Source organism: Clostridium saudiense (genome assembly GCF_000577815.1).
GTDB classification, from domain to species: Bacteria; Bacillota; Clostridia; order Clostridiales; family Clostridiaceae; genus Clostridium; species Clostridium saudiense.
The window spans coordinates 1-230,686 of sequence record NZ_CBYM010000001.1; the positions used below are offsets into that span (position 1 = coordinate 1).

General features: G+C 28.0%; 233 protein-coding genes, 1 tRNA gene, 2 pseudogenes and 2 riboswitches (1 of these 238 cut by a window edge). Of the genes and pseudogenes, 200 read left to right on the forward strand and 36 right to left on the reverse strand.

From position 1 onward, the window contains the following. Positions 1 to 151: 151 nt before the first annotated feature. From TY07_RS00005 to TY07_RS00200, 43 genes are all read left to right on the forward strand, one after another. Complete coding sequence (locus TY07_RS00005) at positions 152 to 1,081, forward strand: phage replisome organizer N-terminal domain-containing protein (RefSeq protein WP_052330548.1); 930 nt, start codon at positions 152 to 154, stop codon at positions 1,079 to 1,081. Beyond that, on the forward strand, positions 1,047 to 1,751 hold the full coding sequence (locus tag TY07_RS00010) for an ATP-binding protein (protein ID WP_078061259.1): 705 nt from the start codon (positions 1,047 to 1,049) through the stop codon (positions 1,749 to 1,751). Before TY07_RS00005 ends, TY07_RS00010 begins: the two co-directional genes overlap by 35 nt. Positions 1,752 to 1,754: 3 nt before the next feature. Further along, positions 1,755 to 2,120: a hypothetical protein gene (locus TY07_RS00015; RefSeq protein WP_042393467.1), complete on the forward strand. Its 366-nt coding sequence runs from the start codon at positions 1,755 to 1,757 to the stop codon at positions 2,118 to 2,120. A 7-nt stretch (positions 2,121 to 2,127) separates the two neighbouring features. After that, the gene (locus TY07_RS00020; protein WP_198133955.1) at positions 2,128 to 2,439 is read left to right on the forward strand and encodes a hypothetical protein; all 312 of its coding nucleotides are present in this window, start codon (positions 2,128 to 2,130) and stop codon (positions 2,437 to 2,439) included. A gap of 2 nt (positions 2,440 to 2,441) precedes the next feature. Next, on the forward strand, positions 2,442 to 2,576 hold the full coding sequence (locus TY07_RS18680) for a hypothetical protein (protein ID WP_278244454.1): 135 nt from the start codon (positions 2,442 to 2,444) through the stop codon (positions 2,574 to 2,576). Next, positions 2,569 to 2,973 (forward strand): single-stranded DNA-binding protein, encoded by a 405-nt coding sequence (locus tag TY07_RS00025; RefSeq protein WP_042393472.1) that lies wholly within the window; start codon positions 2,569 to 2,571, stop codon positions 2,971 to 2,973. Before TY07_RS18680 ends, TY07_RS00025 begins: the two co-directional genes overlap by 8 nt. A gap of 9 nt (positions 2,974 to 2,982) precedes the next feature. Further along, entirely contained in the window at positions 2,983 to 3,948 is a 966-nt protein-coding gene (locus TY07_RS00030) for a hypothetical protein (protein ID WP_042393477.1), read from the forward strand. Positions 3,949 to 4,022: 74 nt separating this feature from the next. Further along, the gene (locus TY07_RS00035) at positions 4,023 to 4,187 is read left to right on the forward strand and encodes a hypothetical protein (RefSeq protein ID WP_157029094.1); all 165 of its coding nucleotides are present in this window, start codon (positions 4,023 to 4,025) and stop codon (positions 4,185 to 4,187) included. Positions 4,188 to 4,316: 129 nt separating this feature from the next. Beyond that, a complete protein-coding gene (locus TY07_RS18685) occupies positions 4,317 to 4,442 on the forward strand; it encodes a hypothetical protein (RefSeq protein ID WP_278244455.1) in 126 nt (41 codons plus the stop codon). A 40-nt stretch (positions 4,443 to 4,482) separates the two neighbouring features. After that, positions 4,483 to 4,842 (forward strand): hypothetical protein, encoded by a 360-nt coding sequence (locus TY07_RS00040; protein WP_042393481.1) that lies wholly within the window; start codon positions 4,483 to 4,485, stop codon positions 4,840 to 4,842. A 72-nt stretch (positions 4,843 to 4,914) separates the two neighbouring features. Further along, positions 4,915 to 5,133, forward strand: coding sequence for a hypothetical protein (locus tag TY07_RS00045; protein ID WP_052330549.1), 219 nt, complete (start codon positions 4,915 to 4,917; stop codon positions 5,131 to 5,133). Between the two features lie 41 nt (positions 5,134 to 5,174). Further along, entirely contained in the window at positions 5,175 to 5,447 is a 273-nt protein-coding gene (locus TY07_RS00050; protein WP_052330550.1) for a hypothetical protein, read from the forward strand. A gap of 49 nt (positions 5,448 to 5,496) precedes the next feature. Continuing rightward, positions 5,497 to 5,745: a hypothetical protein gene (locus tag TY07_RS00055; RefSeq protein ID WP_042393483.1), complete on the forward strand. Its 249-nt coding sequence runs from the start codon at positions 5,497 to 5,499 to the stop codon at positions 5,743 to 5,745. A gap of 3 nt (positions 5,746 to 5,748) precedes the next feature. Continuing rightward, positions 5,749 to 5,949, forward strand: a complete 201-nt coding sequence (locus tag TY07_RS00060; RefSeq protein WP_042393485.1) for a hypothetical protein — start codon at positions 5,749 to 5,751, stop codon at positions 5,947 to 5,949. Between the two features lie 45 nt (positions 5,950 to 5,994). Continuing rightward, positions 5,995 to 6,234: a DUF370 domain-containing protein gene (locus tag TY07_RS00065; protein WP_042393487.1), complete on the forward strand. Its 240-nt coding sequence runs from the start codon at positions 5,995 to 5,997 to the stop codon at positions 6,232 to 6,234. Between the two features lie 249 nt (positions 6,235 to 6,483). Beyond that, positions 6,484 to 6,837 carry a hypothetical protein gene (locus TY07_RS00070; protein WP_052330551.1) on the forward strand — a complete coding sequence of 118 codons (354 nt, stop codon included), beginning with the start codon at positions 6,484 to 6,486 and terminating at the stop codon, positions 6,835 to 6,837. Between the two features lie 42 nt (positions 6,838 to 6,879). Continuing rightward, a complete protein-coding gene (locus TY07_RS18220) occupies positions 6,880 to 7,050 on the forward strand; it encodes a hypothetical protein (RefSeq protein WP_198133956.1) in 171 nt (56 codons plus the stop codon). Continuing rightward, complete coding sequence (locus TY07_RS00075; protein WP_042393493.1) at positions 7,050 to 7,703, forward strand: tyrosine-type recombinase/integrase; 654 nt, start codon at positions 7,050 to 7,052, stop codon at positions 7,701 to 7,703. The genes TY07_RS18220 and TY07_RS00075 overlap by 1 nt, the downstream gene beginning before the upstream one ends. 276 nt (positions 7,704 to 7,979) lie before the next feature. Continuing rightward, a complete protein-coding gene (locus tag TY07_RS00080) occupies positions 7,980 to 8,462 on the forward strand; it encodes a hypothetical protein (RefSeq protein ID WP_042393497.1) in 483 nt (160 codons plus the stop codon). A gap of 17 nt (positions 8,463 to 8,479) precedes the next feature. Continuing rightward, entirely contained in the window at positions 8,480 to 8,878 is a 399-nt protein-coding gene (locus tag TY07_RS00085; protein WP_052330552.1) for an HNH endonuclease, read from the forward strand. Between the two features lie 133 nt (positions 8,879 to 9,011). Continuing rightward, positions 9,012 to 9,470, forward strand: coding sequence for a P27 family phage terminase small subunit (locus TY07_RS00090; RefSeq protein ID WP_042393501.1), 459 nt, complete (start codon positions 9,012 to 9,014; stop codon positions 9,468 to 9,470). Next, positions 9,470 to 11,158: a terminase large subunit gene (locus tag TY07_RS00095; protein ID WP_042393508.1), complete on the forward strand. Its 1,689-nt coding sequence runs from the start codon at positions 9,470 to 9,472 to the stop codon at positions 11,156 to 11,158. The genes TY07_RS00090 and TY07_RS00095 overlap by 1 nt, the downstream gene beginning before the upstream one ends. Before the next feature lie 15 nt (positions 11,159 to 11,173). After that, the gene (locus TY07_RS00100; RefSeq protein WP_042393510.1) at positions 11,174 to 12,415 is read left to right on the forward strand and encodes a phage portal protein; all 1,242 of its coding nucleotides are present in this window, start codon (positions 11,174 to 11,176) and stop codon (positions 12,413 to 12,415) included. Then, positions 12,393 to 13,016, forward strand: a complete 624-nt coding sequence (locus tag TY07_RS00105; RefSeq protein ID WP_042393512.1) for an HK97 family phage prohead protease — start codon at positions 12,393 to 12,395, stop codon at positions 13,014 to 13,016. The genes TY07_RS00100 and TY07_RS00105 overlap by 23 nt, the downstream gene beginning before the upstream one ends. Before the next feature lie 13 nt (positions 13,017 to 13,029). Then, positions 13,030 to 14,193, forward strand: coding sequence for a phage major capsid protein (locus tag TY07_RS00110; protein ID WP_042393515.1), 1,164 nt, complete (start codon positions 13,030 to 13,032; stop codon positions 14,191 to 14,193). Positions 14,194 to 14,246: 53 nt separating this feature from the next. After that, positions 14,247 to 14,528, forward strand: a complete 282-nt coding sequence (locus TY07_RS00115; protein ID WP_157029100.1) for a head-tail connector protein — start codon at positions 14,247 to 14,249, stop codon at positions 14,526 to 14,528. Positions 14,529 to 14,536: 8 nt separating this feature from the next. Then, positions 14,537 to 14,839 carry a phage head closure protein gene (locus TY07_RS00120; RefSeq protein ID WP_042393521.1) on the forward strand — a complete coding sequence of 101 codons (303 nt, stop codon included), beginning with the start codon at positions 14,537 to 14,539 and terminating at the stop codon, positions 14,837 to 14,839. Further along, positions 14,839 to 15,279 carry a hypothetical protein gene (locus TY07_RS00125; RefSeq protein WP_042393524.1) on the forward strand — a complete coding sequence of 147 codons (441 nt, stop codon included), beginning with the start codon at positions 14,839 to 14,841 and terminating at the stop codon, positions 15,277 to 15,279. The genes TY07_RS00120 and TY07_RS00125 overlap by 1 nt, the downstream gene beginning before the upstream one ends. A 4-nt stretch (positions 15,280 to 15,283) precedes the next feature. After that, positions 15,284 to 15,682 (forward strand): hypothetical protein, encoded by a 399-nt coding sequence (locus TY07_RS00130; RefSeq protein WP_198133957.1) that lies wholly within the window; start codon positions 15,284 to 15,286, stop codon positions 15,680 to 15,682. A gap of 1 nt (position 15,683) precedes the next feature. Next, positions 15,684 to 16,100 carry a phage tail tube protein gene (locus tag TY07_RS00135; protein ID WP_042393529.1) on the forward strand — a complete coding sequence of 139 codons (417 nt, stop codon included), beginning with the start codon at positions 15,684 to 15,686 and terminating at the stop codon, positions 16,098 to 16,100. Between the two features lie 44 nt (positions 16,101 to 16,144). Next, complete coding sequence (locus tag TY07_RS00140; protein ID WP_042393531.1) at positions 16,145 to 16,450, forward strand: hypothetical protein; 306 nt, start codon at positions 16,145 to 16,147, stop codon at positions 16,448 to 16,450. A 41-nt stretch (positions 16,451 to 16,491) separates the two neighbouring features. Next, complete coding sequence (locus tag TY07_RS00145) at positions 16,492 to 16,773, forward strand: hypothetical protein (protein ID WP_052330553.1); 282 nt, start codon at positions 16,492 to 16,494, stop codon at positions 16,771 to 16,773. Then, positions 16,760 to 19,141 carry a phage tail tape measure protein gene (locus TY07_RS00150; protein ID WP_052330554.1) on the forward strand — a complete coding sequence of 794 codons (2,382 nt, stop codon included), beginning with the start codon at positions 16,760 to 16,762 and terminating at the stop codon, positions 19,139 to 19,141. The genes TY07_RS00145 and TY07_RS00150 overlap by 14 nt, the downstream gene beginning before the upstream one ends. Beyond that, the gene (locus TY07_RS00155) at positions 19,142 to 19,840 is read left to right on the forward strand and encodes a phage tail domain-containing protein (RefSeq protein WP_042393533.1); all 699 of its coding nucleotides are present in this window, start codon (positions 19,142 to 19,144) and stop codon (positions 19,838 to 19,840) included. It abuts the gene before it with no gap. Continuing rightward, on the forward strand, positions 19,840 to 21,297 hold the full coding sequence (locus tag TY07_RS00160; protein ID WP_042393537.1) for a phage tail protein: 1,458 nt from the start codon (positions 19,840 to 19,842) through the stop codon (positions 21,295 to 21,297). The genes TY07_RS00155 and TY07_RS00160 overlap by 1 nt, the downstream gene beginning before the upstream one ends. Beyond that, positions 21,290 to 22,477, forward strand: coding sequence for a hypothetical protein (locus TY07_RS00165; protein ID WP_042393539.1), 1,188 nt, complete (start codon positions 21,290 to 21,292; stop codon positions 22,475 to 22,477). The genes TY07_RS00160 and TY07_RS00165 overlap by 8 nt, the downstream gene beginning before the upstream one ends. Position 22,478: 1 nt before the next feature. Continuing rightward, on the forward strand, positions 22,479 to 23,660 hold the full coding sequence (locus TY07_RS00170) for a hypothetical protein (protein WP_042393541.1): 1,182 nt from the start codon (positions 22,479 to 22,481) through the stop codon (positions 23,658 to 23,660). 94 nt (positions 23,661 to 23,754) lie between these two features. Continuing rightward, positions 23,755 to 24,240 carry a GNAT family N-acetyltransferase gene (locus TY07_RS00175; protein ID WP_042393545.1) on the forward strand — a complete coding sequence of 162 codons (486 nt, stop codon included), beginning with the start codon at positions 23,755 to 23,757 and terminating at the stop codon, positions 24,238 to 24,240. A gap of 216 nt (positions 24,241 to 24,456) precedes the next feature. Beyond that, entirely contained in the window at positions 24,457 to 24,747 is a 291-nt protein-coding gene (locus tag TY07_RS00180; protein ID WP_042393548.1) for a hypothetical protein, read from the forward strand. Between the two features lies 1 nt (position 24,748). Then, the gene (locus TY07_RS00185) at positions 24,749 to 25,009 is read left to right on the forward strand and encodes a phage holin family protein (protein ID WP_042393550.1); all 261 of its coding nucleotides are present in this window, start codon (positions 24,749 to 24,751) and stop codon (positions 25,007 to 25,009) included. A 62-nt stretch (positions 25,010 to 25,071) separates the two neighbouring features. Beyond that, on the forward strand, positions 25,072 to 25,980 hold the full coding sequence (locus TY07_RS00190) for an N-acetylmuramoyl-L-alanine amidase (protein WP_042393552.1): 909 nt from the start codon (positions 25,072 to 25,074) through the stop codon (positions 25,978 to 25,980). A gap of 266 nt (positions 25,981 to 26,246) precedes the next feature. Continuing rightward, positions 26,247 to 26,807, forward strand: coding sequence for an ImmA/IrrE family metallo-endopeptidase (locus TY07_RS00195; RefSeq protein WP_052330555.1), 561 nt, complete (start codon positions 26,247 to 26,249; stop codon positions 26,805 to 26,807). A 2-nt stretch (positions 26,808 to 26,809) separates the two neighbouring features. After that, on the forward strand, positions 26,810 to 27,262 hold the full coding sequence (locus TY07_RS00200) for a hypothetical protein (protein ID WP_042393554.1): 453 nt from the start codon (positions 26,810 to 26,812) through the stop codon (positions 27,260 to 27,262). 60 nt (positions 27,263 to 27,322) lie between these two features. Here TY07_RS00200 and TY07_RS17900 read toward each other — a convergent pair whose 3' ends face one another. Beyond that, on the reverse strand, positions 27,323 to 27,496 hold the full coding sequence (locus tag TY07_RS17900) for a hypothetical protein (protein ID WP_157029102.1): 174 nt from the start codon (positions 27,494 to 27,496) through the stop codon (positions 27,323 to 27,325). 221 nt (positions 27,497 to 27,717) lie between these two features. Here TY07_RS17900 and TY07_RS00205 point away from each other — a divergent pair, with 221 nt between their 5' ends. The 18 genes and pseudogenes from TY07_RS00205 to TY07_RS00290 all read left to right on the forward strand — a co-directional run bounded on the left by TY07_RS00205 (position 27,718) and on the right by TY07_RS00290 (position 42,233). After that, complete coding sequence (locus TY07_RS00205; protein WP_042393556.1) at positions 27,718 to 27,966, forward strand: hypothetical protein; 249 nt, start codon at positions 27,718 to 27,720, stop codon at positions 27,964 to 27,966. A 143-nt stretch (positions 27,967 to 28,109) separates the two neighbouring features. Beyond that, on the forward strand, positions 28,110 to 28,310 hold the full coding sequence (locus tag TY07_RS00210) for a helix-turn-helix transcriptional regulator (RefSeq protein ID WP_042393558.1): 201 nt from the start codon (positions 28,110 to 28,112) through the stop codon (positions 28,308 to 28,310). Positions 28,311 to 28,444: 134 nt separating this feature from the next. Continuing rightward, positions 28,445 to 29,347, forward strand: coding sequence for a ParM/StbA family protein (locus TY07_RS00215; protein WP_042393561.1), 903 nt, complete (start codon positions 28,445 to 28,447; stop codon positions 29,345 to 29,347). Beyond that, positions 29,335 to 29,538 carry a hypothetical protein gene (locus TY07_RS00220; RefSeq protein ID WP_042393565.1) on the forward strand — a complete coding sequence of 68 codons (204 nt, stop codon included), beginning with the start codon at positions 29,335 to 29,337 and terminating at the stop codon, positions 29,536 to 29,538. The genes TY07_RS00215 and TY07_RS00220 overlap by 13 nt, the downstream gene beginning before the upstream one ends. Before the next feature lie 143 nt (positions 29,539 to 29,681). Further along, positions 29,682 to 29,885: a plasmid mobilization protein gene (locus TY07_RS00225; protein ID WP_042393569.1), complete on the forward strand. Its 204-nt coding sequence runs from the start codon at positions 29,682 to 29,684 to the stop codon at positions 29,883 to 29,885. A gap of 4 nt (positions 29,886 to 29,889) precedes the next feature. After that, the gene (locus TY07_RS00230; protein WP_198133958.1) at positions 29,890 to 30,204 is read left to right on the forward strand and encodes a hypothetical protein; all 315 of its coding nucleotides are present in this window, start codon (positions 29,890 to 29,892) and stop codon (positions 30,202 to 30,204) included. A gap of 35 nt (positions 30,205 to 30,239) precedes the next feature. After that, positions 30,240 to 31,034: pseudogene (locus TY07_RS00235) on the forward strand (ABC transporter substrate-binding protein); the annotation flags it as partial. Positions 31,035 to 31,150: 116 nt separating this feature from the next. Further along, a complete protein-coding gene (locus TY07_RS00240) occupies positions 31,151 to 31,909 on the forward strand; it encodes an ABC transporter ATP-binding protein (RefSeq protein ID WP_042393574.1) in 759 nt (252 codons plus the stop codon). Between the two features lies 1 nt (position 31,910). Then, positions 31,911 to 32,702, forward strand: coding sequence for an ABC transporter permease (locus tag TY07_RS00245; protein WP_042393575.1), 792 nt, complete (start codon positions 31,911 to 31,913; stop codon positions 32,700 to 32,702). 215 nt (positions 32,703 to 32,917) lie between these two features. Beyond that, on the forward strand, positions 32,918 to 34,567 hold the full coding sequence (locus tag TY07_RS00250; protein WP_042393576.1) for a tetratricopeptide repeat protein: 1,650 nt from the start codon (positions 32,918 to 32,920) through the stop codon (positions 34,565 to 34,567). Between the two features lie 211 nt (positions 34,568 to 34,778). Then, positions 34,779 to 35,879 (forward strand): 6-phosphofructokinase, encoded by a 1,101-nt coding sequence (locus TY07_RS00255; RefSeq protein ID WP_042393577.1) that lies wholly within the window; start codon positions 34,779 to 34,781, stop codon positions 35,877 to 35,879. A 250-nt stretch (positions 35,880 to 36,129) separates the two neighbouring features. Further along, complete coding sequence (locus TY07_RS00260) at positions 36,130 to 36,909, forward strand: serine hydrolase (protein WP_042393578.1); 780 nt, start codon at positions 36,130 to 36,132, stop codon at positions 36,907 to 36,909. Between the two features lie 189 nt (positions 36,910 to 37,098). Beyond that, positions 37,099 to 38,019, forward strand: a complete 921-nt coding sequence (pyrB, locus tag TY07_RS00265; RefSeq protein WP_042393580.1) for an aspartate carbamoyltransferase — start codon at positions 37,099 to 37,101, stop codon at positions 38,017 to 38,019. Beyond that, complete coding sequence (locus TY07_RS00270) at positions 38,019 to 38,450, forward strand: aspartate carbamoyltransferase regulatory subunit (RefSeq protein WP_042393583.1); 432 nt, start codon at positions 38,019 to 38,021, stop codon at positions 38,448 to 38,450. Before pyrB ends, TY07_RS00270 begins: the two co-directional genes overlap by 1 nt. Before the next feature lie 5 nt (positions 38,451 to 38,455). Continuing rightward, a complete protein-coding gene (locus TY07_RS00275) occupies positions 38,456 to 39,652 on the forward strand; it encodes a dihydroorotase (RefSeq protein ID WP_042393586.1) in 1,197 nt (398 codons plus the stop codon). Positions 39,653 to 39,691: 39 nt separating this feature from the next. Beyond that, complete coding sequence (gene pyrF, locus TY07_RS00280; protein ID WP_042393589.1) at positions 39,692 to 40,564, forward strand: orotidine-5'-phosphate decarboxylase; 873 nt, start codon at positions 39,692 to 39,694, stop codon at positions 40,562 to 40,564. Positions 40,565 to 40,577: 13 nt separating this feature from the next. Further along, entirely contained in the window at positions 40,578 to 41,315 is a 738-nt protein-coding gene (locus TY07_RS00285; RefSeq protein WP_042393594.1) for a dihydroorotate dehydrogenase electron transfer subunit, read from the forward strand. A gap of 21 nt (positions 41,316 to 41,336) precedes the next feature. After that, positions 41,337 to 42,233 carry a dihydroorotate dehydrogenase gene (locus TY07_RS00290; protein WP_042393597.1) on the forward strand — a complete coding sequence of 299 codons (897 nt, stop codon included), beginning with the start codon at positions 41,337 to 41,339 and terminating at the stop codon, positions 42,231 to 42,233. Positions 42,234 to 42,302: 69 nt separating this feature from the next. Here TY07_RS00290 and TY07_RS00295 read toward each other — a convergent pair whose 3' ends face one another. The 3 genes from TY07_RS00295 to TY07_RS00305 all read right to left on the reverse strand — a co-directional run bounded on the left by TY07_RS00295 (position 42,303) and on the right by TY07_RS00305 (position 47,116). Then, the gene (locus TY07_RS00295; RefSeq protein ID WP_052330556.1) at positions 42,303 to 42,545 is read right to left on the reverse strand and encodes a hypothetical protein; all 243 of its coding nucleotides are present in this window, start codon (positions 42,543 to 42,545) and stop codon (positions 42,303 to 42,305) included. A gap of 228 nt (positions 42,546 to 42,773) precedes the next feature. Beyond that, positions 42,774 to 44,198 carry an alanine/glycine:cation symporter family protein gene (locus tag TY07_RS00300; protein ID WP_042393600.1) on the reverse strand — a complete coding sequence of 475 codons (1,425 nt, stop codon included), beginning with the start codon at positions 44,196 to 44,198 and terminating at the stop codon, positions 42,774 to 42,776. A 215-nt stretch (positions 44,199 to 44,413) separates the two neighbouring features. Continuing rightward, a complete protein-coding gene (locus TY07_RS00305) occupies positions 44,414 to 47,116 on the reverse strand; it encodes a transglycosylase domain-containing protein (RefSeq protein ID WP_042393603.1) in 2,703 nt (900 codons plus the stop codon). Between the two features lie 93 nt (positions 47,117 to 47,209). Here TY07_RS00305 and yunB point away from each other — a divergent pair, with 93 nt between their 5' ends. From yunB to TY07_RS00320, 3 genes are all read left to right on the forward strand, one after another. After that, entirely contained in the window at positions 47,210 to 47,884 is a 675-nt protein-coding gene (yunB, locus tag TY07_RS00310) for a sporulation protein YunB (protein WP_042393605.1), read from the forward strand. Positions 47,885 to 48,069: 185 nt separating this feature from the next. After that, positions 48,070 to 48,948 (forward strand): NAD(P)-dependent oxidoreductase, encoded by an 879-nt coding sequence (locus tag TY07_RS00315; protein WP_074431740.1) that lies wholly within the window; start codon positions 48,070 to 48,072, stop codon positions 48,946 to 48,948. A 47-nt stretch (positions 48,949 to 48,995) separates the two neighbouring features. After that, entirely contained in the window at positions 48,996 to 49,376 is a 381-nt protein-coding gene (locus tag TY07_RS00320) for a thioesterase family protein (protein WP_042393610.1), read from the forward strand. A 62-nt stretch (positions 49,377 to 49,438) separates the two neighbouring features. On the opposite strand, the gene hpt is transcribed toward TY07_RS00320, so the two are convergent. After that, positions 49,439 to 49,966: a hypoxanthine phosphoribosyltransferase gene (hpt, locus tag TY07_RS00325; protein ID WP_042393614.1), complete on the reverse strand. Its 528-nt coding sequence runs from the start codon at positions 49,964 to 49,966 to the stop codon at positions 49,439 to 49,441. 340 nt (positions 49,967 to 50,306) lie between these two features. Between hpt and hflX the strand changes: the two genes are divergently transcribed. The 11 genes from hflX (at position 50,307) to TY07_RS00375 (ending at position 62,030) form a co-directional block, all read left to right on the forward strand. Next, on the forward strand, positions 50,307 to 52,103 hold the full coding sequence (hflX, locus tag TY07_RS00330; RefSeq protein ID WP_042393617.1) for a GTPase HflX: 1,797 nt from the start codon (positions 50,307 to 50,309) through the stop codon (positions 52,101 to 52,103). A gap of 318 nt (positions 52,104 to 52,421) precedes the next feature. Further along, positions 52,422 to 53,876 (forward strand): alpha-amylase, encoded by a 1,455-nt coding sequence (locus tag TY07_RS00335; RefSeq protein WP_078061260.1) that lies wholly within the window; start codon positions 52,422 to 52,424, stop codon positions 53,874 to 53,876. A 46-nt stretch (positions 53,877 to 53,922) separates the two neighbouring features. Continuing rightward, positions 53,923 to 55,005 (forward strand): DUF8173 domain-containing protein, encoded by a 1,083-nt coding sequence (locus TY07_RS00340; protein ID WP_042393621.1) that lies wholly within the window; start codon positions 53,923 to 53,925, stop codon positions 55,003 to 55,005. Between the two features lie 136 nt (positions 55,006 to 55,141). Next, positions 55,142 to 56,554, forward strand: a complete 1,413-nt coding sequence (gene pdxR, locus TY07_RS00345) for a MocR-like pyridoxine biosynthesis transcription factor PdxR (RefSeq protein ID WP_042393623.1) — start codon at positions 55,142 to 55,144, stop codon at positions 56,552 to 56,554. Continuing rightward, the gene (locus TY07_RS00350) at positions 56,542 to 57,189 is read left to right on the forward strand and encodes a YigZ family protein (protein ID WP_042393625.1); all 648 of its coding nucleotides are present in this window, start codon (positions 56,542 to 56,544) and stop codon (positions 57,187 to 57,189) included. Before pdxR ends, TY07_RS00350 begins: the two co-directional genes overlap by 13 nt. A gap of 93 nt (positions 57,190 to 57,282) precedes the next feature. Further along, entirely contained in the window at positions 57,283 to 58,023 is a 741-nt protein-coding gene (locus TY07_RS00355) for a YebC/PmpR family DNA-binding transcriptional regulator (protein ID WP_042393627.1), read from the forward strand. A 226-nt stretch (positions 58,024 to 58,249) separates the two neighbouring features. Then, positions 58,250 to 59,158: a tyrosine-type recombinase/integrase gene (locus TY07_RS00360; RefSeq protein WP_042393631.1), complete on the forward strand. Its 909-nt coding sequence runs from the start codon at positions 58,250 to 58,252 to the stop codon at positions 59,156 to 59,158. Positions 59,159 to 59,177: 19 nt separating this feature from the next. Then, positions 59,178 to 59,339: a hypothetical protein gene (locus tag TY07_RS17905; RefSeq protein WP_157029106.1), complete on the forward strand. Its 162-nt coding sequence runs from the start codon at positions 59,178 to 59,180 to the stop codon at positions 59,337 to 59,339. A 773-nt stretch (positions 59,340 to 60,112) separates the two neighbouring features. After that, positions 60,113 to 60,625, forward strand: a complete 513-nt coding sequence (locus TY07_RS00365) for a hypothetical protein (protein ID WP_042393634.1) — start codon at positions 60,113 to 60,115, stop codon at positions 60,623 to 60,625. Then, on the forward strand, positions 60,619 to 61,011 hold the full coding sequence (locus tag TY07_RS00370) for a hypothetical protein (protein WP_042393637.1): 393 nt from the start codon (positions 60,619 to 60,621) through the stop codon (positions 61,009 to 61,011). The genes TY07_RS00365 and TY07_RS00370 overlap by 7 nt, the downstream gene beginning before the upstream one ends. 263 nt (positions 61,012 to 61,274) lie before the next feature. Continuing rightward, positions 61,275 to 62,030 carry a hypothetical protein gene (locus tag TY07_RS00375; protein WP_042393639.1) on the forward strand — a complete coding sequence of 252 codons (756 nt, stop codon included), beginning with the start codon at positions 61,275 to 61,277 and terminating at the stop codon, positions 62,028 to 62,030. 609 nt (positions 62,031 to 62,639) lie between these two features. Here the strand turns inward: TY07_RS00375 and TY07_RS18225 are convergent. Both TY07_RS18225 and TY07_RS00380 read right to left on the reverse strand, forming a co-directional pair. Further along, the gene (locus TY07_RS18225; protein WP_198133959.1) at positions 62,640 to 62,810 is read right to left on the reverse strand and encodes a hypothetical protein; all 171 of its coding nucleotides are present in this window, start codon (positions 62,808 to 62,810) and stop codon (positions 62,640 to 62,642) included. A gap of 487 nt (positions 62,811 to 63,297) precedes the next feature. Next, positions 63,298 to 63,933, reverse strand: a complete 636-nt coding sequence (locus TY07_RS00380; protein ID WP_042393641.1) for a recombinase family protein — start codon at positions 63,931 to 63,933, stop codon at positions 63,298 to 63,300. 1,517 nt (positions 63,934 to 65,450) lie between these two features. Between TY07_RS00380 and TY07_RS00385 the strand changes: the two genes are divergently transcribed. The 8 genes from TY07_RS00385 (at position 65,451) to TY07_RS00420 (ending at position 69,603) form a co-directional block, all read left to right on the forward strand. Next, positions 65,451 to 65,690, forward strand: coding sequence for a hypothetical protein (locus TY07_RS00385; protein ID WP_042393643.1), 240 nt, complete (start codon positions 65,451 to 65,453; stop codon positions 65,688 to 65,690). After that, on the forward strand, positions 65,684 to 65,995 hold the full coding sequence (locus TY07_RS00390; protein WP_042393645.1) for a hypothetical protein: 312 nt from the start codon (positions 65,684 to 65,686) through the stop codon (positions 65,993 to 65,995). The genes TY07_RS00385 and TY07_RS00390 overlap by 7 nt, the downstream gene beginning before the upstream one ends. Positions 65,996 to 66,071: 76 nt before the next feature. After that, complete coding sequence (locus TY07_RS00395) at positions 66,072 to 66,404, forward strand: helix-turn-helix domain-containing protein (RefSeq protein WP_042393650.1); 333 nt, start codon at positions 66,072 to 66,074, stop codon at positions 66,402 to 66,404. Positions 66,405 to 66,477: 73 nt separating this feature from the next. Then, the gene (locus TY07_RS00400) at positions 66,478 to 67,101 is read left to right on the forward strand and encodes a hypothetical protein (protein ID WP_042393654.1); all 624 of its coding nucleotides are present in this window, start codon (positions 66,478 to 66,480) and stop codon (positions 67,099 to 67,101) included. A 188-nt stretch (positions 67,102 to 67,289) separates the two neighbouring features. After that, complete coding sequence (locus TY07_RS17510; RefSeq protein WP_074431739.1) at positions 67,290 to 68,066, forward strand: BRO-N domain-containing protein; 777 nt, start codon at positions 67,290 to 67,292, stop codon at positions 68,064 to 68,066. Between the two features lie 27 nt (positions 68,067 to 68,093). Beyond that, positions 68,094 to 68,558 (forward strand): BRO-N domain-containing protein, encoded by a 465-nt coding sequence (locus TY07_RS00410; RefSeq protein WP_052330557.1) that lies wholly within the window; start codon positions 68,094 to 68,096, stop codon positions 68,556 to 68,558. Between the two features lie 90 nt (positions 68,559 to 68,648). After that, positions 68,649 to 68,837, forward strand: coding sequence for a hypothetical protein (locus TY07_RS00415; protein ID WP_042393657.1), 189 nt, complete (start codon positions 68,649 to 68,651; stop codon positions 68,835 to 68,837). Between the two features lie 121 nt (positions 68,838 to 68,958). After that, positions 68,959 to 69,603, forward strand: coding sequence for an NUMOD3 domain-containing DNA-binding protein (locus TY07_RS00420; protein ID WP_042393660.1), 645 nt, complete (start codon positions 68,959 to 68,961; stop codon positions 69,601 to 69,603). A gap of 767 nt (positions 69,604 to 70,370) precedes the next feature. On the opposite strand, the gene TY07_RS00425 is transcribed toward TY07_RS00420, so the two are convergent. From TY07_RS00425 to TY07_RS00440, 4 genes are all read right to left on the reverse strand, one after another. Then, positions 70,371 to 71,402 (reverse strand): hypothetical protein, encoded by a 1,032-nt coding sequence (locus TY07_RS00425; RefSeq protein ID WP_042393662.1) that lies wholly within the window; start codon positions 71,400 to 71,402, stop codon positions 70,371 to 70,373. Further along, complete coding sequence (locus tag TY07_RS00430; RefSeq protein ID WP_042393664.1) at positions 71,381 to 72,748, reverse strand: DUF362 domain-containing protein; 1,368 nt, start codon at positions 72,746 to 72,748, stop codon at positions 71,381 to 71,383. The genes TY07_RS00425 and TY07_RS00430 overlap by 22 nt, the downstream gene beginning before the upstream one ends. 33 nt (positions 72,749 to 72,781) lie before the next feature. Next, complete coding sequence (locus TY07_RS00435; protein WP_042393667.1) at positions 72,782 to 73,633, reverse strand: acetoacetate decarboxylase family protein; 852 nt, start codon at positions 73,631 to 73,633, stop codon at positions 72,782 to 72,784. Between the two features lie 235 nt (positions 73,634 to 73,868). Continuing rightward, on the reverse strand, positions 73,869 to 75,062 hold the full coding sequence (locus TY07_RS00440) for a hypothetical protein (protein WP_042393670.1): 1,194 nt from the start codon (positions 75,060 to 75,062) through the stop codon (positions 73,869 to 73,871). Between the two features lie 223 nt (positions 75,063 to 75,285). Here TY07_RS00440 and TY07_RS00445 point away from each other — a divergent pair, with 223 nt between their 5' ends. The 18 genes from TY07_RS00445 (at position 75,286) to TY07_RS00520 (ending at position 94,610) form a co-directional block, all read left to right on the forward strand. Beyond that, positions 75,286 to 75,711 carry a PIN domain-containing protein gene (locus TY07_RS00445; RefSeq protein WP_042393673.1) on the forward strand — a complete coding sequence of 142 codons (426 nt, stop codon included), beginning with the start codon at positions 75,286 to 75,288 and terminating at the stop codon, positions 75,709 to 75,711. A gap of 32 nt (positions 75,712 to 75,743) precedes the next feature. Beyond that, a riboswitch (glycine riboswitch) is annotated at positions 75,744 to 75,829 on the forward strand. Positions 75,830 to 75,832: 3 nt separating this feature from the next. Then, a riboswitch (glycine riboswitch) is annotated at positions 75,833 to 75,914 on the forward strand. Between the two features lie 54 nt (positions 75,915 to 75,968). Further along, on the forward strand, positions 75,969 to 76,589 hold the full coding sequence (locus tag TY07_RS00450) for a trimeric intracellular cation channel family protein (protein ID WP_042393676.1): 621 nt from the start codon (positions 75,969 to 75,971) through the stop codon (positions 76,587 to 76,589). A 330-nt stretch (positions 76,590 to 76,919) separates the two neighbouring features. Next, positions 76,920 to 77,066, forward strand: coding sequence for a hypothetical protein (locus TY07_RS18230; protein ID WP_172676187.1), 147 nt, complete (start codon positions 76,920 to 76,922; stop codon positions 77,064 to 77,066). Beyond that, on the forward strand, positions 77,053 to 77,928 hold the full coding sequence (locus TY07_RS00455; RefSeq protein WP_042393679.1) for a prohibitin family protein: 876 nt from the start codon (positions 77,053 to 77,055) through the stop codon (positions 77,926 to 77,928). The genes TY07_RS18230 and TY07_RS00455 overlap by 14 nt, the downstream gene beginning before the upstream one ends. 28 nt (positions 77,929 to 77,956) lie before the next feature. Next, positions 77,957 to 78,643, forward strand: coding sequence for a TIGR00266 family protein (locus tag TY07_RS00460; protein WP_042393682.1), 687 nt, complete (start codon positions 77,957 to 77,959; stop codon positions 78,641 to 78,643). Between the two features lie 258 nt (positions 78,644 to 78,901). Then, entirely contained in the window at positions 78,902 to 79,432 is a 531-nt protein-coding gene (locus tag TY07_RS00465) for an ECF transporter S component (protein WP_042393686.1), read from the forward strand. Continuing rightward, a complete protein-coding gene (locus TY07_RS00470; protein WP_042393689.1) occupies positions 79,425 to 80,000 on the forward strand; it encodes a class I SAM-dependent methyltransferase in 576 nt (191 codons plus the stop codon). The genes TY07_RS00465 and TY07_RS00470 overlap by 8 nt, the downstream gene beginning before the upstream one ends. Positions 80,001 to 80,112: 112 nt before the next feature. Beyond that, positions 80,113 to 80,187: transfer RNA gene (locus tag TY07_RS00475), tRNA-Cys, on the forward strand. Positions 80,188 to 80,338: 151 nt separating this feature from the next. Then, a complete protein-coding gene (locus TY07_RS17095; protein WP_052330558.1) occupies positions 80,339 to 80,761 on the forward strand; it encodes a hypothetical protein in 423 nt (140 codons plus the stop codon). 90 nt (positions 80,762 to 80,851) lie between these two features. Next, the gene (locus TY07_RS00480; RefSeq protein ID WP_052330559.1) at positions 80,852 to 82,072 is read left to right on the forward strand and encodes an LPXTG cell wall anchor domain-containing protein; all 1,221 of its coding nucleotides are present in this window, start codon (positions 80,852 to 80,854) and stop codon (positions 82,070 to 82,072) included. A gap of 241 nt (positions 82,073 to 82,313) precedes the next feature. Beyond that, a complete protein-coding gene (locus tag TY07_RS00485) occupies positions 82,314 to 84,701 on the forward strand; it encodes a hypothetical protein (protein ID WP_042393692.1) in 2,388 nt (795 codons plus the stop codon). Further along, on the forward strand, positions 84,701 to 85,633 hold the full coding sequence (locus TY07_RS00490; protein ID WP_042393695.1) for an ABC transporter ATP-binding protein: 933 nt from the start codon (positions 84,701 to 84,703) through the stop codon (positions 85,631 to 85,633). Before TY07_RS00485 ends, TY07_RS00490 begins: the two co-directional genes overlap by 1 nt. A 2-nt stretch (positions 85,634 to 85,635) precedes the next feature. After that, positions 85,636 to 86,520, forward strand: coding sequence for an ABC transporter permease (locus tag TY07_RS00495; RefSeq protein WP_042393698.1), 885 nt, complete (start codon positions 85,636 to 85,638; stop codon positions 86,518 to 86,520). A gap of 4 nt (positions 86,521 to 86,524) precedes the next feature. Next, complete coding sequence (locus TY07_RS00500; RefSeq protein ID WP_042393701.1) at positions 86,525 to 88,081, forward strand: hypothetical protein; 1,557 nt, start codon at positions 86,525 to 86,527, stop codon at positions 88,079 to 88,081. A gap of 47 nt (positions 88,082 to 88,128) precedes the next feature. After that, positions 88,129 to 89,112, forward strand: a complete 984-nt coding sequence (locus TY07_RS00505) for an AAA family ATPase (RefSeq protein WP_042393704.1) — start codon at positions 88,129 to 88,131, stop codon at positions 89,110 to 89,112. A 3-nt stretch (positions 89,113 to 89,115) separates the two neighbouring features. Then, positions 89,116 to 90,000: a DUF58 domain-containing protein gene (locus TY07_RS00510; protein ID WP_042393707.1), complete on the forward strand. Its 885-nt coding sequence runs from the start codon at positions 89,116 to 89,118 to the stop codon at positions 89,998 to 90,000. Positions 90,001 to 90,011: 11 nt separating this feature from the next. Further along, positions 90,012 to 91,802, forward strand: coding sequence for a vWA domain-containing protein (locus TY07_RS00515; protein ID WP_042393710.1), 1,791 nt, complete (start codon positions 90,012 to 90,014; stop codon positions 91,800 to 91,802). Positions 91,803 to 91,814: 12 nt separating this feature from the next. Further along, a complete protein-coding gene (locus tag TY07_RS00520) occupies positions 91,815 to 94,610 on the forward strand; it encodes a VWA domain-containing protein (RefSeq protein WP_042393713.1) in 2,796 nt (931 codons plus the stop codon). A 79-nt stretch (positions 94,611 to 94,689) separates the two neighbouring features. Here TY07_RS00520 and TY07_RS00525 read toward each other — a convergent pair whose 3' ends face one another. Beyond that, positions 94,690 to 94,917: a hypothetical protein gene (locus tag TY07_RS00525; protein ID WP_042393715.1), complete on the reverse strand. Its 228-nt coding sequence runs from the start codon at positions 94,915 to 94,917 to the stop codon at positions 94,690 to 94,692. Between the two features lie 400 nt (positions 94,918 to 95,317). Between TY07_RS00525 and TY07_RS00530 the strand changes: the two genes are divergently transcribed. The 6 genes from TY07_RS00530 (at position 95,318) to TY07_RS18690 (ending at position 100,847) form a co-directional block, all read left to right on the forward strand. Further along, a complete protein-coding gene (locus tag TY07_RS00530) occupies positions 95,318 to 95,938 on the forward strand; it encodes a hypothetical protein (protein ID WP_042393718.1) in 621 nt (206 codons plus the stop codon). 105 nt (positions 95,939 to 96,043) lie between these two features. After that, positions 96,044 to 97,201 (forward strand): flagellin lysine-N-methylase, encoded by a 1,158-nt coding sequence (gene fliB, locus TY07_RS00535; RefSeq protein ID WP_042393722.1) that lies wholly within the window; start codon positions 96,044 to 96,046, stop codon positions 97,199 to 97,201. A gap of 422 nt (positions 97,202 to 97,623) precedes the next feature. Beyond that, positions 97,624 to 98,262, forward strand: coding sequence for a nitroreductase family protein (locus TY07_RS00540; protein WP_042393724.1), 639 nt, complete (start codon positions 97,624 to 97,626; stop codon positions 98,260 to 98,262). A 282-nt stretch (positions 98,263 to 98,544) separates the two neighbouring features. Further along, positions 98,545 to 100,110 (forward strand): AbgT family transporter, encoded by a 1,566-nt coding sequence (locus TY07_RS00545; RefSeq protein ID WP_042393727.1) that lies wholly within the window; start codon positions 98,545 to 98,547, stop codon positions 100,108 to 100,110. Between the two features lie 215 nt (positions 100,111 to 100,325). Further along, positions 100,326 to 100,661, forward strand: a complete 336-nt coding sequence (locus tag TY07_RS18490) for a GNAT family N-acetyltransferase (RefSeq protein ID WP_242833211.1) — start codon at positions 100,326 to 100,328, stop codon at positions 100,659 to 100,661. 57 nt (positions 100,662 to 100,718) lie between these two features. Continuing rightward, positions 100,719 to 100,847, forward strand: coding sequence for a hypothetical protein (locus tag TY07_RS18690; protein WP_260457827.1), 129 nt, complete (start codon positions 100,719 to 100,721; stop codon positions 100,845 to 100,847). Between the two features lie 52 nt (positions 100,848 to 100,899). Here the strand turns inward: TY07_RS18690 and TY07_RS00555 are convergent, their stop codons facing one another. Next, entirely contained in the window at positions 100,900 to 101,415 is a 516-nt protein-coding gene (locus tag TY07_RS00555; protein ID WP_042393731.1) for an ECF transporter S component, read from the reverse strand. Between the two features lie 179 nt (positions 101,416 to 101,594). Between TY07_RS00555 and TY07_RS00560 the strand changes: the two genes are divergently transcribed. The 5 genes from TY07_RS00560 (at position 101,595) to TY07_RS17910 (ending at position 106,855) form a co-directional block, all read left to right on the forward strand. Then, complete coding sequence (locus tag TY07_RS00560) at positions 101,595 to 101,774, forward strand: hypothetical protein (RefSeq protein ID WP_042393734.1); 180 nt, start codon at positions 101,595 to 101,597, stop codon at positions 101,772 to 101,774. Positions 101,775 to 102,007: 233 nt separating this feature from the next. After that, entirely contained in the window at positions 102,008 to 102,982 is a 975-nt protein-coding gene (locus tag TY07_RS00565) for an SseB family protein (protein WP_042393738.1), read from the forward strand. Positions 102,983 to 103,169: 187 nt separating this feature from the next. After that, positions 103,170 to 104,897 carry an ABC transporter ATP-binding protein gene (locus TY07_RS00570; RefSeq protein WP_042393741.1) on the forward strand — a complete coding sequence of 576 codons (1,728 nt, stop codon included), beginning with the start codon at positions 103,170 to 103,172 and terminating at the stop codon, positions 104,895 to 104,897. Next, positions 104,897 to 106,675 (forward strand): ABC transporter ATP-binding protein, encoded by a 1,779-nt coding sequence (locus TY07_RS00575; protein ID WP_042393743.1) that lies wholly within the window; start codon positions 104,897 to 104,899, stop codon positions 106,673 to 106,675. The genes TY07_RS00570 and TY07_RS00575 overlap by 1 nt, the downstream gene beginning before the upstream one ends. Positions 106,676 to 106,711: 36 nt before the next feature. Continuing rightward, a complete protein-coding gene (locus TY07_RS17910; RefSeq protein WP_156327341.1) occupies positions 106,712 to 106,855 on the forward strand; it encodes a hypothetical protein in 144 nt (47 codons plus the stop codon). A gap of 90 nt (positions 106,856 to 106,945) precedes the next feature. Here TY07_RS17910 and feoB read toward each other — a convergent pair whose 3' ends face one another. Then, entirely contained in the window at positions 106,946 to 109,309 is a 2,364-nt protein-coding gene (gene feoB / locus TY07_RS00580) for a ferrous iron transport protein B (protein WP_042393747.1), read from the reverse strand. A 463-nt stretch (positions 109,310 to 109,772) separates the two neighbouring features. Between feoB and TY07_RS00585 the strand changes: the two genes are divergently transcribed. Then, a complete protein-coding gene (locus TY07_RS00585; protein WP_052330560.1) occupies positions 109,773 to 111,635 on the forward strand; it encodes a 5'-nucleotidase C-terminal domain-containing protein in 1,863 nt (620 codons plus the stop codon). Between the two features lie 80 nt (positions 111,636 to 111,715). Here the strand turns inward: TY07_RS00585 and TY07_RS00590 are convergent, their stop codons facing one another. Then, on the reverse strand, positions 111,716 to 112,216 hold the full coding sequence (locus TY07_RS00590) for a QueT transporter family protein (RefSeq protein ID WP_042393749.1): 501 nt from the start codon (positions 112,214 to 112,216) through the stop codon (positions 111,716 to 111,718). 336 nt (positions 112,217 to 112,552) lie between these two features. Between TY07_RS00590 and TY07_RS00595 the strand changes: the two genes are divergently transcribed. From TY07_RS00595 to TY07_RS00645, 11 genes are all read left to right on the forward strand, one after another. Next, complete coding sequence (locus TY07_RS00595) at positions 112,553 to 112,783, forward strand: hypothetical protein (protein WP_042393753.1); 231 nt, start codon at positions 112,553 to 112,555, stop codon at positions 112,781 to 112,783. A 77-nt stretch (positions 112,784 to 112,860) separates the two neighbouring features. After that, on the forward strand, positions 112,861 to 113,502 hold the full coding sequence (locus TY07_RS00600) for a hypothetical protein (protein WP_052330561.1): 642 nt from the start codon (positions 112,861 to 112,863) through the stop codon (positions 113,500 to 113,502). Between the two features lie 260 nt (positions 113,503 to 113,762). Then, positions 113,763 to 114,182 (forward strand): hypothetical protein, encoded by a 420-nt coding sequence (locus TY07_RS00605; protein WP_042393756.1) that lies wholly within the window; start codon positions 113,763 to 113,765, stop codon positions 114,180 to 114,182. Positions 114,183 to 114,361: 179 nt separating this feature from the next. Further along, positions 114,362 to 114,967 carry a Holliday junction branch migration protein RuvA gene (gene ruvA, locus TY07_RS00610; RefSeq protein ID WP_042393758.1) on the forward strand — a complete coding sequence of 202 codons (606 nt, stop codon included), beginning with the start codon at positions 114,362 to 114,364 and terminating at the stop codon, positions 114,965 to 114,967. 12 nt (positions 114,968 to 114,979) lie between these two features. Beyond that, positions 114,980 to 116,011 carry a Holliday junction branch migration DNA helicase RuvB gene (gene ruvB, locus TY07_RS00615; protein ID WP_042393761.1) on the forward strand — a complete coding sequence of 344 codons (1,032 nt, stop codon included), beginning with the start codon at positions 114,980 to 114,982 and terminating at the stop codon, positions 116,009 to 116,011. Positions 116,012 to 116,021: 10 nt separating this feature from the next. Then, a complete protein-coding gene (gene queA, locus TY07_RS00620) occupies positions 116,022 to 117,047 on the forward strand; it encodes a tRNA preQ1(34) S-adenosylmethionine ribosyltransferase-isomerase QueA (RefSeq protein WP_042393763.1) in 1,026 nt (341 codons plus the stop codon). Positions 117,048 to 117,076: 29 nt separating this feature from the next. Then, on the forward strand, positions 117,077 to 118,216 hold the full coding sequence (gene tgt / locus TY07_RS00625) for a tRNA guanosine(34) transglycosylase Tgt (protein WP_042393766.1): 1,140 nt from the start codon (positions 117,077 to 117,079) through the stop codon (positions 118,214 to 118,216). 153 nt (positions 118,217 to 118,369) lie between these two features. Beyond that, positions 118,370 to 118,645, forward strand: a complete 276-nt coding sequence (yajC, locus tag TY07_RS00630; RefSeq protein ID WP_042393768.1) for a preprotein translocase subunit YajC — start codon at positions 118,370 to 118,372, stop codon at positions 118,643 to 118,645. Between the two features lie 55 nt (positions 118,646 to 118,700). Beyond that, positions 118,701 to 119,078: a TIGR04086 family membrane protein gene (locus TY07_RS00635; protein WP_042393771.1), complete on the forward strand. Its 378-nt coding sequence runs from the start codon at positions 118,701 to 118,703 to the stop codon at positions 119,076 to 119,078. 259 nt (positions 119,079 to 119,337) lie between these two features. Beyond that, entirely contained in the window at positions 119,338 to 125,712 is a 6,375-nt protein-coding gene (locus TY07_RS00640) for an alpha-amylase family glycosyl hydrolase (RefSeq protein ID WP_052330562.1), read from the forward strand. A 159-nt stretch (positions 125,713 to 125,871) separates the two neighbouring features. Beyond that, positions 125,872 to 128,028 carry a hypothetical protein gene (locus tag TY07_RS00645; RefSeq protein ID WP_052330563.1) on the forward strand — a complete coding sequence of 719 codons (2,157 nt, stop codon included), beginning with the start codon at positions 125,872 to 125,874 and terminating at the stop codon, positions 128,026 to 128,028. Between the two features lie 93 nt (positions 128,029 to 128,121). On the opposite strand, the gene TY07_RS00650 is transcribed toward TY07_RS00645, so the two are convergent. Next, positions 128,122 to 128,310 (reverse strand): hypothetical protein, encoded by a 189-nt coding sequence (locus TY07_RS00650; protein ID WP_042393774.1) that lies wholly within the window; start codon positions 128,308 to 128,310, stop codon positions 128,122 to 128,124. A gap of 505 nt (positions 128,311 to 128,815) precedes the next feature. On the opposite strand from TY07_RS00650, the gene TY07_RS00655 reads away from it, so the two are divergent. After that, positions 128,816 to 130,147 (forward strand): FAD-dependent oxidoreductase, encoded by a 1,332-nt coding sequence (locus tag TY07_RS00655; protein ID WP_042393775.1) that lies wholly within the window; start codon positions 128,816 to 128,818, stop codon positions 130,145 to 130,147. 214 nt (positions 130,148 to 130,361) lie between these two features. Continuing rightward, positions 130,362 to 131,660 carry a glycoside hydrolase family 10-like protein gene (locus TY07_RS00660; RefSeq protein WP_052330564.1) on the forward strand — a complete coding sequence of 433 codons (1,299 nt, stop codon included), beginning with the start codon at positions 130,362 to 130,364 and terminating at the stop codon, positions 131,658 to 131,660. Between the two features lie 423 nt (positions 131,661 to 132,083). Here the strand turns inward: TY07_RS00660 and TY07_RS00665 are convergent, their stop codons facing one another. Then, entirely contained in the window at positions 132,084 to 133,070 is a 987-nt protein-coding gene (locus TY07_RS00665) for a substrate-binding domain-containing protein (protein WP_042393777.1), read from the reverse strand. Positions 133,071 to 133,225: 155 nt separating this feature from the next. Here TY07_RS00665 and modA point away from each other — a divergent pair, with 155 nt between their 5' ends. The 5 genes from modA (at position 133,226) to TY07_RS00690 (ending at position 137,209) form a co-directional block, all read left to right on the forward strand. Continuing rightward, positions 133,226 to 134,032 (forward strand): molybdate ABC transporter substrate-binding protein, encoded by an 807-nt coding sequence (gene modA, locus TY07_RS00670; RefSeq protein ID WP_042393780.1) that lies wholly within the window; start codon positions 133,226 to 133,228, stop codon positions 134,030 to 134,032. Positions 134,033 to 134,073: 41 nt separating this feature from the next. Continuing rightward, positions 134,074 to 134,751: a molybdate ABC transporter permease subunit gene (modB, locus tag TY07_RS00675; RefSeq protein WP_042393783.1), complete on the forward strand. Its 678-nt coding sequence runs from the start codon at positions 134,074 to 134,076 to the stop codon at positions 134,749 to 134,751. A 2-nt stretch (positions 134,752 to 134,753) separates the two neighbouring features. Next, on the forward strand, positions 134,754 to 135,809 hold the full coding sequence (locus TY07_RS00680; RefSeq protein ID WP_042393787.1) for a sulfate/molybdate ABC transporter ATP-binding protein: 1,056 nt from the start codon (positions 134,754 to 134,756) through the stop codon (positions 135,807 to 135,809). A gap of 109 nt (positions 135,810 to 135,918) precedes the next feature. Next, positions 135,919 to 136,527: an HAD family hydrolase gene (locus TY07_RS00685; RefSeq protein WP_042393790.1), complete on the forward strand. Its 609-nt coding sequence runs from the start codon at positions 135,919 to 135,921 to the stop codon at positions 136,525 to 136,527. A gap of 55 nt (positions 136,528 to 136,582) precedes the next feature. Continuing rightward, a complete protein-coding gene (locus TY07_RS00690; RefSeq protein ID WP_042393792.1) occupies positions 136,583 to 137,209 on the forward strand; it encodes a copper homeostasis protein CutC in 627 nt (208 codons plus the stop codon). A gap of 159 nt (positions 137,210 to 137,368) precedes the next feature. Here the strand turns inward: TY07_RS00690 and TY07_RS00695 are convergent, their stop codons facing one another. Next, positions 137,369 to 137,782, reverse strand: coding sequence for a GNAT family N-acetyltransferase (locus tag TY07_RS00695; RefSeq protein WP_042393794.1), 414 nt, complete (start codon positions 137,780 to 137,782; stop codon positions 137,369 to 137,371). Positions 137,783 to 137,907: 125 nt separating this feature from the next. Between TY07_RS00695 and TY07_RS00700 the strand changes: the two genes are divergently transcribed. The 4 genes from TY07_RS00700 to TY07_RS00715 all read left to right on the forward strand — a co-directional run bounded on the left by TY07_RS00700 (position 137,908) and on the right by TY07_RS00715 (position 144,773). Next, on the forward strand, positions 137,908 to 138,315 hold the full coding sequence (locus TY07_RS00700) for a hypothetical protein (protein WP_042393796.1): 408 nt from the start codon (positions 137,908 to 137,910) through the stop codon (positions 138,313 to 138,315). A gap of 204 nt (positions 138,316 to 138,519) precedes the next feature. Beyond that, positions 138,520 to 142,866, forward strand: coding sequence for a PolC-type DNA polymerase III (locus TY07_RS00705; RefSeq protein ID WP_042393798.1), 4,347 nt, complete (start codon positions 138,520 to 138,522; stop codon positions 142,864 to 142,866). A 110-nt stretch (positions 142,867 to 142,976) separates the two neighbouring features. Then, on the forward strand, positions 142,977 to 143,888 hold the full coding sequence (locus TY07_RS00710) for an AEC family transporter (protein ID WP_042393800.1): 912 nt from the start codon (positions 142,977 to 142,979) through the stop codon (positions 143,886 to 143,888). Positions 143,889 to 143,966: 78 nt separating this feature from the next. Continuing rightward, positions 143,967 to 144,773, forward strand: a complete 807-nt coding sequence (locus TY07_RS00715) for a class I SAM-dependent methyltransferase (protein WP_052330565.1) — start codon at positions 143,967 to 143,969, stop codon at positions 144,771 to 144,773. A gap of 22 nt (positions 144,774 to 144,795) precedes the next feature. Here the strand turns inward: TY07_RS00715 and TY07_RS17915 are convergent, their stop codons facing one another. The 4 genes from TY07_RS17915 to plsY all read right to left on the reverse strand — a co-directional run bounded on the left by TY07_RS17915 (position 144,796) and on the right by plsY (position 146,578). Next, positions 144,796 to 144,945 carry a hypothetical protein gene (locus TY07_RS17915; RefSeq protein ID WP_156327823.1) on the reverse strand — a complete coding sequence of 50 codons (150 nt, stop codon included), beginning with the start codon at positions 144,943 to 144,945 and terminating at the stop codon, positions 144,796 to 144,798. Between the two features lie 113 nt (positions 144,946 to 145,058). Continuing rightward, complete coding sequence (locus TY07_RS00720) at positions 145,059 to 145,481, reverse strand: zinc ribbon domain-containing protein (protein WP_042393806.1); 423 nt, start codon at positions 145,479 to 145,481, stop codon at positions 145,059 to 145,061. 188 nt (positions 145,482 to 145,669) lie between these two features. Next, on the reverse strand, positions 145,670 to 145,930 hold the full coding sequence (locus tag TY07_RS00725; protein WP_042393808.1) for a DUF1294 domain-containing protein: 261 nt from the start codon (positions 145,928 to 145,930) through the stop codon (positions 145,670 to 145,672). A 57-nt stretch (positions 145,931 to 145,987) separates the two neighbouring features. Next, positions 145,988 to 146,578, reverse strand: coding sequence for a glycerol-3-phosphate 1-O-acyltransferase PlsY (gene plsY, locus TY07_RS00730; RefSeq protein ID WP_042393811.1), 591 nt, complete (start codon positions 146,576 to 146,578; stop codon positions 145,988 to 145,990). A gap of 176 nt (positions 146,579 to 146,754) precedes the next feature. Here plsY and TY07_RS17920 point away from each other — a divergent pair, with 176 nt between their 5' ends. The 28 genes from TY07_RS17920 (at position 146,755) to TY07_RS00865 (ending at position 174,391) form a co-directional block, all read left to right on the forward strand. Next, positions 146,755 to 146,904 carry a hypothetical protein gene (locus tag TY07_RS17920; protein ID WP_156327337.1) on the forward strand — a complete coding sequence of 50 codons (150 nt, stop codon included), beginning with the start codon at positions 146,755 to 146,757 and terminating at the stop codon, positions 146,902 to 146,904. A gap of 295 nt (positions 146,905 to 147,199) precedes the next feature. Continuing rightward, complete coding sequence (locus TY07_RS00735) at positions 147,200 to 148,243, forward strand: ABC transporter ATP-binding protein (protein ID WP_042393814.1); 1,044 nt, start codon at positions 147,200 to 147,202, stop codon at positions 148,241 to 148,243. Further along, positions 148,237 to 149,103: a carbohydrate ABC transporter permease gene (locus TY07_RS00740; protein WP_042393816.1), complete on the forward strand. Its 867-nt coding sequence runs from the start codon at positions 148,237 to 148,239 to the stop codon at positions 149,101 to 149,103. Before TY07_RS00735 ends, TY07_RS00740 begins: the two co-directional genes overlap by 7 nt. Positions 149,104 to 149,114: 11 nt before the next feature. After that, positions 149,115 to 149,942, forward strand: coding sequence for a carbohydrate ABC transporter permease (locus TY07_RS00745; protein ID WP_042393818.1), 828 nt, complete (start codon positions 149,115 to 149,117; stop codon positions 149,940 to 149,942). 171 nt (positions 149,943 to 150,113) lie between these two features. Further along, positions 150,114 to 151,448, forward strand: a complete 1,335-nt coding sequence (locus tag TY07_RS00750; RefSeq protein WP_042393822.1) for an extracellular solute-binding protein — start codon at positions 150,114 to 150,116, stop codon at positions 151,446 to 151,448. A gap of 95 nt (positions 151,449 to 151,543) precedes the next feature. Next, entirely contained in the window at positions 151,544 to 152,503 is a 960-nt protein-coding gene (locus TY07_RS00755) for a DHH family phosphoesterase (protein ID WP_042393825.1), read from the forward strand. A 245-nt stretch (positions 152,504 to 152,748) separates the two neighbouring features. Beyond that, positions 152,749 to 153,915, forward strand: coding sequence for an iron-containing alcohol dehydrogenase (locus TY07_RS00760; RefSeq protein ID WP_042393827.1), 1,167 nt, complete (start codon positions 152,749 to 152,751; stop codon positions 153,913 to 153,915). A 215-nt stretch (positions 153,916 to 154,130) separates the two neighbouring features. Next, a complete protein-coding gene (locus TY07_RS00765) occupies positions 154,131 to 155,021 on the forward strand; it encodes a sulfide/dihydroorotate dehydrogenase-like FAD/NAD-binding protein (protein ID WP_042393829.1) in 891 nt (296 codons plus the stop codon). Position 155,022: 1 nt separating this feature from the next. After that, positions 155,023 to 156,420 (forward strand): NADPH-dependent glutamate synthase, encoded by a 1,398-nt coding sequence (gltA, locus tag TY07_RS00770; RefSeq protein ID WP_042393830.1) that lies wholly within the window; start codon positions 155,023 to 155,025, stop codon positions 156,418 to 156,420. 203 nt (positions 156,421 to 156,623) lie between these two features. Further along, the gene (gene lexA / locus TY07_RS00775; RefSeq protein WP_042393832.1) at positions 156,624 to 158,060 is read left to right on the forward strand and encodes a transcriptional repressor LexA; all 1,437 of its coding nucleotides are present in this window, start codon (positions 156,624 to 156,626) and stop codon (positions 158,058 to 158,060) included. Positions 158,061 to 158,081: 21 nt separating this feature from the next. Continuing rightward, positions 158,082 to 159,269 carry a pyridoxal phosphate-dependent aminotransferase gene (locus tag TY07_RS00780; RefSeq protein WP_042393834.1) on the forward strand — a complete coding sequence of 396 codons (1,188 nt, stop codon included), beginning with the start codon at positions 158,082 to 158,084 and terminating at the stop codon, positions 159,267 to 159,269. Positions 159,270 to 159,555: 286 nt separating this feature from the next. Then, positions 159,556 to 160,014, forward strand: a complete 459-nt coding sequence (gene rimP / locus TY07_RS00785; protein ID WP_042393837.1) for a ribosome maturation factor RimP — start codon at positions 159,556 to 159,558, stop codon at positions 160,012 to 160,014. A 17-nt stretch (positions 160,015 to 160,031) separates the two neighbouring features. Further along, positions 160,032 to 161,111 (forward strand): transcription termination factor NusA, encoded by a 1,080-nt coding sequence (gene nusA, locus TY07_RS00790; protein WP_042393841.1) that lies wholly within the window; start codon positions 160,032 to 160,034, stop codon positions 161,109 to 161,111. Between the two features lie 12 nt (positions 161,112 to 161,123). After that, positions 161,124 to 161,390, forward strand: coding sequence for an RNase P modulator RnpM (gene rnpM / locus TY07_RS00795; RefSeq protein ID WP_042393843.1), 267 nt, complete (start codon positions 161,124 to 161,126; stop codon positions 161,388 to 161,390). Then, on the forward strand, positions 161,383 to 161,697 hold the full coding sequence (locus TY07_RS00800; protein WP_042393846.1) for a ribosomal L7Ae/L30e/S12e/Gadd45 family protein: 315 nt from the start codon (positions 161,383 to 161,385) through the stop codon (positions 161,695 to 161,697). Before rnpM ends, TY07_RS00800 begins: the two co-directional genes overlap by 8 nt. Before the next feature lie 15 nt (positions 161,698 to 161,712). Continuing rightward, positions 161,713 to 163,779, forward strand: coding sequence for a translation initiation factor IF-2 (gene infB, locus TY07_RS00805; protein WP_042393848.1), 2,067 nt, complete (start codon positions 161,713 to 161,715; stop codon positions 163,777 to 163,779). A gap of 12 nt (positions 163,780 to 163,791) precedes the next feature. After that, entirely contained in the window at positions 163,792 to 164,142 is a 351-nt protein-coding gene (gene rbfA, locus TY07_RS00810; RefSeq protein ID WP_042393850.1) for a 30S ribosome-binding factor RbfA, read from the forward strand. A 1-nt stretch (position 164,143) separates the two neighbouring features. Then, complete coding sequence (locus TY07_RS00815; RefSeq protein ID WP_042393853.1) at positions 164,144 to 165,118, forward strand: DHH family phosphoesterase; 975 nt, start codon at positions 164,144 to 164,146, stop codon at positions 165,116 to 165,118. A gap of 3 nt (positions 165,119 to 165,121) precedes the next feature. Beyond that, positions 165,122 to 166,000, forward strand: a complete 879-nt coding sequence (truB, locus tag TY07_RS00820; protein WP_042393856.1) for a tRNA pseudouridine(55) synthase TruB — start codon at positions 165,122 to 165,124, stop codon at positions 165,998 to 166,000. Positions 166,001 to 166,012: 12 nt separating this feature from the next. Continuing rightward, positions 166,013 to 166,951: a bifunctional riboflavin kinase/FAD synthetase gene (locus TY07_RS00825; protein WP_042393859.1), complete on the forward strand. Its 939-nt coding sequence runs from the start codon at positions 166,013 to 166,015 to the stop codon at positions 166,949 to 166,951. 165 nt (positions 166,952 to 167,116) lie between these two features. Continuing rightward, a complete protein-coding gene (rpsO, locus tag TY07_RS00830) occupies positions 167,117 to 167,380 on the forward strand; it encodes a 30S ribosomal protein S15 (protein ID WP_042393862.1) in 264 nt (87 codons plus the stop codon). Between the two features lie 84 nt (positions 167,381 to 167,464). Next, the gene (locus TY07_RS00835; protein WP_042393864.1) at positions 167,465 to 169,564 is read left to right on the forward strand and encodes a polyribonucleotide nucleotidyltransferase; all 2,100 of its coding nucleotides are present in this window, start codon (positions 167,465 to 167,467) and stop codon (positions 169,562 to 169,564) included. A 109-nt stretch (positions 169,565 to 169,673) separates the two neighbouring features. Further along, complete coding sequence (locus TY07_RS00840) at positions 169,674 to 170,978, forward strand: M16 family metallopeptidase (RefSeq protein ID WP_042393869.1); 1,305 nt, start codon at positions 169,674 to 169,676, stop codon at positions 170,976 to 170,978. 125 nt (positions 170,979 to 171,103) lie between these two features. Continuing rightward, positions 171,104 to 171,409: a YlmC/YmxH family sporulation protein gene (locus TY07_RS00845; RefSeq protein ID WP_042393872.1), complete on the forward strand. Its 306-nt coding sequence runs from the start codon at positions 171,104 to 171,106 to the stop codon at positions 171,407 to 171,409. 22 nt (positions 171,410 to 171,431) lie between these two features. Beyond that, on the forward strand, positions 171,432 to 172,640 hold the full coding sequence (gene dapG / locus TY07_RS00850) for an aspartate kinase (RefSeq protein WP_042393875.1): 1,209 nt from the start codon (positions 171,432 to 171,434) through the stop codon (positions 172,638 to 172,640). Between the two features lie 37 nt (positions 172,641 to 172,677). Next, entirely contained in the window at positions 172,678 to 172,953 is a 276-nt protein-coding gene (locus TY07_RS00855; protein ID WP_042393876.1) for an iron-sulfur cluster biosynthesis family protein, read from the forward strand. Positions 172,954 to 173,086: 133 nt separating this feature from the next. Continuing rightward, positions 173,087 to 173,536, forward strand: coding sequence for a DUF2383 domain-containing protein (locus tag TY07_RS00860; RefSeq protein WP_042393879.1), 450 nt, complete (start codon positions 173,087 to 173,089; stop codon positions 173,534 to 173,536). A 63-nt stretch (positions 173,537 to 173,599) separates the two neighbouring features. Then, positions 173,600 to 174,391, forward strand: a complete 792-nt coding sequence (locus TY07_RS00865) for a hypothetical protein (protein ID WP_042393884.1) — start codon at positions 173,600 to 173,602, stop codon at positions 174,389 to 174,391. An 18-nt stretch (positions 174,392 to 174,409) separates the two neighbouring features. Here the strand turns inward: TY07_RS00865 and TY07_RS00870 are convergent, their stop codons facing one another. The 3 genes from TY07_RS00870 to TY07_RS00880 form a co-directional block, all read right to left on the reverse strand. Then, a complete protein-coding gene (locus TY07_RS00870) occupies positions 174,410 to 175,318 on the reverse strand; it encodes a DUF5685 family protein (protein ID WP_042393885.1) in 909 nt (302 codons plus the stop codon). Between the two features lie 52 nt (positions 175,319 to 175,370). After that, the gene (locus TY07_RS17100; protein WP_052330566.1) at positions 175,371 to 176,180 is read right to left on the reverse strand and encodes a J domain-containing protein; all 810 of its coding nucleotides are present in this window, start codon (positions 176,178 to 176,180) and stop codon (positions 175,371 to 175,373) included. A gap of 88 nt (positions 176,181 to 176,268) precedes the next feature. Then, entirely contained in the window at positions 176,269 to 176,706 is a 438-nt protein-coding gene (locus tag TY07_RS00880; protein WP_242833212.1) for a tetratricopeptide repeat protein, read from the reverse strand. Between the two features lie 160 nt (positions 176,707 to 176,866). Here TY07_RS00880 and TY07_RS00885 point away from each other — a divergent pair, with 160 nt between their 5' ends. Next, on the forward strand, positions 176,867 to 177,220 hold the full coding sequence (locus tag TY07_RS00885) for an arsenate reductase family protein (protein ID WP_042393891.1): 354 nt from the start codon (positions 176,867 to 176,869) through the stop codon (positions 177,218 to 177,220). A gap of 177 nt (positions 177,221 to 177,397) precedes the next feature. Then, a complete protein-coding gene (locus TY07_RS00890) occupies positions 177,398 to 180,637 on the forward strand; it encodes a DEAD/DEAH box helicase (RefSeq protein ID WP_042393894.1) in 3,240 nt (1,079 codons plus the stop codon). A gap of 35 nt (positions 180,638 to 180,672) precedes the next feature. On the opposite strand, the gene glmS is transcribed toward TY07_RS00890, so the two are convergent. Next, entirely contained in the window at positions 180,673 to 182,496 is a 1,824-nt protein-coding gene (gene glmS, locus TY07_RS00895; protein ID WP_042393898.1) for a glutamine--fructose-6-phosphate transaminase (isomerizing), read from the reverse strand. Positions 182,497 to 183,450: 954 nt separating this feature from the next. Between glmS and TY07_RS00900 the strand changes: the two genes are divergently transcribed. The 8 genes and pseudogenes from TY07_RS00900 (at position 183,451) to TY07_RS00935 (ending at position 191,637) form a co-directional block, all read left to right on the forward strand. Next, entirely contained in the window at positions 183,451 to 184,056 is a 606-nt protein-coding gene (locus tag TY07_RS00900; protein ID WP_042393901.1) for a 50S ribosomal protein L25, read from the forward strand. 151 nt (positions 184,057 to 184,207) lie between these two features. Next, positions 184,208 to 185,935 carry a phospho-sugar mutase gene (locus TY07_RS00905; protein WP_042393903.1) on the forward strand — a complete coding sequence of 576 codons (1,728 nt, stop codon included), beginning with the start codon at positions 184,208 to 184,210 and terminating at the stop codon, positions 185,933 to 185,935. 195 nt (positions 185,936 to 186,130) lie between these two features. Further along, complete coding sequence (locus TY07_RS00910) at positions 186,131 to 187,141, forward strand: dipeptidase (RefSeq protein WP_042394156.1); 1,011 nt, start codon at positions 186,131 to 186,133, stop codon at positions 187,139 to 187,141. 43 nt (positions 187,142 to 187,184) lie between these two features. After that, positions 187,185 to 188,138 (forward strand): annotated as a pseudogene (locus TY07_RS18790) (patatin-like phospholipase family protein). A gap of 107 nt (positions 188,139 to 188,245) precedes the next feature. After that, on the forward strand, positions 188,246 to 188,851 hold the full coding sequence (locus TY07_RS00920; protein WP_042393904.1) for a hypothetical protein: 606 nt from the start codon (positions 188,246 to 188,248) through the stop codon (positions 188,849 to 188,851). 76 nt (positions 188,852 to 188,927) lie between these two features. Further along, complete coding sequence (gene truA / locus TY07_RS00925) at positions 188,928 to 189,677, forward strand: tRNA pseudouridine(38-40) synthase TruA (protein ID WP_042393905.1); 750 nt, start codon at positions 188,928 to 188,930, stop codon at positions 189,675 to 189,677. 177 nt (positions 189,678 to 189,854) lie between these two features. After that, the gene (locus TY07_RS00930) at positions 189,855 to 190,568 is read left to right on the forward strand and encodes a PHP domain-containing protein (protein ID WP_242833215.1); all 714 of its coding nucleotides are present in this window, start codon (positions 189,855 to 189,857) and stop codon (positions 190,566 to 190,568) included. Positions 190,569 to 190,746: 178 nt separating this feature from the next. Further along, entirely contained in the window at positions 190,747 to 191,637 is an 891-nt protein-coding gene (locus tag TY07_RS00935; protein WP_042393907.1) for a tetratricopeptide repeat protein, read from the forward strand. A 51-nt stretch (positions 191,638 to 191,688) separates the two neighbouring features. Here the strand turns inward: TY07_RS00935 and TY07_RS00940 are convergent, their stop codons facing one another. Both TY07_RS00940 and TY07_RS00945 read right to left on the reverse strand, forming a co-directional pair. Further along, positions 191,689 to 192,006 carry a DUF1540 domain-containing protein gene (locus TY07_RS00940; RefSeq protein WP_042393908.1) on the reverse strand — a complete coding sequence of 106 codons (318 nt, stop codon included), beginning with the start codon at positions 192,004 to 192,006 and terminating at the stop codon, positions 191,689 to 191,691. A 26-nt stretch (positions 192,007 to 192,032) separates the two neighbouring features. After that, the gene (locus TY07_RS00945; protein ID WP_042393911.1) at positions 192,033 to 192,575 is read right to left on the reverse strand and encodes an NADH peroxidase; all 543 of its coding nucleotides are present in this window, start codon (positions 192,573 to 192,575) and stop codon (positions 192,033 to 192,035) included. 161 nt (positions 192,576 to 192,736) lie between these two features. On the opposite strand from TY07_RS00945, the gene TY07_RS00950 reads away from it, so the two are divergent. Further along, positions 192,737 to 193,381 (forward strand): pentapeptide repeat-containing protein, encoded by a 645-nt coding sequence (locus tag TY07_RS00950; RefSeq protein ID WP_042393914.1) that lies wholly within the window; start codon positions 192,737 to 192,739, stop codon positions 193,379 to 193,381. Between the two features lie 121 nt (positions 193,382 to 193,502). Here the strand turns inward: TY07_RS00950 and ytaF are convergent, their stop codons facing one another. Continuing rightward, complete coding sequence (ytaF, locus tag TY07_RS00955; protein WP_042393919.1) at positions 193,503 to 194,141, reverse strand: sporulation membrane protein YtaF; 639 nt, start codon at positions 194,139 to 194,141, stop codon at positions 193,503 to 193,505. Positions 194,142 to 194,388: 247 nt separating this feature from the next. Here ytaF and TY07_RS00960 point away from each other — a divergent pair, with 247 nt between their 5' ends. Together TY07_RS00960 and TY07_RS00965 are read left to right on the forward strand one after the other, a co-directional pair. Continuing rightward, entirely contained in the window at positions 194,389 to 195,093 is a 705-nt protein-coding gene (locus tag TY07_RS00960) for an ABC transporter ATP-binding protein (protein ID WP_042393921.1), read from the forward strand. Then, on the forward strand, positions 195,093 to 198,338 hold the full coding sequence (locus TY07_RS00965; RefSeq protein ID WP_042393923.1) for an ABC transporter permease: 3,246 nt from the start codon (positions 195,093 to 195,095) through the stop codon (positions 198,336 to 198,338). The genes TY07_RS00960 and TY07_RS00965 overlap by 1 nt, the downstream gene beginning before the upstream one ends. A 38-nt stretch (positions 198,339 to 198,376) precedes the next feature. On the opposite strand, the gene TY07_RS00970 is transcribed toward TY07_RS00965, so the two are convergent. Beyond that, the gene (locus TY07_RS00970) at positions 198,377 to 199,279 is read right to left on the reverse strand and encodes an AraC family transcriptional regulator (RefSeq protein WP_042393926.1); all 903 of its coding nucleotides are present in this window, start codon (positions 199,277 to 199,279) and stop codon (positions 198,377 to 198,379) included. A 139-nt stretch (positions 199,280 to 199,418) separates the two neighbouring features. Between TY07_RS00970 and TY07_RS00975 the strand changes: the two genes are divergently transcribed. From TY07_RS00975 to TY07_RS00995, 5 genes are all read left to right on the forward strand, one after another. Further along, positions 199,419 to 201,755 carry a glycoside hydrolase family 31 protein gene (locus TY07_RS00975; RefSeq protein ID WP_042393929.1) on the forward strand — a complete coding sequence of 779 codons (2,337 nt, stop codon included), beginning with the start codon at positions 199,419 to 199,421 and terminating at the stop codon, positions 201,753 to 201,755. Positions 201,756 to 202,019: 264 nt separating this feature from the next. Beyond that, positions 202,020 to 205,175 (forward strand): DEAD/DEAH box helicase, encoded by a 3,156-nt coding sequence (locus TY07_RS00980; RefSeq protein WP_042393934.1) that lies wholly within the window; start codon positions 202,020 to 202,022, stop codon positions 205,173 to 205,175. 234 nt (positions 205,176 to 205,409) lie between these two features. Beyond that, on the forward strand, positions 205,410 to 206,450 hold the full coding sequence (locus TY07_RS00985) for a M42 family metallopeptidase (RefSeq protein WP_042393937.1): 1,041 nt from the start codon (positions 205,410 to 205,412) through the stop codon (positions 206,448 to 206,450). A gap of 141 nt (positions 206,451 to 206,591) precedes the next feature. Then, positions 206,592 to 206,858: an EamA family transporter gene (locus tag TY07_RS00990; protein WP_042393941.1), complete on the forward strand. Its 267-nt coding sequence runs from the start codon at positions 206,592 to 206,594 to the stop codon at positions 206,856 to 206,858. 139 nt (positions 206,859 to 206,997) lie between these two features. Then, a complete protein-coding gene (locus TY07_RS00995; RefSeq protein WP_042393945.1) occupies positions 206,998 to 208,638 on the forward strand; it encodes an outer membrane protein assembly factor BamB family protein in 1,641 nt (546 codons plus the stop codon). 187 nt (positions 208,639 to 208,825) lie between these two features. Here the strand turns inward: TY07_RS00995 and TY07_RS01000 are convergent, their stop codons facing one another. After that, a complete protein-coding gene (locus tag TY07_RS01000) occupies positions 208,826 to 209,554 on the reverse strand; it encodes a phosphatase (protein ID WP_042393947.1) in 729 nt (242 codons plus the stop codon). 434 nt (positions 209,555 to 209,988) lie between these two features. Here TY07_RS01000 and yjeM point away from each other — a divergent pair, with 434 nt between their 5' ends. After that, positions 209,989 to 211,509 (forward strand): glutamate/gamma-aminobutyrate family transporter YjeM, encoded by a 1,521-nt coding sequence (gene yjeM / locus TY07_RS01005; protein WP_042393950.1) that lies wholly within the window; start codon positions 209,989 to 209,991, stop codon positions 211,507 to 211,509. A 38-nt stretch (positions 211,510 to 211,547) separates the two neighbouring features. On the opposite strand, the gene TY07_RS01010 is transcribed toward yjeM, so the two are convergent. Then, a complete protein-coding gene (locus tag TY07_RS01010) occupies positions 211,548 to 211,742 on the reverse strand; it encodes a hypothetical protein (protein WP_042393952.1) in 195 nt (64 codons plus the stop codon). A gap of 330 nt (positions 211,743 to 212,072) precedes the next feature. Between TY07_RS01010 and TY07_RS01015 the strand changes: the two genes are divergently transcribed. Beyond that, positions 212,073 to 213,527 carry a glycogen synthase gene (locus TY07_RS01015; protein ID WP_042393953.1) on the forward strand — a complete coding sequence of 485 codons (1,455 nt, stop codon included), beginning with the start codon at positions 212,073 to 212,075 and terminating at the stop codon, positions 213,525 to 213,527. Between the two features lie 177 nt (positions 213,528 to 213,704). Here TY07_RS01015 and TY07_RS01020 read toward each other — a convergent pair whose 3' ends face one another. Further along, positions 213,705 to 214,301: a hypothetical protein gene (locus TY07_RS01020; protein ID WP_042393956.1), complete on the reverse strand. Its 597-nt coding sequence runs from the start codon at positions 214,299 to 214,301 to the stop codon at positions 213,705 to 213,707. Positions 214,302 to 214,469: 168 nt separating this feature from the next. Here TY07_RS01020 and TY07_RS01025 point away from each other — a divergent pair, with 168 nt between their 5' ends. The 5 genes from TY07_RS01025 (at position 214,470) to yedF (ending at position 217,768) form a co-directional block, all read left to right on the forward strand. Beyond that, complete coding sequence (locus TY07_RS01025) at positions 214,470 to 215,093, forward strand: HAD family hydrolase (RefSeq protein ID WP_042393959.1); 624 nt, start codon at positions 214,470 to 214,472, stop codon at positions 215,091 to 215,093. 14 nt (positions 215,094 to 215,107) lie between these two features. Then, complete coding sequence (locus tag TY07_RS01030; protein ID WP_042393962.1) at positions 215,108 to 215,305, forward strand: hypothetical protein; 198 nt, start codon at positions 215,108 to 215,110, stop codon at positions 215,303 to 215,305. A gap of 291 nt (positions 215,306 to 215,596) precedes the next feature. After that, positions 215,597 to 216,355 carry a selenium cofactor biosynthesis protein YqeC gene (gene yqeC / locus TY07_RS01035; protein ID WP_042393965.1) on the forward strand — a complete coding sequence of 253 codons (759 nt, stop codon included), beginning with the start codon at positions 215,597 to 215,599 and terminating at the stop codon, positions 216,353 to 216,355. 2 nt (positions 216,356 to 216,357) lie between these two features. Then, positions 216,358 to 217,149, forward strand: coding sequence for a selenium-dependent molybdenum cofactor biosynthesis protein YqeB (gene yqeB, locus TY07_RS01040; RefSeq protein ID WP_042393968.1), 792 nt, complete (start codon positions 216,358 to 216,360; stop codon positions 217,147 to 217,149). A gap of 22 nt (positions 217,150 to 217,171) precedes the next feature. Further along, a complete protein-coding gene (gene yedF / locus TY07_RS01045) occupies positions 217,172 to 217,768 on the forward strand; it encodes a sulfurtransferase-like selenium metabolism protein YedF (RefSeq protein WP_042393972.1) in 597 nt (198 codons plus the stop codon). A 126-nt stretch (positions 217,769 to 217,894) separates the two neighbouring features. Here yedF and selD read toward each other — a convergent pair whose 3' ends face one another. Further along, the gene (gene selD / locus TY07_RS01050) at positions 217,895 to 218,932 is read right to left on the reverse strand and encodes a selenide, water dikinase SelD (RefSeq protein ID WP_042393974.1); all 1,038 of its coding nucleotides are present in this window, start codon (positions 218,930 to 218,932) and stop codon (positions 217,895 to 217,897) included. A 219-nt stretch (positions 218,933 to 219,151) separates the two neighbouring features. On the opposite strand from selD, the gene TY07_RS01055 reads away from it, so the two are divergent. The 10 genes from TY07_RS01055 to aat all read left to right on the forward strand — a co-directional run bounded on the left by TY07_RS01055 (position 219,152) and on the right by aat (position 227,009). Further along, positions 219,152 to 220,522, forward strand: coding sequence for an MATE family efflux transporter (locus tag TY07_RS01055; protein WP_042393977.1), 1,371 nt, complete (start codon positions 219,152 to 219,154; stop codon positions 220,520 to 220,522). A gap of 531 nt (positions 220,523 to 221,053) precedes the next feature. After that, a complete protein-coding gene (locus TY07_RS01060; RefSeq protein WP_042393981.1) occupies positions 221,054 to 222,085 on the forward strand; it encodes an energy-coupling factor ABC transporter permease in 1,032 nt (343 codons plus the stop codon). Positions 222,086 to 222,146: 61 nt separating this feature from the next. Further along, a complete protein-coding gene (gene cbiQ / locus TY07_RS01065) occupies positions 222,147 to 222,956 on the forward strand; it encodes a cobalt ECF transporter T component CbiQ (protein WP_042393983.1) in 810 nt (269 codons plus the stop codon). Continuing rightward, entirely contained in the window at positions 222,957 to 223,730 is a 774-nt protein-coding gene (locus TY07_RS01070) for an energy-coupling factor ABC transporter ATP-binding protein (protein WP_042393987.1), read from the forward strand. It begins immediately after the preceding gene. A gap of 9 nt (positions 223,731 to 223,739) precedes the next feature. Continuing rightward, complete coding sequence (locus TY07_RS01075) at positions 223,740 to 224,153, forward strand: DUF3842 family protein (RefSeq protein WP_042393990.1); 414 nt, start codon at positions 223,740 to 223,742, stop codon at positions 224,151 to 224,153. A 1-nt stretch (position 224,154) separates the two neighbouring features. Continuing rightward, entirely contained in the window at positions 224,155 to 224,349 is a 195-nt protein-coding gene (locus TY07_RS01080; RefSeq protein ID WP_042393996.1) for a CooT family nickel-binding protein, read from the forward strand. Positions 224,350 to 224,396: 47 nt separating this feature from the next. Next, entirely contained in the window at positions 224,397 to 224,777 is a 381-nt protein-coding gene (gene gloA / locus TY07_RS01085) for a lactoylglutathione lyase (RefSeq protein ID WP_042393999.1), read from the forward strand. A 198-nt stretch (positions 224,778 to 224,975) separates the two neighbouring features. Continuing rightward, complete coding sequence (locus tag TY07_RS01090) at positions 224,976 to 225,278, forward strand: hypothetical protein (protein WP_042394002.1); 303 nt, start codon at positions 224,976 to 224,978, stop codon at positions 225,276 to 225,278. A 209-nt stretch (positions 225,279 to 225,487) separates the two neighbouring features. Beyond that, positions 225,488 to 226,231 (forward strand): DUF434 domain-containing protein, encoded by a 744-nt coding sequence (locus TY07_RS01095; protein ID WP_042394005.1) that lies wholly within the window; start codon positions 225,488 to 225,490, stop codon positions 226,229 to 226,231. A 127-nt stretch (positions 226,232 to 226,358) separates the two neighbouring features. Next, positions 226,359 to 227,009, forward strand: a complete 651-nt coding sequence (aat, locus tag TY07_RS01100) for a leucyl/phenylalanyl-tRNA--protein transferase (RefSeq protein WP_042394008.1) — start codon at positions 226,359 to 226,361, stop codon at positions 227,007 to 227,009. A 72-nt stretch (positions 227,010 to 227,081) separates the two neighbouring features. On the opposite strand, the gene TY07_RS01105 is transcribed toward aat, so the two are convergent. Further along, positions 227,082 to 227,522 carry a gamma-glutamylcyclotransferase family protein gene (locus tag TY07_RS01105; RefSeq protein WP_042394010.1) on the reverse strand — a complete coding sequence of 147 codons (441 nt, stop codon included), beginning with the start codon at positions 227,520 to 227,522 and terminating at the stop codon, positions 227,082 to 227,084. 340 nt (positions 227,523 to 227,862) lie between these two features. Next, complete coding sequence (locus TY07_RS01110; RefSeq protein WP_042394012.1) at positions 227,863 to 229,875, reverse strand: penicillin-binding transpeptidase domain-containing protein; 2,013 nt, start codon at positions 229,873 to 229,875, stop codon at positions 227,863 to 227,865. Positions 229,876 to 230,064: 189 nt separating this feature from the next. Here TY07_RS01110 and TY07_RS01115 point away from each other — a divergent pair, with 189 nt between their 5' ends. Both TY07_RS01115 and TY07_RS01120 read left to right on the forward strand, forming a co-directional pair. Further along, positions 230,065 to 230,382, forward strand: a complete 318-nt coding sequence (locus tag TY07_RS01115) for an ArsR/SmtB family transcription factor (RefSeq protein ID WP_042394013.1) — start codon at positions 230,065 to 230,067, stop codon at positions 230,380 to 230,382. A gap of 63 nt (positions 230,383 to 230,445) precedes the next feature. Next, positions 230,446 to 230,686: the 5' portion of an arsenate reductase/protein-tyrosine-phosphatase family protein gene (locus TY07_RS01120; protein WP_042394015.1), read on the forward strand. The gene runs 164 nt beyond the window's last position; only the first 241 of its 405 coding nucleotides appear in the window; the start codon lies at positions 230,446 to 230,448; the stop codon falls past the right edge of the window.

The following is a 230,686-nucleotide window of genomic DNA, read 5'->3' on the forward strand; positions in this document are numbered from 1 at the left end:
GAGCCGCACCAGAAAGCTATGTATTTTATATTAATACAAAGGTTTTATGGAATTTTAGGAGATAAAGAAAAATGGACATACCCCAGCGACCAAACTAACGGTAAGTCCAAAATTAAAAAATCATTTTTATTATATCAGAAAGGATAAGAAAATGGCAGAGGTAAAATGGATTAAACTTCATACAGCTATGTTTGATAATTCGAAGATAAAGTATATAAGAACATTACCAGAGGGTAATAATATGGTTTTAATATGGGTAATGCTTTTATCTAAGGCAGGAAAATGTAATGCTAGTGGATTTATTTTCTTAACTGAAAATATTCCGTATACTCCACAAATGTTAGCAGCTGAATTTGGATATGATGCGTATTTAATAGAACTAGCTTTAGCTACATTTGCAAAGTTAAATATGATTCAACTAGAGGAGCATATTATTAAGATAGCAGGGTGGGAAGAACACCAAAATATAGATGGATTAGACAGAATAAGAGAACAAACTAGGAAAAGAGTTGCTAAATACAGAGAAAATCAAAAGCAATTACCATGTAACGTTACAAGTAACGATACAGTAACGGAGAGTAACGCAATAGAAGAAGAAAAAGAAGAAGATATAGATATAGAAGAAGATATAGATATTAATAATATATCTAAAGATATATTAAGTAGTAATAAATTACTACCTTTAATTGAAGCTTGGAATAAATTAGGTTTATCTAAGTTAGTAGCAATTAAACCTAATACTAACAGATATAAAATGTTAAAAGCTAGAATTAATGAATTTGGAATAGAAAAAGTAATTGAAGCAATAGAAAGTATAAATAATTCAGATTTTTTAAAGGGGCAAAATGATAGATCATGGGTTATTACATTTGATTGGTTTATAAAACCTAATAATTTCACTAAGGTGTTAGAAGGGAATTATTTAAATAAGGGAGGAAATATAAATGGACAATATAGTAACGGGAAATTCAATAATAGATGGAGTTCTGGAAAGAGTTCGAAGAGCTTCAATGTCAAAACAAACTGTGAGTTCGAAGAGCTTAGCGATGAAGACAGAAGAAGAGCAGATGAACTCATATAATTGCAAGGTATGTAAAGATACGACATGGATTTTAGATGATACAGGCAAGGTTATTGATAGATGCAAATGCTATGAAATTATAAAAGTGCGAGAACAATGGGAAGCATCAGGATTGAAAACAGATGATTTAGATAAAACATTTAAAACCTATGAGCCTTGGAATAATTTAACCAAACATATGAAAGGTGCTGCAACAAATTATTGTTTAAGATTTAAAGAAATAGAAAAGACTAAGCATAATTCAATATTGCTGTGTGGACAACCAGGCTCAGGGAAAACTCATTTGTGCATAGCTTTAGCAAACAATTTCATAAAAAAGGATGGTAAAAGGGTTGTGTACATGCCTTATCGAGATGTTATTACTAAGTTAAAACAGAATATTTTAGACAAAGAATATTATAAGAATCTAGTTGGTAAGTACCAATTAGCAGAAATATTACTTATAGATGATTTATTCAAGGGCAAGGTTAATGAAACTGATATTAACATAATGTTTGAAATTATAAATCATAGATATATTAATAAATTACCTCTGATAGTTTCTACTGAATACTTAATTGAAGAGATGTTAAGTTTTGATGAAGCAATTGGAAGTAGAATTTATGAAATGGCAAAAGGTTTCATAGTTGAGATTAGGGGAAAAGAAAACAATTATAGATTGAGGGGTTAGGAAATGGATTTAAAGATGTATTTATTAGATAAATCAGAAAAGCTTGGATTAGATAATAGTAATTTAAGTTTAATAGAATTTAGAAACTTACTATTGCAAGAAGTCAAAGAAAGTGAAATGGAAATAGAAAAAATCAGAGTTTATAAGAATGATAGAACTAAATCTCAAAAACATAGAATTTTATTAGCTCAAGAACTATTTGATGTAATTCAAATATGCATAACAGGTTTAATTATGTTAACTAAGGATGGAATAGATATTAAGCTTCAGCTTTGGAAGCATAACCATAAATTAATTAAGGAAAGAAAATGGACAGCTAAAAACTATATTGAAATGAAGGTGAGGGAGAATGTTGATAAATATGATTAAATCCATTGTGAATAAAGTTAAGTTTAAATTTAATGGCGCTCAAAATCAGGAATTTGTATTTGAATCTAATATAGAAATTCCATTTAGTGATCCAGGAGCAATTGACGAAGTTGAAGAAAAATATATCGATGCAGTTGAATTAACCAATATAGATTTATCGCAAAAAGGTGATTCAGGATTAAAAAAATTAAATAAAGTTGAAAAGTATTATGTATATACATCAATTATAGAAAAAGAAAAATGGTATTTAGTAAGAATTTTACTTAAAACTAAAAAGCCAAGAATTAGAAAGAAATTAATTAAAAGGTTATTAGGGTAGTTATGGAAGCAGTAGAAAAAAAGTTTTGTTATTTAACAGTTATTTATTATTCAAGAGGATGTAGCATAAGTGAAGCTATGAAGAAAGCAAGTAATTTAATAATAAAAGAGATGAATGGAGTAGATAAAAATGAATAAAGTAATTCTTATTGGAAGAACAACTGAGTCACCAGAACTTAGGTATGCACCAGGAACAGGAACGGCAGTATGCAGATTTACATTAGCAGTAAATAGACATTATAAGAAGGATGAGGCTGATTTCATAAACTGCGTAGCATTCGGAAAGACTGGTGAAACTATAGCTCAGTATATATTAAAAGGTCGTCAAGTTGCTATATCAGGAAGAATACAAAGTGGTAGTTATGATGCAAATGATGGAAGTAAGAGATATACAACAGATGTCGTAGTTGAAAATTTTGAGTTCATAGGCAGTAGCAACTCAAATAATAATCAAGTTAATTCAGGAGTATGGAATCCGTCAGATGAAGGGTTTGGGGAAGAAATTCCTAATGATTTTGGGGATGCACCTTTTTAGGAGGAAAATATGAATAGAGCAGAAAGAAGAGCTAGAGAAAAAGAAAAGAAGAAAGATAGCAATAAGAAAGTAGAGGCTTTGGCATGGCTTAGGTCATTGCCTCCTGCTAAACAAATATTAATAGATAGTCTTGTGAAAATAGAAGCAAAAAAAGAAAATAATAATTTATTACAAGCCATTGATAGATGTTTTAGTGCAGCAGTATTTGAAGAACTTGAAAACTTAGAGTGGGAAGATGTTAAAAGAATTATAGATAAAAGCGCAGAGTTGATGCTAGATGACGCACATAAAATGAAAAATTTAAAAGAAAGTTTAGGAGGAAGTTACGATATGGCAATAAAGAAAATCAATGAAGAAATGGCACCAGAGGTTGAAAAGAGAGTAAGGGAACTTATAAAAGATGGATATAATCAAAAAGTTAGTGTAAAGATGCTAATAGAAGAGTTTAACACTCTTAGTACAGCTATGTTAACAAATACTTATAAAAAGACTAAAGCTATTATAAAAGATGAAGAAAATATTAAGAAAATATCTGAGAAAAAGGAAAGTGCAGAGAATGTAAATAAAATTAAAGATGCTATGGGTGAACCAGATAAGGAAGTAGCAGATGCATTAGAGTATATTTTTGAAGATGAATTAAAAGAAAATCTTAATAATAAAAAGGGTATAGATGAAAATAAGGATGAAATACAAGAAAAAGAGATTAAGAATAGTAAATTGAAAATTGTTAAAGAGATTACTAAAGTTATAGAAAGAGAAGTTCAAGGAGAGTATGGACTTTATAACATAAAAGGATCTGTAGTAACAGTAGATGAAGAATTTGCTTTCAGTAGTGCTAAAGATGTTAATTGCTGGGCAAGCGCTGAAAGAGAGAATTTATTAAAACAAATTGAAGAGATTAAATCTAAGATTAATCACATAAATTCATGTGAGCATGAAGCTATAGAAGTTATAGAAACATTTATGAATATTTAAAAAAGGAGTGAAATAGCCAAATGGGATGGAGATTACACCATTTGGCTTAATAATAAGTTATGGAATGGGAATATATGAGTAATAGGCAAAGAGCTGAACAAACATTTAGAGATATAAAAAGAAGACAGGAAAGAAAATTAATAGGCATAAGAGAAGCTGACAACTTTATGTATGATAATATGAGCCAAGCTAAGAAGAAAAGGGACAAGATTAGAAGTAGACAGTATAGAGGAAGATAATAAATAATAATAATTTGAAATTTTAAGGTTTAAATAGGTAGTGTAGCACCTATTGGTACAAGCAGACTACGCCTTGCACCATGACTTGTACCAAATAAAAATGAAATTATTTTTAGAAAGGATTTAAGAATGGATAGAATAGATTATCAAAATAAAATATTAGACACAATAGATAATGCTTTAAATAATTTAAGTTCAGATGAATTTGATATTTTAATGCAAAGAATACAAGAATATATTGATGATTTAAATTAACGAATAATTTGAAATAAATGCGAAGAAACGGAGTGGTTAAATGAAAATTTATAAAGTATATAGTCAATGTATGATGGGGTTTGAAAGTGATACAGAATACAAGAAAAGTATTGATAAAGCAACACAATATTTCAATGATTTGATAAGAAAAACACTTAAAGAGGTTGACATTATAGACAAAGATGACTTTAGTGATAGCATAGCTAATTTTAAAGACAATATAGAAAACTGGCATAAAGATTGTGAAGTTATATGTAGAAAATATCCTTTGTTGATATATAAACAAGGCAATAAAAAAATAGCTATTATAGATTATTGGGCAAGGACTTCTTATGAGTATCAAGAGTATGATATAGAAAGTGAACAGATTGTATTAGAGGAGATAGAATTATTAGAATAACTCACAATACAAAAAAATGTGTCCAAGTTTGACACATTCTGAAATTATTTCGAAGTAAGAAAGGAGAATTTTATGGATAAAATGTTAGCAACAACAGTTTATGATGAAGAACTTAAAAGTTGGATTGTATATGTAGATTCAGAGGGAGAATTATTGCCAGTAGGTACAACTATTAATGAGGATTTAGGGCTTTTTGAATATTGTAAATTTAACACAAAGGAAGAAGCGATAGAGTGGATAAATTCAAAACCTAATCGAATGAAATATGATAAAGAGTTGATAGTTGAGTAATTCGCAATTTTAAATTATTACGAAGTAAAAGGAGAATTTTTATGAAAAGTTATGCTTGTACCAAATGTGGTAGTACAGATGTTTTTATTAATGATAGGGGAAGTCAAAAGGCTTTAATTTGTGGTGATTGTGGTGCTTGGTTGAAGTGGATTGGAAAAGCCGAATTACCATTAGTTGAAAGATATATTGCAAGTAATTCAGACATTGAAAAAAATGAAATAAATATATTCAAAAAAGAATTAAACTCTCATATTCAGAGATTATCTTTAGAGAAAGAGGAAGTTATAAGAATAGTAGAAAGTTTATATAGGTAATTGAATAATACGTAATTTGAAATTATTACGAAGTAAAGGGGATATGAATATGAAAAGATTTTTGGGTATGATGCCAAGTACAGAAATTGAGATAGAAAAATGTTATAAGGACAAAGATGGATATAAAATAATAATTCAAGCAGGGAAGAATGGATGGACTATTATTTATGCAGATTATTCAACAGATTTTAAGGATATTATTAGTTCAGCAAATAAAAACTTTGAAGAAGCTTATAATTTAGCAGTCAATAGATTAGGAACATTAACTGAAATTATTGTGAATGAGAAAAGAGGATAGATTATGAAGAAAAATAAAAATGAAAATTGTTTAAATTGTATTTTTTTAGATAAAGTAAATAGATGTTGTTCTATTGAAGAAGATAAGGAGTTCCAATATGATTATGAATTAATAGCAACTTGGTGTACTTGTTATGAAAAAGAAAGTAGTTACCCAATTAATTTGATTTCTTCAAAAGATATTAGAAGGATATATGAAGATTAAATCGCAATTCAAAAATATTACGAAATAGATAAAGGAGAGATAAAAATGGCTAAATTAATAGGGTTGGGATATGATAATAATGTTAATGCTGATAAAATAGTTGCAATTGTAAGTTCAAGTGCTGCACCTTCAAAAAGAGCTATTAAAAATGCTAAAGATAAAGATTTATTAGTTGATGCGACAAATGGATGTAAAACAGCAGCAGTAATAATTATGGAAAGTGGACATGTTGTTATAAGTGCTTTAAAAGCTGAAACAATAAGAAAAAGAAGTACAGGGATATAAAATAATATAGAAAAAAAGAGAAAAATATATAAATAAGATAAATAAGTATAAAAATAGTGCCTAAATTTAAGAAAGTTTGTCAATAAACTAAAAAAAATAAAGGTGCTATTTTTTTATAAATATATTAAGATATTTGTATAATAAATCGGAAATAACGCTAAGTTCTTAGGGATATTACTTATTAAAATTAAAAAATGTCCACTTTGAATGGGTTGGGGTAAACTATATCGTTTTTTAGGGAGAATGGGTTTGAATAAAGAATTAGTAAAACAATTATATTGCAATGGATTAAATGCAAGAGAGATTGCAGAACAGTTAAATGTAAATAAATCAGCAGTAAATAAGTGCATACAAAGAAACTTCAAAGAATTTAAATCTGTTCACTTAAAAAATAGAAAGCACTTAAAGTTTTACGAAAATGAAGTAAGAAAAATAACAAAATATGAAAGTAAGCAGTATATGAGTGATAAAACTTTTATATTAAAGAATAGATCTTTTTATGAAACTAAAAAAGATGGAGATATAGTATTAAAAAGGAATATAGGATGTGCAATACCTTGGGATGTGCCAAGAAGATTGACAAATGAGTATAAGAGTTGTTAGAAATAACAGCTCTTTTATTATGTTCAAAATGGAGGGATGATAATGAGTATTGGGAGAATTATAAAAGAAAATTATCCAAAAAGTTATGAAAAACTAAACAAAATTAGGAGTGAAAATAAGAAAGAGAAGCTAACAGAAAAAGATATTAAAGAGTTAATGCATCATTCTTCATATAGGCGTGGATCACGAGGAGCAATTAAGCAGGTGAGGTAATGGTGGAAGAAAAAATAAGAGAGTGGGAAAAAGGCTCGGCAAATCCTATTCCAGATTCTAAGTATGAAAGATATAAAGAAAAGCTAGTTGAACTAAGCAAAGAATATCCTGAAAGAAATTTAATGTTATTTTTACTTGCTAGAGCAACAGGATATAGAATGCAAGACATAATAACATTAACAGTTGGAGAAATAAAAGATGCATTAGATAAAGGGTATTTTGAGATACAGGAACAAAAACAATATAAACAATGGCAAAGCGAAGTTGCTAAAAATCCTAATAGAAGAAAACCTAAAAAGAGAATTGCAGAAATTGGACCAGCATTAGAGAAACATTTAAAACAATATCTTAAAGGAAAGAAAAGATCAGAGTTTGCATTCCCTAGTAGAAAAGGTAAAGGGAATGAAGCTTTAACACAAAAATCTTTTAGTGATAAGTTAAAAGAAGTTGGAGAAGCTATTGGATTAGAGCATATAACAGGACATAGTCCGAGAAAAACATATGCTACTAAGATATATACAGAAACTAATGGGAATTTAGAAGCAGTAAGAATTGCATTAGGTCATAAAAGCATTGAAGAAACTAAAAGATATTTAGGATTAAAAGAGCAAATGGCTAAAGATGCTGCAAGAATAGCTGATACGGGAATATAAGATTAAATTACTGTTTAGAGGTTAAATCAGTAAAAAAAGAAATGGTACTTATTTAAGTAATAAAATAAAAATTATTACTAATATATGTACTAAAAAAATGGTATGCGTAATCGTCACCTATATTACTGATTGAATAAAAAAACAGAAAAGTAGGTTAAAGTTAGTATTTTCAATGGGTACAGGCTATTTTTATTTTGAATTTTAAAAATGAAAAATTAAAGCTTAAAAAATAAAAAGCCATGAAAAATGAAATGGCCACAAAAAGGAGGTGAAAAATTGGGAAGAAAGTCAGTTGATGAAATTATTGAAAGTAACCTAACACAAGTAATATCAATGCTTAAGGACGGTTGTAAGGATAAAGAAATCATTGAGTTTTTAGGGATATCAAGAAGTGCATGGAAGGCCAAAAAAAATAATAATTCAAAACTTAAGCAGGCAATAGATGAAGTTAAAGAAGCTAGAAATGAGCAAGTAGAAGATGCTTTATTTAAATGTTGTACAGGCTATCATTACTATGAGGATGTTGTTACAAAAGTTAAAGAAGATATATTAACTGATGATGGAACTGTTCTTGTAAAAGAAGATGTGAAGATATCTAAGGTTAAGAAATATGCAAAGCCTGATGTGAATGCTCAAAAGTATTGGTTAAACAATAGAAAGAAAGCATCATGGAAAGATGATCCTAACAAAGTGGAGAATGATAAGAAAGCATTAAAGCTTAAAGAGAAAGAAATAGCATCAAAGAGTATAGATATATAAATAAAGGAATAGTAGTTATGGCTAGATTAAAGAGTTGTTGTTATTGTGGAAGAGTTCATTCCACTAATATAGTTTGTCCGAAGAAGCCAATAAAAAAAGTGTTTAAAAAGATAACTGAAAAGGATAAGTTTAGAAGTACAAAGGCATGGCAGATAAAGAGAGAAGATATAAAACGTAGAGATAGATATATGTGTCAGATATGTATTAGAGATTTATATAATACCCAAAGAAAAATAAACTCTAGGAATCTATCAGTACATCATATAGTACCATTAGAAGAAGATTATGATTTAAGAGAAGAAGATAATAATTTAATAACTTTATGTGAGTATCATCATCATTTAGCTGAAAAAAACAATATAAAAAGGGATGAATTAATAACAATAGTTGAAGAACAGATGAAAAACTTCTACTAACCCCCCGGGGCTAAAAAATGGGTTTTGGAGCGTTTCTGTACACCTACTATGCCTTATACGAAGAAAAAAAATCTGTAAAATGAAATATTTTTCGTGAGATAAAATATATTTTAATTTTTGGGAGGTGTTGAGTTTGGCAAGACCATGTAAATCGGCTAAAGTTTTAACTGAATGTTCTCAAACAAAAGAAGAGATTAATACTAGAATAGAAAAAGAAGAATTAATAAGAGGTAAAGCTGATAAGTTAGTTCCAAGCATGGATTTAACAGAAACTCAACTTTATCTCTTTAATTTTATAGTAGATGAATTAAAAGCAAGTGAAATTCTAAGTAATTTAGATACATTTTTACTTACTAAAGCAGCAATTGCAATTGATAGATTACATTTCATTGAAGGATTAGTAAATAAAAATCAGAAGTTACTATTTAATAAAGATATAATGTCTAAAAAAGATAGTTACGATAAAGATTTCTATAGATGTTGTAATGAGTTATGTTTATCACCACAATCTAGAGCAAAGATAGCTAATATAAATATAAATACTAAAAATGCTGAAGAAGATGCAGTTGTTAAAGCTCTTAGAGGGGAATAATGATTTTACTTGATAGAGCTATTAGATATGCAGAAAGAGTTGTTGCTGGTAAAGAGATAACAACCAAAGAAGTTATAATTCAATGTAAATGGTTCTTAATCGATTTAAAAAAGCAAAATAATGATGATTTTAAATTTTATTTTGATGAAGATAAGCTTAAGATAATAAATAATCTATTAAAATTATTTAATTTTGCGACTGGATTTGTTGCAGGAAAACAAGTATTAGAAAATTTAGCAGACTTTCAATGCTTCTTTTTAGCTAATATTTTTGGATGGAGATTTAAAGATAAGCCAGAAAAGTTTAGATATAACGATATAACTTTATATATTGCAAGAAAAAATGCTAAAACTGCATTGGTAGGGATAGCTTTTTTATTGTTAATGCTTACAGAACAAGATTATTCAGAATTTTATAGTATATGTTTAAACAGAGAACTTGCAGCAGAAATAAGAAAAGCTATGGTTCAAATATTAGAGGCTAGTCCATTAATAGCAAAACACTTTACATGGTCAGAAACAGAAATTGGCCCTGTTAAGTGTAAAATTACTAAAAGTTTTTTTAAGCCTAGAACTGCCGAGAGTGGTAAAAACAACTCAATTAGACCATCAGCATTTGTAAGTGATGAACATGGTAACTTTAAAGATAATAGTAATTTTACAGCTATGAAATCAGGTCAAAAAAATGTAATTAATCCTTTGTTATTTAGAACAACTACTGCTTATGCAATTGATAATTCAATAATGCAAGATGATTTGGAATATATGAAAAAAGTTTTTAATGGATTAGTTAAGAATGAAAGACAATTTGCATTATTATATTATGCTGAAGAAGAACATCTATGGGATGATATTGGAATGTATCAAGCTAATCCTTTAAGAATAGAGGAGAATTATGAAACAATTAGAGAAGATAGAGATAGAGCATTAGAACAACAGAGTTTAGTGGAAGAATATCTAACTAAGAGCATGAATTATTTTATGCCAGCTAATAGTGGAGAAGCTTTTATAACTATTGATGAATTAAAACCATGTAAAATTAATAAATTTAATTGGAAAGGTAGAGAAGTCTATATAGGGGTTGACTTAGCTGAAACAGATGATAATACAGCAGTATCAATGTTAACTTATGATGAAGATACTAAGAAAATAATTGCTAAAAGTTGGGCATTTGTTCCTAAGGAAAGAGTTGAAATGAAATCTAAGAAAGAACAAGTTGATTATAAGGAGCAGATTAGACAGAAGAATTGTTATGCATGTGGTGATGATGTTATAGACTATGAGTTTGTTGAGGATTTTATATTAAATATTGAAGAAGAATATAAAGTTGAAATTGTAAAGCTTGGCTATGATAGAAGAAATGCATTATCATCAGCTCAAAAACTTGAATCAAAAGGCAATATTGAGTGTGTTGAAGTAGTACAGCATAGTAGAATACTTCATGCTCCAATTAAATTATTAAAAGAAAGTATATTAAGCAAGTCCTTTAATTATTTAGATAATAAATTATTGGAGATTAACTTTGAAAATGCAAGAGAAACAAAAGATACGAATCTTAATAAATATCTAAATAAGAAAAAGAGCAAAGGGAAAATAGACTTAGTTATGAGTATTATTGATGCATTATATTTATTGCAGGAAGATATAATGTTAGATTCAGAAATGGATTGTACTATTCAAGTTATCTAGAGAGGAGGTGATTAAATGGCGTGGTGGAGAAAGAAAAAAGAAGTAAGAACTGAAGAAACAACATTAGAGGATTTATTATTACAAGCTAAACTAGGAGAAGATAGAGTAACTAAAGAAATGGCGTTAAATATACCTACACTTGCAGGATGTTTAGAGTTAGTTAGCAATACTATAGCAACTTTGCCAATTCAACTTTTTAAAGAAGAAAATGGGAAAGTAACTCAAGTTTTAGATGATAACAGAGTTAAGTTATTAAATGATGATACTAGAGATACTTTAGATGGTTTTCAATTTAAAAAGGCTCTAGTTGATGATTATTTATTAATGGGTAATGGATATGCTTATATAAACAAGAATAGGGGTAAAATTGAGAGCCTACATTATGTGAAAGAAAGTGATGTATCTATTAATAAGAATGTAGATCCGATATTTAAAAGTTATGATATTTTAGTAGGCGGAGAAACTTATTATCCACATAACTTTATAAAAATACTTAGAAATACTAAAGATGGAGCTACTGGTACTGGAATAATTGAAAGTAGTAATAAATTATTGACTGCAACTTATAATTCCCTAGTATATGAAAATATATTAGCTAAAACTGGAGGGAATAAAAAAGGATTTATAAAATCAGAAAGTTCTAAGCTAACTGATGATGCTATTAGAGAATTGAAAGACCAGTGGGGCAAGATGTATTCAGGGAATAGTGAAAATTGTATTGTACTAAATAAAGGGTTATCATTCCAGGAGAGTGGAAGTACTAGTACAGAAATGCAATTAAATGAAAATAAGAAAGCTAATGGTATTGAAATATGTAAAATATTAAATGTGCCACCTTCAATGATTGAGGGAGATGGAAAAGCTAATGAAAGTGATTATGAAAAGTTTGTAAAGATGGCTATACTTCCAATTTTAAGAGCAATATTATCATCATTAAACAGAGACTTACTTCTAGAGAAAGAGAAGAAGTCTTTTTATTTTGCATTTGATATTAAGGAACTACTTAAAGGTGATATTGAAAAGAGATTTAAGGCTTACGAAATAGGTATTAAAAATGGTTTTCTAAGTATTAATGAAGTTAGATATGAAGAAGATAGAGAGCCTATTAAAGCATTTGAGGATATTATCAAGCTTGGATTACAAGATGTATTATTTAATACAAAAGATAATACAATTTATACTCCTAATACTGATAAAACAAGTAAAATAACAGACTTGAAAGGGGGTGAAAAAGATGAGGATAGAAGTAAGGAATGATAGGGTTCTTTTAGATGGATATGTAAATGCAACGGGTAAAGATAGTAGATTTATTCCAAGTATTAAGGGGAAGTTTAAAGAACAGATAGTACCAGAAGCTTTTACGAGATCATTAGAAAAGAATGATAATGTTGATTTATTACTTAACCATGATAAAAATAGAAAGCTAGGTTCAACTAAAGAAGGGAACCTAGAGTTATTTGAAGATGGAATAGGCTTAAGAGCAATATGTACTGTAACTGATGCAGATGTAATTGAAAAAGCTAAAAATGGTCAATTAAGAGGATGGTCTTTTGGTTTTTATTCTGAAAAGGATAAATGGGAAGATACAACAGAGGGATTTCAACGTAGATATGTAGAAGAATTAGATTTATTTGAAGTATCTATAGTTGATAATACAATGACACCAGCTTATGTTGGGACAAGTATTGAAATGAGAGCAGAAGAGGAGATAATTACTGAAACTAGAAGTAATGATTCTAAAACTGTTCTAGTTGATAAAACTCAAAAGAAAAAAGAAAAAGAAAATAGAACTGAAGAGTTCGATAATTCACTTTATAAAAATCAAATAGAAATATTAAAATTAAAGTCATATAAATAAGGAGGACATAATAATGTCAAAAATAGCAAGAAAACATAGAAAACCAGAATTTAGAGCTTTACCAACAGATGTAAAGGGATTAGAAGAAAAGAGAGCAGCATTAATTGAAGAAATGGGAGATATGGTTAACAAAGCTGAAGCTGAAACAAGAGCTCTTTCAGAAGATGAGAATAAAAGATTTGGAGAACTTAAAAATGAAATAAATAATATTGATACAACTTTAAAAGCTATTGAAGAAGCAAGAGCATTAGAAAACAAAACTCCAGCTAAGGATAAAAAGAAAGAACAAAGATCTATTGATGAAGAAAACTTTTTAAAATTCATAAGAGGAGAAGAAAGAGCTTTAAATATAGCAGATAATGGAGGGATAATTCCAGTATCTATTGCAAATAGAATTATTGAAACAGTAAAGGAATTATCACCAATTTATAAAATGGTTGAAGTTTATAATGTTGGGGGAGATTTAGTATTCCCAGTATATGATGAAACTCAATCATCAATAAAGGCAGTTTATGTTGATGATTTAACAGAGTTAACAGAAGGAACAGGTAAATTTAAAACTGTAAAGTTAACAAATCATATAGTTGGTTGTTTAGCTAAAGTATCTAAATCATTAATGAATAGAAGTGATTTTGATTTACTATCATATGTAATTAGAAAAGTTGCTCAAGCTATAGCTGAATTCTTAGAAAAAGAATTAATCAAAGGAACAGAAGATAAGATGGATGGTATTGAATCAACTACCAATGTTATTACAACTGAAAGTGCTGGTAAAATAACAGCTGACGATTTAATAGAAGTTCAAATGGCAATTCCAGAAGTATATCAAAAAGATGCTGCTTGGATAATGAATAAGAAAGCATTTAAATCATTAAGAAAATTAAAAACTACTGATGGTGAATATTTATTAACTAAGGATTTAACTAATGGATTTGGTTGGATGTTATTAAATAAGCCAGTATATATAACTGAATCAGCTGATGAAGTAGCTACTGGAAATAAACCATTATTCTATGGAGATTATAAAGGTTTAGCTCTTAAGCTTGCACAAAATGTTGAAATTCAAGTATTAATAGAAAAATTTGCAACTCAACATGCTATTGGAGTTGTAGGATATATTGAAGTAGATTCTAAAGTGATAGATCATCAAAAAATAGTAGCATTAGAAATTCAATAATTTGAAGGTGGTTTTATACCACCTTCTTAATTTAGGAGGTGAGCCACTTGAAAATGAGTGAAATAACAATACTTGAAGCTAAAGAACACTTAAGAATAGATGATAGTTATGATGATTCAATGCTTGAGAATTATTTAAAAATGGCTAAAAATTATGTGCTTAAGTATACAGGATTAAGTGAGGAAAGAGCTGACAATGAAGAAGATTTATCATTTGCAGTCTTAGCTATAGTAGGTGAATTTTATGAGAATAGAATAAATAGCGTAACGGCTCAAACAAAAGTTAATCCTATGGTTTCAAGTATATTGGATATGCATTCAATCAATTATTTGTAGGTGATGATATGGATCCAGGAAAATTAAATCATAGAATTACATTTCAGATTCAAAATTTAGATTCAGAAGAAGAAGAATGGAATGACATAGTCACAACGTGGGCAAGTATAAATCCTATATCTGGACGAGAATATTATCAAGCTGAAACTATTAATAGTGATTTAACTCATAAGGTTAGATTAAGATATAGAAAAGGAATAACTCCAGATATGAGAATTTTATATAAAGATAGGATTTTTAATATAGTATCAGTTATAAATGAGTATGAAAAAAATGCTATTTTACAACTTATGTGTAGGGAGTTAATGTAATGTCAAATAGAGTAATAGTTGAAGGGCTTGATGAAGTTATTGAAACTATAAAAAAGGCAGGAGAATTACCACAAAAATGTGTTAATAAAGCTGCTAAAAAAGGAATTCAAATAGCAAAGAAAAGTGCTAAAAATGGAAGATGGGTTGACCAAACTGGTTATCTTAGAAAAGCTATTAAAGAAAAAGCAGAAAAAACTAAGATAAAAGGTAAAAAAGTTTATGATTTATGGCCAGATCCTTCATATAACGATGTCTTTGTTAAAACTTCAAAAGCAGGAAAAAGAGCATATTATCCAGCAAGTATTGAATATGGATTCAAGACAAAAAGTGGAGGATATGTCCCAGGATTTAAATTTTTGCACAATTCATTAACAGATAATAAAAGTCAAATTGAAAATGCTATTGTTAAAACTTTAGCTGATGAAATTGATAAATTATAAGCAGGTGATTAAAATAACTTTTGATAATGGCTTAAGAACAGAACTAAAAGCTATTACTGGATTAAATAAAAGAGTGTATCCAATTGTAGCACCGGAGGGGGTTAAACCTCCTTTTTTAGTTTATAGAAAAAGTAGAAGTAAATTCCTAAAAGATTTATCAGGAATAATTACTGATATTGAAGCTACATATGAACTAGTTTTAATTTCAGAGGATTATCAAAAATTAGATGAATTAGAAGTTGAAATTAAAAAGAAATTAATAGGAATTCTTTTTAATAGAATAGGTGGCGATGGACCACGAATAAACAATTTAGATTTAGAAGAATTAGGAGATGAATATATTTATCAACCTAATGCATATAAAAGCAGTTTATTATTAACTGTTAATTACAAGGAGGAATAATATGGCGACTAAAGGTATGGGTACTAAATTTAATATTGGTACTGAAGATAGTAAAAAAACTGTTGCAGAATTAACTGAAATAGGAGGAATGGAGCTATCAGCAGATACAATAGAAGTTACTACTCTTGATTCACCTGATGGATATAGAGAGTTTATTCAAGGACTAAAGGATGCAGGAGAAGTTTCTTTATCAGGATATTTCAACCCTACAGTAGGGAAAGGGCAGAAAGAAGTTTATGAATTGTTTGAAAGTGGAGAATTAACTTCTTTTGAAATTGAATTTCCACCATCATTAGGAGCTAAATGGGCATTTAAAGGGGTAGTTACTTCTATTTCTACATCTGCACCAATGGAAGATAATATTCCATTTGAAGCTTCTATAAAAGTAAGTGGGAAACCAACATTAACAGTATCTTAAGGCTAGGATTTAATCCTAGTCTTTTATTTTAAGGAGGAATAAGTATGGTATTTACAACAGTTAAATTAGATAAAGAAAGAAATGTAGTTTTAGGGTTTAAAGCTATGCAAGAATTTAAAAATATTACAGGAGAAAGTCTTACAAAGATAGATTTTGAAGATGAAGATCTAGAAGTAGAACAAATAGTACCAGTTATATATTACGCTGGATTAAAACATGAAGATAAAGAGTTAACTTTAGAAAAAACAATAGAATTATTAGATGCTCACTTAGGAATTAAAGGAGCAATAGAATTAATTCCCCAAATAATGCAAGATGCATTCGGAGTTCAAGTTCAAGAAAAAAAGTAAATAATAGTGGAGATACTCAAGAGTTTTCTATTGAAAACTGCATGAAAATAGCCACTAGGATAGGGATTTCTTTAAAAGATTTTTGGGATATGACTCCTTTAGAATTATTTATATCTATAGAAGCATTTGAAGATAGAGAGAAAGAACGTTCTAAAGAAATATTAATACAAGCTTATTATACTGAATCTTTTGCACGAATGAAGAAACTTCCAAAACTTAAAGATTTATTGAAAGAAAAGAAAAAGCAAACAAATGAACAAATGTTAGAAGTAGTTAAAAGATTAAATGCAATGATGGGAGGTGAGGTTATTGGCAATAATTAAGAACCTCTTAGTAAGAGCTGGAGCTGATTTTTCACAACTACAAAGTGAAATGCAAAAAGCACAAAAATTTATGCAAACTGCTGGAAAACAGATAACTGATATAGGGAAGACACTTACAATTGGAATAACTACTCCGTTAGTTGGACTAGGTGCTACTGTAGTTAGTGTTACGGCGAACTTTCAAGAAAGTATGAGTAAAGTTGCTGCTATAAGTGGAGCTACTGGAGATGATCTTGAAAAATTAACTGAAAAAGCTAAAGAGATGGGAGCTACTACAAAATATAGTGCTTCTGAATCAGCTGAAGCGTTTCAATATATGGCTATGGCTGGTTGGAAAACAGAAGATATGCTGGATGGTATTAGCGGTATAATGAATCTTGCAGCTGCTTCAGGTGAAGAATTATCGACTGTAAGTGATATTTGTACAGATGCTTTAACGGCATTTGGAATGTCGGCTAAAGATAGTAGTAAGTTTGCTGATATATTAGCAAGTGCATCATCTAATGCAAATACGAACGTATCTATGTTAGGAGAATCATTTAAATATGTTGCACCACTTTGTGGATCAATGGGATATTCTGCAGAAGATGCTTCTATTGCATTATCATTAATGGCAAATGCAGGTATAAAAGGAAGTCAATCAGGTACTTCTTTAAAAACAGCATTAACCAATATGTTGGCACCAACTAACTCTATGGCTGGAGTTATGGAGGAATATGGGATATCATTAACTAATGCAGATGGCTCTATGAAATCATTAAAAGAAGTTATGATTATGCTAAGAGAAAAAATGGGTGGACTAGATGAAGCAACGCAAGGAGCAGCTGCATCTACACTATTTGGTAAAGAAGCATTAGCTGGTATGTTATCAATAATAAATGCAAGTGATGCAGATTTTGAAAAGTTGACTAATGCAATTTATAATTGTGATGGTTCAGCCAAAACGATGGCAGATACTATGCAAGATAATTTAAATGGTAAAATAACTCAATTAAAATCAGCACTTGAAGGAGTTGCAATATCATTTGGAGAGGTTTTAATTCCAATGTTAACAAAAGTAGTTGAAAAAATAACAGGAGTTGTTCAAAAGTTTAGTAACTTAGATGAAGGAACTAGAAAGTTAATATTAACAATAGGAGCTGTAGCTGCTTCAATCGGGCCTTTACTTTTAATGATAGGTAAAATGCTTACAGTTGGAGCAAGTATTGCAAAATGGGGCAAAGGTGTATCAGGAGCATTAAAAGCAGTACAAGCTGGAACTAAAGGGGTAGGAGCTATAATGACTGCTGTATTTGGACCAGGAGGAATTGTTTTATTGGTTATTGCTGGAGTAGCTGCATTAGTTGCTGGGTTCATGTATTTATGGAATACAAATGAAGATTTCAAGAATTTCTTTATTAATACATGGAATGCAATAGTTCAATTTATGGCACCTATATTAGAATACTTAAAAACTGTAATACTTCAATGCTGGGTTGATGTAACAACTATGTTACAACCTTATATAGAATCAATAAAAGCATTTATAGTAGACTCATGGAACTTTATTTTAACTACAATAATACCAATTTTAAATAATATTTGGAATGCAATAGTAACAGCATGGCAATATGTATGGGAAACATTACAACCAATACTTGCACAATTAAAGGAAACAATTTCTGCTGCTTGGGACTTTATATTAACAATAATATCTATTGCATTAGATAAGATTTCAACAATAGTATCTCTTGGTTTTGAAATAGTAAAAGGTATATTTACAGCAGTAACTAGCGCAATTAAATTTATATGGGATAATTTTGGAGATTTAATAGTTAGTAAAATTAAAAATGTTTGGGATACTGTAGCAGGAGTTGTTAGTGGGGCATCTAAAGTACTTCAAGGTATATTCCAAACACTTACGGGATTACTTACAGGAAACTGGAGTAAATGCTGGGAAGGTATAAGCAATATAGTATCTGGTGTGTGGCAAGGGATAACAAGCTTCGTAAAAGGAGGAATTAATGCAATAATAAGCTCAATTAATGTGTTCATAAGAGGAATAAATAAAATAAAAGTTCCCGACTTTGTACCAGGGTTGGGTGGAAAGGGATTTAATATATCGGAAATTCCTATGTTGGCTAAAGGAACTGATTATTTTAAAGGGGGACTTGCCATAGTAGGGGAACAAGGCCCAGAGCTAGTATCAATGCCTAGAGGTTCACAAGTTATACCGAACAGAGAAACTGAAAATATACTTTCAAATGGTGGAACATTCATATTACAAACTGTATTAGATGGCAAAGTTGTTGCTGAAACAATTGCACCGTATTCTGATATAGTAGGAGGAAATAGATTAAATTTAAGTAAAAGAGGGGTGCTTGTATAAATGTTAGGTATAAAAAAAGATAATAAACATAGCTATAATGACTTTGGAATTAAAATATTATCCAGATCTATAAGTATTCCCTCAAAAAGAAAAATCAAAGATACTGTTCCTTTCATGAATGGTTCTTATGATTTTTCTTTATTATATGGAGAACAAACTTATGATGAAAGAGAAATAACATATACGTTTAGCCTTCCTAAAAAAGATAAAGTTAAATTAAATATGTTAAAAATTAAAATAATTGAATGGCTTTATGATGGTATTCAATCAAAGTTATATGATGATCAAATTCCAGGATTTTATTTTTTAGCAGAATGTACTGGTATAGATTATGATGAAAGCTTTTATAATTATGCTCAATTAACAGTTAGCTTCACAGCATATCCATTTAAAATATCTACACTTCAAGATGGTCATGATATATGGAATGAATTTAATTTTGAACTTGATATAGTCCAAAACACTAAGTTTAATGTTATAGAAAATGAATCTATTACTTTATACAATAATAGTGCAGTAGGAGTATATCCAACTATTATATGTGATAATAATTTTGAAATAATAAAAAATAACATCACATATAGATTTGTTCCAGGAGAAATGAAATCTTTTGATTTTAAATTAGATAAAGGAGAAAATAATTTATTATTAAAAGGTAATGGTACTATAGAATTTAAATGGTTTAAGGAGGTATTGTAATGTATCTCGTAAAAATAATAAATGATGGTGTAGAAACTATTATAAATCATGTTTCTACAAGTAATAAAGCTAATAGAATAAGTGGGACTATTAAGAAGGGAATAAACTGTATTGATAGTTTCACTTTTAATATTTTTCATAATAATGAGGGGTATAATTTGATTAAGCCACTAAAAACATTAATTAATGTTTATAATACTAAAACTAATAAATATGAATTTAGGGGGAGGGTATTAAAACTAGTAGGTGAAATGAGTAGTTCAGGAGTAATAAGTAAAAATTTTGTTTGTGAAAGTGAATTAGCATATTTAATAGATAGCAATCAGTTGTATGGAAAATATCATAATATTACACCTAAGGGTTATTTAAAACTAATTTTAGATAACCATAATTCTAAAGTGGAAGAATTCAAAAGATTTGAATTGGGTGAAGTTACAGTAACTAATACTACTGATAATTTATATAAATATCTTGCTTATGATACTACCTGGAAAAATATTAATGATGATTTACTAGATACATTAGGTGGAGAGCTTCAAATAAGATATGAAGGTAATATTAGATATTTAGATTATTTAACTGAGATAGGAACTACCTGTACTACTGCATTAAGATTAGGGAAAAATATTAAAGATATAAGCAATGAAAAGGATCCTACGACTTATTATACTAGATTAATTCCACTTGGAACAAAGTTAAGTATAACTGATGAAGAAGGAAATGAGGTTGACACAGAGGAAAGGTTAACAATTTCAAGTGTTAATGCTGGAATAAATTATTTAGATGATATTGATGCAATAGAAGAATTTGGGATAATAGAAGGAATTGTTACTTGGGATGAAGTTACAACTCCAGCTGCATTATTAACTAAAGGCAAGAATTATCTTAAATCACAAAAAATATCTATAACTAATAAAATCAATGCTTTAGATTTAAGTCTTATAGGATTAGATATAGATAGTTTTGAAGTAGGTAATTATTATCCTTTAAAACATGAATTACTAGACATTGATTATAACGTAAGAATAATAGAAAAAACAATTGATATATCTTCTCCAGAATCATCTAGTATAACTTTAGGTGATAAACAAATAGATATTAAAGATTATCAATTAGAAATGGAAAAACAGACAAATAAAATAAATTCTATAAGTAAAGATATTACATCCACTAAATTAGAGATTAAAAATGTTTCTGCATTAGCAAATACAACAGCTAAAAGTGTTAATAAAGTAAGTGAGGAGGTAATAAACTTGGGTAATAATACAAGTGGAACAATAGCTGCTATGGTTGAATCAATTACTTTATTATCTGAAACAGTACAAGCTATAAGTGAGGATTTAACAAATATAAATTCTACAATATTACAAGTAAATGAAAACATAGTAGAGATGAATAAAACTATTAAAGAAAATAGTGATAGAATAACGGTTTTAGAGGAGGTAGTAAATGGCTAGTATACAAAATTATTTAAATCAAATAAAAAGCGCTGTGTTTGGAAAAGATGTAAGACAAGCAATACATGATGCTATAGAGGAATGTTATAATACTGCATCTATAGATCATGACAATGCTAATATGGAGGTTAAATTAGCAAGAGGAACACATAATACTCTTAATGATAGGTTAGAAGCAAATGAAGAAAAACAAGAAAACTTTAGCGAACAATTGGATAATAGTATTCAGTATGCTAAAGATGAGATTACTAAAATTTATAATAACGGTTTAAGAAAGTGTAAGGCAACATTCGGCTTTAGTGCTATAGGTTCAGCATGTAGTGATTGTACAACCTTAGAAGATGAAATAGCAATGCTAAATAAATTTAAAGAAATTGGGATAACTTCATTTATTTGTTGCATGTATGTTAATGAAGAGGGTGGTACATTTGAAATAGAAGACGATTTAAGTCTTTTAAACGGTACAATAAATTACTGTATGGAAAATGGGTTATCTATTCCATCAATAAAATTACATTTCAAGAATATTGATACAATAGATGGGTCATTCTATAGTAAATTAGAAAATTTACTAATAAGATTACACAATATTTTCAAAGTGGTTAATTATGAAACATTATTTATGTGGAATGAAAGAACAGATGATTTGTCAAATAATTATTTAACAACGGCATTAACTAGTGCTTCAGCACTTTGTACAAATGTTTTAAAGGTTAAACCCGCTATCGCATTGCAAGGTTACACCCCAATAGGGAAAATAAAAGATAATAAATCTTTAATTGATAGTTTAAAAGTTATAGGTATAAACCATTACCCACATATATCAGCAAAGGGTGAGGATACTGTAATCGCTGATAGCATAAATGGTTGGAAATCTTCATATATAACAGAAAATATAAAATACATTAAGAACTTAAATCCAAACCTTGATGTTTATATTTCAGAAAGTGGTCTTATTGCAAGTTGGAGAGCATTATGCGACCCGGGCTACTGGTCTTATGATTGGCAAACATACGACAATAATACTGGTAAAGTTTGCGAAATATATTATACTGGAATGTTAGAAACATTAAAAAACGAAGATATACCTTATATATTTGGCTGGTTTCCTCATGATTTTGTAAAAAACACGAGTGTAATGAAAAAAATGTATGATAAATACTATAATGGAGGTAGATAAAATGGGGTACTATGAAACTGGTGTACTATATTCAGAACAAAGTGATAATTATATAAAAATTTTATCTGTAGACGAAAGAGTTAATTATAATCAGACTTGTGTTATAAAGCTAACCCAATATAGTACAGAGAACAAATCTATGTCATCTGAAGATATAAATATTTACCTAGGTGATAAAATTACTTTTGGTATAAGTGATTTTTCTACGAATTTTAGACTAAGAAGTGTCTGGTCGCCGTTAGAATACTCAATAACAAAACAATACATTCCTGGTGATGTAGTTTTGTATGATAATAAAATATACTGTTTAAAAAATAGGGCAACCGTAGGCACTCTACCATCATCAAGTAATTGGAATGAATTAGTTATTTATACTGATAAAACATACACAGAAAACAGTATTATATTATTTGAAGATGGTAACGTATATAGAGCAAAACAAAGCACAGGACTAAATGAAACACCTGTCAACAGTTCAAAATGGGAAAAAGTAAAAGGTAAAATGTCCTTATATGTAGGAATTATTAGTAATGGTGGTAGAGTAAGTTGTGAATTTATAAGTGGAAACGAACAAATGTTACAATTTGAAAACAATAATACTATGCCAGAATATACATTAGACGGTTATAAACAAACAATTAACGGAAAGCAAATATTAACACCACAAACACTTAGCTATCAAAATAATAAATTCACAGGATATATAAAAGACAATATTATTTTAGACAAATACTCTAATAAAGTATTTATTAGTCATAAACCTGCTTCGGGTGGAATGAAAATTGCCACAGTTAACTTAGTAAAAAACACTACATTAAATTTTGATTTAGAAATAGATAACTTATTCTTTACTGAAAAAAATATATCGGGCAAGGTAAAGGTAACAGTTATCGGTGATAAAACTTCGCAAAATGTAAATTTAAAACCAGTTGGGTACACTTCTGATTTTGCATCAACTTCTTTTAATGTAGAAGTATGGAATGATAATGGTATATTAAACTTTTATTTTATACCAGTAGAGGAGGGCTTCTTCAAAATATCATTAAATAATATAGTATGCTTATGTAAAGAAACAAATGTGTTAAACCAAGGTTGTGGCTATGTTTGGAGTAATGGAGTTAACTGTCAAGATGAATTTAGAGGAAATAAAGTGACTTCTTTATTCAATACACGTAGTTCATAATTGATAAATATTGTTCGTAAAAATTAAAGATATTTTATACTCATGTTTACAAAAAGTTTATTTTATCAGTATAACTTATATAGAGGTGATAAAAATGAAAAATGAAATAAAAAAATGGGGATTACCCCCAATATTGGAACAAAGAAAGGTAGATTTTATGTTTGAGCCCAATAAGTTATTAGATAAAATCAACAACACAAAGAAAGATTGTATTAAGAATTATTATAGAGGTTTACACTCTACGGATGGTTCAGTTAAATTCTGCTTATATGACTTTGAATCAAATGAAATAGTATTTACTATGGATTTTTTTGAAAGTGGTAATTTTTCTCGAAGTAATTATATAAAGCTTCAAATATTATATGTTAATAATCCGGAGCTTAGAAATAAGGGTATAGCTACTTATTATTTAAGAAAACTACGAGATTATGCTGTAGAAAGAGGAGTTGCTAAAATTAAAATACCTGTTGATACAAATGATAAATTATTTGAAAATAAAGAGAATGCATTATCTAAAGAAGAATTAATTAGATTTTATAAGAGCATAGAGAATAAAAATATGTTTATAGAAATTCAATAATTCATAATAAAACAATTAAGAGTTTAGGAAGCTAGGCTCTTTTATTATGTTTAAAAATAAGAGAATAAGTTATTAATTAAAACCCGTAGCAAGCAACTTATTCTCTTATGTTATGTGAATGAATCACAGTAATATTTTATGAAAAGATATTAAATATATTCATGGTAAAGTCAGGATCCGAAAGGTTTTTATAAAAAACAAAAGGAAGGTGTAAAGATGGAAACAATAAGCATTGCATTAGCTTGTACAATCGCAGGAGCTGTTATAAGTTATGCTACTTTTCAAAGGAATAGAGGACATGACATTAGAGCAGATACGAGGGAGGAGGCACAAACTAGAGCCAAGCTAGATTATATAGCTACAGCAGTTGATGAGATAAGGCTAGATAATAAAGCTAGGGATAGGGAAGTAACAGAACTTAAAGAGAGAGTTATAAGAAATGAGGAAAGTGTAAAATCAGCGCATAAGCGCATTGATGGATTAGAAGAAGAAAGAGGAGCGTGTTAATATGGATTTAAGTTTTTTAAATGAATTTGTAGTTGTTATAGTTTTAGCGTTTTGCTTAGGTATAGGTTTTATTATTAAATATTCACTAGATTTTATAGATAATAAATATATTCCATTAATTATGGGAGTCGTAGGTGTAGCATTTAATATATTTGTTAATTCAGGAGCAGTTACTCCAGTTGTTATTGTTGGAGGGCTTATAAGCGGACTTGCTTCAACTGGATTATATGAAATGTTTAGAAATTTTATAAGCAAAGAATAATTTTTGAGAGCCAATAGGCTCTCTTTTATTTTATAAAAATATATTGAAAGAAGGAATTAATTATGGAAATTAAAAAAATAGCAGTTAGAGGTGGACACACAGAATTATGTACAGGAGCATCAGCATTAATTGATGAACTAACAGAAGATAGAAAAGTTAAAGATGCAGTTATCAAATATTTAAGAGAATTAGGGTATGAGGTATTAGATGTGACACCACCAGTAAATTATACTTCAAGTATAAGTGCAGATTTAGCATATGGAGTTAATAAAGCAAATGAGTGGGGTGCAGATTTATTTATATCTATTCACTTTAATAAAGCTTACGATTCTTATAATGGAGCATTAGGTAGCGAGGTATGTGTTTACTCAAATTATGATATAGCTCAAAGAGTAGTTAACTCTTTAGAATCATTAGGATTTAAAAATAGAGGTCAAAAAATTAGAACTGGACTATATGAATTAAGAAATACTAATATGAAAGCCATGATAGTTGAAACTTGTTTTGTAGAAGCTACAGAAGATGTTGCTTTATATAGAAGATTAGGACATGATAAAGTTGGTCAAGCTATAGCAGAAGCTATTGTAAATGGTAAAGCTGTTGAAAATACTACAACAGTTAAAAATGAAGAAATAATCAAACCAGTACAAGCTCCAGTATCTAATACAGATGATTGGGTAGCAAGACTTCAAGCTGAATGTAATAATCAAGGTTTTTCAAATCAAAAAGTAGATGGTATTCCAGGAGCTAATACTTTAAAAGGTTGCCCTACACTTAAGAAAGGTGCAAGTGGTAATATTACTAAACTATTACAAGAAAAACTTGTTACATTAGGATATTCTACTAACGGGGTAGATGGTATCTTTGGTAGTGGCACTTATTCTGCTGTAAGAGAGTTTCAAAAGACTAGAGGACTTTCAGCAGATGGAATTGTTGGTCAAAATACTTGGAGAAAATTATTAAATTTATAATTATTTAAGGCTAGTAGGTAGGAGAAATCTTACTTACTAGCCTTTTTTATTTCCCAAGATAAAATATGAAATTTAATATAAAATTGTATAAAAACATTAAAAAATAGTAAAAAAATATGAAAAAAAGTATAAATTCATCCGAAACGATACTTGTCTATTTCCCGATAGAATGATAAAGTATAAATAAGTAATAACACCATATATTTCGCATATACTGTATATTAAATTGAAATAAGGATATACTTTAACAAAATGAGGTGCAATATATGGGGAAATTAATATATTTAAATGGGAAAGATGGGATTAATATGGAAAAGATAGAGATAGAAAAAAAGACAAATGAGATCTTATCTAGTTATGATATTTTAGATATACCAGTAGACCCTATAGATATAGCTAAAAAGTTGAATATAAAGGTATTTAATCGTAACTTCAATAGTTTCTCAAATGATACTGTATCTGGAGCCATAAAAAAAGAAAATAATAATATTAATATATATGTAAATGAAGAAGATACACTTGAAAGAAAAAGGTTTACTATTGCACATGAGTTAGGACATTATTTTTTACATTTAAGATGTAATCCAAATAAAGAGTTTGTAGATATGCATAGAAGAACAGGATACAACACTCAACTTCCTGAAGAAAAGGAAGCTAATCAATTTGCAGCAGCTATTCTAATGCCAGAAAAGAAAGTAAGAGAATTATATAAATCTATAAACAATTTAGGTGTTAGCGAAAGTTTTATAATAGAATGGCTAAGCGAAAGATTTTTTGTTTCTAAGTCAGCAATAAAATTTAGATTAAAGAATTTGGGGTTAATATAAGAATGGTGAATACAGAGAATTTAGATGAAGAGTGCATAGAGTTAGAAGAAGGTTATCCTAGTCTAGATGATTTAATGCTAGATAGTATAGAGAGTTCTGATGGAGTTATAGAATCTACAGTATCTAGAAATAATTCAAATTCCGACTTTATAGAAATATTAAATATATGGAAAACGGAAAGACAATTAGAGTTAGGATTAAAGAAGATAGTCTGCAAAGCTTTAATAGCGCTTATATTTATAGAAGCCATATTCATAGGAGTTATGGTAGGCTTACAAGGGGCAAAAATATGGAGTTTTGAAGAATGGACTTTTAGATTAATTATAGTAAGTGTTTTTGCTGAAATAGTAGGAGTATTTATTATAGTTGTTAAAAGTTTATTTCCAGAGGATTCTAGTAAATCTATGTTAGATCTTATAAAACATATATACGGAAACAATAGAAGGGATAGTTAGAATTTAATTTAGCTATTCCTTCTATTGTTTATAACCAGAACCTAAAAGAGTAGGACAAACCTACTCTTTTTTATTTAAATTAATTAAATTCTTTTTTGCTTCCTCATATTGCTCTTTAGTAAAAGGAATATTATTTTCCTTTAAAACTTCAACATACCTATCTAAATCTACAATTGTTTCACCTTGTCTCATTTCAAAAGGATTATTTATATCTTTTAGTTTAAAATTAAGCATCTTTAGAACCTCCAATGTTAATATATCGTGATTATAACACATTACATATAACTTTTTTTTAAAAGTATCATAATGAAACTTTTAAAAAGTTCACAAAGAACAATAATCTATATTTATATAATTAATTTTACAATTAATTACACTACATTTGGAAAATATGTTACTATTAAATTATAATTGTATTAATTTGGTTATCATAAATAATAAAAAGGGGGATATATATGAAAAAAGTAAATATTAGTAAAGGAATTATGATAAGTGGAATAATTTACGCATTAACATTATTATTAGAAGTATTAATTCAGGGGATCACTTTAAGTTCAGCGAATGGTGGTTTTGTTGTTATGAATATTTATCTTATATCATTAGTAATAAGACCTATTTCGCTTATAGTATTTATTATATTTGCTTGTAAAGCATTGACTATAATATTAAAAGCATGTTCTATATTGATTAATGAAAAGAAATAATCTTAAATTAATAGCGTAAAAGGAGATTAAAATTTATCTATTTTAATTGTAACCAATAAAAGGAAAAGCAATCGCCTCATAGAATAAAATATATATATGGATATAAAAATTAACAAAATAAATTGACAGAATTGAGGTGAGGTATGGTTAAAAATAGACTGAAAGAAATAAGAATGACAAAATATATGATGAACTCAAATGAGTTTTGTAAGATGATTGGAATAAGTCCAAGTACTTATAGTCAAATAGAAACTAATAAGCAGCAGGGGAATATAGAAACAATATTGAAAATAAGTAAGGCTCTTAATCTAAAGGTAGAAGATATTTGGTACCTTGAAGATTAAGGGCCTTTTTCTTTTTATAAAAAATATTTCTAAATATAAATTTTATTCACAAACAGGAATATAATTTATACTCGTGAATACATATATAACAAAGGGCAACAAAGTAGCCTTAAATAATGTATTTGGAGGATAACATGGAAACAATAGGCGTAGATTTAGGCAATTGTAACATTAAGACAAGTAAGGGGATAATAGTACCTTCATTAATTACAAGAGGAGAAAATTATTTAATAAGCACAGGATATCAATTAGAGTTTAACAATGAAATATTAATTATTGGAGAAGGTGATTATGATACTAATCTAGATAAAATATCTAAAGAAAATCTTTTACCAATGCTATGTTTAGCTTTAGGGTTAAGTACTAAAGAAGAATTTATAAGAATAGTACTAGGATTACCTATAAATCAATATAGAAGTAAAAAAGATAAAATGATTGAAGTAATTGAAGATAATAAAATATTAAATTTTAAGTTAAATGGAATAGAAAGAACTATTTATATTGAAGATGCAGCAATATTCCCAGAAGGGGTTGCAACATATTATTCGTTGGATGTGGATAAGAGAAGAGAGTTAATAGAGAAAGATTTAATTGTTTTAGATATTGGAGGAAGAACTACAGATATAGCATTGCTTAAAGCTGGTAAAAAAAGAAGTGTTGCTAAAAGTACAAGTTTAGATGTAGGAATGATTAACATTTATAATGATATGATTAATGAAATTAATAGCTTATATACTTTAGGATTAAATATTGAAGATGCTGAAGGCATAATAAAAAATGGTTTAGAAGTAGATGGAGAAAAGAAAGATACTACATTTATTAAAAATATTATAAGAAATAATATAGAAAAAGTATTCAAAGAATTAAATATAAGCTATCCGGTTAGAACAAGTCCTATACTTGTTACTGGTGGAGGGGGAAGATCCTTTTTTAAGTCTATAAAAAAGAGATATCCATCAGCTCAAATAATAGAAGATAATTTATTTTCAAATGCTTTAGGATATAAAAAGGTAGGGGAGAAGTTATGGAGAGATTAAGAATAACTATAGAGTTTAATAAAAATAGAAAAGAAGAATTGAAGCTTTATGAGAAATTACAAAACTATAGTAATCCTGCTGCATATATAAAAGATGTTCTTAGAGGATTATTACCAATACCAGGAGAGATTAAAGTTGTATCAGAGGTAAGCTCAGAAAATGAAGACTATGAGGATTTAATGGATATATAAATACCACACTATTACCACACTACTAGAAAATTAATAAGAAAAGCTAATAGTGGGGTAATGTGGTGGTAATAGCCAAAAAGTACTCGGTAAATCACCGATATATGGTCGATTATATTTGGAGAGAGTAGGGGAGTGGTTAGGAAATGTTAGGATTTAAAGAAAAAGAAATTTTGGGAAGAAAGAGCGAAGATGAATTAAAAATATATAGATTAACTGTACAAGTATCTAAGAGGGAAAAGGAAAAAATAATTCAACTTGCAAAAAGCAGAGGTATGAGCGTAAGTGATTATGTTAGATATTTTTGTATTCATAAGCCTTTTGCAAATAAGTTCGAGGAGGATGAATAATAAAATGTATGTTGATTTAAATTGTATAGTAGAACCAATCGCAACTTTGATTTCCCTTACGTTTATAAGTTGTCTTATAGCAATTACTATCTATAAACTTATTCAGAGTTGGGATGAGGGCAAGGAAAGATATCTAGCTAATGAAGAAAATGTAAGAATAGAAGCATTGAATAAAAAGAGATTAGAAAATCTTAAACTTGAAAATTTAGAGGTTAAATTAACAAGCGAAGACATTGAATTATTAAATCTAATAGCTGGTAACAAGGGCACTCCTAAAGGTGTCTTAAGGAATATGTTAAGAGAGCATTTAAGGAATTAATAAAAGTGGACATATACTGTTATTTAGAATAGGTTGCAGATAAAACTATGCAACAATTATTAAGTGGTAATGCAGATATAGGATTTTCAGGACCAGAGCAAGTTGTTTATATTTATAACCAAGGAAGAGAAGATTATCCAGTTGTATTTGGACAATTAACACAAAAAGATGGTTCATTTTTAGTGGGAAGAGAAGCAGAAGAAGATTTTGATTGGTCATCATTAAAAGGTAAAGAAATAATAGGTGGTAGACCAGGTGGAATTCCCGAAATGGCTCTTGAGTATGTACTAAAAGAAAATGGATTAGACCCAGAAAATGATGTGAATATGGTTACAAATGTTGATTTTACAGCTACTGCAGGTGCTTTCAAATCTGGAACTGGTGATTATGTTGCATTATTTGAACCAACAGCTACAATGTTAGAAAATGATGGTGGTGGTAGTATAGTTTCTTCAGTAGGAGAACAAGCAGGAAATATTGCTTATACTTGCTTCTATACAACTAAATCATATATGGATGAAAATCCAGAAATAATTCAAAAGTTTACAAATGCAATTTACAAAGGTCAATTATGGGTTCAACAACATACAAGTGAAGAAATTGCTGATTCTATTAGTTCATTTTTCCCAGGAACTGATAAAGATGTAATAGTTAAAGTAATAGATAATTATAAGAGTATAGATGCATTTTCAGAAACTCCTGAAGTAAGTGAAGATGGTTTAAATAAGCTAATGGATATTATTCAAGGATATGATTCAAGCTTGATTCAAACAAGACCAGATTTTAATGTTATCGTAAATAACTCATTTGCAGAAGAGGCAACAAAATAAACTAATGCTATAAATAGTTTAGTTAGTAGTTAAAAGAAAATAAGTTAAATTAATTTAGAAAAATAAACAAACAACTACTAACTATAACTATAAAATTATTATGGGGTGGTGGTAAAGTGAGTCTCTTAGAAATAAAGAATATAAATATGAACTATCACACTATGGAAGGAGCTACAGAGGCAATTAAAGATGTCAGCTTTTCAGTAGATGATGGGGAATTTATAAGTATAATTGGTCCTTCAGGATGCGGAAAATCAACATTGCTTAATATTATAAGTGGAATATTAACTCCATCAAGTGGAGAAGTTAAATTTAATGATCCAGATGTAAAAAATAATCTAGATAAAATGGGATATATGTTTCAAAAAGATTATTTATTTCCATGGTTATCTGTTAGAGAAAATGTATTATTAGGACTTAAAGTTAAGAAAATATATACAAAAGAAAACATAGAATTTGCTGATGAATTACTAAAAAGTTATGGATTAGAAAAATTTGAGTCACATAAGCCAACACAGTTATCAGGGGGTATGAGACAAAGAGTAGCTTTAATTAGAACATTAGTCTTAAGACCAGAAATAATATTACTTGATGAACCGTTTTCTGCATTAGATTATCAAAGTAGATTAAAAATGACAGATGATGTTTATGAGATAATTAAGAAAGAAAAGAAAACAGCAATAATGGTAACACACGATTTAGGTGAAGCTATTGTAATGTCAAAAAGAGTAATAATTTTAACTTCTAGGCCAGCTTATATAAAGGATGATGTTAATATAGAGTTTAAGAATAAAGATGCAACTCCTTTCGATAAGAGAAAGGAACCAGAGTACAATGAGTACTTTAGAAAGTTATGGGGGGAGTTGGATAATTAGTATGGAAAAAGAGCATGAATTGTATTTAAGAAAAGTTAAAAGGGACAAATGGAAAGTAAGAGCAATAAGAATTTTAATTTTAGTAGCATTTATTGCACTATGGGAAATTGCAGCGCAATTAAAATGGATAGATCCATTTTTAACTTCAAGTCCTAGTAGAATTATTAAATCATTAGTTAGTTTTATAAATGAAGGCACATTATTTAGGCATATATGGGTAACTTGTTATGAAACTATAATTGGATTTACACTAGGTACAGTTTTAGGAGTAGCTATTGCAATATTATTATGGGCTTCAAAAACAGCATCAAAAGTATTAGATCCTTATTTAGTAGTATTAAATGCATTACCAAAAGTAGCACTTGCTCCAATAATAATATTTTGGGTTGGCAATGGTACATCAGCAATTATTACAATTGCATTGCTAATTTCAATTGTTACTACAATAATAAGTGTTTTAACAGGGTTTAATGAGGTAGATAAAGGAAAAATGCTATTAATGACAACCTTTGAAGCAAACAAGTGGCAAAAATTAAGATATTTAGTTTTTCCAGCTTCTGTACCAGTTATTATTTCTGCATTAAAAATAAATGTTGGACTTTCTTGGGTAGGAGTTATAATGGGAGAATTCCTAGTTGCAAGAGAAGGATTGGGATTCTTAATAATATATGGTGGACAAATAGCCCAATTAGATATGGTTATGATGAGTATAGTAATTCTATCAGTTATTGCTTTTATAATGTATGAGATTGTAGCTTTGATAGAAAATAGATTAATTAAAAAAAGACAATAATTTCAGTTAATAATGGCAAATTAATTAATTTAAAAATGGCAGATTAATTAATTTAAAATAGTATGTAATAATAAAAAATAAATTATTCAATAATTTGCCATTTTTAATTACATAAATTAGTGTATAATGTCGAAATTATAAATTACTATTTGAAAAAAATATAATTTTTTGTTAGAATTGTTGTTAAGAATATTTATTTAACAAATGGAGGGATTATGGAAAATAAAAAAAATGACTCCTTAAAGTCTAACAAGAAGTTAATTAAAAACAAATATGTTGAGCCAATAATTACGATAGGTCTTTCTATTTTATTTGCTTTTGTAGTATTAATATCAATACAAAGCATGATGGGAACAAAGACAGTTACAATAACGAATAATAAAGCAGAAGAGTATTACTATGATGGTAAGTATGATGAAGCTATAAATGAATATATGACAATGCAAAAAGAAGATGCATGGCCAATTTGGACAGCTAGAGTAGCAGAAATATACTCAATCCAAGGTGATATAACTCAAGCAAATAACTTATTAAAAGAAGCTATAGTAAAACGAGATAAGTTAATGCTTGAAAATGGAGATGAGTACTTAGAGCAAGATAAAGAATTAATAAATGAAGTAGTATTTACTTTTTATATGAATAATGACTTAGAACAAGCAGAGAGCTTAGGTGAATATTATTTAGAAAGTTATAATACATATAAACCTTTATTAAAAACAATGTTTGCTGTTTATTTAGCAAATGATGAAAAAGACTTAGCAAAAGGAATAGTAAACTCTTATCCGGTGGATAAAGATAGTGCTTATGATTTAGCTACTTTAGCTAAGATGCAAATAATGATTAATGATTATGATAATGGTTTAGAAAACTTAAGACTTTCATATGAGATTGATAAAAATGAAATAAAATCATATGATGTTATAATGGAAGCTTGTCAATTTGATAAAGAAAAGTTATTGAAGAAAGTAACAGAATTATCAGAAGAAAATCCGAAAGTTGAAGCATATAAGGCGTGGATTAATGAAATTAATTCATTTGATGAAAAAAATATTGATTTTAGTAAAAATGTAATTGATGAAATAAAGAATAATATAAATACTGACGAATTAGAAGAAGATTCATATGTAGATTTGTATATTAAGGCTTGGGAGAACTATAATAAAGGTCAATATGATAAAGCAAAAGAATTTGCTAATGAAGCGATATTGGCTAATAGTGATTATGAAAATACTTATGGAATGTTAATGCCTAATATATTAATTGCTACAGAAAATTCAGATAAAATCGAAGGTTATATTAGAAAAGCTATATTTAATGAACCGTATAATTACAATTTAATTGTAAATATTGCTAAGTTATATGAAGATAAATTATCTAATTTAGATAAGGCAAAGTATTATTATGATTATGCTTTAACTTTAAATAAAAATAATGATGAATTATATTATGATTTAGCACTTCTAAACTTAAAGATGGATAAAGTTGATGATGCAATTTTAGATTTAAATAAAGCAATAGCTATAGATGAAGATAAAAGTGATTATTATAGAGCTTTAGGTACTATTTACTATAATGAAAAGGAATATGATAAAGCTATTGAAAATATAAGAAAAGCATATTCGCTTAATGAAAAAGATGTTTTAGCATTAAATAATGCAGCATGTTATTATATTACAGTAGATAAAGATGTATGGAGAGCATATTCAAATATTGAATCAGCATACAATGACATGCCAAGTTCTATTGATAGTGAATCAAAAAAACTAATTACTAATAATTATAATGCTATTAAAAAAGTATATGATAAGTATGTTAATGATGAAAATACAATAGTAGATGTTCAAGGATTAGAATTAGCATATTAGAAAAATGAGAGATGATAAATATCATCTCTCATTTATTTTGGAGAAAAGTACAAATTTAAAAAATATCTTTCCAGTTATTTGAATATATGATATTATATTATAAGAAGGAATATTCTGAATTTTATGAAAAACTATGTAGTAATAGGTAGGCTATTTGAAAAAAATGCTGAAATATTATTGGTTTAAGTATATGGGTAGGGAGGAATTTAAAATGGAACAAAAAATTAAAAAAATAGCTTTATTAACAGGTGGTGGAGATTGTCCAGGCCTAAATGCCGTAATTAGAGCCGTAACAAAAACAGCAATATTAAATTATGGTATCGAAGTAATCGGGTATAAATTTGGATATAGAGGATTATATAATAATGATTTTGTTTCTTTAAACTTAGATTCAGTATCGGGTATACTACATAGAGGAGGTACCATTCTTTATAGTTCAAATAAAGATAATTTATTTGATTATCTTGTAGAAGAAAATGGAGTAATGGTTAAGAGAGATGTATCTGATGTAGCAGTTGAAAATTTGAAAAAAGAAGGTGTTGATGTTTTAGTTGTAATTGGTGGTGATGGAACATTAACATCAGCTAGAGATTTTGCTAGAAAAGGTATTAATGTAATAGGTGTTCCTAAAACTATAGATAATGATTTAGCATCTACTGATGTGACATTTGGATTTAATACTGCAATAGATGTAGTTACAGAAGCTTTAGATAGACTTCATACAACAGCAGAATCACACCATAGAATTATGCTTTGTGAAGTAATGGGAAGAAATGCAGGATGGATAGCATTAGAATCTGGAATAGCAGGTTCAGCAGATGTAATTCTTTTACCAGAAATACCATATGATATAAATAAAATTGCGGCAAAAGTAAAAGAAAGAGAAGAGCAAGGAAGAAACTTTACTATTATAGTAGTAGCAGAGGGAGCGAAACCTAAAGACGGTGATGTTGTAGTATCTAAGATAGTTGCAGATAGTCCTGATCCAATAAGACTAGGTGGAATTGGTAATAAACTAGCTGATGACTTAGAAAAGTTAATTAAAGAACATGAAGTAAGATGTACTGTTTTAGGACATGTTCAAAGAGGGGGAAATACTTCTACTTACGATAGAATTCTTTCAACAAGATACGGGGTAGCAGCTGTTGAATTGATGATGGAAGGAAAGTTTGGAAGAATGGTTTGCTTAAAAGGAGATACTATAACTAGCGATACATTAGAAAATGTAATAGGACAAAATACTAAGAAAGTAAATCCAGAAGGTGAATTAGTACAAGTTGCTAAAAAGATAGGAATATCTTTTGCAGAATAATAAATAAATATTGAAGAATATAAATAGTGACAAATGCAAAAAATGATTTTATATTGTGTGATTATTTTTTGTAGTATTGTCACTATTTTTAAGGTTAAGATTATAAGTATTTAAATTAAGTTAGATAGACTTGAATGATGTGCAAAAATGGAAAAAATTTTAGTGAAATACTTCAAAATATTCTGACAATATGATATACTTATATTAAAGTAAGAGAAATTTATTGAATCAGTGGATTTAGGAGGGTATTATGAAAGAGATAAAGAAATATTTAGAATCAAGAATCGGGAAATATAGTTTCTTTTTTGAAGATTTAAAAAGTGGTTATGTGTATGGATACAATGAAAACGTTCCTATGATTGCCGCTGGGTGTATGAAACTTCCAATAGCTGTTTCATTAATTAAAGCAGTAGAAGATAAGAAAGTGGACTTTATGGATAAGGTTAAAATCCAAAGTGGAGATAAGGTTTACGGAACAGGAATTATTCATGAATTTAATGAAAGAGAATATACTGTATTTGAACTTCTTGTAATAATGTTAATACAAAGTGATAATACTGCAGCAAATAAAATTATAGATATAGTTGGAATGGAACAAATTAATGAAGATATAATTGCTATGGGATTAAAGAATACAAGGTTAAATAGAAAGACAAATGATGAAAGAACAGCAATTACTGATGTTGAAAACATAACTACTGCTTATGATTTATCAAGAATATGGAAACACTTAGCCAATGGAACATTTTTATCAAAAGATAATGGTCAGATGCTTATAGATATTTTAAGAAGACAGCAAATTAAAAATAAATTAGCATTATACATTCCTGATGATTTAAAAATAGAGATATCAAGTAAAACTGGAGACAAAAAAGGTGTTGAGAATGATACTGCTTACTTAGAATTACCAAAAGGAAAATTCACTTTTACAGTATTATCTCAAGATATACCAAATAGTGTTTATGGAACTGTATCTTTAGCTAAATGTGGTAAAATGATGTGGGATGAGGTAATGAACAACTGGAATTAAATTACATTGACAAAATTTGAATGTAATGTTATTCTAACAAAAAAGAACCTTTAAGAGAATCCGAGAGATTCATAAGGAAGTTGTAATAATACCCATATTATAAGATTACTATACCTTCCTTATATTTTAAGGAAGGTTTTTTGTATTCTTTAAATTTAACACCGTGATGTTAAAAAGGAGTGACTATAAATGAAAAATAAACATTTAATAAGCCCTATGGACTTTTCTAAAGAGGAGCTTAATGAAATTTTCGAATTAGCAGAAAAAATAATTTCAAATCCAAAAGAATTTTCACATATCTGTGATGGCAAAATCTTAGCCACACTTTTTTATGAACCAAGTACAAGAACTCGTTTTAGCTTTGAAGCTGCAATGATGAGATTAGGAGGAAAAATATTAGGATTTTCTGAACCAAACTCAAGCTCTAGTGCAAAAGGAGAAACATTGGCAGACACAATCAGAATGGTTTCAATTTATTCAGATATAATTGCAATGAGACATCCTAAAGAGGGATCAGCAAAAGTTGCAAGCATGTACTCATCAGTTCCTGTTATTAATGCAGGAGATGGTGGACATCAACATCCAACTCAAACATTAACAGATCTGTTAACTATAAAATCACAAAAAGGAAAATTAGAAGGACACACAATTGGGTTATGTGGTGACTTAAAAAACGGACGTACAGTTCAATCTTTAATCATGGCCATGTCTAGATATAAAGATACTAAATTTATACTTATATCTCCAAAAGAATTAGTAATTCCAGAATATATAAGAGAAGAAGTGCTAAAAAGAAATAATATATCTTTTAGAGAAGTAGAAAATATAGAAGAAGTAATTGAAGAATTAGATATACTATATATGACAAGGATCCAAAAAGAAAGATTCTTTAATGAAGAAGAATATTTAAGACTAAAAGATTGCTATATATTAAATAATGAAAAAATGCAAAAAGCAAAACCGGATATGATAGTAATGCATCCACTTCCAAGAGTAAATGAAATTGCAACAGAAGTTGATAGTGATGACAGAGCTGTATATTTTAAACAAGCAGAATATGGAATGTATGTAAGAATGGCTTTAATAGTTAAGTTGTTGGAGGTAATGTAATGCTACAAATAACTAGTATAAAAAATGGATTTATGTTAGACCATATAAAAGCTGGCATGGGTGTTAAAATATTTAGATATTTACATTTAGATGAACTTGGACATCAAGTTGCGTTAATTATAAATGCTGATAGCAAAAAAATGGGTAAAAAAGATATAATAAAAATCGAAAATTTAGAAAATATAAATTATACAGTGCTTGGATTACTTTCTCCAGGTATCACAATAAATGAAGTAAGAAATGAAGTTATTATAAGTAAGGTTAAACCAGAACTTCCAGAAGAAGTTCAAGATATATTAACATGCCAAAATCCTAATTGTATTACTTCGGTAGAAAATTATATACCACATAGCTTTAAGTTATTAGATAGAGAAAAAGGAAGCTATAAATGTGAATATTGTGAACAAATTATAAATCCAAGTGAGGTATAAAAGTTATGAGTTTATTAATAAAGAATGCTAATGTCATAGATGCAAATGGAAATTTTCAAGGCGATATATTAATAATAGATGGAATAATTAATCAAATTGGTAAAGAAATAAATAAAGAGGGTATTGAAGTGATTGATGCAAAGGGATATACAGTGATGCCTTCTTTTATAGATACTCATGCTCATTTTAGAGAGCCAGGGTTAATGCATAAGGAAGATATAGAAAGTGGTTCTAAAGCTGCAGCAAAAGGTGGATATACTGGAGTATGTTTAATGGGAAATACTAATCCGATTTGCTCAACAAAAGAAGTTGTAGAGTATGTTAGAAATAGAGCTAAAGAAGTTGGATTAATTGATGTTCATCAATGTGTATCAATTACAGAAAACTTTTGTGGAAAGTCTATAGAACACTTAGAAGCTTTTAATGATGATAAAGAACTTGTGGCTATAACTGATGATGGCGTTGGGGTTATGGACTCGAGTGTTATGATGAAAGCTATGGAAAAAGCAAAAGAAAGCAATTGGATTGTAATGTCTCATGCTGAAGACAAAACATTTTCTAAAATAGATATGAGAATTGCAGAAGACTTAATGACTATAAGAGATTTGTATTTAGCTAAAGTAACAGGTGCAAGATTACATATGGCCCATGTGAGTACAGTTGAATCAATTAATGCAATAAGAAGAACTAAAAATGAAGGTGGAAATGTAACTTGTGAGGTTACACCACATCATATAGGATTAACAACAGATATAAGTAATTATAGAGTAAATCCTCCAATAAGAGAAAAAGAAGATGTTAATGCAATAATAGAAGGAATTAAAGATGGGACTGTTGACTGTATAGGTACAGACCATGCGCCGCATACTGAAGAAGATAAGAAAAATGGTGCGCCAGGAATGGTAGGATTAGAAACTTCGTTTAGTATTTGTTACACAGAATTAGTAAAAAATAATAATATATCTATAAATAAATTAAGTGAATTAATGTCTAAAAATCCAGCAAATATCCTTAGAATGAACAAAGGAACAATTTCAGTTGGAAAAGATGGAGATTTAGTATTAGTTGATTTAAATAAAGAAGTAACAATTGACAAAGAAACATTTGTATCTAAAGGTAAAAATACTCCTTTCCAAGGAAGAAAATACTTTGGAGAAGTTATAAAGACTATAAGAGGCGGTAAAGTAATATATAGTAAATAGGTTTAGTATTATCATAAGTGGAGAAAGGTGAAAGTGAATATGAAAAGTTTTATAATGGATAAATTATATAAAAGAGTTGAAGAAAGAGGAGTTGTGTGCTTAGGGTTAGATACAGCTGTTGAGTATATACCTACACATGTTTTAGAAGGAAGATCATTAGAAGATGCAATATTTGAATATAATAAAGCAATTATAGATGAAACTTTAGATGTTGTAGCTTGCTTTAAAGTTCAAATAGCATATTATGAAGCTTTAGGATTAGCTGGACTTATGGCATATAAGAAAACACTAGAATATTTAAGAGAAAGAGATGCTATTATCATTGCAGATATAAAAAGAGGAGACATAATGGCAACTGCAACTCAATATGCTAAGGGGCATTTTAGTGGGGATTTTGAAGCAGACTTTATTACATTAAGTCCATACATGGGTATGGATAGTATAGAACCATATATGCCATATATGGAAAGTGGAAATAAGGGTGTTTTTGTATTAGTTAGAACTTCAAACCCAGGGGCTGAAGATATAGAAAATATAGATACAAAAGATAATAGTAAGGTTTATAAAGTTGTAGGTGATAAGCTTACTAAAATGGGTGAGTCTGTAAAAGGTGAATGTGGATATTCAGCAATAGGTGGAGTTATTGGATGTACTCATGTTGAAGAAGGTAAGGAAATAAGAGAAAGATATAAAGATATGTTCTTCTTAATACCTGGATATGGTGCACAAGGTGGAAAGGCAGAAGATGTAGCTTTATACTTAAGAGATGGAAATGGTGGAGTTGTAAACTCATCAAGAGCTATTCTTTTAGCATATAAAAAGGAAAATAAACCAGAAGAATTTGCTGCTTGTGCAAGAAGAGAAGCTATAAGAATGAGAGATGAAATAAGAAACGCAGTTAATAGTCTTTAGGAGGATGGAGTTTATGAAGTACACACAAGGAAAAATATTATTAAATCAAGAAATTCAAAATGGAATCTTTAAGATGGTTGTTGAAGATAAAAATGAAGCAAAAGCAGGTCAGTTTTATATGCTTAAGCATAATGGAGCAACTCTTCTTCCAAGGCCTATAAGTGTATGTGAAACTGATGGGGAAACACTTACTTTTGTTTATGCTGTTGTAGGTGCTGGAACTAAGGAATATGCAGAGCTAAAAGTGGGAGATACAATAAGTTTAAATGGGCCTTTAGGTAATGGATTTAACTTAGAAGAGGACTATGGAAGAGTTGCTTTAGTAAGTGGAGGAATTGGTACAGCACCAATGTTAGAACTTTCTAAAAGGCTAAGAGAAAAGAATAAAGATATAAAAATGGATCTTTATGCAGGATTTAGAGATGATGTATATTTAATAGATGAAATAAATGAATTTGTTGATAAAAGCTTTGTTTCTACAAATACAGGAAAATATGGTCATAAGGGATTTGTAACAGAAATATTAGATTTAGATAAATATGATACAGTATTATGTTGCGGTCCTGAAGTTATGATGAAAAGAGTTGTAGAAATGTGTAAAGAAAAGCAAGTAAAAGTATATGTTTCAATGGAAAAACATATGGCTTGTGGAGTAGGAGCATGTCTAGTGTGTACTTGTAAGACTAAAGATGGAAATAAAAGAACTTGTAAAGATGGTCCAGTATTTGATGGATACTATGTAGAATTATAAAAGACCAAAGGAGAAGATAAAATGTTAAAAGTTAATATAAATGGATTAGATTTTAAAAACCCAGTAATAGCGGCATCAGGAACCTTTGGTTTTGGAGCAGAATATAACAATTTTTATGATGTAGGAATTTTAGGAGGTATTTCATCAAAGGGATTAACTTTAAATGAAAAGGCAGGAAATGATGGTATAAGAGTTTTTGAAACTCCATCAGGAATGATGAATTCAGTTGGCCTTCAAAATCCAGGAATAGATAGATTTATATCAGAAGAACTTCCAAAGATGAAGGAATTAGGAACTAACATTATAGCAAATGTTGGTGGTGGATGTATGGAAGATTATGAAATTGCTTTAGATAAGCTTAGAGGAACAGCTATTGACATGATAGAACTTAATATATCATGTCCAAATGTAAAGAGTGGAGGAATGGCTTTTGGAATTAAATCAGAAGTTGCTTATGAGGTTGTTAAGAAAGTTAAAGCGATAGTTGATAAGCCACTTATGGTTAAGTTATCTCCTAATGCAGAAGATATCGTAGATATGGCTATTAAATGTCAAGAAGCAGGAGCAGACTCTTTATCATTAATTAATACATTAAAGGGATTAGCAATAGATCCATACAAGAGAAAAGCTGTGTTTAATAATGTATATGCAGGGGTATCAGGACCAGCAGTTAAGCCAGTAGCTTTAAGAATGGTTCATGAAGTTGCTAAGGCAGTAGAAATACCTGTAATAGGTTTAGGTGGAATAACAACAGGGTTAGATGCCATAGAATTCATGATGGCAGGGGCTTCAGCAATTCAAATAGGAACAGTGAACTTCTTTAATCCAATGGCAGGAAAAGAAATTATCGAAGAAATGGAAGCATTTTGCAGAGATCAAGGTATTAAAGATATTAATGAAATAGTAGGAATAATATAAAATAACATAAAATAGAGCTATAAATGTATTTACATTTATAGCTCTACTTTAATAGTGTATTAGTAAAAGTTATTTTATCAAAGTTCCTTGATGAAAAATAATTTTCCAGTATTTATCATTATATGTCCATATTGAACTTCTAATAGATTTAATGGTTATGTTATCTTTAATAAATTCTTTCTTCAATTTATATTTTGCTAATACACAATTTTCAGATATTTTTAATAAATCAAACTCTATAATTTTAAAGTTCGCATCGGCTTCATGAAATGTATGTCCTTCAGAATATTTATATATCTCTCCAAAATCCATATATATACCCCCTTTTTGTATAATACAATACAATTATACGGTAAATATTGAATAACTCACATATAATTATAAATAGATTAGTTTATTTAAGAGGATATTTAGTTAGGAGTAATTCAAATTGTGCAGTGTGGTATAAGAAAAAATAAATACATATAACATTATGCATAAGTGTATTTAGTAGTTGCTAAAAAAGCTTTATCAAAACTTATGTTTTGATAAAGCTTTTTTTTATGCTATATATTCTTCAGCATCTTCTTGCCATTCTTCAACTTCATCACCAAGTTCTTTTATAGAAGAAGCATAGAATACAGGGTCTTTTCCAGCTTTCTTTTGGCCAATATAATCATTTAATGCAGAGATAGCAATCTTACTTAACATTACTATTGCAATTAAGTTTAAGATAGCCATTAAGCCCATAAATACGTCAGCTAAGTTCCATACTAAATCCATTGATGCAACTGATCCAAATAGAACCATTGCAGCAACTAAGATTCTATAGATATATAAGTATATCTTTTTATCAGAGATAAATTGTATATTAGTTTCACCATAGTAGTAATTACCTATAATTGAACTGAAAGCAAATAATAATATACAGATAGTTATAAATGTTCCACCCCAAGAACCAACTTGAGAAATTAATGCCATTTGAGTAAGTTCTATTCCTTTAACAGATCCATCTAATGGTGCTCCAGATAATAGAATGATAAATGCTGTAGAAGTACAAATGATTAATGTGTCAGTAAATACTCCTAAAGTTTGAATTAAACCTTGTTTTACAGGGTGAGATACTGTAGCAGTAGCTGCAGCATTTGGAGCAGATCCCATACCAGCTTCATTAGAGAATAAACCTCTTTTTATACCTTGTAATAAAGCTGCACCAATACCACCACCAACTACTTGCTTAAATCCAAAAGCACTTTCAAATATAGTTTTAAATAAGTTTGGTATTTCTTTGAAGTTAATTACTATGATGAATAAAGCAATAACTATATAAGCAACAGCCATTATTGGAACTAAAATACTTGAAATTTTGGCTATTCTATTTACTCCACCAAATATTATTATTAATGTTAATGCTGTTAATATAATACCGATTAATAGTTTATTTGAATTGAATGATGAACTAAATGCAGCTGTAATTGTATTAGATTGAACAGAGTTAAATGCAAATCCAAAGCAAACAATAATAAGAACAGAGAATGATACACCCATCCATTTTTTCCTTAATCCCTTTTCCATATAGTATGCTGGGCCACCTCTAAAGCTATCACCATCTTTAACTTTATAGATTTGAGCTAAAGTTGATTCAATGAAAGCTGAAGCTGAACCTATTAGAGCAATAAGCCACATCCAGAAAACAGCACCAGCACCACCTATAGCAATTGCTGAAGCAACTCCAGCTAAGTTACCAGTACCAACTCTTGATGCAGTACCTATACAAAATGCTTGGAATGAAGAGACTTGTCCTTTGCTTTTTTCTTTTGAATTAGTACCTTCGCCAAGTAATTTAAACATTTCTTTAAAGTTAGTAAATTGAACAAATTTAGTTTTAAATGTGAAATATACTCCAATTGCTATAAGCATTGCAATAAGGATATAAGTCCAAATAAAATCATTAATAGATAAGATAAAATCATTTATAAAATCCATATATTTTTCCTCCTTCGTTATGAGATAATTCGCGTTCTTTTTCTATAGTATACAATGAAAAAGGAAAAAATGCAAGAATACAAAGAGAATTATTCAAAAAAACAGTTTTAAAATATAAAAATGACATAATTGTTAAAAAAAATGAATAAGAGTGCAAGCTGAGATTCAAAAAACTAAAAAAATAAAAGCAGTTCAAGGACTGCCTTTATTTTTTATTAATTAAATATTCCATTTATTATATTTGTTATAGAGTTTCTTTGTACATCTGTATCAGATTCTGGGCTAGTGTTATCATTTGTAGTATCGTTAGTATTATCATTATTACCAATATCCTCATCAGGAGTATTAGTAGTAGCTTTTATTTTAAGTTCTACAGTTTCATCAGACTTAATTTTTTCTGTATATGAAACTAGTGTATATTGTCCTGATGTAATATTACCAGAAACTGAAAGGCCATTGAATGAGTATTTGATTCCTCTGTTATTTAATATAACAATAGCATCTAATAAATCCATATTTGCTCTTAATCCTATTTGAGATAGGTCAATATACTCTTCTGCTTGTGTATCATCTTCTTGAGTTGGTACAACAAAAGGATAATCATCTGCATTTGGATTTGCATTAGGTTTTTTGATAAATACTTTATTTACTAAAAGGCTAGCAGGAGTATTTTCAGTAGCTAGTTTGTTATTTGAGCTATTTACAGCAACGCTAACATGGACGTCACATACTGATTTTGGCTCAGTACCTTTAATAAAATACTCAGTTTTAACCCTGTTACCTCTTTGGTCTTCATAACATAGGTCGGTAGGAGATTTACCAGAATCTTTACAAACCTTTGCTTGAACTAGACCAGAAGGAGCATCGATATCTTTATATTCTAATCCTTCATGAGCTACAGCCATTATTTTACCAAATAAAGATGCAGCACTAGAACTTTTACCACTCATTCTCTTTGGATTATCATATCCAATCCAAACAGATCCAGAATAATATGGAGTTAAGCCAGCGAACCAGAAGTTATCTGAAGAATTAGTTGTACCTGTCTTACCAGCAACAGGAATATCGCTAAATTCTGCACTACTAGAAGAACCTTTTAGAATATCATAAATAATATATGAGGTTTGAGGTGAGAATAAATTAATTGTCTCAGGTTCTTTTTCTAATAATACATTACCACTAGCATCTTCTACTCTAGTGTAAAGTATTGGTTCATATCTTACACCGTTATTTCCAAAAGCTCCATATGCTGAAGCTAAAATAGTAGTATTACCACCATCTCTGTTTCCGATTGGTTGTTCAAATTGACCAAGTGCTAATGCAGACATTGTATGAGATTCAGATGCATATTTAAGCCCAGATTTTTCACCATAATCTAGAGCGGTATCTAAACCTAGCATATCAACAGTTTTAATTGAAGTTAGATTTTTTGAATATGTTAATGCTTCTCTTGCAGTAACATATCCAGCCATAGAACCATTAGCGTTTTTAGGAACTACAGATCCAAAATTATATTTTTTTAGTATTTCATCTGAAACTGAAGTATCGTCAAGTGGAGTACCTGCAGTTATTAATTTTGTATCAATGGCAGGTCCATAGACTGTTAATGGTTTAGTAGTTGATCCTATAGATTTTAAGTCAAAATAAGCTCTATTAAGTGAAGTTGGTGGTTGATTTCCACGACCTCCAATAAGTACCTTAACTTGACCGGTTTTATAGTCTATTATTGTAGCTGATGCTTGTAATAATGGAACACCATCACTATCAGTTTCATCAACAGAAGTATCATCTACTTGTAAGTTTGATCTATCATTTAATATTTCTTGTACTGCATTTTGCATTTCAACATTTAGTGTAGTATAAATTTTTAATCCACCGTTTACTAATAATTTTTCTACTTCATCTTCTGTATACTTGTATTTTTCAATTAAGTCTTCTTTTACTTGCTCAACTGCAGGGTATACAAACCATTCATGATTTACTTGAGAGTCAGTATTTAGTTTTTTAAAATTAAAGTTATTAGCTTCAGCATCTGCATAAGCAACATCAAAATCTTCTTGAGAAATATAACCCAATTCAAGCATTTTGCTTAACACTGTTTTAGTTCTGTTAATATATCCATTAGGATAATTTGAAGCACCAGTATTATAAGCACTATAAGTAGTAGGGGCTTGGGTAATACCTGCAATATAAGCACATTCTAGTAATGTAAGGTCTTCTGCATGTTTACCAAAGAAATATCTTGAAGCAGCTTCTACACCATAAATATGACCACTTAAAGGGATAGTGTTTAAATAAGTTCTTATAATTTCTTCTTTGCTTAATTCTTTATCTAATTGAACAGCTAGAACTATTTCTTTTATTTTTCTATTAATTCGATCTATTGAACTAGATTCTGAAGCGGCTTCTGATGATAAAATAGTATTTTTTATTAATTGCTGAGTAATAGTAGAAGCACCATGTATTCCATTTTGTTTACCCAATATTACCATTACATCTCTAGCAGCGGCTCCTAATATTCTCTTGATATCAATTCCACCATGGCTCATAAAACGCTCGTCTTCTATTGCGATATATGCGTTAATTAAATTTTGCGGCATTTCATCATAAGAAATAATATATCTAATTTCAGTTGATGGTAAGTCATCTATAAATTCACCTTTATCATCATATAATACTGATGGTTGATTTAAATTATAAATAGCATTTACATCTAATGAAGGTGTTGTCTTAATTACAGCGACTACATATCCAACGCCTACAACACCGATTAATAATCCTAGAATTAATATTGTAAGGAAAAAGTATTTGAAAAATCTTTTAATTTTCGATGGCTTTTTCTTTAAGCTTTTTTTCGTGTTTTTGGATTTAACTACTTTTTCTTTTGGATTTTTTGATTTATTAGAATCTTTAGCCATTAGTTCCTCCTTTTATTTATATAAAATATAATATTCAATTCAATTATAGCATATTAATTGTAATAGTAAAATAATAACTATTAGGGTGATAGTATGAAGTATTATACAAAGAAACCTAAGTATCATTATAAAATAAATACTAAGCGAAGTAAGTTTCCATATGGATTGTTAATAATTGTTTTGCTAATTATGGTGTTTAATGGAGTTTTTTATATGTTTAGCAAGAGGATATTAGCATCTGTACTTAGTGTTGGAGAAGTTAAGATGAAGTCTGAAGCAGTAAGAATTATAAATGAAGAAAGTGTTAAGGTTTTTTCTGAGGATTTTAATTATGAGGATATTATAAACATAGAAAAAGATAGTGAAGGAAATATAACTATGGTAAGAGCAGATACTGTTAAACAAAATTATTTAGCATCTCAAGTCGTATTAAATTGTGATGAAAAATTATCTGAACTTGGTGATTTGGGGGTTAAAATACCATTAGGGTATTTAACTAATAATATTATGTTTTATAATATAGGACCTAAAATTACAGTGAAAATGCAACAAGTAGGTAATATAACAACATCATATGAATCAGAGTTTGAAAGCGCTGGAATTAACCAAACAAGACATAAAATTTATTTAAATGTAGAAGCGAAAATGAGAATTGTTGTACCGTTTCATAGTGATGAAATAGAAGTTACAACTCAGATTCCAGTTTCTGATACTATAATAGTAGGGAAAATACCAGATACAGCAATAAATATGAATGGATCTAATTAATTTAAAAAAGTGGTGAAAGCCACTTTTTTATTTTTATAAAATATAAATATGTTTAATTATATAAGGTTTACTATGTAAATGGATATAATTTAATTACACTATAACTTCAATGTTTTATTAATTATCTTATTAAATACCAAATTGCTTTAATATAAAGTATGACATATAATTTAAATATAAATAATATGGAAATAAAAAGGAGAATTAAAAATATGAATATAGCATGGATTGGAACAGGCGTTATGGGAAGTTCTATGGCAAAAAACTTAGCAGAAAATGGGTATAATGTTTATGCATTTAGTAGAACACTTTCTAAATGTGAGCCTTTAAAAGAATTTGGGATTACAGTTACTAGTACTATTAAAGAATGTGTAGAAAACGCAGATGTTGTATTTACTATCGTAGGATATCCAAAGGATGTTGAAGAAGTGTATTTAGGGGAAGAAGGCATATTCAAATATGCAAAAGAAGGTACATATTTAATAGATATGACAACTTCATCTCCTTTATTAGCTAAGAAGATATATGATTTAGGTAAGAAATTTAATGTTTTAGATGCACCTGTTTCTGGTGGAGATATTGGAGCAAAAAATGCAACTTTATCAATAATGGTTGGTGGAGACAAAAAAGATTTTGATTCTATGTATAGCTTATTTGAGTGTTTAGGTAAAAATATAATATATCTTGGAGAAATAGGAAGTGGACAAAATTGTAAAGCATGCAATCAAATTGCTATAGCAGGGACAGTTGCGGCTGTAGCTGAATCAATTATTTATGCAAAAAAAGTAGGACTTGATACAAAAACTGTTTTAGATGCTATATCTAAAGGAGCAGCAGGAAGTTGGCAAATGCAAAATAATGGATATAAAATGATTGAAAAAGATTATGCACCAGGATTTTTTAATAAGCATTTTATAAAAGATATGAAAATTGCTAAGGAGGTAATGGATGAAAAGGGAGAAGAGCTTCCTATACTTAACAAAGTACTTGAGATGTATGAAGAATTAGCTAAAGATGGATTTGAGGATATGGGGACTCAAAGTATTATTGAAAAATATTTATAAATAAGGTTTAATAGAAAAATAATATAAACAGTTGAGGAGGACATAAAGTGATTGAAGTAGGAATAATAGGAGAGGCTAAAGATATTGTTAGTGAAAATAATATTGCTAAGACTTTAAGAAGTGGAGAGTTAATGGTATATGCTACTCCTGCAATGATTGCGCTTATGGAAGAGGCAGCTTATAAAAGCATTCAAGGTGAATTAGAAGAAGGAAAAGGTAGTGTTGGAACACTAATGAATGTAAAACATCTTGCTAGTACACCAATTGGAATGAATGTAACTGCAAAAAGTGAATTAATTGAAGTTGATAGAAGAAGGCTTGTATTTAAGGTCGAAGCTTTTGATGAACGTGATAAAATTGGTGAAGGTATCCATGAACGTTTTATAATTGACAATGAAAGTTTTCAAAATAAAACAGATAATAAATAATTTTTATTAAAATAAAAGCTAGTGAAGGCATTGTAATCACTAGCTTTAACTATGTTTATTAATTATTTGCTTTCCCAATTAAATACATAAGGAACATTTCTATAGTAACCTTCGTAGTCTAATCCGTAACCAACTACAAATAAATCTTCTATTTCAAAACAACAATAATCAGGTTTTAAATCAACTTTTCTTCTAGAAGGTTTATCAAGTAAAACACAAGTTTTAACAGATTTAGCACCTAATTTCTTTACATGGTTTATAACAAACTCCATTGTATATCCAGTATCCATGATATCATCAACTATTATTACATCAAGGCCTTCAATATTATCTGGAATATCATTTACAACAGTTACAGTACCAGTACTAGTTTCACCATGACCATAACTAGAAGTTGTCATGAATCCAACTTTTGCTTTTAAATCTAAAGCTTTAAAGATATCAGCTCCAAAAACAAAGCTTCCTCTTAATAAAGGTAATATATAAACTTCCTTACCTTCATAGTCTTTTGTTATTTCTTCACCTAGTTCTTTTACTCTAGCTTTGATTTGTTCTTCAGAGAAAAGAATATTACGTTTTTTATCTTCCATGTTAAAACCCTCCATTACGATATAATTACTATATTATTATATGAAAAAAACTATTCTAATAATCAGATATTAAAAAGAAACTAAAAAATATATATCTTTTTAGACAATATTTTTAATAATAATATAAATTTTAACAAGTTTTTATACGTTTTGCAACTCAAAATTTGATAACTATTAAAGGATAGAATTATTTACATTTAAATTAGAATAAGATAAAATATAGTGAAATATGGAATTGAATAAAATTTCATGAAAAATTATATGTTTACATATCATAGGGCAAAATATTAATGAGTTTGTTAAAGTGATATATAAACAATGTTTAAATTGAGGTGAAAATATGATATATGGAAATATAGATGGAGTAAAAAAATCTGCTATAGAAGAATTAGATAGATTATATAAAGTAAAATGCCCGAAGGATGAAGTTTGCTCAAGGGAAATAATCGAAGTTATTTCTAGAGTATCAGCATTTATTGAAAGAGAAGTAAGTGTTGCTATTGATAGAAGGGGAAACATAAAATCTATAGCCATTGGTGATTCAACATCTGTTGAAATTGAAGCTTTAGATATTCGTGAAAAGAGATTAGCAGGAGTAAGAATTATTCATACACATCCAAATGGAATGAGTAATTTGTCTGCACTAGATATAAGTGCATTAATTAAATTAAAGCTGGATGCTATTGTAGCAATTGGAATTTATGAAGATAAAATTTTAGATTGCTCATTAGGAATGCTTACAGTTACAGATGATAAATTAGATTATGAGGAAATTGGTAATATATCTTTAGAGGAAATTACAAAAATTCATATTTTAAATAAAATAAGCTATATTGATTCTTTAGTAAAAGAAAAAGAGATAATTGAAGATGATGAAGAAAAGGCAATCTTAGTTGGTTCTGATACAAGAGAAAGTTTAGAAGAACTTAAGGAATTAACAAAAGCTTGTGATATACCAGTGCTAGAAAGTGTATATCAAAGCAGAAGTAAAATTGATGCAGCATTTTATATTGGAAGAGGAAAGGTTCTTGAAATTGCCCAATTAAGACAAAAGTTAAGAGCTAATGTAGTTATTTTTGATGATGAATTATCAGGATCACAGGTAAGAAACTTAGAAGCTGCAATTGGAGCTAAAGTAATTGATAGAACAACGCTTATACTAGAAATATTTGCAAGAAGAGCAAAGTCTAGAGAAGCTAAGATTCAAGTTGAACTTGCTCAGTTAAAATATAGAATGAGTAGACTTCAAGGTTTAGGTACTATAATGTCAAGAACTGGTGGAGGTATTGGTACTAAAGGACCTGGTGAAAAGAAGTTAGAAACTGATAGAAGACATATAAAAGAACAAATATATGATTTAAATGATGAATTAAAGAAAATCAAAAAGATAAGAGAAACTCAAAGGGAGAAAAGAAATAAGGAAAGTATCCCAAAGGTATCTTTAGTTGGATATACAAATGCAGGAAAATCAACATTAAGAAATGCTCTTTGTGATGTAGCAGCTCAAAAGGAAGTTGTAGGCAAAGAAAAAGTCTTTGAAGCAGATATGTTGTTTGCTACATTAGATATAACTACTAGAGCAATAGTTCTTAAAAATAAGGGAGTAATTACGTTAACTGATACAGTTGGTTTTGTAAGAAAACTTCCTCATGATTTAGTAGAGGCATTTAAATCAACATTAGAAGAAGTTATATATTCTGATCTTTTATGTCATGTTGTTGATACATCAAGCGACACAGCTTTAGAGCAAATTAGAGCAGTTGAAGAAGTTTTAGCTGAATTAGGAGCTAAGGATAAGAAAACATTATTAGTTTTAAATAAAATTGATAAGGCTACAGAAGAGCAGATAGAAGCAATTAAAGAAGCAACTGCAGAATATGATACAATAGAAATTTCAGCAAGAGAAGGTATTAATTTAGAAGAATTATTAATGCTTATTGAAGAAAATCTTCCTTATAAAATGAAGAAGTGTGAGTATTTAATACCATACGATAGAAGTGACATGAATTCTTTTCTTCATAGAAATGGAAGAGTTTTAGAAGAAGAATATAGAGATGATGGTACTTTTATGATTGTTGAAGTTGATGACGAAAGTTATAATAAATCAAAGGATTACATCATAAATATAATAATGTAATAGTTAATAAGAGATTACTTAAGATTAAAAGATTCTTAGTTTTAGTATAAGTGTCCATAAATAGGAGTTCAATAATATACTAAAGATGAGGTGAGATTATCCATGTTTGTAACAATGAGATAAATAAATTTTAAGTAGTCTCTTTTTAACATAGGTCCTAATATTGTTATTTTAAAAATATTAATTATTTTAATAGTACTAAATTTCAAAAATCCATTCATAGGTACTTAAAGGAATAATTAATATTTAACAATATTAGGGCCATCTTTTATATTAATTAATTTTATAATGAAGTTAGTAAATTATGGAGGGTTTTACATGTTTAATGGAACTATGATGCAATATTTTGAGTGGTTCTTACTGCCAAAATGTAAATTGTGGAATGAAGCATTAAATGAAGCAGAAAATTTGAGAGAGTTAGGAATAACTGCATTATGGCTTCCGCCTGCATATAAAGGTATTGGTGGAATATATGATGTTGGATATGGGGCATATGACTTATATGATTTAGGAGAGTTTAATCAAAAGGGAACAGTTGAAACAAAGTATGGAAGTAAGGATGAATATCTACAGGCCATTAAAAAGTTAAAAGAAAATAATATTCAATGCTATGCTGATATTGTTGTAAATCATAAAATGGGTGGAGATGATGTTGAAGAAGTTGAAGCAAGTGAAGAGGAGTTTTTTAATAGGAATATACCAGTTAGTGGAGCAAAAATTATTAAAGCTTGGACAAGGTTTAATTTCCCGGGAAGAAATAATAAGTATTCGTCTTTTAAATGGGATTGGAGTGATTTTGATGGAATTGATTATGATGATAAAACAAAAAGAAATAGTATATATAAGTTTTTAAGCAAAGAATGGAATAAGTATGTTGATAATGAAAATGGAAATTATGACTATTTAATGGGCGCAGATTTAGATTTTTCAAATAGAGAGGTTATAGAAGAATTAAAATCTTGGGGCAAATGGTATTTAGAGTTTACTGGTGTTGATGGATTTCGATTAGATGCAGTTAAACATATTAGTTATGATTTTTTTGTTAATTGGCTTACGTATTTAAGAAAAGAAAGTGGAAAAGAATTATTTGCTGTGGGTGAATATTGGCATTCAAATGTAGATGTTTTATTAAATTATATAAAAAATACTAAAAATGTAATGTCCTTATTTGATGTCCCTTTACATTTTAATTTTTATGAGGCCTCAAGGAGTAATGGGGATTTTGATATGAGAAATATTTTTAAAGGAACACTTGTCGAGAGAAATTCAACAAAGGCAGTAACATTTGTTGATAATCATGATACGCAAATAGGTAGTTCTTTGCAATCTTGGGTAGAACCTTGGTTTAAGCCAATTGCATATTCACTAATATTATTAAGAATTGAAGGATATCCTTGTGTATTTTATGGAGATTATTATGGGATTCCAAGTTCTGCGTATTATGGAATTGGAAAATGTTTGGATATTTTATTGAAGATTAGGAAAAACTTAAGTTATGGAGAACAGCATGATTATTTTAATGATAAAAATTTAATTGGATGGACCAGAGAGGGAATAGATGAGGTTGAAAACTCAGGATTGGCAGTTTTGCTTACTAATAGATTAGGTGGAGAAAAGAAAATGTATATTAGTAAAAAATATGCCGGTGAAAAGTTTATTGATGCACTAGGGGGAAGTGATGAAGAAGTTTTAATTGATAATGATGGATATGGTAATTTTAAAGTTAAAAATGGAAGTGTAGCAGTTTGGATTATGAAGAAATTTACATTATAGTATGATATACTATAATGTATAGGAAAATTTAGGAGGTAAATTATTAATGAGGGTAAATTTAAAACGCTTTATACTATTTGCTATTGGATTTTTATTAGTAAGCAGTTTTTCATTTAGTGTTTATGCAGATACTTTAGATAGCGCATCAAATAAGTTTTTTACAAATAATAATATTAATGAAACATTAGATGCACAATCTGACGTATATGCAATAGGAAATAATCTAAAGTTTGCAGGGAAGGTTGAAGCAGATATTCTTGCAGCTGGAAATAACATTACTATTGAAACAGAAAGTGTAGGGGGAAGTATTAGAGTTGCTGGAGCAACAATATTAATTAATTCAAATGTAGAAAGAAATATAAATGCTGCCGCAGCTAGTGTTGAAATAAAAGAGGGAACAAAAGCAAAAGGTATATATGTAGCAAGTGGAGATGTAAATTTTAATGGAGAAGCAGAAGATTTATTTGTTAATGCTGATACAGTTACAATAAATGGAACAGTTACTGGTAACGTAAAAGTTAATTGTAGCAAATTAATAATTGGTGAAAATGCAAGGGTAGATGGAACATTTGAAGTAAGAGGAGAAGAAGAACCTATTATATTAGGGGATTTTGATAGTAGTAAAATTACCTTTGATAAAATAATCACTGATTATGACAATGAAAGTTTATTTGCTGGAATTAATATTGCAGGGAAAATTATAAGTCTTATAACTGCAATAATTTTTTGTATATTAATAACTTTATTTTGTAGTAGGTATAACAATAGAGCTTGTGAAAAACTAGAGCATAGAGGTTGGTTACCATTCTTAATTGGATTTGCAACTTTAATTGTTTTACCGATAGCTGCAGTTTTATTATGTATTACAATTGTTGGAATTCCTATTTCTGTAATAAGTTTAATTATTTATGGAATACTTATATATTTAGCACCAGTGTTTACAGGTATAATACTTGGTAGATTTATATTAAAAAATATGAATGAATATCTTTCAGCAATTATATTTACTTTAATTGTAAAGATAATTACATTTATACCTTATGTTGGTGGGATTTCACTATTCATTTGTGTTTTACTATCATTAGGTGTATTTATTCAAAATACATTTGAGGCTATTAATGATAAATAGTTAGTTAAGTTAAATAGTTGGTTGTATCAGATAAGTTTACATTTTGATACAACCTTTTTATTTGACCTAGGATATTAAATTTTTTATAATAAATTGTATGAGTACGATTTGAGGTATTAATTTATTGGGGGATAATATGGAAAAGTATAGTATTGATTTTAATGATTATGAACCTAAATATGTTCAAATAGCAGAAAATATTAAAAAATTGATTAATTCTAGAATTATTAAAGATGGAGATAAACTTCCTCCTATAAGAGAATTATCTAAAGCTTTAAAGGTTAATAATGTAACAGTGGTAAATTGTTATAATAAGCTTGTTTCTGAAGGCTATGCATATCAAAAGATGGGGTCAGGAACATTTGCAAAAAAGAGAGAAATTGTAGATTATTTTAAGAAAGAGTATTCTAAGGAAATAAAGTTGATAAAAAATAAATATGATAGCAATATTATAGATTTTACTGGAGAAAGTTCAAGAATAGTTAATTTCCCAATAAATAAATTTAAAAAAGTTATTAATGAAGTTTTAGATAGAGATGGAGCAGAAGCTTTGATTAAAGAAGAAGCTTTTGGATATTCACAGTTAAGAAGCACAATTAATGAAGTATTTTGGGATAATTCTTTAAATGTTGAAGATTTATTAATTGTATCAGGGGCTCAGCAAGGAATAGATATTGCATCTAAGGCCATTTTAAATATTAATGATAATGTTATTGTTGAAAAGCCAACTTATGCTGGTGCATTATCTGTATTTAAGTTTAGAAGAGCTAATGTATTTGAAATACCAATTGAGGAAGATGGTATAAATATTAAAAAATTTGAAGAAGTCCTTAAGAAAAATAAAATAAAATGTTTCTATACTATGAGTTATTTTCAAAATCCAACAGGTATTAGTTATAGTAAAGAAAAAAAACTTAAAATTTTAGAGTTAGCTAATAAATATGATTTTTATATAATAGAAGATGATTATTTATCAGAATTAATATTTGATGAGAATATAAAGCATGAACCTTTCAGAGTTTTAGATACTAATGATAGGGTTATTTATATAAAGAGTTTTTCGAAAATATTTTTGCCTGGAATAAGACTTGGTTATATAATATGTCCAGAGGAATTTAGAGAAAGTATTCAAAATTCTAAAATTAATACAGATATAGCAACATCTACACTAATGCAAAGAGCATTAGAGATGTATATTAAAGAAGGCTATTGGATTGGATATATAGATGATTTAAAAAATGGTTATATAAAAAGATATGAATTAATGAAAAAGCTATTAAATGAAAAACTTAAGGATTATGTAGCATTTATGGATCCAAGGGGAGGATTAAGTTTTTATTTAAATATAAAAAATAAAAATATACAATCAAAAGAATTATTTTATAAATTAAAGGAAAAAGGTGTTTATATTACTCCAGGAACAATATTTTATAGGGGATTAAATTTGGGAGAAAGTTATTTTAAGATAGGCTTTTCTCAAGTTAATGAAGATGAAATATTAAGGGGAATTGACATTATTAAGGAGGAATTACAACAGTGGCATATATAACGATTAGGGAATATGGTGAAGATAGTTTTATCGAAAAAAAATCAGAGTTTATTGGATATGCTAAAAGGGTAGAAAATGAGGAAGAAGCAAAAGCTTTCGTAGCAGAAATAAAGTCAAAGCATAAACAAGCAAGACATAATTGCTGGGCATATGTTATAGGCGAAAATATGGGAATACAAAGATATAGTGATGATGGAGAACCACAAGGAACAGCAGGTATTCCAATATTAGAGGTTATGAAGAAGTCTGATATAACAGATTGTGCAGTAGTTGTAACAAGATATTTTGGTGGAATATTACTTGGTGCAGGGGGGCTTACTAGGGCATATACAAAAGGAGCATCTATAGCATTAAAAGCCGGTGGAGTTGTTGAGAAAGTTCAAGGTGTAAAAGTATCTCTACATTTAGATTATGATATGATAGGTAAAGTACAGTATTTCTGTGGTCAAAACAATTGGCATATTGAAGATACTGAATATACTGATAAGGTTATAGTTCATATTTTGGCAGAAGTTTCAGTTGCAGATGAAATTGAAAAAGAAGCAATTGAAGCAAGTAATGGAAAGATTATTGTTGAAAAGAGTGAAAAAGATATTTATTTTAAGGAAGAAAATAGATTATTTAAAATTTTATAATTCATATATTTACACAAAAATTGTTTAATATTTTTCATTATGATATAATAAAAAAGATTTTTAGATTATTTTAAGATTTAGGAGGATGAAATAATGTCAGGACATTCAAAATGGCATAATATACAAAACAAAAAAGGTAAAGCAGATGCTAAAAGAGGGAAGATCTTTACTAAGATAGGTAGAGAGTTAATGATAGCTGTTAAAAATGGAGGACCAGATCCTGATAACAACCCTAAATTAAGAGATGCAATAGCAAAAGCAAAGGCAGCTAATATGCCAAATGATACAGTACAAAGATCAATAAAGAAAGCTTCAGGAGAGTTATCAGCAGTTGATTATGAAAGAATCGTTTATGAAGGATATGGACCATCAGGAGTTGCTGTTATTGTTGATACTTTAACTGATAATAAGAATAGATCAGCAGGAAATGTAAGAAGTGCTTTCACTAAAGGTGGTGGAAACATGGGAACTACAGGATGTGTAGGATTTATGTTCCAAGAAAAAGGTGAAATTGTTATAGAAAAGGGAGACCTTGATGAAGAAGAATTAATGATGATGGCATTAGATGCTGGAGCTGAAGACTTCAATAGTGATGAAGAAGAAGTATTCATAATCACAACTGCACCAGAAGATTTTGGTACAGTAAGAGAAGCTTTAGAAGCTGAAGGATTAGAATTCTTAGAAGCAGCAGTTAAAATGATTCCAGATACATATACTGAAATTGATGAAGATGCAGCTAAGAAATTCCAAAAGATGTTAGATTTACTTGAAGATGATGATGACGTTCAAGAAGTTTACCACAATGCTGAATTCCCAGAAGGATGGGATGAATAATCTAGCTAAAGGTAGTTATATAGCCAGTTACAAGAGTTTTGAGACAGTATGATTATAAGTAAAATAACAGGTAAATGAGCAGTTATTAAGATAAACATACTGCATTATAGACTGTTTTAATTATGATAATTGAATAGATAAAGAGGATAAATAAAAGACCTCCTATATCTAGATGTATATTTAGTTTAATTACTAAGTAGATGCATCTGGTATAGGAGGTTTTTTTATGTTATTAGAGGATGCAATTAAAGAGTTTACATATGAGATACAAACTAGGAATTATAGTCCTAGAACAATTAAAACATATAGAAACTCTATTTTAAGATATGCAGAGTATGTATTAAAAGTTTATCAAGTAGTGGAGTTAGAGGATACTGCTCCAATGCATATAAAAGGATATTTAAACAGTTTAAAGGATAAAGGCAGGACATCTGTATATCTGAATACTATTCTAAAAAATTTAAGGTCATTCTATGGGTACTGTTTTAAAGAGGGATATACATTAGATATTAGTAAAAAAGTCATATTCCTAAAGGAGAAAAAGATAGTAATTAAGACCTTTACAAATAAAGAAGTAAAAGGGATGTTAGACTATTATGATTTTAGCAGTTACTTAAATGCTAGGAATAAGGTTATAATGGCTATTTTATTTGATACTGGTATTAGATGTTTGGAATTATGTAAGTTGTCTAGAGCAGATGTTAGAGAGTCTGTTATCTATATTACAGGTAAAGGAGATAAGCAGAGGGTAGTACCTATATCACCTTATTTAAAAAAGCTAATGATTAAGTATGAGAGGATAAGAGATAGTTATCTTAAAGATGACATCTTACATTATAACAACTATTTCTTATCTAGTAGGAATAAACCTCTAACAGTTGAGGCAGTAGAGAGGGTAGTTAAAAAGGCATCTATAGGAGCAAAGGTTAGAGATGAGATAAGATGCTCCCCACATACTTGTAGGCATTATTTTGCACAGTCTCAGTTAAAAAATGGGAATGATGTCTACTCCACATCCAGACTACTGGGGCATGAGACTATAGAGATTACTAAAAGATATTTACAAGGGTTAAAGGATGCAGATGTAGTAGAGAAGTCTATTAAAACAAGTCCTTTAATGAACTTGAAAGTATAAACAAAAGGAGCAGATAATAATGGATAAATACAATAAACATTTAAAGATAGAGCAAATAGAGGCATCTATAACATGTCTTAAAGGTCAGATAAAGCTACTGGATGACATTAATGTAGTTGGTGTAGCATCTGCATCAATAATATTAGAAACTGTATCAATGTTAGAGATGGAGTTAGAGTAGTTAAAAGAAATGATTTAAAACAAATAAAAAAGGAGTCAGTACTGGCATACTGCTCCCACAGATTAATTAGAACATTATTAAACCCATTAAAATTTAATACAGATTAACTAACCTTGATACTATTATAATTAAAAAAATGTAGTTATTCAAGGCTTAGTTTCCTATTGTCTAAATTAGAGCAGTAGGTTAGTTGTACAAGCATTAGAGCAACTATAAATAATTCTATAGGTGAGTTGAGCCATTGCAGAAAATCAACAGTCTAGATAGGTTATTACCCTCATTACTCCAATGACTCTAGATGCTAGGTGGAGACTACCATAGAAAAGGTCTGGAGGACAACTGAGAGATGTAAAATACATAATATATCTCTGGTCATGTAGCTACTGTAGTAATACAGTCTTAGGGCAGTAATGAGATATATTGAAAGCTATATTCTGTTAAGCAGTTAAACTAATGAGGGATATACTAAAGGCTCTAGAACTGAAAAAGAGGATATTTATTATAATGTTTAAGACTCTATATCTTAGTATCAATTAGTTTTCAATTAACTTTTTTGATACTTAGATATAGGGTCTTACTATGCCACAGGATAGACATCCCCTAAGGATATTAAGCCTCTGGAATCTGATAATATAGTAGATACTATATTTAAGAGTAAGTAAATAAAAAACTACAGTAACAATAGCAGTAAACTCTTGTATTAGGAATTAAGGTATAAGGATTAAAAAGTGATAAAGAGAGTACCTTAATAAGATATAAAGGAGTAAATGACAATGATAAATGATATGGAGATAAGAGACAATGTAATTAATACAATCAATAATACAAATGATGCTGAGAACAGAGATAAAAATATATTTGGTGCTAATATAATAAAGTCTCCTAGTAAGGTAATAGAGAGCCTAAAGAAGGGTAATTTAAAAAGTATTTTTAATATAGTTAAAATTAATTTGGGTCTGCATCCAATAGCAATAGTGTCTGGAATAGATTATAAAACATTAGTAAAATATCAGTCTGACTATTATTTATACTTAAATAGAGCAGATACAGAGAAATTATTAAAAGCTATTAATGATTTATATATACCAACTAAATTACATTATGGTCTGGATCACTATAATAAAATAGATTTTGCAGAATATGAGCCACAGGATGCAGAAAGAAGAGAGGCAAAGGCTGAGTATAGAGCCATGTTAAAGGATATAGTCAAAAAGATGGGAGAGGATACCTCAGAGCCTAGAAAGAGAAAAGGTAATAAAACAGGAGGGAGGGCATCAAAATGCTAAACTTATTTAAATATAAAAATAATAATACTCCTGTTATTCCTCAGTTATTACCACACTTAAATTTTAGAGATGCATTTAAAGAGGAGTCCTCTGATTTCTCTGCTCCTAAAAATTATCATATAGTGTCATTGTATTCAGATACTAATAATTTACATAAAGTGTTTAATACAATAGACCATTTAATAAACTATATACAAACAACTCCAGATATAATTATAAGACCTTATCAGTTATCTGATTTTGATATTATGGAGGGAGTTTATAAGGTACTGGAGGGAGATGATCCAGAGTACATAGGATTTAATTTTATATTAGTCCCTAATTACATAAATACAACTAAAGAGGTCATAGGCTATACAATGGCTTATAATAAAGGCTTTATATAGAACAGATGTCATAAGAGGTTACAAGAGAGCAGAGATGCTCTTTTTTTATATATTTTCTTAATTTATTGTAACAAGCAATTTAATTCTATGTATTTATATATGTAACAGAAAATAAGAGATTAAGGGGTATTCAAAGAGTCCCCCTATTAGGAAATTTTGTAGGGCATTTTAAAGTTAATGTACATTAAGCATAAAACTGTATATGAGATTAAAGGCACTAAAATACAAGAGGTAAGTAGTATTAAAAATGGAGGTATAAGATAATGAGATACAAAACAGATAAAAGGTATAAAGATGAGGTAGTAGATAAAATAGCACCTAACTATAAAAAGTATGTGATGCAGACTGTGGAGACTACAGATATACAGAAAAATACTTTATACATTAATAGATTAAATCCTAAAATAATTGTACATGTTAGGGATAAGAGAGAGCCTTTAAGAATATCTCCAGTAACCAGATTAGAAAAGGCATTATTTAGAGGAGATATCAATTGCATATTAAAGCATGTATTTAAAGATGTCTTATACACAGTTAATTATTTATCTGCTAAGACTGGCATACCTTATGAGGTATTAATAAAGTTAAGAGATGGATATTATAATTATTTTGAGTATGAGGATGTAGGCAGATTTTTAGCATATGCATCTAAACAATATGAGTTTAGATATTCTGGAGACCCTAGACATTACCCTATTAAAATTATGGAGTATGTAGAGCAAGAAAGAATAAGAAGAGTAGAGAGAGCCTTATATTATGCAAAATATAGGCAGATGAGGACACCAGAAACCACTAAGACCTATGGCAAGGGTCATGTCTGTAGAAGTGCAAATGAGAGAGTAATAATAAGAACTGCTCCAGATGGTAATAAGACTGTTTATAAATCTATAGGGGATGCATATAGAGGTAATGAGGATATTATTAAGAGTCTGGATGCATTTAAAAAGAAGTTACAAAGAGATTTAAAGGACAAAGACTCCACAAAGTATAAAGGTTATTCATGGAGTTTTAAAAGTTGATATAGAGGACAGATATGGCATACATAGAGGGGACTTTAATTAGTCCTCTTTTTTGTTGTGTAGAAAAGTTTTTTAAAAATAATTTAAACTTTTTTTAAATGTCCCTACTAGAAATAATTTGTTAGGTGCCTATTAGTATATAGAAAGTTAACAGTACCAGACAATAATTAAACTTTTTAAAAATAAATAAAAATATTTCAAAATGTCCCTACTAAAAATATCTTAATACATGACTATTAGTATATAGATGCTTAACAGTAGTACAGTTGATTAAATAAGTTAAGTAATTAAGTTTTAACTTTTGGTTTTATCCTTTAGGTTAAAACTCCCTTTAGGGATTAAGTACTAGTAATTAACTAGACATAAATGTCTAGTGGTCTAAACATAAATGTTTATCCCCTAACAGTTAAATAATAAATGTTACAATATTAGTTATAATTACATTAATTAATTAATTAAATTAGTGGCAATATTATTAGTTATATTATCTATTATGTATTATATAACAATATATCTATTAAGTTAGAATAGTTATAAAGTTATTATTAATAGATATCCCTATAAGTATTCTTGTATTTCTCTGTATATTTACTATTTATTAGTAAGTAGTTATGTAATATATGGGCAGTTTAAATTTAATAAATTCTCCTCTGGGGCAGATGTAAGGCAGTGTTTTATATCTGTCCTATTTTTTTTATCACTGTTTTTGTTGTATCTGCCTTGAATGGTATTTGTTTTAGTTGGATGCTTTTTATCATCTGGATGTCTTTTTATCCCCATCCATTTTAGGAATTTTACCATCTATTTTAGGACATTTACCATCCAAAACAGGACAAAAAACCAGTAGTTATATTACAGCTATATACAGTTATATATAGTTATATATAGATGCTTTTAATAAATTAAAAGATCCAGTAACAATATTTAATTTAAATAGTATATTAAGAATTAATACAAATATAGATAAGATAGAATAAGTAAGTAGTTATTACAGTTAAGTAGTGGCATTATTATCAGTTTGTATATGTGTGTATTTATTTATGTAAAGTTATTTACAGTTAAATAAATTGATATGATGACCTAAAACAGGGGAGAGTCCTGTGATATGTACAAGGCTTAGATATATCTAATAAGTCCCAAAAATGCAGTATATGTGCAACAGAATTAAACAGGCTAGGGGAGTTGATGCATTAAAAAAGACTCCAGAAATAGAAAGAGACTTAATTAGACTCTCTCTCCTCTGGTACTATGTTTATCTCTGCTCCTATTAATTGTTTATTTGACTCTCTTTATATTCTTTAACATATCTGTAATAAGTAGCTTTAGACATATTTAATTTAGTCCATGCCTCTTTATTTGTTATAACTCCTGTTAATACTCCATTATATACAGTAATAAACTCCTCTGGAGTTGATGCAGTAGGTCTCCCCATCTCTCTCCCTGTCTTTTTAGATACCTTTTTACCATAATCATTTACTGGCATTGCATCTATTCCCTCTCTTTGTCTGCTCTTGATATTCTTTAACTCTTGTTCTGCTAAGTTAGTATATAACTCAATTAAAAAGTTATTCATTAATTCTAATATCCATGTTTGACCCTCTGGGAACTCTTGTAATGTTGTTGGTAGGTCTAAAACTCTTAATATAACTCCTCTATCTTGTAACTCTCTAATCTCTTTTAAAGTGTCTGTCTTTGTTCTACCTAATCTATCTAATGACTTAATATATAACTGGTCTCCATCTCTTAAAACCTTTTTTAACTCCATATATTGAGGTCTATTAAAGTTTTTTCCTGTAGATTTATCTATATAGGTATTCTCTGGAGATGCATACTCTCTTAATGCCTCCTCCTGTCTATCTGTATTTTGTCCCTTTGTACTAACTCTTATATAACTAAATATCATTTTTAAACTCCTCTTATATTGTCTCAAAAACTCTTAATTAACTTATGAGTCTATTATAATAATACAGTCTCAAAAAGTCAACAAGTAAAATATAAGTCTCAATACTATATTTTATAGTCTCTAAATGGCTTAAAACTGTAGTAAGTATATTAGTATCAATATGTATACTTTTTAAGACTCTATATAAATTCTGTATTAGAGGCAGTATCTATATAGTTATGTCTGTAATATCCCTATACAGAAACATAGTAGATAATGTGTCTATAAAGTATCTGTATATAGTGTAATATATATCTGTTTTTAATATCTGTAATGTGGTGGTATTATAGACACTATTTTTAATATCCACCTATCTAGATAATAGTTACAATATTTAAAAACATCCCCCCATATTTTTTAATAGCCCCCTATATTTTAAAGGAGTCCTTATATATTTAAATACTCCCATATACTAAAACAGTCCTATTAAGTCTCTATGTAGTCTTATAAAGAGTTTTTAAGATGTAGTATTTACTGGATCACTAATTAATTAAAGACTGCTCTATATTAATATATGAGGGTATATATAACAGTATTAGGATGTAACTATATAGATAATATATTGAGGTAGTTATAAGTCTGTAAAAGGCTCTGTATTTAGTTTGTTTTAAAGAGGTCTACTATATCAAAGAGGGGAGAGAGGGCATCTCCCAGAGGCTCACAGATGCAATATTAACAATAAAATTAAAATAAAACTAATTTAATAACATAATTTATATAAATAGTTTTAGATATTGTTTTAACAGTAATGACTAGGTATAGGGGGGAAAGGGGTCTCCATATCATGGGACAAGGCTATTGAACATAGTCATAACCTAGTTGATACCCTACTTTTAAAGGGCAGATTAAAGCAGTATATGACCAGTACAAGAGCAGATTAATAACAGTGATGCAGATTAAGTTATATTATAAACTAACAATAACTGAATCTATAAAAACATCTATAAAAATATATCTTTGTTACAGAATTTAATACCTAAGTAACAGTATATATATATATATCTGTATTATATAAATAGTTACTATATGTTATCAAAAGTAAAACAGTAATATATATGTCCCTTATATATCCCATTTCAGAGATTACTGGAGAGGGCATATTAAAAGTGCCATAAAAATATATAAAAAATTTTTTAATAGTCTAGATAAAAATACATAAAATTTAAGTAATTTAATTGTCATTTTCTCTGTATAGCTAACTATAATAGTGTAGCAGTATAGGAGTATAACTATATTGCTATATATTGCTATAGTCATTTTCTACTATCTAATTTACTTTAAATATTATGTTTAGATTGCTTATATTTATGTTTAGGATAGGGGCATATAGTTTATACTGTGTGCCTCTTAATTTTACATTTCACCTACAAACATAACTACCATTCTAAATATATTTTTTTACTTAAAATATACCTTAAATATAGGTATGAGTAATTTAAACATAGTATTTAATAATAATACAAAGGAGGGGGAGAAGTATGGGAACATATCAAAGACTTATGATAAAAAGAGAGTTAAGAGATGCAATTAACAGATTAGATGTTAAAGATAGCATTTATCTGGCTACTCTATTAGGACTTAATAAAAATAAAATATGTGTTATGTCTGGAGTAGATGCATCTAATTTTTATAAGTATTTAAAAACTAATAAAGGTTTGAGCAGTACTAAGCAGATGTTAATTTTAAGAACTATAGAGGAGGTATTATTACAATGTTAAGTTATAATAAAGAAGTAATAAAGGCTCTTTATAATGCAAATGCTACAAGGACATTAACTCTAATAGTGTTAGATATAAAACAAGGTAGTAATATTAGTAAATCAGAAAAAAATGTAATATTAGAAGATATACAAAAATTAAAAATGTCTAATAAATGGATGTATGAGAAAGAGGAGCAATTATTAACAGAGTATCAAGAGAATATTAAAAAGAAAAAATCTATAAATATGTTAACTCCCAGAGATAAAGATTTATACAATTTAAAAAGATTAGAAAAGTTAAAGGAGTATGATTTTACATTATAAAGTTTTGTAGAATTATAGTCTTTTTATTTTGGATAAATAAAAGATAAGCAAGAGATAAATAAAGGAGGTGTATGTTATGAATGAGAAGAAAAAAAGAGCCTTAGAGGGTATTATTAAAGGTGAGTCTATTACATCAATAGCTAAAGAAATTGGAGTAAATAGGTCAACTATTTATCATTGGTTAAATAATGATCCAGATTTTATTGCAACTAAAGAAGAGTTAGAAAATAAACTTGTAGATGAGTTATACACTATCTCAATGTTGGAGGTAAAGGATGCATTATTAAATTCTAGTAATGATTATTACAAGTTGCAGATTTTCCAGAGCCTAGCAAAGATTAAACATAGTGATAAAATAGAAATAACTAATAAAGTAATGTCTTTAGATGACTTGTTACAAGAACTATAAACAGGGAGCAGTTTAATTACTGCTCTTATTATTTTATAAATATAAATATGTAAATACAAAGGAGATAATAAAAATGGCTAAAATAAAAAATACTCAGTTAGATAAATTAAAAAAATCAATTACAGAGGTTAATACCCAACTGGAAAACTACTACAAAGAGAGAGACTATATTACTGCAGATATTCAAGCAATAGAAAAGGATATACAGGATAATAATAAATTAATACTGGACTTTTCATCTGCTAATATTCCTATGGATGTTCAAAAATATATGACTTGTAAACATACAATAGTTTTATTAGAAGAACAAAAAGGGATTAAAACAAAGGCATTAACTGAGTTAGATAATGATTTTAAAGGGTTAGAGGATGTTTTAGTATATAATGTATTTAATACTCATAAAGATAATGTAGTAAATGAGTATAAAGAGAATAGATATAATATTATTAATGAGATGTTTACTAAAATGATGGAAGTTGTGGCATTATCAGAGCAGTTAAATGATGAATCTAAAAAGTACTATCAAACTTTACAAATGAGTGGTCATCCAAATGCTCATAATTATAGATTTGATGTATCTTTAGGAATGTTTAGTAATAGATTTATATTTGATGGGTTTGGTGTAAAATATACTCAATATATTACCTCTAAGGTACAAGAATTTGAGGAAGTATATTATAATAATTTAGAAAAATAACATAGTAATATAAAGAGGGAGTCTGTATCTATAATTGATATAGGCTCTCTTTTTTGTTTTATTTATAATTAGAGCAGTAACAACTAAATTAAATCTCTGTATCTCTTTTTGTAACAAGGATTAAGTAGTGTCAGAGAGCAAACATCTGCAGTTAATAATGATAAAGATAAATTAGAGGAGAGATTAAGATGACAAAAGAAGTCAAAAACACAGTAGAGGTATTAGAAAGCAGAGAGTTATTAGGAGTAGATTTTAAAATATATGGTACTACAGATGAGCCATTATTTTTAGCTAATGATGTAAAGGAATGGATAGGACATAGTAATGTGTCTGTAATGATAAGAAATGTGGATGAGGATGAAAAGGTGTTAAACAATGTTTATACCCTTGGAGGAAATCAAGAAATGTTATTTCTAACTGAAAATGGACTATATGAGGTTTTAATGTTGAGTAGAAAGCCTATAGCAAAACAATTTAAAACAGAGGTAAAGAAAATACTTAAACAAATTAGATTAACAGGAGGATATATACCAGTTAAGACAGAGGAGTCAGATGAGGACTTAATGGCTAGAGCCTTTATAGTAGCACAGAATACAATAGCTAAAAAGGATGCATTATTAAAGGAACAGGAGAAAAAGTTGCTGAAGAGTAAAGAGACCATTGATAACTTAGAGAATACTAATAAGTATCTAGTAGCAGAGGCATTATCTAAGACAGATATACAAAAGATTAAGATGTTAATAAGTGCATTGGGTACTCATATAGATGGAGCATATGGACATGCACAGGCTTATAATACTTTTTATACTGCTATGAGTGATAAGTATGGTATGAGGTTTAAGGCTAGAAAAGGTATTTTTGAGAACAAGTTTAAAACAGAGAAAGAGGTAGCATTATCTTTAAAGACAATAATATCTATATGTAGCAATAGAGGGATTAATGTAAACAAGATATTAAATAGATAATACAAACAGATTATAGGAGAGATTATTATGACAGATAAATTAAGAATAGTGGGGACTAGAACAATAGATGATGTAGAATTTTATATGTATGGCTCTATAGATGAGCCTCTCTACCTTGCCTCAGATGTAGCCAGAGCATTAGATTATAATATTAATAAAACTAATGGTAAAGTAGATGTAAATAAGCTAATAACTATTGTAGATGAGTCTGAGAGGATAAAGAGAACAGGAATAAAGGAGACAGGGAGAACTGTTACTGGATGGTTTTTAACTGAGGATGGTTTTTATGAGTGCTTATTTAGAAGTAGGAAACCAGTAGCATTATCCTTAAAAAGAGCAGTTAAACAAATACTTAGACAGATAAGATTAACAGGTGGATTTATTCCAACTATATCAGATGATACAGATACAGACATAATGGAAAGAGCATTAATAATAGCTAAGAAAACTATAGAGAAAAAGAGTATATTAAATAATGTTTTATTAGAGTAACAGAGAGAGGTGATAAAAGGTCATCTCTCTTTTTTATTTAATGTTAATAAGCTAATAAATAATAATATAGGGAGATTTGGAGTTAATGACTTGATAGATTTAAAAAAATGTTATTCTCCAGAAGAATTACAATTAATCAACTTAGACCTCACTAGTATGCAGATATCAAAAGTAACTGATTGGGATTTACAAACTAGAATAACTAGTAAAGGAATAGACTATATTAGAAAGAATTATAAAAACTATGTAGAGAAGAATAAGAAAACTAAAAAGAAGTAAACAGTAACAGAGAGTCAGTAATGGCTCTCTTTTTTTTGTCCTTTTTTATTTAATTTTAGTAACAAGTAAATTAAATCTCTGTATCTCTTTTTGAAACACAGATTTTAAGGAGTAGATACAGATGATAAGTACAGAGATAAAAGAGATTAAAGAAGTACCAGAAGAGAGAATTTATTATATATATGAATATTGGAGACTAGACAATAACACATGTTTTTATGTAGGTAAGGGAAAAGCAGACAGATGCTATCACATTAATAATAGGTCTAAACATTTTAAGAACATTCTTAATAAAGTAGATGTAGCAGTAACAATAGTAGCAGATGGATTGACAGAGGCAGAGGCACTAGCTACAGAGTCATTTATTATAAATGAGTATGTAATGGATGAGGGTTATGGAATAGATATTATAGACATTAAAAAGAATAGTACTGGATGTAACTTAGTTAATGCTACATGGGGAGGAGAGGGTGTATCTGGATTAAAACATAGTGAGGATGTAAAGAGAAGAAGTGGGGATTACATGAGAGGTAGGACAGGTAATTTACATCATTTATATGGGTATAAGCATAAGGAAGAAACCAGAGAGAAAATGTCTAACAAAAAAAAGATTAAGGTTTTAATGTTAGATAAGAATACAGGGGAGGCATTAAAAATATTTAATAGCTTATTAGATGCAGAGGGGTGGTTAGGTAAGATTAATGCAAACACACATATCTCTAAGTGTTGTAAAGGGATGATTAAATCAGCTTATGGATATAGATGAGCATACCTATCTGATTATATAGCAGAGCATGGAGCAGTATCAGAGTTTAATATAGATGAGTTAGAGGCAGTTTAAATACTGTCTCTTTTTTGTATAGGAGAATAACTCACAGGCAAAAATATAAGCCTGTATTAAATTTAAGATTTTAAATAGAGGAGTATAGTAGAATTGTAAGGAAGTTAAAAAGCTACAACTTTAAATCTGGAGAGAATAGGAGTAGGAAAGCTATTAAGAACATAAACAAAAATTACCTATTGTATTATATCCTGTAATAACATATAATCAGAGTATAGAAAAGATGATAAATGATTATTAAGAGTTAGATGGATTAGATGCATCAGATTTAGTCCAGTTTTTAAACTATGATATACATATTGTAATTGTTACTTAAATGATTACTGTTAAAATACTTGTAAATGACTGTATGACTACATCTAATAAGTCAAAACATATCTAAACAGTCAAAACTACTATGATGTTCAAGAAGTTTACCACAATGCTGAATTCCCAGAAGGATGGGATGAATAGGACTTTTAAGTAAATTTAGTAGTTCTAGAAATGGGTGAAAACTGAATTGACTATGGAATACATAATGAAAACCATAGTACTTTCGATATTAAATACCTTTTGTTTTTACTGATGTAATAGCAAAAGGTATTTTTATTTCAAATATGAAAATGGAGAAGGAGGTTTATCTCAATTAAAAAAGTATAAACCTTCTTTAGCTTTAAAATAGCATTTAAAAAAAGTATTTTATATAAAAGATATTACCAAATTTCATTAAATTCAGTTGTAAAAGTTAAATTTGGATTATTTGTTTCTACTGTATTTGGTATAGGTTTTCTATTCATTTTTCCAAATCCAATAGGTATATAGAAAGTAAAAGGTAGAGGTTTTATTCCAGATTTTAAGTCATTAAAATAATTTAATAAAGCATTTGTAGAACTGGTGTAATGGCTATTATTTAATACAATATCACAATATTTAAATATTGAACCATATGCTGAGTATTCAGAAATTGTTTCAGTTGTTGTGCCTCCATATATAGTTGACATATTATAAATATATTCAGCCGTTTTAAAGCTTGGCCAATAGCCTTTGCCATATACCATATTATGAAAAAACAGATCATGGTTCAGTTCTTTATTATTACTTAATTTAAATGCTTCATAAAGTTGCATAGTAAGAATTTTCATTTTTAAAAAATCATGTCCGTCAGCATTCCATTTAGAGTTAGAATATTTAAGCCATAATAATGATCTTAGATAGGTTGCTTTTAAGTCACCATACTTTTCAAAAGCAGAAATATCAGAAGTATTTGATATTACTTCAATAAGTGAATTTTCAAAGCCAGTACCTCTTTCATTATAATCAATTATTCCATCATGATTTTCATCAAATCCAGCAAGTAATTCTTTATATAAATTACTATGGAATAAAGTATCATTAGATTTGGCATAGCTTAGTATAGTTGGTTGTAAGCTATGAAGTATAGAATTAGAATTATAGTAAAGTGTTTTTGTTAATACTTCATTCATATTATTATTACTAAGAGATATAAGGTGACCATGATAAGAGGCAAGTTTAGTATTATTTGTGAGATCTACTCCCTTTATATAATATGAACAGGAACCTATACCTCTTTTTTCAGCATCATTGTAAAGATAGTATCTAAAGAGTGGAGAATCAACCCAAAGTGTAGATACTATTTGTTGTTTTTTAATTTTGGCTATAGGGACATCATGAATGAATTCAGTTGGGAAGTGGTATTCTTTTTTTAGTTTTTTTGACTCCAACATTGGGGGGTATTGAAACAATAACGAGCGCAAAAAGTATCAAGTGCTACGCAATCTAAAGAGGCCCAAATAAAACCTTCAGGAATAGGTTGTGCCTCAGTAGGAACAGCATGAACAACATTTACTATATTAATATTATCAGAAATATTAACAATTAATATTCCTTGACTTTGCACAGCTTTAATAATATCACATTGTGTTCCAGAGAATCCGGCAGTGCGTTTTATAATATACCTTCCATATTTATCTCGCATAGGGAGATGAGTATTCCCATCTATTTTCATAATTAATGGAGAGTGTGGAACTAAACTTCTATAGCTCGGTATTTTAGTGTTTTGAGATCCATAAAGCCAATTTGTATCAGATGGGTTTTCAGTTACTGCACATTGAAGTGGATAAAGTCCGAGTCCAAGATTTTTAAGTGCATTAGTAATTAAATCTTGAGCATGAAGTTTCATGGTAGGAACATTAATTAAAACACAACCAGGATAAAGTTTTATATCTTCTAAATCTGAACTATTTCCGCCAACAATAACCTTATGCAAAACAATTTCAGAATAATTTTGACCATCAGGAATATCAATAGTTCGCCCTCTAGATCTATCTATTTGTAATTGGTTAATATCATAAATCATCATTTTATTAATAGCTTCACCAGGAGAAAGGTAAATACCTTTACAGCTTTCCTCGTAACCATTCATTGGATTATCATCTTCATCACTAGTACAGTGATAAGATAAATATTTACGAGCAAAATAAAATCCCCATCCGCCATAAAAGTTATCATCATCACCATAAAAATCATGAGATCGTCCTTCAAATATTGCTTCATTAGTTATTGTATGCTTAGTATACTTACTATATTGAACACCATAAAGCTCAATGCTGCAGCCACCTTCTGCAATAGCCATATGAGAGTAATGGATATTAGCATAATCGTGGAACCAGCGCATAATGGCAGCAATTATACTCCAATTTGTATTTAAATAAATCATTAAGCCAGCACCGTGAGTAGTAGGATCAATACATATAGGAGAAATTAAATTAGGTTTGAATATTAATAGCTTATTATTAGATATATCTTCTTTAACTTTCAGTATAAAATTTGTTTCTTCATCTAATTTAGCTAGCATTATGGAAACAGCAGAATATATATAATTAATTCTATTTTGAATTTGTTGCCAACTTTCATTATCTTCTTCATTAGAATCTATATATTCTTTTAGTAAATCTGGAATATCTGTATAAGCGTTGTTAACATTTAATCTTATACCAGTGATTGAAGAGCCGTATTTATCCATATCAGCAATGTTTATATTGCCTAGAATTTCTTTATTAATTATATTCATAATAATGTTACCTCATTTTAAAAAATATTAATTCTAATCATTAAAATTTCTATAGGGATATCCCATTTGAGAAGAATCATATCTTCCTAATAAATATTTGTAATATTCGGGACCATATAGTTTTTCAAGAGTGGTAGGTGGATATTCATATGATTCTGAAGTGATTTGATATTGTGCTCCTAGTGGCTCAATTACTTTAAGCTCTGACCAAGGATTGTCAAGTGAAGGGGTTAAATTAATATCAGTAATAATTGCTTTTTCTGTAGAGGCTAAAATTGTTTCTTGTTCATATTCTTGTAGTTCAATGTTATTGAATAGCAACCTATTGCAATTGTACTTGAAATTACAAGTAAGAGTTAAACCTTTTGAAATAGATGGTTGATTAATGCTTGAAGAGTTAGTAGTAAGATTATTAGTATTAATATTACTTGTGACTATTTCTGCTGTAGCATTAAAGAAGTTAATTCCATTACGTTTTACTGATACTGTTACTGTGTCTCCATTACGGTGTAGTGTAATTTTTTCTGCAAGTTTTTTTTGAAAGCCTAAGATTTCGCGACCAATAAGCATAGCCATATCTTGATTATTTGATAAAACTACATCTAACATATAGTTATAAGATTCATTATTATATAATACAGGTATAATAATTCCTGCTTCTGAATAAGGGGTTCCTAAGCTAATATAGGGAATATGACATACATATACAATTACCATTGAAGAAGCTGGTTTAAGTTGTGGTGGTAATATTTTTTCTAATATTTTTATATCTGTGTTCCAAAACAAATTTAAAGTTTCTGTTCCATGAGTAGTTATTTTAGATAAACCTTTATTTATTGCTTTTAAATCATCTGGAGTTTTAATAAAACTACATTTTTTAGACATAAAACTTCACCCCTATTTAATAAATTTTTATTATACATATTATGACTTATGATTACAAAATGTTACATAAGAAATTCTTTATAAATAATAGAGTTAATATTAGTGAATTTTACATAAATTTCATTTATAGTATGTTGGCAATAGTAGATACTTTATAATTTATTGGAGCTGTATGTTTTTAGTTTATAGTTCCAATAAATTATAGTGATAGTTTAAATACTTATTAGTGAAATTTTTACCATATTTCTTTAAAATGAGCTGTAAATATTAGTTTTGGATCATTTGTTTCAATGGTATTAGGAACTTTAATTCCGTTTAGTTTTCCAAAGCCATGAGGGACAAAGAAGGTAAAAGGTAAAGGTTTTTCTCCAGAATTTAAATCCTTGAAGTAATCTGATAGAGCAGTTGAGGGATTTTTGGTATAATTACCAGAATTTTTTACTATATCACAATATTGAAATAAACATCCATATGGTGAAGAAAGGGAAATTGATTTTAAAGATTGGCCTCCATATACATATGTCATATTATATAAATATTCTACGGTTTTAAAGCTTGGCCAATAGCCTTTGCCATATATCATTTTATTATAAAATAAATCTTTTTCTTGATTTTCTTGTTGACTTAGCTTGAAAGCAAGTGAGAATTTTTCAAGAAAAATACTTTTTCTAGAAGGAACTTCCTGAAGCGTATTAATATCATAAATCATTAGTTTATTCTTGGCTTCACCAGGGGCAAGGAGTATGCCGTTGCAGCTTTCTTCGTATCCATTCATTGGATTATCAGATTCATCTTGTGAACAATGTGATGATAAATATTTACGTACATAATAAAATCCCCAACCACCATCAAAAGTTTTAATTTCACCATCAACTAAACCTTCAACTCTGCCTTCTAATATTCCTTCGTTAGTAATTATCTTATTAATTTGTGAACTAAAGGTTTTGTTGCATATTGAAGCAATTAAATCATTACAACCTTCAATTAATCCCATTTGAGAATAATTTATATTACCATTATCATGAAACCAACGCATAATTGCGGCAACCATAGGCCATTTTGTTGCAAGTGAATAGGCTGAACCTGCACCGTGATTATAACCAGATATACAATCAGGAGACATTATATTGGGTTTAAATAGTAAAATTTTATTTTTTTTAACTTCCTCTTGCAGTTTACACATAAAATTTGTTTCTTCATCTAAATAATTTAGCATAATAAAGATACCACTATATATATAATCAATTTTCTTTTCGATTTCTGACCAAACTTCTTCATTTTGAGTATTGATAAATTTTTGTAGTAAATCAGGAAGTTCTGAATAAGCTTTATCTGCATCTATATGAACCCCAGCAATTAATGAACCAGCTTCATCAAGTTTAAAACCTTCATTATCTATAAAAATTGGTTGTGTAAATAGTTCAGGCAAAATAATATCCTCCTTATGGATTTAAAAAATTACATTAACAACTTATTTTATTAGGATAAATATTGTGAAATAAAAGTAAATTTATAAATTAAAGTAAAATATTTTATTATATGTTATATTAAGAATAGTATTAGATAAGGACCTTTTAGTTTTAATGTATAGAACTTTAATCAATGAAAAGGAATTTATATAATAATTGAGATAATAAAGAGGAGAATTGAAAATGGGAAAATATTTATTAGATACTAATATTGTTATTAAGCTTTGGAATGATAATTCAATGCTTTTAGGAAAATTGATAGAGAAAAATAAAGTTGTTATATTAAAAGAAGTATTAGAAGAACTTTCAATTAAAGAGAAAAAGATATATAGAAGGCAAGAAATTTTAAGTGAAAGGTTTTGTAAGCTTTTACCCTGTAGTATTGAAGTTAAAAATAGTTATCTGAGTGGGTTCTTTATGATATATGATTACGAAATAAAAGGAAGATTTGAAAATAATAATTTATCAAAAAATGATTTATTACAAATATGTGCTTGTTATACTGATGAAAGTTTAACTTTAATCACAGAAGATAAGGAATTATTTAATATAGCTAATTACATTTTAGGTGAAAATAGAGTTAAAAGTATTTTAGATATTGAACTGTGATAATAGATATATTATAATTTACAGGTATTTCGTTGAGAAATTTGGGAGATACTGTACAGTTACAGAGCCGAAGGGGAAAGTGCGGCAAACTCTCAGGCAAAAGGACCAAATTTTGAGAAAACTCTGGAAAGTCTAATGTATAAAAGACACCGACGAAGCAATCTTAAATGTAGTAGGAGAATCTTTCAGGTAAAAAGACAGAGGCGCAATTATTTTAATAATTAGTCTATTGTAAAAATAAATGAGGGGGATTTTTTTTGGACTACATAACAATTTTAGAGTATATAGGAGTTTTTGCTTTTGCCGTATCAGGAGCAATAGTAGCAATTGAAGAGGAATTTGACGTTTTTGGAATATATATAATTGCAATAATTACAGCAATGGGTGGAGGCGTACTTAGAGATATTGTTACAAATGTTGGAATACCAGTATTTTTTACAAGTTATATGACAATTCCTTTTATTATTGCTGGAACTTTATTTGCCATACTTTTAAAAGGAAGGCTAAAGCACAAGAATTTATTTGTTTTTATAGATGCTATTGGACTAGCAGCATTTTTCGTATCTGCAGCAGTTAAAGCTATTGGTAGTAATTATAATTATATGTTATTCATATTTGCAGCTAGTATAACTGGAGTTGGTGGTGGTGTTTTAAGAGATATTATAACAAATAGAAAACCACAAATATTCAAACATGATATTTATTGTGTTGCAGGAGTTATAGGAGTAACTTTGCTTTGGTTTATTTATCCACTAATTGGAGTAGATGTAGCACAATTTATTGCGTTAATAGCAATAGTAATTATAAGAATGGTAAGTTATTATAAGACTATTAATTTACCAGTAGTATGCAGAAAAAGTGAATTCTTAGAGAGTTAAGTGAAAGTTTAATTTATAAAAGAATATAAAAAGACTAATATTAAAATAATAAGTAAAGGTATGAGGAAAATCCTCATACCTTTTTTGTATAATATTTATTAAATAACCTTAGAAAATGAAATAGAACGTAAATATAGTATAAATATGTGTTAATTTAATTTAAAGATCAAATATGCTACTATATGGTCTATAAGAGCTCAAAATAAAAAAATAACAATTTGATATAAGTTAATTAATACTATATAATACAATTATAGAAAATGTTTTAAATAATTTTTAGAAATGTATAAAAAGATAAAAAATACATATTTAAATTTTTAGGGGGAGGAAATGGTATTAGCTTTAATTATTATAATAGGATTAGTTTTACTTTGGGTAATAATTTCACCCTGTTTTGAAAAAATAGGAGAATTTATTAGGAGATATTATGAAAAAATATTTAATGAGCAGGGGGACGAAAAAAATGAAAAAAGGTAATAAAATAGTTGGTGGAATAGTAGTTGCTGGAGTAATGGTAGTGGGAGGAGTATTAATAACACTGTCAACACATAAAATAAAACCAGGATATGTTGGAGTTGTATATAATTTAAGAGGTGGTATTCAAGATAACATTTTAACTCAAGGTTTAAGAATTGTTTCACCATTTCAAAAGGTATCACAATATTCAGTAGCAACTGAGCAGGCGTATCTTTCAAGAGATAAAAAGGAAGGTTCTTTAGATGATGATTCATTTATGATACCAACATCAGATGGGAAGACCGTTAATGTCGATTTAGAGTTTAGCTATCATTTTGATTCAGATAGACTTCCAGAAACATTCACTAGATTTAAGGGACAAACAGGTAAAGAGATAGAGGATAATTTTATAAGAGGTAAGATGAAAGCATGGACTTCAGAAGTATCTTCTACTTTTTCAGTAATTGATATATATGGTGAAAAAAGATCAGAGTTAAATTCAAATGTATTAGCTCATGTAAAAGAGAAGTTTTATGAGTATGGAATTATAATTGATTCAGTAAATTTTTCTAGAATTGAATTAGATGATGAAACAGCTAAAGCTATTCAAGAAAGAATAAATAAGCAACAGGAGTTAGAAACTGCTAAAATAGAGGCACAAAAAGCAGAAATAGAAGCTGAAAGAAAAAAAGTTGAAGCACAAGGTGAAGCAGATGCAAAAATTATCAAAGCACAAGGTGAAGCTGAGGCAAATAAGATTTTAACACAAGATCTTAATGATGAAATTTTAAGTAAAATGTATATTGAAAAGTGGGATGGTGTATTACCAAAGGTTACGTCAGGTGATATAAGTCCGCTTTTAGATTTAAATAACATAGAATAATAAATAAAACATAATGGAGGAAAATAAAATGGAATATAATATTTTTGGAGGAAATTTACCTGCTGTAACAATAAGATTGAATCAAGGGGAAAGTATTTACACACAATCTGGTGGAATGACTTGGATGACGGAAAATATAGAAATGAATACGAATATGAAAGGTGGATTATTTAAAGGTTTAGGGCGTATGATGTCTGGGGATTCAATATTTATGGCAACATATACAGCGAAACACTATCCGGGAGAAATAACAATATCTTCATCATTTCCGGGTGAAATAATAGTGCTAGATTTATCTGATGGAAGAGAATATGTATGTCAAAAAAGTGCATTTTTATGTGCAGAGCCAGGTGTTAATCTATCACTTACAACTAATAGAAGTGTAAAAGGAGGATTCTTTGGTGGAGAAGGCTTTATAATGCAAGAAGTAAGAGGAAAAGGTAAAGTATTTCTTGAAATTGATGGTAGTGTAGTTGCAAAAGATTTAGCACCAGGAGAAAAATTAATAGTAGATACAGGAAATATAGCAGCTTATGAAAGAAGTGTTAAATATGATGCTAAAATGGTAAAGGGATTTAAAAATATATTATTTGGGGGAGAAGGATTGTTTTTAACGACTTTAACTGGACCAGGTAGAGTATATCTTCAAACTATGACAATGCCAAGTTTTGCTGAAAGAATAATACCATATTTACCAGCATCAAGAAATAATTAAATATTTATATTGAAAGAGCGGTTAATTTGACAGCTCTTTCTTTTTATATCTTTGAATATAGCTATGAGTGGCTGAAATGTTAAAATGATTGTAGCAGATTGTACTAGAAGTAGTTATTTTAAAAAATATAATAGAAATTAAGGAGAAAAATAAAAATAATATAGGTATAACTAGGTTGTTGGAAAAAATTAAAAATGATACAATTTTGTTATTAAACAATTTATGGAAAATAGAAATATAATATTGGGGGGAGTTTTTATGAATGAAAAAACAAAGGATTTGGTATGGGCCGCATTGTTTCTTGCAATAGGTATAGTTATACCTTATGTTTTTCATGTAACTAGTTTGCCAGGACAAATATTTTTACCTATGCATATTCCAGTTTTATTATGTGGAGTAATATTAGGAAAAAAGTATGGTTTGATTTTAGGAATATTATTACCTTTTGTTAATTCAGTACTTTTAGGAATGCCAGCTATATTCCCAACAGGAGTTTCTATGGCATTTGAGCTTGCAACATATGGAATAGTTACAGGACTATTATATAAAGATAAAAAGTATAATATATTTATATCATTAATTGTAGCTATGGTTGTTGGAAGAATAGTATCTGGAGTGGCAAATTATATTTTATTAACAGTAGGTGGAAATGTTTTTGTATTTACAGCATTTTTGACTACAACTTTTATTAAAGCAATACCAGGAATAATTATTCAGCTCATATTAATACCAGTAGTATTAAAGGCTGTAGAGCATGTGAAAAAAGGAGAAGCTGTGATAAATGAATAATAGAGAATTTTTTAATAGCTTAGCTTATAAATGGGATGAAATGTGTCATCATGATGATAAAAAAATAAGAAAAATACTTCAACTATCGGATATAGAGAAAGGCTCAAAAATTCTTGATATAGGAACAGGAACAGGTATATTAATTAGTTATTTGTTAGAAAAGTCGCCATCAAAATTGGTTGCTGTTGATATCTCAGAAAATATGATAGAAGTAGCAAGAGAAAAATATAAGAAAGAAAATGTTGAGTTTGTAGTATCTGATATTATGAATTTTAATGAAGGTAGATATGATTATATATTTATATATTCAGCATACCCTCATTTTAAAGATAAAGAAAAATTATTTGAACATTTATATAAATTATTAAATGAAAATGGAAAAGTTATAATAGCTCATTCTCAAAGCAGAAATGAAATAAACCATGTGCATTCTAAAAGTGATTTAGTTAAAGAAGATTTACTATTACCTGTAGAAGATAATGTTAGAATAATAAATAAATACTTAAGTACTAGAACTACTATTGATAATTCGGAAATTTATTATATAGAAGCTATAAAAAATAAGTAGACATGTTTTAGCATTTATAAAGTATAAGGAGCTGAATTTATAGCTTCTTATACTTTAAAATATAAAAAAGTCTAGACATTTTGAAGAGTATTATATATACTAATAAATATAAGGCGCCATAGCCAAGTGGTAAGGCAGAGGTCTGCAAAACCTTTATTCCCCAGTTCAAATCTGGGTGGCGCCTCCAAAATAGTTTAAATTAAGGGGTTATACACTAAATATTAGTGTATAACCCCTTTTATTAAATATTGGAATAAAAGGATGGTAAATAAAAATATTTCATTTGTATTGAGAATAAGAAATTAATATTTAGATTTAAAGGAGTTAGAGTAAATAATATGAAAAAGCTAAAAAGATTAATTTCAGGAATGATTTTTTTGTGTATGTTTATAACACTTATATCAAAAAGTACCTTTGCAGATGGGACATTATGTAAAATAATATTTTATGATGGTATTCATTATATTGAAGATCCTAAAAACACTCAAGAAGATATTGTTGTTTATTGTATGAATAATGAACTTAATTGGCCACACATAACAGAAAATGGACAACAGATTCCAGATTATGTATATGGGTACCTTGATTCAAAGGATATTCAAAATTATGATGAAATGATTAAAAATTTGAAAAAGATTCTTTTTATGGGATATCCTTATAATGGAATGAGACTTTACGAAATTATTGAAGATAAAGATGGATATATTCCTTCTGAAGAAGAATTTAATGATATGTTAAAGCCAGATCCTATTCTTGTATAGGCATTCCCAGAATTAGGACATCATAAATTTACTATTGATAACTTTAGTGAGAATAAAGATGTTTTATTAAAATTTATTTATGATGTTTTAATGACGAAAGAAACTAATATAAATAGTAGTTTAACAAAACCAGATATTATGGTTAACCCATTTTATAAAGCAGTAATATGTTTAATTAATTTTGATAACCCACTAGAGGCATTTGCATATATGTATTTAGATTCTTATTATGTTACTGAAGAAGAAGCCTATAATAATACTCAAAGTGCAATTTGGAAATTGATGTATGATTATGGAGTTCCATCTAATAACTTAAATGATATATCGAATTATAAACTTGGTGAAGTCTTCATGCAGTATGCTAATTCTGATTTTATTATTCTTGCAGAAGAACCTTTAAGTGATAAAATTGAAGTTAAAAGTGATTTTAAATTTACTCAAGGAAGCGATGGAAAATGGTATAGTGGGAATTTTAGAATAGAAGAGCCTGATGAATATAATGGAATGTATATATTAGATTTACCAGATGGAATTTCATTAATGAATGGATCAGTAGATAATATTTATGGAAATCAAGATTATGTTTTTGTTTCAGATCATATGCCTGAAAGTGATGAAGAATTCAGAATATGGAGTAATATAATGTGGGCAAAAGAACCAAGTCAGTATTCCCCTTTAAAAGATATTGAATATAAAGGTAAAAAGTATCAAAAAATGACGGGACTTTATACAAATAGAACACATTTGTGGACTGAATTTACATATGGAGATGTTTCAAGTGGAGATTTGAAAGTAACGAATAAAGTATCAGGAAATGCAGCAGATAAAACAAAAGAATTTACATATACAGTAATACTTTCAGATAAAACTATAAATGGAAAGTATGGAGAAATGGAGTTTAAAAATGGAGTTTCAATTTTTAAACTAAGAGATAATGAAAGCAAAGAAGCAATAGGATTACCAGCAAATGTTGAGTATGAAATAATTGAAAGTGATAATGAAGAATACCAAGTAACTTCAAGCAATTCAACTGGAAAAATTGAAGCAAATCAAATAATAACGGTAGAATTTACAAATATAAAAAATTTAAAACCAACACAAATACCAGATTTAGATCCAATGCCAATACCAGATGAGGAAGCAAATATAGTTGATACTAATAAACCAATTAATCCATCAACTATACCTAATAAAGAAGAGATAAACCAAAATACTATTGATAAATTACCTAATACAGGTAGAAGTAATTTTATATTAATAGGAATATTAATGATTTTAAGTGGTGTAGCCATAGTAAAAAATAAAAAATAATTTATGAAAATTTAAGACTGTAAATAATTTTATATAATTTAGTTCTAGAAAAATATTACTGGAAAATTTGATTTCCAGTAATATTTTTTTATATAGATTTATTTTTATGAAATATAAAATAGTTTAAGAAATTTTTAAGAAAACTGTAATGGAAAAGAAAAGATAATTAGTGAAAAATAAGGTAGAATATGATAGGATAATATGCAAAGGTAAAATAATGTAAAAAATGGGGGAAGGATGAATGAAAGTAAAAAATATAAAAATATTTAGTGCCATTTTATTAGTCTTTATCTTTAATTTAATTGCACCAAATATGAAGGTAAATGCAAGTAAAAATGATGATAAGTATGATCTGACTATAAGTTATGGTATAGATGGAAAATATAAGGCTCAAAAATATATGCCAGTTACTGTACAAATAAATAATTTAGAAAAAGATTTTAATGGAGAAATAGAGCTAAGGATAGTATCTGACTATGCAGGAGGATATAACTCATATTCAAAGGAAGTTTACGCAAAAGTTGGAGAAAGTGTAAGTGTAACAATTCCAGTGAAATTTTTAGATGGAAATAATAGTGGAACACTTTGTTTAGTGGAAAATGATAAAGTTTTATATGAAAAAAAATTTCATGTTTCTTCTGGAAGAGTAAGTGAGGGAAATGCACTAACAGGATTATTAACTGATGATGCTACTGCATTAGGGTATTTAGGAGATATAACTTATTTTGATTCTTCTTATTCAAATGTAGGAAGAATGAATTGCGTTAATATAGATGAAAGTTATCTGAGTGAAAACGGATTAAATATAGATGTATTAGATTTAATAGTAATAAATAACTATAATATGGCCAATTTAAATGAAGATCATTATAGTTCCTTAAATAATTGGGTTAATGAAGGTGGAACTTTAATAATTGGTACAGGTGCAAATGAAAGTAAAACAATAACTAACATAAATAAGAACTTCTTAAATATTTCTTCAGAAGGAACTATTGAAAGAAATGTTGCTATTACTAATGAAAATTTAAATTTAATATTATCACAAATAACTTTAGAGGGAGCAACCGTTACAAATAACAGTTATGGAAATAAGTTAGTTTATTCATTAGATAGAGGTGCAGGAACTATTTTAGTAACTACATTTGATTTAGGATTAGAGCCTTTTATATCAAGTAGTGATGCAACTTTAATGTTACAAAATATGTTGATAGAAACGTTTGATAAGATTTATCAACAAGATTATAATGGCAGCTATAATTCATCAAGCTATCAAGCAAGTTATATGTTAAGAAATATTCCAGTTCAAGATGTAGTAAGCCCAGTAACATTAGGAATAATACTTGCAACATATGCAGTTTTAGTTGGAATAGTTTTATATGTTGTTTTAAAGAAGATGAAAAGAAATGAATTAACATGGATACTTATACCTATAACAGCAGTAATATTTACTATATTAATTTATTTATTAGGAAGTAAGATGAAATTTAAGGATGTTGTAGTAAACTCAGTTAATATTATATCAACTGATGAAAACGGAAAAGGGCAAATAAATGGATATATAGGTATTGGAAGTAAAAATAAAGGTAATTTAAAGATAGAAAAAGAAGAAAATTTAAATATGAAGTATATTTCTGATGACTATTATTATTATGGAGATACAAGTAGTGAAACTAAAACTTTAAAAATTAAAACAACATATATAAAAGATAATTCATATTTTACAGTAGCCAATAATGTATCAGAAATGAATAAATTTGAGGTTTCAGGAAAAGAAATAGTATTACCTAAAATAGAAAACTCTTTAAAAATTAAAGATGGAAGTTTAGAAGGAACTATTAAAAATAATTTAGACTATGATATTAAAAAATTAATTATAGTATCTGGGCAGAGTGTATGGGATTTAGGTGAAGTAAGTACAGGAGAACAAATTTCTATTTCAGAAGCAGAAATAAAAAATAGTTATGGAATTCAAGGATATGCAGATAGTATTCAAAATGAATATTATAATGCACAATGGGATGATTCTGTAGATAAGAGAGATCCGAAATTTAAAAATGTAGAAAGATATTCTTCATTATTATATTTACTAAGTAATGGTAATTATATTGGAGCGAAAACAAAAATTATTGCTATTACTGACTTACCGGTTGATTATAGTTTAAAAATAGAAAATAAATCAATTTCAAATTATGATTTAACTGCGGTAGTACAAGATGCAGATATAGATTTTAAGGATGAAGATGGAAATTTAAATTTTCCAGAAGGATATTTTGAGTACAATATTGCTTCTATAGCTGATACAGCAAACTTTGATTATTATGAAGGATATATTTATGGTTATGGTGATGTAATTTTAGAATATGATATTGATACTAACGTAGATGTAAAAGAAATTACTATTAATTCAGGTACTGATAGATGGGGATATCAATATGGAGTTGATGGAGAGTATTATATATACAATTATAATACAAATGAATATGAAAAATTTAGTTTATCATCAGGAAGCTATAAGATATCAAATGATGGAAGCTATACTTTAAATAATAAGATACAAATAAAGATTGTAGCTAGCAATGATGGTAATAATGCAGCTCCAAAATTAATGATAAAAGGGGTGGAGAAATAATGTTAGTTATAAAGAATCTTGAAAAATCATATGGAAGTTTTAAGGCTGTAAATGGATTAAATTTAGAGATTAAAAAAGGTGAGATATTTGGTTTTATAGGGCCAAATGGTGCAGGAAAAAGTACAACGATGAAGATTATTTCAGGACTTTTATCACCAGATAGTGGAGAAGTTTATGTTGATGGAATAGATGCAATAAAAAATAATAAGGCATTAAAAGATAAAATTGGATACATGCCAGATTTCTTTGGAGTTTATGATAATTTAAAAGCAATTGAGTATTTAGAGTTTTATGCTTCAATTTATGGGATTGTTGGAAAAGAAGCAAGAGAATTATCTATGGATTTACTTAGATTAGTTAATTTAGAAGATAAATATGACGCCTATGTTGATGGATTATCAAGAGGGATGAAGCAAAGATTATGTTTAGCAAGGTGTCTTGTTCATAATCCAGATCTTTTAATTTTAGATGAACCTGCTTCAGGAATGGATCCAAGAGCTAGATATGAAATGAAGGGGATATTAAGAAACTTAAAGGAAATGGGTAAAACAATTATAGTTTCTTCTCACATATTACCAGAGCTTGGGGAAGTATGTACTAATATTGGTATAGTTAAAAATGGAGTTGTAGTTTGCCAAGGAACTGTTGATGAAATAATGACAAGAGCAGCAGGGGCTTCACCTATAGTATTTACTGTTTTAGATAAAGAAGAGGATGCAGTTAAAGCTCTTAAAGAATTACCATATGTAGATAGCATTAAGGTTGATGATAAGAAGATTACTGCTAATATAAAAGGTGATGATGAAGTTATAAGCAATCTTTTAAAGTTCTTAGTGTTAAAAGATATTCCAATATTAAATTACAGTAGAGCAGTTGGTAATTTAGAAGATGTATTCATTCAAATTACAGCAGATAGTGATGAGGAGGTATAATTATGAGAGTAAATCCAGTATTAAGAAATGAGAGTAAAATAGCAGTAAGAAGTATTAAATTTACACTTATGATATTTGCATATATAGCTGCCTTATCAATAGCAGTAATGATTTATTATACTTCATTAAATTCAAGAATATTTTCAAGTGGATTAGATTTAGAATCATCGGTTATATTTTATGTTGTAATGGCAATTGGTCAAGCTTTATTGTTACTCTTCATAGTTCCAGCATTAAGTTCAACTGCAATATGTTCAGAAAGGGAAAAACAAACATTAGACATATTGCTATCATCAAAGTTGACACCATTACAAATAATTCTAGGAAAGGTTTCGGCTTCATCGTTAAGAGTTATAGTTCTTATAATTTCAACAATGCCGCTTTATGCAATAGGAGCATTAATTGGTGGTGTTAAGCTTACTAATATATTATGGTTGGTAGTATTTTTTATAATTAACACAATTTTTGTTAGTTCAATAGGAGTTTTTGTTTCTACATATGTAAAAACTTCTAAGGCGGCTACAGCATTAACATATGGATTAGTTTTACTTATTTATATAGGAATTATTGTTATTACCTGGGTAATACTTATTGTGACTGTTTACCAAATGAATATGAGTGGAAATTATACATCTACAGTACCTAAAGCATCTCCTATAGTGTATTTAAGCCCTATAGTGGGATTTGCAAGCTTACTATTAAATCAAGTTGGATCAGGTATGGGCTTTGAGTCTATAATATCTGAATTTGGAATAAGCACATATTCAGAATATATTTCAATAGCAGTGCAATTAGGGCTTTCTATATTATTTATATATTTAGCAGCAATAAAACTTAATCCATTAAAGAAGAAAAGAAAAAGTAAATCTAAAAAAGTAAAGGAGTAGTAAAATGGATTCTTTAGATAAAGCTATTTTAATGTTTTTAAATAAGGCTTCTAAAAGAATTAAAGCAAACTTCTTATTAAATTTAAGCATAGTAGGATTGAAAATTCTGCTATGCTTAATCTTTAGTTTGCTTTTAATATCACTTTTTATAAGCATTCCTTATGTCTTAGAAATTTGTATAGGAATATTAGTAATAGGACTAGTAATTATTTTAATTTTTGGATTTATTAAATCACCGAAAAAGAATCAAATCGCCCTTATGGTGGATTCAAAAGGATTAGATGAAAGGCTTATTACTTCATTAGGACTTATAGAGTGTAATGATAATATGTCAATAGCGCAAAAGCAAGATACAGTAAGTCATATTAAAAACTTTGATATAAAAAAGAATATTAAGATGAATATAGATAAAAAGCAAGTACTATTAGTTTTAGCACTAGTAATTATGTGTATTTTAGTAATGTTTGTGCCTACTACTGCAAGAAAAGAAGCACAAAAAATAAGAGAGTTTGATAAATACCAAAAATCAGTTATTGAAAAAGTTGAAAAAGAAAAGAAGGAAATAGAAAAGTCAGAAGATTTATCAGAGGAAGAAAAAGAAGAAGTTAAAAAGCTTTTAGAAGATGCAGTTAAGGAATTAAAAGAAAGTGAAAAGAAGTCTGAATTAAATAAGACTTTAGAACGTTTAGAAAAAAAGTTAGAAGATAAAAAAGAAAAATTATCTTCAGAAAAAGCTAAAGAAGCATTGGAAGAGGCTAAAAAGAAATTATTAGATGAATTTAATAAAGAAAAAGAAGATACAGCTAAAAAAGATGTAAATAAATTAGTAAATGAGCTTATGAAAAAAGAAGAAAGTAAAGATTTAGCAGAAGCAATGATGAATGGAGATACAGAAGGTATAAATAAAGAATTAGAAGAAATTCAAAAAAAACTAAATAATATGAGTAGTGCAGAGCTAAGTGAACTTTCTGAAGCCTTAAAAAATGCAGCATTAGAAATGAGTGATGAAGAATTAGCAGAAGCTTTGAAAAATGCTTCAAATTCAGTGCTAGATAAAAAACTTGATAGCGAAAGCCTATCTGATGCTATTTCAAAATCAATAAGTAATAGTACTGGACAAAGTAGTAGTTCGCAATCATCAGAATCAGGAGAAAATCAAGGTCAAGGACAAGGATCTAGTAATGGTCAAGGCTCAGGTTCTGGAAGTGGTGAAGGGCAAGGCGGATCAAGTGGAAATGGATCAGGGGCAGGTTCTGGAACGGGATGGAATACTGGTAGTACTGAAGGCAAAGAAAATGATTTAGAAAATTCTAAAGGTGAGCAAATATATATTCCAGGAAGAAATGAAGGTGAAGATGGGAATCTTACTGGTAATAAAAATGAAAATGGAAATTCACAAGGAATAGAAAATCAAACTGGGATGAATATAGGTGGAGAAAAGATAGATTACGATAAGGTAATTGGTGATTATAGTAATAGTGCTTTAGAAGGAGCTAATAATAGCAATTTACCACAAAGCTTAAAAGATATTATAAAAAATTATTTTGAGCAATTAAATTAATCCAAATATTAATAAATTTAACTAGAAAATTTTATGAGGTGGCAAAGATGGAAATTAATGAAGTATCAATTATAGAAGTTTCAAAGAAGATAAAAAGATGTGAAGAAGAAATAAGTAAAGGAATAATTGGGCAAAAGGATACAATTAGAAATGTATTAATAGCTATATTTGCAGAAGGAAATGTACTTTTAGAAGGTATGCCTGGAATGGGAAAAACTCAATTAGTTAAAACAATTGGAAAGGTGTTAGATTTAAATTTTTCTAGAATACAATTTACACCAGACTTAATGCCAGCTGATGTAGTAGGAACGAATATTGTAGTTAAAGAAAATGATAACACAGTATTTAAGTTTGAAAAGGGGCCAGTATTTACAAATCTTTTATTAGCTGATGAAATTAATAGAGCTACTCCTAAAACTCAATCTGCACTTTTAGAAGCAATGGGAGAAAAAACAGTAACAGTAGGTAAAACAACTTATGAGATGCCAAAACCATTTATGGTATTAGCAACTCAAAATCCTATAGAGCAAGAAGGTACTTATCCTCTTCCAGAAGCCCAGCTTGATAGATTTTTGTTTAAGCTTAATGTAGAATTTCCTAATTTAGATGAATTAAAAGAAATAATGGATTTAACATTAACTAATAACAAGTTAGAACTTTCTAATGTACTAGAAGGTAGTGAAATATTAGAACTTAGAAATATTATTAAGGAAATTAAAATTGCAGAACCAGTTAAAGAATATGCTTTAAAGTTAATACTTGCAACCCATCCAGAACTAGAATATGGAGCTGAGATAGCTAAAAAATATGTAGAAGCAGGAGCAGGACCAAGAGCTGCACAAGGTATTATTGCAGGAGCAAAAGTTAGAGCTGTAATGGAAGGTAGATTAAATGTATCATTTGAAGATATAAAAGAACTGGCATACCCAGTATTAAGACATAGAATTATCTTAAATTTTGATGCAATAACTGAAGGATTAAATGAAGAAGATATAATTTCTAAAATTTTAGAAGACTTAAAGGTAGTGTAAAAAATGAGGGAAACGATATTTAATGAGGACTTCTTTAAAAAGCTAAATAAAATTAATATGTATATTAATTTTAAGCTTAGTGGAGGTACTCAAGGTGGAAGAAAATCAAAAGCAAAAGGGGTATCAGTTGAGTTTTCAGATTATAGAGAATATGCACCAGGTGATGATTTTAGAAGGATAGATTGGAATGCTTACGGAAGATTTGATAAATTCTTTGTAAAAGTATTTATGGAAGAAAGAGAAGGTTTATTTAACTTTTTTATTGATAAAAGTAAATCTATGGATTATGGAAAATATAACAAAAAAGAGACAGCTTTAAAAATAGTAGCGGCTTTAAGTTATATTGCATTGAATAATCTTGATAGAGTTAATATAAGCACCATGAATGATGGAGTAATAGAAAATTTAAAGACAAGCACTGGCAATAAAGGGTTTCAAAAAATATTGAGAGATCTTGAAAATATTAATTTTGATGGAAGTACAGATTTAAGCTCAAGCATTAAAAAAAGACATTTAAATTTGAGAGGAATATCTATTGTAGTATCAGACTTCTTAAATAATTCAGGATTAGAAGGTTTAGAAGAGGGATTAAAATATTTAGCTTATAAAAAACAAGAAATAATATTAGTACAAGTATTATGTGAAGAAGAAATTAATCCTGAATTTAATAATGAAATAACTTTAGTTGATAGCGAAACAGGTGAAAATATTAAGCTTAGTGTTACACCAGCATTAATAAAGGATTATAAAGAAACTTTAAAAAAATACAATGATAGTATTGAGGCATTAGTCAGAAAATACGGTGGAAAGCTTATAACTGTTAATTCGTCTATGAATATAGAGGAAATAATTTTAAATGAATTTAGTAAAAGAAAAGTATTGTATTAGGGGGAAGAAATATGGGCTTTACTAATTTATGGCCATTATTTTTACTTTTGACTATTCCTCCAGTAATAATGCTTTACATATTAAAGCGTAAATATAAAGAAGAAGTCATATCTTCATCTTTATTATGGAAGGAAGTTTATAAAAATACTAGGGCCAATACACCATGGGAAAAATTCAAGAAAAATATAATGCTATTATTACAAATTATAATAATTTTAAGTGTAATTTTAGCTCTTATGAGTCCTTTTATTAGTATAGGAGGGCAGAGCTATAAAAATGTAATAATAGTAATAGATAATACTGCAAGTATGAATGCAATATATGATGGAGATAAGAGTAGGCTAGAACAAGGGAAAGAGATTGCAAAGGAATATTTAAATAGTACTAAAGATGGAACAAATGCTTATATTATTTCTTATGATGGAACTTCAAATTTACTTTTAAATGGGGAATTTAATAAAGCTAATACCAATTCTGTTATTGATAAAATAAGTAAAAGCTATGGCAGTGGAGATATAAATGATGTAATATCCTTTGTTAATGCTATAGGTGATGGAATAGGAGAAGAATATGAAGCATTAATTTTTACTGATAAACAAGCCACAATTTCGGATATAAATGGAAGAATAGTTTATTTGGGGAATAGTGGATTAAATGCTTCTATAGATAATATTTCACATAAATTTGTAGATGATAAGATTAAAGTAATTGCTAATGTTACTAATAATGGAGATGGTTTATATGAAGGTGATTTTTCATTATATAATGGTGAGGAATTAGCTTTAGTAGAAGGGTTAACTCTACAAGTTGGTGAAAGTAAAACTTTATCTTTTGAATTGGATGCTTTAAATTCTGATTACTTAAAAGGGGAGTTATCAAGAAAAGATATATTAATGGAGGATAATGTTTATTATCATGTAGTTAGTGAAAATAAGGTAAAGAAAATATTATTAGTTACAGATGAAAATGTATTTTTAGAAAAGGCCTTTGGAGTTATTGAAAATACAGAAGTTTATAAAACTAATGATGCATCTAATATAATAGGAAATGATGAGTATGACCTTTATGTATTTGATAATAAGATGCCAGAGGCTATGCCAAGTAAGGGAAGCATATTGTTTATAAATCCTAGTTCTAATGAATTCTTTAATGTATTAAAGGGTGGAGAAATAGGTCAGGCTAAAGCTGTTAAGGGAGAAGTTTCTAATTATTTAGAAGATACACAATTTACATTATCAGAATATAACATAATAGAAACGCCGTATTATGGTACTAATATACTTACAGTAGATAATAATTCTATTGGATTTAAGGGTGAATTAAGTAATAGAAAAATAGCAGCATTATCTTTTGATTTACATTCAACTGATTTTACACTTAAAAAAGAATTTCCGATTCTTGTATATGAACTTGGGGAAGAATTAATTTCTACAGGAATGGTATATAGTAATAATTTTAAAGCTGGAGAAAAAATAGTAGTAAAATCTTCAGACTTTGAAAGTAAAATAAATATATCTTACCCTAATGGAGATATTAAAAGTTTAGAATCAGGCGAAGAATTAAAAGGAGAATTAGCTTTAGGTGTATATAAAATAAATCAAAATGATAATAAAGAAAGTTTTTCGGTAAACTTCCCAACTTCCAGTGAAAGTGATACTTCAATAGAAACAATTGGAGAAAATGATAATATAGTTGATGGCAAAAGTAACTTAAAAAGTGGGGTTAATTTAGCACCAATATTCATATTACTAGCTATGTTAATAGTTGCTTTTGAATGGATATTATACAAGAAAGGTAATTAGGAGGAGATAAAAATGAAATTAGATATAGGAAATTTATACTTTTTAATATTAATTCCAATACTTATCTTCTTTATTTACTATAGTGTGAAAAAGTTTAGAAGTAACAGTAAAGATGATACATTAATATTAATAAGTAGAATAATTATTTTTACTTTATTACTGCTATCATTTGCTAATATAACAGTAAGTATTAAGGGGAAAAACATTTCAACAGTATTTTTATTAGATGTTTCAGAAAGTATTAGTTCTTTTAAAAATAATGGTGAAAGTTTTATAAATAATGCATTAGAAATAATGCCTAAGGGAAATAAAGCTGGAGTAATATTATTTGGTGATAATGCAAAAGTAGATAAAATTATAGATAATAAATCTTCGTATAAAAGTTTAAATTCCAGTCCAGTTTCTACAGCAACCAATATCCAAAGTGCAGTAGAAACAGCAATAACATTATTTGAAGATGGTGCATCTAAGAGAATAGTTCTTATAACTGATGGAGAAGAAAATAAAGGAGATATACTAAAATCTATTCCATTAATTAATGCTGAAAACATAGATTTAAAAGTATATAAAGTTAGTGGGCAAAGTGGTGATGAGGTTTATGTAGATAGTGTAACTATCCCAGACAATATATCTATTGGGGAAGAATTTTCTGTACAAATAGATTTAGAGTCTAATTATTCAACCTCAGCAAAACTTACTCTTTTTAGTGGGAGAGAAAAAGTTGGAGAACAAGTTGTAGAAGTAAAAAAAGGAAGTAATTCTTTTATTTTTAGGGATGTTCAAAATAGTGGGGGATTTAAGAGTTATAGAGTTACAGTTGAAGCAGATGGTGATACTAATAAGATAAATAATGAATATAGTGCTTATACAAATGTAATTGATAAACCTAATGTTTTAATAATAAATGGTGTAAGGGGGGATTCGCAAGCACTAGAAGAAATATTAAATAATGGTGGGGCTAATATTAAAACTATTTCTCCAAGCTCATCACCAAGTACATTAAATGAACTTTTAGAATATAAAGTAATAGTACTAAATAATGTTTATAAAGATGATTTAACTAATGGTTTTATGGATAATATTGAAAGCTATGTTAAGGATTATGGCGGTGGAGTTGTTACTTTTGGTGGTGAGGATTCCTATGCTCTTGGAGGATATAAAGATACAGCATTAGAAACTATACTTCCTGTAAATATGGATAAGAAAGGTAAAAATGAGGTCCCTTCTATAAGTATTAATTTAATTATAGATAAGTCTGGGAGTATGAGCGCTGAAGGTGGAGGAGTTAGTAAATTAACACTTGCAAAAGAAGCTGCAATGAAGGCTATAGATAATTTAAGGGAAATAGATGATATATCAGTAATTGCTTTTGATGATACTTTTGATGTTGTAGTTCCTACTCAAAAAGTTACTGATAAGGATTATATAAAGGAGCTCATATCAGGAATACAAATAAGAGGTGGAACATCAATATATCCGGCACTTGAAAAAGGATATAATATTCAAAGTGAAAGTGATGCAAAAATAAAGCACACAATCTTATTAACTGATGGACAAGATTCAATTCCTTATTCAACTTATGAGGAACTTATACAAAAATTTAATAATGAAAATATAACATTATCAACGGTTGCAGTTGGAAGTGATTCTAATTCAAGTCTTTTAAGTGATTTAGCAACAGCAGGAAATGGTAGAAGTTATTATACTGACATTTATACAGATATTCCAAGAATATTTGCTCAAGAAGTATTAATGTCTGTAGGAACTTATATAATAAACGAAGAATTCACACCAAGTGTAGTAAGTAATCATGAAGTATTAGCAGGAGTGCAGACATCAGAAGGGCTTCCATCATTACTTGGGTATATAGGGACATCTTTAAAGGACGATGCAATTGAAATATTAAGCTCTAATAGAGATGAACCAATACTTGCAGTAAGGCAATATGGAATTGGGAAAACAGCAAGCTTTACAAGTGATATTGATGGAAGTTGGAGTAAAAATTATTTAACTTGGGAGTATGGTGCTCAATTAATTAAAAATATAGTTTATTATGCAATACCATCATATGGTGAAGAGGGTAATTTATTTATATCCCAAGATGGGAATGAAGCTAAGGTTGAATATTATAATGATAATGTTGATTCTGATACTAAAGTAACTGGTGTTTATAATGGGGATGATGGTACTCAAGGTGAGTTTACTTTAATTCAAACTGAACCAGGAAAATTTGAAGCAAATGTTCCATTAAGTGATTTAGGATTTTATAATTTCAACATTAGGCAGCAAGAGGGAGAAAATATAACTAGTAATTATAAAGGAGCTTTTGCTCTTAAGTATTCTGATGAATATAAGTTTAATACTAATTCAGTTAAACTAGATTCTCTTGTAAGTGAAACTAATGGATCTTTTATAAATAAGCCTGAAGAGGTTTTTGAAGGAAAGCTTAAAAAGGAGTATAAGAAAATTAATTTAACTAATCCACTTCTTATATTAGGGTTAATATTATTCTTATTAGATATAGTTTATAGAAGATTGAATTTAGATTTTTCTAAGTATATTAAAATTGGTAATAAGAATAAGAAAAAGGAAGTTAATAAAAAGAGTTTGATTAAGGAAGAATTAGCAGTAGAAAAAGATAAAAATGATATAAAGACTCCAGATATATCTAATGATAATATAAAGGATAAAGTTAACAAGAAAGAGAAGAAACCTAAGGTAAAAAAGAAGAGTGAAGAAAAATCTAAGCCTAAAGCTATTAATACTAGTGAGTTACTTAAAAAGAAAAAAGATAGAAATGGTATATAGCAAATAAAAAAACTGTTGCAAAGTTATAAGTTGCAACAGTTTTTATTTAAATTACAAAATTCTTCCATGGTTATATTTATTAGCTAACCTTTTTATGGTTTGCTCTTGCAGCTTCTTCTCTATGCTTTCTAACATACCAATCTTCACATATATTATCAAACTCTTCCTCAGTTAAATCACTTTTAGACATCATAGAAGTATAAGGTGCATATTTGTTGGTAGTAGTATAGAATTTATCAACTAAGATATGATCCTTCTTATATTCAAATTTGTAGTCTTGATGTTTGTCATAATTATAAATTGTCATAAAATCACTCTCTTTCATTTATTTTAATTTTAAATTATTGTTGACAATATTAAATAAGACTTATTTAAAATATTAGACAATCATTATTTTGTGTACATTTCTTATTTCTTTGTACAAATATATTATATGTTTAAAGTCAATAAAGATCAAAAAAGTATCAGTGATAATGAAGGAGAAACAGTGAGAAAATCAAAATATTAAATGTATAATATTTGAATAAAAAATTTTTTTCATCAATTTTTAAGCAAAATAATCTTATTTAGGAAAAATTAATTAGTAAATAAAATATTTAAATAGTTGTAATAGATTAAATTATTAAATTAAGGCACTTGCAATAATATAGGTGTCTTTTGTTATTTAAAATCATAGGATAATATGAAGCAATTATGGAGGATAGTTAATGAAAAAAAAAAGAAAAAATAAATACAAATGCAGTTGCGATAGATTTGAAGATTTTACGGTTCCTCCGTGTGCAAAGTTTTTAGGAAGTGTTAGTCCATTAGTTAAAGATGGAAAGATAGTCTATAGAAATTATAATAGACTTTATTTATTTTTAAGTTACAATTATTCGAGATTTAAGACAGAACAATATAATCCTTTAAATCCATTAACTTTTAATACTAAAACCAATGGGAATTTACAAATCGATTTATATTGTTTTATTATAGGTTTATATATTAATGAAGTTGAAAAAGGTAATATAAAATTTGATAGAAATGTAAAAATTCATGATAATAAATATGCTGATCAATTTATAAAAAAAGTTATGGGTAATAATTATGATTTAGATAGTTCATTTATACCATCACTAACATATGTAATTTCTAATTCAAGTGCAGTAATTCCATTTTATACTGGAGTTATTGATATAAGTATTACTAATTTTTATATTATCCTTATGCTCAGCAGGTTTAATACTGATTACGGATTATTATTTTCTGATAATGCTTATATTACTAATGATTTTATTAATAGAACACTTGCTAATATTTATGTTGAGTTTAATACATGTAATAATTAATAATAATTGAAAAAGGTTAATTAGGTTGATACTATAATTAATAAATATTAAAATAAATCTTGAATAAATCAAGAAGTAATATATACACATGATGTGAGGTAGAAAATGAAAATAAGAGTACCAGAATATTTTAAAGATTTTAAATGTATATCTTCAGAATGTGAAGATACATGTTGTGCCGGATGGGGAATAGTAATTGATGATGAAACTTATAAAAAGTATCAAAAGGTTGAAGGACCTTTTGGTGAGAGACTAAGAAATGAAATAGTACATGATGCTGGAGAAAATATATTTGTATTAAGGGGAAATAATTGTCCGTTTTTAGATGAAAAAAAATTATGTGATATTTATAAGAATGTTGGAGAAGATGCTCTTTGTTATACTTGTAAACAGTATCCAAGGTATACAGAGGAATTTGGAAGTTTACGTGAAGTTGGAATTTCGTTATCATGTCCTGAAGCTGCAAGAATAATTTTAAGAAATTCAAAGAAAGCTACTTTTGAGTTAGATGAAAATGATGAAGAAGTAAATAGTTATAATGATATTAATGCAAAACTTTATTTAGAACTTATACAATGTAGAAAAATAATATTAGATATTATTCAAGATAGAGAGATTGATTTAAATGTAAGAGCTTCAATAGTATTATATTTCACTAAAGAAATTCAAGATAAAATAGATGAAAATGATATTTCAGATATAAGATTTATTAGGGAAAAATATCTTGATAGAAATTTTGTAAAAGATGTTATCACTACATTGGAGAAATATAATAATAAAGAAAATTATAAATATCATAATATGAAGGAATATTTTAATGTGTTTAAGAGATTAAAGCATATAACTCCTAATGATCCTTTAGGCTTAGATGATGCTATAAGATATTTTTGGCAAAGTGAAGATGATAAAGAGGTGTATTTATCTAAGCATAAGGCATTTAATAAGTATTATAAAGAAAAGATATATAAGTTTGAACATATATTAGTCTACTTTATATTTAGATACTTTATGAAAGCAGTATTTGATTATGATGTATCTGCAAAGATAAAAACAGCAATAGTTAGTTACTTGATGATTAAGGAGTTATGTATTGTAAGATTTACTGAAGAAGGTCAGCTTAATGATGCGGATATAGTTGATATTAGCCATATGTATTCAAAGGATATTGAGCATTTAGAAGAAAATATTGAAAGTTTAGCAGAAATATTTGAAACTAATGATGTTTTTTCTGTTGAAGAAATGTTAATTACATTAATGAATTAAATTGATCACAATAAATTTAAAAAATAATAATATATAAGTATATTAAGTAAAAGAAGGTGCAAAAGACAAGAATTATTCTTTTAGCACCTTTTGTATATTATAAAAAATTGTGGAAGAGTAATGAACTATAATGTGAGAAAGGAAGATAATATTGTTAAATTTTAAGTGTTTAAGTGATATATTAAAAATGAAAAAAGAAGATAAAAAATTATAAGGTAAGACAATAGGGTATAAAGCAATGATTCCTGAAGTCTGCCTTTTTTATTTTATAATTAGAATATTAGATTTATTATATAGATGATTTTTTAATTATGAATTTAAAGTTTTATAGAGGATAATATTAAAATTTTCAAAAAGGTATTGTCATATGAAAAATAATGAAATAAGATGAAAAATAAGTAAATAAAAAAAGGAGATAACATATGAAAAATTTAGATTTTATTTATAATAGAAAAAGTATTAGAAAATTCAAAGATATAGAAGTACAAGAAGAAGATATTATTAAAATGTTAGATGCTGCTATACATGCGCCTTCTCCAAAAAATCAGCAAACATGGCATTTTGTTGTAATTCAAAATAATGAATTAATTAATAAAATAGCAGATATAGTAACTAAAAATCATATAAATTTAGCAGAAATGGCTAAAGAAGAAAAACAAAGAAAACTTATGATGAATTTACTTTCTTATTATACTTGCTTTAGGAATGCGCCAGTATTAGTTGTTGTTTATTCAAAAGAATATTATATGGTAGAAGAGACAATACTTAGAGATAATAATGCTAGTCAAGATATTATTAATGAACTAAAATTCCCTAATTCCGCAGCACAAGGTATAGGAGCAGCTATAGAAAATTTCTTATTAGCAGCGACAGAACTAGGATATGGAACATGTTACATGACAGGACCAACTCATTCTAAAATAGAAATTGAAGAGCTTATTAACTTTGAAAAAGAAGGATATAATTTAATGTCAATGATAGCACTTGGAGTTGCTGAAGATGATGTTCCAAATTCACCACCACGTAAAAAAATAGAAGAAGTAGTTACATTTATAAAGTAATAGTTTTATGTTAATGAAATAAAAAATCTGGACAAAAGATGTTCAGATTTTTTTATTGGCAAATATTATAAAAATATTTTAAAAGTGAAGATGCGAGGAAATTTTGTAAATTCAAGAAAAATTACGGAAACACAATAAATTATTATTAAAATTAAAATATATAATTATTTTTATAAAAAAATTGCAATAAATAATCGAAAAAGGTTGATAAATTGATAATGGTATAGTAAAATAATACTAAATTAACTATAGATTTGTAGTGAAAAACGTGGGGGGGATAAAATGGAACAAAGAACAGAAGAAAAAGTAATTGATTTGCAAGAAAAGAGAAAAGTATCTTTAATTGAAAAGATTGGGAAGAAAATACCAGATCCAGTTATAATATTTGCAATATTTTATGTTGTTGTTTTAGCGGCAACTTTCTTCTTAGGAGGAAAAACATTTGATGTTATGAATGGTGATGGAACTTATACAACTCATACTATTTTAAATATGTTTGATGCAGAAAATGTTCAATGGATATTTTCAAATGCATTACTTACTAACTGGTTAGCATATGGTGGAGGGGTACTAGGTACAATTCTAGTTGTTATGCTAGGTGTTGGTTTAGCAGAAGAGTCAGGACTTTTATCTACATTAATAAAAAAGGTTGGATTAAAAGTTTCAGATAAAATGCTTCCAATAGTTTTAGTATTTTTAGGAATCATGAGTAGTATAGCTACTGATGCAGGTTATGTAATTTTAATACCTCTAGCAGGTCTTTTATATGCAGGGTTAAAGAAAAATCCACTTATTGGTATGGCTGCGGCTTTTGCAGGGGTTTCAGCAGGATTCAGTGCTAACTTAATTCCAGCTACACCAATAGATATAATAATTGGTAATAATGCGAAGATATTTGCAGAAGGACAAGGAATTCCTTTTACTAATGCTGCTGGACAAGCTTTAAATCCAGCTACTATGCACTATTACTTCGTAGTTGCATCTACATTTATGTTAGCAGCTATAGGTGCTTTTGTAACTATAAAGATAATTAAGCCAAGACTTGAAAAAGAAAGTTATATAATTCCAGAGGATATGAACTTAGATGACTTTACAGTTAAGCCTGTTGAAAATAAAGCTCTTAAGTTTGCTGGTTTAGGATTTTTAATTGCAGCTGTATGTGTAATAGGATTATATTTTGGTCCTTTAAAGACTTTTATAGATTCAGATGGTTCGAAAGTAACACCATTTATGGATAATATTATATTAATAATAACATTCTTATTCTTTATGCCAGGGGTATTCTATGGTATAAAAGTTGGAAAGTTTAAAACAGCTAATGATGTAGTTAAAGGTATGTCTAAACAAATGGGATCTATGGGATCAGTTCTTGTTTTAACATTCTTCTCATATAACTTCTTAGCATTATTATCTAAGAGTGGACTTGGAACTTATATTACTTACTTAGGTGGTAATTTATTAAAAGCTATGAATTTATCAGAGTATCCAATTCTTTTAATAATAGGATTTATACTTATTACAGCGGTAATAAACTTATTTGTTGGAGGATTAACTTCAAAATGGATGTTACTTGGTCCAATATTCTTACCAATGTTATATAAAGTAAATTCAAATATGACACCAGAAGTTGTAGCTGCAGCTTATAGAGTTGCTGACTCATCAACTAATATAATAACTCCATTAATGTCTTATGCAGGTATAATATTAGTATTTATGAGAAAGTATAAGCCAGAATATACAATTGGTGATATGATAAGATTAATGATGCCTTACTCAGTAAGCTTCTTAATTGGATGGACAATACTTTTACTAGGATTCTTTGCATTTGGAATTCCATTTGGATTCTAGTATTTAAATAATAAGAATAAAACTCCTTTTACAGTGATTTAATGTAAAAGGAGTTTTGTTTTACATTAGTATTTTTATTAAAAAATATAATATAAAAGAAATAGTATGTACTAGAATTCATATAATAGGATTTTTTAGTTTGTTGAATGTAAAATTTTATATTGATATACTAAAAATAAAGAGGTATAAAGTTAAAAGGGGTAGGAGTTAATAAAATGAGAATAGAAACAGATTATCTTATTATTCGTAATTTTGAATTAAAAGATGAGAAAGATTTAAGAGAATATATGCTACAACGAATAGATGCAGAATTTGAAGGATATCCGGATTTTAAAAAAGAGAAATCAAAAGAAGAAATAAAATTTAGAGCCGAAAGTGATGAATTTTTTGCTATTGAGCTAAAAGAGACTCATAAGGTTATTGGAAATATATATTTAGGGAAAAGGGAATTTAATAACAGAGAATTAGGATATGTATTAAATGAAAATTATCAAAATAAAGGATATGGTACTCAAGCTAGTAAGGCAATAGTTGAATATGCATTTGAATAAGGAGTACACAGAGTTTATGCAGAATGTGCGCCACAGAACATAGCTTCTTGGAAGGTTATGGAGAAGATTGGATTAAAAAGAGAAGCTTATTTTAGAAAAAATGTTTATTTTCATTTAGATTTAGAAGGAAATCCAATATATTGGGATACGTATGTATATGCAGCATTAAACCCTAATGATAAGTAGTAAAACAGGTAGCCTGTTAATTCATATTAGATATGAGCTAACAGGCTTATATTTATACTTTTTTTAATTTTTTAAATACATTAGATTTTTCAAGTGCTGTAGCTAAAATTAGGGCAATAACTATACCAACAATTGACTGAATAATATTACTAGGGATTGATGCGATTGCAGCAGGAAATCCATATAGTATAGTTTCAAATAAAGCATAACCTAATACCTGAAATGCACATCCAAGAATACAGCCTATAATCCAAGCGAATTTATTTTTATTAATTAAATTGTGTGCAATTGTGCAAATGATTATAACCATGATAGCTTTAATAAAAAATGTAGGAATTATATATTGCATGTATCCACTCAATAAATCACATAATGCTGCGCCTAAACCAGCTGCTAATGCCCCTTCTTTCTTTCCTAAAATAAAGGCAGATAGGATAACCATGGAATCACCAATATGAGTATATCCATTTAATGATGGAATTTTAATTAAGTATGTTGCTACAAAGACTAATGCAGCCATTATAGCTATTTTTGTAATATCTTTAGTATTAACACTTTTATTTGACATAAAAAAACCTCCACAATAATTTCCATATTAATAAGATACACTAAATAAAATAAACATTCTAATGTATGGGTACAATTATAGATAGTAATATAATAATGTATTTATATTAAGTTTAAGTTATAGTACATGTAAAATGTGATATAATAGTGAAAAAATAAATGCTTAAAGGAGAACATATTATGGATAAAAATAAAAATGTTAGATTAGGGTTAATTGAATTGTGGAAAAATAAGGCTAGAACTTTAGGATATACTCAAAAAGAAGTTGATGAAAGAAATAACCAAAATTTCTTTTCAAAAGAAGAGTATGATATATTAACTGAATTTTATAGAGAATATGAAAAAGGGAATGTAAAGTAAGAAAATATATATTAAATATTTAAGGAAAACTAAGATTTAAACATAATTATTGACTAATTTTAGTTTTCCTTGTAAAATTATAACATGTTTATGGTAATATATTCTATGTAATTGTTTTAATATTGAGAAAAACACCGAAGATATAAAAGTATAAGTTAATTGGAAATGGGATTAAAAAAGAAAGAAGCAGATAAGTTATAGTAATTTTAATTCTAAGGGAATGAGGGGAAAGAATGGACAATAAAAGAAAAGATGAATTAGGAAGTTTATTTGTATTTAATAATAAATATAGTAATAAGGAGTTTGAAAAGGTTACCATACAAGAGTTTGTATTTTTGATTTATACAATAAGGGCTTTTAAAGAAAAGGAAATTTTAAAAAACTATGATTATGATACTAAAATTATAACATTTACTAAAGTTTTAATTAATAAGATTAAATTAACAAAAAAATTATATATTGCTTATGATAAAAATACTAAATATCCATATTTAGATTTTCAAGGGAGAGCATGGATATTTTCAGAAAAAGAGTTTGCTGATAAAGCAGAAGAATATTTTAATAAAGAAGAAACATTCTTACAGATGAAGGAGTTAATAAACTTAAATGTAATGAATGAATTTGGTAAATTGCATTATTTGGGTATTGAGAAAGTTATAATTGATAATGGACAATATAACATAGAAATAAATAGGAATGATATATTACCACCACCTGATTATAGTAATATACCAGCAAGAAAAATTCCAGTTATGAATCCAAAGCTTCAATTTGCTATGATATATTTTTTCCAATATGCTTATTCAGGGAAAAATTATAAGAATAAGGCAGAAGTAATTCGTGGGTTAGAAGCAAATATGCTTGAAGAGGTTTTAAGAGCTAAATTTTTATTACCAATAAAATTAGAAAGTGATAATATTGGGATTGATAGCAATGGAGCAAATGTTGTTGAAAAAGGAAGTAAAGTTAATTTTACAGTTATTAAAGATAAAGACAGCTTAAGATGGCTTCCAGCATTTACTGATTGGTATGAATTTAATAAGGCTTTTGATAAAAGTAAACTAAAGAGTAGTATTTGTTCTTTTGAAGATATTTTAACTATTTCTAAAAATCTAGAAGGTATAGTAATTAATTGTAATGGGTTAGCTCTGAAGATTGATGAAAACAATAGAAAAGTAATTATGGAATTTATGGAAAATAAAAAATAAATATTTAAGAAGAATATTAAACTGATTGTGTAAAAGTTTAGAATTTTATACAATCAGTTTTTATTATTTTTAGAGTATATATTTTAGATTAAAAATAATTTATTGACATAAAATAAGATTATATGTAGAATTAAAAACTTTATTATGGTAAAATAAGCAAATTAAAAAGTACCAAAGGAGGAGAAAAATGAAATTAATATTAAGGTATTTAAAAAAATATAAAGGGCTTGTCTTACTGAATTTGGTAGGTGTATTTGGATTTGCATTAGTAGAATTGGGTATACCAACAATAATGGCAGATGTAATAGATAAAGGTATAGCCTATAATGATATAAACTATGTAAAGAAAATGGGATTTGTTATTGTTGTAATATCAATATTAGGTGCTATGGGTAGTATTTTGTTAGGATATACTTCAGCAAATATTTCTACAAAGGTAGTCAGAGATATAAGAAATGATATATTTAAGAAAGCACAGGAATTTTCACATACTGAATATGATAAGTTTGGCATTTCTTCTATGATAACAAGGACTACAAATGATGCATTTCAAGTTATGCAATTTACCAATACAATCCTAAGGATGGCCATGATATGTCCAGTAATGTTTATTTTAAGTTTATTTATGATATTAAAAACAAATGTAAGATTATCATTAATATTAGTAGTAACATTACCACTTATAGTATTAGGTGTATTTTTAATTGCAAAAACATCTCATCCATGGTCACAAAGTCAGCAAAAAAACTTGGATACTTTAAATAGGATTTCAAGAGAAAATTTAACAGGAATAAGAGTTATAAGAGCTTTTGGAAATGATGATTATGAAAGCAAAAGATTTAGTAATGCAAATAATAAATATGCAAGTATTTCAAAAAAATTATTTAAATTGATGTCAGTTGCGCAACCATCATTTTTTTTATTACTGAATTTAGCAATAATAGTATTATTTTGGGTTGCTAGTAAAATGATTAATATTGGTATACTACAAGTTGGACAATTAGTAGCATTTATAGAATATTTATTTCATGCAATGTTTTCGTTAATGCTATTTTCAAATGTATTTGTAATGTATCCTAAGGCTCAAGTTTCAGCAGAAAGAATTGAAGAAGTATTAACTTCCGAAACAATAATAAAAGATCCTGTGCAAGGAGTAACAGAAACAAATAATGAAGGTACATTAGTATTTAATGATGTAACATTTACTTATCCAGATGGAGAGGAGCCTGTAATAAAAAATGTTTCATTTAAAGCTAAGAAGGGGGAAACAATAGCTTTTATAGGAAGTACCGGAAGTGGTAAATCAACTCTTATAAATCTTATACCAAGATTTTATGATGTTACGGGAGGTAGCATAAAAATAGATGGAATAGACGTAAGAGATTTTAAAATTAAATCATTACGTCAGAAAATGGGATTTATAAGGCAAAAAACATTACTATTTACAGGAAGTATTAAAAGTAACATAAAATTTGGTAAACAGGAAGCAAGTCATGATGAAGTAGTAGAAAGTGCTAAAACAGCACAAGCATACGATTTTATCAGCAAAAAAGAATTAAAGTTTGATGAACCAATAGGTGAAGGTGGTTCAAATGTTTCTGGAGGTCAGAAACAAAGGTTATCTATTGCAAGAGCATTAGTTAGAAAGCCTGAAATATATATTTTTGACGATAGTTTTTCAGCCTTAGACTTTAAAACAGATGCAATTTTAAGGGCAGAACTAAAAAAAGAAACAGCTGACACAATAGTATTAATAGTAGCTCAAAGAATAGGTTCAATAATGGAAGCTGATAAAATTATTGTATTAGATGAAGGTAAAGTAGTTGGATGTGGAAAACATAAAGAACTTTTAAAGAGTTGTTCAGTATATAAAGAAATAGCATTATCACAACTTACAGAGGAGGAATTAGCATAATGGTAAAGATTAAGGATTCAATAAATAAAATTACTCCTTTTGTGAAACCTTATAAAATAGGATTTTTAACAGCAATATTACTTATAATCATAGCAGCAGTATTTACAGCGCTTGCACCAAAAACTGAAGGTTTAGTAATAACTCAGCTTACCAATGATTCCTTTGAATTAATCAAGGGAGTACCAGGAGCAAGTGTAAATTTTAAATATATTACAAAAGTTTTAATATTATTATTAGGTGTATATTTAGGAAATGTATTAGCAACATTTGCAGCAAGTTTCTTATTAACTAATGCTATTCAAAATAGTATGAGAGATTTGAGAGGAGCAGTTCAAGATAAAATAAGAAAATTACCAGTGAGCTATTTTGATAAAAATAGTTATGGGGATGTTTTAAGTAGGATTACTAATGATATAGATACTATTTCAAATGCACTTCAACAAAGTTTAAGTCAAGTTGTAAATTCTATACTGTCAGTAGTTTTAGCATTAGTAATGATGTATTCAATAAATATCAAGCTGGCATTAATAGCAACGATTATAATCCCACTAAGTTTTATAGTATCAAAGGTGGTAGTAAGTAAATCTCAAGGATATTTTAAGAAGCAACAAGATGCATTAGGTAAATTAAATGGAACAGTACAAGAAATGTATACTGGATTTAATGAAATTAAATTATATGGGAAAGAAGAGGATGCAATAGAAGAGTTTATCACTATAAATGGTGAACTTCAAGTTGCTGGATTTAAAGCTCAATTTATCTCAAGTACTATGGGGCCACTAGTATCTTTAATTTGTTACCTTGGGATAGCTGCTATTGGTATACTTGGAGCTGTTATTTCGATTGCTGGAGGAATTACTGTTGGTAATCTTCAAGCATTTATAAGGTATATATGGCAAATAAATCAACCTTTATCTCAAGTAACTCAACTATCATCAGCAATTCAATCAGCATTTGCTGCTGTTGATAGAGTATTTGAATTTTTACAGGAGGAAGAAGAAATACAAGATAAAAGCACTTCAATTAAATTAGATAATCCAAGAGGGGATGTTTCTTTTGAACATGTAAGGTTTGGATATAGTGACGATAAAATTTTAATACATGATTTAAATGCGGAAATTAAAGCAGGCCAGATGGTAGCAATAGTAGGACCTACTGGAGCAGGTAAAACTACATTGATTAATTTATTAATGAGATTTTATGAACTTAATGGTGGAGCTATTAAAATTGATGGAGTAGATACTAGAGATATGAAACGTGAAGATTTACGTAGTATGTTTGGTATGGTACTTCAAGATACTTGGTTATTTAATGGAACAATAGAAGATAATATAAAGTATGGTAGGTTTAATGCTACCAAGGATGATGTTATACTTGCAGCTAAAATAGCTAATGTACATCACTTTATAAAAACTTTACCGGATGGATATGATATGTTTTTAAATGAAGAGGCATCAAACATATCACAAGGAGAAAAACAGTTATTGACTATAGCAAGGGCAATAATATCTGATCCAGCTATTTTAATTTTAGATGAAGCAACAAGTTCTGTTGATACTAGAGTTGAGCTTATGTTACAAAAAGCTATGCAAAATATTATGAAAGGTAGAACAAGCTTTGTGATAGCTCATAGATTATCTATAATTAAGAGTGCTGATTTAATACTAGTAATTAAGGATGGAAATATAATAGAGCAAGGAAATCATGAAGAATTAATGGAAAAAGGTGGGTTCTATAAAGAATTATATAATAGTCAATTTTCCGAAGAGGCAGAATAAGTAACAAATAATAAATTTATATTGGAGGTGTTATTCATGAAAGATAAAGAACAAGATAAAGAAGAGTTTTATAAGAAAATACAACAAGAACAAATGTTAATAGATATAGATGAATTTGCTCATAAAATGCTTGAGGGAGAAGAGGAGAATATTCCAGGAAGTAATAAAGGATTAGATTAAAAATATAGTAAAGTGCACCTATAAATGAACTGCCCTTTAAAATAAATATAGGGCAGTTCATAAAATTAATTAAAGTATTTGATTTCACTTTTATACAAATCCTAATAATAGACCAATCATATGAATTAAAAAAGAAATAATCCAAGCTATTGCACATTGTATTACTACAATTCCAAGGGCAGCCTTTCTTGAGCCCAGTTCTCTTTTAATACATGCTATTGCAGCAACACAAGGTGTATATAATAATGTAAATATTAAAAATACAAATGCAGTAAAAGGTGTAAATAATGTTGATAAAGCTGATGTATTCCCGCCTAATAAAACTGTTAATGTGCTAACTACACTTTCTTTTGCTGTAAAGCCTGTAATCAATGCTGTGGAAATCCTCCAGTCTCCAAAGCCTAAAGGAATAAATAAAGGAGTTATTAATCCACCAATACTAGCTAACATGCTTCTACCAGAATCTGCTACGACATTAAGTCTAGTATCAAAAGTTTGTAAAAACCATATTATAATAGTTGCTACAAAAATAATTGTAAATGCTTTTGTAATAAAGTCTTTAGCTTTAGTCCAAATTAGTTGCCAAACACTTTTAGGACTAGGAAATCTATAGTTTGGTAGTTCCATTACAAAAGGTATTGGCTCACCTTTAAAGGCACTATTTTTAAGAAGTAGGGCAAATAAAATACCAACTATAATTCCGGAAAAATACAAAATAACCATAACTAACACGCGATATTTATTAAAAAAAGCATAAGTGAACAAAGCATAAATTGGAAGTTTAGCTGAACAACTCATAAAAGGAATTAATAAAATTGTCATTTTGCGATCACGCTCAGATGAAAGTGTCCTTGTTGCCATTATAGCAGGGACAGAACATCCAAAGCCAAGAAGTAAGGGAACAAAACTTCTACCTGAAAGTCCTATTTTTCTTAAAAGTTTATCCATTATAAAAGCAATTCTTGCCATATATCCACTATCTTCTAAAATTGATAAAAAGAAAAACAATACAACTATTATAGGTAAAAAGCTAAGAACGCTTCCAACACCACCAAAAATACCATCAATTACAAGTGATTTTACTGTTGGATTAAGTCCATAAGAGGTTAATGCAGTGTCACAAATATTTGTAAACCAGTTTATTCCATAAGTTAGTAAATCTGAAAATGTAGCACCTATTACATTAAAAGTAAGCCAAAATACAATTGCAATAATAGCAATAAAGGAAGGAAGTGCTGTATACTTTCCAGTAAGTATGTTATCTATTTTTATACTTCGTTTATGAGATTTACTTTCTCGGGCCTTTATAACAGTATTATCGCATACTCTGTTAATAAAGCTAAAGCGCATATCTGCCAGAGCAGCTTGTCTATCCTTTCCAGTTTCATTTTCCATTTCAATTATAATATGATTTAGCATTTGTTTTTCATTAGTATCTAGTTTTAAAGCTTCTAAAATAATGTGATCTCCTTCAACTAGTTTTGTAGCTGCAAATCTTTCTGGGATATGTGCATTTTTAGAGTGATCATCGGTTAAATGTATTATTGCATGAATGCATCTATGGATTGCGGCTTGTTCATCAGAAATTTTTTCATCACAAAAATCTAACCGTCCAGGACACTCATTGTATCTGGCTACGTGAATAGCATGTTCTATTAGTTCATCAATACCCATATTTTTTGAAGCTGATATTGGGACAACTGGAATTCCAAGAGTTTCTTCCAATAAATTAACTTTAATTGTACCACCATTTTCTTGAACTTCATCCATCATATTTAAGGCAAGAACCATAGGAATATCCATTTCAATTAGTTGCATAGTTAAATAAAGGTTACGTTCAATATTAGTAGCATCCACAATATTTATTATTCCCCTAGGACGATTATTAATAAGAAAATCTCTAGTTACAATTTCTTCATCAGTATAAGGAGAAAGAGAGTATATTCCAGGGAGATCTGTTACTGTAGCTTCAGGATGATTTTTAATAATTCCATCTTTTCTATCAACTGTTACACCAGGGAAATTACCAACGTGTTGATTACTTCCTGTTAACTGATTAAAAAGAGTAGTTTTACCAGAGTTTTGATTTCCTATTAAACCAAAGGTAATAGGTTCACTTTCACGTAATTCATTTCCTTTTTTACGGACATGATAAATGCCCATTTCACCAACTTGCGGATGTGGAATATCGTTAATTCTTTCTTTTAAATCTTCAGTATACTTTGTATCTTGAATGTCTTTAATTTCAATTTTTGCAGCATCCTGTAGTCTTAAGGTTAATTCATAGCCACGTAAGCGTAATTCTATTGGGTCTCCCATAGGTGCTGTTTTTATAAGAGAAACTTTAGTTTCAGGAGTAAGTCCCATATCCAGAAAGTGATTTCTTAATGCTCCTTTGCCTCCAACTTTTACAATAGTAGCAGTTTTTCCAACTTCTAATTCATCTAATGTCATTTTAATCACCTACCTTTAATTACTTAACTAATATAATAATTATTCAAAAAAATAATTTATTTGATTAAAATAAAAATTTTATTAGAAAAAGTTGAATTAAATTTGTTTAAATATACAAAAAAGAAATAGTTTAATATTTATTTTCAATAAAATTTATTACAAATATAAGTATAAACAATAAAATGAATGGAAATATCAGCAATAAAGAAATCTAGTATTTCAGATTAAGTATTATATATAAAATTATAAGATGTAAGAAATAATAAAAGTATATCATTGGAAATAAATAAAGAAGAAAAGATAATATTATAAATATATTATAAAAATATTTAGTGTAGCATAAAGGGAAAAAATAATATATACGAATATTACAGAAAATGTTGAAAAAATATTCGTATAATGTAAAATGCTAATTGAACAAAGGGATAAAATGTAATTATCTTTACAAATGGAGGGGAAAAACTTGTTAAAAAACAATAATAAATTAATTGCATTAATTACAGCACTTACAATAAGTGTAGGAATGGTAATGCCGTCTAGAATAGCAAAGGCAGATGAAATTACTAATGAAACTATTGAATTAGTAGATGAAGTTTCAAATAGTGATGAATCAAAAATGGATAGTGGAAATAAAGTAATTGATATTTTAAGCTTTAATGATTTTCATGGAAATGTTTTAGAATCAGGAAAGAATATAGGTGCGGCGAAATTAACAGGCGTAATCAAAGAGTATCAAACTAAAGATGAAGCAAGCGATACATATGGTGTTGTAACTGTATCAGGGGGAGATTTATATCAAGGTACAGCAATATCAAACATATTAGAAGGTAAGCCAGTAAATGAAATGATTAAAGAAATTGGAATGGTAGCTTCAGCTATTGGCAATCATGAATATGATTGGGGTTCAAATAAAATAAAAAATTGGGCTGATGAAGCAGGATTTGATTTTGTTGCTGCAAATTTAATAGATGAGACTACAGGTACAATACCAGACTATGCAGTTCCATATATTATAACAGATGTAGAAGGAGTTAATGTTGCATTTATAGGTATTGCGACTCCAGAAACATTAACAAGTACAAAAGCAGAAAATGTAATAGGATTGAAGTTCTTAGATATAATTGAGACTTTAGATAAATATTCTCAAATAGTTAGAGCTGAAGGTGCAGATATAGTAATTGCATTAACTCATTCACCAGCAACTGAAGATAGCAATGGAGTAATAACAGGAGAAGCAGCTGAAATTGCAGCAAATGCAAATGATATTGATGCAGTTATTGCAGCTCATAATCATAAATTTGTAGATGGATTTGTAACAAATATCAATAACGGTAAAGAAATTCCTGTTGTGCAAGCTGGTTATAATGGTAGAGGACTATCAGTGCTTACTTTTACTGTTGATGATAATAATGAAATAATAAGTATAGATGCAAATACAAGACAATTCTATGTTGAAAGTACAGTTAATGACTTCCCTATTGATAAAAATGTTGATGAAGCAATATCTAAATTTAATGATGAATTAGCACCAACTTTAGCAACTGAAATAGTTGATTTAGAATTTGATTTAGATCATGATAGATATGCTGGTGTTACACCACTTGGTATTACAGTTGCAGAAGCCATGAGACAAGCCGGAGGAACACAAGTAGCAATTGCAAATGGTGGAGGTATTAGAGCGCCATTGTCTAAAGGAATGTTAACACTAGGAGATATGTATACAATATTACCTTTTGATAATAATGTAGTTACTATGAAAGTAACAGGAGCTAAGCTAAAAGAATTAATTCAGCATGGAATTAATCCAGATGGCTTTGGATGGGGGCAGTATTCAGGTTTAACAGTTTGGTATGATTCAAAAACAGATGAAATAACTTCAATGAGATTATCAGATGGAACAAAAGTTGAAGATGATGAATATTACACACTAACAAGTATTGATTTCCTGATGACTGGTGGAGATAGCTATAATTTTGATGGACACATTGATCCAGTAATAATTGGAGAAATGAGGGATGTAATCATAAATGAATGGCAAACAAAGGGAATAGAAAAGTTAAATTATAATTTATTAATTGACGGAGAAGATACTACTGATATTGTTGCAGATGAAGAAGTAGAAGTTAAGCCAGAGATTACTCCAGAGCAAGTTCCTTCAGAAACTCCAGATTCAAATGAAAATGTAGAAAGTGATAAAGGAACAGGAAGTGTTGAAAAGTTACCACAAACAGGTACACCATTATCTTCAGCACAAGTTGTATTTATATCATTAGCTATAATTGCTGTTGGATTTGTTATTTTTAATAAAAAAGAAGAGATTGCATAAAAATTAAAGGTCCTATCATTTGATAGGACCTTTAATTTATAAATAAAAAAGGACAATCCTTTAAAAGGTTGTCCTGAAAATTACTTTAACATCATTACATTTTTAAATCTTGAACCTGCAACAAGGAATAAAGGTACACCTATTATAGTTATTACTACTAATTCTCCTAAAGCAACTTCTCCAATAGATAGAAGTAGTGGTAATCCATATAGTTTGTTTAGCATCCATCCAATGATGAGACCATTAAATAAGGTCGGCCAAATAGAAGCAACTAATAATTTTACTTTGTAATTTTTGATTACTTTACCTGTAAAATAGATAGCATATACACTTATAAATGTGGCTAATGTGCCGAATATAACATCCATTGGTCCATTAGGGCCTAAAATATTAGCAATTAAGCAACCAAGTGTAAGTCCTCCTATGTATAATGGATCAAAAACAGCAAGTAACACTAAGATTTCAGAAATTCTGAATTGAATATTTCCATATGAAAATGGTGCAATTGCAATAGTTACTACTGCATAGATTGCTGCAATTATTGCAGTTCTAGTAAGTCTTTTAGTCATATCATTTTTCATTTTTGAAAAACCTCCTAATAAAAAATATTAGGAACCTAAGGCTATAATAGATAGTATTTAGAAGTAAATAATAAGTTAAAACATCGAAGCTAATTAATTCAAAATATTATCTATTTAAATTTAATAATAAATTTTTACCTAGTTTTGTTTAAAGACAGGAGGTTCCCGAACTGTCTATATTTCAGAAATAAATTATACTTAATATTATATGATAAATCAAGAAGAATTATATTTTATTACTTCAATTTAAGAAAATAATATATAAAAAGTTAATATTTTAAAAAAAATAGTATTATAATTTATTAATCATATTTTTATATAAGGAGGAAAGTGGGTATGGAGTTTTTAGAAAATAAAAATAGGAAAGATTTTGAAAGGCATAAAAATAAAATTCAAGAAAATATAGATATGGGGAAAAATATGGGGGTAAATAAAATTAGTGCTATATTGGCAATAGCAGATGAATCTCAAGAAATTCAAACAAAATTAATAAATTGGCTATTATCTGAAGGATATAGGATTTCATTAAAGGAAGAAGATTGTACAATATTAACTATCGAATGGTAAAAAAATAATAAAAAAATAATTATTCATGAATATCATTATGAAAGCTGTCAATAATTACAGAAAAAGGAGTGATATTTATGAGTAATGAAATGCATGGTAAAGATAAAGAAGAAGTAAAATTTGAAAATAAGCATTTTAATAAAAAAATTTCAATTTTAGCAGGTATTATAGTTTTTGCTGTAGTTGTTAGTTTTTTTGGAGCATATATTATAAGTGATAGATTAATAAATCCAAAGTATTCACAAGAAAAAGAAGATGATGAAAAAACAGTTTATAATAATTCTAAAATTTTAAGTGATGATATGATGGTTGTGTTAATGAATGAAGGTGTTGTGGAAAAAGAACAAAGCATTTTAGAGTTTAAAAAAGAAAATTCTATAGTAAGTGATATTAATCAACAATTTGTTGTTAATTTTTATGAAGCTAATGGATATAACCTAGAATCTTTAGAAGATGATAAAGTAGTTTTTGTAAAGGAAGGAACAACAAGTGTTTTACAACCTAACAAATACTATCTTGGAGAAAAAGATGGATATTTTGCTATATATAAAACAGATGATTCAGGAAATTTAACAATTGAAGAAAGTGAAGATGTATATACGAATAATAGACCAATAAGTTTCTTACATGGTGATGACTTAGAGGCAATAAAAAATTTTAAGTATTCTTATGATACAAAGGAAGAAGCTATAGAAAAATTGTCTGCTTTTATTTCTTAAAAGTAAATACGTTAAATAAATACATATAAGGAAAATTTACTTTTAAGACGAAATTAAATTTTTAAAATTAATAAATTTGTAACCCAATCAACAACTCAAATATTTTAATGAGTTGTTTAATATATCTTTACACTAAAAAGAGATTATAAATAGAATTTGGTTTCTGTTTATAATCTCTTTCATTATAGGAAAATACACACCTGTATAACAAGATAATCATAGGGAAAAATATTAGCATAACCTACTAAGGAGGCGAAGAGATGAGTATTGTACCAAACTTCGATTATTTGTTAGTGATGCCAAGCGGAAATATAATAGGATTTCATGATGAAGAAACAGCAAAAGCATATATTAATAACTACTATTATTTTAGGACAAGAAATAATGATGTAGTAGGTGCATATGAAGATTTAACTGAGGATTTTGATGATATTGCAAATGTTCTTTGCTATAAAATTGGAGTAGAAGAAGGTGAGTGTAAATTATATAATACACGAGATATAATAGAAAAAATACAAGAGGAAGTTATTTTTTTTGATGAAAGAGAAGAGGTAATATCAAAATTATTATCTAATCATATTGATTTAAACATATTTGATTATGCAATAGATAACATATTTACTAATACAGAATCTATAGATATTATGGAACCATATGGAGATCCAATAACTGGTCAGTAATATTATAATGAAGAGTTATGCTTTATACAATGGCATAACTCTTTATTATTGAAAAAGTTATTTTAAAATGTTAAAGTATAAGTTAGATTATATAAGAATATAAGTTTTATAATTAATATTAAAGTTTTTAAGATACAAAAACATATTTAATCTATTTATTTAGATTGAGGGGGATAAAAATGTACGAATATATTAAAGGGAAGTATATTGGAATTAACAAAGATTATGTTATTATAGAAAATGGTGGTATAGGATATAAAATATTTACTTCAGGAGCTACTATGGCTGAAATGCCTAAAGTTTCGGAAGAAGTGATGTTGTATTTAGAACAAATAGTAAGAGAAGATTTTATTGGATTATACGGATTTAAGGATAGAGAAGAATTAGAAATGTTTAAACTGCTTATTTCAATAAGTGGTGTTGGAGCAAAAGCTGCATTATCATTACTTTCAATAAGTAGAATAAATAATCTAAAGTATGCTATTATTATGGAAGATGATAAGCATTTATGCAGAGCACCTGGGATTGGTAAGAAAACAGCAGGAAGAATAATTTTAGAATTAAGAGATAAAATCAAAACAGATGAAGTATCAGAAGGTGTTGATATTCAAGAAGGATTTGAAGATATCGTACCAAGTAATGCAAATTCAATTGGCGAAGCTTTAGGAGCATTATTAGCTTTAGGATATTCAGAAAAAGAAGCTGAAAGTGCATTAAAGAAAGTAAATAGACAGGAATCAGTTGAAAATATTATTAAGGAATGTTTAAGAGTATTAATGGGATAGAGGTGATATAATTTGGAGAGAATTATCACACCAGATGAAATTCTGGAAGATGGGAATGGTGAATTAAGTTTAAGACCTCAAAAAATCAATGAATATATTGGTCAAGATAAGGTAAAAGAAAGATTAAATATATTTATTACCGCTGCAAAGAAAAGAAATGAAGCATTAGATCATGTCTTATTATATGGACCACCAGGATTAGGAAAAACTACCCTTGCTAATATTATAGCAAAAGAAATGGGTGGGGATTTAAAGATTACATCAGGTCCAGCTATTGAAAGAGCAGGGGATTTAGCTGCTATATTAACTACATTAAAAGATAATGATGTTTTGTTTATAGATGAAATACATAGATTAAATAGAAGTGTTGAAGAAATTTTATATCCTGCAATGGAAGATTATGCTTTAGATATAGTTATAGGTAAAGGAGCAGCAGCAAAATCAATTAGATTAGATTTACCACATTTTACTTTAATAGGAGCTACTACTAGAATAGGTATGCTTACATCTCCTTTAAGAGATAGATTTGGGGTTTTGTGTGATATGGTGTATTATACAGAAGAGCAATTGAAAGAAATAATTGTACGTTCTGCATTTGTTCTAGGGTGTGATATAACTGAAGAAGGTGCATATGAAATTGCTAGGAGATCTAGAGGAACTCCGAGAATTGCAAATAGATTATTAAAGAGAGTTAGAGATTATGCAGAGGTATATTCTGATTCATTAATAAGTTTTAAAGAAGCAAAAGCAGCGTTAGAATTATTAGAGGTAGACGCTCAAGGGTTTGATAGAGTTGATAATAAAATTTTAGAAGCGATTATTGATAATTTTAACGGCGGCCCTGTTGGTATAGAAACATTATCTTATTTTATAGGGGAAGAGCTTGGAACAATAGAAGATGTTTATGAGCCATATTTGCTACAAAAAGGATTTATAGTTAGAACTGCTAGGGGAAGAACCGCTACGGATAAGGCTTATAGTCATTTAGGTAGAATAAGGGGCAAAAAAGTTACAAAAAAGCAAACTAGTTTTTTTGAAGGTTAGGAGATATATAATGAAAACAAGTGATTTTGATTTTTACTTACCAGAGGAGCTTATAGCTCAACATCCACTAGAAAGAAGGGATTATTCTAGATTAATGGTTTTAGATAAAGAAACTGGAGAGATAGAGCATAAACATTTTTATGATGTTATAAACTATTTAAATCCAGGAGATACATTAGTTTTAAATAATACTAGAGTAATGCCAGCAAGACTTATAGGAGAAAAGGCTGAAAGTGGAGGTAAAATTGAGTTTTTACTTTTAAAAAGAATTGAAGGAGATAAATGGGAGTGCTTAGCTAAGCCAGGTAAAAGAGCTAAAATAGGAGCTGAATTTGTATTTGGTGAAGGAAAGTTAAGATGTAAGGTTGTAGATATAATAGAAGAAGGAAATAGAATTATTGAATTTTCTTACGATGGAATATTTGAACAAGTTTTAGATGAGCTTGGAGAAATGCCACTTCCTCCTTATATAACAGAAAGACTTGATGATAAGGAAAGATATCAAACTGTTTATTCTAAGGAAAAAGGATCAGCAGCAGCACCTACTGCAGGATTACATTTTACTAAAGAACTTTTAGAAGAAGTTAAAGAAAAAGGTATTAATATAGCATATGTTACATTACATGTAGGACTTGGTACATTTAGACCAGTAAAGGTTGATGATGTAAATGAACATGTTATGCATTCGGAATTTTATCATTTGGAAGAAGAAGATGCAAAGATAATAAACGAAACAAAGAAGCGTGGAAATAAGATTATTTCGGTTGGAACAACATCAACAAGAACTTTAGAGACAATTGGTGATGAAAATGGATTTGTTAAAGCACAAAGTGGATGGACTAATATATTCATTTATCCAGGATATAAGTTTAAAGTAGTAGATAAGCTTATAACAAATTTCCATTTACCAGAATCAACATTAATAATGTTAGTTTCTGCATTAGCAGGAAAAGAAAAAGTAATGAATGCTTATAATGAAGCTGTAAAAGAAAGATATAGATTCTTCTCTTTTGGAGATTCAATGATAATAAAATAGAATACATAAGTTAAGAAGGACGTGAAGTTTTGAGTAAAAGATATACGTTATTAAAAAAAGACGGTAAGGCAAGAAGAGGTAGATTTGAAACACCTCATGGAACTATAGAAACACCAGTATTTATGAATGTTGGTACTTTAGCTGCAATTAAGGGTGGAGTTTCTTCAATGGATTTAAAGGAAATTGGATGCCAAGTTGAGCTTTCAAATACATATCACCTACATTTAAGACCAAGTGACAAGGTAGTTGCAAAAATGGGTGGATTACATAAGTTTATGAATTGGGATAGACCAATTTTGACAGACTCAGGTGGATTCCAAGTATTTTCATTATCATCAATGAGAAAAATTAAAGAAGAAGGAGTATACTTTAATTCTCATATAGATGGAAAAAAAATATTTATGGGACCAGAAGAATCAATGCAAATTCAAAGTAATTTAGCATCAACAATTGCAATGGCATTTGATGAATGTATACCAAATCCATCTACTAGAGAGTATGTTCTTCAATCAGTTGCAAGAACAAATAGATGGCTTGAAAGATGTAAAATTGAGATGGATAGATTAAATTCTCTTCCAGAGACAATAAATAAAGAGCAAATGTTATTTGGAATTAATCAAGGTGGATGTTATGAAGATATAAGAATCGAACATGCTAAACATATTGCTAAAATGGATTTAGATGGATATGCTATAGGTGGATTAGCAGTTGGTGAGACTCATGAAGAAATGTATAGAGTTATTGATGCTGTAGTACCACACTTACCAGAAGATAAACCGATATATTTAATGGGGGTTGGAACTCCAGAAAATATATTAGAAGCTGTAGATAGAGGAGTAGATTTCTTTGACTGTGTTCTACCAGCTAGAAATGGTAGACATGGGCACGTATTTACAGGGCAAGGTAAGATAAACTTAATGAATGCAAAATTTGAATTAGACGAAAGACCAATAGATGAAGGTTGTGAATGTCCAGCATGTAAGCATTATACAAGAAGCTATATAAGACATTTATTTAAAGCTAAAGAAATGCTAGCATTAAGATTATGTGTATTACATAATTTATACTTCTATAACAAGCTTATGGCAGATATAAGAACAGCAATTGATAATGGCACTTATAGTGAATTTAAAGAACAAAAATTAAGAGAATGGAATTGTAAAAAATAAATTCTAAACTATGTTTTGTGAATAATTTGTGAAAGTTAGAAATTGATTTGTTCATAGAATTGACATATAATTTTAAATAAAGTATAGTATTTAATACATAGTAAATATTACGATGTATCCTTAAAGATGAATGTGAAGGGAAGGGATTTTTAAATGGCACAATTATTAGCTACACTATTACCTTTAGTAGCAATGTTTGCAATTATGTACTTTTTATTAATAGTTCCAGAAAAGAAGAGAACAAAGAAGTATAATACAATGTTATCAGAATTAAAAGTAAATGACGAAGTTTTAACAAGAGGCGGAATAGTTGGAAAAATTATAACAATCGAAGAAGATCAAATGGTTATCCAATCAGGTCCAGATAGAGTAAGATTTAGAATTACTAAGAATGCTATAGCTCAAAAATTAAGCAAAGACGTTGCATAATTAAAGAATAATACCCCCTTTTAGGTCATAGAATGAACTAAAAGGGGGTGTTTTTATGGAGTGGAAAGACTATTTTAATAATGTTCTAAAAGGTGTAGTGGGAGCTATAGCAGTAGTAACAGTGTTAACTGCAATTTTATCTTTAGTTATGTCTTTTGTAGACATTAGTTCAGGAATGTTTAGTGCCATTTATGTAGTTATAACTAGTATTAGCTTAATATTTGGAACAATATTTGCAGCAAAACTATATGGTCATAAGGGTTGGCTAGTAGGACTTTCTGTAGGAGTTTTATTTTACATATCCTTATATGCTATTGGAGTTTTATTTGGAGCAGAAGCTACATTGGGATTATATGATTTGATGAAATTTTCACTTTGTGTAGTTGTTGGCATTCTTTCTGGGATGTTAGGCATTAATTTAGGAAGTGACTAAAGAGAAAAGGAGCTATGTTATAGGCATAGCTCCTTTAATTTATGTATATATAATAATTATAACATTAAATAAAAATAAAATATATAATATGAAAAAAGATTTGTTAAAATGCACAAAAAATATAAAAAAGGTAGAAATAAACCATGGGAATACTTTACAATAAGAATGTAAAGTAAATTTAAAAGATAATATAGATATTTGGAAACGATTTCTCAAATAGATATTTTCTTTTAAATTAAAAAATAGGGAGGAGAAATTTATGAAAAAAAGGGGATTAATGAAGTACAAATGGCAAGTAGCAGTAATGATGTTAGTATTATTTTGTCTAAATCTGGTACCGTTTCCTAACGGTGCGAGTGATGTTTTGGCTGAAACAGTATTAAAAAGCCCAGTAGTTAATAGTGATGGAACTGTTACTTTTAATTATCAAGGTGATGGAACAGAAAATGCTATAAAGGTAAAGGGTGAATTTAGTGGTTGGAATACAATTGATATGATAAAAGGTGAAAATAATATTTGGACAACCACAGTTGAGGGAATATCAGGAATAAATGAATATGGAATTGTGACTTGGGCAGATACAACTACTGATGATATTAATGGTGATTGGAAGGGTGATCCATTAAATTCATATAAAAAGGGTAATAATCCAGCAGTTGTAGTTAATCCACAGGTTAGTAATGGAAAGGTTACATTATATTATTTAGGTAATGGAACAGAAACGAGAGTTGCAGTAAAAGGATCTTTTGATAATGAATGGTCAGTTTTACATGAGATGATAAATGAAAGTAGCTCAAATATTTGGTCTGTAACATTAGATCTTGCACCAGGAAATTATGAATATGGAATAGTAACTTGGTCTCCAGACACAAGTAATCAAGAATTTGGCGATTGGCAAGGGGACCCATTAAATCCTAAGCATTCTGAAGAAGGTGATTTTACTTCTAATGCATTGATTTCAGTAGAAGGTGAATCAGAATTAAAAAGTCCAGAAATTAATGAAGATGGTAGTGTAACATTTAGAGCTGAATATGAAGGCGAAAATTTATATTTAATTGGATCGATGGTTGAGTGGAATACATCTAAAGAAATAAAAATGGAAAAAAATGAACAAGGCATTTTTTCTACAACGATCAACTTAGAACCAGGAACATATGAATATAAATTTAAACCATGTGAAGGTGATAATTGGGAAGGTGCATTTAAAGACTCGTTGAATACAGAAGTTAATGGAGAAAATTCAGTAATTGTTGTACCAAAGCAACAAGAGAAAAAAACAGTAAAAGTAAGATTTGTAAAAGAAGGAGAAACTAAATACGAAAACTGGGGATTTTGGACATGGTATCCGGGGGAAGTAGGAAAATTTGTTGAGTTTGATTATATAGATAAAGAAGGAGCATATGCGTTATTAGAATTACCAGCTAATGTAACAGAAGGTGAGCTGGGGATTATAGTAAAAGAAGGACAAAGTTGGGATAATAAGGCAACTGGAGATTTAAAATATGAACTCTCTGATCTAAATAATGATAATAATGAAATCGTTGTAATTTATGGTGAAAAGGAAAATCCAAAGAGTGTTATCCAAAGGGCATTTATAAAAGAATATGAAGAAATTACTGTAAATATTCATTATAAGAGAAATAGTAAAGACTATGACAATTGGAATATATGGGCATGGTTAGATGGTACAGACGGAGAAACATTAGAATTAACTTCAGAAGATAGTTATGGTAAAGTAGCAACTAAGGTATATGAAAACCTAATTAATGATACTAAGATGGGGTTCATTGTTAAGAAAACTGAAGGTGATAATGAATGGGCTGAAAAGGATGTAGATATTAACAGATTTATTGATTTGAGGCATGTATCTAATGATGGAACATTAGATATATACGTAACACAAGGCAAAGAAGCCTTTGGTTATCATTCACCATTAGCTTCAAAAGAAATAATAGATTTAGATGGACAGGTAAATGGTGATATGTTATATCACAATACTTGGGATAACCTATATAAATATCCATTTGGAGCAGTTGCTGAGGGAACTGATGTAACAGTTAGAATGCATGCACAAAAAGGTGATTTACAATATGCTAGAGTATTAGTAAGAAATACTAATACAAACAGATCAGACCTTTATAATATGGAAAAAGTATCGACAATTACTGTAGATGAAGAACAAGTTGATATATGGGAAGCTACATTTACACCAGACGAAATTGGAGTTTATGGATATAAATTTATTGCTGGTGATGGTGATACTGTAAAATACTATTGTGAAGATGGTAGCGAAGGTAAAACTGGAACTGTAGGAGATAAAAATGGACTATTCTTCCAACTTACTGTTTATGATAAAGATTATAAAACTCCTGATTGGATGAAAGAGGCAGTTGTTTATCAAATTTTCCCTGATAGATTTTTTAATGGTGATGAATCAAATGATACAGCTAAAGAAAATGCAAGAGGAGAGGAACCAATAGAAACTCATGAAACTTGGAACTCACTACCAGATAATCCGAGGTTGGGTGAAAATGGGATGGATGATATTGATGGAGCATATTCTGGTGATGGAATATGGTCAAATGATTTCTTTGGTGGTGATATTGAAGGAATTCAAGAAAAATTAGATTATTTGCAAGGATTAGGAGTTAATACATTATATTTAAATCCTATTTCTATGGCTTCTTCAAATCATAAATATGATGCTACAGATTATAAAACTTTAGATCCTATGTTTGGAACAGAAGAAGAATTTAAGGCATTTACTGCAGAATTAAAAAGTAGAGGAATGCACTTAATTGTAGATGGTGTATTTAACCACGTTGGTGATGATTCTATTTATTTTGATAGATATGGTAAATATGATACAGTTGGTGCATATGAATATTGGTCATATGTATATGATTCAATGAATAATGAGGCAATAACACAAGAAGCTGCAATGACTAAGGCAGATGCCTATTTTGTTGAAGATGGACAAACATTTAGTGAAGAAAAATGGCATTTATGGTTCAATATTAAGAATACTAAGGTTGATGTTGGAACAACAAATGAAAGATATGATTATCAAGGATGGTGGGGATATGATTCACTACCAGAATTTAAATCAGTAACTAAGGAAGAAGCTATTGAATTAGGTTTAGCTAGTGAAAATGACGAATTTGTTAATAAAGCAAGTGAATGGAACAACAAAGAGTTAGTTGATTATATCTACAAAGATGAAGATTCTGTTGCGAAACAATGGATTGATTGGGGAGCAGATGGTTGGAGACTTGATGTTGCTAATGAGGTTGATACAGTATTTTGGAATGACTTTAGAGAAGTTATGAAGGAGCATAATAGTGAAACGCTTATTTTGGGTGAAATCTGGGATGATGCTTCAAAATATTTTGTTGGTGATCAATATGATTCAGTAATGAATTATAGAATAAGAGCAGCGTTAATTGATTATTTAAAAAATGGTAATGCAACAAGATTAAATGATACATTAATGGCTGTTTATGAAGATTATCCAGAAGAAGCATTTTATGCATTAATGAACTTAATGGGATCTCATGATGTTGCAAGAGCAATTTATGTATTAGGAGGAGGAAGTGATTCTTCTGAAAGAGCTGAACTAGGAAATTATGATGAAAATCTAGGAAAGCAAAGATTAAAGCTTGCTGCTTTATTTGAATTTGGTTATGCTGGAGCTCCTACTATTTACTATGGAGACGAAGCAGGAGTTACAGGATCTAAAGATCCAGATTGTAGAAGAACTTACCCATGGGGTAATGAGGATGATTCATTAGTTAGTTTTTATGAAGCAATTGGAGCAGTTAGAGAAAATAATAAAGAATTATTTTCTTATGGAGATTTAACAACTTTATATACTGGTACTGAAGGAGTATATGTATATGGAAGAAGCTATGAGGATAAACATGCTATAGTAGCTATTAATCCTACACAAAGTGATGCTAAAATAACTTTAGATTTAAAAGAATTTACTGGAAATGGTACTAATTTCATCGATGGACTAGATTCTGATTATAAAATTTCAGTTAAAGATGGAAAAGTTGAAATAACTATTCCTGCAATGACTGGTAGAATGATGACAAGTATAAATGTTATAAAATTACCTGATTCAGTTAGTAATATTACAGGAACTGAAGGAAATGGAGAAGTAACTTTAAAATGGGATTCTGTAAAAGGAGCAAAAGAATATAAGGTTTATTCTTCAAGTTTTAAGGGAAGTTTACAAATAGAAGTTGAGATAGTAGATAATACTGAGATTACAATTGATAAATTAACAAATGGTAATAGATTATACTTTGCAGTAAGTGCAATAGATAAAGATGGAAATGAATCACCTTTATCTTGGAGTGATGGATTAACTCCACATTCAGAAATTACATGGCTTGGTAATTTGAGTGACGTAAAAGCTGATAAGGTTGATATATCATCATCTATAAATGTTAATTCTGAAGTATATATAGAAAATGTTTCAAACGTAGAAGGAGCATCTGAAGGATTAGTTGGAAGATTACTAGTTAAATATCCTGGAGATGAGGAATTTACAACATTCAAAGGGACTTATTTAGAGGAAAATGGTAATAATGACGTATTTACAGCGTCATTTATAGCAAATAAAGCTGGAAAGTATGAATATAAGTTTGAGTTTACTACTAAAGGAACTTATGGATTTAATGACAAGGATAGCATAAAGTCTACAGAAGTTAAATCATTTAAATTAGCTGTTAATGATAATGTATCTCCAGCAGAAGCTATTGAGTTAAACACACCTGAAGCGCAATCAGGAGAAGTTAATTTAAGCTGGAATATTGTTGGAGAAAATAATATAGCTCTATATGAAATTGTTAGAAATGGAGTTGTAGTTGCAAGAATTCAAGATAAGTCAATAGTATCTTATAAAGATACAGATGTAAAAAATAAAACTGAATATAAGTATGAAGTAATTGCTTATACAAATGGTGGTAATTCAATTAAATCAAATTTAGTTGATGTTACACCAGATTTAGTTATGGTAGAAGTAACGTTTAAATTACATGCACCTTCATATACACCACTTGATGCTGTAATAACAATGCCAGGTGGAATGAATGGATGGGATGTAAACTCATGGGAAATGAGCAGGAATGGTGCTGTTACAGCTGACTGGACTTATACTATTTCAGTTTTAGAAGGTGAAGAAATTGAATATAAGTATGTTAAAGGTGGAGCTTGGGATCAAGAAGCATTAATGAATTATTCAAATCCAAAGGCTGCTAATCAAAGTAAGTATGGTTGTACTACTGGAGAAGGTGGTAATGAAAAAATTACAGTAGTTAATCAAGGTAATGGTAAAATGCTTGTTGAAAATGAAGTGGTAAGATGGAAGGATATGCCTGTAGTTGTGTTAGATCCATCAAATGGAAGCTATACAAAGAATGAAACTATTACAGTTAAAGGTAATTCAATGTTAGATCCGAACTTAACTATAAATGGTGAAAAAGTTGAAGTTGATGAAAACGGTAATTTTGTGCATCAAGTTAAATTAAATGTTGGTAAAAACGATATTAATATTCACATTGAGCCAACAGATGAAAATAAAAATAACCCAGATATATTTAATAATAATGAAGAAGCAATAGGATTTGCGACAAAAGATTTATCATTAGAAATAACAAGATTAGCTGAAGGTGAAGAAATACCAGGACCAACTATTAATGCAAATGATAGAGTTTTAAAGCTTGGCGATGAATTCAATGTATTAGAAGGCATTACTGCAAGTGATGCAGAAGGAAATGATATTACAGAAAAATTAGAGGTAATTGAAAATACAGTTGATACCTCTAAAGAAGGGGATTATAAAGTTATATATAAAGTAGTTGATCAAAATGGAAAAGAGGCTACTAAAGAAATTAAGGTTACAGTAGAAAAGCAAGATTCTGAAGAGGATGAAGATGATGATACATCTGTTGAAGTTAAGCCAGAAGAAAATGGAACTATAAAAGTTGATAAAATTACAGATAAAGATGGTAATAATAAAATTAATATTAGTAAGCCAAGTGATGAAGCTATTGTTGAGATTACTGATATAGAAAGTATTAAAAATGGTACTGGTTCTATAGAAATAACTAATGGTAATCAAACATTATTAATACCATTTAGTGTATTTGATAAGGAGTTACTTGTAGATGGTTCTTCTGTAATAGTTAAATTAAAGAAGAGTAATGATGATACTATTACAAAGGGCTTAAAGGCAGTAAATAAAGTTTATGAAATAGACTTATCTATAAAGAATAGAGATAAATCTACTAAGATCACAACTGCAAAGGACGGAAGAATTACAATGTCTATTACATTAACAGATGATGAATTAAAAGGATTAAATAAATCTAAATTATCTGCATTCTACTATAATGAAGAAAATAAGAAATATGAAATAGTAGAAACTAAAGTTGATGGTAACACTATAGTATTTACAACAGATAAAATAGGAAAATTCATAATTGCTGAAAAGTCAAGCACTGTTGATGGTAGTATATTACCTCAAACTGGAGGGACTAATAATATGTATTATATAATAATTGCTTTATTATGGACTGTAGGTGGAATAGCAATTGTATATAAGAAAAAAGAATTAAGAAAATAATCAAGAAAGCTCTAGGGTAACACTTAGAGCTTTTGATATGTAAACTAGGTTATATAATTTGAAGTATACGGAATATAAAGTAAATATACTTCTAGTAAATTAACTTTTATGGTAAAATCAAGATAAAACATAAGAAGATATGTTCATAAGGGGGACAAAATGGGTTTATTTAAAATAGTGGGTAATGCATGTATATGTATGTTAATAGTGTTTTTATTGGCTATAAGTCAAGTGATTTCACCTTGCATAACTGTAAGAGCTGAAGAGAATAGTAGAGAGTTAGAATTTAGTACTTATAATGAAAAAATAATTGATATAAAGAATAATGTACTAGAAGATAGTGATTTGATTGTGGAAAATGAAGAAATAAAGATTGAAACTGTTATACATAATACAAAATTGGTTGAGATTAATAGGGTTAAAATTGAATATTTTACAAAAAGTAAATTAAAGCCAATTAAGGTGGTTAACATAGATAAAATTTTAGCAGGAGAAAGTATAAATACATATATAGATTATTATTTTAATAAGGCTGGGAGATATACTATTGAAGTTAAAGTAAGTGGATATATTACTAAAAATAGTAGCAAGTTAGATAATAATACTATAAAAGAAGATAATATCAAAATAGAGAGTAATAGTAGTGTTGATATAAAAGTATCAAAAATGAAGGAATTATCTAAGGTTGTAGTTCAACAGGGGTATAATAATGGAGTTAAATCAGATGATAACCTGAAAACATTAAAAAATATTGTCAAAGAAAATGGAATGAAATTAGTTTTAAATGAAAACGTATTATCAAATCAAGTTTTAAGTGAAGCAAAATTATTAATTTTAACGCAAGAGTATATAAACATTGCATCTCAAGTTGAAATAAATTTAATAACTAAATACATAAGTGGTGGAGGAAATCTTATAATAACATCTAGTTCAGATATTTATGATGAAAATTCAAATTGTGAATATGCTAAGAAAGGAAATCATATTTTAGAAGCAATTGGGGCAAAAATACGATTAAATGATGATCAAGCTATTGATAATGATATAAATGATGGAGAAAATTATAATTTAAGTTTTAATAAATATAATATAGAAAGCGAATTATTAGTAGGAATTGATGTAGATAAGAAATTTAAATTTTTTAATGGATCAACTTTAATTATTCCTTCATCAAGTGATAATATAGAAGTATTAATCGAAGGTCATGAAAGTACTTATGGACATTATTATGATAAGCAAAATGATAATGTTTCAGTAAATAAGGGAGAAGTAGTAGGACTAGCTATCGAAACATTAGATAATAATTCGAAGATAGTTATATCAGGTACAAATTTTTATTATGAAGATGAAATTAGTGATAGCAATTTTTCTAATTATGAAATAACTAATATGCTTTTAAGATATTTAGCGCCAGTACCTAAAATAGAATTAAGTTCAATTTTGTCTGTTAAAATTGATAAAAATAGTGATAATATACTGGATAAATTGGGAGAGAAAGTAATTGTTGAAGGCTATGTTACTGTAGCATCTAAGGCCGAGTCAAATAGCAATTTATTTAATAATGTTATCTATGTTCAGGATGATACTAGCGGAATAGAGGTTTATGGAGTTATAGAATCTAAAGTAAAGCTAGGTCAAAAGGTTAGAGTAACTGGACGTGTAAGTTCAAAATTTGGTAATGCGCAAATTAAATTGCAAGATGAAAATTATGATTTACAAATAATTGATGAAAGAATAAATTTAATATTGCCAATAGAATTTTCAACATTTGATAGTATGCAAGAAAAAAATGAAGGTATGTTGGTGAAAACTATAGGAAAAGTAACATCTATAGTTGAAAATATTATTTATATTAACGATGGAAGTGGAGAAGCTGTAGTTTATATAGATAACTTTATAGAAAATAGTATCAAATGTGATTTAGAATATGAATGGAAGTCAAAAATTAAAGTCGGAGATGTAATTTCAATAGTAGGTATTGTAGTTGAGGGTACTGATGGATATCTTCTGCTAGTAAGGGATTTAGCAGAGATAGTAAATATTAGTGATGAAATACAAGAAGATATTGAGAATGAAGAAATACCTGAGTTAGGAGAAAAGCCTGAGGTAGATGTAAATCCAGAAGTAGATATAAATCGTGAAGAGAATATACATAGTGAATTAAATAAAGAAAAAGAACATAATAACATCAGTAATGAAGAAATTGAAGAAAATACTCTAAGTCAGAATATAGATAAATATTATTTCTTTTTTACGATTGCATTGATAATAGTTAGTGGAAATATTTTTACATTGTTTAAAAGTGAAAGATATTAATATAATAATTAAAAAAGGAGAATTTAGTTTAAAATATACTTTAATGTAAGGTGATTTTAGATTGAATTCTCCTTTTTTATAAGTATAAATAAGCTAGAGAATATTAATTGATTTTAGCTTGTCTTTAATTTCAAATAGTTTATTTTCAAGACTATCGATTTTTGATGAAAGGATTTCACGTTCACTAATTTTATCTGTTTTACTTAATTTTGTGTTTAATTCATCGATATCAGTAGCTATTGAAATAATTTCTAGGGCATATTCCCATGCACTTTTTCCCATATACAAACCTCTTTATATAATTTATTTACTTGTATTTTATGAGGTAATATTTAATGTGTGCCAAATTGAGATAAAAAAATATTTAAATTAAGTGAAAACGATATAAAGAGCAATAAAAAGAAAGAAATCCAAAATAAAAAGGTTTAGATATAAGAAAATAAAGATATAAGGGGAAAAACAGTATACTAAGTTTCTTAGTTTATAAAGCTATAAAAATATAATTTTAATAAAAAATAATGTAATTATAAATGAATAAAAGATAATAGTAGATTTTTTGTATTAATGAATTAGTTAATATATAGATACATAAAGAATATAGAATTAAGAAAAAATAAAAAGTAAGGAGCTAAAAGTAATTACCAAAAAGTGCTTGTTAAAAAAAGACAATTTTTTTATAAAACCTCTTTACTATTTCTTAGTAAAGTAGTATGATTTAATCAAAGAAAATAATTATTGATTAGTAATAAATATTTAAAAATATTTATTAGCTCTAGGAGGAATTAATATGAAAATAGTAGTAGTAGGATGTACTCATGCAGGAACTGCAGCAGTAGTTAATTTAAAGGAACTTCACCCAGAAAGTGAAATTACAATATATGAAAAAAATGATAATTTATCATTTTTATCTTGTGGAATTGCATTAAATGTAGGAGGAGTTATAAAAGAAACTAAGAACCTTTTCTACAACTCACCTGAAAACTTAGCTAAAATGGGTGTTATAACAAACATGAAGCATGAAGTTTTAAATATTGATTTTGATAATAAAACGTTAAAGGTTAAAAATCTTTTAACTAATGAAGAGTTTGAAGATAATTACGATAAATTAGTCTTAACATTAGGCTCATGGCCAATAGTACCAAGATTTGAAGGTGGAGACTTAGATAATATTTTATTATGTAAAAATCATGACCATGCAGTTGAAATTATAGAAAAATCAAAAACCGCTAAAAATGTAGTAATAATTGGTGCTGGATATATTGGGGTTGAGTTAGTAGAAGCATTTGAGATGCAAGGTAAAAAAGTAACTTTAATTGATGCTGAAGAAAGAATAATGGCAAAATACTTAGATAAAGAGTTTACTGATATCGCAGAAAAAGAATTTACAGATAGAGGAGTTAACTTAGTATTAGGAGAAAAGGTATCTAAGTTTGAAGGAGAAAATGGAAAAGTATCTAAAGTTGTTACTGAAAAGGGAAGTTATGAAGGCGATTTAGTAGTATTATGTATTGGATTTGCACCTAATACTAAATTAGTACAAGGAAAGTTAGATACATTACCAAACGGAGCTATTATAATTGATGAATATATGAGAACTAGTAAAGAAGATGTTTTTGCAGCTGGAGATTGTTGTGTTGTTAAATATAATCCTGCTCATGATACAAGATATATTCCACTTGCAACAAATGCTGTAAGAATGGGAACTTTAGTTGCAAGAAATATAGTTGAGCCTACATTAAAATATATGGGAACACAAGGTACTTCAGGAATAAAAATTTACGAAAAATGTATAGCATCAACAGGATTAACTGAAGAAGTTGCTAAAGCTACTACTAAAATGAATGTTGGTTCAGTTGAATTAACTGATAACTATAGACCAGAATTTATGCCAACATACTTACCAGCTACTGTTAAATTAGTATTTGATAAGGATACAAGAAGAGTAATTGGTGGACAAATAATTTCTGATATAGATTTAACACAATTTATGAACACTTTATCAGTTGTAATTCAAAATGAAATGACTATTGAAGAATTAGCTATGACAGATTTCTTCTTCCAACCACATTTTAATAAACCATGGAGTATTTTAAATGCAGTAGCTTTAAAAGCTTTATAATATATAAAAATAGCCTATTTACTTAGGCTATTTTTTTATTGTATTAAAAAAGAAATATTTTTAAGGTTGTGTATAGTTTGTTATATTTAAATAGTATACGAGAGTAATAAATAATATGGAATAATTTTTTAGAGAAAAGAGTATATCTCATATAGAGAATAAAATTATGTAAAAGATAAAGAAAATATTTACTTTGGGTAATGGGTGATTGAGGATGAAAAAATGGTACAAGTTTTTTATAATTTTTATTGCTATATGGATAGTTGTGGCAATAGTTTTAAATATTAAGCTAGACAAAATAAATAGTAGAAATAGTAGTAATGAAAAAGAAGTAACTGAAAAAGATAATAGTAATGAGACTTTTAATAGCAAGTTTAAGGAGCAAGGAGAAATGAGAGGGGTATGGCTTTCAACAGTTAATAATTTAGATTGGCCGGAGGTAGGAAGTTATAACAATAATAAGATGCAACAGGAATTATTAAAGGAAAAATTAGATTTTATTGAAGATAATAATATGAATACTGTATTTTTTCAAGTAAGACCTATGGGAGATGCTTTATATGAGTCAGAGTATTCTCCATGGTCAAAATATTTAACTGGAGAATTGGGAAAGGACCCTGGATATGATCCATTAGAATTTGCAATAAAAGAAGCTCATAAAAGAGGAATTGAAATACAAGCTTGGTTTAATCCATTTAGAATAGATAGTAATTTAGAAAAATTTAATTTAGATAATTATATAAATGAATTACCAGAAGGTAGTCCTTTAAAAGAAAATAAAGACTGGATTGTAAAATATGATAAATATAGTTATTTAGATATTGGAATACCAGAGGTAAGGCAATATGTAATAGATTTAATTTTAGAAGTAGTGGATAAATACAATATAGATGGAGTTGTGCTTGATGATTATTTTTACCCTTATCCAGTTAATGGATTAGAGTTTTCAGATGATGAAACATATAAAAAGTATGGTGAAGGATTTTTTACAAAGGAAGAATGGAGAAGAAATAATGTAGATACATTTATTAGTGAACTAAATAATGCAATAAAATCAAAAGATTCTACCCTGAAATTTGGAGTAAGTCCATTTGGAATATGGAGAAATGGGGAGTCAGTTGGAGGTAGTGCAACAAGTGGATTAAGTAGTTATGATGATGTTTATGTAGATTCAAGGAAGTGGATAAAAGAAGGATATATTGATTATATTATTCCACAAATATACTGGCAGTTTGATAATAAAAATGCACCTTATTCTATTCTTGTTGATTGGTGGGCTAAGCAAGTTGAAGGAACAAATGTAGAGCTATATATAGGAAATGCTGTTTATAAAATAAATGATTCAACTTATGGAGATGCATGGTTAAATGAAAATGAGGTAATAAATCAAATTAGATATTCAAGAACAATATCTAATGTTAAAGGTAACTGTTTCTTTAGATTAGGTAGTTTAGAAGAGAATCGATTAGGATTTACAGATGAATTAAAAGAATTTTATGAAAAAAATCAATAGAATATTTGACAAAAAATAGAAATAATGATATTATTATCTCATAATGATAGTAAATTTAATTCGTTTAACAAAGGCAATGGGGCCTTAAGGTTATCTTAAGGTACTGTTGTCTTTTTTACATTTAAATTTCTATTATCTTTTTGATATTACTTCAAAAAGCTAAACCCTTAAAATTTTTATATAGTTTGCAAAGCACTTATTTAAAAATAAATTAGTAAAATGTAACCCCTAAAATTAAATTGCCTAAGTGATAAATAAGTGCTTTGTAATATATAAGTATTGGTATATTATTTATTAATTATTTATAGTAGAGTAGTATAAAAATTAATTGGTTTAGTATTAAAACTTAATTAATAATAACTATTTCTATTTAAATTATTAGTTTTTGATTATTTGCATAGATTAATAGAAAATTAATTATGATTAAGTAGTTGCTATTATTTTACCAAGATCTTTTAGATCATACCCACCAATTCCTTGTAGCTCATTTTTAAATTTATCAGAAGATAAAATGGAAATAATATTTTGATAAATTGGATTATTTAAATCACTTTTTTTTATAATCAAATCATATCTTTCAGTCTGAATTGGTATAAAATCAATAGTTTCGACTTGCATAGAAGCTTTTTTATTGCCAATTCCAACATTTGCATCTCCACGACCAACTGTACTTGCAACGGCTAAATGCGAAGTTTCTTCATTATAATATCCATTTATACAGTTTGGATCAATATTAAGTAATCTTAGCTTTTCATCAAGTAAGACTCTAACACCGCTACCTTTTTCTCTGTTAACAAATTTAATTTTATTATTAATTAAATCTTCAAAAGATTTTATATTTAATGGATTTCCTTTAGCAACATAAAAACCTTGTAATCTATAGGCTAAATTGATAAGTACGCAAGATGTTCCAGGAACAAGTCTTTTAACATAATCTACATTATAGTTATCATTGTCACCATCCCAAAGGTGACATGAAGCTATAGAAACTTTATTGTTATATAAATCATACAAGCCGTTATAACTCCCTTTGTAGGAGCGTAAAACAGTAAAATCAGGATATAGCTCTTCTATGTATCTTGCTAAAATATCTAATAAGATATCTTGACCAGAAATTATAATTTCGTTAGTAGATTGATTGCTTAATGTAATAGAATTATGAGTTTTCTGCTTGGGTATATTAGCTTTTGATTCAAATGTATTATTTTGAGATTCAGTATATTTTAGCTGCTTAGAGCCAATTTTTTGATTGCGTATATATTCTTCTACATCATGCATATCAATTCTAATTTTTTTCCCTATTTTATAGCTTGGCAATTCACCGCGTTTTATAAGTTCATAAACAGTATTTTTCGTTATTTTTAGTAATTCTGACACTTCTAGTGGAGTCAAAGAAGATTTTAAGTCCATGTTATCCCTCCTATATATTATGATAATTTTAGCATTATTAATAAATAAATTGCAAGAATTAACGATATATGATACTATCTATTTGTATCAAACATGACAAAACTAAACAAAACATAATAAAACATGTTTATTTAAAGGAAATGGAGGATGTAATAATGAAGAAATTAGGAATGATTTCAATGTTACTATGCTGTAGCTTATTATTTGTAGGTTGTGGTAAAGGTACTGAGGGGGAGAATACTAGTAAAGGTGATACAGAGGCAAAGGCTCCTGTAGAGCTAAATATATCTGCAGCTGCAAGTTTAAAAGAAGTAATGGCTGATTTAGAAACAGAATATAAGAAGAGTAATGAAAATGTTACTTTAGTTGTAAACTATGGTTCATCAGGTTCTCTTCAACAACAAATAGAGCAGGGAGCACCTTGTGATTTATTTATTTCTGCAGGGCAAAAGCAAATGAATGCATTAAAAGATGAGGGATTATTAGTTGATGATACAACAAAAGATTTAGTTGAAAATTCTTTAGTTCTTGTAGCAGCTAATGGAATTGATATTACTAGCTTTGATGATTTAAAAAGTGATAAAGTTACTCATATAGCTGTTGGTGAACCAGAAAGTGTTCCAGCTGGTAAATATGCAGATGAAGTATTAACAAATACAGGAATAAAAGATAGTATTACTGATAAATTGGTTTTTGCTAAAGATGTTAAAGAAGTTTTAGCTTGGGTTGCATCAGGAAATGCAGATGTAGGATTTGTATACTTAAGTGATGCATTAAGTAGTGATAGTGTTACTATAGTTGAAAATATTGATGAAGTAAATAATCATTCATCAATTACTTATCCAGTATCTGTTATAAAAGATTCAACTAATGCTGATGAAGCAAAGAAATTTGAAGATTTCTTATTTACTGATGCAGCACAAAAGATATTTGAAAAGTATGGATATAAATCTGTAGAATAATATTCTGTAGAGTTAAATTGAAGAAAGTAAGGTTATAAGTTATGGATTTTTCACCTTTATGGATATCGCTTAAAACGGCCTTTCTTGCAACTATTATAACTTCAATAATAGGGATATTTATATCTTATAAAATGGCTAATTATAAAGGAAGAGGTAGAGGATTCATAGATGGAATCTTCACTCTTCCTCTAATATTGCCACCAACTGTTATAGGATTTTTCTTATTACTTATTTGTGGGAAAAATGGATTTGTAGGAAAGATTTTTATGAGTTTTAATAAAAATATTATATTTAGCTGGAGTGCAACAGTTATAGCTGCTACTGTAGTTGCATTTCCTATGATGTATAGAACTTGTCGTTCTGCATTTGAACAAATAGATAAGAATATGATTTCAGCAGCAAGAACATTAGGTTTAAGTGAAACTAAGATATTTTTTAAAATTGCAATGCCACTTGCATGGCCAGGAATAATTGGTGGATTGGTATTAAGTTTTGCAAGGGCGTTAGGAGAATTTGGGGCGACTTTAATGATTGCTGGTAATATACCAGGAAAAACACAAACAATGCCAGTGGCAATATTCTTTGCTGTTGAAGGTGGAGATATGAATAAGGCTATGCTTTGGGTTTTAATTATAGTTGCAATTTCATTTATAATGATATTTTTACTAAATTATTGGTGTGATACTCAACAAAAAATAATAGGCAATAGGGGGAGATAATTATGAGTTTATATATAGATATTAATAAAGAATTATCTTCTTTTAATTTAGATGTTTCTATGGAAAGTAAAGGTGGTATTATAGGCCTTTTAGGAGCATCGGGTTCAGGAAAAAGTATGACGCTTAAATGTATAGCAGGTATTGAAAAAGCTGATAGTGGAAAAATAATAATTAATGATAAGGTACTTTTTGATTCAGAAAAAAAAATAAATGTAAAGACCAAGGATAGAAAAGTAGGATTTTTATTTCAAAATTATGCCTTATTTCCTCATATGACTATAAAAGACAACATTGAAATTGGATTAGATAGGATAAGTAAGGCAGAAAAGAATAAATTATCATCTAATTTTATTAAAAAATTTGGATTAGAAGGACTAGAAAAGAGATATCCATGGCAGCTTTCAGGTGGACAACAACAGAGAGTTGCACTTGCAAGAGCTCTTATTACTTCACCAGATATCTTGCTTTTAGATGAACCTTTTTCTGCATTGGATAATCACTTAAGAGCTACAATGGAAAGAGAGCTTGTAGAAATTTTAAAGGATTATAATGGGACAGTTGTTTTTGTAACTCACGATATTGCAGAGGCTTATAGAGTTTGTGATAAAATTATAGTTTTTGATAGTGGAAAGGCTAGTAATATTAGAGAAAAAAATCTTTTATTTGAAAATCCTTTAAGTTTTGCAGAAGCTAAGCTTACTGGCTGTAAGAATATATCAAAGGCTAAAAAGCTAGAAGATAATTTGATTTTAGCTGAAGATTGGGATTTAAAATTAAAATGTTCAAGTAACAATAGAGATACTGATTATATAGCAATAAGATCCCATAATATTAAGTTGTTTAAAGGGCAAGAAAATGATGAAAATGTATTTACTATGAGTATTGAAAATATAGTAGAAAATCCTTTTGATTATACTTTATATATTAGGAGCATTAAGTCAAATAAATCAAATTTAATACATTTTACTATTTCAAAAGAAGAAATGGTATTTGATATTAATGAAAAGATAAAGGTTAAATTTGAGCCAGAATATTTATTTACCTTTAAAGGTGAATAAATCATTATAGAAAATCATGTCATGAAGTTTGACATGATTTTTTTGTATTGTTATTTATTTAGATGATATAATTATAAATAAAGTTAGATATGTATAAAGGAGGAGAGGTATGTATAAAAATATTATTTTTGATTTAGGAAATGTAGTTTTAGATTATAATCCAAAGGTATATTTAAAGAACAAATTAAATGATACTAAAAGTGAAGAATTGGTATTAGATAGTATTTTTAAAAGCAAAGAGTGGCCGATGTTAGATAGAGGAACTATTACAGAAGAAGTAGCAATTAAAAATATAGTTAGTAGAAATATTGAAAGTAAAGATATAATAGAGTTAGCTTTTGAAAACTGGTATGAAATGTTAACACCTTTAAATGAGACTGTTGATATTATAAAAGAACTTAAAGATGATGGGTATAAAATATACTATTTATCAAATTTTCATTCAAAAGCATTTGAGATTGTAACAGAAAAATATGAGTTTTTTAACCTTTTTGAAGGTGGGATTGTATCATTTAGAGAACAGCTTTTAAAACCAGAAAAAGAAATTTATAATAGGCTTTTAGAGAGGTATGGTTTAATTCCTGAAGAAAGTATTTTTATAGATGATGTCCTTGAAAACGTTAAAGGAGCAGGTGAAGAAGGAATTAAGGGGATTCAATTTAAAAATATAAATGAATTGAGAAAAGAGTTAAATGAATGTGGTGTTTTAAAAAGATAAATACAGAAAAGTATAAATTGAAATTTAACTTAAAAGAGTACAATGGAGGAATTTTATGGGCATTTTATTAGAAGCTTGTGTTGGATGTTATAAAGAGGCTAAAAAAGCAGAGTTACAAGGAGCAGATAGAATTGAGCTTTGTGATAACCTAGGTGAAGGTGGGACAACTCCGTCTTATGGAACTATATATTTAGCAACGCAAAATATTAATATACCTATAGCAGTAATAATAAGACCTAGAGGTGGAGATTTTGTTTATTCAAATGATGAATTTGAAATAATGAAAAAAGATATAGTTATTTGTAAAGAGTTAGGTGTAGAAACTGTAGTATTTGGTATATTAAATAAAGAAAATAAGATTGATATAGAACGAACTAAGGAATTAATTGATTTAGCTAGCGGATTAAAGGTTACTTTTCATATGGCTTTTGATGAAATAGATGATAAGTTTGAAGCATTAAATCAATTGATATCTATGAATGTTGATAGAGTTTTAACTAAAGGATGTAAGACTTGTGCATTAGATGGTAAAAATACATTAAAGAATCTTGTGGAAAAAAGTGATAATAGAATTACTATTTTAGTAGGAGGAGGAGTTACTTATAAAAATTATAAAGAACTTTCAAATTATATAGGATGTAATGAAATGCATGGAAGTAAGATAGTAGGAACTTTAAAATAGTATAGTTTTTGAATGAATTTAATAATTTTATATTTAAGATAATAGATTTAAATATAAAAATAGATGTAAAATTTATTTTTAACAGTATGCTTATATAAATGAACTAATCAAATAAATTCCAATAAGTTCAACTTATTGGAATTTTATTTGATTTATACTTTATAGAATTTTTTTAAAGAAAATTTCTCCAACACCATCCTCATTAATCCCACATAGCATTCCACATTCAATAAAACCCATTTTTAAGTGCCATTTTTGAGGATTAACTGCATCTGTCATAGTTGAGCTTAATAAGGTATTTTGTCCATTATTTTTTAAATAATTTTCTAAAAATGATAACATAGATTTTCCAATGCCATTAGCTCTATAATCCTTTTTTATGACTATGTAACTTATAAATGGAAGATGTGTCCAGATATATTCTATTTTTAAACAACCAATAATTTTATTGTTATGCTCTGCTACTATTACTTCTTTCATATGAATTTTATTTTTTATAATATTAACATTTTTATGTAAGTCCAATTCTACACAGCTATTAAAATCTTTTTCTTCAGCAAATCGAATATTCATATTTAATTACTACCTTTCTATACACTATTTTACAATTTGATTATAGCCTATTTTTGCTATTTTATAAATAATTATTATAGTATATAATAAGAAATAAATTAAATTATAAGAAAAGGAATAAGATTATGGTACATGAATTAACAGTATATAAGTTAGGTAAATTATTAAATGAACTTTCTTCACAGTATGATGTGAATTTATTAGTAAAAAGAAAGTTAAGTGGAGGATTTATTACAATTACAGGTGAAGTAAATGTAGATTATATTCCAACTGATAAAAAGACTTTAAAGGGAAATAACATTATTGGTTTAAAGGTAAAAAACAACAGTGGAGAAATTGATTTAAAAATTACAGGAATTAAGGATACTTTATTTAAAGTTGAAGTTGCCCCTACAAAGTTTAAAGAAGTTAGTATTGGGGGATTATCTATAGATAAGATTCAAGAAAGTAAAGATGAGTGCAAAGTAAGAGTTGATGAAGATTTAATTTTTACAGTTCCTGCACCAAGCGAAGTAGTAGAAAAATTAATATAAAAAATAAATTAATAAATGTCGATGCTATTTAAGTATCGATATTTTTATGTTTTTATAAAGTCATAAGGAAAAGTAATTTTATAGTATAACAAGAGTAATTATATAAATTTTAACTTAAATTTCATAGTATTCTGTATATTTAAGATTAATAAAATTATGCTATAATGATGTAGTTGAAAAAATTAAGATATTGGGGGTAAAAGATTGAGTGACGATATTATAAAGAAGCTAACCCTTGAAATAAATAAGCATGAAAATTTAGAAGATAAAGAACTTAAAATAATTAAGTTCCAACTTTTAAGAAAAAGTATGATTTTAAAAGTTGTTTTAAGAGGTAAGGAAAAATTAACTCATGACGAAGAGGAGTTAATTAAAAAGATAATTTGTAAAACTTTAATGATAAGAATTACTGTTGAAATAGTATTTTATAGGGATGCATCGGACATAACTTTAGAAGAAGTTATACAAAATCACTGGATTGAATGTATTTCAAGTACTATTAAAAAAACTCCTTTATGTAAAAGTCTTTTATTAAATTGTAGAAAAGAAATTAATGGGAATAAAGTTACTATTTACAATGGATATGATAAATTAACAGATCATTTAAAAGGTAAACAAGGAGAAAAGTCATTAGAAGATACTGTAAAAGCAATGTTTGGTATATCTTGTAGATTTGAATTGAAATTTGATCCTGAAATGGAGATAACTATAGACTTTGAAGCTAGGGAGAAAGAAGAACGAGAATTATTAAGTAAAGCAATGCAAGCAAGAGTTCAAGAAATGAGTAACAGCTCTAGTGGAGGAAGTAAACCAGCGGAGAAAAAGCCTGCTGAAAAGAAAGCTTATGAAAAGAAAGAAAATGGATATAAGAGAGAGGCAAAAGCTGAAAATGCTATTTATGGTAGAAATATATCTATTGAAGCAACTCCTATTAATGAAATAAATGAAAGATCAGGTTATGTTGCAGTTTTAGGTGATGTATTTAAAGTTGATACTATGGAAACTAAAACAGGAAAGATAATTTTAACATTCTATATTACTGATTATACAAGTTCAATAACAGTAAAATGTTTCTTAAAACCACAAGAAAAAGATGAAGTTCTCGATAATGTTAAGAAAGGTTTATATTGTAAGGTAAGAGGGGAAGCAGTATATGATACTTACCAAAGAGAAGTTGTAATAATGGGTAGAGACATTTTAAAAATGAAAAAGATGGAGAAAATGGATGGAGCTGAAGAAAAAAGAGTTGAGCTTCATTGCCATACTACTATGAGTGCAATGGATGGAGTTACTCCAGTTTCTAAAATAATAGAAAGAGCTGCTAAATGGGGGCATCCAGCAATAGCTATTACTGATCATGGTGTTGTTCAGGCCTTTCCTGATGCACAGATAGCTGCTAAAAAAAATAAAATTAAGGTTATTTATGGTGTTGAAGGGTATTTAGTTGATGATGGTGTTCCATTAGCATTAAATGAAAAAGGGCAAAATTTAGATGATACTTATGTTGTATTTGACTTAGAAACAACAGGATTTTCATCTAAGAATGATAAGATAATTGAAATAGGTGCAGTTAAAATTAGGAATGGAGAAATTATTGATAACTTTAGTGAGTTTGTTAATCCAAGACGACCTATACCATATAAGATAATAGAATTAACAGGTATTAATGATGATATGGTTAGAGATGCACAATCAATTGAAGATATACTTCCAAGATTTATAGAGTTTATAGGAGATTCTGTTGTTGTTGCACATAATGCTTCTTTTGACTGTAGTTTTATTTCTAAAAATTGCAATGATTTAGGATTGAAATTTGAGCCAACTATAGTTGATACAGTGCCGTTATGTAGATTTTTATATCCAGAATTAAAATCTGTAAAATTAAATATTGTAGCAAAGCATTTAGGTGTAAAGCTTGAAAGTCACCATAGAGCTGTAGATGATGCTAAAGCAACGGGAGATATATTACTTGAATGTATTAAAAAAATTAAGGAAGAAATAGAAATAAATACTCTTTCAGAATTGAATAAGGTATTTTTAGAGAAAGTTGATATTAAAAAATTACCTACTTACCACATAATTATATTGGCTAAAACTCAAGCTGGGATTAGAAACCTGTATAAACTAGTATCTGAAGCGCATATAGATAATTTCTTTAGAAGACCTAGGACTAAAAAGTCAAGGCTTATGGAAATGAGAGAAGGGCTTATTATTGGTGGAGCTTGTGAGGCTGGTGAAGTTTATAGATCAGTAGTTGGTGGAAAAAGTGATGAAGAAATAAAAGAAGTAATGAGCTTTTATGATTATGTTGAGATTCAACCTATTGCCAATAATGCTTATATGATAGAAAAAGGTTCGGTTAAAGATGAAGATGAACTAAAAGATATTAATAGAAAAATATATGATTTAGCGAAGGAAATTAACAAACCTACTGTAGCAACTTGTGATGTTCATTTCTTAGACCCTCAAGATGAGGCATTTAGAAGAATTATAATGGCAGGGCAGGGGTTTGGTGATGCTGATAATCAAGCACCACTTTATCTTAGAACTACAGAAGAGATGTTAAAGGAATTTGCTTATTTAGGAACTGATATTGCTAAAGAAGTAGTAATTAAAAATCCTACTGAAATTGCTAACTCGGTTGAGGAAAATTTAAAGCCAATTCCAGATGAAACATATCCTCCTAAAATTGAAGGTGCTGATGATGATATAAGAAATATGACGATGAATAAGGTACACTCAATTTATGGTGATCCTTTGCCAGAAGTAGTACAAAAAAGATTAGATAAGGAGTTAAATTCTATTATTAATAATGGTTATGCTGTTCTTTATCTAATTGCTCAAAAATTAGTTGCTAAATCTTATTCAGATGGTTACTTAGTTGGATCAAGAGGATCTGTTGGTTCATCATTTGTTGCAACAATGTCTGATATAACAGAGGTTAATGGACTACCACCACATTACGTTTGTCCAAAATGTAAAAAGTCTCATTTCTTCTTAGATGGATCTGTTAGTTCTGGTGCCGATCTTGAGGATAAGGATTGTCCTGATTGTGGTGTTCCTTATATTAAGGATGGTCATGATATTCCTTTCGAAACATTCTTAGGTTTTGAAGGAGATAAAGAACCAGATATAGATTTAAATTTCTCTGGAGATAACCAAGGAGATATTCATAAATATACAGAAGTATTATTTGGAAAGGGTTATGTCTTTAAGGCAGGAACAATTGGTACAGTAGCAGAAAAGACAGCATATGGATTTGTTAAAAAGTATTTAGATCAAAAGGGACTTGTGGTATCTCAAGCAGAAATTGAAAGATTGACAATTGGATGTACAGGGATAAAAAGAACTACTGGTCAGCATCCAGGTGGAATAATGGTTGTACCTAATTATACAGATGTGTATAATTTTACACCAATTCAAAGACCTGCAGATGACCCAACATCTGATGTTACAACAACACATTTTGACTATCACTCTATCTCTGGTAGATTGCTTAAGTTAGATATACTTGGGCACGACGATCCGACAGTACTTAGAATGTTACAAGATATAACTGGATTAGACCCTAAAACTATACCTTTAAATGATAAAAAGGTACTGTCTTTATTTACATCACCGGAAGCTCTTGGTGTTACAAAGGAGGAGTTAGAATGTGAAGTTGGTTCATATGGTTTACCTGAGTTTGGAACTAAATTTGTTCGTCAAATGCTAGTTGATACTCAACCACAAACATTTTCAGATTTAGTAAGAATATCAGGACTTTCACATGGTACTGACGTTTGGCTTAATAATGCACAATATTTTATTAAAGAAGGATATACTACCTTAAGAGATTGTATTGCAACCAGAGACGATATCATGGTTTATCTTATGTATAAAGGTGTTGCACCTAAAACAGCTTTTACAATAATGGAAAGCGTAAGAAAAGGTAAGGGGTTAACAGAAGAATTTGAAAAGACCATGAAGGAAAATAACGTTGAAGATTGGTATATAGAATCATGTAAAAGAATAAAATACATGTTCCCGAAAGGGCATGCTGTTGCATATGTTATGATGGCAGTTAGAGTTGCTTATTACAAGGTATATTATCCATTAGCATATTATGCAACATACTTTACAGTTAGAGGAGCTGACGATTTTGATGCAGATTTAATATGTAAGGGTGAAACTGCAGTTCATGCAAGGCTTCAAGAGTTATATGAACTTGGAAATCAAGCAACTGTAAAAGATAAAGGATTAATTACAGTATTAGAACTTTCTTTTGAAATGTATAAAAGAGGATTTAAAATGTTAAAAGTAGATTTATATAAATCTGATGCAACAAAATTCTTAATTGTAGATAATGCATTAAGGCCACCTTTAAGCTCATTGCAAGGGGTTGGAGTGAATGCCGCAAAATCTATTGCGGAAGCAAGAAAGGATGGAGAGTTTATTTCAAAAGAAGATTTAAGATTAAGATCAAAGGTATCAAAAACTGTTATTGAAACATTAAGCAATCATGGTTGTTTAGAAGGTATGTCTGAAACTAATCAATTATCATTATTTTAATATTATATATAAATAAGACTAATTATTTAATGAAAAATCATAAAATAATTAGTCTTATTTTATATTTTTTATTGTATAATAATTAAATTGGAAAAGAAAGGAGATTTTAAATGGATTTGTCAGTTATAGTTAATGGAGTAATATCATTATTTTTAATAATATTAGTAGGGGTATATGCTGCTAAGAAAAGAATAATAACTAAAGAAATAAATAAAGGTTTAACTAATATTCTTCTTAAAATTACATTACCATGTCTTGTAGTATCATCATTTATATTTGATTTAAGTGACGAGTTAAAAGATAACATTATTAGATGTTTTATATATAGTCCATTGGTTTTAATTATTTCAATAGTTATATCGTATATACTTCTTATACCAATCAAAGGTGAAAAAAAGATAATAATACAATTTGCAAATGTGTTTTCTAATTGTGGATTTATTGGCTTTCCTATAGTGTTTAGTATATATGGAAATGAAGGAGTAATATATGCTTCTATATTTAATTTATTTTTTACTGCTTTTTTATGGACATATGGAGTTATTTTATTTAATGGGAAAATGAAAAGAGAGGATATAAAAAAAGTATTGTTAAATCCAGCTATAGTTGCAGTGTTTATTGGATTAATAATTATGATTTTTGGTTTTGATATTCCTAGTGTTTTATCTTCTACATTAGATTTAGTTGGAAATATGACTTCACCACTGTCTATGATAATAGTTGGTGTTATACTTGGAAATGCGAAAATAATTTCATATTTAAAGGATAAAACAATTTATTATAGCGCATTTTTGAAATTAATAATTATGCCATGTATATTAATTTTAATTTCAAGGTTACTTAAAGATACTTCTTTAGTAATTAAGACATTGATAATAGTAACTGCAATGCCAGCTGCAGCTATGACATCTATATTAGCAGAAAGCTTTGATAAGGAAAGTGAATATTCAGCAGTAATTGTATTTATAACTACTTTATTTTCAGTTATTACATTTCCGATATTGCTTAATTTTATACTTTAGAGAAATGATAATTATTTATGAACAAATATAATATGATCATCATAGGATATTTATAAGTAATCTTAAAAGGAGATTAAAGTGAGTTATAATTCAATTTATGATATTATTGGATTGAACAATGAGGTAAATAGATTAGAAACTCAAGCTAAGCTGGGGTGGAGTAAAGAATTTAGAGCTCTTAAATGGTTAGGGCTAAAAGATGGAATGAAAATATTAGATGTTGGTTCTGGACCAGGTTCATATACTGAATTGTTATTAGAAAATTTACCTAATAGTGAAATAACGGGTTTAGAAATAGATAAAAATTTATTATCTATAGCAAAAGATAGGTTGAAAGATTATCCTAGTGAAAGGTTAAATTTTAAGTATGGATCAATTTTGAATAGTGGATTAAAGGAAAATTCTTTTGATTTTATTATTTGTAGGTTTGTATATCAGCATTTAGAAAAACCTTTAGCTGCAACAAGAGAAATATATAAATTATTGAAACCAGGTGGAATAGTTGCCATTATTGATTCAGATAGGGGGCTTTATGGGGTAAGTGAACCTGATATTTTATTTAAAAGTGGAAGAGGGTTTATAAGTCAAATAGAGAGAAGAGCTAAATGGAACAGAGAAATTGGTAGAAAACTTTTGAAAATTTTAAAGTATGAAGGATTTGATAAGTTAGATTTTGAAGCAGTAACAATCCACAGTGACTTGGTTGGAATACAGAATATTATTGGAGTTGATAATGTTCCTCCAGAATTAATCAAAATTGTTAGCAGGAATAATCCTAGATTGGGTAAGATAATGAAAATGTGCTGTGACAAAAAAGAAAGGGAAAATTGCACAATAATTTTTTTGAATTTAATTGCAAAAGGTCAAAAGCCTATAATAACATAAAAAGGGTAAGAACCCTTTTAAATTAATTATACCACCATTTAGAAGGAACACTTTTAGGTGTATAAATATTATTTTGAATATTTTTATTTATTTGTTTAGTAGAGTATGTATTAATGAAATTAAAAGATAAGCTTATAAATAATAATGGGATAATGAATAATGATTTTTTCATAATAACCTCCATAAAAATAAAATTATATAATATTAATATCCCACATATTTATCTTAATTATTTATAAAATAAAAGATACTGTAGAAAAATAAATTTTGCTACAGTATCCCTTTTTATGTTCTAAAGTCAAATTTAGTAGAGCATTTTTTGCACGTAACGACAATCTTACCTTTTCTTCTTGGAAGTCTTAATTTTTGACCACAATTAGGACATTTGGTAATCTTATAATCACGAAATTGAGTGTACTTTTGTTTTATTCTACCAAATAAAAATGAGATATTATTTAAATCATAGTTTTGTAAGTTATAAGGTATAGATTTACCGAATTTATTTAATAGTTTATTTGTGTATGTATAAAATACATTATATTCTTCTTTTCTTTTATATATTTTTTTTGAAAAAGCTCTATATATTGCATATGCAAATACAATAATACCTAAAACTCTTGTTATATCAAATATATTAAGTATAAAAGATAATAAAACAAGTACTATAGATAATAAATCAAATCCATAAGTACCATTTAAAAAGTTCATATAATCACCCCTAATTATATAAGTTTTTTTATAATTATAATATAAATTCAAAGGTTGTACAATTTAAAATATAAGAACAAATGGTGAATAAAAAATTAATAATAGGATAATATAAAATTGTAATCACTTAGTTACATGTGTAACTAATGATTGATTATGGGGCGTTGCAATAAAAAATGCAACGTCTTTTATTTTGTAGTATATAATACAAGTATAAATTGAACTAAAAAAATAAATGGAAATCCTATTTTAAATTTCAAATGTTTAGTTTTATGTCTGAAAGTATACATTCCGATTATTCCACCAATACTTCCACCTAAAAGGCATAAAATAAATAGTGTTTTTTCTTTTATTCTCCATTTGTTTGTAACTGCTTTTCTTTTATCTATACCCATTAAAATAAATAGTAATAGGTTTATTAATAAAAAATAAATAAGTTTTAAATTCATATAACCTCCTAAAAAATAAAAAACACTGAGGCATATTATTCAGTGTTTTTTATAGATTTACTTTTCTTGGCCTTTAGCTAATCTTACAATATTACTTTTATGTCTCCAAAAAACAAGTATGCAAGCAAATAAAGTTGCACATACATAATATTTGTCATAGCCAAGTAATAAAGTTGAGATAAATAAAGTTACACCAGCAGATAGTGAGCGAATTGAAACTATCTTAGTAAATAGTTTTAAACCAAAAAATACAACTGCTGTAATTAAAAATGGAATTGGTAATGCAACCATGAATGCAGCTGCAGAAGTAGCAACACCTTTTCCGCCTTTAAATTTTAAAAATATTGTGTAATTATGACCTAATATAGCAGCTATAGCAACTAATGATAAGCTTAAGCTTTCGTTAGTTTGTAAAATATCAGTCCAAATTAAAATTCTTGTTAATAAAACAGGAATAATAGCTTTTAACATATCACATATTGCAGTGATTTTTGAAAGCTTGTCCCCGGCAACTCTTTTAACATTTGTTGCTCCAATATTTCCACTTCCATAATCTCTTACATCTTTGTTAAGAGTTTTTTTAACTAAAATATAGCCAGTTGGAATTGATCCCATTAAATAAGAAAAAATAACTAGTAATGCTAACATGGGTACCTCCTTATATATATCTTTACATAAATATAATATTTAAGAATGTTAAAATATGCAAGTAATATTTAGTTTTTTATTTGTGGAAAAAATTGAAATATTAAAGGGTTATAATAACAACAAAGAAATAACCAGCATATAATACAATATAAGATAAATATAATGAGGAGTATTTTATGAATAGATGGGATGATATAGCTATTATTACATTTATTGCTTGTGACGCTGTTTTGGAAAATCTTAATTTGGGTAAAAATTTTTATAGGTATTTTTGTAAAAAAATTGAAAGTGGAGCTAAAGAGATAGTTGGTAAATTATCGAAATAATAAAAAAAATAAAGCTTAATTAAGTAAAAAATGGTAAACATAAATTTTAGATATTTAGGAAAATATAAAATATGTAAATAACAAGGGTGTAAATTGGGAAAAAAAGAAAAATATAATTTATATTTAGCTACTTTAGCATAAAAAATTAATTTTAATAAAATGCATAAAAAAATGAGGATAATACAAGAGTAAAAAATGTTGACAAATGCTAATAAAATGTCGTATTCTGTAACGGTGCGAAAAAATGTTTACGCATTTTTAGGATTGTATTAGAAAAACATGAGGTGAATTATCAATGGGAATAAGACTAGAAAACCTAGTTGTAAAATTTGGAGACTTTAAAGCAATTAATGACGTTACATTACAAATACCAAAAGGAAAGCTAGTTTCATTATTGGGTCCATCTGGTTCAGGGAAATCTACTACATTATTTACGATTTCTGGAATACATAAGCCTTCTAGTGGAAAGATATTTTTTGGAGATAGAGATGTAACAGGTTTAGAACCGGAACAACTTGGAATAGGGCTTGTTTTTCAAAACTATGCACTATATCCACATATGACAGTAAGAGAAAATATATTATTCCCTTTAAAAAATTTAAAGTGGGATAAGCAAGAAGCTGAAAAGAGAGTAGTTGAAGTTGCTAAAATAGTAAAAATAGCGGATCAACTAGATAAAAAGCCATCTCAGCTTTCAGGGGGACAACAGCAAAGAGTTGCTATAGCAAGAGCTTTAGCAAAGAAACCAGAAATTCTACTTTTAGATGAACCTTTATCAAACTTAGATACAAAGTTAAGGGTTGAAACAAGACAAGAAATAAGAAGAATACAAAAAGAAACAGGGGTTACAGCTATATTTGTAACACATGACCAAGAAGAGGCTATGTGTATATCAGATGAAATAGTATTAATGAAAGACGGAGCAATTCAGCAAGTTTCATCACCAACAGATATTTATATGAACCCAGTTAATAAGTTTGTTGCTTCATTTATAGGAAGTCCAGAAATGAACTTTATTGATATTGATTTAAAAGATGGAGTAGGAAATTTAGATACTTTAACAATTGAAAACTTACCAAAAAATAAGAATAAGGTAATACTTGGAGTAAGAGCTGAAGATTTTGAAGTTGCAGAAAAAGGACTTCAAACTAAAGTAGTTACAGTAGAGATATTAGGTAGAGAAAGATTATTAACTTTAGACCATAAAGGAAAAGAGTATAAAATGCTAGTTGATAAGGAATTCTTTATTGATGAAGGTGCAGACTTAACGATTAGGCCTAAGAATGGTAAGAGTTATGTATTTGACTCTGAAAGTGAGGAGTTCATAGCAAAATGTTAAAGAAAAATAGAAAAGGATATTTATACTTATTGCCTGCAATTTTAATATTAGGTATTTTTGTATTTTATCCTATAATAAATACTATTATTTTTAGCTTTGATGAAACAAAAGCTAAAGGATTTGTTTTTGGATTTGGATCTTACAAATACTTATTTCAAGATAAGAGATTTATACAATCTTTATTTAATACAGTAATTTATGCTGCTATTGTACCAGCTTTATCAGTAATTATATCTTTATTAATTGCAAATGCCTTAGCAAACATAAAAAATGAAAAGGTAAGAGGGATGTTCCAAAGTATATATTTCTTACCATATGTAACATCGCTTGTTGCAATAGGAATAGTGTGGTCATGGTTATTTAATTCAGAATATGGAATAATTAATTTTATTTTAGGTAAGGTAGGGATTAGCCCTATAAACTGGTTAAATGATCCTAAGTATGCGATGATAGCATTAATAATTTTTGCAGTTTGGAAAAGTTTAGCTTTCAATACGTTGATTTTAACAACAGGAATAGCTTCAATTAATCCACAATATTATCAAGCAGCGAAGATTGACCAAGCAACTAGTGGAACAATATTTAGAAAAATAACTGTTAAATTAGTTTCACCTATGATTGCATATACATATGTTATAAGTTTAATTGCAGCATTTAAGGTTTATACTGAGGTTTATGTTTTATTTGGGGGACGTACTTTAGATGGTGCAGTATCAACGGTGGTTAGATATATAATAGATAGATTCTATGGAGATCAGGATTTCCCATTAGCATTTGCAGCTTCAGTTGTTCTTTTAATTATTATATTAACAGTAACTTTAGTTCAAAAAACTGTAGCGCGTAATAAGATTCATTACTAAGAGGTGTAAAAATGAAAACTAAGAATAATATAAAAGCAGCCATTAAATACTTCTTATTAGTTGCCTTTGCTATAATAACGCTGTTCCCATTTTATTGGATGATAGCATCTTCATTAAAATCAAGCTTTGAAGTTATTCAAACACCACCAACTATGGTGCCTGAAAAGTTTATGTGGAGTAATTTTAGCACGGCATTTTCAATGGCTCCTTTTGGGAGATATTTTATAAATACAATAATAGTAACAGCTTTAAGTATTGTTACAACTGTAGTAATTGCGATACTATCAGCCTTTGCTTTTTCACATCTTGAATTTAAGGGAAGAGATTTAATATTTTCAATTTTCTTGGCTTCAATGATGATTCCAGGTGAAGTTCTTATAGTAACAAACTTTAAGACAATTTCAGCGTTAAAAATGATAGATAGTTATAGTGCATTATTTGTGCCATACATGGCTAATGTATTATACATATATATGCTTAGAGAATTCTTCTTAAAGATTCCAAAGCAACTTTATTATGCTGCAAAAGTTGATGGAGCAAGTGATTGGAAGTTCTTATGGAAAATAGTTGTACCTATGGCTAAACCATCAATAATAACAATATGTATTTTAGTTGGTATAAATTCATGGAATGCTTTCTTATGGCCATTATTAGTAACTAATAGTGATAACATGAGATTACTTGCAAATGGATTAACTGCATTCCAATCAGATGTTGGAAATAGATATGAATTATTAATGGCAGCTTCAACAATAATTACAATGCCGATAGTTATAGTTTACTTGTTCTTACACAAGAAGATTATGAATGGAATTTCTATTGGGGGAACTAAGGGATAATACAATAATTAGTTATGTAGGTGAAAGATATTTTAAAAGTTAAAGTATTAGCTGAATTTAGTACTTTTAAAGTAATTTATTATATAGTTTGGTTATGAAATTTATATTTTAACTTTTAATTATCTTTTATTATAAAAAATATATATATTTAAGGTTTTAGAGGTGAAACAAATGAAAAGAAGATTATTAGCATCTTTAATGACTGCAGTAGTTGCAGTTACAGCATTAACTGGTTGCGGAAGTAATAATTCATCAAGTGAAAAAGCTGAGATTGTTACTGAGTTAACACAACCAGTATCAATTGAAATGTGGCACTATATGAATGGTAAACAAGCTGAAATTTTACAAACTATAGTAGATGATTTCAATGCAACAAATGGAAAAGGTATAACAGTTACTGCATCTAGCCAAGGGAGTATTACCGATTTAAACAAGAAAGTTATTGCTGCATCACAATCAAATACATTACCAGCAATAATTAATGTTTATCCAGATGCTGCAACAGGATTAATCAATGAAAATAAAGTTGTTGATTTAACTCCATATGTAAATGATTCTTCAATAGGAATGAAAGAGGATATTGAAAATGATTTCATTCCAGACTTTATTAAAGAGTTATCACAATGGGGAAATAATAAAGTTTATGGATTACCTATGACTAAATCTACTGAAGTTTTATATGTAAATAAAAACTTATTAGAGCAATTAGGTTATACTGTTGATGATTTAAAAGATTTAACTTTTGAAAAATTAGCTGAAATTTCTCAAAAAGCATATGATGAATTAGGAATAGCAGGATTTGGTTTTGATTCAAGCTCGAATGCATTTATTTCATCATTAAAAGAAGAAGGTAAAGATTTTGTTGAGTTAGATGGAAAAATAAATGTTAATAATGATTGGGCTAAAGAATTTATGCAATTCTTTAGAGATAAGACTCAAAGTGGTGCTTTTAGAGTTCCAGGTGAAGATAAATTCTTATCAGGTCCATTTTCAAACCAAAAATTATTAGCTTATCAAGGATCATCTGCAGGTTTTGCACACATAAACACTAATGGTGCTTTTGAAATTGCAGTAGTAGAAGTTCCACATTTTGAAGGTAAAGATAAAGCTGTTATACAACAAGGTGCATCATTATTTGTTACAAATGATGTTTCTGCAGAAGCTCAATATGCAGCTTATGAATTTATAAAGTTTGCAACAAACACTGAAAACACTGCTAAGTTTGCTACTGGTACTGGATATTTACCAGTAAGAAAATCAGCTTTAGATTCTTCAATTGTTCAAGATGTTTTAGCTGATACTACTTCTTTATATGGTAAGATTTATGAGGTAGCAAATACTTCTTTAAATTATGCTTACTTTACACCAGCTGTAAATAATGCTCAATCAGCTAGAACAGTAGCAGAAGAAAAATATGCTTCATATGTTACTGGAACATCTGATGATGTAGAAGCAATGTTAAAAGAAATGAATTCTCAAGTTGAAACTTCTATAAGTCGTCAATAAAAGAATTAATACAATTATTACCCTACTTAGCTATCTAAGTAGGGTGTTTTTCTAGAAATTATTAATATAATTATCAATTAAGGAGGTAATTAATTATGAAAGAAAAATTAATGAAGGAAATTATTAATAAAATTGAAGAGTTTGAGACAATTGCAATATTTAGGCATGTGTTTCCAGACCCTGATTCATATAGTTCTCAAACAGCATTAAAAAGTATAATAAATAATACATATCCAGATAAAAAAGTTGTTATTTTAGGTGAACACTCTAAAAATTTAGAATATATAAATACAATGGATGAAGAAATTGATTTAGATAAAGAGTGCTTAGCTATTATTGTGGATGTTGCAAATGCTCCAAGAGTAGACAATCAATCATTTAATAAATGTGGATATATAATTAAAATAGATCATCATAAACCTTTTGATGCTCCTTTTGAAAATTTAACTTGGGTTGATACAAACTATTCGTCTTGTAGTGAAATGATATTAGATTTATATCTAAATAATTGTGATAAACTTAAGATTGATAAAAAGGGAAGAAAGGCATTATATACAGGAATTATTGGAGATACAGGAAGATTTTTATATGTTGAAAATCCTACGGAATTATTTAAGAAATTATCAAAAATAACATATGATTTAGAAACTAAAGACATATATGCAAATATGTATAGACGTGAAGAAAATGAACTTAAATTTTTAGGATATATTTATAGTAATTATAAGACTACTGAAAATGGAATGGCATACTTAAAAGTTCCTAAAGAAGTTGTTAGAGAATATAACTTAGAAACAATGAAGGCTGTTAGAATGGTAAATGCGCTTCAAGATACAGCTGAAATAATTAATTGGAACTTCTTTGTTGAAAAAGAAGAGAATGGTATATTCTGTGAATTTAGATCTAATGGGCCTAGAGTGAATGATATAGCAGCAAGTTTTGGTGGCGGTGGTCATATGTTTGCAGCAGGTGCATCATTAGCAAATTGGGAAAAAGTTGATGAGATAATAAAAGCTTTTGATGAAAATTGCAGACAGTTTAATAATAGTAAATAAAAAATATATATAGTATGATAAAAAAGTACCTAAGGACAAAATTTTAAATAATTGTCTTTAGGTATATTTTTATGTAAAAATATTTTCAAATAGTAATTTTATGGTATAATTAAATTATATTTACTTAACAGTAATATATTAAATTAAAAGGTGTAAATTTTAAAATAAATTCTTTTTATAGGGTAGATTTATAGAATTTATTTTAGATTTAGAGATGAAAAAGAGGATTTTTAGGAGGAGAGAAAATGGCAAGATTTACATTACCAAGAGACATTTATCATGGAAAGGGCTCTTTAGAGGTCCTAAAGACATTGAAAGGGAAAAAAGCTGTAGTAGTCGTAGGCGGCGGATCAATGAAGAGATTTGGATTCTTAGATAAGGTTGAAAGCTATTTGAAGGAAGCTGGATTAGAAGTTAAATTAATAGAAGGTGTTGAACCAGATCCATCAGTTGAAACTGTTATGGATGGAGCTGCTGTTATGAGAGAGTTTGAGCCAGATTGGATAGTGGCTATGGGTGGAGGTTCACCTATAGATGCAGCAAAAGCAATGTGGATTTTCTATGAATATCCAGACTTTACTTTTGAACAAGCTGTTGTACCATTTGGATTACCTGAACTTAGACAAAAAGCAAAATTTGTTGCAATACCATCTACTTCAGGAACAGCAACTGAAGTTACAGCATTTTCTGTAATTACTGATTATAAAGCAAAAATTAAATATCCTTTAGCTGATTTCAATATAACACCAGATATAGCAATAGTTGATCCAGATTTAGCGCAAACTATGCCTGCTAAACTTGTTGCACATACAGGGATGGATGCATTAACACATGCAATTGAGGCATATACAGCATCATTAAAATCTAATTTCACTGATCCATTAGCATTAAAGGCAATTGAAATGGTTGATGAAAATTTAGTTAAATCTTTTGCTGGAGATAAAGAGGCAAGAAATTTAATGCATGAAGCTCAATGTTTAGCAGGTATGGCATTTAGTAATGCTTTATTAGGAATAGTACATTCTATGGCACATAAAATAGGGGCCGTATTCCATATTCCTCATGGGTGTGCAAACGCAATTTTCTTACCATATGTTATTCAATATAATAGATCTGTATGTGAAGATAGATATGCAAATATAGCAAGAGTATTAAAATTAGAAGGGCAAACAAATAGTGAATTAACAGATTCATTAATTGAAAAAATAAATGAATTTAATAAGGAACTTAATATTCCAGCAACTATGAAAGAATATGGAGTTACTGAAGAAGAATTCCTAGCTAATGTAAAACATATAGCTCATAATGCAGTTTTAGATGCATGCACTGGATCTAATCCAAGAGAAATCGATGATGAAACAATGGAAAGATTACTTTCATGTACATTCTATGGAAATAAAGTAGACTTTTAATAGTTTGGATTTAAGACTTAGGAGTTAGTAGTTAGTGGTTAGTAGTTGAGGTTAAAATTCAGCTGAGTTGGATTTTAAAATATATTATTATGAAACTTCAAAAGTAGTTTCAATCTTAACTACTAACTTAAAACTACTAACTCTTAATTTTTAATATAGAGTGTTAATAAAAAATATTATATAAATACTTAAGAAAATTTTAGGGGGTTATTAAGGTGTATAAAATAACAAGTAAAAGATTATTAACTGAAAATATTTATTTAATGGATATTGAGGCTCCTAGAGTAGCTAGATCTGCTCAACCAGGGCAATTTATTATTATTAAAAATAATGATAAGGGAGAAAGAATTCCACTAACTATAGAAGATTATGACAGAGAAAATGGAACAGTAACTATTGTTTTTCAAACAGTAGGTTATGCAACTAAAGAGTTAGCCAAATACGAAGTTGGTGATTATGTAGAAGATTTTGTAGGACCGTTAGGTCAACCAAGTGAATTTATTCATGAGGAATTAAGTGAACTTAAGAAATCTAAGATTATATTTGTTGCTGGAGGAGTGGGGGCAGCTCCAGTATATCCTCAAGTAAAGTGGTTCTATGAACATGGTATTGATGTTGATGTTATTATTGGAGCAAGAACTAAAGACCTTATAATTTTAGAAGATGAAATGAGAAAGGTTGCTAAAAATTTATATATTTCAACTGATGATGGATCATACGGATTTAATGGAAGAGTTACAGATTGTTTAACAGATTTAGTTGAAAATAATGAGAAAGAATACAACCATGCGGTTGTAATTGGACCTATGATTATGATGAAGTTTATGAGTGCTCTTACTAAAGAATTAGGTATAAAGACTACAGTTAGTTTAAATCCTATTATGGTAGATGGAACAGGTATGTGTGGTGCGTGTAGAGTAACTGTTGGAAATGAAGTTAAATTTGCTTGTGTTGATGGACCAGAATTTGATGGCCATCTTGTGGATTTTGATGAAAGCATGAGAAGACAAACTCTATATAAGAGTGAAGAAGGAAGAGAATTATTAAAAATTGAAGAAGGCGACACACATCATAGAGAAGGTTGCGGATGCGGAGGTCATAATTAGTATGAATAATGTAGTTGATAGAATGAAAAGAATACCTGTTGTTGAACAAGAAGCAAGTGTAAGAGCGAAAAATTTTAAAGAGGTATGTTTAGGATATGATGAAGAGCGAGCTTTTAATGAAGCAAGCAGATGCTTAGGATGTAAAAATCCTAAATGTGTCAGCGGATGTCCTGTATCTATAAATATACCAGCATTTATATCAGAACTTAAGGAAAAAAATATAGAAGGAGCAGCTAAAGAAATAGCTAAATATAGTGCATTACCTGCAGTATGTGGTAGAGTGTGTCCTCAGGAATCACAATGTGAAGGTAAATGTATTTTAGGTATAAAAGGTGAGCCAGTAGCTATAGGAAAATTAGAAAAATTCACGGCTGATTGGGCTAGGAAGAATAACATAGATCTTTCTGAAAAAGAAGATTCTAAGGGTAAAAAAATTGCAGTAATAGGTTCAGGTCCTGCAGGACTTACATGTGCTGGTGATTTAGCTAAAAAGGGGTATGATGTTACAATTTTTGAAGCTTTACATGAGCCAGGTGGAGTTTTAGTTTATGGTATTCCGGAATTTAGATTACCAAAGGATGAGGTTGTAAAGCATGAAATAGATAATATTAAAAAACTAGGAGTTAATATTGAAACTAACGTAGTTGTAGGAAGAACAGTTACAGTAGATTCTTTAATTGAAGATGAAGGATTTGATGCAATATTTATAGGGTCAGGTGCAGGTCTTCCTAAATTTATGGGTATTCCAGGTGAAAATGCTAATGGAGTATTTTCAGCTAATGAGTTTTTAACAAGAGTAAATTTAATGAAAGCATTTAAAGAGGAATATCATACTCCAGTAAAAGTGGGAAAGAGAGTTGCTGTTGTAGGTGGTGGAAATGTTGCTATGGATGCAGCTAGAACTGCATTAAGACTTGGAGCAGAAACACATATTGTATATAGAAGAAGTGAAGAAGAGCTTCCAGCAAGATTAGAAGAAGTACATCATGCTAAAGAAGAAGGTGTTATCTTTGATGTATTAACAAATCCAACTGAAATTATATGCGATGAAAATGGATGGGTTAAAGGTATGAAGTGTGTTGAAATGGAATTAGGAGAACCAGATGATTCGGGTAGAAGAAGACCTGTAGTAAAAGAAGGTTCAGAGTTTATTATGGATGTAGATACTGTTATCATGTCTTTAGGTACATCACCAAATCCTTTGATTTCATCAACAACTAAGGGATTAGAAACTAATAAGTGGAAATGTATCATTGCAGACGAAGAAACTGGACTTACTACTAAGGAAGGTGTATATGCTGGTGGAGATGCTGTTACAGGTGCTGCAACAGTTATTTTAGCAATGGGAGCAGGTAAAAAAGCAGCTGCTGCAATAGATGAGTATTTAAGCAACAAATAACTACAAAATTCATTGACTTTTTAATAATAAATTAATAAAATTATCTTATCTAATGGCTAGCCGTTGTAATACTATCGATTCTTTGGTGTGAAGATAACAATGGATATGCCGCTAGATAAGAGAATTTAGTTTATAACTCCAAAGTTATTTTCTTTCTTTGGGGTTTTTCTTTATAATAATGGGAAGTAGCAGTAGGTGGAAAAATGAAATTAACTAAAGTGCAAAATAGGTTTATAAAAAACAAAAATATGGGCTTTTCATTAATGAAAGGAAAATCATTAACAGGAAAGACTATAACAGCTTTACATAGAGTTATAAATTTAGAAAATAATTATTGTTTATATAAAGATGATAAAGTATTATTTTTATCTTCAAATTCTAATGAATTAATTAATAATAATAATTTATATGAGAATATAAGTAAAGAAAGTGAATTTTATTCTTTATTTTCTTTAAGTGCCAGAAGAGTAGAGTTTAATTTAATAGATTCGTTGATAAAAGAATATTCAAATAAGTATTTGAAGTTAAATGGTTTGAATTTGGAATTAGTTTCTTTTGATAAAGGATTTGAGTTATTAAATAGTGTAGAATTTAATGAAAAAATGAATGGATTTTTAAAGAAATCAAAAGTTTTAAATAAAATTTCTGCTGAGGAGCTTTATAATGAAATTATGTGGATTAAATCATGTAATTTCACAAAAGAGGAATATAATGAAGTAGAAAGAAAAGGTAGAAAATATAGAATTATTAGAAATTCTTTTACTAGAGAAGCTATTTATTCATTAAAGAAAGTATACAATGATTTATTAATAGATAATGGATTTTATGATATTTATGATGAGACTAGCTTTGCAATTAAATATGCAAAAGAAAATAATAATAATAAATACACTCACATAGTTTTGGATAATGTAGAAAGTTTAACTAAAGGACAAATTGAATTTGCAAAAAGTATATATGCCAATTGTTTATATTCTTCATTTGTTTTTATTATAAATAATGATAAAAGCAGTGATGATATGTGTTGGCTAGTAAAAGGAAGAAAGTTAAAAACTCTTGGAGCTGATTTTAAAGGGAAAAGCTTTGCTTTTAAAAAAGAGTTTATTGACCAAGATAATATGAAAAATACATTTATTGATAAATATGAATATATAAATTTAAAATATAAAAATATTGTTGATTTTAATTTAGATAATTCATCGCCTAAAAAAGAAATTTATCTTAATGATAATACAGTCTTTTCTGAAGAGGAATTAGAAGAAGTTGATGTATATAATGACATAGCAGCAGGTAATCCTATTGAAATTAATGAAGAAGTGTTGGAGAAGTTCCTTTTACCAAAAGGATGGTTGGAGAAAGGGAAAGATACTTTTATACTTCATGTTAAAGGAGATAGTATGATCGATAAAAATATAAATGATGGGGATATGGTGGTAATTAAGAGACAAAATACTGCTTATAATAATGAAATCGTTGCTGCTAGTTTAGATGGTGAAGCAACGCTTAAAACATTAAAATTAAATGGTGAAGCACCTATGTTAGTTCCTGCAAATCCTAAATATAGTGAAATTTATTTAGAAGGCAAGGAAGTAAGTATTTTAGGTGTAGCAATAGGTGTTATTAAAAATAAGCTAAATTAATATATTATGGGGGGGCTAAAAATGATTTCTAAAAAGATGAAAACTATGGTTGAAAATAGTTCTACAATTAGGGCAATGTTTGAAGAAGGAAAAAGACTTTCAAGTATTTATGGAGAAGAGAATATTTTTGATTATAGTATAGGCAATCCTAATGTGGAACCACCTAATGAGATAAAGGATATAATTATTAAAATATTAAATGAAGAAAAACCTAATACAGTACATGGATATATGAATAACTCAGGTTATGAAGATGTTAGAGAAGCTATAGCTAGAAATATAAAAGAAAAAAATAGTATAGAACTAAATTATGAAAATATTGTTATGACATGCGGAGCAGCAGGGGGATTAAATATTATTTTAAAGAGTTTATTAAATCCAGGTGATGAGGTAATTGTATTTGCACCTTTTTTTGGTGAGTATATTAATTATGTAAAAAATTTTGATGGTAAAGTTAAGGTTATATCAGCAGATACTAATAGCTTTCAACTAAACTTAAAAGAGTTGAAAAATGAAATTAGTCAAAATACTAAAGCTATTATTATAAATTCTCCTAACAATCCAAGTGGGGTTATATATAGTGAAGATACTATTCAACAATTATCAAATATATTGAGAGAAAAGGAAGAGGAATTCAAACAGGATATATATTTAATTTCTGATGAACCATATAGGGAGATTGTATATGATAATGCAAAAGTTCCATGCGTATTAAAATATTATGATAATTCATTTATTGGATATTCATATAGCAAGTCATTATCATTACCAGGTGAAAGAATAGGGTATGTTGTTGTTAACCCTAAAATTAATGGTTTCAAAGAAATAGTTTCTTCATTAAATATAGCAAATAGAATATTAGGTTTTGTTAATGCACCATCTCTTTTCCAAAAGGTAATTAAAGAAAGTTTGAATTTAGAAGTTGATGCTGAGATATATAAGAAAAATAGAGATTTACTATATAATCATTTAATTAGTATTGGATTTGAGTGTATGAAGCCGGAAGGAGCATTTTATTTATTTCCAAAGGCGCCAATTAATGATGACGTTAAATTCTGTGAAGAAGCAAAGAAATTTAATATTTTAGCTGTTCCAGGAAAAACATTTGGATGTCCTGGATATTTTAGACTGTCTTATTGTATATCATATGAAAAGATAAAGAAATCATTGAAAGCTTTTGATAACTTAATGGAGAAATACAAAAAATAAATAGCTTTATAATTTGCAAAATTATTTATATTAACAATTATTAGTGAATAAAAACAATGAATTTAGGGCAAGTTTAAAATGGGGAACTTAAATGTTGCTTAGCCCCTTGTATTTATTAGTAAAGTATGTTAGTATGTATAAAGAAGTAATTTACTAATAGCTAAAAAATGTAGAGTGGGGCAGGTTCCCGCTCTTTCTATTTGAACGCAACTACTTTTTTAGTTGCGTTTTTACATATCTATTTTTTAAACTACTTGAAAATTGAATATTGCAAAGGAGGATAATTATGAAAATTGATGCCTTAGTTAATGAAATTTATGAAATGGTTAATCCCATAGCAGAAGAACTTAACTATGATATATATCATATCGAATATGTTAAGGAAAATGGAGAATTCTATTTAAGAATATATATAGAAAAAGATGGCGGCATCACTTTAAGTGATTGTGAAGCTCTTTCAAGAAGAGTTAGTGACCTTATGGATGAAAAGGATCCAATTAAAGATCCATATTTCTTAGAAGTATCATCACCAGGATTAAATAGAACTTTATTTACTGAAAATCACTATAAGAGATTTATAGGAAGAGAAGTAATGGTTAGATTCACTAAATCTATTGATGGGAAAAAGAATGTTAAAGGTATTTTAAAAGAAGTTAATGATGATAGTATAGTTGTTGAAGCAGAAAACTTAATGAATATTCCTAAAGATAAAATTAAGTCTGCAAATATTGAAGGGGAAATATAGTAAGGAGGGTATTTAAGATGAACCAAGAGTTTATAGGTGCTCTTAAAGAAATAGTAAAAGATAAAGGTATTAGTGAAGATTTATTATTCACAACAATAGAAGATGCATTAGTTGCTGCATATAAGAAGAATTATGCTGGACCAACATCATCAGCACAAAATGTTAAAGTAACAATTGATAGAGAAAGCGGTGAAATACACGTTTATTCTCAAAAAGTTGTAGTAGAAGAAGTTTTTGATAATGTTACTGAAATAGGATTAGAAGAAGCTCAAGAAATAAAACCTACTTATGACTTAGATGATATTGTTGATTTTGAAGTTACTCCAAAGAATTTTGGAAGAGTTGCAGCACAACTTGCTAAAGGTGTGGTTACTCAAAGAATTAGAGAAGCTGAAAGAAGCATAATCTATGGTGAATATAAAGAAAAAGAATATGATATTATTACTGGAACAGTTCTAAGAGAAGATAAGGGAAATGTTTTTGTTAATATTGGAAAACTTGAAACTGCAATTGGACCAAATGAACAAATTCCAAGAGAAAAATATAAGTTTAATGAAAAAATTAAATTATATGTTGTTGAAGTTAAAAATACTCCAAAAGGAGCTCAAATTATAGTTTCTAGAACACATCCAGGACTAGTTAAGAGATTATTTGAATTAGAAGTGCCAGAAATATATGAAGGTGTTGTTGAAATAAAGAGTATCTCTAGAGAAGCTGGTTCAAGAAGTAAGATAGCAGTTATTTCTCATGATGAAAATGTTGATCCGATGGGTGCATGTGTTGGACCTAAGGGATCAAGAGTTCAAAATATAGTTAACGAGCTTAAAGGTGAAAAAATTGATATAATAAAATGGAGCAAGAATCCAGAAGAATTTATCGCAAGTTCTTTAAGCCCAGCTAAAGTTTTAAGTGTGACTGTTGATGAAGAAAATAAATCTGCAAAAGTTGTTGTTGATGATAATCAATTATCACTTGCTATTGGTAAAGAAGGACAAAATGTAAGATTAGCTGCAAAATTAACAAACTGGAAAATAGATATTAAAAGTAAGTCACAAGCAGAGGCAGCTCAAGAAAAAACAGAAACAATAGAAGAATAGGGGGATTTTTTTATGAAAGTAAAGAAAATACCTTTAAGAATGTGCACAGGGTGCATGGAAATGAAACCTAAAAAGGAACTTATTAGAGTTGTTAAGAGTCAAGATGGTGAAGTTTCTGTTGATTTAACAGGAAAAAAAGCAGGTAGAGGTGCTTATATCTGTAAGGATATAGAATGCTTAGAAAAGGCTTTTAAAGCTAAGAGATTAAGTAGAAACCTTGATGTTGCAATAGATGAAGAAATATACAACAGATTAAGGGAAGAGATAGTTAATGAATAAGTTTTTTAATTTTTTAGGTCTTGCTAAAAGATCAGGGAATTTAATTGAAGGATATAGCAAATGTGATGAGCAGCGTAACAGAATAAAATTTCATCTTGTTATATTAAGTGATGATGCTTCTAATAGTACTAAAAAGAAGTTTAGAAATCACTGCTCAGAAAAGAAAATTCCTCTTATAGAAGGCTTTTCAAAAGAACAACTAGGAAACCCAATTGGGAGAGAGGAAATCAAAGTTTTAGCTGTAACTGATAAAAATATGGCTGAAAAGTTAATATCCTTATACCAAAATGAAGAAGGAAGAAATTAACCGGGGGTGATTTTATTGTCAAAGATTAGAGTATATGAATTGGCAAAAGAGCTTAATGTAAGCTCAAAAGATTTAATAAATTTATTAATGGAAGAGTTGGGTGTTGAAGTAAAAAACCATATGAGTGTAATCGAAGATGAAGATGCTACACTTATAAAGGAATTACTAGGAGATACATCAAATGGTGATTCAGAAGGGAAAAAGAGTCTTGTTGATGAATATGAAGAGGAACTTGCTGAATCACTAAATAAAGGTGTTAAAAAGAAAAAGAAGACTAAAAAAGAGTTAGAGCAAGAAGAAGTGGAAAGAAATGCTGAAGCTGCTTGTGGAGTAATTGAAATTGGTGAAACAGTTACAGTTAAAGAATTATGTGAAAAACTTGGAAAACCAACAAATGACGTTATTAAGAATTTAATATTCTTAGGTGTTATGGCTGGTGTAAACCAAGAAATAGATTTTACTACTGCTGAAAAACTTTGTGAAAAATATGAAGTGCTAGTAGAAAAGAAGGAAGAAGAAACTGAATTAGAAGCATTTGAAGAAGATACAGATGTTGTTGAAGAAAATTTAGTTAAGAGACCACCAATTGTTACAATAATGGGTCACGTTGACCATGGAAAAACTTCACTTTTAGATGCTATTAGACACGCTAAAGTAACTGCTAGTGAAGCAGGTGGAATAACTCAACATATAGGTGCTTATACAGTTTCTTTAAATGGAGAAAAGATTACTTTCTTAGATACTCCAGGACACGAAGCTTTCACTGCAATGAGAGCAAGAGGGGCTCAAGTTACTGATATAGTAATATTAGTAGTAGCAGCAGATGATGGTATAATGCCACAAACTAAAGAAGCGATAAATCACTGTAAAGCTGCAGATGTTCCTATGATAGTTGCAATCAATAAGATTGATAGACCAGGTGCAAATGTTGATAGAGTTAAACAAGAATTAACTGAACATGGTTTAGTTTCAGAAGACTGGGGTGGAGATACAATTTGTGTTCCAGTTTCTGCTAAGACAGGAGAAAACTTAGAAAGCTTATTAGAAATGGTTTTATTAACTGCTGAAATGCAAGAATTAAAAGCTGATCCAAATAGAAAAGCTAAAGGAACAGTTATAGAAGCTAAGCTTGATAAGGGAAGAGGAGCTGTTGCTTCTTTACTTATTCAAAATGGAACATTAAATGTTGGAGATTCAATTTTAGTTGGTTCTACTTATGGTAGAATAAGAGCTATGTTTGATGATAGAGGAAAGAAAATTAAGAGTGCTGGACCATCTATACCAGTTGAAATTTTAGGGCTTTCTGAAGTACCAGCTGCTGGAGATAGATTTATTGTTTGTAAAGATGAAAAAACAGCAAGAAATATGGCTGATTTAAGAAAGCAAAAAATTAAGGCTGATAGTCATCAAGCTTCAAATAGAGTATCTCTAGAAGACTTATATAGCCAAATTCAAGAAGGTAAAGTTAAGGAATTAGCTATAGTTGTTAAGGCTGACGTTCAAGGTTCAGTAGAAGCAATAAGACAATCATTAGAAAAGTTATCTACTGATGATGTTAAAGTAAGAGTTATTCATGGTGCTGTTGGAGCAATAACAGAAACTGATGTTACGCTTGCTGCTGCTTCAAATGCATTAGTAATAGGATTTAATGTAAGGCCAGATGGAAATGCTACAGTTCAAGCAGAAAAAGAAAATATCGAGATAAAGACATATAGAATTATATATGATGCAATTGAAGATGTTAAATCAGCAATGATTGGTATGCTTGAACCAGAATATAAAGAAGTTGTAAATGGTAAAGCTGAAGTAAGAATGACTTATAAGATTTCAAATGTTGGAACTATAGCTGGATGCTATGTTACTGATGGAAAAATTGTAAGAAATTCTGAAATTAGAGTTATCAGAGATGGTATAGTTATATTTGAATCAACATTAGCTTCATTAAAGAGATTTAAAGATGATGCTAAAGAAGTAGCTAAGGGTTACGAGTGTGGTTTAAGTGTAGAAAAATTCAATGATCTTAAAGAAGGCGATGTTATAGAATCATTTACAATGGAAGCTATAAAAAGAAAAGAGCTTTAAGAGGTGTTTTAGATGGCTAACTATAGAGGCGGAAGAATAAACGAAGAAGTAAAAAGAGAAATTAGTAATATAATACAAAATGAAATCAAAGATCCTAGACTTACTGCTATGGTATCAGTTACTGATGTTAAAGTAACAAAGGATTTAAGATATGCAAAAGTATTTGTAAGTATATTTGGAAAAGATGATGAAGAAAAGAACAACACTTTTGTTGCTCTAAAAAATGCTAGTGGATATATAAGAAAAGAAATAGGGCAAAGAATTAATTTAAGATATAATCCTCAAATTATATTTGAACTTGATGATTCAATTAATTATGGAATGCATATTGAAGAATTAATTCAAAAGGTAAAAGAAAAGTAATATGACTTTAAGTCAAATTGCAGAGTATATTTTAAAGGGCAAAAAAATAGGCATTACCTATCATGTATCACCTGACGGTGATGCTGTAGGTAGTGTCCTTGCACTTCTTAATGGATTAAAAAGTTTAAATAAGAATTGCTATGTAATCTCAAAAGATAGTTTATCAGATAATTTGAAATTTTTAAAAGGATCTGAAGAAATTCTTGGGAACGTTGTAGAAGCTACAAATGACACTGATATAGTAGTGGTATTAGACTGTGGTAATTTAGAGAGAGTAAGTGCAAATTTAAATGAATTCACTGGTACAATAATAAATATAGATCATCATCTTTCAAATGATAAATACGGAGATATTAATTATATAGATTCAAAAGCTGCAGCAACTGCAGAAATAGTATTTGAATTATTAGGATATATGGGTATTTCTTTTAATGATGAAAATAATAATACTTTAAAAGAAATAGGAACATGCATATATACTTCAATAGTAACTGATACAGGGGCATTCAGACATTCTAATGTTACTGAAAGAACTCATACAATATCGGCTGCTTTAAAGAAAATAGGTGTTGATAATACAAGCATATATCAAAATCTTTTTGATAATAAAGATTTTAGCAGAATAAAATTAATTGGAAAAGCTTTAAGCAGTATGCAACTTATATTAAATGGAAAAGTTGCGTTGTTAGAAATTGATAAAGATTTTACAGCAGATTTAGGAATAGATGTAGGTGATACATCAGATATAATTTCATATGGACTTCAAATTAAGGGTGTGGAAGTAACATTATTACTTAAAGAAGTTGAAGATGGCGTTAAAGCAAGTTTAAGAGCGAAAAGCTACGTTGATGTACGAAAAATAGCTGAAATTTTTGGCGGTGGCGGTCATGTAAGAGCTTCAGGGATAAAAATTAAAAATATATCAATGGAAGAAGCTAAATATGAAATATTAAATGAAATACAGAAAGAGTTGTAATAGATGAATGGTGTTTTAAATATTTTTAAACCTAAAGGAATGTCATCTTTTGATGCTGTAAGAATAGTAAAGAAAGTTGCAGGAACAGGTAAAGTAGGTCATACAGGAACATTAGATCCAGAAGCAACAGGGGTATTACCTATTTGTATAGGGAAAGCAACTAAAATAATAGATTATATTATGAATTCTGAAAAAGTATATGAAGTAACTTTAAAGTTAGGAATTAGGACAACTACTTATGATTTAGAAGGTGAAGTATTAGAAGAAAAAGATTGTAATCATTTAACAGATGTTGAAATACTTCAAGCTGTTAATAGCTTTATAGGAGAATACTCACAAGTTCCACCGATGTATTCTGCTTTAAAGCAAAATGGAGTTAGACTTTATGAGTTAGCGAGAAAAGGCATAGAAGTTGAAAGAGAAGGAAGATTGATTACTATTTATAATATAGAGGATATTAAAATCAATAATCCTTATATTTCAATGAAGGTTAGTTGTTCTAAGGGTACTTACATAAGGAGTTTATGTTATGATATAGGAGAAAAGCTAGGTGTTTTTGCAACTATGACAGAATTAAATAGAGCTAAAACATCAGTGTTTTCGCAAGAAGAATCAATTAATATAAATGATTTGACAAAAGAAAATATAAATGAATATATATTATCTATGGAAGAAGCTCTAGAAAAGTATGATAAAATTATTGTTCGAGGAAAATATGTTAATCTACTAATTAATGGAGTTAGAGTTGGAGATAATAGATTTACTAACGATAAAGTGATAAATCAGAAGTTATATAGAGTATATGATGAAGAAAATAATTTTATAGGTCTTGGTAAGAAAAATGATTTAGGCTTTAAAATAGAGAAGTTACTAATCACATAGGAGAAAAAATTAATGCTAATATATGATAATAACACTCTTAAAAATGAAGAAAAAAATAATTATATAGCTTTAGGTAGTTTTGATGGATTACATTTAGGGCATTTATCCTTAATAGAGAAAGTAAAAGGTTTAGCTAAGGAAAATAATGGGAAAGCTATAGTTTTTACTTTTAAGAATCATCCTAGAATTTTTCTTAATCCTAATTGCCATATTCAATTAATAATGAGTAATGATGAAAAGATTAAAGTTTTAGAGGAAAAAGGTATAGATATACTAGCATTTAAAGACTTTGACGATGAAATTATGAAAATGATGCCAGAAGAGTTTGTAAAATGGCTTTGTGATTATTATAAAGTTAAAGGTATTGTTGTTGGATTTAACTTTAAATTTGGATATAAAAATTTAGGAAATGTTGAACTTTTAGAAAAACTTCAAGAAAAATATAATTATAAATTATATGTTATGGAACCATGTATGATAAATGATGAGGTTATTAGTTCGACATTAATTAGAAATGAATTATTACAGGGAAATGTAAACAAAGTATTTAATATGTTATCTAGACCATTTATGTTATGTGGGAAGGTTGTAGATGGTAAGAAATTAGGAAGAACAATAGGATTTCCAACAGCTAATTTAGAAGTTAAAGGCAAAAAGCTCATTCCTAAAAAAGGAGTTTATTATACAAATGTAGAAGTAAACGGAAAAATTTTCAAAGGAATTACATCTATAGGGAATAATCCTACAGTTAATGGGATAGACTTAACAATAGAAACCTACATTTTAGACTTTAACAATGATATTTATGATAAAGAAATTAATGTTTACTTTATTGATAGAATAAGAGATGAAGTAAAGTTTAATAATATTGAAGAGTTAATAACTCAACTAAAAAAAGATAAAAAATATGCTGAAGAAAGAAATATAGCAATATGTCAAAATAATTTATAAACCTAGATTATTAGATAATAAATTCTAAATAGATTTAAAATAATAAATTATGTTTACAAGATAGACGGACTTTGCTATAATATTTCATGAAGAACCTACTTCTAAGATTTGAGGGTGATTTCTCTTTTCCTGGAAATAGGGGATAAAATTACTGGAGGTGTCATTATGGACGCAATAAGAAAGCAAGAATTAATCAAACAATACGGAAGACACGAAGGAGACACTGGTTCACCAGAAGTTCAAATCGCTCTTTTAACTGAAAGAATCAACTCATTAACTGGACACTTAAAAGTTCACAAGAAAGACCACCACTCAAGAAGAGGTCTTTTAATGATGGTTGGACAAAGAAGAGGTCTTTTAAACTACTTAGCTGCACAAGATATCGAAAGATACAGAGCAATAATAGCACAATTAGGCTTAAGAAGATAGTCTTTATAGAGCGGGTTTTATCCGCTCTATTATTTTAAAAAAATTAAAATTGAAGAACCGCAAAACCTGAAGGGAGGTTATTAAATGACTAATGTACTAGAAAAAAATATAGCTGGTAGAACTATGAAAGTTGAATTTGGTAGAGTTGGAATGTTATCAAATGCAGCTATTTTTATGAGCTATGGAGATACAGTTATTTTAACTAATGTTAATGCTTCAGAAAAACCAAGAGATGGGATTGATTTCTTCCCATTAAGTGTTGAATACGAAGAAAGATTATACGCTGTAGGTAAAATACCTGGCGGATTTATAAAAAGAGAAGGTAGACCTTCAGAAAACGCAATTCTTTTCGGAAGAGCTGTAGATAGACCATTAAGACCTTTATTCCCAAAAGGATATAGAAATGACGTTCAAGTGGTTTGTACAGTTGTATCAGTAGAACAAGATAACTTACCAGAAATTCTAGCAATTAATGCAGCATCAATGGCATTATGTCTATCAAGTATTCCTTTTACAACACCAGTTGCAGCAGTGCAAGTTGGTTTAATCGATGGTAATTATGTTTTAAATCCAACATCTAAAGAAAGAGAAGAAAGTATTCTTCAATTAACTGTTTGTGCAACAAAAGAAAGAGTTATGATGATTGAAGCAGGTGGAGATGAAATACCTGAAGACGTAATGATAGGTGCAATTGAATATGGTTTTGAAAAGTGCCAAGAAATTGTTACTTTCCAAGAAGAAGCTATGGCGAAGTTTGGTAAGAAGAAAGATGAACCAGTTTTATATAAACCTAATGAAGAACTTGCAAAAGATATAGAAGAATTTGCAGGTGAAATGATTAAAGAAGCTATGTGGATTACTGATAAAGATGAAAGAAATGCAGCTATGGATTTAGTAAACGATAAAATTACTGAAGAGTTTGCAGAAAAGTATCCAGATAACTTTGGAGATGCTAAAGAAATAATCTACAACATGCAAAAAGAAGTAGTTAGAGATATGCTATTAAATCACTCTAGAAGACCTGATGGAAGAGCATTCGATGAAATAAGAAAAATAACTTGTGAAGTTGATTTATTACCAAGAACTCATGGAACAGGTTTATTTACAAGAGGATTAACTCAAGTTATGACAGTAGCTACTTTAGGGGCTGTTGGAGATATTCAAATTATAGATGGTATAGGTGAAACAGAATCTAAGAGATATATGCACCACTATAATTTCCCAGCTTACTCTGTTGGTGAAGTAAGACCATTAAGAGGGCCGGGTAGAAGAGAAATAGGTCATGGAGCTTTAGCAGAAAGAGCCTTAGAACCACTTATTCCTTCAGAAGAGGAATTCCCATATACCATTAGATTAGTTTCAGAAGTATTAAGCTCAAATGGTTCTACTTCTCAAGCTTCTGTTTGTGGATCTACATTAGCATTATTAGATGCAGGTGTTCCAATAAAGAGACCAGCAGCAGGTATTGCAATGGGACTTATAACATCAGAAGATTTAACTGAAGAAGAAGTTTTAACTGATATTCAAGGAATCGAAGACTTCTTTGGAGATATGGACTTTAAGGTAGCTGGAACTACTGAAGGTATAACTTCTATACAGGTTGATACTAAAATTAAAGGATTAAGCTTTAACGTTATTGAAACGGCAATTAAAAATGCAAGAAAAGCAAGATTACACATTTTAGATAAAATTAATGAATGTATTCCAGAACCAAAAAAAGAAGTTTCTAAGTTTGCACCAAAGACATCTACTATTTCAATTGATCCAGAAAAGATTAGAGATGTTATCGGAGCTGGTGGAAAAGTTATTAATAAAATAATAGCTGATACTGGCGTTAAAATTGATATTAAAGAAGATGGTACAGTATTTGTTTCTTCTCCAGATCATGATGGAGTTAATGAAGCAATAAGAATCATTGAAGGCTTAACTAAAGAGGTTGAAGCAGGTGAAGTTTATTTAGGTAAGGTTACTAAAATTGCTGCATTTGGGGCATTTATAGAAATATTACCTAATAAAGAAGGTCTTTGTCATATTTCTAAGCTTGATAAAAAGAGAGTAGAAAAAGTTGAAGATGTTGTATCTGTTGGTGATGAGATTTTAGTTAAGGTTACTGAAATAGATTCGCAAGGAAGAATAAATCTTTCAAGAAAAGACGCACTTCCACCAGATGAAGTAACTGAATAATTGAAATAGTAAAAGAGAATTAAGAATAATTCTCTTTTTTTTACTATATAGAATAAATATGATAAGATTAAAATAAACTAAAAGCAAACTTATAAAAATGGAGGTAAGTATGTTTAATTTATATACATTAGATAATGGTTTAAGAGTAGTTACTGAATATATTGAACATGTCAATTCTATAAGTGTAGGTATTATGGTTCAAAATGGTTCTAGAAATGAATCAAAAGATGAGAATGGTATATCACACTTTATTGAACATATGTTTTTCAAGGGCACAGAAAAAAGAAGTGCAAAAGAAATAGTTCAAGAGATTGAAAACATTGGAGGGCAAATAAATGCTTATACAAGTAAGGAAACTACTTGTTATTATATAAAGGCTTTAAATACTCATGCAGATTTATGTTTAGAAGTAATTTCTGATATGTTATTAAATTCTAAATTTGATGAAGAAGAAATTGAAAAGGAAAAAGGTGTAGTAATTGAAGAAATTAATATGAGCCAAGATAATCCTGAAGATGTATTAGACGAAATACATTCTGAAGCTATTTTTGGAAATAATTCGTTAGCTTATCCAATTTTAGGTACACCAGATAGAATTAGGTCTTTTAATAGAAAGAAAATAAAGGATTATATTAGGACTCATTATACACCATATAATTCAGTACTTAGTATATGTGGTAAGTTTGATGAAAAAGAATTAAGGAAACTTATTGAGGAATATTTTGGTGGATGGAGTAAAGATGATATCTATAAACCAACATATGAAGATATTATACTTAAAAATGATAGTAAGTATTGTGAAAAGCAAATTGAACAAGTGCATATTAATCTTGGACTAAATGGATTACCATATGCTAACGATAAATCCTACTCATTAGTATTATTAAATAATATTTTCGGAGGCGGAGCATCATCAATACTTTTCCAAAAAGTAAGAGAAGAATTAGGATTGTGTTATACAATTTATTCATATATGCAACCTTACTTAGGTGTTGGGACTATGAATATTTACACTGGATTAAGCAATAAGTATTGTGATAAAGCAATAAGTGTTATTAACGAACAATTGCAAAAATTTGCTAGAGAAGGTATTAGTAATGAATTATTAGAAATTAATAAAGAAAAAATAAAAGCAAATTATATTTTAGGGTTAGAAAGTACGTCATCAAGAATGTTTGCTAATGCAAAATGCTTTTTATTACAAAATAAGATAAAAACTCAAGAAGATGTTATTGATAGAATTAACAAAATCGATCAAAATGACATAAACTATGTATTGGAGAGATGTTTTAAACCAGGAATAATCAGTACAGCTTTTGTTGGGCAAGGTGTTGAGGCAGAAAAACTAAATACAATTTTAGAAAATTCTAAAGTTTCATATAAGAATAGTACTGATGAAAAGTTTTTATTGTAAGTTGCAAATATAGTTGATATATTAGTTATGTAAAGTTGGTATTTGAAGGTTTTATGTTCTAATCCTTAAAGTAATATATTATCAAACTGATGCATAATATTATGTATAACAAGGAGGTAATTATCATGAAGGATTTTGAATATTATGAAAAGAAACCAGAAAGTAAGATAAGAAATTTAAGTGAATTAGAAGGATATGAAATTTTTAATCTTGAAAGTGCAGAAAAATATGATACTGCTTCAAATATTGATTTTGTAATAGATGAAGATGGATATCTTAAATTCCTGGTGGTTGGTATTAGTGCAGGTAAGTTTAGCTTCTTTGGTAGCAAAGAATACGTTGAAATACCATGGGAATGTGTAACGAAAGTGGGAACTAATGTCATAGTAATCTCTGCTGAGGAAGGAAAGATAAAGAGAGCGAGAGCTTAGAAAACTTAAGGGGGAAGATTCCTTGGATATTATAGTGCAAAAGTTCGGAGGAACATCTGTATCAACAGAAGAAAGAAGAAAACAAGTAATAAAGAAAATAGGAAAAGCTATTGAAAGTGGCTTAAAGCCAGTAGTAGTTGTATCGGCAATGGGGAGATTTGGAGAACCCTATGCTACAGATAGCCTATTATCACTTGTAGATAGTAATTTTAAAGATAATAATAAAAGTGCTCAGGATTTATTAATGTGCTGTGGAGAGATAATAAGTTCTGTAGTAATGTGCAATGATTTATATAAGCACGGAATAACTGCTGTTCCATTGACAGGAGGTCAAGCGGGAATAATAACTGATGATAACTTTACTGATGCGAAATCAATTAAAGTTGATACTACTAATATAATGAAAGTATTAGAAGCTGGCAAAGTACCGGTTATTACAGGATTTCAAGGTGTAACTGAAGATGGCTTTTTCACAACATTAGGAAGAGGAGGCAGTGATACATCAGCGTGTATATTAGGTGTTGCTTTAAAAGCAAAAGAAATTGATATATATACTGATGTAGATGGAATTATGACCGCTGATCCAAGGGTTGTTGAAGATGCTTCACTTATAAATGAGATTTCTTACAATGAAGTATTTCAATTAGCTGATCATGGTGCTAAAGTAATACATCCTAAGGCTGTAGCATTAGCTAAGAAAGGAAATGTACCATTAGTTATTAAAAACACAATGAATGACTGTAAAGGTACAGTGATAAAGAGTAGTGTTTCAGAAGAAGAAAAGAGATTAATTTCTGGAATTACTCATTTAAATAATAGAATTCAGGTTAGAGTAAGATTATCAGATAATAGAGATAAAGGTTCATATAAAAATTTATTAGAATTGCTTGCTAAAAATCATATAAGCTTAGATTTAATTAACATTTTCCCTGAACATCAAATGTTCACAATAGATGCTTCTGAGAAGAAAAAGCTTGATGAAATAATGAAAAAAGCTGAAATTAAATATACTATAATTGAAGGCTGTAGTACTATTGCTATAGTAGGAGCTGGTATGAATGGTGTTCCAGGTGTAATGGCAAGGATAATAAATACTTTAACTAGTAATGAGATTGAAATTTTACAAACAACAGATTCTAATATGACAATATGGTGTTTAATTTACACTAGTAAGGTAAAAGATGCTATAAGATTGCTTCATGATGAATTTAACTTAGGTAGTGCAAAGTAAAATTATATTATTATAAAAATACTTAGGAGGAAGTAAAATGGAATTTACTTTTGATGAAAAAGCAAAAAATGCATTAAATGAGCTTATAGAAAATAGTTCGGAAGAGTATGTGAGAATAAAGGTGTTTTATGGATGTGGAAGACCAGCATATGATTTGTATCCAGATTTTAAGAGTGATGAAGATGAAGAAGTTATAATTAGTGGAATAAAATTCGTAGTTAATAAAAAAGATGTTAGAGCTTGTAATAAGCTTGAAATTAAATATGATAAAGAAGTATTTAATAAAGGATTTTATATACGTGATTTAGATTAATAAAAAGGGTATGCAGAAATGCATATCCTTTTTTGTATAAACACTAATAAAAAATATTTAATTTTTTGATGATTTTATAAATAATATTTTTTATAATGGGAAAAATAATGTAAAAAGTATAGAGGTGATAAAAATGAGAGATAAGGTTATAAAGGAATTAAATAAATTTTTGACAGGAGTTCATATGGGAGGAGCTACATTTAAGGATTATTTAGATAAAGCTGAAAATTTAGAGTTAAAAAGCACATTAAAAGAGATAATAGAATCATTTAAAAAACATGAGGAAGCAATTACACATAGAATAGAAGAATTAGGTGAAAATGCAAGTGATTCATTGGGGATAAGAGGAAATATAGCAGAAGCTTTTGAAAAAATTAAGCTTATTCCTGTAGATACTGACTGTGAAGTTTGTGAACATGCGATAAAAGCAATGGAAATGGGAAATAAAAATGCAAATAAATTTATTGAGGAAAATGAAAATATGGAAAAAAGTATTTTAAATGATATTTATGGTGTAGTTAAAGATTATGATAATCATTTAAATAAATTAAAAAATTTACAAAGTAAGTTATGTAATTATTAGTGAAATTTCCTGCAACATGTTGTATACTTAGTGAGAGAAAATTAGGATTGTGAGGAAGTTTTTATGAAAAAAATTAAAAGATTATTAACGATATTGTGCCTTGTTTCTATTATTTCTATTTTGCTTATAGGTTGTGGGAAAAAAGTAGAAATGGTTAGAGTTAGCACTTCAGAAGAGGTGTTAGAATTATTTAATAAATATAATACAGAAAATAATATTGAAGAAATGGTTAAGTTGTACTCTGATGAATATATAGATTATATAGGATATGATGCAAATAAAATAATAAATATGATTAAAAATAACAGAAAAGATGCAACTATTAATTCATCAACTACAAAAAGTATAGAAGAGATTAATGAAAATTTAAAAAAAGCAGTAGTTAATATTAATGCAATAATTAATGGTGAAGAAACAAATGAAGATTATGTTTATGCATTAATTAAAGAAGAGGATGGATGGTCAATTTCACCGGATGGAATAAGTGAATGTATAAATTTTGATGTTCCTGCAAATAAAGAAAAGGAATTAAATTTAAATTTAATGAAAGAAGCTGTTTTATTTGATGGAGCTTTAATTCGTGTAGATTTATATAATGATACTAGCAATTCTTATATATTTGGAACAAAAGATGACAAAACACAAATTATTGTAGAAACTACTGAAGGTACTTTTACAAGTGAAGTAGAAGAGCCACAAGAGATAAGTAAAAGAGTGAAAAGCTATTTTATAGCTAAAATTCAAGATTTAAAAGGTGACATAAAAAAAGTTACAGTTACATCAATATATGAATTAGATAAAGAGGGAAATGTAATAGTAGATAGTAAAAGAGATATTGTAGCTTACAATAAATAATATAGAAAATACCAGTAGTTAACTACTGGTATTTATCTTTTTGATATTAATAAAAGGATATTTATTTAATACCTCATAATATTTGTTTAGCATTCCAAGATTAATAACATTTTCAATTATACTATAATGTTTTTTAAATGGAATGTTTTTTAAAATTTCACTACAATTAACCAAGCTATTCAAAATAGAAAAATCAATATCCTCAATGCAGTAAGATATTAAATCTTCGTAAGATAAATTTTGGGTGTTATATAAAATATTATAAGGATTAAAATTATTTGTAGACATATCATCTTTTAAATCATCTAAAGCATCTATTAAATAAATCCATTTACCAATAAAATATCCAAGTGAATATAAGTTATCCCTTAATATTTTACTATCTTCTTCAAATTTATACGGAAAATCACTTAATACACATGCCATAATATCTCCAAAAGGATGAGATATTTCATCTAATGAAGAAAAGGCTTTTGTCTTTTCAAAATTAGAAATTAGGTTTAAATTAGTTGATATTTTATCAGCTATTGTATTTAAATTATTAAAACTCTTTTTAGATGAGGGTGAAAGAAGTAGCTTAAAAAACTTACTTTTTATACTTTTATCATCTTCTATATTATCTTTAAGTTTATAATCAAATAGTAATATACTTAAGTCTGCACAATAATTTAAACATTGGGATTCAGCAGTAATAATAAGTTTTTTACCGGGATGGCGTATACATTTTACCTCTTTTAATTTTAGAGGATCACTAAAAAGTCCATCTAACATAAAACCAATGAAAGTTAAATCATAATTTAGGCAGAATCTAGGAATATTACCAAATTGATTTTTAATTTCGTTGCATAAGCCACAATAATAGCTTCTAAAGTATTCAAATTCTTTAACTTTAAGTTCGCTTTTAAGAGGTGTGACGTATCCAAACATTATAAGACTCCTTTATAGCTTCATAGATAGTTTTGGACGTCTAAGCGATGTTTTAGCACATTCCACCACCGCCGTTACCACACATATTCATTCCATTACCACCACCGCCTAAAAGACTTTGGAGTAGCATATTTTGCATTGGATTTCCACCCATATTATTAGCCATGCCAGCCATATTATTTAAAGGATTAGTTGCTCCATTCATAGGATTGGCATTATTAGCTGCACCAGCCATGTTATTAGCTCCTCCACCCATAGGATTAGCACCGCCCATATTACCAGCATTATTCATCAACATATTTAATACATTTGGATCAATTCCGCCACCAGATCCTTGTCCGCCACACATATTAGCTTGGTTTCCGCCACCGCCGCCACACATGTTATTATTATTTTGTGCAGCTGCATTACTTTGCATAGCACGAGCATAATTTGCCTTCATTTGTCTTACTTTTTTAGCTAAAACCATTAATGCCTCTTGATATTCCTCATTATCTGGATTAAGTTCTGCAGCGACCTTCATATGATTAACTCCTGCTTTGAACCAACCTTTTTTTAATAATACAAAGCCTTGTAAATAGTTCCATTCAGCAGATGACTTATCAGTAATTAAATTTAATTGTGTTTCAGCTGATAAAAATTGTTGCTTTTCAATTAATTCACGTATATCTTTGTATTTATACTCATTAATTAAACTATTATAGGCTGTATTTAACTCTGAAAGCTTATCTTCAGCAAGAGGTTCTTCTAGAGAACCTTCATAACTATTTATATCATAGGTATTTGCAAGGGATTCATAGGCTGTTTTAATTTCATCTAAAGATGCATTAGGTCGTACACCTAGTACCTTATAAGGGTTCATATTAAATCTCCTTAGAAAGATTGTTAAATCATTATAATATATTCACATTAATGTAAATAAGTGATTCAATAAAATAATAGAAATAATATTAAATACAATCTATTAAGTCTCCACCCATACATTCGCAGCATTGATCTAAACAAATAAGGTCACAACAGCTAAAATTACCACAGTCACAGCAATCACAACAATCATCACAACAGCAGCATGAACAACCACGATTTCTTCTTCTATAACTGTTATTATAGTAATCATCTGAATAATATCTATGTCTGCCCATAAGTGAAATAAGTTCATCTTTATATTGGGTATTGTTTGGTGATAAGAGTACTGCTTTTTTAAAGTGAGGTAAAGCTGCATCAAACCAAGCCTTATTCTTTAAAATTAATCCATATAGATAATGATACTCTGAATTCCTATTGGTTGTAGAGTTTAATATATTTTCAGCTTCTATGTAATTTCTATTGATTATCAACGTATTAATAATATTAAAAAGAGATTCATTTTTATTTAGTGAATTTTCCAAGATATCAACTCCTTTTACTAAAAAAATAATAATTTTAATATATATATTATATACAATTATCTAATATTAATCATAAATAAAAATATAAAATTTATACTATTATTTACTATTATATTATAAGTGTGATAGAATTATAAAAAAATGAAAAAAGGAGATACTTATGAAAAAATTATTTATTGAATATCCTAAATGTACAACTTGTAGAAAAGCAAAGAAATTTTTAACAGAAAATAATGTAGATTTTGAAGATAGAGATATAGTATTAAATAATCCTACAGAAGAAGAATTAGGTAAATGGATAAAGTTAAGTGGATTAGAAATTAAAAAATTCTTTAATACTTCAGGTGTTTTATATCGAGAAATGAATTTAAAAGATAAGTTGAAAGATATGAGTCAAGAAGAAATGATTAAGCTTTTGGCAAGTGATGGAAAGCTTGTAAAAAGACCATTATTAATCACTGAAGAAAAAGTATTAGTAGGATTTAAAGAGGAAACATATAAAGAAATCATTTAAATTTATTGAATGTATCAAAATAAAGATATTTTGATACATTCTTTTTTGTTAAAATAATGTATCAGTTAGTGAAAAATGTGGTAAAATAATTGATAGTGCTTTTTTAGAATAATTGAAATGAATAAACTCTAAATAAAGTTAATATATAAAATAGTTCATTTAATGAGGTGACTTAGGATGAATGTGACGCAGCTAAACGCATTAATATTAAAAAAAGATAGTAATAATCGTCTTTATAGGGGAATGAAATGTTTTAAAGAAGGATTAGTACTGGATATAAAATCTATAGCAGATAAAGAATATGGATCCTTAGATATATATGGGAAAGTCATGTCTGAAAATGATTTAAATGTTTATAATACAAATTTATCATTTGACTTAAAAAAGAATGAGTTAATTTATACTGAATGTAATTGCGTAGATTTTGAAAATAATTGTGATTTTAATTCAACATATATTTGTAAGCATATAGGGGCTACGTTTTATAAATTTGAAGCAGCAGTTGAAGAAAAAAGTAATGCTAAAAAAGAGAAAATAAATAATTTGGATAGTGAAAATGAGGATTATTCAGATAAATTACTTAGCGTAATAAATAAAATAAACAACTGTAATAAAGAAAGGGCTAGCATACAAGTAAATTTAACTAAGAAGGATATAACAAAATATAAATATTTCTATGAGTTAGATTTGAAAATAGGGACTAAAAAATATTATGTTGTTAAGAATATAGCAGAATTAATTAATGCTAGAAGATATAATAAAACATTATCATATGGAAAAGAATTTAAATATGATCCATCAATACATTATTTTTCAGAAGAAGATGAAAATATTTTAAATTTTATTGAAGAATATGTATCTTTAAATGAACCTTTTGAAAAGGAGTATTCAATTAATAGAATTACTAACAGTATATTTGGGAATAATAAGTCTTTATTTATACCTCAAAGTGCTTTAAGAAGGTTATTAAGCAGCGTAGGGGATAAATTTATAACATTCACTGAAGCTGTTACTACACTTGAACTACAAGTACTTAAAGAAGAATTGCCGGTAAAGTTCAATATAAATGAAGAAAACGGAGAAATTAAAATTTCTTCTAATGAAGACGTACCAAAACCATTAAATTATAAAGGTGATGTATATCTTTATGAGAATAATATTTATTTACCTAGTGAAAATCAAATAAAATATTATAAAACTATAAATGATATATTTATAAAAGCTCCTGTGATTGTGTTTAAAGATAATAAAAAGAAAGAAGTGTTTAATAAAGTTTTACCTTTATTTGAAACTATAAGTGATGAAATAAATATAGATGATAGTCTTAAAAAAAGTATAGTTAAAGAAAAACCAAGGTTTGAAGTATATTTAGATAGAGATAGGAAGAAAACTTGGGCCTTAGTTAAGATTTATTATGGTGACGTAAATTTTAATATGATAAAAGGCGAAAAGGATAATGAGTATGTTATTAGAGACTTAAATGAAGAAGAAGAAATAGAAAAAATATTAAATAATTTTGCTTTTTATAGAAGTAAAGATGTATTTATGTTTAACGGCGATGATGAAAAATTATTTGAGCTACTTTCAGATGATTTATCAATATTAAAAGATAAAGCTACTGTATATTATTCTGATAGATTTAAAGAAAGAAGGATTTATGGAGCTTCATCGTTGAATGCTTCTATTACAGAAGGAAGAGGGAATTATTTAGAATTTTCTTTTAATATAGAAAATGTTAGTGAAGATGAATATAAGAAAATAATTGCTGCTTTTAAGGACAATAGAAGATTTTTTAAGTTAAAAGATGAAAGTTTTATTGATTTAAAAGATGAAGAAGTAAGTAAATTATTTAATTTAATTGATAGCTTAAATGAAGAATCCATTATTGAATCTAATGAAATTAAGGTACATAAAAGCAAAGCATTATTTATCAACAATAGCATAAAAGAAAATAATTTATCTTTTATACACGGTAAAGATATAGTAGAACATATTTCTTATAAAATAGAAAATTTAAATAGTGTTAATTATGAAGTGCCAAAAGAATTAAAAGCAACTTTGAGAGATTATCAATTAACAGGGTTTAAGTGGTTTAAAACTTTAAGTTATTATGAATTTGGTGGAATTTTAGCAGATGAAATGGGATTAGGAAAAACACTTCAGACTATTACATTTTTATTATCGGAACTTGGAAAGAAAAGTATCATAATAACACCAACATCATTAATTTATAATTGGAAAAGTGAATTTGAAAAGTTTGCCCCTTCTTTGAAGATTAAGATAATCCATGGAAACAAAGAAGAAAGAGCATTTACAAAAGAAGATGTTAATGAGTATGATGTGTTAATTACAACTTATGGAACATTAAGAAATGATTATAATTTATATGAAGGTATTAACTTTGATTATTGTATAATTGATGAGGCTCAAAATATTAAAAACCCTTTATCACAAAGTAGTGAAGTTGTTAAAGAATTAAACGCTAAGGTAAAATTTGCATTAACAGGAACTCCAATTGAAAATAATCTTTTAGAATTGTGGTCTTTATTTGATTATATTATGCCTGGATATTTATATTCCAAAAGAAAATTCCAAGATAAATTTATTAAAATGGGAAAAGGAACATCTGAATTAAAGAAGCTTATTAAACCATTTATACTTAGAAGATTAAAAAGTGATGTTATGAGTGAGTTGCCAGATAAAATTGAAAAAAGATATGTAATTGAAATGACTAAAGAGCAAAAGAAGGTCTATAAATCTTATGTAGATGATATTAAAATAAAAATGAGAGAAAAGGGTGTGACTAAAGATAAGATCACAATTTTCTCTTATTTAACTAAGCTTAGACAACTTGCATTAGATCCAAGTATACTTGTTGAAGGATACACTGGGGGAAGTGGTAAGATTGATATAACTGTAGAACTAATAAATGAATTTATAAATAATAATCATAAGATATTATTATTCTCTCAATTTACATCTGTACTTGATAGTATAAAAAATATTTTTGAAGCAGAAGGGATTGAGTATTTCTATTTAGATGGAGGTACGAAGGCTTCAGAAAGGGTTCAGCTTGTAAATGAATTTAATAATTCAAACAAAGTTAAAGTATTTTTAATATCATTGAAAGCAGGAGGAACAGGATTAAATCTAACATCAGCAGATGTTGTTATTCATTTTGATCCATGGTGGAATCCAGCTATTGAAGACCAAGCAACCGATAGAGCACATAGATTTGGACAAAAGAATGTTGTAGAAGTTATTAAGCTTATCGCAAAGGGAAGTATTGAAGAAAAGATAATTAAACTACAAGAAAGTAAGAAAGAAATTATTAATGATATAATGGATGGAAATTATACTAATGGAGGTTTCTTAAGTAGCTTAAGTTCTGAAGAAATAACTGAATTGTTTAACTAAAAAAAGGATACACATATTGTGTATCCTTTCTATTATTATTCAACTGTAACAGATTTTGCTAGGTTTCTTGGCTTATCAACGTCACAGCCTTTTTGTTTTGCAACGTAATAAGAAATTAATTGTAGTGGAACAACACTTACTAGTGGAGTTAACATATCAATAGTTTTTGGTATATAAACTAAGTCATCAACAACTTCCTTAGTAGTAGTATCGCCTTCATTTACAACTGCAAATATATTTCCACCTCTTGTAGAAACTTCTCTAACGTTACTAATCATTTTATCTTTTAGTCCTTCTTGAGTTAAAAGAGTAATAACTGCAGTATTTTTTTCTATTAAAGCTATAGGACCATGTTTTAATTCACCACCAGCATAAGCATCACAATGAATATAAGATATTTCTTTAAGTTTTAATGAGCCTTCCATTGCAACGGCATAGTCAAGCCCTCTACCTAAGAAATACATATCTTTATGATTATAGTGAGAAGAAGCAAATTTTTGAAGAGAATCTTTCATTCCTAATGCTTTTTCTATTTTATTTGGTATCTCTAATAAATGTGTCTTAATTTCTTCGATTTCTTCATCTGACATAGTGCCTTTTAATGAAGCAAAATATAATCCTAAGATATAAAATGCTGCTAATTGAGTAACATAAGCCTTTGTTGAAGCAACAGCTATTTCAGGCCCAGCTAATGTATAGAATACATCATCAGCTTCTCTTGATACAGATGAACCTACAACATTAGTTATAGCTAAAACTCTAGCACCTTGTTTCTTACCATCTCTTAAAACAGCTAAAGTGTCAGCAGTTTCACCAGATTGAGATACAACGATTATTAATGTTCTATCAGTTATCATTGGATCTCTATATCTAAACTCAGATGCTATATCAACTTCTACTGGTATTTTAGCAAATTTTTCGATTACTGTTTTACCAACTAAACCAGCATGGTATGCAGTTCCACAAGCCACTATATAAATTCTATCAAAGTTTTCTAACTCTTTCTTTGTAAATGCTATATTATCTATTGTTATTTCTTTTCCTAAGACAATTTTACCTGCTAAAGTATCTTTAACAGCTTTTGGTTGTTCATGAATTTCTTTTAACATGAAATCTTCAAATCCACCTTTTTCAGCTGCATCGATGTTCCAAGTAACATGGTAAATTTCCTTTTCAATTTTTTCTCCATCTTCATTTCTTAGTTCAACGCCATTTGATGTTAAAATAGCAAACTCTTTATCCTCTAATAAATAAACTTCTCTTGTATGGTTTAATACAGCAGGAATATCTGAAGCAATAAAGCTTTCATTCTTTCCTAAGCCAACTATAAGAGGACTATCTTTTCTAACTGCAACTATTTTATCAGGTTCATTTTTAGCTATTACTCCAATTGCAAAACTTCCTTCAAGTTTAGAAGTTGCTTTAACAACTGCTTCAAATAAATCACCTTCATAGTAGTAGTCAACTAAGTTTGGTATAACTTCTGTATCTGTTTCAGAGAAGAACTTATATCCTTTTGAAGTTAACCATTCTCTTAATTTCATATAGTTTTCTATAATACCATTGTGAACTACACTAATTGTAGCATTTTCTGTAGTATGAGGATGTGAATTAACATCTGATGGTTCACCATGAGTAGCCCATCTTGTATGACCAATTCCAATATGACCGTTTATAGGATTTTCCTTTAGGCTTGTTGCTAAATTATTTAAACGTCCTTTAAACTTTCTAACATTAATTCCATTATTTAAAATGGCAACTCCTGCAGAATCATATCCTCTATATTCTAATTTTGATAATCCTTCTACTAATAAATTAGACGCTTGTCTATTTCCTACATAACCAACTATTCCGCACATATAAATAAATCTTCCTTCCATTATTAAATTATTTTTATTTTACTTTGATTTATTATGATAATTAAAGGATAGTATTTAAAAAGGGTATACTAATACTAGGACCTCTAAAAACACAATGAAGGTTTTAACACCAAACTAGGATTGTGCTACAAATCACTTTGTAGTTTTACTAGTTGTTAACGGTAGTGCGATACCGTGGGGCACCCGCCGAAGAATTCGATACTCCCCATCCTCGTCAACTTAAGTGAGCCTCCAAATCTTCGATTTGGTTAGGCGAACTTACTCCTACGATAGTAGGAGTTTCCTTTTCCAAAACAATCTTCGATTTGGTTAGGCGAACTTACTCCTACGATAGTAGGAGTTTCCTTTTCCAAAACAATCTTCGATTTGGTTAGGCGAACTTACTCCTACGATAGTAGGAGTTTCCTTTTCCAAAGCAATCTTCGATTTGGTTAGGCGAACTTGCTCCTACGATAGTAGGAGTTTCCTTTTCATTAAGGAAACTCAGATTAAACTGAGTAAGTTCAGCGTGCCGAATTAAAATTCAGAGCTTCACTTAAGTTCTGGCGCTTTTATGAAATTTTTTTCTGCTGTATTACTATAATAATCACATCCTTTGCTAATTATTTAGTATACCACCCCATAATTTTATCATAAAATAAACATTTGTCTATAGCAGTTATATAAATACCTAATCCATATATCACTATAAACAGTAACTCAAATAATATTATTATATGCATAAAGATGAAAAAAATAGATAAAAATATATAAAAATAGGAAAAAGTAAATTATTATTAGTTGATAAATTTGTAGTTTATTTAAAGTTTTATAAATATTATTAAAAATGTATGTAAGGTAAAAAACACACATAATTTAGCAAGTTAGATGTATAAATTATTAAATTCTTGGCAAAAATACCTAAGAGAGTTTAAAAACAGGAGGTAATGTGAAATGTCAGATTTAGAAATTAATAGAAGATCTATAGATGTTCCAAATAGTGCAAAGAAAGCGAGAAAAAATGGAAAGGTTCCAGGAGTTTTATATGGTAAGGCAATAAAGAACTTATTATTTGAAGTTGGAGAACTTGAATTAGCTCATGAAGTAGCAAGAAATGGGCAACATGGAGTTCTTGATTTTTGTTTAGATGGAGAAAAACATAAAGGATTAATTAAAGAAGTTCAAAAAGATCCTGTAACTAACAAAATTATTCATTTAGATTTAGAAGAAGTAAACGGAGCAGAAAAAGTTGTTTCTTCAGTTCCAATTCATTATATAGGAGAAGAGTTCCTAAATAAGAAGGGAATTGTATTACAAAAAGAAAAGGATAGTGTAAAGGTTGAATGTACAGTTGATTCAATACCTAAATATATAGATTTTAATATAGGTACAGGAACTGTTGGATCTGTTTATAAATTTGGGGATTTAGAAGTGGCATCAGAAATATCAGTATTAGATGATTTAAATTCAGTAATTGCATCTATTAGCTATGAACGAAATACAGTTAGTAGAGATATGGAAGAAGCAGAAGATGCTGATGTAAAAGATGTTGCAGAATAAAAAAATATATTAAAAATAGAATAAAAAATATACTAAAAATAAGAGTTATAAATAATTTTAAAGATAACTCTTATTTTTTTATTTAAATTTATAAGATTTTGGTATATAATAACTAATGTATGGACTACTGAAAATGTTTAGGAGGGATAATATGGATTACAAAGAGAAGTATAATGAGTGGTTAAACTCAAAAGTAATATCAGAAACAATAAAAGAAGAATTAAGAAGCATTACAGATGAAAAGGAAATAGAAGATAGATTTTATAAGGAATTAGATTTTGGTACAGGTGGTCTAAGAGGGGTTATAGGTGCTGGAACTAACAGAATGAATGTCTATACAGTATCAAAGGCAACTCAAGGATTTGCTAACTATTTAAATAAAAATTTTGAAGCTCCAAAGGTTGCAATTGCATATGATTCAAGAAACATGTCAAAAGAGTTTGCTGAAGCTGCAGCATTAACACTTTGTGCAAATAATGTAAAGGTATTTTTATTTGAAAGCCTAAGACCAACGCCAATGCTTTCATTTACTGTAAGACATTTAAATTGTCAAGGTGGAATAGTAATTACTGCTTCACATAACCCTAAAATATATAATGGATATAAGGTTTATGACGAATTCGGTGGTCAAGTTACTGATGAAAAGGCGGGGTTAATAATAGGGGAAGTTAATAGTATAGTAAACTATGAAGATATAAAGACTATTGCTTTAGAAGAAGCATTAAAAGATAATCTTTTAGAATATATAGGTGAAGATGTAGACAAGGCTTATCTTGAAGAAGTAAAAGCTCTTACTATTAGAACAGAATTAGTAAAAGAAAAGGCTAAAGATTTAAAAGTTATTTACACTCCAATTCATGGAAGTGGTAATATGCCAGTAAGAAGAGTATTAAAAGAATTAGGATATGAGAATGTAGAAGTTGTTAAAGAACAAGAAATGCCAGATGGTAATTTCCCAACTGCTTCTTACCCAAATCCAGAAAATGCTCAAGTATTTGAATTAGCTTTAGAAATGGCTAAAACAAGCAACCCAGATATAATATTTGGTACTGACCCAGATTGTGATAGAATTGGTGTTGTTGTTAAGGAAAATAGTGGAGAATATAAAGTATTAACAGGTAATCAAACTGGTTTATTGTTAACAGATTATATATTATCATCTCTTAAGGAAGAAGGTAAATTACCTTCAAACGGTGTTGTTATTAAGACTATCGTAACTTCTGAAGGTGCAAGAGCTATAGCTAACTACTATGGCGTTGAAATAATGGACGTATTAACTGGATTCAAATATATTGGAGAAAAAATAAGACAATTCCAAGAAAATGGAGATAAAAAATATTTATTTGGATTTGAAGAAAGTTATGGATATTTAGCTGGAGAATTTGTTAGAGATAAAGATGCTGTTATAGCTTCAATGTTAATAGCAGAAATGACACTTTACTATAAAGAGCAAGGAAAATCTTTATATGAAGCATTAATTGAACTTTATAATAGAGTTGGATTCTTCAAAGAAGACTTAATTTCAATTGAGTTACAAGGAAAAGAAGGTCAAGAAAAAATAGGTAAGTGTTTAGATTTACTAAGAGAAACAGCTTTAACAGAAGTTGATGGTGTTAAAATTGCAAAAAGACTTGATTATAAATTAAGCAAAGAGGAAGATTTAGTAAATGCTTCTGAAGAAGTTATTAACTTACCAAAATCAAATGTATTAAAATATATTTTAGTTGATGGTTCATCATTTGTAGTTAGACCTTCAGGTACAGAACCAAAAATGAAAGTTTATTCAGCTGTTAAAGGTGAAAGCTTAACTAATGCTGAAGAAAAGTTAAAGAGATTTAACGAAAAAGTTATGGAAATAATAAATGAAAAATTAGCTTAATATAAAGGTAGAAGTTGTTGCATTCTTAAGAATGTAACAACTTTTTTTATAAAAATTAATTGAATTTAGGTTAATTATATTTTATAAATTATTCTGAGTATTAGATTTAGTTTACAGGTATAGATGTGGTACTTTTTTCATATGAAGTTATATATGGTATAATTAAGGTAGATATTTATCTGGAGGAAAATGGGAATGAGAGTTGTTGATATGCATTGTGATACTATAGGAGAAATCTATGAAAATAGACTTTTAGGAAATAAATATGAATTGAAAGAAAATAATTTACATGTAGATATAAATAAACTAATAAAGGGAGAGTATTTACTTCAAAATTTTGCAATGTTTATAGATATAAAAAAATATAAAAATCCCTATAAAACCTTGCAAGAAATGATACAAGTTTATTACGAAGAGTTAGAGGAAAACAGAGATATAATTAAGCCTGTTTATTCATATGAAGATATATCTATGTGTGCTAATGAGAATAAAATAGGTGCATTATTAACAATAGAAGATGCAGGAGCATTAGAAGGTTCTCTTATAAACTTAAAAACGGTTTATGAACAAGGGGTTAGACTTATAACATTAACATGGAATCACATAAATGGAGTAGGTTTTCCAAACTTTAAATTTAAGATTGATGCATGTGGAAATATAACTGAAAAAGTAGACCTTATAACTCCTAATACTGAATTTGGACTTACAGCATTTGGAGTTGAATTATTAAGAGAAATGGAACGATTAGGGATTATAGTAGATGTTTCTCATTTATCTGATGCTGGATTTTATGATGTTCTAAAATATAGCAAAAAACCATTTGTAGCAAGTCATAGTAATGCAAGAGCTGTTACAAATGTTGTTAGAAATTTAACTGATGATATGATAAGGAAGCTTGCTGATAAGGGTGGAGTTGTAGGTATTAATTTTTGTTCAAATTTTGTTATGCCAACGCCTCATACAGATCTAACTTTTACTTATATAGAAGATTTGGTAAAACACATTAAGCATATTAAAAATGTAGGTGGAATAGATGTAATTGCATTAGGCACAGATTTTGATGGAATACAAAGTACATTAGAAATTAAGGATGCATCACAAATTCAATTATTGGCAGAAGCGCTTTTGAATAATGATTTTACTTATGAAGAGGTAGAAAAAATATTTTATAAGAATACTATGAATTTATATAAGGAATTATTATAAAGTGTATAATAATTATTATTAGTATTAAGGATGATGATCTTAGTTGATAGATGTTGAAAAATTATTTGATTTAAATATAGGATTAGTTTTAGCTGGTGGTGGAGCTAAAGGTGCGTATGAAGCTGGAGTATTTAAAGCACTTTGGGAATTAGATATAATAAGAAGGGTTAGTGTAGTTTCAGGTACATCAATAGGTACAATTAATGGCCTTATGCTTTCTATGAATGATGGAAATGTTATGGATAAGAGTTAGTCTAATATTTCTTATTCGAGATTTATTAATAATGAAAATAAAATAAGGGATATTAATATAAAGAAATTAATTAAAAGAGAGGATACTGTAGATAAAGAAAAAAAGCTAGCTGACTTATTCAAAAAAAATGATATTGGTTTGTTATCACAAAGTGGTATAAGGAGTTTTATTGAAGATTATGTTGATTTTAATGTAATTAGACAAAGTAAAAAAATATTATATGCTTGTGCTTATAATATTGATTTAGAAAAACCTGAGTATTTTAAGCTTAATGATTACGATGACAAAAAGGCATTAGATATTTGCATAGCATCATGTGCAGTACCATTTTTATTTAAACCAATTGAAATTGATGAATATAGATATGCTGATGGGGGAGTAAATAACCCACAGTATAGGGAACCTAATGTAGATAATGTTCCAATTGCTCCACTAAAAGATCATAATTGTGATATTATTATAGTTGTTCATTTATCTTATAAGGAAGATTCGAATAGAGAAGGTTTTGAAAATACAAATATTATTGAAATATATCCTTCAACACAATTAGAGCTTATAGAAGGAATTGGTTCTTTAAATATTAGACCAAGTGCATTAAATCAACATATTGAACTAGGGTATAGAGATGCACTAACTATACTTGCACCAATGATAATTGATATGATAAAAGGAAAAGATATTAAAAAACTAATAAAAAAGCATGAAGAATATAATAAAGAACTAATAAATAGAAATAGACATTAGTTTATTGAAATATTAATATAATAGTGAATATTGATATGGTGCAATGTTTATAGTATCATATCAATATTTTATTAATAAAAGAAAATAATTAAGGTAGGAAACTAAGGATGGAAGAGAATAATTTAAAAGAATTGACAGGAAAAGAAATTTTAAACGAACTATGTGGAAAAGAATTAAATTCTAAAAAGAACATATTAGAAGCAATAGAAAAAATAAAACCTCTAGCAAAAGAGGGGTTAGAAAGTGATAAAATTCAAGAAATATATAATGTAATTTATAAGAGTATAGAGGAAATGAATACAATTGTAAAAGCAAATACTATCATGTATTTAAAAAATCAATTAAAATCAGCATTAGGGAAGTTTGTTGAAAATAAAGATCCTAAGGAAATGAACTATTTTTTAGAGTTCTTTAAAGAAGCATATCCTCCAAATAATAGACGAGTAGGATATACTAGAGTAATAAATGATTTTAGTAAAATAACAAATGAACAAATTTGGGAAACACTAACATTCATAAATAGAGCTGTAATTAAAACTAAGAGACGCTTAGGAGAAGATGAAAAACAAGATATTATAAATAATATTAATAATTTACTTGCTAGTGGAAAGATTGAATATATAAATCAAGTTAAAAGTTTAGAAAAGTTGTTAAATGTACTTAATGTTAAGGTTGTTAACTACAAAGAAGGTTTTAAACTTAAGAATAGATAGGAAATTAAAATCAATTTTCAAAATATAAGAAGTAAAATCTACTAATGTTTAAATTTAAAGAAAAGAGAGATAAAATATGAGAAATATAAGAATGACAATTCAATATGATGGATCAAGATATAAGGGGTGGCAAAAGCAAAATATAAAAGGGATGGATGTATCTACCATACAGGGAAAAATTGAGAATGTTTTATCTAAAATGACAGGAGAAGAAATTCAAGTAATTGGATGTGGAAGAACTGATACTGGAGTTCATGCAGATAAGTATACTGCAAATTTTAAAACTAATAGTAACAAAAATATTAAGGATATGTCGAAGTACTTACACGAGTTTTTACCAGAAGATATATCAGTAATTTCATTAAGAGATGTAAGTGATAGATTTAATTCAAGATTAAATGCTATTTCAAAGACTTATGTATATACTATTGATAATAATAGATTTGCAAATGTTTTTATTAAGAAATATGCTTATCATGTTGAGGGACAATTAAATATTGAAAAAATGAAAGAGGCAAGTAAATATTTTATTGGAACTCATGATTTTAAAGGGTTTAGTGGTGTAAAAGATAAATCAAAAAAATCTACTGTTAGGACTATTAATTATATAAATATTACAGAAAAAGATAATATTATTAAAATAGAATACAACGGGAATGGGTTTTTAATAAACATGGTTAGAATATTAAGTGGAACATTAATAAATGTTGGTAAGGGGCAAATAGAACCTGAGGATATTAAAAAAATGCTTCAATCTAAACAAAGAAGTGAACTTGCAGTAAAAGCACCAGCAAAAGGACTTTGTATGAAGGAAGTAAATTATTAAAAAATTTATCATAATAATTAACATAAAAGAAGGAAAATTAATATACTAATGAATATAGGTTGTTTTATTATACCTAGAAAAGTATAAATTAATTGAGGGTGTGAAAAATAAATGAATGTGGATTTTCATGTCCATGGTTTGTTAAGCAAGCGGAAAGATTTCAATAAAGATTTTTTTATGAATGAGATATACTTTTCAAAAGATAATGGATTAGATGCTATAGTTTTATGTGAGCATTTTAATGCTAAGGATTTTTTAGTAATTTATGATTTCTTAGAAAAAAACTATACTTATGATGGAGATAGATATATTATCGATGGTATTTCAGTATTCCCAGCTATGGAAGTAAGTGTGAAAAACAAAGGTCATGTGATACTTTGTGGGGATAGAGAAAGCATAGTAAATATATATAAGTCCCTTGAAACTTTTAGGGAAAAAGAGAACTTAATTGATTTAGAGGAATTATTGGATTTAGCAGAAGTATTTAATTTACTAAAAATAGGTGCACATCCATGTAGAAGAGGACATAAATTATGTAAGCATCCTCATGAATTATTAAAAAGACTTGATGCATTAGATTTAAATGGAAAAGATATATTTAAAAAAGGTGAAGGAATTGCCAGAGATGAAGTTATTAATTTATCTCAAGAGTTAGGCTTAAATATAATAACTGGCAGTGATAGTCATACTCCAGTCCAACTTGGAGGAATATATACTAGTTTAAATAAAGAATGTAAAACAATTAAAGAACTTAAAGAGTGTATCAAAAATAATGATTATACTATTGAAATAAACTCCGCACTTAATTTTAAAATATTTTCTTCAAAGATATTAAAGAGATATTTATTAAAAGCTGATACTTATGATAAAAATACTGAATTTAAAATTTAAATAAAATTAATTTATAAGCTATCTTTTGATATATAATAAAAGATAGCTTTTTGTTATATATTTGCTTTATAATTTTTAAAGAGAGAAAATTATAAGATTACATAATTATATAATTATAGACTATATAAAATATGGCAAAGATAATTAATATAAATAATTAGATAAGGAAGAAGAAATCATGGAAAATATTGAAGAAACATTTAATGAAATTTTAGCTTGTGATATTCAGGAAGCTATGAAATATGCAAGTGATGGATTTAAAAAGAATGGGAATCCAGAATATTTAATATATACTGGACATTGTTATTTAGTTCAGGGGTGTTTTGAAGAGGCAATTGCAGCTATAGATTTAGCCTTTGAATTAGGATGTGATTATATTGTTTATGGATATAATGTAAAAGGTGAAGCTTTATTAGAACTAGGACTTTATGCTGAAAGTAGAAGATGCTTTGAAAGAGTCTTAAAAGAAGAGGAAGAACAATATTTAGCTAATACATTTTTAATAGAATTAGATATTAGAGAAAAGCTTTATGTAGATGCAATAAATAGATGTATTGATTACATGGAAAAATATGAATGTGATAATATACAAATTTCAAATTTTAAGTGTATAATTGGATGGACATATTTAATTGATTTAAATAATAGTGAATTAGGAAAAGAAGCATTAGTAGAATCAATCCAAGCAAATGATAAATGTGGTAGATCTTATACAGGGCTTGGGATTTATGAAGCAAATAATAAAAATTTTGAAAAAGCAATTATGTATTTTAATAAAGCTATAGAAATAAATAAGGATGATGGTGAAAATTATTTTGCATTAGCTATATGTTATAAAGAGTTGAAAAAATATGATTGTATTGAGGAGTATTTAATAAAAGCAAATACTTTAGAACCTGAGGATAATAGAGTTATTGAAGAATATGCTTATGAATTGTTAAGACAGGGTAGAAATAGTGAAGCAATTGAATACTTTAAGGAAATAATTGATGATAGTTTAGATAGTGAAGAAATTAAAAATTTAATTATTGATTTAGAGAAAAATGAAGAAAATAGAGAAATAGAATAGAATACATAAAAGGCAAATGATAAAATTTATAGATATCATTTGCCTAAATTATTATTTTTTATCGAAACTTCCACAGTTAGTTTCAGTATAAAGATTTGCTTCAGATCCATTTACTTGAATACAAGAAAGGGTACAAAGACAATTTTCATTATGTTCACAACTACTTACTTTACAAACTAAACAATCGCAAGGACCTGAACTTTCTGAAGAGTTAGTAAGATCACTATAATGCTTTTTATCTAAAAAAGACCCACAACATGTATCGTTTTCAGTTGATGAAGCCATTCCGCCTATATCAACACGATTTGAAAAACAAACTCCTGAATTGTTATATGAACAATTACATACATCACAATTAATTTTTGCCATTTTTATATCTCCTTAAAAATAAATTATTAACTAAAATATCTGTCTAATAAGCCTTTAAATGCTCTTCCATGTCTTGCTTCATCCTTACACATTTCGTGGACTGAATCATGGATAGCATCTAAGTTATGTTGTTTTGCCAAAGTAGCAAGTTTCTTCTTTCCATCACATGCTCCAAATTCAGCTTCAACCCTTGCTTGTAAGTTAGCTTTACTGCTTGGAGAAACAACTTCACCTAACATTTCTGCAAATCTACTAGCATGATCAGCTTCTTCATAAGCAATTCTTTTGTATGCTTCTGCAACTTCTGGATAACCTTCACGATCTGCAGCACGTGACATTGATAAATACATACCAACTTCGGTACATTCGCCGGTAAAATTGGCTCTTAATCCTTCGATGATTTCTTCATCAACATCTTCAGCTAAGCCAATTCTATGTTCATCAGCCCAAGCCATATCACCTTTCATTTCTTCGAATTTACTGGCAGGTGCTTTACATACTGGACAGACTTCTGGTGGAGTATCGCCTTCATGAACGTACCCGCATATTGTACAAATAAATTTTTTCAATTAAAAATACCTCCTTAATATCATATAAACAATAAACATCTATATTATTATTTCACGCATGAAATTTAATATTCATTTGAAAAATTTAGAATATTTAATTGACTTTTGATCTAAAAATATATAATATTGTAGGATATACTATATAGTAAGAGGAGAAAAAGATGGCAAAAGATAATAGCGGAATCGAAAATTTTCATTATAATAATGTAGAAAAAAAAGATAAGAATTTTATGTATAAAAACTTTAAAAGAAGTAATTGCTATAATTGCAATTTTTCAAATTCTAATTTTAATTTTGCAACTTTTAGAGGTGCTCATTTTAAAACTTGTAGTTTTATTAAGGGAAGTTTTGAGGGAACGGAATTTATTGGAACTAATTTAAAAAATAGTAAATTTAAAAATTCAAAATTCAAAAATGCCATTTTTGAGGGTGCAAATTTAGATGGTGCAGATTTTAAAGAAGCTATATTTGAGAATACAATATTTTTAGGATGTAAATTAGAGAAGGCTAGAAATTTTAATAAAGAATTAGAAGGTGTAAGAATTTTTGATGAAATGCCAGTAATGGAGTTAAGTGTAGAATTAAAAGCAGCTTTAGAAGATTTCATGGAAAATATATTTGTTAAAAACTCAAGAATATTTGATACTAAAGATGGTGGAATTAATACATTAACATTAATGATTTTGTTAGAAAACTTTAGCGAAAGTGAATTGATTCAAGGATTTGATAAAATAAAATCCAAAATAGATAGAGACTTTTATACAATAAGTTATATTATAAGAATGATAAAAAAAGAATTAGTATAAATGTATAATTTAAGATAAAATTCAAAAAGAAATATTATATCGATGGGAAAATTTTAAAATTTTCGTAGATATAATATTTCTTTTTTTATAATTAAAATAATAATTTTAATTACTTTAAAAATCAAAAAAATAGTTGGAAAACACCCATTAAAATTATTATTAGTGCAGATAATAATCCAGAATATTTACCAAAAATCTTAGAAAGGAAGCTGTTACCTATTTTAAAACCAATGATTAAAATTAAAACACTAAATATAAAAGTAAAGGCAGTTGTAAGTGGTATACTAATTCCAGACATACTTGCACCAATACCTAATGCAAAGTTATTTATACTTAAAGCTAATGCTAGAGAAACAGCCTCTTTTAATTCAATATTACCAGAACCATCTATGTCTGCTGTTTTGTTTTTAGTTAATATTTCATCATAATTTAAAGAATCTATTAAATCATTATTTATATCATCACTATCTGTTGTATCACTACTAAGGCTTTTTTGATCTTTATAATAATCTATTGTCATCCAAATTCCAACTGCAATTAAAAGTATTGCACCTATATAATTGCAAATATATCCGGGAATAAAGTTGCCTAATATAGCACCAAGAAGCATAGATAAAAATGTACCTAAAGTAACTATTAAAGCTATGATTATATTTATACTAAATTTGATTCTAATTTTTTTTATTCCATAAGCAATTCCAATAATTAAGCTGTCCAAACTTGCTGAAAATGCTAATAAAATAGAAGAGAATATAAACATATGTTGCTCCTTATTTCATAATTATATTAATTAGTATATTCAAAGATAAAAAGTTAGTTACTTAGACAAAAAAACTTTTAAAATCCGATAAATAGCATAGTATGTTTATATAAAAATACAATTATTTCCAGATATAATAACAAAAAATTAATAAATAATTAAAGAAATTTATAATTATTGTTTAAGATAACCAAATAATATATACTAAGATATGACATAAATTATGAATTGAAAAGGGGTGGCAAAGATGTCGGGATATATTCAGTTTAAAAATGTAAAAAAGAAGTATAAAATGGGAGAAGTAGAAATTGAAGCATTAAGTGGTGTTGATTTTTCTGTTAATAAAGGTGAATTTGTAGTTGTTGCAGGAGCCAGTGGAGCAGGAAAATCTACAATACTAAATATTTTAGGTGGTATGGATACGGTATCATCAGGAGAAGTAATTGTTGATAATAATGAAATAAGTAAGTATTCGCAAAAGGAACTAATTACATATAGAAGATATGATATAGGATTTGTATTTCAATTTTATAATTTAGTTCAAAATTTAACAGCTCGTGAAAATGTAGAATTAGCAATCCAAATATCAAAAAATCCTTTAGATATTGATAAAGTATTAGATTCAGTAGGATTAGCTAATAGAAAAAATAATTTCCCATCTCAATTATCAGGTGGTGAGCAGCAAAGAGTTGCAATAGCAAGAGCTATAGCAAAAAATCCAAAACTTTTATTATGTGATGAGCCTACAGGAGCATTAGATTATAATACAGGTAAAGCTATTTTAAAATTGCTACAAGATACTTGTAGAAAAAAAGGGGTAACTGTTATTATAATTACACATAATTTAGCATTAACGCCTATGGGGGATAAGGTTATAGAAGTTAGGAATGGAAAAATACAAAAGGTAACCATAAATGAAAACCCAACTCCTGTTGAAAGGATTGAATGGTAATGATAAAAAATGCTTTATGGAAAGATATTTTTAGAGATATCAAAAAATCTAAAGGAAGATTTATTTCAATTGCATCTATAATTGTATTGGGAGTAATGCTATTTACTGGTGTTAAAATTGCACCAATTGATATGAAAAGTACAGCTGATAAATATTATGATGATTATAATTTAATGGATTTAAAAATAATATCGACATTAGGTTTAAGTGATAATGATGTTAATGATATTAAAAATATAGAAGGTGTCTTAGGAGTTTATCCAAGTAAGACTATAGATGTATTGTCAAAGCATGGTTCAGAAGAAGTTGTAATAAGAATTCATAGTTTGCCAAGTGATAATTTAAATGATAGTAATGAAAATTACATTAATAGGCTTAATGTAGTAGAAGGAAGACTTCCTACAAATGAAAATGAATGTGTAATTGCAAATGAAAAATTTAAAAGTTTAAATATGAAAATTGGTGACAAGATAACACTTTTTTCTGGGGATAATACTGATATTAATGAGTCATTAGAAAATGATGAATATGAAATAGTAGGAATAGTAGAAACACCATATTACTTAAGTAATCAAATTGGAAGCAGTACAATAGGTAACGGGAATGTTAAAACTTATATGTATATAAATGAAAATAATTTTAAAAGTGATATTTATACAGAAGTTTATGCAACGGTTGATGGCGCAAGGAATATTAATTCTTATGAAAGTAAATATTTTGATATAATAGATAAAACAACTGCTTCAATAGAAAATATTTCATCTAAAATAAATAATAGAAGATATGCTGAAGTAATAGATTCTGCTAATGTAGAGCTAGATAATGGTAAAAAGGAATATGAAGATAAAAAATCAGAAGCATTACAACAAATTGATGATGCAAAGAAAGAAATAGAAAATTCTAAAAATACATTAGTTCAAGCTGAAAGTGAAATAAGTACTAAAGAACAACAATTAAAAGATTCTATAAAATTAGGAAAAGAAAAAATTAATGTTGCAGAAGAAGAGTTGAATCAAAAAGAAGAAGAGTATAATATTGGGTTAAGTACATTTAATGATGCAAAAAAAGTAGCTGAAGAAGGTTTTGTAAAAGCAGAGGAAAATATAAAAGAATCTGAAGAAAAATTAAATGAGTTAAAAAAACAAAAAGATAGTTTAGAACAAGCTTTAAGTAATGAAGAATTATCACAAGAAGAAAAAGAAAGAATTACTCAAGAAATAAATAGTATTAATTTTTTAGTACAACAAGGGATAGATAAATTAAGTGAAGGAAAAGCACAACTTGAAGAAAAAAAAGAGGAATTGGTAAAACAGGAAGAGAGCCTTAAATCTGTACAGATTCAGCTTGCAACAGGAAGAGAAGCAATAAATTCCTCTAAGAATTCTTTAATTGAAGCTCAAAATAGTGGAATAGCTCAATTAGAAGAAGCAAAAGCACAATTAATTGAAGGTAAAACAAAGATTCAAGAAGGTGAAAAGGAGCTTTTAGAAAAAGAAAAGTTGGCAAATGAAGAGCTAGCTAAAGCAGAAGAAGAGATTAAGAAAGCTGAAGAGGAAATTGCAAAAATTAAAAAGCCAGAATTATATGTATTAGATAGAAAATCTCATTATTCTTATGTGGATTTTGAAAATAATGCAAAGAGTATTGATAAATTATCCAATGTATTCCCAGTATTTTTCTTTATTGTTGCAGCCTTAGTTTGTTTAACAACAATGACTAGAATGGTTGATGAGCAACGAGTAAATATAGGTACTTTAAAGGCATTAGGATATAGCAAAGGTAGCATAGCTAAAAAATTTATAGTATATGCATTGTTAGCTAGTACAATTGGATGTATTATAGGTGTTGTATTAGGGTTTACAGTACTTCCACTTATAATAATAGATGCCTATAAAATATTATATATTTTACCTAATGTTAACTATGTTATTAATATTCCACTTGCAATTCTTGTTTTTGTAGCGGCTATAGGTCTTACTACATTTGCGACATATGCAGCTTGTAGAATTGAATTGATGGAAACACCTTCAGTACTTATGAGGCCAAAGGCACCTAAAGAAGGTAAAAGAATTTTATTAGAAAGAATACCGTTTATATGGAATAAACTTAATTTTATTGGAAAAGTTACTGTAAGAAATATTTTTAGGTATAAAAAGAGATTTTTAATGACTGTAATAGGAATAGCAGGAAGTACGGCATTGTTACTTACTGGTTTTGGTATTAAAGATTCTATTAAGGCTGTCGTTTCTAAACAATATGGGGAATTAACAAAATATGAAATGGCTTTGAATCTTGATAATAATATTAGTGATGAAGAGTTTAGTAGTACAAAAAATGAAATAAGTGAAGATGAAAATATAGAAGATTATTTATTTGTAACAAGTGAAAATAGTAAAGTTATAGCTAAGGATATGAGTAAAGATGTTTCACTTATTGTTTCAAATGATAATGATAAGTTTAATAATTTTGAATTATTGAGAAATAGAATAAGTGGGGATATTATTGAACTTACAGAAGAGAATGTTGTAATATCTGAAAAGCTTGCAAAGCTATTGAATGTTAAAGTTGGTGATGAAGTAGAAATTACTAATAATAATGATAAAAAAGGAAAAGTAAAAATTGGATCAATAGCTGAAAGATATGTAAATAATTATATTTATATAAGTGAAAAATATTATGAAGAAGTATTTAATGAAAATGCTAAAATTAATAGTATTCTATTAAAGTTAAATAAGGAAAGTTTAGTAAATGAAGTTTCAAATAAATTTATTACTATGGATGGAATATCTGGAACTGTAAATAATACAAGCGCTAAGCAAAATTTTGATGATACAATTAAATCACTAGATTTAGTAGTTATTGTAATGATCTTATGTGCAGGTTCATTATCCTTTATAGTGCTTTTCAATTTAACAAATGTTAATATTTCTGAACGTATAAGAGAAATAGCCACAATAAAAGTATTAGGATTTTATGATAAGGAAGTTTCGGCTTATATATATAGGGAAAATATATTGTTAACTATAATTGGTTTAATTGTTGGACTGGGATTAGGTGTTGTATTTCATAAATTTATTATAGTAACTGTAGAAATGGATTACGTTATGTTTGGAAGAAATATATCATTATTTAGTTTTATAATAGCATCAATATTAACTATGATATTTGCATTACTTGTAAATTTTGCAATGTATTATAAATTAAAAAATGTCCAAATGGTTGAATCATTAAAATCTGTAGATTAAAGCAAATTAGATGTGTAATTAGATTTTACACATCTAATTTAATTTTTTAGATAAATACCGTTTAATAGTCTAAATTCCTTTGGTGTTAAATTATATTTTCTCTTAAATAGTTTATTAAAATATGATAAGTTATCAAATCCTACTTCTAAAGATATATCCATAATTGCATTATTGGATGTAGTAAGTAAAATAGAAGCTTTTTCTAAGCGATAATTATTTATATATTGAATACAAGTTAAGCCTATATGTTTTTTAAAAAATCTCATAAAGTGATATTCACTATAATCACAAATATTTGCTAATGTGTTAATAGAAATATCTTCAGTATAATGTTCATTAATATAATTTAATACTGACTTAATTTTATCCATAGTATTAACAGTTAATAAGCTTTTATTGATTTGCTGTTCAATTAGATTATTTTTATAAAGAAGTGCAAAGAAATGAAATAAAAATGATTTTAATTCCAATTCATATGCAATATCCTTTTCGTAGTAGCAGTAAAGTATATTTTCTATTAAGTTAAATATAGTATTATAGCAAGGACTAGTTCCTTTTATAAAAGTAGGAAGTTCATGCTCATGATTTAAAATTGGTGATATATATTTAAGTAATGCACCGTCAGTAGTTGAACTTTTAAGCATGTCCATATTAAATACAAATGATATCCAAGTCATTGTATTATCTTTAATTAATGAAAAAGAGTGAAGTTTTTGAGGTCCCACAATTAAAATATCACCTTTATTAATTATAAATGAATCTAAATCAATTCTATAATTACAACTTCCATCTATAACTATAATAACTTCTATTTCTTCATGCCAATGAACAGCAATTGAAGGAAAAGTTGGACTTATAGTACCCTTATATATAGAAAATGGTAAAATAAAATTCCCATGAGTAGTATTTTCTTTTAATCTTGTAAAATCTAATTTATCCATATAATCTCCAGTATAGCAGTATTGTTTTATTTAGTGATAGTATACTGCAAGTATTTTATATTTCTAATTATTATAATAACATTATAATAGTAGTATTTAAATAGAATAATTCAATTGGTATAAAGGGGATAGAAGTACTATGTTAGGAAAAATATTAGGTTATGAAGTAAATGGAAATTTAATATTAGTAAATTATAAAGATATTCAATGTACTGTTACTATGGTTAATGAAAGAGTAGTAAACTTTTTTGCACCATTTTTTAGAAAAGAAAGAAATTCGAAAGCGGTAGAAAATTTAAAGTGTGAAAATATTGAGTTTAGTGTAGAAAAAAATGAAGGATGTTTAAATGTAAAAACTAAATTATTAGATATTAGAATTTACGATGATTTTAAAGTTGATATATTTAAATCAAATGGAGAAGCATTATGTAGAGACTTTAGGGGAGAAAGAAAACCTTTTAGAAGATTAGGAGCAAATTTTTCGTTAGCTGCTGAAGAAGGACATAAATTGGAAGGGCACGAAGAGTATAAAATATATGTATCAAAAGTAATGGAAAATGATATGTATTTTTATGGTTTAGGGGAAAGAACAGGATCATTAAATAAAAAAGGATATCATTATAGAAATTGGAATACGGATGATCCAACACCACATGGAGAAACATATGCCCAGTTATACAAATCTATACCATTTTTAATTACAATGAAGGATAAAGAAGCATGTGGTATTTTCTTTGATAATCATTTTGAAAGCCACTTTGATATGGGAAAGGAAAACTCAAATTATTACTATTTTGGAGCGAAGGATGGAAATTTAGATTATTACTTTATTTATGGACCAGAAGTTAGTAAGGTTGTAAACGAATATACTAATTTAACTGGCAAAACACCATTACCACAAGTTTGGACATTAGGGTATCAGCAATGCAGATGGTCTTACGCACCGGCAGAACGAGCTTTAGAAATTGCGAAAACTTTTAGGAAAAAGAATATACCATGTGACACAATTTATTTAGATATTGATTATATGGATGGTTTTAGAGTGTTTACATGGGATAATAAAAAGTTTGAAAATCCTAAAGATTTTACAAATCAATTAAAGGAAATGGGATTTAAAGTTGTAACAATAATTGATCCAGGGGTAAAAGTAGATAAAGGATATAAGGTTTATGATGAAGGTATAAAAAATGGATATTTTGCAACAGATAAAGATGGAATAGTATATAAAAATGTTGTGTGGCCAGGAGATTCTGTTTTTCCAGATTTTATGAATTCAAATGTTAGAAAGTGGTGGGCAAATAATCAAAAAATAATGATTGATGCAGGGGTTGCAGGAATTTGGAATGATATGAATGAACCAGCTAGTTTTAATGGACCATTACCTGATGATATAATTTTTGATAATGATGGTACAATAGTTACTCATAAGGAAATTCATAATGTTTATGGACATATGATGGATAAGGCAACATATGATGGAATTAAAGAATTTACAGGTAAAAGACCTTTTGTAGTAACTAGGGCATGCTATGCTGGTACACAGAAATATGCTACAGTTTGGACTGGTGATAATCAAAGTACATGGGAACATTTAAGAATGTCTTTACCAATGCTAATGAATCTTGGGCTTAGTGGTATGGCTTTTTGTGGTACTGATGTTGGTGGATTTGGACATGATTGTACAGCTGAGCTTTTAAGTAGATGGGTTCAAGTTGGTGCATTTACACCATTGTTCAGGAATCATTCTACTATTGGTAGTAGAGAGCAGGAACCATGGGCATTTGGTAATGAGACAGAAGAAATTAATAGAAAATATATTAAATTAAGATATAAGTTTATTCCTTATTTATATGATATGATGCACAAATGTGAAGAAAATGGAGCTCCAATTATAAGACCGTTATTATATGATTATCAAAATGATAAAAAGACATATGAAATTAATGATGAATTCTTATTTGGTGATAATATATTAGTTTCGCCAGTGGTTGAACAAGGATCAAGGCAAAAATTAGTTTATCTTCCAGAGGGAAATAATTGGATTGATTATTGGACAGGAACAGAATTTGAGGGTGGGCAATATATTATTAAAGAAGCACCTTTAGATATTTGTCCTATTTATATTAAAGCAATGTCAATTATACCAACTAGCAAAGATGTAAATTATATAGGTGAAAAAGATAATGAGTGTTTAAATTTAAATATTTATTTATCTAATAAAAAGGGTATTGGAAATTATAATAATTTCCTTGATGATGGGGAAAGCTTTGATTATAAAGAAGGAAAATTTAATAAATATGAATTTAACTTTGAGTTAGGAGAAGCATTAAATATAGAAATGAAAGAAAAAATAGGATATGAAAAAGTCTATAAGGAAATTGAAATTATAGTTCATAATTTTGATTGTAGTAAAAAAGTATTCTTTAATGGAAATGAAGTTGAATTAATAGATAATAAATTAAAAATTAAATTATAAATTAGTTAATCTTACAATGCTTTATAGCATTTTGTAATTTTATAAATTTCCATCTTAAATTTATGAAGCACTAGGTTTTTATAAAACTGGTGCTTTTTTATGTTTAAAAGAAACTAATAATATTTATGTAAAAAAATTATACCTTGCATGACTTATAATAATAAATATAAAATTTAGAAGTTTATTTATTAGTAAGAATAGTGTTAACTGTAATGATAAGATATGTTATAATAATTTATTACTTTAAGATAATGAGGTGAAAATATGAACTTAAGAAAGCTATTAGATGCAGTATTGGCTTTAGGATCTAATATTAGTATTAAAGAAGGTAAAGAAATTCATAAGTTAAAATTAGTAACAGGCATGACAAGTAAAAGCATTGATGGTGTTTATCATATATATTCAAAAGTGAAAGAAGAGGATGACTCTAAAAGCTATAGTTGTCATATAAAATATAATTTAAAAAATGAAAAAGTTAATGGTGCAACTTGTACATGTAGTACTTATGAGGAATTTTCAAAACATAAAAATAATTATGTTTGTAAACATATAATAGCAAGCATATTTTCATTTTATATAATTGCTAAAAATAAAATAAAAAAAAGTAATAGAAGTAACAATACAATACAAAATAAAATAAATAGATCAGATAATTATAAAAAAGAAATAAAATTAGATTTAGATATAAAAAGTATTAAAGAAAAAAATATATTTATGTTTGATGTTCAATTTAGAATTGGTGAAGGTAGTACTTATTTGGTGACCAAATTAAATGAGTTTTTTCAGGCTATGGAAAATAAAAGTCCTTTAAGGATTAATGGAGAATTTTTATTTAATCCTTACAATATGTATTTTTCTGAAAGTGATAAGGAGCTTTTATCATTTGCAATTGATAGATTTAAAGAAAATGATGAAGTTAAAATAATTGAAGGTAAATATTTAAGATTAAAAAGTAATGAAATTAGAGACTTCCTATCGTTAGTTAGTAGTGATAAAAAAGTAAAATTTAATTATGATTATATTAACTATGAAACTTTTGTGTATAAAGAAAATTTACCATTATCATTTACTTTGAAACTAGAAAATGATAGTGTTAATCTTACTACTAAAAAGAAACTACCTATACCTTTGAGTAATAAATTTGATGTTTTTCTTTACGATAGAAAAATATATTTACCAAGTATTAGTGTTGCAAACTCTTATTTTGGATTTTGGAAGGAACTTAAAAGACAAGGAAAGATAGAATATTCTAAAGAAAGTAATGAGTTAATAAAGGTAATAAAAGTTTTAAGTGAAATTAGTAGCGATGTTATATTATCAGAAGGAATAAAGAGAATATGTAGAAGATTTTGGAAGCCTAAGCTAAGTTTTTCTACAGAAAATAAATTAGTTAAGTGTAAAGCAATAATAAACTATTTTGGTAAGAATATAAATATTTTAGAAAATGATAGTATTGAGTTTTTTAGAGATTTGACCTTGGAAGATGAAATTGATAGAAGACTTGAAAGATTAAGATTTATAAAGAAAAATAAAGACTATATTTTTATTGGAAATGATGATGAATATTATGAATTTTTAACTGCAGGAATAAATGAGCTTGCTTTAATTTCTAAAGTAACTTTCAATAAAAGTTTTGAAAAATCTAATTTACTAAACTCAAAAAATATAGAAGCTATAATTGAAGATGAAGAGGACAACTTATACTTTAAATTTAATATAGAGGATATTGATTTTAGTGAATATAAAGACATTTTAGAAGCTTTAAAAGATGGAAGGAAGTATTATAAAAGTAAAAAAAGTAGACTAATTAATTTAAAAGATATTGGTATGAAGAATTTTCTAAATATGCTTGATAATTTATCTTATAGAAAAGACTTAAGTCAAGGAATATTAGAAGTAGATAAAAATAAAGCTTTATTTTTAGAAAATAGCATTGAAGGAAATAATTTATCCTTTATTAGAGGCAATAAGATAGTGAAAGATATTGCAGATAAATTATCTAATCGTAATGAAACGGAAATAAGTCAAGTGAAAGGATTTAATGGACAATTAAGAAACTATCAGTTAGTTGGAGTAAATTATTTAAAGGCTTTAAGTAATTTAGGGTTTGGTGGAATTTTAGCTGATGAAATGGGATTAGGTAAAACAATACAAATTATTTCATTTCTCTTAGAAGAGAAGAATTTAAAAGAGGATAATAAAAAAAGCCTTATAGTTGCACCTACATCACTTTTATATAATTGGAAGGCTGAATTTGAAAAATTTGCGCCACAGATAAAAGTAGGAATAGTACATGGAAATAAAAATGTTAGAGAAAAAATATTAATGAACATAAATGAGTTTGATGTATTGATTACAACTTATGGAACGATTAAAAATGATATAGATTTTTATGAAAATGAAGTTTTTGATTATTGCATAATAGATGAAGCACAAAATATAAAAAATCCTAAAGCGCAAAATACCAAGGTTATTAAAGAAATAAATGCAAAAGTTAAATTTGCTTTAACAGGAACTCCTATTGAAAATACTATTGTTGAATTATGGTCAATTTTTGATTTTATAATGCCAGGATATTTATTTGATGAAAGTTCTTTTAAAGAAAAATTTATGCATAGAGATGAAGATGAACTAGAAGAATTAAAAATTCTTATTAATCCATTTATATTGAGAAGATTGAAAAGAGACGTTATTTCTGAATTACCAGAAAAAATTGAAAAAAAATATTATGTTCAAATGACATCTGATCAAAGACTTGCTTATAAAAATTATATGAAAGACGTTAAGCTAAGTATTAAAAATGGCGAAGAGGATAAGGTTACTATTTTTTCTTACTTAACAAGATTAAGACAGATATGTCTTGATCCATCATTAGTAGATGAAAATTATAACGGTAAAAATGGGAAAATTAATACGGCTATAGATATAATTGAGGATATAATTGAAAGTAAATATAAAATATTAGTTTTTTCGCAATTTACATCAGTATTAAAAAAACTAAGAAAAGAATTAATAGAAAGAGGAATTGAAAGTAAATATCTTGATGGAACAACAGTTGCAAAGGAAAGAATAAGCTTAGTTAATGAATTTAATGAAAGTAAAGAGGCACAGGTATTTTTAATTTCATTAAAGGCAGGAGGAACAGGATTAAATTTAACATCTGCAAAATTTGTAATGCACATGGATCCATGGTGGAATCCTGCAATTGAAGACCAAGCTACTGATAGAGCTCATAGGATAGGGCAAAAAAATATAGTTGAAGTTATTAAGTTAATTGCAAAAGATACCATAGAAGAAAATATTATAAAGTTACAGGAAGATAAGAGAGAAATAATTAATAGTGTTATAAGTGATGATAGCTTAAATATAAATAATATTTCAAAGCTAACAAATGAAGAAATTTTAGACTTATTTAAATAAAGACTATAGTTTTATAACAAGAGTATATTATAAATTAATGAGTTATAAGTTATAGTTAAGCAGTAATATATTAATAAAATGTCCTTAATATTAATTCATAAATTGAGTTAATATTAAGGATATTTTTTTGTGCGGTAAAGAATATAAATAAAATTAAGTAAAATTTACTAGATTAAGGTTAAATATGATAATATTAATAATATAAAAAATAATATTGACTTTTAGGAGGAGAAAATGAAAAGTAATTTTAGTGTTAATAAGGAATTCTTATTAAAGACAGCAAAAGAAATATTAGAGTTCAATAGTCCTACAGGATTTTGTTTTGAAATCATGGATAAGATAGAGGCAATTATTAAACCTTTTGGATATAACTTTGAAAGAAATAATAAGGGTTGTGGAACAATTACTGTTGAAGGAAAAAACAATGAAAAAACAATAGGAATGTGCGCACATGTTGATACATTAGGTGCAATGGTTAGGTCAATAACACCAAGTGGAAATTTGAAGTTTACAATATTAGGTGGGCCTATTTTACCTACATTAGATAGTGAATATTGTACAATAAGGACTAGAGAAGGAAAACTTTATTCAGGTACATTTCTAAGTACTAGCCCAGCTGCTCATGTTTTTGAGGATAGTAAATCTAAACCAAGAGATGAAAAAAACATGGAAGTAAGAATTGATGAAATTGTAAATTGTAAAGAGGATGTTGAAAAATTAGGTATTGGAGTTGGAGATTTTATTTTTATTGATCCAAAGACTACAATAACAGAAAGTGGATTTATTAAATCAAGATTTATTGATGATAAAGGTAGTGTTGCAGCCATAATTGCATTATTAGAAATGATGCATAGAGAAAATTTAAAACCTAAAAATACAGTAAAAATTATAATTTCTACATATGAAGAGGTTGGTCATGGTTCAGCTTCTATTCCTTCTGATATTAGTGAAATGATAGCAGTGGATATGGGATGTATAGGGGATGATTTAAGCTGTACAGAATATGATGTGTCAATTTGTGCTAAAGATTCTAGTGGGCCATACGATTATAATATGACTACTGAATTAATTAATTTAGCAAAAGAAAATAATTTAAGTTATGCTGTAGATATATATCCAATGTATGGTTCAGATGTCAGTGCAGCATTAAGAGCTGGAAATGATATTAGAGGAGCCCTTATTGGACCAGGGGTCCATGCTTCTCATGGTATGGAAAGAACTCATGTAAATGCTCTTGAAAATACAATAAAACTATTAAGTGCATATTTGATATAATATTTTGAATAGAAATATGTTTAAAGCTCACTAAGATTTAAATGTCTTAGTGAGCTATTTTATATTTAAAATCCCAATTTAATTATATAGATATGAATTTTTTTTAGGTTTTATGAACAATAAAATTTCATTTTTAATATTTTGCTTCTAGGGATATTAGCTTCTTCAATTTGTTTTGTATTATGGAATAAAGTAATACTTCATATAGGAGCAGTTAAATCTAATAATTTTATATATTTAATTCCATTAATTACAATGATAACCTCAGCGATAATGTTAAAAGAAATAATAAAATCAATAGCAGGGATGGGGGGGATACTGATTATTTTTGGAGTTTATGTTTCAGAGAATAAGAATAAAATTATTGGTAAAAAATGCAATTATAATAGAAAAACAATAACAATATAAAGAATAAATGTAAAAAGTTTGCAAAATATAAAATAGCTGATATAATTTTATTATATCAGCTATTTTTTGTCATTCTCATAAGTTTAATTACATATTTAGATATATAAATAAATCTAAAAAAATAAAAAGGGGTTTAACTATGGGAGAAAAGATAAAAATACTTATTTTAATGGGAATGACAATGAGTTTAATGGCTTGTGGAGTGGTAGATAAAAATGTTAGAGGTAATAATATTACAATAACAACAAGTATTGAAAATAAAAATGAGATAATAGAAAAGGTAGAAGGATCAGAGGAAGATATTATTGAAGAAAACAAAGAATTTGAAGCAATAGATTTAGAGCCAACTATTAATATTAATTATAGTTATGAAGTTATAGGGGATAAAAGCATATGTTCCGATATTTTATTTACTGAAAAATATACAGATTTAGAAGGAATAGTTACTTTTAGAGGAAATAATTTTAGAAATACAGCTTCTTATGGAATAAGCAAAATATCACAAAAAGAGTTAAATGTAAAATGGAAAACTTCAACATCATTTAGTTCATGGGGAGGAGGAGCAGGGTGGACTGGTCAACCGTCGATAATTAAGTGGGATGAAGAGTTGAAAAATTCAATGAATATAGATGATAAATTTAAAAGTAAAGAAAATTTTACTGAAGTAATATATGCTTCATTAGATGGGAAAGTATATTTTTTAGATTTAGAAACGGGAGAGAAAAGCAGAAGTGTTATCAATGTAGGAAATCCAATAAAAGGTAGTCTATCAATAGATTCGAGAGGAATTCCAATGCTATATGTAGGTGAAGGTATTAATGAGAGTGGAGTAACTGGATTTAATATTTATAGCTTAATAGATGGAAGTAGTTTATATGAAATTAATGGATATGATGAATATGCATATAGAGGATGGCCAGCTTTCGATTCTTCAGCATTAATATACTCTGATGGGGATATAGTAATTGAAGGTGGAGAAAATGGAATTTTATATATTACAAAATTAAATACTGATTATGATAAGTATACTAATACTGTGTCAGTAAATCCAGAAATCTTAAAATATAGATATTATACTGGAGAAGGTTATGGTAGGCTAGGAATTGAAAATAGCGTAGCAGCATATGCAAATTTATTATATTTTGCAGATAATAATGGAGATATTCAATGTATAGATTTAAGGAAGATGGAACCTATATGGGTTATAGAAGGATTAGATGATATAGATGCTTCAATCACAATTGAAGCTGAAGAAGGAGTTCCTTATTTATATGTAGGGGATGAGGTAGATCATCAAGGGATAAGTGGAATATCAACAATTAGAAAAATAAATGGATTAACAGGGGAAGTGGTTTGGAAGAATGAGTTCTCTTGTCAATCAGTAGTTGGAACAGATGCAACTAATGGAGGAGTATTAGCTACTAATGTTATAGGGAAAAATAATATATCAGATTCAGTGATATTCTCATTGGCTAGATATGATGGATTTAATAGTGGAGCTATTATTTCAATAAATAAAAGTACAGGTGAAATACAATGGGAAACTAAAGTGGATAATTATTTGTGGTCATCACCTGTTGATTTTTACGATAAAAATGGAAATGCTTATATAATTCAATGTGATTCTATAGGAAATATGTTTTTAATAGATGGTAAAAATGGAGAAATATTAAATAGTTTAACTTTAGATGCCAATATAGAAGCATCACCAGCAATATATGAAGATACAATAGTAATAGCAACACGTGCTGGGAGTATTTATGGTATTGAAATAAAATAATAATATAAAGAAAAGTTAATATAATGATGCAAAAAAGCAAATACTGATTTCAAGTTAAATTGGAAAGTTCTAACTTAAAAAGAATTCAAAAAATGATATTTACCATAATGAATATTATAATTTAATTTTTAATGTAAATTATAATATTCATAAAGTAAATATCGTTTTTTATTGAAATAGTATTTTGTTATAAATCTTGTAATCTTCCTTTATTTTTAAGGTGAGAAATTAATTTTTCAGGATCATTCATGATTAACTCTTTAGGCATTTCTATTTTTTCAAATAATTCAATTCCATTAGAAAAATCACCAATTCTTAAATTAATATGAGCATCAGAAGTTAAAATAACTTTAGTCCCATGTTCTTTACAAAGACGTGCAACTTTTTCACAGTTAACATCGCTTCCAATTCTTGACGAGCCAGATAAAGAACTGTTATTAATCTCAATCATAATATCCTTTTCTTTGGCTTTTTTTACAATTGCATCATAATCAAGTTTATAATTTGGGTTTCCTAGATGACCTAATATTTCAACTTTTTCATATTTATCCATTGTATTTAAAATAGCCATAGTATTTTCTTCTAAAGATTTTGGCTCAAATACAGGTTCGTGAAAAGAAGCAATCATATAATCTAAGTTCTTTATAGCATCACTAGGCATGTCAAGATTACCATCAACATCTAAAATATTTGCTTCACACCCTTTTAAAATTATGACTCCATTTATTATTCTTGGAAGAACCTTTAGATTACCAAAGTACCAGTAATGTGGAGCCCCGGGCATAGTAGGAGCATGTTCTGATGTACCTAAAATTTTAATGCCTTTTTGTGAACAAAAGTTAATATTCTCCATAAGAGTTGTGTATGCATGGCCGCTCACTATAGTATGAGTATGCAAATCAGATAAGTAATTCATAAAATTCTCCTTTATCGTATAATTAAAGTAATTGTATTTATAATTAAAGTATATTTATTTTTAAGTTAAACTTCAATAATATAAGAAAGAAATAATGTTTAAATTAAAATTAAATGTTTAATTTATATAAAAAAATGAAATTATAATAAATGAATAGAAAAGTTTAAAAAAAAAAAGCAGTTTAACAATTTAACAGTTTAGTATAATAAAGTGAAGTGATAATATGATAAAATTTATATATTTATATTAAATAATATTTAAATAAAATAAGTATAAAATAATATAAGTTTAATTATATTATATAAAATATACTATTTTGTGAAAAAGGTAAAGTAGAAATAATAGTTTTATTATGATAGTATATATTTTGAAATCAAATTCGATAAAAAAAGCTATAATATGAAAAAATAGCTTTTTTAAACTAAGGAGGAAATATTATGAGTAATAATAAAGGAAAATTAACTTTAATTGCATTAATACTTATGATTTTTACATCAGTATTTGGATTTAATAATATTCCAAGGGCTTTTTTCCTTATGGGATATTCAGCAATTCCATGGTATATTTTTGGTGCGATATGCTTCTTTATTCCATATGCATTTATGATGGCTGAATTTGGAGCAGCATTTAAAGAAGAAAAAGGTGGTATTTACGTTTGGATGCAAAAGTCTATTGGTAGAAAATTTGCATTTATTGGTACATTTATGTGGTTTGCATCATATATAGTTTGGATGGTTAGTGTATCATCATCTATATGGGTTCCACTTTCTAATTTAATATTTGGAACTGATAAAACATCTACTTGGTCACTATTTGGACTTACTTCTTCACAAACATTAGGTATTTTAGGAGCAATTTTTGTTATATTAATTACATTCTTATCATCAAAAGGTTTGAATAGTATTTCAAAAGTTGCATCAATTGGAGGTATATTTGTAACAAGTGCAAATGTATTATTAATAGTTGGTTCATTAATTGTATTTTTTGCTAACGGTTTTAAAGCAGCACAACCACTAAAGCTATCAGAGTTTGTACATTCACCTAATCCAGCTTATGGAACTGTTTTAGCCGTATTAGGATTTCTAGTATTTGCTATATTTGCGTATGGAGGATTAGAAGCAGTTGGTGGACTTGTTGACCAAACTGAAAATGCTAATAAAACATTCCCAAAAGGAATTAAAATTTCAGCAATAGTAATTGGGGTAGGGTATTCTTTAGCAATATTAATGGTTGGTTTATTCACTAATTGGCAAGAAGTACTTTCAAATCCTGATGTAAGAATGGCAAATGTATCATATGTGGTTATTAAAAACTTAGGAGTTAAGCTTGGAGAGGTATTTGGATTATCTCCACATGGAATTGAAATAATGGGGACTTGGTTTGCAAGATATATTGGATTGGCAATGTTCTTAGCATTATTAGGTGCATTCTTTACACTAATTTATTCACCATTAAAACAATTAATAGAAGGTACACCAAAGGAAATATGGCCAGAAAAATGGACCGCAATAAATGATAACGGTATGCCTGTAAATGCAATGTGGATGCAATGTATCGCAGTTGTGGCTATTATTATAATTGCTGTAATAACAGGCGGAAAATCTTCTAGCTTCTTAGATTATTTAATACTTATGGGAAATGTGGCAATGACAATACCAACAATGTTCTTAGCAATTGCATTTATTTATTTCAAAAAAAATGATAGTATAGATAAACCTTTCATTTTCTTTAAAAGTAAAACAGTTGCAACAATATGGGCTATAATAGTAACTTGTACTGTTGGATTTGCTAATATATTTACTATATTACAACCAGCAATTGAAACTAAAGATTATGTTTCTACAGGATTCCAATTAGCTGGACCAATAGTATTTGGATTAATTGCTTTCTTCTTAATTTCTAAATACGAGAAAAGATATGGAAGAAATAAAGATTCAATAGATAAAATAGCATAATAAAAAAGTACCAAACGAAGTTGTTTGGTACTTTTTTATTATAAACCTGTAACTTGTATATCTTGTAGTAAATGTTTATATTTTAAAAATTCAGCATATAATGAATCTATACGTCGTTCTAATACTTCTCTCTCTGTAATTTGAGCTGTTTTCTTCAAATCAGATGTAAGTTTTTGAATTTCTTCATCAATTGCCCACATTTCTTTCATTATTTCATATGCATTATTTTTCATAATAATCCCATCCCTTTTACTGTAAAGTATTGAAATATAATTATTTCTAATATAATTATACCATATAATATATATTAATACAAAAATGATTTATTTAACAGTAAAATATTAACAAATAATTAAAAAATATAAAAAAAAGGAAGTAAAATGTTATTTAGAAAGGTTTACAGAAAAATTATTCGCAAATATAGCAATAAACTATTTCAAAAATATGGAAATGTGGTAAAATATTATTAGAATTTAAGAAAAAAATTAATATTTAATTTAAATAACATAAAATTATAATTATAAAATAGGATAGCACAGTTTAAAAACAGGAGGAATTTTAAGATGAAAAAAATATTATTTGTCGCTTCTGAAAGTGTACCATTTATTAAAACAGGTGGATTGGCAGATGTTGTAGGATCACTTCCAAAATCATTTCCAAAAGAAGAGTTTGATGTAAGAGTTGTGATACCAAACTATACATGTATACCATGGGAGTACAGAAGTGATTTTAAATATATTACACATTTTTATATGGATTTAGGACAAGTTTCAGGTAGTGAATATGTTGGTGTATTGACAACCCAATATGATGGAATTACATTTTATTTTATCGATAATCAACGTTATTTCGGAGGGAATACTCCATATGGAGATACTAGATTTGATATTGAAAAATTCTGCTTCTTTAGTAAGGCAGCTTTATCAATTTTACCAAGTATAAATTTCAAACCAGATATAATACATTGTCATGATTGGCAAACAGGTGTATTACCTGTGTATTTGCACACAATTTTTAGAGATAATCATTTCTACGATAATATAAAAACTATAATGACAATCCATAATTTAAGATTCCAAGGAATCTGGGATATTAAGACACTTCAAAAGATTACCAATTTCCCGGATTATGTGTTTAGACCTACTGATATGGAGTATAATAAAGATGCTAATATGTTAAAGGGTGGAATGGTTTACGCAAATTATATAACTACTGTAAGTAATAGTTATAAAAATGAAATACAAAATGATTACTATGGTGAAGGACTTGATGGAGTGGTACGTCAAAAATCAGGTGATCTTTATGGTATATTAAATGGTATTGATTATAATGAGTATAATCCTGAAACGGATAATGAAATATTCAGTAAATATAATAAATACAGCTTTATAGAAAATAAATTATATAATAAAAGAGGCTTACAGCATGAATTAGGATTAGAACAAAATGATAATAAATTTATGATAGGAATTATATCAAGATTGACTGACCAAAAGGGTGTAGACTTAATTGCTAGAGTAATAGAAGAAATTGTAGATGATCACACTCAATTAGTAGTACTTGGAACTGGGGATAAAGGTTATGAAGATATGTTTAGATATTATGAATGGAAGTTAAAAGGAAAGGTATCAGGAAATATTTATTTTTCAAATAACAGAGCTCATAAAATATATGCAGCAGCTGATGCAATGCTTGTTCCGTCAAGATTTGAACCTTGTGGTTTAACACAACTTATATCATTAAGATATGGAACCGTTCCTATAGTTAGAGAAACAGGTGGTTTAAGAGATACTGTTGAACCATTTAATATATATTCTGATTGTGGTACAGGCTTCTCATTTGCAAATTATAATGCCCATGAAATGCTTAATACAATTAATTATGCTAAACATATATATTTTAATAATAGAGATAAATGGAATGGTATAGCATTTAGGGGAATGGAAAAAGATTACTCGTGGGGAAATTCAGCACAAGATTATGCTGGGCTTTATAGGAAACTAATGGGTGAATGGTAAAATATTAGGACGTTATAAAGTTGTAGAAATTAAACTTCGTAAGTTTAAAGGATTGAATATTATTTATAGAATATTTTAATATATAAGTATGTAGTATGAATATAAGTAAGAGTTATAGTAATTAGAATATCTTAATAACTAGCCACAATGTATTAAAAATATGTTGTGGCTTTTTATTTATTTCTTTGATGAATTTTTATTGGAGTTAGTTCTTGAACATCCCAATAAAAAACCTACGCAGCTACTTATTAAATCTTTAAACTGTATTATAGATGGAGTGGCTTCCTCAGGAATTAGGTTGAAATCATATCCGATAATTAGTGAGAATAAAGCAATTACACAAACTGATAAAGCAACTATAACTTGAAAAGATTTATTACAAATGTAGTATTTTAAATCATTTGTAATGTTATTAGATTTATTTTTACTTTCAACCATATAATTTTTATCATCACTTTTTAGAGTTTCTTCTTTAACTTCTTTATCATCATCATTTACTGTAACAATTATTGGAGAGTTAGAGTCATTACTCTTTATAACTTCATGTTTTAAAAAATTTTCGCTTAAAAAATAACCAAAAATAGAAGCAACACTAGTACGTACGATAACGCTAATAGAAATTCCATTATTTGTTGTAGGTTCAGGCATAAATAAATTATAAACACATTGAAGTAAAAGGATAAACATTATAATTATTAACGATTTATCACTAATAGATATTTGACTCCAACATTTAATTAATGCATGTAAGAGTGTATTTTTATTCTTTTTCATAAGTTTACCTCCTTTGCTATAATATATCTTATTAATTTACGTTTATATATGTTACATATTTAAATGATAAATCTAATTTACTTAATTAAATTTATATAAACATAACTAATAATGATAATAGGATGAAAAGATGATATAATAATTAAAAAGATATACTAGGAGGATAAAATGAAGTTTGATGGAATAATATTTGATTTAGACGGAACATTATGGGATTCAACTGCTGAAGTAGCAAAAACTTGGACAAGTGTAATTGCAAAATACAATTTAAATCGCAAAGAAGTAACTGTTGAAGATTTAAAACCATGTATGGGAAAATTATTAGATGAGATAGCAAGTATTTTATTACCAGAGTTAGATCCTAAAAAGCAAATGCAAGTAATAAAAGAATGTTGTGAATATGAAAATGAATATTTAGGTGAATATGGTGCAACACTATATGATAAATTAGAAGATACATTAAAAGAATTATCAAAAAATCATAAATTATTTATAGTGAGTAATTGCCAAGATGGTTATATAGAATGTTTTTTTAAAGCACATAAATTAGACAAGTATTTTATTGATTATGAATGTCCAGGAAGAACTGGATTACCTAAAGGCGAAAATATTAAGTTAATAGTTGAAAGAAATAATTTAAAAAATCCTGTTTATGTAGGTGATACCCAAGGAGATGCAAATGCAGCTAAATTAGCAAATGTTCCATTTATCTTTGCAAAGTATGGATTTGGAAACGTAGATGAATTTTTTAATTCAATAGAATCTTTTGATGAATTATTAGAAATAATATAAGTAAGGAGAAGCAAATGATAAGTAAAAAAAAGCTAAAAGAAGATATAATAACATATGACATAATTACTTATAAAGACGAAGATGGAAAAGATATTGAATATGTTGAAGTAACTTTAGTAGATAGAATTATTGATGTTTATATGGATACAAGAGAGGTAAATATAGGAATTTTGGCTAATAAAATAATTGAAGATAACTTATATGAGGAATAAATAAAAGTCACCAAATTTGGTGACTTTTATTTATATTGAAATAATAATATTTATGTATTTAATTTAATTATTGTTGGATTTAATATGACTTCTAAATATTTTATTCATGAATAATGTATTTTAAATAAAAATAAATATTCGTAAATTGACAAATTAAAATAAAGATAAAATTGTTATTAAGTGTTTATAAAACAAATAAAACTTTGTATAATAAATATGAAAATATAATATTACGAATAATTAAAAATATTACAATAAATTATGATGTAAATTAAAATGTAAGGAATTAATATGAAAATTTATGGTTATGAAAATAGTTCAATAAGTGAAGAAAAATATTTATATAAAGCTTTAGGGATAGATTTAAAAGAAAAAAATATTATATCTTTTGTTGGAGGTGGTGGAAAAACAACCTCTGTTTATACATTGGCAAGAGAGTTAAGTAATTTAGGTAAAAAGGTTTTAGTTACAACTACGACACATATGCATATGCCGAATGATTGTATAGATTTTAAAGGTGATGTTAAAGAAATAACTGAAAGACTAAAAATACATAATTTAGTAACAGTAGGAATTAAAGAAAAGAATGATAAAATTTCAAGTGTTGGTGAAGATATAGCTGAAGCACTAATAAACTTATGTGATTTTTTAATAATTGAAGCTGATGGTGCAAAAATGCTACCGCTTAAAGCTCCAGCAAGTCATGAACCTGTTATTTTGAAAAATACTACAATGGTTGTTGGTGTTGCAGGAATAGATTCGTTAAATAAAAGTATAAAAGAAACATGTCATAGACCACAGCAGGTTTGTAATATATTAAAGCAAAATGATAATTATGTTATTAAACCTAAAGATATAGCTATTTTATTAAGTAGTGAAAAGGGACAAAAAAAAGGCGTTCATGAATGCAAAAATGCTATTTATAGAGCATTAATTAATAAGGTAGATAACAAGGAATTATTAGATTTAGCAGAAGAGATATGTGAATATTTGCAGCAGAATAATATAAAAAGTATAATTACAAGTTATAAAGAATTTAATGAGGTGTAGAAATGCTAATAGTTATTAAAGGTGCAGGAGATTTAGCAAGCGGAATAGCATATAGATTAAAAAAAAGTGGTTTTGATGTTGTAATGACAGAAATAGAAAATCCTACAACAGTAAGAAGAACAGTAGCTTTTTCTCAAGCTATATTTGATAATGAAACAATTATTGAAGGAATTAAAGGAATTAAAGTTAATAGCATAGATGAGATAAATGAAGTAATAAGTCAAGGTAATATACCTGTTATGATTGATGAAAAAGCAGAAATTGTATCAAAGTTAAAACCAAATGTAGTTGTAGATTCTATAATTGCAAAGAAAAATTTAGGGACAAGTATAGATGATGCACCAATTGTTATTGGTGTAGGGCCAGGATTTGAAGCAAAGATTGATTGTGATTTAGTAATTGAAACTAAAAGAGGTCATTATTTAGGAAAGGTGATAGAAAAGGGGAGTGCAATACCTAATACCGGAATTCCAGGGAATATTGGTGGATATACTAAAGAAAGAATTATAAGAGCTTCGGCAAATGGTAAAATAAAGCCAGTTGTTAAAATTGGAGATTTTGTTAAAAGAGGTCAAGTAGTGGCTTATGTAGATAAAGAAGAAGTTTTAGCACAAATTGATGGAATAGTTAGAGGAATGTTACAAGAAAATATAGAAGTATTTAAGGGTATGAAGGCTGGAGATATTGATCCACGATGTGAAAAAGATCATTGTTTTACAATTTCTGATAAAGCAAGATCTATAGGTGGAGGAGTATTAGAAGCAATAATGTATATGAGTAATAAGAATAAATAAATGAAAGAGTGGGGAGAAAGTTATGAAAAAATTTATAGATGCTAAAGGAAAGAATTGTCCAATACCAGTGATAATGGCTAAAAAGGAAATAGAGTCTGGAGTTAATTTTTTTGAAATTGAAGTAGATAATAAAATTGCAGTTGAAAACTTAAAAAAACTTGCAAAAAATCAAGGATTTGAAATAAAAATTACACAAGATAAAGATAATTTTAAAGTTGACTTTTCTAATGGATGTGAAGAATGTGAGGATATTTTGAATAAATTAGAAGGGAAAAAAGAATTAGGAAATTGGGCTGTATTTGTTAACAAAGAAACTATTGGTAGTGGTGATGATGAGTTAGGTAAATCATTAATGAAGATGTTCTTGTATACTATTTCTGAAGGTGAAGATTTACCAAGTTCAATTTTATTTATGAATGGAGGAGTAAAAGTTCCAACCCTAAATGAACAAGCAATCGAACACTTGAAAGTTTTGGAATCTAAGGGGGTAGAACTGTTAGTTTGCGGTGCTTGCCTTAATTTCTATGGTTTAGAAGAACAATTGAGTGTAGGAAAAGTTAGCAACATGTATGATATAACAAATGTTATGAAAGAGGTATCAAAAGTAATAACTATATAATTATAAAAGATTAGTGAAATTTATTAAATTATATTATGTAGCGTATAATATTAAATAATGAGTCAGCATAATTAGTACAGTTTATCTAAAATAAACAGTAGGTTATGCTGACTTTTTAATTGTATATTATTTTATTATTATTGAATGGGATTGTTTATCAGTAACAGTACCAATAATTCTTGTCCAAGGATTATTAAGTTCCATTCTTGATATAAACTCTAAAGCATCTTTTTCTGGCATTGATAAAAGAAGACCACCAGAAGTTTGAGGATCTAAAAGTACATCTTGCATTTCTTGAGTAACAGAAGAATCACATCTAAAAATATCTTTTAAATATTCTAAATTATTGTACATACCTTCAGGAATAATTCCCATACTAGCATACTCTAAAGAATCATTAAGAAGAGGAATTGAATTAGAATAGAACTCAATAGTTTTATTACTTCCACTTGCCATTTCATACCCATGACCTATTAGGCTAAATCCAGTTATATCTGTACAAGAATTAACACTTAAGTTTTTTAAAGAATCCTTAGCATATTTATTTAAAGTTGTCATTACATTAGTTACTTCTTTAATTTTTTCAGCAGATAGTAATTCAGCTTTAGTTGCTGTATTTAAGATACCTATGCCTAAAGGTTTAGTAAGAACAAGGACATCGCCAGTTTTAGCATTGCTGTTAGTAAGTATTTCGTTAGGATGAGCAAAGCCAGTTACACAAAGTCCATATTTAGGAGTAGGGTCTGCAATAGTATGACCACCACTAACAACTGCACCAGATTCAGATACCTTACTGTATCCACCAGCTAAAATATCATGCATTATTGATGTATCTAAACAAGATGGAAAGCATAATAGATTCATTGCAATTGCAGGATCACCACCCATAGCATAAACATCACTTAATGCATTAGTAGCAGCAATTTGTCCAAATATGTATGGGTCATCAACCATAGGAGGAAAAAAATCAACAGTTTGAATAAGAGCTTTGTCCTCACTTACTTTATATACACAAGCATCGTCTTTTTTATCAAAACCAACTATAAGATTTGAATCTTCAAATTTAGGTAGATTTTTTAATACTGAATCTAAAACTCCAGGACCTATTTTTGCAGCACACCCAGAAGTTTTAGTTAAGGTAGTTAATTTTATAGTATTCCCCATTTTTTCTCCCTTCGAATTAAGAAATAAATATTTTTTATATATGATTATTATAAATAAAAAATAAAAAATTATAAATATATATGGAAGAATTTATTTAATTATGGTATAGGTATATAGGACTAAAAAAAAGATGGAAAATATAAACAACCATGTTCTATCATAAAGTATTAAATATATAAACTTATAGCTTTTATATTAGAGAAAAGAGAGGATAAGATAATGTTAATAAGCAAAGAAAAAAATTTTTATAAGCTAATTTTAAGTATTGCTTTACCAATTGCAATACAAAATTTAATTACGTTTGCAGTAAGTATGGTAGATACTATGATGCTAGGAGCATTAGGAGAAGTTCAATTATCAGCTGCATCAATTGGAAATAATTTATTCTTTATATTGACGATATTAATATTTGGACTAGCTGGGGGATCTAATATTTTGATATCACAATATTGGGGAAGAGGAGATGTAAAAACAATACATAAAATACTTTCAATAATGTATAGGGGTTGCTTAATAATTGCAGCTATATTTATTTTTATAGCAATAGTATTCCCGAGTCAGTTTATGAGAATATATACTACTGATACAAGGGTAATAGAGGAAGGAGTTTCATATTTAAGAATAGTTTCTGTTGGATATATATTTTATGCAATAACAAATTGTACAATAATGATGCTTCGTTCAGTAAAAACAGTTAAAATTTCATTAGTTGTATATAGTTTATCATTAGTTGTTAATGCATTTTTTAATTATATATTAATTTTTGGTAATTTTGGTGCACCAGTATTAGGTGTTCAAGGAGCAGCAATAGCTACGGTTATAGCAAGAATAACTGAATTTAGTATAGTTTTAATTTTTATGATTAAATTTGAAAATAAAATATTATTAAAGGCTTCACATTTATTAAAAGTAGATAAAATAATTTTTAAAGATTTTTTAACAAATTGTACACCAGTATTATTTAATGAATTTTTATGGTCAACTGGGTCAACAATGATTTCTATTATACTTGGAAGGCTTGGAACTGAAACTGTAGCGGCTAATAGTATAAGTAATGTAGTATTTCAATTTGTAACTGTATTTATATTTGGACTTTCAAATGCAACTGCGGTAATTATAGGTAATACTATAGGTGAAGGCAAGAATGAAAAAGCAAAAGAGTATTCACGAACAGTTGGTGTACTTAGTATAATAATGGGGATTATGGCAGGGGGCGTAATTTTATTAATAAGGCCTATTGTAGTTGATTTTTATAATGTATCTCAAGTAACTAAAAATATAGCAGTTGAAATTATGGGATCTATGTCAGTTATAGTTATATTTCAAAGTTTTGGAGTTACATTAATGATGGGAGTTCTACGAGGTGGAGGAGATGCAAAGTTCGTCTTAATAAATGATATTATTTTCTTATGGCTTGTAGCTATACCTTGCGGATTTATTGTAGCATTTATATTAAAATGGCCAATTGAAGCAGTATTTTTTATTGTGAAAAGTGATGAGGTAATAAAATCAATTATTGCAGCTGTAAGAGTATTAGGAGGTAAATGGGTAAGAAACGTAACAAGAGAATTTGAACTTGAAGGAGCTTAATTTTTGGCTTAGAATGATATTATTGCCAGTATTATTTTGCGTAAATAAGAGCACTCTAATTAATGTAATTATTTATTACGTTAATTTATTTAAGTGAGGTGAAAATAGTTTGGCAAAGAATAGAAATGAAAAAAAGCCTAAGCAGAAGAAGAAGGCTAAGACAAAAATTGTTCAAAGTGATGAATTACAATAAATTATTATAAAAACATGCATATGAAAAAGTGTAATAAAGCACTTTTATCATATGCATTATTTTTATTTCAATTATTGTTGTATTAATTTGTTTAAAGCATAACTAAACACTTTAAGATATTTATTAATTCTACTATAAAGCATATGTATTATTGATAATAGAAATCAATTTATTTTTATAATTAAACTATTTTAAAAAAATATTTTCTGGTATATAATGTAAATATATAAACCATGAAGGTTTAACTTAGTAAAGAATAAAGTTATACAATAGGGCCATGAAGGTGCTAAATATTAGAGCTTATCTATAAAAAATATTTTTATAAAGGAGTAGATATTATGCACATGGGAGATGCCTTAGTTTCAGGGGCAGTAGGTGGAACTATGTTGGTAGCAACAGCAGCTGTTGCTACATATAGTGTAAAAAAAATAAATAGTGATATGGATGAAAAAAAGATTCCATTAATGGGTGTAATGGGAGCTTTTGTTTTTGCGGCTCAAATGATTAATTTTACAATACCAGGCACAGGATCAAGCGGACATATTGGAGGCGGAATTTTACTTTCTATTTTATTAGGACCTTATGCTGGATTTTTAACAATGGCAGCTATACTGCTCATTCAGGCGCTTTTCTTTGCTGATGGTGGATTACTAGCTTATGGATGTAATGTCTTTAATATGGGATTTTATGCATGTTTTATTGCATATCCATTTATTTATAAGTTTATTAATAGAAAAGGAATAAGTACAAAAAGAATATTTGCTGGTTCGGTTCTAGCATCTATAATAGGACTTCAGCTAGGGGCATTTAGTGTTGTTTTAGAAACATTGTTATCAGGAAAAACTGAATTGCCATTTACTACCTTTGTATTATTAATGCAACCAATACATCTTGCAATTGGATTTATTGAGGGGCTTGTAACTGCAGCAGTAGTAACTTTTGTATGGAAAGCAAGACCAGAAATTTTAGAAAAATCTTCAGATGGAGAGGCTTATGGAAATATATCTATGAAAAGGGTATTAGGTGGATTAATAATTGCAGTATTAATTGTTGGAGGAATGTTATCTTGGTTTGCATCAGCTAATCCAGATGGATTAGAGTGGTCTATGGAGAAAACCGCTGGAACTACAGAATTAGATTCGCCAGGAGGAGTACATGATACATTATCAAATATTCAAGAAAAGACTGCATTTCTTCCAGATTATAGTTTTAAGTCACAAAGTGATAATGAAGAAGAATGGCCAGCAGTTAGTGTAGGGACAAGTATTTCGGGAATTATAGGTGGAGCATTAACATTAGGACTAGCTCTTTTAATAGGGTTTGGAGTTAAGTTTATAAAGGGAAAAAGAAAAAAAGTTAATGTTCATTAAGCTTTAGGCAAGGCAAATTCTTTGCCTTGCCTTTAAATTTTAAGTAAAGGTTTGATAATAAATGGCTAATATAATGAACTCAATTTACGAAATTAATACCTTAGATGATTTAGCAAAGAAAGATACAATAATTCATTGTATTCATCCATTAGTAAAATTAATAACTACATTTTTGTATTTAATATGTGTAGTATCATTTAATAAATATGAAATTAGTGGATTAATACCTTTTGTATTTTATCCCATTCTTATTACTTCTTTAGGAGAAATACCATTAGCTCCAATATTAAAAAGAGTTTTAATAGCAGCACCATTTATACTAGGAGTAGGAGTTATAAATTTATTTTATGATAAAACTCCAATGAATGTAGCAGGAATAATAATTAATAGTGGATGGATAACTTTCTTATCTTTATCTATAAAAATTTTGCTTACAGTTGTAGTAAGTATTTTACTTATAGCTACTACGGGAATGGAAAATTTAGCTTGTGCATTAAGAATGATAAAAGTACCAAAGATATTTGTAATGCAAATTTTATTAACATATAGATATATTTCAGTTTTAGTTGAAGAAGCATCAAGAATGATGAAAGCATACTATTTAAGAGCACCAGGCCAAAAAGGAGTTAAAATGAAAGATTTAGGCTCTTTTATAGGACAGATGCTTTTACGTACCTATGATAGAGCTCAAAGGGTATATGAAGCAATGAAGTTAAGAGGATTTAATGGAGAATATAATAGTACTGCTTCTTTAAAAATTAAATTATCAGATTATTTATATTTAACTATTTGGTGTTTATTTTTCATAGTAGCAAGAAATTTTAATATACCTATTTTAATAGGAAATTTATTTTCAGGAGTGATCGGATAAATGATTCATCATAAACTACAGGTAAGAAATTTAACTTTTTCTTATCCAGATGGACAAGAAGCAATTAAAAACATGTCTTTTGATATAATGCCTGGTGAATCTGTTGGAATTATAGGAGCAAATGGGGCTGGAAAATCTACTTTACTTATGCTCTTAATGGGTATATTAACCAGTAAAAATGGTGAAATAATAGTAGGGGAAGAGAAATTAAATAAAAAAACATTAAGTAAAATAAGAGAAAAGTTAGGTATGGTATTTCAAGATCCAGATGATCAATTATTTATGACAACTGTATATGATGATGTGGCATTTGGTCCAAGAAACTATAATTTGCAAGAGGACGAAGTTGAAAGAAGAGTTATGAAAGCATTAAATTTAGTAGGAATTCCACATTTAAAGGATAGAGCACCTTTTAAATTATCTGGTGGAGAGAAAAGATGTGCAGCTATAGCTTCTGTATTATCTATGAAACCGGATATATTAATAATGGATGAACCCACATCAGCTTTGGACCCTAAGTCAAGGCGAAACTTAATAAATATGCTTAATAAATTTGAACATACCAAATTAATTACTAGTCATGATTTAGATATGGTTTTAGATACATGTAATAGAATTATAGTAATAAAAAATGGGGAGATTATTGCTGATGGATCATCTAAGCAAATATTAAGAGATAGTGAGTTGCTTGATACATGTGGACTAGAAATTCCTTTATCTATTCAAAATTGTCCTATTTGTGGGAGAGGTAATAAGCAGTTTGTTAATAAATAGGGAGGGATTATGAAGATAGCAGTTATTGATGGACAAGGTGGCGGAATAGGAAAGGCAATTGTAGATAGGCTGAGGAGAACTTGCAATGAGGAGTTAGAAATAATAGCACTTGGAACCAATTCTTTAGCAACATCAATGATGTTAAAGGCTGGAGCTAACGAGGGAGCCACAGGTGAAAATGCAATAGTTTATAATTCTACAAGAGTAGATATGATATTAGGGAGTGTTGGAATAGTTTGTGCAAATTCTTTTTTAGGTGAATTAACACCTAAGATGGCAGAAGCAATAGCAGAAAGTTCTGTAAAAAAGGTACTTATTCCTTTAAATAAATGTAATGTACTAGTTGTAGGCATAGAAAATAAATCGCTACCACATTATATTGAAGATGTAGTTGAAATAGTTAAAAATTATGGAGGTAGATAATATGTGTGAGGCTAATGTTTATTTAATTGATAGAGAGGGAAGAGAAAGATTATTACTTGAGTCAGTAGATAAAATTATACCTGGAGAAGAAGGAATTTTTTTAGAAAATATATTTAGTCAAAGAAAAACGATTAGAGCAAAAATTAAAGAGATGGAATTAGTTAATCATAAGATTATTTTAGAGGCTGAAAAATAAAGTAATTTATGCTATAATTTATACAAGTTTAATTTAGGAGGTATATTATGTCAATTAAAATGTTACATACTTGTATAAGAGTAATGGATTTAGAAAAATCACTAGAGTTCTATAAGAATGCTTTAGGACTTGTAGAAACGAGAAGAAAAGATTTTCCAGAGCATAAATTTACATTAGTTTATTTATCAGATGTACCAGGTGGTTATGAAGTAGAGCTTACTTATAACTATAATCCAGAAGTTCCTTATGATTTAGGAAATGGATTTAGTCATATTGCTATAGCTCATGATAATATTGAGTCTTTAAGAGAAAAGCACAGTGAAATGGGATATGAAGTTACTGATTTAAAGGGGCTTCCAGGAGAAAAACCTCATTATTACTTTGTAACTGATCCAGATGGATATAAGGTTGAAGTTATAAGAGGATAATTACTTTAAGAAGTAAGGGGGATATAGAAATTCTTTAGGAGTTTGTATAAGTTTCTTTACTTCTTATTTTTTTAGGTATTTTAATTTTGAAATTAAAATATTTCAGAATACAGTGGAATAAGTGTATTAGTAGGAAAAGTTAAATGTAATGAATATTCCTAGTATTAAGTGAATTTTTAATAAGCAAAGGAGAAAATAATGGATTGGTATTGTGCAGTATGGAATAGTGATAGTGTAAGTAGTGCAGTTGGAGCACAGGTTTTATATGAAATGTTATGTGAAGGAGATAGTTCTTTAGTTGGAGATATAAGCTTAATAGATGAATTTTATGAAGATTTAATTGATAAAAAGCTTAATATTGAAATTGCTAAGGGAAAAGGATTTGTAATAATTGGATGTATGCTTGAAGATGCTGAATATTTAAATGACATAATATCTGAAATGGCAAAATCACATGGATTATCATATTTTGAACCACAAAATATGACTTATATTTTTTAAGTATAAATTTATTTCTTATATATAACATCAATTTTCACATAAATGTAAATTGATGTTTTTGTTATTATATTTAATTTTAATTTACGTACAAGTTTTTGTCTAACCTAAATAATAGAAGTTTATATTTAGTGATTTTTTATAATATAAAGAAAAATAATATAAAATATAAGTAGTATACTATTAAAAATAGATATGAAAGGTAATACAATATGGAAGAAATAAAAAAGAGAACTATTAGAGGCAAGGAAGATAAAGATGAAAGATTTTTTTCAAGTAAGGAGATAGAAAGATTAAGGCATGCACAAGAAGAAGTAGTTTGGTTGCTTAATAGAAATTATCCTATTAGTAATATAATTGATTTTGTAGGGGGAAGGTATCAATTTTCAACAAGACAACGCATGGCAATTAGAAGGGCAAGTTGCTCAATCAAGGATTTAGAAGTGAGACGAGATAAGGAGATAAGTGTGTCTAGTTTAAAGGGAAAAACTATTAATATAGATGCATTTAATTTTATTATTTCTCTTGAGGTGGCATTATCTAAGGGATTATTAATAAAGTGTATGGATGGAGCTATAAGAGATTTAGCAGGACTAAGAGGTACTTATAGATTAATTGATAAAACATATGGTGTATTAGAAATCTTAGGAAAAGCTTTTAGAAGTCTAGAATTAGAATGTGTTAACTTTTATATAGATGCCCCTGTTTCTAATTCAGGAAATCTTAAAGCTGCAATTTATGAAGCTGCTGAGAAGTGGGAAGTTAATGTAAATGTTGATATAGTTATTAATCCTGATGTTATACTTGAAAAGAGTAATTACGTTGTAAGTAGTGATTCTATTATTTTAGATAAATGTGATGGTTGGATTAATTTAGTTAGTTATATTATTAAAGAATATATTGATAATGCTTGGGTTATTAATTTAGAAAAATATAATAGTGAAAAGAGAAATTGATTAATAATATTTTGATATTAGATAAAAGGTTAGAAGTACAAGTGTATTTTTAACTTTTTTTATTTAATAATATTGATATATAATAAGATAATAGAGTTGATAAAATTTAAGAGAGAGTGATGAACATATGCCAGTATATCAATTAAGTGATGAAATAATGTTTCCAAATCCTGATTTAGCAGAAGAAGATGGATTATTAGCAGTAGGTGGAGATTTAAGTTTTGAAAGACTTATCTTAGCTTATTGCAATGGTATTTTTCCATGGTACAGTGAAGGTGAACCAATTTTATGGTGGTGTCCAAAGCCGAGATTTATAATAAAGCCAAGTGAGATTAATATATCAAAATCAATGAAAAGAGTGTTTAATAAAGGTGAGTTTAAGGTTACTTTTGATAAAGATTTTAATGAGGTAATAAAAAACTGTAAAGAACTTAGGGAAAATAAAGAAGGAACATGGATAACTAATGAAATAATGGAAGCGTATATCAACTTACATAAAAAAGGTTTTGCCACAAGTGTTGAGGTATATAAAGATCAAGAACTTGTAGGAGGACTTTATGGTGTTAAGATAGGAAAGTGTTTCTTTGGAGAAAGTATGTTTTCAAAGAAAAGTAATGCGTCTAAAGTAGCTTTAATAAGTATTTGTAAAAAGCTTGAGGAAGAGGGATATATTTTTCTAGATTGTCAAATGCACACAAACCATTTAGAAAGTATGGGTGGAAAGTTTGTTAGTTGGAAAGAATTTAAGGTAATGTTAAAGGAAGGACTAGCTTTATAAATAAAAAATATTAATTTAAAGATAAGGAGATATTCTTAGTAATATCTCCTTATTATATATAAATGGTTCTATTTAAATAATTGAATTATTTAACATATAGTCTTTCCAATCTCCGTTGGGAATGTAGATTGCTTCAGTATCAAAAAGTTTATCCCTATCTTTATTATAAAAGTATACATAACATAGTTCATTTTGGTTATTTTCAATATTTTCAACTTCTAAAAGCATTTTATGGTATTCATTTTCAGAATTTCCTTCACTTATAAAGCCCTCCATTTTATCAAGTGCCTTCATAGTAGAATCATAATCCTCTTTATTAATGACCATTATTTCACCTAATATATAATCTTCACCTGGAACTATTGCAGGATAACCTTTATAGGGCATATGATATAATTTAACATTATGTAATTTTCCTTGTTTTTTCTTAAAAATCTTTCCGGCTAAAAACTTATTATAATTATAAAATCCTTCTCTTAAGCTTCCGTAAACAAAAAAATTAATATTTTTCATTAGTAATTTTCACCACCTATTTTCTAGAAAAAAATATCTGAGGATTATTCATAGTTTCCCACAAGGTATATGGGTTGATACTGAAAAAATTATACTAAATAGTATTTTAACTGTAAATAATAAAATGGGTATATTGGAATTATATATAGTGAAGTTTATGATATATGTAAATTATAAATGAAACAGTATTGAGGAGGAGATTATAAATTAAAAAATAAGTGATAATTGTAATATAAAAGATTTAATTTTAAGTGTAAATAATAAAGAATGTTAATATTATAAAAATAGTAATAAAAAAGAAAATCTGTATCAAGATATTTCTTTGATACAGATTTTTTTACTATCTATTTAGATATTCTTCCATAATATTTTTAACCATAGGAATTGGAATGCTACTTCCACCTCTATCTTTAACATCTTCTATAATTGTTGCAATAGCTAATTTTGAACTAGTAGTATCTACTGCAACAAACCATCCATTTTCAGTTCCGTTAGTATCATCTTGAGATGATTTAATTTCAGCAGTTCCAGTTTTAGCAGCTATATTATATCCGTCAATTTTCATTTCATATGCATGACCATCTTCATCATTTACCATAGCAGAAAAATCTTCAATTAAAGTTTGAAGGTTTTCAGGCTTAATAGCAGATTCTTTCCAAATAGAAGCAGTACTATTATCAGATAAAACTAATCTAGGAGTCATAATATTACCATTGTTAGCTAAAGCGCTATATGCTAAGGCCATATTTAAAGGAGTAACCATTAATTCACCTTGACCATAACCTGTATCAGCAAGTAAAATTTCAGAATTTAAACTTCCATCGTTAGAAATACTAGAATCAGTCATTGGATATTCGAAAGTCATTTCTTCACCTATACCAAATCCTTTTATACCACTAATTAAATCATCGCTACCGATCTTTAATGCAGCTTGGGCAAAGTAAATATTATCAGAGTGTTTAGCGGCTTCTCTTAATGAAACTGGACTAACATTTTCTACCCTAGTTATTTTATAATTACCCCAACTTGAATCTTTTTGCCATGTTAATCCATTAATTTCTATAGATTCATCAGGGTTAATTTTTCCAGTATTTAAGCCAATTGCAGCTGTTATTAGTTTCATAGTAGAGCCAGGGGCATATGTTTTACTGAATCTATTTACAGTATCAGTGTAATTATTTGCTTCTCTTTCTGCAGCTTTAGTTTTAGTGACATAAGTTGTAAACATATTAGAATCATATGATGGAGAGCTTACTAAAGCTAAAACTTCACCAGAAATAGGATCAACAGCTGTTACAGCTCCTTTTTCTCCATTTAACTGTGTATAGGAATTATTTTGTAAAGTTGAATCTATTGTAAGTTTAATATCTTCGCCATTAATAACTTCTTTTTTTAATATACTTATTTCATCAGAGCCTCTTTTAATGTAAATTTCAGCTCCATCTTCACCGCGTAAAGTATCTTCATAAACAGATTCGATTCCAGCCTTACCAATTAAACTTGTTGAAGTATAACTATAGTCATTTTTATTTTCCAATTCTTCAGCAGTAATTGCTCCAACGTAACCAATTAATCTTCCGAATGCTTCTCCACCATAGTAAACTCTTGAAGTTTTAGTATTAATAAGAATTCCTTCTTCATTTCTATTAGTAAGAGTTTGGAGTTTTTCATCGGTAGTAGTTATACTAACTATTGGAACAAAAAGCTCAGGATCGGTATTTGCATCTAACTTGCTTATAATAGTATCTTCACTAATATCTAATGTATTTGCTAGTTCTGTAATTTTAGAATTACGATTTTCATTATTAAATTTAGATGGATGAATTCCAACTACTGAAATTGTACCATCTTCAGCTAAAATATTACCATCTCTATCTAATATCTTACCTCTAGAATGATTTGTGGTTCTAACATAAACTTTATCATCCTTTATCATATTAGGGAAAATCAAACTTTCATCCCAATTAATTAGATAGTTGTCCTCTTCTTTATAAATATCTACGTCAAAATTTGTTAAATTTAACTCACCAGCGATAGTTGTTGCTTTTAAAGTAAATGAGGCAGTATAGTAATTATCTTTTTTTTCAAGATCCTTATTTAAGGAAATATCTAAATTGTCTAAGTTAATTGCCGAGTAGATAGTTTTATATCTATTAACAAAGGTTTCCTCATTAATTGATTCCTTAGATTCTTTTGTTAACATGGAATACATTCCAGAAAAATCACTTTTAAGCCATTTTTCAACATAGGAATTAAAAGCTTCATTATATTTACTTGTTTTTGAGCAACCTAATGAAAATATTATTACTATAATTAATGATAAAAGTAAAAGCAACTTATTTAGGTTTTTCATAATCATCCTCCTTTGATTGTTTAATATACTTTATTATACTATTTTAAGGAAAACATTCCAAATAAAATAATAAGTTAGCAATTTTATAATTATTTATGAATAATAGAATTTAAATATAAAATGTATTGATAAATTTTTAGTATATATATATAATCATCATATCGAAAAAAATAGATATGAGGTGTTGTAATGAAGAATAAATATGAAGCCAATTCTAAGGTATTTAAAGCTTTTTGTGATGAAAATAGATTGATGATTCTTGAGATTCTTCAAAGTGGAGAAAAATGCGCATGTCATTTATTGGAAAAAATAAATATCAGTCAATCCACTTTATCACATCATATGAAAATATTATGTGAATCTGGAGTAATTAAAAATAGAAAAGAAGGTAAATGGACTTATTATTCAATAAGTAATGAGGGCTGTGAATATGCATTTAGCTTATTGAAGATATTAACGAAGGTACATAGTAACGAAAATGTGGATAATTCAAAATGTAAAAATTAAATAAAAAATATATTAAAAATATATTAAAAATAAATAAGATTAAATTAGTAAAGGATGATTGGAATGAAGAAAAAAGTAGCTTTTATTTGTGTTCACAATTCTTGTAGATCACAAATGGCAGAAGCATTAGGAAAAATTTATGGTAATGAAGAGTTTGAATGTTATTCAGCAGGAACTGAAACAAAACCAATGATTAATCAGCAAGCAGTTAAGATAATAAAAGATTTATATAAAGTTGACATGAATAAAACACAAAAGTCTAAATTGTTAAGTGATATCCCTAAAGTAGATATAGTGATAAAAA

Coding starts and splice junctions, on each gene's coding strand:
- TY07_RS00005 (WP_052330548.1), top strand. CDS start 152: ATGGCAGAGGTAAAATGGATTAAACTTCATACAGCTATGTTTGATAAT.
- TY07_RS00010 (WP_078061259.1), top strand. CDS start 1,047: ATGAAGACAGAAGAAGAGCAGATGAACTCATATAATTGCAAGGTATGT.
- TY07_RS00015 (WP_042393467.1), top strand. CDS start 1,755: ATGGATTTAAAGATGTATTTATTAGATAAATCAGAAAAGCTTGGATTA.
- TY07_RS18680 (WP_278244454.1), top strand. CDS start 2,442: ATGGAAGCAGTAGAAAAAAAGTTTTGTTATTTAACAGTTATTTATTAT.
- TY07_RS00025 (WP_042393472.1), top strand. CDS start 2,569: ATGAATAAAGTAATTCTTATTGGAAGAACAACTGAGTCACCAGAACTT.
- TY07_RS00030 (WP_042393477.1), top strand. CDS start 2,983: ATGAATAGAGCAGAAAGAAGAGCTAGAGAAAAAGAAAAGAAGAAAGAT.
- TY07_RS00035 (WP_157029094.1), top strand. CDS start 4,023: ATGAGTAATAGGCAAAGAGCTGAACAAACATTTAGAGATATAAAAAGA.
- TY07_RS18685 (WP_278244455.1), top strand. CDS start 4,317: ATGGATAGAATAGATTATCAAAATAAAATATTAGACACAATAGATAAT.
- TY07_RS00040 (WP_042393481.1), top strand. CDS start 4,483: ATGAAAATTTATAAAGTATATAGTCAATGTATGATGGGGTTTGAAAGT.
- TY07_RS00045 (WP_052330549.1), top strand. CDS start 4,915: ATGGATAAAATGTTAGCAACAACAGTTTATGATGAAGAACTTAAAAGT.
- TY07_RS00050 (WP_052330550.1), top strand. CDS start 5,175: ATGAAAAGTTATGCTTGTACCAAATGTGGTAGTACAGATGTTTTTATT.
- TY07_RS00055 (WP_042393483.1), top strand. CDS start 5,497: ATGAAAAGATTTTTGGGTATGATGCCAAGTACAGAAATTGAGATAGAA.
- TY07_RS00060 (WP_042393485.1), top strand. CDS start 5,749: ATGAAGAAAAATAAAAATGAAAATTGTTTAAATTGTATTTTTTTAGAT.
- TY07_RS00065 (WP_042393487.1), top strand. CDS start 5,995: ATGGCTAAATTAATAGGGTTGGGATATGATAATAATGTTAATGCTGAT.
- TY07_RS18220 (WP_198133956.1), top strand. CDS start 6,880: ATGAGTATTGGGAGAATTATAAAAGAAAATTATCCAAAAAGTTATGAA.
- TY07_RS00075 (WP_042393493.1), top strand. CDS start 7,050: ATGGTGGAAGAAAAAATAAGAGAGTGGGAAAAAGGCTCGGCAAATCCT.
- TY07_RS00085 (WP_052330552.1), top strand. CDS start 8,480: ATGGCTAGATTAAAGAGTTGTTGTTATTGTGGAAGAGTTCATTCCACT.
- TY07_RS00095 (WP_042393508.1), top strand. CDS start 9,470: ATGATTTTACTTGATAGAGCTATTAGATATGCAGAAAGAGTTGTTGCT.
- TY07_RS00100 (WP_042393510.1), top strand. CDS start 11,174: ATGGCGTGGTGGAGAAAGAAAAAAGAAGTAAGAACTGAAGAAACAACA.
- TY07_RS00105 (WP_042393512.1), top strand. CDS start 12,393: ATGAGGATAGAAGTAAGGAATGATAGGGTTCTTTTAGATGGATATGTA.
- TY07_RS00110 (WP_042393515.1), top strand. CDS start 13,030: ATGTCAAAAATAGCAAGAAAACATAGAAAACCAGAATTTAGAGCTTTA.
- TY07_RS00115 (WP_157029100.1), top strand. CDS start 14,247: ATGAGTGAAATAACAATACTTGAAGCTAAAGAACACTTAAGAATAGAT.
- TY07_RS00120 (WP_042393521.1), top strand. CDS start 14,537: ATGGATCCAGGAAAATTAAATCATAGAATTACATTTCAGATTCAAAAT.
- TY07_RS00125 (WP_042393524.1), top strand. CDS start 14,839: ATGTCAAATAGAGTAATAGTTGAAGGGCTTGATGAAGTTATTGAAACT.
- TY07_RS00135 (WP_042393529.1), top strand. CDS start 15,684: ATGGCGACTAAAGGTATGGGTACTAAATTTAATATTGGTACTGAAGAT.
- TY07_RS00140 (WP_042393531.1), top strand. CDS start 16,145: ATGGTATTTACAACAGTTAAATTAGATAAAGAAAGAAATGTAGTTTTA.
- TY07_RS00145 (WP_052330553.1), top strand. CDS start 16,492: ATGAAAATAGCCACTAGGATAGGGATTTCTTTAAAAGATTTTTGGGAT.
- TY07_RS00155 (WP_042393533.1), top strand. CDS start 19,142: ATGTTAGGTATAAAAAAAGATAATAAACATAGCTATAATGACTTTGGA.
- TY07_RS00160 (WP_042393537.1), top strand. CDS start 19,840: ATGTATCTCGTAAAAATAATAAATGATGGTGTAGAAACTATTATAAAT.
- TY07_RS00165 (WP_042393539.1), top strand. CDS start 21,290: ATGGCTAGTATACAAAATTATTTAAATCAAATAAAAAGCGCTGTGTTT.
- TY07_RS00170 (WP_042393541.1), top strand. CDS start 22,479: ATGGGGTACTATGAAACTGGTGTACTATATTCAGAACAAAGTGATAAT.
- TY07_RS00175 (WP_042393545.1), top strand. CDS start 23,755: ATGAAAAATGAAATAAAAAAATGGGGATTACCCCCAATATTGGAACAA.
- TY07_RS00180 (WP_042393548.1), top strand. CDS start 24,457: ATGGAAACAATAAGCATTGCATTAGCTTGTACAATCGCAGGAGCTGTT.
- TY07_RS00185 (WP_042393550.1), top strand. CDS start 24,749: ATGGATTTAAGTTTTTTAAATGAATTTGTAGTTGTTATAGTTTTAGCG.
- TY07_RS00190 (WP_042393552.1), top strand. CDS start 25,072: ATGGAAATTAAAAAAATAGCAGTTAGAGGTGGACACACAGAATTATGT.
- TY07_RS00195 (WP_052330555.1), top strand. CDS start 26,247: ATGGGGAAATTAATATATTTAAATGGGAAAGATGGGATTAATATGGAA.
- TY07_RS00200 (WP_042393554.1), top strand. CDS start 26,810: ATGGTGAATACAGAGAATTTAGATGAAGAGTGCATAGAGTTAGAAGAA.
- TY07_RS17900 (WP_157029102.1), bottom strand. CDS start 27,496: ATGCTTAATTTTAAACTAAAAGATATAAATAATCCTTTTGAAATGAGA.
- TY07_RS00205 (WP_042393556.1), top strand. CDS start 27,718: ATGAAAAAAGTAAATATTAGTAAAGGAATTATGATAAGTGGAATAATT.
- TY07_RS00210 (WP_042393558.1), top strand. CDS start 28,110: ATGGTTAAAAATAGACTGAAAGAAATAAGAATGACAAAATATATGATG.
- TY07_RS00215 (WP_042393561.1), top strand. CDS start 28,445: ATGGAAACAATAGGCGTAGATTTAGGCAATTGTAACATTAAGACAAGT.
- TY07_RS00220 (WP_042393565.1), top strand. CDS start 29,335: ATGGAGAGATTAAGAATAACTATAGAGTTTAATAAAAATAGAAAAGAA.
- TY07_RS00225 (WP_042393569.1), top strand. CDS start 29,682: ATGTTAGGATTTAAAGAAAAAGAAATTTTGGGAAGAAAGAGCGAAGAT.
- TY07_RS00230 (WP_198133958.1), top strand. CDS start 29,890: ATGTATGTTGATTTAAATTGTATAGTAGAACCAATCGCAACTTTGATT.
- TY07_RS00245 (WP_042393575.1), top strand. CDS start 31,911: ATGGAAAAAGAGCATGAATTGTATTTAAGAAAAGTTAAAAGGGACAAA.
- TY07_RS00250 (WP_042393576.1), top strand. CDS start 32,918: ATGGAAAATAAAAAAAATGACTCCTTAAAGTCTAACAAGAAGTTAATT.
- TY07_RS00255 (WP_042393577.1), top strand. CDS start 34,779: ATGGAACAAAAAATTAAAAAAATAGCTTTATTAACAGGTGGTGGAGAT.
- TY07_RS00260 (WP_042393578.1), top strand. CDS start 36,130: ATGAAAGAGATAAAGAAATATTTAGAATCAAGAATCGGGAAATATAGT.
- pyrB (WP_042393580.1), top strand. CDS start 37,099: ATGAAAAATAAACATTTAATAAGCCCTATGGACTTTTCTAAAGAGGAG.
- TY07_RS00270 (WP_042393583.1), top strand. CDS start 38,019: ATGCTACAAATAACTAGTATAAAAAATGGATTTATGTTAGACCATATA.
- TY07_RS00275 (WP_042393586.1), top strand. CDS start 38,456: ATGAGTTTATTAATAAAGAATGCTAATGTCATAGATGCAAATGGAAAT.
- pyrF (WP_042393589.1), top strand. CDS start 39,692: ATGAAAAGTTTTATAATGGATAAATTATATAAAAGAGTTGAAGAAAGA.
- TY07_RS00285 (WP_042393594.1), top strand. CDS start 40,578: ATGAAGTACACACAAGGAAAAATATTATTAAATCAAGAAATTCAAAAT.
- TY07_RS00290 (WP_042393597.1), top strand. CDS start 41,337: ATGTTAAAAGTTAATATAAATGGATTAGATTTTAAAAACCCAGTAATA.
- TY07_RS00295 (WP_052330556.1), bottom strand. CDS start 42,545: ATGGATTTTGGAGAGATATATAAATATTCTGAAGGACATACATTTCAT.
- TY07_RS00300 (WP_042393600.1), bottom strand. CDS start 44,198: ATGGATTTTATAAATGATTTTATCTTATCTATTAATGATTTTATTTGG.
- TY07_RS00305 (WP_042393603.1), bottom strand. CDS start 47,116: ATGGCTAAAGATTCTAATAAATCAAAAAATCCAAAAGAAAAAGTAGTT.
- yunB (WP_042393605.1), top strand. CDS start 47,210: ATGAAGTATTATACAAAGAAACCTAAGTATCATTATAAAATAAATACT.
- TY07_RS00315 (WP_074431740.1), top strand. CDS start 48,070: ATGGAAATAAAAAGGAGAATTAAAAATATGAATATAGCATGGATTGGA.
- hpt (WP_042393614.1), bottom strand. CDS start 49,966: ATGGAAGATAAAAAACGTAATATTCTTTTCTCTGAAGAACAAATCAAA.
- hflX (WP_042393617.1), top strand. CDS start 50,307: ATGATATATGGAAATATAGATGGAGTAAAAAAATCTGCTATAGAAGAA.
- TY07_RS00335 (WP_078061260.1), top strand. CDS start 52,422: ATGTTTAATGGAACTATGATGCAATATTTTGAGTGGTTCTTACTGCCA.
- TY07_RS00340 (WP_042393621.1), top strand. CDS start 53,923: ATGAGGGTAAATTTAAAACGCTTTATACTATTTGCTATTGGATTTTTA.
- pdxR (WP_042393623.1), top strand. CDS start 55,142: ATGGAAAAGTATAGTATTGATTTTAATGATTATGAACCTAAATATGTT.
- TY07_RS00355 (WP_042393627.1), top strand. CDS start 57,283: ATGTCAGGACATTCAAAATGGCATAATATACAAAACAAAAAAGGTAAA.
- TY07_RS00360 (WP_042393631.1), top strand. CDS start 58,250: ATGTTATTAGAGGATGCAATTAAAGAGTTTACATATGAGATACAAACT.
- TY07_RS17905 (WP_157029106.1), top strand. CDS start 59,178: ATGGATAAATACAATAAACATTTAAAGATAGAGCAAATAGAGGCATCT.
- TY07_RS00365 (WP_042393634.1), top strand. CDS start 60,113: ATGATAAATGATATGGAGATAAGAGACAATGTAATTAATACAATCAAT.
- TY07_RS00370 (WP_042393637.1), top strand. CDS start 60,619: ATGCTAAACTTATTTAAATATAAAAATAATAATACTCCTGTTATTCCT.
- TY07_RS00375 (WP_042393639.1), top strand. CDS start 61,275: ATGAGATACAAAACAGATAAAAGGTATAAAGATGAGGTAGTAGATAAA.
- TY07_RS18225 (WP_198133959.1), bottom strand. CDS start 62,810: ATGGGGATAAAAAGACATCCAGATGATAAAAAGCATCCAACTAAAACA.
- TY07_RS00380 (WP_042393641.1), bottom strand. CDS start 63,933: ATGATATTTAGTTATATAAGAGTTAGTACAAAGGGACAAAATACAGAT.
- TY07_RS00385 (WP_042393643.1), top strand. CDS start 65,451: ATGGGAACATATCAAAGACTTATGATAAAAAGAGAGTTAAGAGATGCA.
- TY07_RS00390 (WP_042393645.1), top strand. CDS start 65,684: ATGTTAAGTTATAATAAAGAAGTAATAAAGGCTCTTTATAATGCAAAT.
- TY07_RS00395 (WP_042393650.1), top strand. CDS start 66,072: ATGAATGAGAAGAAAAAAAGAGCCTTAGAGGGTATTATTAAAGGTGAG.
- TY07_RS00400 (WP_042393654.1), top strand. CDS start 66,478: ATGGCTAAAATAAAAAATACTCAGTTAGATAAATTAAAAAAATCAATT.
- TY07_RS17510 (WP_074431739.1), top strand. CDS start 67,290: ATGACAAAAGAAGTCAAAAACACAGTAGAGGTATTAGAAAGCAGAGAG.
- TY07_RS00410 (WP_052330557.1), top strand. CDS start 68,094: ATGACAGATAAATTAAGAATAGTGGGGACTAGAACAATAGATGATGTA.
- TY07_RS00420 (WP_042393660.1), top strand. CDS start 68,959: ATGATAAGTACAGAGATAAAAGAGATTAAAGAAGTACCAGAAGAGAGA.
- TY07_RS00425 (WP_042393662.1), bottom strand. CDS start 71,402: ATGTTGGAGTCAAAAAAACTAAAAAAAGAATACCACTTCCCAACTGAA.
- TY07_RS00430 (WP_042393664.1), bottom strand. CDS start 72,748: ATGAATATAATTAATAAAGAAATTCTAGGCAATATAAACATTGCTGAT.
- TY07_RS00435 (WP_042393667.1), bottom strand. CDS start 73,633: ATGTCTAAAAAATGTAGTTTTATTAAAACTCCAGATGATTTAAAAGCA.
- TY07_RS00445 (WP_042393673.1), top strand. CDS start 75,286: ATGGGAAAATATTTATTAGATACTAATATTGTTATTAAGCTTTGGAAT.
- TY07_RS18230 (WP_172676187.1), top strand. CDS start 76,920: ATGGTATTAGCTTTAATTATTATAATAGGATTAGTTTTACTTTGGGTA.
- TY07_RS00455 (WP_042393679.1), top strand. CDS start 77,053: ATGAAAAAAGGTAATAAAATAGTTGGTGGAATAGTAGTTGCTGGAGTA.
- TY07_RS00460 (WP_042393682.1), top strand. CDS start 77,957: ATGGAATATAATATTTTTGGAGGAAATTTACCTGCTGTAACAATAAGA.
- TY07_RS00465 (WP_042393686.1), top strand. CDS start 78,902: ATGAATGAAAAAACAAAGGATTTGGTATGGGCCGCATTGTTTCTTGCA.
- TY07_RS00470 (WP_042393689.1), top strand. CDS start 79,425: ATGAATAATAGAGAATTTTTTAATAGCTTAGCTTATAAATGGGATGAA.
- TY07_RS17095 (WP_052330558.1), top strand. CDS start 80,339: ATGAAAAAGCTAAAAAGATTAATTTCAGGAATGATTTTTTTGTGTATG.
- TY07_RS00480 (WP_052330559.1), top strand. CDS start 80,852: ATGACGAAAGAAACTAATATAAATAGTAGTTTAACAAAACCAGATATT.
- TY07_RS00485 (WP_042393692.1), top strand. CDS start 82,314: ATGAAAGTAAAAAATATAAAAATATTTAGTGCCATTTTATTAGTCTTT.
- TY07_RS00490 (WP_042393695.1), top strand. CDS start 84,701: ATGTTAGTTATAAAGAATCTTGAAAAATCATATGGAAGTTTTAAGGCT.
- TY07_RS00495 (WP_042393698.1), top strand. CDS start 85,636: ATGAGAGTAAATCCAGTATTAAGAAATGAGAGTAAAATAGCAGTAAGA.
- TY07_RS00500 (WP_042393701.1), top strand. CDS start 86,525: ATGGATTCTTTAGATAAAGCTATTTTAATGTTTTTAAATAAGGCTTCT.
- TY07_RS00505 (WP_042393704.1), top strand. CDS start 88,129: ATGGAAATTAATGAAGTATCAATTATAGAAGTTTCAAAGAAGATAAAA.
- TY07_RS00510 (WP_042393707.1), top strand. CDS start 89,116: ATGAGGGAAACGATATTTAATGAGGACTTCTTTAAAAAGCTAAATAAA.
- TY07_RS00515 (WP_042393710.1), top strand. CDS start 90,012: ATGGGCTTTACTAATTTATGGCCATTATTTTTACTTTTGACTATTCCT.
- TY07_RS00520 (WP_042393713.1), top strand. CDS start 91,815: ATGAAATTAGATATAGGAAATTTATACTTTTTAATATTAATTCCAATA.
- TY07_RS00525 (WP_042393715.1), bottom strand. CDS start 94,917: ATGACAATTTATAATTATGACAAACATCAAGACTACAAATTTGAATAT.
- TY07_RS00530 (WP_042393718.1), top strand. CDS start 95,318: ATGAAAAAAAAAAGAAAAAATAAATACAAATGCAGTTGCGATAGATTT.
- fliB (WP_042393722.1), top strand. CDS start 96,044: ATGAAAATAAGAGTACCAGAATATTTTAAAGATTTTAAATGTATATCT.
- TY07_RS00540 (WP_042393724.1), top strand. CDS start 97,624: ATGAAAAATTTAGATTTTATTTATAATAGAAAAAGTATTAGAAAATTC.
- TY07_RS00545 (WP_042393727.1), top strand. CDS start 98,545: ATGGAACAAAGAACAGAAGAAAAAGTAATTGATTTGCAAGAAAAGAGA.
- TY07_RS18490 (WP_242833211.1), top strand. CDS start 100,326: ATGAGAATAGAAACAGATTATCTTATTATTCGTAATTTTGAATTAAAA.
- TY07_RS18690 (WP_260457827.1), top strand. CDS start 100,719: ATGGAGAAGATTGGATTAAAAAGAGAAGCTTATTTTAGAAAAAATGTT.
- TY07_RS00555 (WP_042393731.1), bottom strand. CDS start 101,415: ATGTCAAATAAAAGTGTTAATACTAAAGATATTACAAAAATAGCTATA.
- TY07_RS00560 (WP_042393734.1), top strand. CDS start 101,595: ATGGATAAAAATAAAAATGTTAGATTAGGGTTAATTGAATTGTGGAAA.
- TY07_RS00565 (WP_042393738.1), top strand. CDS start 102,008: ATGGACAATAAAAGAAAAGATGAATTAGGAAGTTTATTTGTATTTAAT.
- TY07_RS00570 (WP_042393741.1), top strand. CDS start 103,170: ATGAAATTAATATTAAGGTATTTAAAAAAATATAAAGGGCTTGTCTTA.
- TY07_RS00575 (WP_042393743.1), top strand. CDS start 104,897: ATGGTAAAGATTAAGGATTCAATAAATAAAATTACTCCTTTTGTGAAA.
- TY07_RS17910 (WP_156327341.1), top strand. CDS start 106,712: ATGAAAGATAAAGAACAAGATAAAGAAGAGTTTTATAAGAAAATACAA.
- feoB (WP_042393747.1), bottom strand. CDS start 109,309: ATGACATTAGATGAATTAGAAGTTGGAAAAACTGCTACTATTGTAAAA.
- TY07_RS00590 (WP_042393749.1), bottom strand. CDS start 112,216: ATGAAAAATGATATGACTAAAAGACTTACTAGAACTGCAATAATTGCA.
- TY07_RS00595 (WP_042393753.1), top strand. CDS start 112,553: ATGGAGTTTTTAGAAAATAAAAATAGGAAAGATTTTGAAAGGCATAAA.
- TY07_RS00600 (WP_052330561.1), top strand. CDS start 112,861: ATGAGTAATGAAATGCATGGTAAAGATAAAGAAGAAGTAAAATTTGAA.
- TY07_RS00605 (WP_042393756.1), top strand. CDS start 113,763: ATGAGTATTGTACCAAACTTCGATTATTTGTTAGTGATGCCAAGCGGA.
- ruvA (WP_042393758.1), top strand. CDS start 114,362: ATGTACGAATATATTAAAGGGAAGTATATTGGAATTAACAAAGATTAT.
- queA (WP_042393763.1), top strand. CDS start 116,022: ATGAAAACAAGTGATTTTGATTTTTACTTACCAGAGGAGCTTATAGCT.
- yajC (WP_042393768.1), top strand. CDS start 118,370: ATGGCACAATTATTAGCTACACTATTACCTTTAGTAGCAATGTTTGCA.
- TY07_RS00635 (WP_042393771.1), top strand. CDS start 118,701: ATGGAGTGGAAAGACTATTTTAATAATGTTCTAAAAGGTGTAGTGGGA.
- TY07_RS00640 (WP_052330562.1), top strand. CDS start 119,338: ATGAAAAAAAGGGGATTAATGAAGTACAAATGGCAAGTAGCAGTAATG.
- TY07_RS00645 (WP_052330563.1), top strand. CDS start 125,872: ATGGGTTTATTTAAAATAGTGGGTAATGCATGTATATGTATGTTAATA.
- TY07_RS00650 (WP_042393774.1), bottom strand. CDS start 128,310: ATGGGAAAAAGTGCATGGGAATATGCCCTAGAAATTATTTCAATAGCT.
- TY07_RS00655 (WP_042393775.1), top strand. CDS start 128,816: ATGAAAATAGTAGTAGTAGGATGTACTCATGCAGGAACTGCAGCAGTA.
- TY07_RS00660 (WP_052330564.1), top strand. CDS start 130,362: ATGAAAAAATGGTACAAGTTTTTTATAATTTTTATTGCTATATGGATA.
- TY07_RS00665 (WP_042393777.1), bottom strand. CDS start 133,070: ATGGACTTAAAATCTTCTTTGACTCCACTAGAAGTGTCAGAATTACTA.
- modA (WP_042393780.1), top strand. CDS start 133,226: ATGAAGAAATTAGGAATGATTTCAATGTTACTATGCTGTAGCTTATTA.
- modB (WP_042393783.1), top strand. CDS start 134,074: ATGGATTTTTCACCTTTATGGATATCGCTTAAAACGGCCTTTCTTGCA.
- TY07_RS00680 (WP_042393787.1), top strand. CDS start 134,754: ATGAGTTTATATATAGATATTAATAAAGAATTATCTTCTTTTAATTTA.
- TY07_RS00685 (WP_042393790.1), top strand. CDS start 135,919: ATGTATAAAAATATTATTTTTGATTTAGGAAATGTAGTTTTAGATTAT.
- TY07_RS00690 (WP_042393792.1), top strand. CDS start 136,583: ATGGGCATTTTATTAGAAGCTTGTGTTGGATGTTATAAAGAGGCTAAA.
- TY07_RS00695 (WP_042393794.1), bottom strand. CDS start 137,782: ATGAATATTCGATTTGCTGAAGAAAAAGATTTTAATAGCTGTGTAGAA.
- TY07_RS00700 (WP_042393796.1), top strand. CDS start 137,908: ATGGTACATGAATTAACAGTATATAAGTTAGGTAAATTATTAAATGAA.
- TY07_RS00710 (WP_042393800.1), top strand. CDS start 142,977: ATGGATTTGTCAGTTATAGTTAATGGAGTAATATCATTATTTTTAATA.
- TY07_RS17915 (WP_156327823.1), bottom strand. CDS start 144,945: ATGAAAAAATCATTATTCATTATCCCATTATTATTTATAAGCTTATCT.
- TY07_RS00720 (WP_042393806.1), bottom strand. CDS start 145,481: ATGAACTTTTTAAATGGTACTTATGGATTTGATTTATTATCTATAGTA.
- TY07_RS00725 (WP_042393808.1), bottom strand. CDS start 145,930: ATGAATTTAAAACTTATTTATTTTTTATTAATAAACCTATTACTATTT.
- plsY (WP_042393811.1), bottom strand. CDS start 146,578: ATGTTAGCATTACTAGTTATTTTTTCTTATTTAATGGGATCAATTCCA.
- TY07_RS17920 (WP_156327337.1), top strand. CDS start 146,755: ATGAATAGATGGGATGATATAGCTATTATTACATTTATTGCTTGTGAC.
- TY07_RS00735 (WP_042393814.1), top strand. CDS start 147,200: ATGGGAATAAGACTAGAAAACCTAGTTGTAAAATTTGGAGACTTTAAA.
- TY07_RS00740 (WP_042393816.1), top strand. CDS start 148,237: ATGTTAAAGAAAAATAGAAAAGGATATTTATACTTATTGCCTGCAATT.
- TY07_RS00745 (WP_042393818.1), top strand. CDS start 149,115: ATGAAAACTAAGAATAATATAAAAGCAGCCATTAAATACTTCTTATTA.
- TY07_RS00750 (WP_042393822.1), top strand. CDS start 150,114: ATGAAAAGAAGATTATTAGCATCTTTAATGACTGCAGTAGTTGCAGTT.
- TY07_RS00755 (WP_042393825.1), top strand. CDS start 151,544: ATGAAAGAAAAATTAATGAAGGAAATTATTAATAAAATTGAAGAGTTT.
- TY07_RS00760 (WP_042393827.1), top strand. CDS start 152,749: ATGGCAAGATTTACATTACCAAGAGACATTTATCATGGAAAGGGCTCT.
- gltA (WP_042393830.1), top strand. CDS start 155,023: ATGAATAATGTAGTTGATAGAATGAAAAGAATACCTGTTGTTGAACAA.
- lexA (WP_042393832.1), top strand. CDS start 156,624: ATGAAATTAACTAAAGTGCAAAATAGGTTTATAAAAAACAAAAATATG.
- TY07_RS00780 (WP_042393834.1), top strand. CDS start 158,082: ATGATTTCTAAAAAGATGAAAACTATGGTTGAAAATAGTTCTACAATT.
- rimP (WP_042393837.1), top strand. CDS start 159,556: ATGAAAATTGATGCCTTAGTTAATGAAATTTATGAAATGGTTAATCCC.
- nusA (WP_042393841.1), top strand. CDS start 160,032: ATGAACCAAGAGTTTATAGGTGCTCTTAAAGAAATAGTAAAAGATAAA.
- rnpM (WP_042393843.1), top strand. CDS start 161,124: ATGAAAGTAAAGAAAATACCTTTAAGAATGTGCACAGGGTGCATGGAA.
- TY07_RS00800 (WP_042393846.1), top strand. CDS start 161,383: ATGAATAAGTTTTTTAATTTTTTAGGTCTTGCTAAAAGATCAGGGAAT.
- rbfA (WP_042393850.1), top strand. CDS start 163,792: ATGGCTAACTATAGAGGCGGAAGAATAAACGAAGAAGTAAAAAGAGAA.
- TY07_RS00815 (WP_042393853.1), top strand. CDS start 164,144: ATGACTTTAAGTCAAATTGCAGAGTATATTTTAAAGGGCAAAAAAATA.
- truB (WP_042393856.1), top strand. CDS start 165,122: ATGAATGGTGTTTTAAATATTTTTAAACCTAAAGGAATGTCATCTTTT.
- TY07_RS00825 (WP_042393859.1), top strand. CDS start 166,013: ATGCTAATATATGATAATAACACTCTTAAAAATGAAGAAAAAAATAAT.
- rpsO (WP_042393862.1), top strand. CDS start 167,117: ATGGACGCAATAAGAAAGCAAGAATTAATCAAACAATACGGAAGACAC.
- TY07_RS00835 (WP_042393864.1), top strand. CDS start 167,465: ATGACTAATGTACTAGAAAAAAATATAGCTGGTAGAACTATGAAAGTT.
- TY07_RS00840 (WP_042393869.1), top strand. CDS start 169,674: ATGTTTAATTTATATACATTAGATAATGGTTTAAGAGTAGTTACTGAA.
- TY07_RS00845 (WP_042393872.1), top strand. CDS start 171,104: ATGAAGGATTTTGAATATTATGAAAAGAAACCAGAAAGTAAGATAAGA.
- TY07_RS00855 (WP_042393876.1), top strand. CDS start 172,678: ATGGAATTTACTTTTGATGAAAAAGCAAAAAATGCATTAAATGAGCTT.
- TY07_RS00860 (WP_042393879.1), top strand. CDS start 173,087: ATGAGAGATAAGGTTATAAAGGAATTAAATAAATTTTTGACAGGAGTT.
- TY07_RS00865 (WP_042393884.1), top strand. CDS start 173,600: ATGAAAAAAATTAAAAGATTATTAACGATATTGTGCCTTGTTTCTATT.
- TY07_RS00870 (WP_042393885.1), bottom strand. CDS start 175,318: ATGTTTGGATACGTCACACCTCTTAAAAGCGAACTTAAAGTTAAAGAA.
- TY07_RS17100 (WP_052330566.1), bottom strand. CDS start 176,180: ATGAACCCTTATAAGGTACTAGGTGTACGACCTAATGCATCTTTAGAT.
- TY07_RS00885 (WP_042393891.1), top strand. CDS start 176,867: ATGAAAAAATTATTTATTGAATATCCTAAATGTACAACTTGTAGAAAA.
- TY07_RS00890 (WP_042393894.1), top strand. CDS start 177,398: ATGAATGTGACGCAGCTAAACGCATTAATATTAAAAAAAGATAGTAAT.
- glmS (WP_042393898.1), bottom strand. CDS start 182,496: ATGTGCGGAATAGTTGGTTATGTAGGAAATAGACAAGCGTCTAATTTA.
- TY07_RS00900 (WP_042393901.1), top strand. CDS start 183,451: ATGTCAGATTTAGAAATTAATAGAAGATCTATAGATGTTCCAAATAGT.
- TY07_RS00905 (WP_042393903.1), top strand. CDS start 184,208: ATGGATTACAAAGAGAAGTATAATGAGTGGTTAAACTCAAAAGTAATA.
- TY07_RS00910 (WP_042394156.1), top strand. CDS start 186,131: ATGAGAGTTGTTGATATGCATTGTGATACTATAGGAGAAATCTATGAA.
- TY07_RS00920 (WP_042393904.1), top strand. CDS start 188,246: ATGGAAGAGAATAATTTAAAAGAATTGACAGGAAAAGAAATTTTAAAC.
- truA (WP_042393905.1), top strand. CDS start 188,928: ATGAGAAATATAAGAATGACAATTCAATATGATGGATCAAGATATAAG.
- TY07_RS00930 (WP_242833215.1), top strand. CDS start 189,855: ATGAATGAGATATACTTTTCAAAAGATAATGGATTAGATGCTATAGTT.
- TY07_RS00935 (WP_042393907.1), top strand. CDS start 190,747: ATGGAAAATATTGAAGAAACATTTAATGAAATTTTAGCTTGTGATATT.
- TY07_RS00940 (WP_042393908.1), bottom strand. CDS start 192,006: ATGGCAAAAATTAATTGTGATGTATGTAATTGTTCATATAACAATTCA.
- TY07_RS00950 (WP_042393914.1), top strand. CDS start 192,737: ATGGCAAAAGATAATAGCGGAATCGAAAATTTTCATTATAATAATGTA.
- ytaF (WP_042393919.1), bottom strand. CDS start 194,141: ATGTTTATATTCTCTTCTATTTTATTAGCATTTTCAGCAAGTTTGGAC.
- TY07_RS00960 (WP_042393921.1), top strand. CDS start 194,389: ATGTCGGGATATATTCAGTTTAAAAATGTAAAAAAGAAGTATAAAATG.
- TY07_RS00965 (WP_042393923.1), top strand. CDS start 195,093: ATGATAAAAAATGCTTTATGGAAAGATATTTTTAGAGATATCAAAAAA.
- TY07_RS00970 (WP_042393926.1), bottom strand. CDS start 199,279: ATGGATAAATTAGATTTTACAAGATTAAAAGAAAATACTACTCATGGG.
- TY07_RS00975 (WP_042393929.1), top strand. CDS start 199,419: ATGTTAGGAAAAATATTAGGTTATGAAGTAAATGGAAATTTAATATTA.
- TY07_RS00980 (WP_042393934.1), top strand. CDS start 202,020: ATGAACTTAAGAAAGCTATTAGATGCAGTATTGGCTTTAGGATCTAAT.
- TY07_RS00985 (WP_042393937.1), top strand. CDS start 205,410: ATGAAAAGTAATTTTAGTGTTAATAAGGAATTCTTATTAAAGACAGCA.
- TY07_RS00995 (WP_042393945.1), top strand. CDS start 206,998: ATGGGAGAAAAGATAAAAATACTTATTTTAATGGGAATGACAATGAGT.
- TY07_RS01000 (WP_042393947.1), bottom strand. CDS start 209,554: ATGAATTACTTATCTGATTTGCATACTCATACTATAGTGAGCGGCCAT.
- TY07_RS01010 (WP_042393952.1), bottom strand. CDS start 211,742: ATGAAAAATAATGCATATGAAATAATGAAAGAAATGTGGGCAATTGAT.
- TY07_RS01015 (WP_042393953.1), top strand. CDS start 212,073: ATGAAAAAAATATTATTTGTCGCTTCTGAAAGTGTACCATTTATTAAA.
- TY07_RS01020 (WP_042393956.1), bottom strand. CDS start 214,301: ATGAAAAAGAATAAAAATACACTCTTACATGCATTAATTAAATGTTGG.
- TY07_RS01025 (WP_042393959.1), top strand. CDS start 214,470: ATGAAGTTTGATGGAATAATATTTGATTTAGACGGAACATTATGGGAT.
- TY07_RS01030 (WP_042393962.1), top strand. CDS start 215,108: ATGATAAGTAAAAAAAAGCTAAAAGAAGATATAATAACATATGACATA.
- yqeC (WP_042393965.1), top strand. CDS start 215,597: ATGAAAATTTATGGTTATGAAAATAGTTCAATAAGTGAAGAAAAATAT.
- yqeB (WP_042393968.1), top strand. CDS start 216,358: ATGCTAATAGTTATTAAAGGTGCAGGAGATTTAGCAAGCGGAATAGCA.
- yedF (WP_042393972.1), top strand. CDS start 217,172: ATGAAAAAATTTATAGATGCTAAAGGAAAGAATTGTCCAATACCAGTG.
- selD (WP_042393974.1), bottom strand. CDS start 218,932: ATGGGGAATACTATAAAATTAACTACCTTAACTAAAACTTCTGGGTGT.
- TY07_RS01055 (WP_042393977.1), top strand. CDS start 219,152: ATGTTAATAAGCAAAGAAAAAAATTTTTATAAGCTAATTTTAAGTATT.
- TY07_RS01060 (WP_042393981.1), top strand. CDS start 221,054: ATGCACATGGGAGATGCCTTAGTTTCAGGGGCAGTAGGTGGAACTATG.
- cbiQ (WP_042393983.1), top strand. CDS start 222,147: ATGGCTAATATAATGAACTCAATTTACGAAATTAATACCTTAGATGAT.
- TY07_RS01070 (WP_042393987.1), top strand. CDS start 222,957: ATGATTCATCATAAACTACAGGTAAGAAATTTAACTTTTTCTTATCCA.
- TY07_RS01075 (WP_042393990.1), top strand. CDS start 223,740: ATGAAGATAGCAGTTATTGATGGACAAGGTGGCGGAATAGGAAAGGCA.
- TY07_RS01080 (WP_042393996.1), top strand. CDS start 224,155: ATGTGTGAGGCTAATGTTTATTTAATTGATAGAGAGGGAAGAGAAAGA.
- gloA (WP_042393999.1), top strand. CDS start 224,397: ATGTCAATTAAAATGTTACATACTTGTATAAGAGTAATGGATTTAGAA.
- TY07_RS01090 (WP_042394002.1), top strand. CDS start 224,976: ATGGATTGGTATTGTGCAGTATGGAATAGTGATAGTGTAAGTAGTGCA.
- TY07_RS01095 (WP_042394005.1), top strand. CDS start 225,488: ATGGAAGAAATAAAAAAGAGAACTATTAGAGGCAAGGAAGATAAAGAT.
- aat (WP_042394008.1), top strand. CDS start 226,359: ATGCCAGTATATCAATTAAGTGATGAAATAATGTTTCCAAATCCTGAT.
- TY07_RS01105 (WP_042394010.1), bottom strand. CDS start 227,522: ATGAAAAATATTAATTTTTTTGTTTACGGAAGCTTAAGAGAAGGATTT.
- TY07_RS01110 (WP_042394012.1), bottom strand. CDS start 229,875: ATGAAAAACCTAAATAAGTTGCTTTTACTTTTATCATTAATTATAGTA.
- TY07_RS01115 (WP_042394013.1), top strand. CDS start 230,065: ATGAAGAATAAATATGAAGCCAATTCTAAGGTATTTAAAGCTTTTTGT.